The sequence below is a fragment of the Actinacidiphila sp. DG2A-62 genome, assembly GCF_035825295.1.
Classification (GTDB): domain Bacteria; phylum Actinomycetota; class Actinomycetes; order Streptomycetales; family Streptomycetaceae; genus Actinacidiphila.
Genome location: NZ_JAYMGI010000002.1, coordinates 4,641,635 through 4,817,500 on the forward strand (window position 1 = coordinate 4,641,635; position 175,866 = coordinate 4,817,500).

General features: G+C 73.2%; 153 protein-coding genes, 1 tRNA gene and 5 pseudogenes (2 of these 159 only partly in view). 83 read left to right on the forward strand and 76 right to left on the reverse strand.

Annotated elements, in window-relative coordinates; genetic code table 11:
- Nucleotides 1–691, reverse strand: the 5' portion of a protein-coding gene (locus tag VSR01_RS20745; RefSeq protein WP_326450672.1) for a helix-turn-helix domain-containing protein. 53 nt of this gene lie to the left of the window's left edge; only the first 691 of its 744 coding nucleotides appear in the window; it begins with the start codon at nucleotides 689–691; the stop codon falls past the left edge of the window.
- A 203-nt stretch (nucleotides 692–894) separates the two neighbouring features.
- On the opposite strand from VSR01_RS20745, the gene VSR01_RS20750 reads away from it, so the two are divergent.
- On the forward strand, nucleotides 895–1,794 hold the full coding sequence (locus VSR01_RS20750) for a radical SAM protein (protein WP_326450673.1): 900 nt from the start codon (nucleotides 895–897) through the stop codon (nucleotides 1,792–1,794).
- A gap of 29 nt (nucleotides 1,795–1,823) precedes the next feature.
- The gene (locus tag VSR01_RS20755; protein ID WP_326450674.1) at nucleotides 1,824–2,171 is read left to right on the forward strand and encodes a hypothetical protein; all 348 of its coding nucleotides are present in this window, start codon (nucleotides 1,824–1,826) and stop codon (nucleotides 2,169–2,171) included.
- 106 nt (nucleotides 2,172–2,277) lie between these two features.
- Here the strand turns inward: VSR01_RS20755 and VSR01_RS20760 are convergent, their stop codons facing one another.
- Both VSR01_RS20760 and VSR01_RS20765 read right to left on the reverse strand, forming a co-directional pair.
- A complete protein-coding gene (locus VSR01_RS20760) occupies nucleotides 2,278–2,415 on the reverse strand; it encodes a hypothetical protein (protein ID WP_326450675.1) in 138 nt (45 codons plus the stop codon).
- Entirely contained in the window at nucleotides 2,412–2,732 is a 321-nt protein-coding gene (locus VSR01_RS20765; protein WP_326450676.1) for a hypothetical protein, read from the reverse strand. Before VSR01_RS20765 ends, VSR01_RS20760 begins: the two co-directional genes overlap by 4 nt.
- A 277-nt stretch (nucleotides 2,733–3,009) precedes the next feature.
- Between VSR01_RS20765 and VSR01_RS20770 the strand changes: the two genes are divergently transcribed.
- The gene (locus VSR01_RS20770; RefSeq protein WP_326450677.1) at nucleotides 3,010–4,026 is read left to right on the forward strand and encodes a helix-turn-helix domain-containing protein; all 1,017 of its coding nucleotides are present in this window, start codon (nucleotides 3,010–3,012) and stop codon (nucleotides 4,024–4,026) included.
- 28 nt (nucleotides 4,027–4,054) lie between these two features.
- Here VSR01_RS20770 and VSR01_RS20775 read toward each other — a convergent pair whose 3' ends face one another.
- Entirely contained in the window at nucleotides 4,055–5,971 is a 1,917-nt protein-coding gene (locus VSR01_RS20775; RefSeq protein WP_326450678.1) for a glycoside hydrolase family 2 protein, read from the reverse strand.
- Nucleotides 5,972–6,358: 387 nt separating this feature from the next.
- On the opposite strand from VSR01_RS20775, the gene VSR01_RS20780 reads away from it, so the two are divergent.
- The 6 genes from VSR01_RS20780 to VSR01_RS20805 all read left to right on the forward strand — a co-directional run bounded on the left by VSR01_RS20780 (nucleotide 6,359) and on the right by VSR01_RS20805 (nucleotide 13,751).
- On the forward strand, nucleotides 6,359–7,468 hold the full coding sequence (locus VSR01_RS20780) for a LacI family DNA-binding transcriptional regulator (protein ID WP_326450679.1): 1,110 nt from the start codon (nucleotides 6,359–6,361) through the stop codon (nucleotides 7,466–7,468).
- Between the two features lie 228 nt (nucleotides 7,469–7,696).
- A complete protein-coding gene (locus VSR01_RS20785; protein WP_326450680.1) occupies nucleotides 7,697–9,037 on the forward strand; it encodes an extracellular solute-binding protein in 1,341 nt (446 codons plus the stop codon).
- Between the two features lie 14 nt (nucleotides 9,038–9,051).
- Complete coding sequence (locus tag VSR01_RS20790) at nucleotides 9,052–9,999, forward strand: carbohydrate ABC transporter permease (RefSeq protein WP_326450681.1); 948 nt, start codon at nucleotides 9,052–9,054, stop codon at nucleotides 9,997–9,999.
- 12 nt (nucleotides 10,000–10,011) lie between these two features.
- Nucleotides 10,012–10,902 carry a carbohydrate ABC transporter permease gene (locus VSR01_RS20795; protein ID WP_326450682.1) on the forward strand — a complete coding sequence of 297 codons (891 nt, stop codon included), beginning with the start codon at nucleotides 10,012–10,014 and terminating at the stop codon, nucleotides 10,900–10,902.
- 189 nt (nucleotides 10,903–11,091) lie between these two features.
- Nucleotides 11,092–12,756 carry a hypothetical protein gene (locus VSR01_RS20800; RefSeq protein ID WP_326450683.1) on the forward strand — a complete coding sequence of 555 codons (1,665 nt, stop codon included), beginning with the start codon at nucleotides 11,092–11,094 and terminating at the stop codon, nucleotides 12,754–12,756.
- A gap of 137 nt (nucleotides 12,757–12,893) precedes the next feature.
- A complete protein-coding gene (locus VSR01_RS20805; protein ID WP_326450684.1) occupies nucleotides 12,894–13,751 on the forward strand; it encodes a methionyl-tRNA formyltransferase in 858 nt (285 codons plus the stop codon).
- A 13-nt stretch (nucleotides 13,752–13,764) separates the two neighbouring features.
- Here the strand turns inward: VSR01_RS20805 and VSR01_RS20810 are convergent, their stop codons facing one another.
- The 5 genes from VSR01_RS20810 to VSR01_RS20830 form a co-directional block, all read right to left on the reverse strand.
- Complete coding sequence (locus VSR01_RS20810) at nucleotides 13,765–16,176, reverse strand: ATP-binding protein (protein WP_326450685.1); 2,412 nt, start codon at nucleotides 16,174–16,176, stop codon at nucleotides 13,765–13,767.
- The gene (locus tag VSR01_RS20815) at nucleotides 16,170–16,790 is read right to left on the reverse strand and encodes a DUF6879 family protein (protein WP_326450686.1); all 621 of its coding nucleotides are present in this window, start codon (nucleotides 16,788–16,790) and stop codon (nucleotides 16,170–16,172) included. Before VSR01_RS20815 ends, VSR01_RS20810 begins: the two co-directional genes overlap by 7 nt.
- Nucleotides 16,783–17,052, reverse strand: a complete 270-nt coding sequence (locus tag VSR01_RS20820; protein ID WP_326450687.1) for a hypothetical protein — start codon at nucleotides 17,050–17,052, stop codon at nucleotides 16,783–16,785. The genes VSR01_RS20815 and VSR01_RS20820 overlap by 8 nt, the downstream gene beginning before the upstream one ends.
- A 158-nt stretch (nucleotides 17,053–17,210) precedes the next feature.
- Nucleotides 17,211–17,423: a DUF397 domain-containing protein gene (locus VSR01_RS20825; RefSeq protein WP_326450688.1), complete on the reverse strand. Its 213-nt coding sequence runs from the start codon at nucleotides 17,421–17,423 to the stop codon at nucleotides 17,211–17,213.
- Nucleotides 17,410–18,264 carry a helix-turn-helix domain-containing protein gene (locus tag VSR01_RS20830; protein ID WP_326450689.1) on the reverse strand — a complete coding sequence of 285 codons (855 nt, stop codon included), beginning with the start codon at nucleotides 18,262–18,264 and terminating at the stop codon, nucleotides 17,410–17,412. Before VSR01_RS20830 ends, VSR01_RS20825 begins: the two co-directional genes overlap by 14 nt.
- Nucleotides 18,265–18,440: 176 nt before the next feature.
- On the opposite strand from VSR01_RS20830, the gene VSR01_RS20835 reads away from it, so the two are divergent.
- Entirely contained in the window at nucleotides 18,441–18,863 is a 423-nt protein-coding gene (locus VSR01_RS20835; RefSeq protein WP_326450690.1) for an ATP-binding protein, read from the forward strand.
- A gap of 155 nt (nucleotides 18,864–19,018) precedes the next feature.
- Complete coding sequence (locus VSR01_RS20840) at nucleotides 19,019–19,390, forward strand: hypothetical protein (protein ID WP_326450691.1); 372 nt, start codon at nucleotides 19,019–19,021, stop codon at nucleotides 19,388–19,390.
- Nucleotides 19,391–19,492: 102 nt separating this feature from the next.
- Here VSR01_RS20840 and VSR01_RS20845 read toward each other — a convergent pair whose 3' ends face one another.
- On the reverse strand, nucleotides 19,493–20,086 hold the full coding sequence (locus VSR01_RS20845) for a TetR/AcrR family transcriptional regulator (protein ID WP_326450692.1): 594 nt from the start codon (nucleotides 20,084–20,086) through the stop codon (nucleotides 19,493–19,495).
- 107 nt (nucleotides 20,087–20,193) lie between these two features.
- Between VSR01_RS20845 and VSR01_RS20850 the strand changes: the two are divergent.
- From VSR01_RS20850 to tgmC, 7 genes and pseudogenes are all read left to right on the forward strand, one after another.
- A pseudogene (locus VSR01_RS20850) lies at nucleotides 20,194–21,137 on the forward strand (SDR family oxidoreductase).
- Nucleotides 21,138–21,324: 187 nt separating this feature from the next.
- Nucleotides 21,325–21,561: a hypothetical protein gene (locus tag VSR01_RS20855; RefSeq protein WP_326450693.1), complete on the forward strand. Its 237-nt coding sequence runs from the start codon at nucleotides 21,325–21,327 to the stop codon at nucleotides 21,559–21,561.
- Nucleotides 21,562–21,604: 43 nt separating this feature from the next.
- On the forward strand, nucleotides 21,605–22,051 hold the full coding sequence (locus VSR01_RS20860) for a DUF6879 family protein (RefSeq protein ID WP_326453742.1): 447 nt from the start codon (nucleotides 21,605–21,607) through the stop codon (nucleotides 22,049–22,051).
- Nucleotides 22,052–22,068: 17 nt separating this feature from the next.
- Nucleotides 22,069–22,917, forward strand: a complete 849-nt coding sequence (locus VSR01_RS20865) for a helix-turn-helix domain-containing protein (protein ID WP_326450694.1) — start codon at nucleotides 22,069–22,071, stop codon at nucleotides 22,915–22,917.
- A gap of 94 nt (nucleotides 22,918–23,011) precedes the next feature.
- A complete protein-coding gene (locus VSR01_RS20870; RefSeq protein WP_326450695.1) occupies nucleotides 23,012–23,308 on the forward strand; it encodes a putative ATP-grasp-modified RiPP in 297 nt (98 codons plus the stop codon).
- A gap of 10 nt (nucleotides 23,309–23,318) precedes the next feature.
- Nucleotides 23,319–24,296: an ATP-grasp ribosomal peptide maturase gene (tgmB, locus tag VSR01_RS20875; protein WP_326450696.1), complete on the forward strand. Its 978-nt coding sequence runs from the start codon at nucleotides 23,319–23,321 to the stop codon at nucleotides 24,294–24,296.
- A complete protein-coding gene (tgmC, locus tag VSR01_RS20880; RefSeq protein WP_326450697.1) occupies nucleotides 24,289–25,410 on the forward strand; it encodes an ATP-grasp peptide maturase system methyltransferase in 1,122 nt (373 codons plus the stop codon). Before tgmB ends, tgmC begins: the two co-directional genes overlap by 8 nt.
- Before the next feature lie 257 nt (nucleotides 25,411–25,667).
- On the opposite strand, the gene VSR01_RS20885 is transcribed toward tgmC, so the two are convergent.
- The gene (locus tag VSR01_RS20885) at nucleotides 25,668–26,057 is read right to left on the reverse strand and encodes a hypothetical protein (RefSeq protein WP_326450698.1); all 390 of its coding nucleotides are present in this window, start codon (nucleotides 26,055–26,057) and stop codon (nucleotides 25,668–25,670) included.
- A 7-nt stretch (nucleotides 26,058–26,064) separates the two neighbouring features.
- Between VSR01_RS20885 and VSR01_RS20890 the strand changes: the two genes are divergently transcribed.
- Nucleotides 26,065–26,826 carry a trypsin-like serine peptidase gene (locus tag VSR01_RS20890; RefSeq protein WP_326450699.1) on the forward strand — a complete coding sequence of 254 codons (762 nt, stop codon included), beginning with the start codon at nucleotides 26,065–26,067 and terminating at the stop codon, nucleotides 26,824–26,826.
- A gap of 502 nt (nucleotides 26,827–27,328) precedes the next feature.
- Here VSR01_RS20890 and VSR01_RS20895 read toward each other — a convergent pair.
- The 4 genes and pseudogenes from VSR01_RS20895 to VSR01_RS20910 form a co-directional block, all read right to left on the reverse strand.
- Nucleotides 27,329–27,745: pseudogene (locus tag VSR01_RS20895) on the reverse strand (sigma factor-like helix-turn-helix DNA-binding protein); the annotation flags it as partial.
- Between the two features lie 345 nt (nucleotides 27,746–28,090).
- Nucleotides 28,091–28,531 carry a carbohydrate-binding protein gene (locus tag VSR01_RS20900; protein WP_326450700.1) on the reverse strand — a complete coding sequence of 147 codons (441 nt, stop codon included), beginning with the start codon at nucleotides 28,529–28,531 and terminating at the stop codon, nucleotides 28,091–28,093.
- 139 nt (nucleotides 28,532–28,670) lie between these two features.
- Nucleotides 28,671–29,006, reverse strand: a pseudogene (locus VSR01_RS20905) (cysteine/serine endopeptidase inhibitor); the annotation flags it as partial.
- A gap of 263 nt (nucleotides 29,007–29,269) precedes the next feature.
- Nucleotides 29,270–29,653: a winged helix-turn-helix transcriptional regulator gene (locus VSR01_RS20910; RefSeq protein ID WP_326450701.1), complete on the reverse strand. Its 384-nt coding sequence runs from the start codon at nucleotides 29,651–29,653 to the stop codon at nucleotides 29,270–29,272.
- Between the two features lie 78 nt (nucleotides 29,654–29,731).
- Here VSR01_RS20910 and VSR01_RS20915 point away from each other — a divergent pair, with 78 nt between their 5' ends.
- The 3 genes from VSR01_RS20915 (at nucleotide 29,732) to VSR01_RS20925 (ending at nucleotide 33,485) form a co-directional block, all read left to right on the forward strand.
- Nucleotides 29,732–30,661: an NADP-dependent oxidoreductase gene (locus tag VSR01_RS20915; RefSeq protein ID WP_326450702.1), complete on the forward strand. Its 930-nt coding sequence runs from the start codon at nucleotides 29,732–29,734 to the stop codon at nucleotides 30,659–30,661.
- Nucleotides 30,662–30,772: 111 nt separating this feature from the next.
- Nucleotides 30,773–31,915: a hypothetical protein gene (locus tag VSR01_RS20920; RefSeq protein ID WP_326450703.1), complete on the forward strand. Its 1,143-nt coding sequence runs from the start codon at nucleotides 30,773–30,775 to the stop codon at nucleotides 31,913–31,915.
- Between the two features lie 367 nt (nucleotides 31,916–32,282).
- Nucleotides 32,283–33,485 (forward strand): L,D-transpeptidase, encoded by a 1,203-nt coding sequence (locus VSR01_RS20925; protein WP_442785692.1) that lies wholly within the window; start codon nucleotides 32,283–32,285, stop codon nucleotides 33,483–33,485.
- Nucleotides 33,486–33,738: 253 nt separating this feature from the next.
- On the opposite strand, the gene VSR01_RS20930 is transcribed toward VSR01_RS20925, so the two are convergent.
- The 5 genes from VSR01_RS20930 to VSR01_RS20950 all read right to left on the reverse strand — a co-directional run bounded on the left by VSR01_RS20930 (nucleotide 33,739) and on the right by VSR01_RS20950 (nucleotide 38,218).
- Complete coding sequence (locus VSR01_RS20930) at nucleotides 33,739–34,488, reverse strand: anti-sigma factor (RefSeq protein ID WP_326450705.1); 750 nt, start codon at nucleotides 34,486–34,488, stop codon at nucleotides 33,739–33,741.
- Nucleotides 34,485–35,072, reverse strand: coding sequence for an ECF RNA polymerase sigma factor SigK (gene sigK, locus VSR01_RS20935; protein WP_326450706.1), 588 nt, complete (start codon nucleotides 35,070–35,072; stop codon nucleotides 34,485–34,487). The genes VSR01_RS20930 and sigK overlap by 4 nt, the downstream gene beginning before the upstream one ends.
- Nucleotides 35,073–35,204: 132 nt before the next feature.
- Entirely contained in the window at nucleotides 35,205–37,151 is a 1,947-nt protein-coding gene (locus VSR01_RS20940; RefSeq protein WP_326450707.1) for a DUF6286 domain-containing Asp23/Gls24 family envelope stress response protein, read from the reverse strand.
- On the reverse strand, nucleotides 37,148–37,333 hold the full coding sequence (locus tag VSR01_RS20945) for a hypothetical protein (RefSeq protein WP_326450708.1): 186 nt from the start codon (nucleotides 37,331–37,333) through the stop codon (nucleotides 37,148–37,150). The genes VSR01_RS20940 and VSR01_RS20945 overlap by 4 nt, the downstream gene beginning before the upstream one ends.
- A gap of 366 nt (nucleotides 37,334–37,699) precedes the next feature.
- Complete coding sequence (locus tag VSR01_RS20950; protein WP_326450709.1) at nucleotides 37,700–38,218, reverse strand: Asp23/Gls24 family envelope stress response protein; 519 nt, start codon at nucleotides 38,216–38,218, stop codon at nucleotides 37,700–37,702.
- 216 nt (nucleotides 38,219–38,434) lie between these two features.
- Between VSR01_RS20950 and VSR01_RS20955 the strand changes: the two genes are divergently transcribed.
- From VSR01_RS20955 to VSR01_RS20965, 3 genes are read left to right on the forward strand one after another with little or no spacing between them, the layout of a single operon-like run.
- Complete coding sequence (locus VSR01_RS20955; protein ID WP_326453743.1) at nucleotides 38,435–38,959, forward strand: RNA polymerase sigma factor; 525 nt, start codon at nucleotides 38,435–38,437, stop codon at nucleotides 38,957–38,959.
- Complete coding sequence (locus tag VSR01_RS20960) at nucleotides 38,950–39,837, forward strand: Asp23/Gls24 family envelope stress response protein (protein ID WP_326450710.1); 888 nt, start codon at nucleotides 38,950–38,952, stop codon at nucleotides 39,835–39,837. The genes VSR01_RS20955 and VSR01_RS20960 overlap by 10 nt, the downstream gene beginning before the upstream one ends.
- Nucleotides 39,830–40,180: an Asp23/Gls24 family envelope stress response protein gene (locus VSR01_RS20965; RefSeq protein WP_326450711.1), complete on the forward strand. Its 351-nt coding sequence runs from the start codon at nucleotides 39,830–39,832 to the stop codon at nucleotides 40,178–40,180. Before VSR01_RS20960 ends, VSR01_RS20965 begins: the two co-directional genes overlap by 8 nt.
- Nucleotides 40,181–40,249: 69 nt before the next feature.
- Here VSR01_RS20965 and VSR01_RS20970 read toward each other — a convergent pair whose 3' ends face one another.
- The 3 genes from VSR01_RS20970 to VSR01_RS20980 form a co-directional block, all read right to left on the reverse strand.
- The gene (locus VSR01_RS20970; RefSeq protein WP_326450712.1) at nucleotides 40,250–41,920 is read right to left on the reverse strand and encodes an esterase-like activity of phytase family protein; all 1,671 of its coding nucleotides are present in this window, start codon (nucleotides 41,918–41,920) and stop codon (nucleotides 40,250–40,252) included.
- Nucleotides 41,921–42,000: 80 nt separating this feature from the next.
- The gene (locus tag VSR01_RS20975; protein ID WP_326450713.1) at nucleotides 42,001–42,879 is read right to left on the reverse strand and encodes an alpha/beta fold hydrolase; all 879 of its coding nucleotides are present in this window, start codon (nucleotides 42,877–42,879) and stop codon (nucleotides 42,001–42,003) included.
- A 315-nt stretch (nucleotides 42,880–43,194) separates the two neighbouring features.
- Nucleotides 43,195–44,997 (reverse strand): carbohydrate-binding protein, encoded by a 1,803-nt coding sequence (locus tag VSR01_RS20980; RefSeq protein ID WP_326450714.1) that lies wholly within the window; start codon nucleotides 44,995–44,997, stop codon nucleotides 43,195–43,197.
- Nucleotides 44,998–45,128: 131 nt separating this feature from the next.
- On the opposite strand from VSR01_RS20980, the gene VSR01_RS20985 reads away from it, so the two are divergent.
- Complete coding sequence (locus tag VSR01_RS20985) at nucleotides 45,129–45,389, forward strand: hypothetical protein (protein WP_326450715.1); 261 nt, start codon at nucleotides 45,129–45,131, stop codon at nucleotides 45,387–45,389.
- A 992-nt stretch (nucleotides 45,390–46,381) separates the two neighbouring features.
- Here VSR01_RS20985 and VSR01_RS20990 read toward each other — a convergent pair.
- From VSR01_RS20990 to VSR01_RS21005, 4 genes are all read right to left on the reverse strand, one after another.
- Nucleotides 46,382–46,753, reverse strand: a complete 372-nt coding sequence (locus VSR01_RS20990; RefSeq protein WP_326450716.1) for a hypothetical protein — start codon at nucleotides 46,751–46,753, stop codon at nucleotides 46,382–46,384.
- A 293-nt stretch (nucleotides 46,754–47,046) separates the two neighbouring features.
- On the reverse strand, nucleotides 47,047–47,439 hold the full coding sequence (locus tag VSR01_RS20995) for a BlaI/MecI/CopY family transcriptional regulator (RefSeq protein WP_326450717.1): 393 nt from the start codon (nucleotides 47,437–47,439) through the stop codon (nucleotides 47,047–47,049).
- 252 nt (nucleotides 47,440–47,691) lie between these two features.
- Nucleotides 47,692–48,441: a D-Ala-D-Ala carboxypeptidase family metallohydrolase gene (locus tag VSR01_RS21000; protein ID WP_326450718.1), complete on the reverse strand. Its 750-nt coding sequence runs from the start codon at nucleotides 48,439–48,441 to the stop codon at nucleotides 47,692–47,694.
- Nucleotides 48,442–48,602: 161 nt separating this feature from the next.
- Complete coding sequence (locus VSR01_RS21005) at nucleotides 48,603–49,625, reverse strand: aldo/keto reductase (protein WP_326450719.1); 1,023 nt, start codon at nucleotides 49,623–49,625, stop codon at nucleotides 48,603–48,605.
- A 195-nt stretch (nucleotides 49,626–49,820) separates the two neighbouring features.
- On the opposite strand from VSR01_RS21005, the gene VSR01_RS21010 reads away from it, so the two are divergent.
- Both VSR01_RS21010 and VSR01_RS21015 read left to right on the forward strand, forming a co-directional pair.
- On the forward strand, nucleotides 49,821–50,459 hold the full coding sequence (locus tag VSR01_RS21010) for a TetR/AcrR family transcriptional regulator (RefSeq protein ID WP_442785508.1): 639 nt from the start codon (nucleotides 49,821–49,823) through the stop codon (nucleotides 50,457–50,459).
- 231 nt (nucleotides 50,460–50,690) lie between these two features.
- Entirely contained in the window at nucleotides 50,691–51,761 is a 1,071-nt protein-coding gene (locus VSR01_RS21015; protein ID WP_326450720.1) for a glycoside hydrolase family 43 protein, read from the forward strand.
- A gap of 47 nt (nucleotides 51,762–51,808) precedes the next feature.
- On the opposite strand, the gene VSR01_RS21020 is transcribed toward VSR01_RS21015, so the two are convergent.
- Nucleotides 51,809–54,109 carry a tetratricopeptide repeat protein gene (locus tag VSR01_RS21020; protein ID WP_326450721.1) on the reverse strand — a complete coding sequence of 767 codons (2,301 nt, stop codon included), beginning with the start codon at nucleotides 54,107–54,109 and terminating at the stop codon, nucleotides 51,809–51,811.
- A gap of 595 nt (nucleotides 54,110–54,704) precedes the next feature.
- Here VSR01_RS21020 and VSR01_RS21025 point away from each other — a divergent pair.
- Together VSR01_RS21025 and VSR01_RS21030 are read left to right on the forward strand one after the other, a co-directional pair.
- Nucleotides 54,705–54,923 carry a DUF397 domain-containing protein gene (locus VSR01_RS21025; RefSeq protein WP_326450722.1) on the forward strand — a complete coding sequence of 73 codons (219 nt, stop codon included), beginning with the start codon at nucleotides 54,705–54,707 and terminating at the stop codon, nucleotides 54,921–54,923.
- A complete protein-coding gene (locus tag VSR01_RS21030) occupies nucleotides 54,908–56,281 on the forward strand; it encodes an MFS transporter (protein WP_326450723.1) in 1,374 nt (457 codons plus the stop codon). Before VSR01_RS21025 ends, VSR01_RS21030 begins: the two co-directional genes overlap by 16 nt.
- A gap of 378 nt (nucleotides 56,282–56,659) precedes the next feature.
- Here VSR01_RS21030 and VSR01_RS21035 read toward each other — a convergent pair whose 3' ends face one another.
- Nucleotides 56,660–57,586: a DNA-methyltransferase gene (locus VSR01_RS21035; RefSeq protein WP_326450724.1), complete on the reverse strand. Its 927-nt coding sequence runs from the start codon at nucleotides 57,584–57,586 to the stop codon at nucleotides 56,660–56,662.
- 707 nt (nucleotides 57,587–58,293) lie between these two features.
- Between VSR01_RS21035 and VSR01_RS21040 the strand changes: the two genes are divergently transcribed.
- From VSR01_RS21040 to VSR01_RS21050, 3 genes are all read left to right on the forward strand, one after another.
- Nucleotides 58,294–59,700: an MFS transporter gene (locus VSR01_RS21040; protein WP_442785509.1), complete on the forward strand. Its 1,407-nt coding sequence runs from the start codon at nucleotides 58,294–58,296 to the stop codon at nucleotides 59,698–59,700.
- A 286-nt stretch (nucleotides 59,701–59,986) separates the two neighbouring features.
- Complete coding sequence (locus VSR01_RS21045) at nucleotides 59,987–60,349, forward strand: MarR family winged helix-turn-helix transcriptional regulator (protein WP_442785510.1); 363 nt, start codon at nucleotides 59,987–59,989, stop codon at nucleotides 60,347–60,349.
- A 548-nt stretch (nucleotides 60,350–60,897) separates the two neighbouring features.
- Nucleotides 60,898–63,282 carry a DUF7617 domain-containing protein gene (locus VSR01_RS21050; RefSeq protein WP_326450726.1) on the forward strand — a complete coding sequence of 795 codons (2,385 nt, stop codon included), beginning with the start codon at nucleotides 60,898–60,900 and terminating at the stop codon, nucleotides 63,280–63,282.
- A gap of 123 nt (nucleotides 63,283–63,405) precedes the next feature.
- Here the strand turns inward: VSR01_RS21050 and VSR01_RS21055 are convergent, their stop codons facing one another.
- Nucleotides 63,406–65,088, reverse strand: a complete 1,683-nt coding sequence (locus VSR01_RS21055) for a ricin-type beta-trefoil lectin domain protein (RefSeq protein ID WP_326450727.1) — start codon at nucleotides 65,086–65,088, stop codon at nucleotides 63,406–63,408.
- An 817-nt stretch (nucleotides 65,089–65,905) separates the two neighbouring features.
- On the opposite strand from VSR01_RS21055, the gene VSR01_RS21060 reads away from it, so the two are divergent.
- The 3 genes from VSR01_RS21060 to VSR01_RS21070 all read left to right on the forward strand — a co-directional run bounded on the left by VSR01_RS21060 (nucleotide 65,906) and on the right by VSR01_RS21070 (nucleotide 70,042).
- Nucleotides 65,906–67,303, forward strand: coding sequence for an NtaA/DmoA family FMN-dependent monooxygenase (locus VSR01_RS21060; protein WP_326450728.1), 1,398 nt, complete (start codon nucleotides 65,906–65,908; stop codon nucleotides 67,301–67,303).
- Between the two features lie 165 nt (nucleotides 67,304–67,468).
- The gene (locus VSR01_RS21065) at nucleotides 67,469–68,140 is read left to right on the forward strand and encodes an alpha/beta fold hydrolase (protein WP_326450729.1); all 672 of its coding nucleotides are present in this window, start codon (nucleotides 67,469–67,471) and stop codon (nucleotides 68,138–68,140) included.
- A gap of 246 nt (nucleotides 68,141–68,386) precedes the next feature.
- Nucleotides 68,387–70,042, forward strand: a complete 1,656-nt coding sequence (locus VSR01_RS21070) for an alpha/beta hydrolase fold domain-containing protein (RefSeq protein WP_326450730.1) — start codon at nucleotides 68,387–68,389, stop codon at nucleotides 70,040–70,042.
- A gap of 141 nt (nucleotides 70,043–70,183) precedes the next feature.
- Here VSR01_RS21070 and VSR01_RS21075 read toward each other — a convergent pair whose 3' ends face one another.
- The 7 genes from VSR01_RS21075 to VSR01_RS21105 all read right to left on the reverse strand — a co-directional run bounded on the left by VSR01_RS21075 (nucleotide 70,184) and on the right by VSR01_RS21105 (nucleotide 74,926).
- Entirely contained in the window at nucleotides 70,184–70,642 is a 459-nt protein-coding gene (locus VSR01_RS21075; RefSeq protein ID WP_326450731.1) for a type II toxin-antitoxin system VapC family toxin, read from the reverse strand.
- On the reverse strand, nucleotides 70,632–70,901 hold the full coding sequence (locus tag VSR01_RS21080) for a type II toxin-antitoxin system Phd/YefM family antitoxin (protein WP_326450732.1): 270 nt from the start codon (nucleotides 70,899–70,901) through the stop codon (nucleotides 70,632–70,634). The genes VSR01_RS21075 and VSR01_RS21080 overlap by 11 nt, the downstream gene beginning before the upstream one ends.
- Before the next feature lie 499 nt (nucleotides 70,902–71,400).
- Nucleotides 71,401–71,793 (reverse strand): type II toxin-antitoxin system VapC family toxin, encoded by a 393-nt coding sequence (locus VSR01_RS21085; protein ID WP_326450733.1) that lies wholly within the window; start codon nucleotides 71,791–71,793, stop codon nucleotides 71,401–71,403.
- Nucleotides 71,793–72,026, reverse strand: a complete 234-nt coding sequence (locus tag VSR01_RS21090; RefSeq protein ID WP_326450734.1) for a hypothetical protein — start codon at nucleotides 72,024–72,026, stop codon at nucleotides 71,793–71,795. Before VSR01_RS21090 ends, VSR01_RS21085 begins: the two co-directional genes overlap by 1 nt.
- Before the next feature lie 889 nt (nucleotides 72,027–72,915).
- Nucleotides 72,916–73,320, reverse strand: coding sequence for a type II toxin-antitoxin system VapC family toxin (locus VSR01_RS21095; RefSeq protein WP_326450735.1), 405 nt, complete (start codon nucleotides 73,318–73,320; stop codon nucleotides 72,916–72,918).
- Complete coding sequence (locus VSR01_RS21100; RefSeq protein WP_326450736.1) at nucleotides 73,313–73,591, reverse strand: type II toxin-antitoxin system Phd/YefM family antitoxin; 279 nt, start codon at nucleotides 73,589–73,591, stop codon at nucleotides 73,313–73,315. The genes VSR01_RS21095 and VSR01_RS21100 overlap by 8 nt, the downstream gene beginning before the upstream one ends.
- Nucleotides 73,592–74,659: 1,068 nt before the next feature.
- Entirely contained in the window at nucleotides 74,660–74,926 is a 267-nt protein-coding gene (locus VSR01_RS21105; protein ID WP_326450737.1) for a hypothetical protein, read from the reverse strand.
- Between the two features lie 336 nt (nucleotides 74,927–75,262).
- Here VSR01_RS21105 and VSR01_RS21110 point away from each other — a divergent pair, with 336 nt between their 5' ends.
- A complete protein-coding gene (locus VSR01_RS21110) occupies nucleotides 75,263–76,609 on the forward strand; it encodes an RHS repeat domain-containing protein (RefSeq protein WP_326450738.1) in 1,347 nt (448 codons plus the stop codon).
- 1,717 nt (nucleotides 76,610–78,326) lie between these two features.
- On the opposite strand, the gene VSR01_RS21115 is transcribed toward VSR01_RS21110, so the two are convergent.
- From VSR01_RS21115 to VSR01_RS21135, 5 genes and pseudogenes are all read right to left on the reverse strand, one after another.
- Nucleotides 78,327–78,743: a DUF6907 domain-containing protein gene (locus tag VSR01_RS21115; protein ID WP_442785693.1), complete on the reverse strand. Its 417-nt coding sequence runs from the start codon at nucleotides 78,741–78,743 to the stop codon at nucleotides 78,327–78,329.
- Between the two features lie 187 nt (nucleotides 78,744–78,930).
- Nucleotides 78,931–79,158 carry an ATP-binding protein gene (locus VSR01_RS21120; RefSeq protein WP_326450740.1) on the reverse strand — a complete coding sequence of 76 codons (228 nt, stop codon included), beginning with the start codon at nucleotides 79,156–79,158 and terminating at the stop codon, nucleotides 78,931–78,933.
- Between the two features lie 244 nt (nucleotides 79,159–79,402).
- A pseudogene (locus VSR01_RS21125) lies at nucleotides 79,403–80,170 on the reverse strand (transposase).
- A 71-nt stretch (nucleotides 80,171–80,241) separates the two neighbouring features.
- On the reverse strand, nucleotides 80,242–80,595 hold the full coding sequence (locus VSR01_RS21130) for a hypothetical protein (protein ID WP_326450741.1): 354 nt from the start codon (nucleotides 80,593–80,595) through the stop codon (nucleotides 80,242–80,244).
- 133 nt (nucleotides 80,596–80,728) lie between these two features.
- Nucleotides 80,729–82,267 carry a hypothetical protein gene (locus tag VSR01_RS21135; RefSeq protein ID WP_326450742.1) on the reverse strand — a complete coding sequence of 513 codons (1,539 nt, stop codon included), beginning with the start codon at nucleotides 82,265–82,267 and terminating at the stop codon, nucleotides 80,729–80,731.
- Nucleotides 82,268–82,439: 172 nt separating this feature from the next.
- Here VSR01_RS21135 and VSR01_RS21140 point away from each other — a divergent pair, with 172 nt between their 5' ends.
- The 4 genes from VSR01_RS21140 to VSR01_RS21155 all read left to right on the forward strand — a co-directional run bounded on the left by VSR01_RS21140 (nucleotide 82,440) and on the right by VSR01_RS21155 (nucleotide 85,115).
- Entirely contained in the window at nucleotides 82,440–83,705 is a 1,266-nt protein-coding gene (locus tag VSR01_RS21140; protein WP_326450743.1) for a helix-turn-helix transcriptional regulator, read from the forward strand.
- Complete coding sequence (locus VSR01_RS21145) at nucleotides 83,702–84,247, forward strand: flavoprotein (protein WP_326450744.1); 546 nt, start codon at nucleotides 83,702–83,704, stop codon at nucleotides 84,245–84,247. Before VSR01_RS21140 ends, VSR01_RS21145 begins: the two co-directional genes overlap by 4 nt.
- A gap of 225 nt (nucleotides 84,248–84,472) precedes the next feature.
- Nucleotides 84,473–84,877, forward strand: coding sequence for an ATP-binding protein (locus VSR01_RS21150; RefSeq protein ID WP_326450745.1), 405 nt, complete (start codon nucleotides 84,473–84,475; stop codon nucleotides 84,875–84,877).
- 55 nt (nucleotides 84,878–84,932) lie between these two features.
- Nucleotides 84,933–85,115, forward strand: a complete 183-nt coding sequence (locus VSR01_RS21155; protein WP_326450746.1) for a helix-turn-helix domain-containing protein — start codon at nucleotides 84,933–84,935, stop codon at nucleotides 85,113–85,115.
- Nucleotides 85,116–85,150: 35 nt separating this feature from the next.
- Here VSR01_RS21155 and VSR01_RS21160 read toward each other — a convergent pair whose 3' ends face one another.
- The 5 genes from VSR01_RS21160 to VSR01_RS21180 form a co-directional block, all read right to left on the reverse strand.
- Nucleotides 85,151–86,848: a relaxase/mobilization nuclease domain-containing protein gene (locus tag VSR01_RS21160; protein WP_326450747.1), complete on the reverse strand. Its 1,698-nt coding sequence runs from the start codon at nucleotides 86,846–86,848 to the stop codon at nucleotides 85,151–85,153.
- Nucleotides 86,845–87,318: a MobC family plasmid mobilization relaxosome protein gene (locus tag VSR01_RS21165; RefSeq protein WP_326450748.1), complete on the reverse strand. Its 474-nt coding sequence runs from the start codon at nucleotides 87,316–87,318 to the stop codon at nucleotides 86,845–86,847. The genes VSR01_RS21160 and VSR01_RS21165 overlap by 4 nt, the downstream gene beginning before the upstream one ends.
- 391 nt (nucleotides 87,319–87,709) lie before the next feature.
- Nucleotides 87,710–88,519, reverse strand: a complete 810-nt coding sequence (locus VSR01_RS21170) for a DUF2637 domain-containing protein (RefSeq protein WP_442785511.1) — start codon at nucleotides 88,517–88,519, stop codon at nucleotides 87,710–87,712.
- A gap of 111 nt (nucleotides 88,520–88,630) precedes the next feature.
- The gene (locus tag VSR01_RS21175; RefSeq protein WP_326450750.1) at nucleotides 88,631–89,323 is read right to left on the reverse strand and encodes an ATP-binding protein; all 693 of its coding nucleotides are present in this window, start codon (nucleotides 89,321–89,323) and stop codon (nucleotides 88,631–88,633) included.
- On the reverse strand, nucleotides 89,320–90,246 hold the full coding sequence (locus VSR01_RS21180) for a hypothetical protein (protein ID WP_326450751.1): 927 nt from the start codon (nucleotides 90,244–90,246) through the stop codon (nucleotides 89,320–89,322). Before VSR01_RS21180 ends, VSR01_RS21175 begins: the two co-directional genes overlap by 4 nt.
- A gap of 691 nt (nucleotides 90,247–90,937) precedes the next feature.
- Here VSR01_RS21180 and VSR01_RS21185 point away from each other — a divergent pair.
- The gene (locus VSR01_RS21185) at nucleotides 90,938–91,156 is read left to right on the forward strand and encodes an excisionase family DNA-binding protein (protein ID WP_326450752.1); all 219 of its coding nucleotides are present in this window, start codon (nucleotides 90,938–90,940) and stop codon (nucleotides 91,154–91,156) included.
- Nucleotides 91,156–92,361 (forward strand): tyrosine-type recombinase/integrase, encoded by a 1,206-nt coding sequence (locus VSR01_RS21190; RefSeq protein WP_326450753.1) that lies wholly within the window; start codon nucleotides 91,156–91,158, stop codon nucleotides 92,359–92,361. Before VSR01_RS21185 ends, VSR01_RS21190 begins: the two co-directional genes overlap by 1 nt.
- 385 nt (nucleotides 92,362–92,746) lie before the next feature.
- Here the strand turns inward: VSR01_RS21190 and VSR01_RS21195 are convergent.
- Nucleotides 92,747–92,820: transfer RNA gene (locus VSR01_RS21195), tRNA-Gly, on the reverse strand.
- Between the two features lie 552 nt (nucleotides 92,821–93,372).
- On the opposite strand from VSR01_RS21195, the gene dcd reads away from it, so the two are divergent.
- The gene (dcd, locus tag VSR01_RS21200) at nucleotides 93,373–93,948 is read left to right on the forward strand and encodes a dCTP deaminase (RefSeq protein ID WP_326450754.1); all 576 of its coding nucleotides are present in this window, start codon (nucleotides 93,373–93,375) and stop codon (nucleotides 93,946–93,948) included.
- Nucleotides 93,949–94,031: 83 nt separating this feature from the next.
- On the opposite strand, the gene VSR01_RS21205 is transcribed toward dcd, so the two are convergent.
- Together VSR01_RS21205 and VSR01_RS21210 are read right to left on the reverse strand one after the other, a co-directional pair.
- On the reverse strand, nucleotides 94,032–94,484 hold the full coding sequence (locus tag VSR01_RS21205; protein ID WP_326450755.1) for a DUF2000 domain-containing protein: 453 nt from the start codon (nucleotides 94,482–94,484) through the stop codon (nucleotides 94,032–94,034).
- A 149-nt stretch (nucleotides 94,485–94,633) separates the two neighbouring features.
- Nucleotides 94,634–95,638, reverse strand: a complete 1,005-nt coding sequence (locus VSR01_RS21210; RefSeq protein WP_442785512.1) for a Yip1 family protein — start codon at nucleotides 95,636–95,638, stop codon at nucleotides 94,634–94,636.
- A 310-nt stretch (nucleotides 95,639–95,948) separates the two neighbouring features.
- On the opposite strand from VSR01_RS21210, the gene VSR01_RS21215 reads away from it, so the two are divergent.
- Nucleotides 95,949–96,737 (forward strand): thioredoxin domain-containing protein, encoded by a 789-nt coding sequence (locus tag VSR01_RS21215; protein WP_326450757.1) that lies wholly within the window; start codon nucleotides 95,949–95,951, stop codon nucleotides 96,735–96,737.
- Between the two features lie 30 nt (nucleotides 96,738–96,767).
- Here VSR01_RS21215 and VSR01_RS21220 read toward each other — a convergent pair whose 3' ends face one another.
- Nucleotides 96,768–99,110 carry a (Fe-S)-binding protein gene (locus VSR01_RS21220; RefSeq protein WP_326450758.1) on the reverse strand — a complete coding sequence of 781 codons (2,343 nt, stop codon included), beginning with the start codon at nucleotides 99,108–99,110 and terminating at the stop codon, nucleotides 96,768–96,770.
- A 547-nt stretch (nucleotides 99,111–99,657) separates the two neighbouring features.
- Between VSR01_RS21220 and VSR01_RS21225 the strand changes: the two genes are divergently transcribed.
- The 6 genes from VSR01_RS21225 to VSR01_RS21250 all read left to right on the forward strand — a co-directional run bounded on the left by VSR01_RS21225 (nucleotide 99,658) and on the right by VSR01_RS21250 (nucleotide 105,714).
- Nucleotides 99,658–100,527 (forward strand): LCP family glycopolymer transferase, encoded by an 870-nt coding sequence (locus VSR01_RS21225; protein ID WP_326450759.1) that lies wholly within the window; start codon nucleotides 99,658–99,660, stop codon nucleotides 100,525–100,527.
- Nucleotides 100,528–100,623: 96 nt separating this feature from the next.
- Nucleotides 100,624–102,504, forward strand: a complete 1,881-nt coding sequence (gene dnaK, locus VSR01_RS21230) for a molecular chaperone DnaK (RefSeq protein WP_326450760.1) — start codon at nucleotides 100,624–100,626, stop codon at nucleotides 102,502–102,504.
- Complete coding sequence (grpE, locus tag VSR01_RS21235) at nucleotides 102,501–103,247, forward strand: nucleotide exchange factor GrpE (protein ID WP_326450761.1); 747 nt, start codon at nucleotides 102,501–102,503, stop codon at nucleotides 103,245–103,247. Before dnaK ends, grpE begins: the two co-directional genes overlap by 4 nt.
- A gap of 114 nt (nucleotides 103,248–103,361) precedes the next feature.
- On the forward strand, nucleotides 103,362–104,555 hold the full coding sequence (gene dnaJ / locus VSR01_RS21240) for a molecular chaperone DnaJ (protein WP_326450762.1): 1,194 nt from the start codon (nucleotides 103,362–103,364) through the stop codon (nucleotides 104,553–104,555).
- A 28-nt stretch (nucleotides 104,556–104,583) separates the two neighbouring features.
- A complete protein-coding gene (locus VSR01_RS21245) occupies nucleotides 104,584–105,060 on the forward strand; it encodes a heat shock protein transcriptional repressor HspR (protein WP_326453746.1) in 477 nt (158 codons plus the stop codon).
- Nucleotides 105,061–105,144: 84 nt separating this feature from the next.
- On the forward strand, nucleotides 105,145–105,714 hold the full coding sequence (locus tag VSR01_RS21250; RefSeq protein WP_326450763.1) for an FBP domain-containing protein: 570 nt from the start codon (nucleotides 105,145–105,147) through the stop codon (nucleotides 105,712–105,714).
- Nucleotides 105,715–105,828: 114 nt separating this feature from the next.
- Here VSR01_RS21250 and VSR01_RS21255 read toward each other — a convergent pair whose 3' ends face one another.
- Both VSR01_RS21255 and VSR01_RS21260 read right to left on the reverse strand, forming a co-directional pair.
- A complete protein-coding gene (locus VSR01_RS21255) occupies nucleotides 105,829–106,236 on the reverse strand; it encodes a pyridoxamine 5'-phosphate oxidase family protein (protein ID WP_326450764.1) in 408 nt (135 codons plus the stop codon).
- 100 nt (nucleotides 106,237–106,336) lie between these two features.
- A complete protein-coding gene (locus VSR01_RS21260) occupies nucleotides 106,337–107,557 on the reverse strand; it encodes a cytochrome P450 family protein (RefSeq protein WP_326450765.1) in 1,221 nt (406 codons plus the stop codon).
- Nucleotides 107,558–107,724: 167 nt separating this feature from the next.
- Between VSR01_RS21260 and clpB the strand changes: the two are divergent.
- From clpB to VSR01_RS21280, 4 genes and pseudogenes are all read left to right on the forward strand, one after another.
- Nucleotides 107,725–110,330, forward strand: a pseudogene (clpB, locus tag VSR01_RS21265) (ATP-dependent chaperone ClpB).
- A 153-nt stretch (nucleotides 110,331–110,483) separates the two neighbouring features.
- Nucleotides 110,484–111,779, forward strand: a complete 1,296-nt coding sequence (locus VSR01_RS21270; RefSeq protein ID WP_326450766.1) for an AAA family ATPase — start codon at nucleotides 110,484–110,486, stop codon at nucleotides 111,777–111,779.
- Between the two features lie 46 nt (nucleotides 111,780–111,825).
- The gene (locus tag VSR01_RS21275; protein WP_326450767.1) at nucleotides 111,826–112,347 is read left to right on the forward strand and encodes an RloB family protein; all 522 of its coding nucleotides are present in this window, start codon (nucleotides 111,826–111,828) and stop codon (nucleotides 112,345–112,347) included.
- A gap of 94 nt (nucleotides 112,348–112,441) precedes the next feature.
- Nucleotides 112,442–112,990, forward strand: a complete 549-nt coding sequence (locus VSR01_RS21280) for a YbjN domain-containing protein (RefSeq protein ID WP_326450768.1) — start codon at nucleotides 112,442–112,444, stop codon at nucleotides 112,988–112,990.
- A gap of 38 nt (nucleotides 112,991–113,028) precedes the next feature.
- Here the strand turns inward: VSR01_RS21280 and VSR01_RS21285 are convergent, their stop codons facing one another.
- Both VSR01_RS21285 and VSR01_RS21290 read right to left on the reverse strand, forming a co-directional pair.
- A complete protein-coding gene (locus VSR01_RS21285; RefSeq protein WP_326450769.1) occupies nucleotides 113,029–114,366 on the reverse strand; it encodes a hypothetical protein in 1,338 nt (445 codons plus the stop codon).
- 193 nt (nucleotides 114,367–114,559) lie between these two features.
- Nucleotides 114,560–115,096, reverse strand: a complete 537-nt coding sequence (locus VSR01_RS21290) for a helix-turn-helix transcriptional regulator (protein WP_326450770.1) — start codon at nucleotides 115,094–115,096, stop codon at nucleotides 114,560–114,562.
- Between the two features lie 174 nt (nucleotides 115,097–115,270).
- Between VSR01_RS21290 and VSR01_RS21295 the strand changes: the two genes are divergently transcribed.
- Complete coding sequence (locus VSR01_RS21295; protein WP_326450771.1) at nucleotides 115,271–115,546, forward strand: helix-turn-helix domain-containing protein; 276 nt, start codon at nucleotides 115,271–115,273, stop codon at nucleotides 115,544–115,546.
- 19 nt (nucleotides 115,547–115,565) lie between these two features.
- Here the strand turns inward: VSR01_RS21295 and VSR01_RS21300 are convergent, their stop codons facing one another.
- Nucleotides 115,566–116,156, reverse strand: coding sequence for a GNAT family N-acetyltransferase (locus VSR01_RS21300; protein WP_326450772.1), 591 nt, complete (start codon nucleotides 116,154–116,156; stop codon nucleotides 115,566–115,568).
- A 162-nt stretch (nucleotides 116,157–116,318) separates the two neighbouring features.
- Between VSR01_RS21300 and VSR01_RS21305 the strand changes: the two genes are divergently transcribed.
- The 6 genes from VSR01_RS21305 to VSR01_RS21330 all read left to right on the forward strand — a co-directional run bounded on the left by VSR01_RS21305 (nucleotide 116,319) and on the right by VSR01_RS21330 (nucleotide 124,195).
- Nucleotides 116,319–118,730, forward strand: a complete 2,412-nt coding sequence (locus VSR01_RS21305) for a SulP family inorganic anion transporter (RefSeq protein WP_326450773.1) — start codon at nucleotides 116,319–116,321, stop codon at nucleotides 118,728–118,730.
- Between the two features lie 89 nt (nucleotides 118,731–118,819).
- Complete coding sequence (acs, locus tag VSR01_RS21310) at nucleotides 118,820–120,778, forward strand: acetate--CoA ligase (RefSeq protein ID WP_326450774.1); 1,959 nt, start codon at nucleotides 118,820–118,822, stop codon at nucleotides 120,776–120,778.
- A 160-nt stretch (nucleotides 120,779–120,938) separates the two neighbouring features.
- A complete protein-coding gene (gene nhaA, locus VSR01_RS21315; RefSeq protein ID WP_326450775.1) occupies nucleotides 120,939–122,276 on the forward strand; it encodes a Na+/H+ antiporter NhaA in 1,338 nt (445 codons plus the stop codon).
- Between the two features lie 74 nt (nucleotides 122,277–122,350).
- Nucleotides 122,351–122,884: a phage holin family protein gene (locus VSR01_RS21320; RefSeq protein WP_326450776.1), complete on the forward strand. Its 534-nt coding sequence runs from the start codon at nucleotides 122,351–122,353 to the stop codon at nucleotides 122,882–122,884.
- Nucleotides 122,885–122,929: 45 nt separating this feature from the next.
- On the forward strand, nucleotides 122,930–123,889 hold the full coding sequence (locus tag VSR01_RS21325; protein ID WP_326450777.1) for an alpha/beta fold hydrolase: 960 nt from the start codon (nucleotides 122,930–122,932) through the stop codon (nucleotides 123,887–123,889).
- Between the two features lie 129 nt (nucleotides 123,890–124,018).
- Nucleotides 124,019–124,195, forward strand: coding sequence for a hypothetical protein (locus tag VSR01_RS21330; protein WP_326450778.1), 177 nt, complete (start codon nucleotides 124,019–124,021; stop codon nucleotides 124,193–124,195).
- Nucleotides 124,196–124,243: 48 nt separating this feature from the next.
- Here the strand turns inward: VSR01_RS21330 and VSR01_RS21335 are convergent, their stop codons facing one another.
- The 3 genes from VSR01_RS21335 to nth form a co-directional block, all read right to left on the reverse strand.
- Nucleotides 124,244–125,443 (reverse strand): MarP family serine protease, encoded by a 1,200-nt coding sequence (locus VSR01_RS21335; protein ID WP_326450779.1) that lies wholly within the window; start codon nucleotides 125,441–125,443, stop codon nucleotides 124,244–124,246.
- A gap of 169 nt (nucleotides 125,444–125,612) precedes the next feature.
- On the reverse strand, nucleotides 125,613–126,284 hold the full coding sequence (locus VSR01_RS21340; RefSeq protein WP_326450780.1) for an NUDIX hydrolase: 672 nt from the start codon (nucleotides 126,282–126,284) through the stop codon (nucleotides 125,613–125,615).
- A complete protein-coding gene (gene nth / locus VSR01_RS21345) occupies nucleotides 126,281–127,090 on the reverse strand; it encodes an endonuclease III (RefSeq protein WP_326453747.1) in 810 nt (269 codons plus the stop codon). Before nth ends, VSR01_RS21340 begins: the two co-directional genes overlap by 4 nt.
- Before the next feature lie 267 nt (nucleotides 127,091–127,357).
- On the opposite strand from nth, the gene VSR01_RS21350 reads away from it, so the two are divergent.
- Nucleotides 127,358–128,032 (forward strand): Crp/Fnr family transcriptional regulator, encoded by a 675-nt coding sequence (locus tag VSR01_RS21350; RefSeq protein WP_037911812.1) that lies wholly within the window; start codon nucleotides 127,358–127,360, stop codon nucleotides 128,030–128,032.
- 272 nt (nucleotides 128,033–128,304) lie between these two features.
- Here VSR01_RS21350 and VSR01_RS21355 read toward each other — a convergent pair whose 3' ends face one another.
- From VSR01_RS21355 to VSR01_RS21400, 10 genes are all read right to left on the reverse strand, one after another.
- Entirely contained in the window at nucleotides 128,305–129,330 is a 1,026-nt protein-coding gene (locus VSR01_RS21355; protein WP_326453748.1) for an alpha/beta hydrolase family protein, read from the reverse strand.
- A gap of 171 nt (nucleotides 129,331–129,501) precedes the next feature.
- Nucleotides 129,502–130,863 (reverse strand): kynureninase, encoded by a 1,362-nt coding sequence (gene kynU / locus VSR01_RS21360; protein ID WP_326450781.1) that lies wholly within the window; start codon nucleotides 130,861–130,863, stop codon nucleotides 129,502–129,504.
- Nucleotides 130,856–131,692 carry a tryptophan 2,3-dioxygenase family protein gene (locus tag VSR01_RS21365; RefSeq protein WP_326450782.1) on the reverse strand — a complete coding sequence of 279 codons (837 nt, stop codon included), beginning with the start codon at nucleotides 131,690–131,692 and terminating at the stop codon, nucleotides 130,856–130,858. The genes kynU and VSR01_RS21365 overlap by 8 nt, the downstream gene beginning before the upstream one ends.
- 149 nt (nucleotides 131,693–131,841) lie before the next feature.
- The gene (locus tag VSR01_RS21370; protein ID WP_442785694.1) at nucleotides 131,842–132,702 is read right to left on the reverse strand and encodes a DUF3152 domain-containing protein; all 861 of its coding nucleotides are present in this window, start codon (nucleotides 132,700–132,702) and stop codon (nucleotides 131,842–131,844) included.
- A 262-nt stretch (nucleotides 132,703–132,964) separates the two neighbouring features.
- The gene (locus tag VSR01_RS21375) at nucleotides 132,965–133,378 is read right to left on the reverse strand and encodes a DUF3151 domain-containing protein (protein ID WP_326450784.1); all 414 of its coding nucleotides are present in this window, start codon (nucleotides 133,376–133,378) and stop codon (nucleotides 132,965–132,967) included.
- A 185-nt stretch (nucleotides 133,379–133,563) separates the two neighbouring features.
- The gene (gene fbaA, locus VSR01_RS21380) at nucleotides 133,564–134,586 is read right to left on the reverse strand and encodes a class II fructose-bisphosphate aldolase (protein WP_326450785.1); all 1,023 of its coding nucleotides are present in this window, start codon (nucleotides 134,584–134,586) and stop codon (nucleotides 133,564–133,566) included.
- 99 nt (nucleotides 134,587–134,685) lie between these two features.
- Nucleotides 134,686–135,228: an orotate phosphoribosyltransferase gene (gene pyrE, locus VSR01_RS21385; RefSeq protein ID WP_326450786.1), complete on the reverse strand. Its 543-nt coding sequence runs from the start codon at nucleotides 135,226–135,228 to the stop codon at nucleotides 134,686–134,688.
- 212 nt (nucleotides 135,229–135,440) lie between these two features.
- Nucleotides 135,441–136,238, reverse strand: coding sequence for an aldose epimerase family protein (locus tag VSR01_RS21390; protein ID WP_326450787.1), 798 nt, complete (start codon nucleotides 136,236–136,238; stop codon nucleotides 135,441–135,443).
- A 109-nt stretch (nucleotides 136,239–136,347) separates the two neighbouring features.
- On the reverse strand, nucleotides 136,348–137,301 hold the full coding sequence (locus VSR01_RS21395; RefSeq protein WP_326450788.1) for a CoxG family protein: 954 nt from the start codon (nucleotides 137,299–137,301) through the stop codon (nucleotides 136,348–136,350).
- 176 nt (nucleotides 137,302–137,477) lie between these two features.
- Complete coding sequence (locus VSR01_RS21400; RefSeq protein WP_326450789.1) at nucleotides 137,478–138,458, reverse strand: ATP-binding protein; 981 nt, start codon at nucleotides 138,456–138,458, stop codon at nucleotides 137,478–137,480.
- 106 nt (nucleotides 138,459–138,564) lie between these two features.
- On the opposite strand from VSR01_RS21400, the gene VSR01_RS21405 reads away from it, so the two are divergent.
- The gene (locus VSR01_RS21405) at nucleotides 138,565–139,437 is read left to right on the forward strand and encodes an oxidoreductase (protein ID WP_326450790.1); all 873 of its coding nucleotides are present in this window, start codon (nucleotides 138,565–138,567) and stop codon (nucleotides 139,435–139,437) included.
- A gap of 428 nt (nucleotides 139,438–139,865) precedes the next feature.
- On the opposite strand, the gene VSR01_RS21410 is transcribed toward VSR01_RS21405, so the two are convergent.
- The gene (locus VSR01_RS21410; protein WP_326450791.1) at nucleotides 139,866–140,711 is read right to left on the reverse strand and encodes an HAD family hydrolase; all 846 of its coding nucleotides are present in this window, start codon (nucleotides 140,709–140,711) and stop codon (nucleotides 139,866–139,868) included.
- Between the two features lie 444 nt (nucleotides 140,712–141,155).
- Here VSR01_RS21410 and ssd point away from each other — a divergent pair, with 444 nt between their 5' ends.
- The 7 genes from ssd to VSR01_RS21445 all read left to right on the forward strand — a co-directional run bounded on the left by ssd (nucleotide 141,156) and on the right by VSR01_RS21445 (nucleotide 146,786).
- Entirely contained in the window at nucleotides 141,156–142,403 is a 1,248-nt protein-coding gene (gene ssd, locus VSR01_RS21415; RefSeq protein WP_326450792.1) for a septum site-determining protein Ssd, read from the forward strand.
- A gap of 4 nt (nucleotides 142,404–142,407) precedes the next feature.
- The gene (locus tag VSR01_RS21420; RefSeq protein WP_326450793.1) at nucleotides 142,408–143,574 is read left to right on the forward strand and encodes a TadA family conjugal transfer-associated ATPase; all 1,167 of its coding nucleotides are present in this window, start codon (nucleotides 142,408–142,410) and stop codon (nucleotides 143,572–143,574) included.
- On the forward strand, nucleotides 143,571–144,485 hold the full coding sequence (locus VSR01_RS21425) for a type II secretion system F family protein (protein ID WP_326450794.1): 915 nt from the start codon (nucleotides 143,571–143,573) through the stop codon (nucleotides 144,483–144,485). Before VSR01_RS21420 ends, VSR01_RS21425 begins: the two co-directional genes overlap by 4 nt.
- Nucleotides 144,486–145,194: 709 nt before the next feature.
- The gene (locus VSR01_RS21430; RefSeq protein ID WP_326450795.1) at nucleotides 145,195–145,473 is read left to right on the forward strand and encodes a hypothetical protein; all 279 of its coding nucleotides are present in this window, start codon (nucleotides 145,195–145,197) and stop codon (nucleotides 145,471–145,473) included.
- A 110-nt stretch (nucleotides 145,474–145,583) separates the two neighbouring features.
- On the forward strand, nucleotides 145,584–145,844 hold the full coding sequence (locus VSR01_RS21435; protein ID WP_326450796.1) for a DUF4244 domain-containing protein: 261 nt from the start codon (nucleotides 145,584–145,586) through the stop codon (nucleotides 145,842–145,844).
- Nucleotides 145,845–145,938: 94 nt separating this feature from the next.
- A complete protein-coding gene (locus tag VSR01_RS21440; protein WP_326450797.1) occupies nucleotides 145,939–146,370 on the forward strand; it encodes a TadE family type IV pilus minor pilin in 432 nt (143 codons plus the stop codon).
- Complete coding sequence (locus VSR01_RS21445) at nucleotides 146,367–146,786, forward strand: Rv3654c family TadE-like protein (RefSeq protein ID WP_326450798.1); 420 nt, start codon at nucleotides 146,367–146,369, stop codon at nucleotides 146,784–146,786. Before VSR01_RS21440 ends, VSR01_RS21445 begins: the two co-directional genes overlap by 4 nt.
- A gap of 106 nt (nucleotides 146,787–146,892) precedes the next feature.
- Here VSR01_RS21445 and VSR01_RS21450 read toward each other — a convergent pair whose 3' ends face one another.
- Complete coding sequence (locus tag VSR01_RS21450; protein ID WP_326450799.1) at nucleotides 146,893–149,457, reverse strand: DEAD/DEAH box helicase; 2,565 nt, start codon at nucleotides 149,455–149,457, stop codon at nucleotides 146,893–146,895.
- Between the two features lie 166 nt (nucleotides 149,458–149,623).
- On the opposite strand from VSR01_RS21450, the gene bldG reads away from it, so the two are divergent.
- The 5 genes from bldG to VSR01_RS21475 all read left to right on the forward strand — a co-directional run bounded on the left by bldG (nucleotide 149,624) and on the right by VSR01_RS21475 (nucleotide 155,583).
- Nucleotides 149,624–149,965: an anti-sigma factor antagonist BldG gene (bldG, locus tag VSR01_RS21455; protein WP_031520166.1), complete on the forward strand. Its 342-nt coding sequence runs from the start codon at nucleotides 149,624–149,626 to the stop codon at nucleotides 149,963–149,965.
- An 82-nt stretch (nucleotides 149,966–150,047) separates the two neighbouring features.
- Nucleotides 150,048–150,461: an ATP-binding protein gene (locus VSR01_RS21460; RefSeq protein ID WP_326450800.1), complete on the forward strand. Its 414-nt coding sequence runs from the start codon at nucleotides 150,048–150,050 to the stop codon at nucleotides 150,459–150,461.
- Nucleotides 150,462–150,720: 259 nt separating this feature from the next.
- A complete protein-coding gene (locus VSR01_RS21465; RefSeq protein WP_326450801.1) occupies nucleotides 150,721–153,114 on the forward strand; it encodes a sodium-translocating pyrophosphatase in 2,394 nt (797 codons plus the stop codon).
- A 191-nt stretch (nucleotides 153,115–153,305) separates the two neighbouring features.
- Entirely contained in the window at nucleotides 153,306–153,899 is a 594-nt protein-coding gene (locus tag VSR01_RS21470) for a small secreted protein (RefSeq protein WP_326450802.1), read from the forward strand.
- Between the two features lie 76 nt (nucleotides 153,900–153,975).
- On the forward strand, nucleotides 153,976–155,583 hold the full coding sequence (locus VSR01_RS21475) for a DUF7059 domain-containing protein (RefSeq protein ID WP_326450803.1): 1,608 nt from the start codon (nucleotides 153,976–153,978) through the stop codon (nucleotides 155,581–155,583).
- Between the two features lie 77 nt (nucleotides 155,584–155,660).
- On the opposite strand, the gene VSR01_RS21480 is transcribed toward VSR01_RS21475, so the two are convergent.
- Both VSR01_RS21480 and VSR01_RS21485 read right to left on the reverse strand, forming a co-directional pair.
- Complete coding sequence (locus VSR01_RS21480; protein ID WP_326453749.1) at nucleotides 155,661–156,011, reverse strand: DUF2752 domain-containing protein; 351 nt, start codon at nucleotides 156,009–156,011, stop codon at nucleotides 155,661–155,663.
- Nucleotides 156,012–156,159: 148 nt separating this feature from the next.
- Entirely contained in the window at nucleotides 156,160–156,561 is a 402-nt protein-coding gene (locus tag VSR01_RS21485) for a TM2 domain-containing protein (protein WP_326450804.1), read from the reverse strand.
- Between the two features lie 455 nt (nucleotides 156,562–157,016).
- Between VSR01_RS21485 and topA the strand changes: the two genes are divergently transcribed.
- The 5 genes from topA (at nucleotide 157,017) to VSR01_RS21510 (ending at nucleotide 167,655) form a co-directional block, all read left to right on the forward strand.
- A complete protein-coding gene (gene topA / locus VSR01_RS21490; protein ID WP_326450805.1) occupies nucleotides 157,017–159,893 on the forward strand; it encodes a type I DNA topoisomerase in 2,877 nt (958 codons plus the stop codon).
- Nucleotides 159,894–160,029: 136 nt separating this feature from the next.
- Complete coding sequence (tmk, locus tag VSR01_RS21495; protein WP_326450806.1) at nucleotides 160,030–163,377, forward strand: dTMP kinase; 3,348 nt, start codon at nucleotides 160,030–160,032, stop codon at nucleotides 163,375–163,377.
- Nucleotides 163,378–163,575: 198 nt separating this feature from the next.
- Nucleotides 163,576–164,478, forward strand: a complete 903-nt coding sequence (locus VSR01_RS21500; protein ID WP_326450807.1) for an AfsR/SARP family transcriptional regulator — start codon at nucleotides 163,576–163,578, stop codon at nucleotides 164,476–164,478.
- Nucleotides 164,479–164,582: 104 nt separating this feature from the next.
- On the forward strand, nucleotides 164,583–166,904 hold the full coding sequence (locus tag VSR01_RS21505; RefSeq protein WP_326453750.1) for an ATP-binding protein: 2,322 nt from the start codon (nucleotides 164,583–164,585) through the stop codon (nucleotides 166,902–166,904).
- A gap of 115 nt (nucleotides 166,905–167,019) precedes the next feature.
- Nucleotides 167,020–167,655 carry a DsbA family oxidoreductase gene (locus VSR01_RS21510; protein ID WP_326450808.1) on the forward strand — a complete coding sequence of 212 codons (636 nt, stop codon included), beginning with the start codon at nucleotides 167,020–167,022 and terminating at the stop codon, nucleotides 167,653–167,655.
- 52 nt (nucleotides 167,656–167,707) lie between these two features.
- Here the strand turns inward: VSR01_RS21510 and VSR01_RS21515 are convergent, their stop codons facing one another.
- Together VSR01_RS21515 and VSR01_RS21520 are read right to left on the reverse strand one after the other, a co-directional pair.
- A complete protein-coding gene (locus VSR01_RS21515) occupies nucleotides 167,708–169,540 on the reverse strand; it encodes a sigma-70 family RNA polymerase sigma factor (RefSeq protein WP_326450809.1) in 1,833 nt (610 codons plus the stop codon).
- A gap of 409 nt (nucleotides 169,541–169,949) precedes the next feature.
- Nucleotides 169,950–170,852 carry a TetR/AcrR family transcriptional regulator gene (locus VSR01_RS21520; RefSeq protein ID WP_326450810.1) on the reverse strand — a complete coding sequence of 301 codons (903 nt, stop codon included), beginning with the start codon at nucleotides 170,850–170,852 and terminating at the stop codon, nucleotides 169,950–169,952.
- Between the two features lie 349 nt (nucleotides 170,853–171,201).
- Between VSR01_RS21520 and VSR01_RS21525 the strand changes: the two genes are divergently transcribed.
- Entirely contained in the window at nucleotides 171,202–172,638 is a 1,437-nt protein-coding gene (locus VSR01_RS21525) for an NAD(P)/FAD-dependent oxidoreductase (RefSeq protein WP_326450811.1), read from the forward strand.
- A 137-nt stretch (nucleotides 172,639–172,775) separates the two neighbouring features.
- Nucleotides 172,776–174,761: an ATP-binding SpoIIE family protein phosphatase gene (locus VSR01_RS21530; RefSeq protein ID WP_326450812.1), complete on the forward strand. Its 1,986-nt coding sequence runs from the start codon at nucleotides 172,776–172,778 to the stop codon at nucleotides 174,759–174,761.
- Nucleotides 174,762–175,180: 419 nt separating this feature from the next.
- Here the strand turns inward: VSR01_RS21530 and VSR01_RS21535 are convergent, their stop codons facing one another.
- A protein-coding gene (locus VSR01_RS21535; RefSeq protein ID WP_326450813.1) for an MFS transporter crosses the window boundary here: on the reverse strand, nucleotides 175,181–175,866 show its 3' portion. 607 nt of this gene lie beyond the right edge of the window; the window shows 686 of its 1,293 coding nt (coding positions 608–1,293); its start codon lies beyond the right edge, outside the window; the stop codon is at nucleotides 175,181–175,183.

A 175,866-nucleotide genomic window follows, 5' to 3' on the forward strand; every position in this document is an offset into this window, starting at 1 on the left:
CATACCCGCTGAAGACTCCGCTCCCCTCCGCCTGTCGAAGATGCCAGACCGGTGCGGCGTAGGCGTTCACTCCCCATACGTGGGCGTTGACCAGCATCTGGTCGTCGGCGCGGTAGATGCTGTTGTACAAGGTGGTTCCGTGGGTTCGAATCTCGACCCCTGGAACGCCGAGGAGCGGACGGTAGTGCATCAACGCCAGTCGGCAGCGGGACTCGATGCCGTGGCCGAATGTCTCCTCCTGACCCCGCTGTTGCACGTGGGGACTGTCGGCGTCGCCGAGCGCGATCCTGATGGTGCATCCTTCCGCGGCCCGCTCGGCTAAGAGATCGTTGAGCCGCGGATACGCTTCGTGGAGGAAGACGGCGGCGTACACGAGAATCCCGATGGTCTCGCGCGCCTGTGCGAACAGGTCGATGAAAGCTGAAACCGGCAGGTCAGCGCGCTTCTCGTGCAGCGCGATCAACTCCGGGCTCACGGCTCGTGCCGCACGCGGCTGCCGAAGTTTCGGCCAAAGTGTGAACACGTCTTCCCCTATCGCCTCAGCGGCGCGGACGGCGGTGCGCAGGCGGGGGGTCCTGCCGAGGTTGACCCATCTCTCCACTGACTTCGGATCGACTTCCACCATTGCTGCCAGGCCGGCATGGGTCCAGCCCCCCGCCGACATGGCGGCCCTCAACCTCTCGTTCTGCACTCGGCCTCCCCCCCGAAGTCGCGGACGTTCGCGGGGACGTTCTGCCTGCCCTGGGACGTCTCCAAGTGTTCCGTGCCGGCGGTTCTCGTGTCCTCGTGTTCCCGACGATCCTCGCACGGTGAAGTCCCGCGAACACGCGAGCGGCGCGGGGCGCGACTGCCTGGAAATCGCCGAGTGGGTAGCTCAGCCGTGGGGGTGCCGGGATGATTTCTGAGCGACGCGGGCCGAGGTTCGCGTGGCTCGAAGTGACGGGATTGTGCAACGAGTTCTGCGATCACTGCTACGCGGACTCGTCGCCGAGGGGGACGCACGGCACCATGACCGTCGCCGCCTGGACGAACGTGATCGACCAGCTCTCGGAGATGGGCACGCTGGACGTTCAGTTCATCGGCGGTGAGCCGACGCTGTATCCGGACCTCCCGGAGTTGATCCGGCACGCGCGAGGCGCAGGGCTGTCCGTGGAGGTGTTCTCGAACATGTCGCACGTCCGGGACGAGTTGTGGGAGACGTTCACGGAATGCGGCGTTCGTCTTGCCACGTCGTACTATTCCGACGACGCCGCCGACCACGACGCGGTGACGAAGTTGCGCGGCTCCCACAAGCGCACGCGGCAGAACGTGCAGAAGGCGCTCAGCCTCGGCATTCCACTGCGCGCAGGCGTGGTTGCCGTGCGGGAAGGGCAGCGCGTCCAAGAGGCGGCGAGCGACCTCTCAGGGCTCGGGATCGGCACCGTCGGCGGGGACCGCACACGAGCATTCGGCCGGGCGGGCAGGGGCGCCGCCCCGGCTATCGGTGATCTGTGCGGACACTGCGCCCACGAGAAGTGCGCCATCGGTCCGACCGGAGACGTGTGGCCGTGCGTGCTGGGCCGCTTCCTCACCGTGGGCAACGTGCTGGAGTCGCGGCTGTCCGAGATATGGGGTGGGCAGCGCATGGCGGCCGTTGTCGCCGACATCGCCGCCGTCCACGGGCAAGGTGCGCAGACGTGCACCCCGCCGCAATTCCTCCCGATGTGCGGTCCGTGCGGTCCGTGCGTCCCGTCCGTGGGGCACTGCGACCCGAAAGAGGCAGGCGGCGTGGCTACGATCGAACCGCCCGCGTGACACGCTGAGATATCACCAGGAGAACGCCGATGGACGATCACGGGGACGATTTCGGCCGGTGGGACGCGGACCGCGGCGCCGGTGCCGTGCAGCGCACCGAGGAGGAGTGGGCCAGGGTCGCGGGATACATCAGGCACGCGGCGAACAAGGTCGGGCCGACGCTGCCGCTCTGCCTTCCCGGGGAACCGCAGGAGTGCGGCCGGAGCGCCCAGCAGCATGTCCTGGCGTGGTCGGCCCACCTCAAAGCCGTGGCCCATCACCTGATCGAACAGGCCGCACCCAGCGAGGCGCGGGCGGCACACGTCGCCGGTCCCCTCTACCAGCGGCGGCTGGCCGAGCTTCGCGCGCAGGACGTTCTCCTGCCCGCCCGGCGCTGACCAGCGCGCCTCCGGTCCTACGAGTCCCGCCTACCGTGACCGCGAGCCGCTGCGGGACACCTCCCTCGTCGTCGCCCGCGACGACGAGGGCTCGCCGCGGCGTTCCTCACCCCCACCAGGCGCTGCAGTAGGACACCCCGGAGTACAGGTGGATGGGCACGCCCGCCCGGTGCAGGCAGATCCGCGCGGACACCTTCTTGGCGTGGCTGTAGTTCCTGTTGAACGTCGTGTTGCTGATCGTCACCCGGGACCAGCCGCCGAGCGTGCCGTCGACCCTGAACACCCCTTCATCACGCCCTGGTAGTAGCCGTGGCCGACCGCCGTGTAGGTGTGGGTGATGTCGGTGTACCCGTTGTGTCCCCCGGACACCTGCGTCCAGAGCCTGGTCTTGTGGGTGACGGACGAGGCGGCCTGCGAGGCGGCCTGCGAGGCCGCCTGCGAGGCCGCCGGCGAGTCCCGGTGAGCGGTGGAGGCTCCCGCGTCGGTGGCCCCACCCACCATGAGGCCGCCGCTGAGTGCGAGTGCCGACGCGGCGAGCGCGAAGGCCCTGTGAGCGTTCATGTGCCGTTCCTTCCCCGTGGGTTCCGCGTGAGGGTGTTGTCGCGGCGCATGCCCTGCGCCGCGGAACAGAGTCTTCGCCTGAAGCACGTGCGATGCCTTGGCTGGGCGCGCCGACGTCTTGGCAGCGCGTGCCGGACCGGCCGCCGGCGAGGGTCCCCGCGCCGTGCGGACCGGTGTTTTGTCCGAATACGCCCTTCTCGTGGTGTCCTGGGTCGAAGAGAGCGGAGGTGATCGGACGGACCGGTGAGGAGACGGAACCGGTGAGGAGACGGAACCGGTGAGGAAGGCGACGGGCCGCATGCTGGAGACCCTGTTCGACAGTCAGGTCCTGCCGGGACCGGACCGGGTGGAAGCCTGGCGCGAGATCACGGCATGTGCCCTGGTCCCCAACGAGTTCAGTATCGACAGCGCAGCGCGGTTCCGCGCCTCACTGCGCGCCGCCCAGCTCGGTCCGGCCCAGGTGACGGCCCTGACCTACGCGTCCATGAGGTCGCGTCGGACACCGCGGCTGATCCGGCAGTCCGACCCGGAGATGTACGCCGTGGGCCTCATCGTGAGCGGTGAACAGGCCATCGCCCAGGCCCGCAGACACACCCCGCTGAAGCCGAGCGACCTCGTGGTGTACTCCACCTCCCACCCGTACGAGGCCTTCGTGGACGCCTCGCACAGCACGGCCGGCTCGGTGGTCGTCCAGCTCCCGCGAACCGAGATCCCGCTGCCGCCGAACCGGGTGGAGCGGCTGCTGGCCTCCCGGCTGTCGGGGCGGGAGGTCACCGGGCGGCTGCTGGCCGGGTTCCTCACCCAGCTGGCCACTGACCAGCAGGGCTCCTGCCGGCCCGCCGAGCGCCACCGGCTGGGCGGTGTCCTGACCGACCTGATCACCGCGTACCTGGCCTGTCACCTCGACACCGCGGACCCGACCCCCGGGGAGGCCCGCCGGCACGTGCTGTACCTGGAGGTGCTCGACTTCATCGGCCGGCGCCTGGGCGCCGCCGACCTCTCGCCCGGTGTTGTCGCCGCCGCTCACCACATCTCGCTGCGCACCCTGCACCGGCTCTTCCACGACCACGGCCAGGGGGACACCGCCGCCTCCTACATCCGCCGCCGGCGGCTGGCGCGTGCCCGGCGCGACCTGGCCGATCCCTCCCTGGCCGCGCGTCCGGTCCACGCGATCGCCGCCCGCTGGGGGTTCAAGCAGGCGCCCGACTTCACCCGCGCCTTCCGCGCCGCCTACGGCACCACGCCCACGGACTACCGGCAGGAACGCCTGCACGGCCAGGGCCGGCGGCCGTGACATCCCGCGAGGGAGCCCGTCCAAGCCGTCACGCCGTCCGCGGGGGCTCCTTCTCGCCCGTGACGATGTGGTGGATCGTGGCCAGGGGGAGCTTGGGAGTGCCGTCGGAGGTGAGGAGGCCGTTGGTCTCCTGGGCCGTGTCCTTGAACTGGGTGTAGCAGAAGCCCGCGACGAGCGGGCTGGTGCGCAGGGCGGTGAAGAGGTCGGCGAGCAGGGCCGCGTACTGGGTGTCGGAGCTGGTGCGGGTGTACGAGAACTCGCCGTCGTCCGCGCGCAGCGACAGACCGCCGAACTCGGTGATCATCAGGGGCGCGTCGCCCGCGGCGTAACGGCGGGTCTGCGTTCCGGTCAGCGACAGCCGGCGCCCCGCGGGGCCGGGGCCCGCCAACTGCGCGTCGAAACCGGCCGCTTCGCCGTAACGCTCGGTGAGCACCTGCGGGTCCGAGGTGTAGTCGTGGACGCCGAGGATGTCGCTGTCGGTGTGCTCCCAGCCCTCGTTGGAGACCACGGGACGGCTCGGGTCCACCGCGCGGGTCAGGTTGGCCAGCGCGATCGAGTAGTGCCGCTGCGCCGGGTCGGTGAGGATGTCGGAGGCGCCCCAGCTCTCGTTGATCGGCACCCAGGTGACGATCGACGGGTGGCTGCGGTCCCGCCGTACCAGCTCCAGCCACTCGCGGGTCAGCAACTCCACGGCGTGCGCGCTGAATTCGTACGCCGCCCCGGTCTCGCCCCACACCAGCAGGCCGAGCCGGTCGGCCCAGTACAGGAAGCGCGGGTCCTCCGCCTTCTGGTGCACGCGCACCGCGTTGAAGCCCATCGCCTTGATCAGCTCGACCTCGCGGCGCAGTTCGCCGGTGTCCCGCGCGGCCAGCAGGGTGTCCGGCCGGTAGCCCTGGTTGAGCACCGAACGCACGTAGTACGGACGCCCGTTGAGCAGGAACGCGCCGCTGCCGACGCCCGCGCTGCGGATGCCGACGTAGCTGTCGACGGCGTCGACGACCGCGCCCGCCGACCCGGTGGCCCCCGCCCCCGGCCCCGCGTCGACGACCGCGCCCGCCGCACCCGCCTCCCGCACGGTCACCCGCGCGTCCAGCAGCGTCGGCCGCTCCGGGCGCCACAGCAGGTCCTCGCGGTCGATGCCGTTGCCGAGCGCCGGCACCACCACCTCCAGGCGGACCCGCGGCGAGGTCACCACCGCCGAGGTCTCGGCGAGCACCCGCCCGGCCAGGCTGAGCACGACCTCCACCGACACCGGCCGCTGCGGGCCGCGCGCGAGGGTCACCTCGGCCAGCACGCCGCGCGCCGGGTCCGGCGTCCAGGCCAGCTCGGCGATGTGCAGCTCCGGCACCGTCTCGGCCCACACGCTCTGCCAGATGCCGGTGGTCCGCTCGTACCAGACCGCGTGCGGCCGCTCCTGCCAGTCCTGCTTGCCGCGCGGCTGCGCGAGGTCGGCCGGGTCGTCCTCGGCGCGCACGACCAGGACGTGCTCCGGCGCGCCGGGGCGCAGCGCGTCCGTCACGTCCGCGGTGAACGGGCTCTGGCCGCCGACGTGTTCGGCCACCAGGCGGCCGTCCAGCCAGACCCGGGCGCGGTGGTCGACCGCGCCGAAGTGGACCAGCGAACGCTCGCCGGCGCCGGGCGCGAGCACCGCGTGCGGGACGCGCAGCCGGTACCAGACCACCCGGTGCGGCGCCGTCTCCCCGATCCCGGAGGCGGGCGCCTCCGGCGGGAACGGCACGGTGATCCGCCGGTCGAACGGGTCCCCGGCAACGGTTCCGGCCGAAGCCGCCTCGCCCCCGGCTTCCGCCCCGCCCGCGAACCACCCCTCGCGCTCACCCGCGTCCGCGTCGTCGTATCCGAAGTCCCAGACGCCGTCGAGGCTGTGCCACCGCTCCCGGTGCAGCATCGGCCGCGGGTACGACCCGTCCTGCTGGCTCGCGCCCATGTGTCCCTCCTCCTGCCGCACCGGCAGCCGCCGGCCCGTCCGTTTCGCCTATGAGGTCGCCTGTGAAGTCCCACGAGCCCGCGCCAGGACGGCCTGTACACGACCGGCACCCGCGCCCGTCCGCAGCCCGTCCGCGCACCGGCCCGCAGCCCGTCCGCAGCCCGCGCCCGTCCGCAGCCCGCGCCCGGCCCACCGGGCCCGCGCCCGCGTCAGGGCACGCCGAACCGCCCGCCGAACCGCCGCCGGGCCGTGCCGCCCCCGGCCCGGACACCGCGCCGTACTAGGATGAGCCGCTGCTCGTGATGATCGGCCCGTTCATGATGAGTGATTGTTTGCAACGATGCAAGGACGGGTTCCGCGAGCGCGCGACGGGAGGAGGGGGACGCCATGGCCAGGGTGCGGATGCGCGACGTCGCCGAGCACGCCGGCGTCTCGGTGCGGACCGTGTCCAACGTGGTCAGCGGCTACACCCATGTGAGCCCGGCCACCCGGGCGCGGGTGCAGCGCTCGCTGGACGAGCTGGGCTACCGGATGGACTACCTGGCCCGCGGCCTGCGCTCCGGCCGCACCGGCTTCGTCGCGCTGGCCGTGCCCTTCCTCGCCGAGCCGTACTTCGCCGAGCTCGCCCAGGCCGTGGTCAAGGCCGCCGCGCGGCGCGGCATCACGGTGCTGGTGGAGTCCACCGGCGGCGACAGCGAGGTGGAGCGGCGCATCCTGTCCGGCGGCCTGACCAACGTCGCCGACGGCGTGCTGCTCAGCGCGCTGACCCTGCCCTCCGACGCGGCCGTGTCCGTGCCCGACTTCCCGCTGGTGCTGCTCGGCGAGCACAGCGTGGGCGACGGCTTCCCGCGGGTCGGCATCGACAACGTGGCCGCCGCGCGCACCGCGGTCGAGCACCTGCTGGAGCAGGGCTGCCGCCGCATCGTCGCGCTCGGCCGCAACGGCAGCGAGAACGGCCGGCAGCGCACCGAGGGCTACCGCCAGGCGCTGGCCGCGGCGGGGGTGCGCAAGGTCAACTGGCTGGTCGTCCCGGTCGACGACTGGACCAGGAAGCAGGGCTACGAGGCGGTGCGGCAACTGCTCGACGGCAGCGGGCCGCTGCCCGACGGGATCTTCGCGTTCAACGACGCGCTGGCCATCGGCGCGCTGCGGGCGCTGGACGCCTCGGGCGTGCGGGTGCCGCAGGAGGTCGCGGTGGCCTCGGTGGACGACGTCCAGGAAGCGGCGTACGCGCACCCGCCGCTTACCTCGATCGCACCGGACCTCGACGTGATCGCCGAACGCGCGCTGACGCTGCTGGACCAGCAGGCCGGCGCCGCGGACCGGCTCCCGGACGCGCCCGCCGACGCCCCGGACGCGCCCCACGCCCCGGCCGGCCCCGAACCCGCCCCCGAGCCGACCCCCTTCCGGCTCGTCGTACGCGAGTCCTCCCGCCGCCTGGACCTCGCCGACCAGCCGCAGCGCGCCAGCCAGCCGCAGCGCGCCGGCCAGCCGTAACGCGCCCGCAAGCGCCGCGCCCCCTGCGCCCGGCCGCCGCCCTGCCGTCGCGCGCCCGCCCGCCACCCGGCCCCGCGCGGCCCCGCGCCGCTCCGCGAGCGCCCCTGGAGGCGCCGCGCACCCCACCCGTTTCCCCCCGGGTTCCGCCCCGGCTATTGCATCGTTGCAAATCGTATGCGAGGGTTCCGGCCATCCGGTTCACAACGATGTAACGGGGTGAATGCCTCCATGAGCGGAGCGATGGCGCGCCGGCGGTTCCTCGGCCTCGGCGCCGGCGCGGTGCTGGGCGCCGGGCTGGCGGCGTGCTCCTCCCCGCTGGCCAGCGGCCTGGCCGGCGCGCAGCCGGACACCGCCGACGTGATCTTCTGGAACCTCTTCACCGGCGGCGACGGCGCCAACATGGTGCTGATGGAGCAGGACTTCCGAAAGTCCCACCCCGGCGTCAGCGTCGAGGCGACCATCCTGAGCTGGGGAAACCCGTACTACACCAAGCTCGCGCTGGCCACCGCGAGCGGTACGCCGCCGGACGTCGGCATCTCGCACCTGTCGCGGCTGCCGCTGCTGGCCGCGGCCGGCCTGCTGACCCCGGTCTCCGAGACCGGCCTGGCCGACCTCGGCGTGACGCCCGACCGCTTCACCCCCGCCGCCTGGCAGAAGGCGACCGTCGGCGGCACCACGTACGCGGTGCCGCTGGACACCCACCCCTTCGTGCTCTTCTACAACGTGGACCTGGCCCGCAAGGCCGGCCTGCTCAACGCCGCGGGCGACGGCCTGAAGCCGATGCGGAACGCCGCGGACTTCACCGACGCGGTCCGGGCGATGAAGGACGCCAGCGGCCGGTACGGCGCGGTCATGTCGATCACCGCCGACCCGGCCACCGCGTGGCGCTACTTCAGCATGGTGTACTCGGGGCTGGCCGGCCCGGTGGTCACCGACTCGGGCACGAAAATCTCGGTCGACGACGCGGCGATGCAGGAGGCGTTCGCGTTCCTGCAGAGCCTGACCAAGGGCGGCCTGATGCCCAGCGTGCTCAACGGCTCCGGCGCCAACGCCCTGTTCAGCACCGGCAAGGCGGGCTTCCTCTTCGACGGCGAGTGGCAGATCCCGTCCTACCGGCTGGTCAAGGACTTCCACTTCAACGTGGTGCCGTTCCCCGCGCTGCTCGGCCCCAAGCCGGTGGCGTACGCGGACTCGCACGCGCTGGTGATCCCGCACAACCCGAACCGCTCGGCGGGCCGCACCCGGCACGCCGCGCAGTTCGTCAAGAGCCTGCTGGACGACAGCGCGGTGTGGGCGCACGGCGGCCACGTGCCTGCCTGGCTGCCCACCCAGCGCAGCACGGCGTTCCTCGACCAGTCGCCGCAACGCAACTACGTCCAGGCCGCGTTCACCGCGCAGTACGACCCGCCGGCCTGGTACACCGGCGCCGGCTCGGACTTCCAGAACACCGTGGGCGCCACGATCATCGAGGCGCTGTCCGGGCGGACGAGCCCGAAGAAGGCGACCGCGGCGATGCGCGCGGACCTCAAGCGGTACACCACGGCCCGACCGCCGGTCACGATGAAGTAGGAGGCTGACCCGCCATGACGACCGTCGCCGCGACGCGGCCGGCCCCCGAACCCCTCGCCCCGGCCGCCGCGTCCGCGCCCCCGCCGGGCTCCGAGCGCCGGGCCGGGCTGCTGCTGAGCGCCCCTTTCCTGATCGTCTACCTGCTCTTCCTGGTCGGCCCGCTGGCGGTCGGCATCGTGCTGAGCTTCTTCAACACCACCACCGTCAAGAGCGGCCTGGGCGGCTGGGTGGGGGTGTCGAACTACTCCAAGGTGCTCCAGGACAGCCTGTTCTGGGACGCGATGTGGCACTCGGTGCTGTTCACGCTGTTCACCACGCCGCCGCTGGTGGTCCTGGCGCTGGCCGCCGCGGTGCTGGCGCACCGCATGCCGCGCGGCCGGGTGTTCTACCGGGTGGCGTTCTTCGCGCCCTACGTGGTGCCGTCGTCGGTCGTCGCGCTGATCTTCCTGTGGATGTACACGCCCCAAGTCGGCCTGATCACCAAGCTGTTCAGCGGCCTTGGGCTGCCGGTGCCGGACTTCCTGGGCAGCACCTCGGGCGGCTGGACCGCGGTGGTGCTGATGACCCTGTGGTGGACCTTCGGCTTCAACTTCGTGCTCTACACGGCCGCGTTGCAGGACGTGCCGCCGGACGTCTACGAGGCGGCGGCGATCGACGGCGCCGGCCCGTGGCAGCAGATCCGGCTGATCACCGTGCCGCTGCTGGCGCCGACCACCAGCCTGGTGCTGATCCTGCAGATCCTCGCCTCGCTGAAGGTCTTCGACCAGATCTACCTGCTGCTGGGCGGCGGCCCCAACCAGTCCACCCGGCCGGTCATCGAGTACATCTACGACACCGGCTTCACCTCCTACCGCGGCGGGTACGGCGCCGCCGCGACCATGGTCTATTTCGTCATCATCGTCGCGGTCTCGGCAGCCTGGTACGGGCTGCGCCGGTGGCGCGCGACCAGCACCGCGGCCTGAGCGGAGACCACCGTGACCTCGACGACCCTCTCCACCGACCTGAGCGCCGCCCCTCGCAACCGCGGCGGCGCGGCGACCCCGGTGAACGGTGCGAAGCTGTTCAACCGGCTGTGCGCGGTGTGCCTGACGCTGTTCGCGCTGATCTGGCTGGTGCCGTTCTTCTGGGCGCTCGCCACCTCGCTGCGCTCCGACGGCTCGATCACCCAGCACCCGGTGTCGCCGTTCGCCGGCGGCTGGTCGTTCCACGCGTACTCCTACGCCTGGGACAACTACCCGATCGGCTGGTGGTACCTGAACAGCCTGCTGATCTCGGTGCTCGCGGTGGTCTTCACCGTCGGCTTCTGCTCGATGGCCGCGTTCGCGCTGGCGTTCCTGCGCTTCCGCGGCCGCGCCGTGGTGATGGCGCTGGTCACCGCCGGGCTGATGCTGCCCACCGAGGCGCTGGTGCTGCCGCAGTTCATCGAGTACCGCTCGATGCACCTGCTCGGCACGTACTGGGCGCTGGTGCTGCCGTCGGTGGCCGCGCCGGTCTCCGTCTTCGTCTTCCACGCGTTCTTCCGCGGCATCCCCACGCCGCTGATCGAGGCCGCGCGGATCGACGGCGCGAGCTGGTGGCGGGTCTACGCGTCGGTGTGCATGCCGATCAGCCGCCCGGCCGCGGCGACGGTCGCGATCCTGACGTTCATCAACTCCTGGAACGCCTTCCTGTGGCCGCTGCTGGTGCTGAACCAGACCAAGTCCCAGACGATCCCGGTCGGTCTGTCCTCGCTGGTCAGCAACAGCAACATCCAGTACGCGGAGGTGATGGCCTCCTCGGTGCTGGGCTTCCTGCCGCTGATCGCCGTCTTCCTTGTCTTCCAGCGGCAGGTCACGCAGGGCATCGCGACGACCGGCATCAAGTAGCGGGCCGGGGAGGGCCGCGCGCGGCGGCCGTTCGCGGGAGGCACGCTGCGGAGGCCGCCGCTCCGGATTTTGTCGCCGACTGTCCATCTGCCGTACCCCTGCCGGGAGTTCGGACGGGCTACCGTCTGCCCTCCAGCGCTGCCGCGCACCTCGCGGGCGCTGTCACATGACCTGTGGGGGGTCCACACCATGCGCATATCGCGCACCCGGCGGCGTGCCCTGATCGGCACGACCGCCGTCTCCTTGTCCGCAGCGCTCGGCGTCGCCCTGGCGCCGGCCGCGTCCGCGGACTCGACACCGGGCTCGGTGTACAACGTCGTCACCCAGGACGACGGCACCGTGACCGTGTACATCACCGGCGAAGTCGCCACCGGCTCGCTCCGGTTGAGCGTCCGCGCGTCCACCGCGGCGGACGCGCCCGTGCTGGCGGTCGTCGACGGCTTCACCGCCGGGCACACGAACGACGCCGTGCGGCTGCCGGCCGGCACCGCGTACGGCGACTACCCGGTCGACGTCGACTGGCAGCTCGGCGACGGCACGCAGGAGCACGCGGGCGACGCCGGCACGCTCGACTACCGCAAGCACGCCTCGATCCCGAACGTGACCGCCGACCGCACGGTCACCGACTTCACGCACCGCAGCGTCACCCTCGGCGGCCACGTCGACGTGCTCGACCCGGCCACCGGCGTCACCGCGCCCGCGCCGGCCGCCACCCCGGTCAAGCTGACCTGGTGGGACGACGTCGCCCCGGGCTCGCGGGTGCAGCACACGCAGACCGTCGCCACCGACGACGCCGGCACGTTCACCCTGCCGGTGACGCCGGGCGGCACGCTGGAGAGCGGCACCGCGCAGGTGGTCGCGGGCGACGACATCGCGCCGGCGATCAGCCCGGCCGCGGTGCCCACCGTCCAGGCGCAGTCCGAGACGTACCAGATCACCGCGTCCTCGACGCCGGCCAGCGTGCACAAGGGCCAGAGCATCACGGTCAAGGGCAAGGTGACCCGCTACGACGCCGCGACCGGCGGCTACGTCCCGTTCGCGGGCGCGCCCGTGGTCACCACCTCGGTCGAGCCGGACTACTACGGCTACACCGTCCCGCACCGCCTGGCCGGCACGACCACCGCGGCGGACGGCAGCTTCTCCTACAGCATCACCGCGAACATGACGACGACGCTGCACACGTACGTCGCGCCGTCGCCGTACCTGCCGAACATCCAGGAGGTCCAGAGCACGGTGACCGTGCCGGTCGCCACGAGCGTGACGCTGCCGGCGTTCTCGCTCGACCAGTACGGCACGGTGAAGACCACCGGCCGGCTGACCGGCGCGCAGTGCGGCAACCAGTCGCTGTGGCTGCAGTACTCGCCCAACGGCCGGTCGAACTGGCTCAACCTGTCGCACATCACCACCGGTTACGGCAACGGCAGCTACTGCTCGTTCGTCATGCAGGCGTACGGCTACATCGACGGCTACTACCGGGTGGTCCACTTCGAGAGCCCGCAGCTGCTCGCCTACACCGAGCCCGCGCACCGGCTGCGCCGCACCGACACGCAGATGTCGATCGCGGCCAGCACCACCCGCCCGGCGAGCGCCACGTCGAAGGTCACCTTCAGCGGCGTCGTGATCGCCCGCGTGTCCTCCGGCTGGGTGCACTACAACCACGCGCACGTGGTGCTGGTGTACCGCCCCAAGGGCGACTCCCAGTGGTACTGGGTGCAGAAGGGCTACACCAACTCCGCGGGCCGCTACACCTTCACCACCCCGGCCTACGGCGACGGCACCTGGGCCGCGTACCTCGACGCGGACTCGACGCACTTCGCGAGCGAGACGAAGGACGTCTACGTGGACGTCCGCTGAGCCCACGCCGGCGCTGAGCCTTCACCGGGCCGACGCGCCCCCCGTCCCGGCACCGCCCCGCACCCCCGGAACCCCGGCAGGGCCCACCCGCCGGGGTTCCGCACGTTCACGCGGCGCATCGCATTAGGCTCCCGCCCATGGCGGGTGACATGCGTATCGGCTTGATCTCCTTCGGCCCGGCTGAGTTCGCGGCTTTGCACGAGACCTGCGTCATGGCGGGTCACGATCCGGTCGTTTACGCCTTCTCCCGTTCGATGCGCCCTCGCACGCCTACGGATGAGGGCGCTGCGACCGTCGCGGCGCGGATCGCCGCCGCGGTACCGCCCGGTGTCGACCTGCTGCTGCCGGGCAGTTCCGCCGGACTTGGCACCGCGTTACGCGGCTACGATCTCGATCTCGTCGTCTGCTACGGATTCTCATGGCGGCTGCCCCGGTCGGTGCTGGAGATCCCGCGCTACGGAGTGCTCAACATCCACAGCTCGATGCTGCCCAAATACCGCGGCCCCGCTCCGGTCCTCCAGGCAATCCGCAATGGCGATACCCACCTCGGCCTGACCGTTCACCGGATGGACGAGGATTTCGACACCGGACCGGTGCTTGCCCAGCAGGACGGCATTCCGCTGCCGGACGACGTGACTCAGCAGAGCCTGTGGTCGGATCTGTCCCCGGTGCTGCGTGATCAGCTCACCATCGCCCTCGACCGGGTGCGGGACCCGACCGCGGGCGAACCGCAGACCGCCGAGGGCGCCAGCTACGCGGGCTTTTTGGAACCGGAGTTCTTCACGGTCGACACCGCGGCGACCGCACGCCAAGTCCATGATCAGGTCCGGACTTTTCGTTTCATGGGTACCGGCCTGGGCCCGGTGGTCACCGTGGGGGGCCACCGTCTGAGGGTTCTGCGCACGAGCCTGTCCCCGGCCGACGGGATCCGCCTGGACTGCGCGGACGGAGCTGTATGGATCACTTCCTCGGAGCCTGCCCCACTGGACGCCTAGGGCGTCTTCCGTCCTACGCGTCGTCACGCAGAGCGCGAGTCAACTGCTCGGCGAGTTGGACCGCCCGGGGATCCCCGAACCCGGCGAGCATAATCAACGCGTCCTGCCTGACGACACGCGCTGAGGCGAGGTCGCCGAGGACGGTCAGCGCATCGGCCAGGTGTGCCTGAGCGTTGGCGAGCTGCCAGCGGGCGTCCAGCCGACGATAGGTGTCGGCGGCGCGACGATGCATGTCCGCGGCTTCCCGGAAGCAGCCCGACAATTGATGCACCTCACCTGCTCCGTCCAGTGCCAAAGCTTCCCGAGAGGCGTCACCCAGCTTTCGCTGCAAGGCAGCCGACGTGTGGAACAGACGGAGCGCCTCATCTAAGTTCCCTCTGGCCTGCTCGACTCGTGCGGACTCCACCGACCAATAAGCGCGCCACATCTGATTGTTCTCGTCGTCCGCGATCGACAGTGCGGCTCGGATCGAGCGTGAGGCTGCTTCGATGTGGCCCGTCGTGCGCTGGGCCCAGCTGAGCAGCAACAGGGCATTGCCCTCAGCGGAGCGATCACCGAGCTCGCGGAGTTCGGCCAGGGCCGGCTCGATGATGGCCCAGGCATCGTCGCCACGATCCAGCTCGCACAGTGTCTCCGCGAGGTTGCTGCGGATCAGTGCCGTCCACCGGCGATCGCCGAGGTCGCTGAAAATCTCCGCGCCCTCGGCGAAGTGTGCCCTGGCCTCGTCCAATCGACGACGCCGAAGCGCCAAAAGCCCGAGTGCGTTGATGGAGACCGCTGTTCCCCGTCTGTCGCCGATGCGCCGCCGCAAGACGAGACAAGCACGGTGGTGCTGCTCGGCTTCGTCGAGTCGCAGCGCCTGGAACGCGGCCTTGCCCAGGCTTTCGAGCGCCTCCGCCTCGCCGTGCCTCTCGCCTGTGCGTGCCGCGGACTCGACGCCTATCCGGGCCGTGGCCTCCCAGTCGGCGAACGCGTTCTGGTGCATGTACACGGCGCGCATCACCACGGCGAGTCGCCACGCAATTTCCGGAAATCCTGCTTCCGAGGCGGTGCGGGTCGCGGCGACGAGGTTGGCGCTCTCCGCGCGGTACCAGTCGAACGCCGACTGGTAATCGCCGAAGCGGAGGACGTGGGCGGGCGCGGGTACGCGGTCGTCCAGAGAGTAACTGTCGAATGGTGCCATGACGCACTGCGCTGCATACGCGGTGTGGAGGTACCAGGCGAGGCAACACCCCAGGACCTGTGTCCGCTGTTCCTGGGTCTCAGTCTGTCTGACCTGTTCCGCCGCATAGGCCTGCAACAGGTCGTGGAATTCGTACCGGCCGGCTGGGCGCCGCTCCAGCAAGTGAGCTCTCACGAGAGTGTCCAACAGGACGCGAGTCTGGGAGGTGTCATCGCCGCCGAGGCTCGCAGCGGCGGCGAGGCCGAACTCATTGCCTGGGTGCAGGCCGAGGTGCCGGAAAAGCCGGGCCGCAGGATCGGAGAGCGCTTGGTACGACCACTCGAACACGCTGCGCATCGCGTCGGATCCCTCCTCCGGCTCCGCTGTCAGGACGCTCCACCGGGTCGATTCGTCGCGCAGGTCGTCGATCAGCTCACCGAGCGGCATGGACGGTGAGCCGGCCGCACGTTCGGCGGCGATCCGCAAGGCCAACGGAAGCCCCGCACACAACCGGGCCAGCACTGCCAGTTCTCTGCGTCGGTCGCCGTTACGGTAGTCGGCGGTGGCGGCACGCAGCAGCTCCACGGCGTCCGACGTCCCGAACGTGGCGACGTCCAGACGCATCGCACCTTCCCGGCGCACCAAACCTGACAGATCGTCCCGGCTGGTTACTACGACCAGGCACCCGGAGGTGGCGGGCAGCAGAGGCCGTACCTGCGAGCTGCCCGCAGCATTGTCGAGCACGAGCAACACGCGACGCTCAGCCAGCACTGACCGAAACATCGTCTCCCGACGTTCGGCCTGACGCGGGACGTGCGTGGCCGGTATGCCGAGGTCTTCGAGGAAGCGGGCCAGTATGTCGTGAGGAGCGGCCGGCGAACCGGCGGCGTGGCCGTGCAGGTTGGCATAGAGCTCGCCGCCGGGGAAGTATGAACGGACGCTGTGCGCCCAGTGCAGTGCGAGCGACGTCTTGCCCACTCCAGCGGTTCCGGTGATGGCCGCCACGCGCACGACGTGCGGCTCGTCTTCGAGATTCGCCACGAGGCTGCTGAGGCGAGCCTGCTCTGCGGATCTGTTGACAAAATGGCGCACGGAACTGCGAAGCTGATGCGGCACGATGAGCGGTGCTGTCGTCGGCAGCGGCGCTTCGCGGTGAAAGTGCACGCCGCCACTGACTTCGCCAGCCTGCACGACTGTGTGCGCCGCGGCTGATCCATCGAACCGATTGGCGTGCGCTGGGACGTCGTCGTCTTCTCTCACCATTGCGCTTGGCGCGGAGGGGGAGGCAGCGAGGCGACATGGCTGTGGAACCACTTCGTGAGAGGTTCGCCGGCGTTGTAGATGTCCACAATGAACTGTCGGCATCTCAGCACGAGTTGGGGGTCCACGAACTTGAGCGCCCCCGTCAGGATGCCTTGATCGTCGTAGAGCGCCTGATACATCACCCGGTTGCCGAGCGTGCAGATCTCCGGGAGCGGACAGTCGTCCTCGTACGGGGCGACTGCGTCTGCGTGGGCGACATGCACGGGGCCGCCGCACTGGTCGCGCACGAGCAGGGCGTGCATCTCCCATTGCATGTATGCGCTGAGTGGCTCCTGGACGACACGGGCCCTTCGGGCTGCGAATCCATGCTCCTCGACCTTGCGGTGGTACTCCGCCATGTCCGCACGGCCAGCCTCCAGGAGGCGCAGAGCCTCATCCCAGTCACCCCGCCAGAACGCTTCCCAACTGTCGTAGCCGGGTTCCTTGAACGTCTGCTGCCTCTCAAGCTTCCAGAACCCGAGATCGCCACAACGCCAGAAGTGTTTCTCGAAGTCGGTGTAGTAATCCGTGAGTGCCAGGGGCTCACCGACGGCGCAGTCCAGAAGGCTACGCATCCGGGATGTCTGCCTTGGCAGCGAGGATGGTCGCTCGGGGGATGACGACCAGCCGCTCTCCTGGATCGACCCGTACGTCATCCGGCAGCCTACCTTCGTAGGAAGCAGTCAGATCGGCGCCGATCACTGCGACATCTCCGTTGTCCAACTCCCACATGTCCGGGCAGCCGGTGTTCCCCGAAGTCTGGCCCAACTCGGCAGATGACTTCCCCAGCCGCCGCGAGAACGACGCTCCGGGGTCCGCTTCCCACTTCCCCTTCATGTCCCCTCCAGCGCGGCATCTGATGGGGCCTCAGCCCTGCGACGAGAATATCACTGAGAGTGTCTGCTCGACCTCGATTCTTGTGTTCGGCCCACGGCGCAACGCCCGGCCCCGCCACCTTGGGGCGTTGGTGGCGGGGCCGGTGGGGCGTGCTGTGGTCAGACGGCCGGGTAGCGGCCCGCCTTCACGTCGGTGATGAATGCGGTCCAGGCGCTGGCGTCGAAGACGAGGGCCGGGCCTTCGGGGTCCTTGCTGTCGCGGACGGGCTGCACGCCGGTGTAGCCGTCAGCGACCTCGACGCAGCTGCCGCCGTCCGCATTGCTGTACGACGACTTCCGCCAGTGGGCGGTGGTCAGATCAAGGCTGTTCATGCGCGAATTCCTCCGCCGCCGAGTCCAGCAGAGCCAGGGACGCCTCCGGCGACAGCGCGACGGCCCTGGCGAGATCGTACGCCTTCCAATACAGGGCCACCGGTTCCGTCTCGTCCAGGATCTGCCCTGAGTACGCGCTCTCTGTGTACGCGAGATCGGGGGCGTCGTCAAAGGACATAAGGCTGACCATGCCAGCCATCATCGCGTGTGCGCCGTCCTGGTACCGCAACACCTGCGCGATGATCCGACCCGCGCGAGCCCGTTCGGCGATGGAGCGCAGCTGGGCTGCCATCACCGCCCTGCCTCCAACCGGGATGCGCAGCACGTTCTCGTGGAGAACGACCCAAAACTCGGGCCGTGTTGAGTTGTCCAGCCGGGCGGCCCGCATGAGCCGATTTTCGACGAGCGCATCCACCTTGGACTGCGGGGCGCGCGGGTCGGCAGCCTTGACGAAGGCGCGGATGTAATCCTCGGTCTGGAGCAGGCCGGGGACGACGGTCGCGGCGTACTCGTGGATCGCGGACGCCCGTGACTCGTGGTCGGCCGCTTCGGCGAAGTACGACGAATGGCCGTTCGTGTGCAACGGCTTGGACTTGTGCGCTATCCGGCACAGCCCCTCCAGGTGCTGGCCGGAGTTCAGCGCCGCGTCGAAGCGGATGGACAGCTCCAGGCGGGGGCGGCGGATGGCCGTCTCGATCTGGCCGATGTACGCGCCGCTCACGAACACCATCGCGCCCAGTCGCTCCTGCGCCAGCCCGGCCGCTTCGCGCAGACGTCGTAACTCCGAGCCGTAGTAGGCATCCGGGCTCTGGAACGGATCGAGGAGCTTCGGTTCGGCCATCGCGTACTACCTGCCATCTCTGCTCTGTGCTTGTAGAGCCACTGACGCTTCCGAGGCTAGTAGCCAATCGGCCAGAGTGTGAGGGGTCGGGCACAGACGGTTGCGTGGCGAGCGTCACACGGAGTGAAAGCGAAGGCGAAAATGGCCTACGACAAGGCACGTTGGCGGTGGGCGGGATGACGGTCGGTATCGGCGAGGGCGTCGCGGTCGCCGACCCGGTGACGCGTTCGTGGCCGCAGGCCGCCGCGTCCGTGGGGCAGGCGCGCCGCGTACTTCGCGTCACGCTGGCGCTGTGGGGCCGGGGTGACCTCGCGGACGAACTGGAGGTCGTCGTCTCGGAGTTGGTGACCAACGCGGTCCGGCACGCGCGCGGCCTGGACGGCGTGATCGGGACGACGTACCGGCTGCTGCCGGGTGTTCGGGGCGTACGCGTCGAGGTGCGGGACGGCGATCCGCTGCGCCGGCCGCGGGTGCGGCCCATGACCGCCGAGGACTTCGGCGGTCGCGGGCTGCACCTCGTGGACGAACTCACCTGCCACCACTGGGGCGTCGAGGCCGCGACGGGCGGCAAGACGGTCTGGGCGGAGCTGACCCGGTGAGGCTGCTGCGGGTCCTCGGCCGGCACGCCGACGTGCTGTACCTCGGCGTACTCACCTCGGGATGCACGGCCTTGGGGGTGCTGCTGGACCAGCTGGCGCGCTGTTGAAACCGGCCCATTCCGTAAAAATTCAGCACAGAAAGGCGATCAATCACCATGAACGCGTTACAGCACGAGCAGGGCCGTGAGCGGGACGCCGCGGAGGCGTGCGAGGAGTCGGCGTTCCTGACGCCGGCGCTGCGGGCGGAGTTGCTGGCCAGTTATCCGGACGTGCGGGCGGAGCTGGTCGCGGACGATCTGATGTGCCACTTGGCGGCGCACGAGGATGGCGACCACTTCGCGATCGTGTACGACCACCTGCCCGGGCCGGACGCGGGCGCGTTGTGGACGCGGTGGTCGGACGACGTGCCGCGGGTGATCCTGCTGCGGCCGGACTGTCCGGCGCGCTCCCCCGAGGACCGCATCCCCTGCGGGCACTTCGCGGAGCACCCCGGGCCGCACTCCTGGCAGACGTCCGGGCGCGGCTGACCGCGGTTCTCTCCCTCCGTACGGCCTCCGCCGCCACTCGCGCGGGGGCTCGCCGGGGCTCGGCGGGGGCTCGCCGGGGCTCAGCGGGGCCTCGGCGGGGGCTCAGTCCGGGCGGCAGCTGCGGATGATGGCCGCGATCACGTCGTCGAGCCCGCGGTCGTCGGTGTCGGGCAGCGGGACGCCGCCGACCGCCATGCCGACGTAGCCGTGCAGCGGCGCGTACACCGTCAGCGCGACGCTTTCCAGCGGTCCTTCGCGGACCTCGCCGCGGCGCTGCCCGGTGCTGACCAGCTCCAGGCCCTGCTCGGCCCACCGGCCGGCCGCCGCGGCGAGCGCCTCGGACGCCTCCGGGCTGTGCTTGGCCGAGAACATCAGGTCGAGCAGCGCGGCGTTCGCCACGCAGAAGCCGACGTGGGCCCGGGCCATCGCGGTCAGGCGCTCGCCGAACGACGGGCCGGCGCCGTCGGTGGCCGCCGCGATGGTCGCGACGAGCCGCTCGTAACCGTCCAGGGCCAGCGCGTCGAGCAGCGCCTGCTTGGTCTTGAAGTGGCGGCTGGGCGCGGCCGGGCTCACTCCGAGGTCGCGGGCCAGCTCCCGCAGCGACAGCGCGCCCGATCCCCGCTCGCGCAGCGTCTGCTCGGCCCGTTCGAGCAGGGCGGCGCGCAGGTCTCCGTGGTGGTAGGGGCGCTTCGTCATGTCCTCACCCTAGCTCCGGGCTCCGGGCGACTTTCGTGTATGCGTTGCATACATTGTAATCACCGCATACATTGGGGGGACGTGAAAGACGACACCAGGAGGAGCGCATGCCGCGCACACCCACCGACATCGCCGTGCCCGACCTGACCGGACGGCGCGCGCTCGTCACCGGCGCGAGCGACGGCCTCGGCCTGGGGATCGCCGCCAGGCTCGCCGCGGCCGGGGCCGAGGTCCTCCTGCCGGTGCGCAACCCGCGCAAGGGCCGGGCGGCGGCCGACCGCATCGTCCAGCAGACGCCCGGGGCCGACGTGACCCTCCTCGACCTCGACCTGTCGTCGCTGGCCTCGGTCGCGGCGCTCGGCGAGACCCTGCGCGAGGACGGCCGCCCGATCCACCTCCTGATCAACAACGCCGGGGTGATGACGCCGCCCGAGCGGCAGACCACCGCGGACGGGTTCGAGCTGCAGTTCGGCACCAACCACCTCGGGCACTTCGCGCTGGTCGCCCACCTGCTGCCGCTGCTGCGGCCGGCCGGGCCCGCGTGACCTCGCAGATCAGCGTCGCCGCGAACAGCAACGCGATCAACTGGGAGGACCTGAACTGGGAGCGCTCGTACCACGGCATGAAGGCGTACAGCCAGTCGAAGATCGCCTTCGGGCTGTTCGGCCTCGAACTCGACCGGCGCAGCCAGGAGTTCGGCTGGGGCATCACGAGCAACCTGTCGCACCCCGGCGTCGCGCCGACCAGCCTGCTCGACGCGCGGCCCGAGATCGGCCGCACCGCGCAGACCCGCGGCCGCAGGCTCATCACCGCGCTGTCCCGCCGGGGCATCGTCCTCGGCACCGTCGAGAGCGCGGGGCTCCCCGCGCTCCACGCCGCGACGTCCCCCGAGGCCCGCCCCGGCCGCTTCTACGGCCCCCGCGGCCTGGGCCACCTCGGCGGCCCGCCGGCCGAGCAGAAGCTCTACCCCCGCTTGCGCGGCGCGCAGGAGGCGCGCCGCGTGTGGGAGGTCTCGGAGGAGCTGACGAAGGCGGGGTTCCCCCGGGAGTGAGGGGGGTTGAGGGGGCGCGGGGGTCGTGCGGGGCGTTGCGCGGGGCGCGCTGCGTTGAGTTGTGCGGGGGCGCGCTGCGCGGGGGTGCGAGCCCGCATTCGTGCAAGTTCGCGCAAGGCGGGTTGAGGAACGGTTACATCGGAGCAAGCTCGCAAAGGCAGTGTTCGCAGGCGCACCTGGAGGGAACATGGCGCTGCACCGGCTGGGCAAAGACCCGGAGAGCCCTGAAGGGAAGTCGCCCACCGTCTACTACGACGACGCTACGGACAACTATCTCCTGCAAGGATGGAAGGTGCTGGACACCGACCGCCTGGGGCAGATGGACATCCCCGAGCATGAGACCGTCATCGAGTTCCCCAGGCGCATGATGCAGTTCTTCCCGGAGGTCAACGGCAGTGGCGGGACAGCCGGCACCGACGCTTGAGGACCGGCTGCGCGCGTGCCGGCGCAGTGCCGTGCACCTGGAGATGCGGGACGGGTACATGCGGTCCGATCCGCGGTTCGCCGCCTGGCAGGCGGGCGTCCGGGACGGTCTCGCGCTGGACGGTTCCTGGTCGTCCGCCGTGTCGTATGCGGCGTCCCGTGGCATCGTCGTGCGCCGCGCCCGTATCGTTTCCGAGCCCGTGAGCGACTACGTCAGATTCGAGCACCACCTGACCGGCGCGAACATCGCCACGGGCGAGCAGGTCCGCTGGCTACCGCGCCGGCGCGCCTCGGACCTCCCGCTGCCAGGCAACGACTTCTGGCTGTTCGACGAGGAGGTCGCGGTCTTCCACCACTTCGACGGGGACGGCGAGTTGGCCCCGGACGACGAGGAGGTACGTACGGACGCGGCGGCGGTGACGCTGTGCGCGACCGCGTTCGCCGCGGTGTGGGACCGCGCGATCCCCCACGCCGAGTACGTGATCGGCTGAGGCGAGGCGCGGCGTCAGTGGCCTCACCGTCCTCCAGCGTCCAGGAAGCACGCCGCGCGCTCGGCCGGCGCCTGCGCGAGATCCGCAGGGAGTCGGGCCTCACGGGCAGGGAACTGGCCAGGCGCGCGGGGTGGCACGAGTCGAAGACGTCACGCCTGGAACACGGGAGGACGCCCCCGTCCGACGCCGACATCCGGGTGTGGACAGAAATCTGCGGCGCGACCGGGCAGGCGCCGGACCTCCTCGCCACGGCACGCGGCATCGAGGGGCAGTACGTCGAGTGGCGCCGGATGGAACGAGCCGGCCTCATGCATGTGCAGGAATCGGTCCGCCCGCTGTTCGACCGCACACGGCGCTTCCGCACCTACCAGTCATGGGTGGTCCCCGGGCTGCTCCAGACGGACGACTACACGCGCGCCGTGCTGAGCACGGTCGGTACTCTGCGCGACGTTCCTGACGACATCGACGCCGCCGTGGCGGTGAGGATGGATCGCCAGCGGATCCTCAGAACGGGCGACCACCGCTTCGCGATGCTCATCGAGGAATGGGTGCTGCGGACCGTCATCGGGGACGCGGAGATCATGGCGCGGCAACTGCGCCATCTGATCGCAGCCGCCGCGCTTCCGTCGGTGAGCCTGGGCATCGTCCCGCTCGGGCGGCCGCGCGGTGTCGGATGGCCGGTCGAGTCCTTCACCATGTACGACGACACGCAGGTGAACGTCGAGCTCGTGTCCGCGCACCTGACCGTCTCCCAGCCCCAGGAGATCAGGGAGTACGCCCGGGCGTTCGCGGAACTCGCCGCCATCGCGGTCCACGGAACGCACGCCACCTCCCTCGTCACCGCTGCGATCGACGCCCTGGAATGAGTCCGCGCAAGGCTGTGCAAGGTCGTTGAGCCCTTCGTCCGCTGCTTCCTACGGTCGACGCGCACCCTCCACCCGAACCGCCAAGGAGGAGAACGTGGACACGAGCACAGCAGTTGCGTCGACGACCACCCGGACATCCGATCCGACGACCGCGCAACACGCCTGGGGATTCCGCCGACTGGTGCTGTTGCGCAACGGCTCCCCGTCGCCGTGGCGGTACGCGGGCATCGACCCGGCCACGCAGACCGGTCGGTGGGTCGGCTACGACGGGGCGATGACGCCCGCCGAACTCGGCAAGCACGGAACCAGCGTGAACACCTACCCGCCCACCCAGGTCGGCAAGGACGGCAAGGTGGACGCCGACTCCGGCCACGACGCGACGCAGGACTAGGGGACGTTCGATGGACGGACGTGCCGTGCTGGTCTGCACGGAGTACGAGGACCCGACGGCGGACCTGGTCATCGCCGAGCTGAGCCGGCGCCGGGTGCCGGTGGTCCGCCTGGACCCGGGGCGGGACTTCCCGGCGTCCGTGACGCTCGCCGTGCACATCGGCGGAACCTTCCGTGCGGAGGCCGGGACCGGGTGGGGCGGACGGTTGACGGTCGGCGAGCGGTCCGCCGAGATCTCCGCGGTCCGCGCGCTGTACCACCGTCGGCCCAGCCCGTACCCCACGGGTGCGAGCGAGCAGGCCGCCCGGTTTGCCGCGCAGGAGAACCGGCGCGGGCTGGGTGGCGTCCTGGGAGCGCTGCCCGGGTGCCTGTACCTGAGCCATCCGCAGTCCGTGGCGCGGGCGGAGTACAAGCCCGCGCAGCTGGACGCCGCAGCCAGAGGCGGATTCGCGGTCCCGGCCACCCTCGTGACGAACGATCCTGGGGAGGCCAAGGCGTTCTGTGCCCAACAACCGTGTGTCTACAAGCCGTTGCACGCCGGCACCTACGCGATCGAGGGAGAACCCGCGGGAATCTGGGCCGCGACCGTCGAGGCAGGGGAGATCGACGGCTCGGTGAGCCGCAGCGCCCATCTTTTCCAGGCCCGGGTGCCGAAGATCGCCGACGTGCGCGCGGTCGTCGTCGGTGAGCGGGCGTTCTGCGCGCGTATCACGGCGCCGCCCGGGGTGGTGGACTGGCGGTCCGTGTACGGGAGTCTCACCTACGAGCCGTTCACCTGCCCGGACACCATGCGCGAGATCCTGGTGCGCTTTCTCGCCGAATTCGGGCTGCTCTTTGGTGCCTTCGACTTCGCCGTCACCGCGGACGGCACATGGTGGTTCCTGGAGTGCAATCCCAATGGACAGTGGGCGTGGCTTGAGGAAGCGGCCGGACTGCCGATCACGAACGCGATCGCCGACCTGCTGGAGAGGGGAGCCGACGGTGAGTGACGCGCCGTCGTCCGACTCTCTGCGAGCCGATCTCGCGCGCAGACTGACCGCGTGCGATGCCCTGCGCAGCCCGCGGTGGAAGGCGGCCGTGCTGTCCGTCCGCCGCGAAGCGTTCCTCGCGCGCGGGTGGTTCGAGTACGAGGAGGGCGGTTGGTACCGTCCGTTCTCCGGAGACACAGCGGCCGTGCTGGCGCGGATTCACGAGGACGACACGCTCGTGACGCAACTGGGCGGGGGAGTCTTCGCCGACCAGGTGGAGGGCCGCGTCGCAGCCGCCCCCTCGTCCTCGTCCACGCTGCCGAGCCTGGTCGTGCGCATGCTCGAAGAGCTGCGGGTGAGTGAGGGCATGCGCGTCCTGGAGATCGGAACGGGCACGGGCTATTCGACGGCGCTGCTCTGCCATGTCGTCGGCGAGGACGGCGTGACGACGGTCGAGGTCGACGCAGAGGTGTCCGCACGCGCCGGGATCGCGCTGGCGCGTGCGGGGCACCGGCCTGTGCGAGTTGTCGGCGACGGGCTGATCGGCCACGAGGAGGGGGGTCCGTACGATCGTGTGATCGCCACTTGTGCTGTGCACACCGTCCCGTCTCAGTGGCTCGCGCAGACCCGGCCGGGGGGCGAGATCCTCACGACGGTCGGCGGATGGCTGCACGCCTCCGAACTCGTACGGCTCACGGTCGCCGACGACGGCACCGCCGCCGGTCCCCTGCTGGGCGGGCAGGTCTCGTTCATGCCGGCTCGCCGCCATCTTGCGCCTCCTCCGGGCGTCTTGCCCGATCTCGGTGAGGGTCGAGCGGCCCCCGCGATGCTGGGCGCGGAAGTGCTCGACAACTGGACGGCACGGTTGGTCGCGCAATTCGCCGCGCCGCGCGCCCAGTGGCTCAGGTTGGTGCGTGACGGCCGGACCGAGCACGTGGTCTTCGACGTTCACGCGGGCGCGTGGGCCGTGGTGTTCCGCGAAGGCGCCCGGTGGATGGTCCGGCAGGGCGGCGGGGTGCGTCTGTGGGACGACATCACCGAACGTGTCATGCGATGGCAAGCCGACGGCTGTCCGTCGGCCGACCGCATGCGCCTGCACGTCGGCCGGTTCGGACAGAGGCTCACCTGGCGGTGAGGGCGGGGTGGGGAGTTGAGGACAGGGGCGGCCAACCGTTCGATGGCGGTTGCCGTGCCTCGACTGGGGCCAGTGGGGACGGTGGTGCCATGGACACGTCATGGTGGGCGGGTTAGCCTGGCGGGACTCCGGCTCGACGACGCGCTTGGGGGGCGGATGCCTCGGACAACGTTGTCGGGTGGGCCGGGGGCGCGCACCTCGCAGGAACGTCCCTTTCCCCCACGCGGACTTGGAGCTGCCGCCATGAAGCACGTACATCACACGGAGAACGTGAATCGCGTACGCCGCCGTACGAAGCGCACCGCCGCGTCGGTCGGCGCGCTGGTGCTCGCGGCCGCGGCGTGGACCGCGGGCACGGCGGGCGCGGCGAGCGCCGCGTCGGCCGCGCCGGCCGCGCCGGCGTCCGCCGCGGCCGGCGCCCGGCACGCGAGCGTCAGCGCGGCGCGGCAGAGCGCCGCGCAGAAGTTCTGGACGCCGGAGCGGCTGCGGGCCGCGAAGGACGTGACCAACGCGCCGGCGTCGGTGGGCGCTTCGGCGTCGGCCTCGGCGTCGGAGTCGGCCTCGGGGTCGGCGAAGGCGTCCGGGTCCGGGGCCGGGTCCGCATCCGGGTCCGCGTCCGGGGCCGGGTCCGCGGCGTCTGCGGTCAAGCGCGCGGTGAGCGTGCCGCCGGCGGCCGGGCTGGCCTCGGCGAAGGCCGCGGGCGCGGCGCCCGGGGCCGTCACCCCGATGTCCTCGCCGACCGCCTGGACCGGCGGCGGCCTGATCAGCACGACCGCGGGCAAGGTGTTCTTCCAGAACTCCTCGGGCGGCACGTTCGCGTGCTCGGCCACCGTCGCCAACGCCGACAACAAGTCGGTGGTCCTCACCGCCGGCCACTGCGTCGTCAACGCCGGCACCGGCGAGGTCTACCAGAACTGGGTGTTCATCCCCGGCTACGGCAACGGCAACCGCCCGTACGGCACCTTCTCCGCGCGCGTCCTGTACTGGTGGTCCGACTACGTCGCCACCGCCGGCAACGCCAACTACGACTTCGCGTTCGCGGTCGTCAACACCGTGAACAACCGGACGCTCGTGGACACCGTGGGCGCGGAGGGCATCGCGTTCAACTCGGCGACCGGGCAGCACGTCCACTCCTTCGGCTACGGCGGCTCCGACGCCGAGGGCAACGGCGAGCGGCTGAACCACTGCGAGGGCGACGAGTTCGCGGACGCGGGGCGGGCGGGGTCCACGATGTGGGGCATCGACTGCGTGCAGTCCGGGGGTTCGAGCGGAGGCGGCTTCCTGTCGAACTTCGACGCGGGGGCCGGGACGGGGTACCTGGTCGGCAACATCAGCGTCAGCGCGGGGTCCAACGAGTACCACCCCTACCTCGGCGACGAGGCCCTCACCACCTACCAGGCCGCCGGCGCGGCCTGACCCCCGGCCGCGGCGCGGGTCCCATCGGGTTTCCGCGCCGCGGCTCTCCCGGGGCGCCCGTCTGCCCCGTTCTCGCCGTGCCCGGCTGCGGCATTGTGGGTGGTTGCTCGCGCAGTTCCCGCGCCCCTGAAGGACCGGCATCGCGTCTGCCCCGAACAGTCCGTGCCCGGCCGCCGGTCCGCTGTGGCTGGTGGGGGTACCTCCCGGACGGAGTCTGGGGGAGCAGTTCCCCGCGCCTCTGATTGCTCAACCGCCCGCGCCCCGATCCCATGACACTCGCGCACCGCCCGTCCCGTTCCGCGCATCGGCGCAGCTCAACGTCCCCGCCGGTCCCCGGCCGCCGAGGTCCCGGCTGCCGGGGCCCCGCCCCGCCCCGGGCCACGGTGATCCCCCCTCCGGAGCACCGGGACCCGGGCCGCCCGCGGCAACACGCGACGCGTCGGGCACGCGACGCGTCAGGCAGGCGACGCCCCGAAGACGCGACGCGTCACCACGCTTGCCCGCCGTCCTCCATGTGCCCGCGCGCCCGCACCGCGAGCTCCCGGCACGCCTCCGGCGAACGCTCCACCGCCGCCGCGATCTCGTCGAAGCCGAAGCCGAACACGTCGCACAGCACGAACACCGCGCGCTCCAGCGGGCTCAGCCGCTCCAGCAGCGCGAACGCGGCCGCGTCGTGGGACCGCTCCCACCGCGGCCGTGCCGAGCGCAGCACCTCCACGGCGGCCCGCGTGACCACCGCGGACAGCAACGCCTTGGGCGCCTCGGGCCGGGCCGGCGCGGTCTCGTAGCGCAGCCACGTCTCCCGGACGGCGTCCCCGGCGCCGGCCACGCTGCCGGTGATCCGGTACGCGATCGCGAACAGCAGCGGCCGCAGCTCCTCGAACTCCCGGGCGCGGGCCGTCCGTTCCTCCCGGCGCACCGGCCCGAGGACGCCGCACCCGCCCGTGCCGCCGGGACCGCCCGCAGCCCCCGCGGCCCCCGCACCCTCCGTGACGAACCCCCGCATGACTCCCTCTCCACGGTCCGCGGCAGGGCCCGGCGCCTGCCTACGCCACCTGGGACGAACGAGCGCGCCGCGGTGTGACATCGGCGAGCGGACGCGCCCGCGTCTCACGGCACCCGCCGCGCCCGCGCGAACACGACCGCGCGCCCGGATCGGCGGGATCCGGGCGCGCGGTCGCCAGGGGTCGGCCGGGCATCAGCGCGGCGGCCGAGCCGGCCGGGAGGAGCTGCGCCGGCCCAGCCGGCGGGGCCGACTGGCCCCTCAGCAGGGCCCGTTGTCGGCCCAGACCGCCCACGACGCGGGGTCGTTCGGCACGGCGCCGGTGGAGTAGTACGTCGCCGTGTACTTGTGGCCGTTGTACGAGACGGTGTTCCCCGGCACGTACGAGGTGGAGGGGCTCCACGCGGCCGGGCAGCCGGTGCCGCCGCCCCCGCCGGTGCTCCCCCCGGTGCCGCCCCCGGTGCCGCCGCCCGCCGTCGCGGTCGTCGCCGAGACCGCCGCGGACGCCGGGCCCGTGGTGCCGGAGGAGTCCGCCGCGGCGACGGTGTAGCTGTAGGACGTGCCCGCGCTCAGGCCGGAGTCGGTGTACGAGGTGCCGGACGCGGAGCCGACCCGGGCGCCGCCGCGGTAGACCACGTACGAGGACGCGCCGGACACGCCGTTCCACGACAGCGACACCGAACTCGCGGTGGTGGCGGTCACGTGCACGGCCAGGCGCGGTCAGCACCGGGGGCGGCGGGTCGGTGGTGCCGCCGGACGACACGAACTGCCAGGTGATGCCGTTGACCACGCCCGTGCCGGTGGGCGCGAACTCGGTGAACGCCGGCTGGCTCAGGTCGATGTGGGTGGCGTCGCAGGTCGGGCACTTGTCGGCGACCGGCACGGTGATCGTGTGGCCGTTGTAGGTGACCTGCACGGAGATCCCGCTGCACAGCGGGTCGGCGTTGGGGTTCGCGGTGGTCCACCACGTGTACGACACGGCCACCAGGTACTGCGTGGACGCGTCGATCGGGGTGCCGCAGGCGCCGTAGCCGACATCGTTGTAGTACGTCATCTCGCCCGTCATGGGCTGGCCGATCGGAATGGCGGCCGCGGCCGGCCCGCCCGCCAGCAGGGCCAGCGCCGAGGCGCCGGCCAGTCCGCCGGCCCATCGCCCGATGCGTCGCGGTAAGCGCACGGTACGTCTCCCTTACGTCCTCTGCGTCCCCTACCTGGGCTGTCAACTGGGCTGTGCGCGTGCTCCACCGCGGCTCCGGCCGTCCTCCGCCCGTGCTCCTCGGGGGCTCCGGCCGTGCTCCGTCCGTGCCGCACGCGTACGAGTGCCGTACCGCCGCCCCGCGGGTGCCGCCCGCCGGCGCATTGGTACGTACCTGACAGTACGCGAACAACCGCTGCCTCGGGTACGGCGCGGTCACGGTTTCGGCCGCACGCCCGGCGCGGTCAGAACCGCGGCCGCACGCCCGGCGCGGAACGGGAGTCGAGCGCGTCGAGCACCGCGTCGCCGTTCTGCCTCGCCCACTCGGTCAGCGTGTGGATCGGGCCGATCAGCGAGGCGCCGAGCGCGGTCAGCTCGTACTCGACGCGGGGCGGCGCCTCGGCGTAGGCACGGCGCAGGACGAGCCCGTGCGCCTCCAGCCGGCGCAGCGTCTGGGTGAGCACCTTGCGGGAGATGCCGCCGATCAGCTCGACCAGGTCGCCGTGCCGCACCGGGCCCTCGCTGAGGCCGGCGAGCACCACCGCCGTCCACTTGTCGGCGATGAGCTCGATGGTCATCCGCCCCGGGCAGTCGGCGAGGAAGCCCTCGCCGGGACCGAAACCGCTCATGGCGCCAAGGGTACCCAGGGGTTCCTTTCGGGCTCCTAGCGTGGATCTCCTCCCCCCACTTCCGAAGCCAGGAGAGTCATGCGAGTCATCACCCAGCGCGCCTTCGGCGGTCCCGAGGTGCTCACCGTCGTGGACGCGCCCGAGCCCCGGCCGCTGCCGACCGAGGTCCTCGTCCGGGTCAGCGCGATCGGCCTGAACCCGCTGGAGGCGCGGCTGCGTGCCGGCGAGGTCCCGCTGATCGGCCGGCCGCCGTTCGTCCTCGGCTGGGACGTCAGCGGCGTGGTCCAGGACGCGCCCCAGACCTGGCGGTTCAGGCCCGGCGACGAGGTGTTCGGGATGCCGCTGTTCCCGCGGGCGGCCGGCGGGTACGCCGAGGTCGTGACCGCGCCCGCGCTGCACCTGGTGCGCAAGCCCGCGGCGCTGTCGCACGTCGAGGCGGCCGCGCTGCCGGTGGTCGGGCTCACCGCGTGGCAGGGCCTGGTCGACCTCGGCGGTGTGACCGAGGGCGACCGGGTGCTGGTCCACGGCGCCGGCGGCGGGGTCGGGCACGTCGCGGTGCAGATCGCGAAGGCGCTCGGCGCGTACGTGATCGCGACCGCCGCGGGGAGCAAGCGGGAGTTCGTGGCGGGGCTGGGCGCCGACGAGGTGATCGACTACGCGGCGGTCGACTTCACCCGGGCGGTCCGCGACGTCGACGTCGTGCTGGACACGATCGGCGGCGACACCGTGGCGCGCTCGCTCGCCGTGCTCCGGCCCGGCGGCCACCTGGTGACGGCGGTGGCCGAGGACGATCCGGAGCTGGCCGCCCGCTGCGAGGCGGCCGGGCTGCGCCTCAGCGGCGTCACGGTCGACCCCGACCCGGTCGGACTGCGCGCTCTCGTCGGCCTGGTCGAGCAGGGCAGGCTGCGGGTCCACGTGCAGCAGACGTTCCCCTTCGAGCGCGTCGCCGACGCCCACCGGCTGCTGGACGCGGGCCACTTGCGCGGCAAGCTCGTCCTCACGGTCTGATCCGGCCCCGGTCTCCCGCCCGGCGCGGAGGGGTTGGCAATCGGGGCGCGATGGCTTGTCATGGACACGGTCTAGTTAACAGCACCTCTTCGCTCCCCCCGAGAGGATCGCATGAGCCTGCGTCCGAGCCTGACACGTCTGAAGTCCACCGCGGCCGTCCTCACCGCCGCCGCGGGCCTCGTCCTGGCCGGCGGCCTGAGCACAGCCGCCCAGGCCGCCCCCGACCCTGCCTCCGCATCGGCGTCCACGCCCGCATCGGCGTCCACGCCCGCATCCGCGCCCGCGCCCGCATCCGCCGGGCGCGCGGCGACCGGTGCGTCCGCCGCCGCCCCCGACGCGATCGGCGTGTGCAGCTCCGCCACCGTCTCCGGCGCCGCCGTCCGCGGCGCGCTGCCGCAGACCGAGGTCCACCGCCTGCTCGCGCCGCTCACCGCCCAGCACCGCGCGCAGTACGGGATCGCCGCCAAGGGCCCGCTCGGCGCCCCGGCCGCCGCCGGCGCCACGTCGGGGGCGGCCGGCACCGGGGCCGGCGCGTCCACCGCGGCCGGCGCGTCCATGGCGGCCGGCGCGTCCACCGCGGCCGTCCGGCCGCTCGTCGACATCCACCCCGCCCAGGGCACCGCCTTCAAGTCGCAGTCGGGCGCGGACGGTTCGTGCGCGACGCAGTCGGTCTCCACGCAGCTCACCGTGCGGGAGAGCGCCACCACGATCTACACGCCGACGATGTACCCGCCCGGCGGCTCCTGCGTCGAACTGGTCACCGTCTACACGCCGTCCAGCCGCATGGTCGCCGCCTGGGACTGGTGCCGCAGTGTGAACTTCGCCGCATCGGTGACCATCAACAGCGCGTTCCTGACCACGTACACCGGCGGCACCGGCGCGTACACCGGCCGCGTGATCCGTACCAGCGCCGCGTCCAACACCTGGTCCGCGCAGCTGTACAACCACAGCACCAGCCGCTGGGACACCCTGTTCACCCAGTCCGGCACCAACCAGTCGGGCCGCACCGACGGCTGGGACATCGAGGAGCTGTACTCGACCGTCGGCTCCTCCGGACGCGCCTACTCCTGCGACGAGATGGCCGGGCTGACCTTCGAGTCCAGCAACATATCCGTGCGCAACAACGGCACCTGGTCGGTCGCCTCGACGGCCAACTCCGACACCCACTACGACTCGCCGAACAGCGCGTTCTACTGCCCGACCCGCAGCTTCCAGATGGTCAGCGCGTACGACCACTGGAAGGACGTCGGCTGAGCCCCTTCCGGTGGAGCTGTCACTCGGCTTCACGGCCCGCGGTCCGCGCGCACGGCGTCCCCCGTGCGCGTGGCCGCGGGCCGATCCGGCGACGGCCGGCCGCCGGACCGCTTACCCTCCGAGGGGCGGACCGTGCAGACACGGAGGGATCGCCGAGGGGGCGCCGGGAGGGCTTTCGTATCAGCCCGGCAACAGCCGCAACCGTTCGCGGCCCGGGCGCCTCCTACGACATGACATCCGAGATGGGGAGACTCGATTGACCAGGGGACGTACGGCGTCTTTCGCCGCCAACGACGCCGCAGGGGACGCCGCGACGAACGACACCGCGACCGGCGGCGCCCGGCGCGGCGACCGCCGTGCCAAGGGCCTGCTGGCGCTCGCGCTCGGCGCGGTGCTGCTCGGCGCCACCGCGTGCGGCGGCAACGCGGGCGCATCGGACAAGGGCCAGGGAGCGGGTCAGGGGCAGGACGGCAAGAACGGCGCGTCGGCCTCGGCCTCGCCGACCTCGCAGGCCGCGCTGACCGTCTCGCCGCGCAACGGCGCGACCGGCGTCGACACCACCGGCGCGCTGAAGGTCGCGGTGGCGCAGGGCAAGCTGACCAAGGTCGCGGTGACCGGCCCCGGCGGCGAGCCGGTCGACGGCGCGATATCCGCCGACGGCGCGTCCTGGACGCCGGCCGGTGTGCTGCACACCGACACGCACTACTCGGTCACGGCCACCGCGACCGACTCCGCGGGCCGCAGCACCTCGCAGCAGACCTCGTTCACCACGATCAAGCCGTCCTCGGTGAACTACGGCAACTTCAACATCGAGCCCGGCGCGACGTACGGCGTCGGCATGGAGGTGTCGATCCGCTTCAGCAAGCCGGTCGCCAACCAGGCCGAGGTGCACAAGGGGATCACGGTCACCGCCAGCGACGGCGTGGACGTCGAGGGCCACTGGTTCGGCAACCAGCGCATCGACTTCCGCCCGGAGAACTACTGGGCGCCGGGCACCAAGGTCACCCTGCACCTGCGGCTCAACGGCGTGAAGACCGCGCCCGGCACCTACGGCCAGCAGTCCAAGGACGTGTCCTTCACCATCGGCCGCTCGCAGACCTCGGTGGCCGACAACAACGCCAAGACGCTGAAGATCTACCGCAACGGCGCGCTGTACAAGCAGTTCCCGGCCAGCCTGGGCGACCCCGAACACACCACCTACAACGGCAAGATGGTGATCGAGGAGAAGGACCCGGTGGTGGACATGGACTCCCACACCGTGGGCCTGGGCAACGCCTACCGGATCAAGGACGTGCCGCACGGCATGCGGCTGTCGGACTCCGGCACCTTCGCGCACGGCAACTACTGGCGCCCGGAGTCGGTCTTCGGCCACGAGAACACCAGCCACGGCTGCGTCGGCCTGCACGACGTCAAGGGCGGCGGCGACCCGAACACGCCCGCGGCCTGGTTCTACTCCCACTCGCTGATCGGCGACGTCGTCCAGGTCGTCAACTCGCCCGACAAGGTGGTCGATCCGAGCAACGGCATCAACGGCTGGAACATGTCGTGGTCCGCGTGGAAGAACAACTGACCTCTCGCTGACCGCTGTTCCGCTGGCCCGCTGGTCCGGCTGGCCCACTGGTCCGGCTGGCCCACTGGTCCGGCTGGTCCACCGACCGCCGTCGCGCTGCCATGCCGACCGCGATCACGCCGCACGGCCGGGGCACTCCGCCCCGGCCGTGCGGCGTCTCGGCGGTCGACCGCGCGGCGGTCGGCCGCTTCGCCGCCGTCGCCGCCTCCACCGCCGTCCGCGCGCGCGTCCCGCCGAGGCTCGCGGGCGGGGGTCAGACCGGGAGGAGGAGCAGGGGGGAGCCGGTGGGGGCGGGGGAGCCGCCGGGGGGCTCCGCGGTGATGCCCACGCCGTCGGCGCCGGCCGGGGTGCCGTGCAGCAGGAGGGAGCCGGTGGCGCGGCCGGGGGCGATCAGGCCGGCCGGGACCATCGTGCCGCCGTGGCTGAACCAGAGCTCGTAGACGCGCGCGTGCGGCAGCACGGGCAGGTCGTGGAAGAGCACCGCGGCCCGGCCGATCTCGCGCGAGGCCACGACGGTGGCTCTGCCGCCGCTCTTGAGGGGCCCGGTGCGGAACGTCGCGTCGGGCGCCGCGGTCAGCGCGCTCAGCTCCGCCGCCTGCGCCTCGGCGCGGGCGGTGCGGTCACGCTGGACGTCGGCCTCGTGCCGCGCGTCGACCGCGACGCCGGCCGCCGCCGCGGCGGCCACCAGGCAGGCCGCGGCGGCCAGGTACGGCATCCGCTGCCGCCGGCCGCGGCGCGCGGCGGCCCGCAGCGGCGCCACCGGCACGTCCGGCGGGAGCTGGCGGACCTCGGGCAGCGCGGCCATCACACGGGTGCGCAGGTCCGCGGGCGGCACCTCGGCGACTGCCATGGCCAGCCGCGCCGCGGTCTCGCTCAGCTCCCGCACCTCCTGCGCGCACGCCTCGCAGCGCGCCATGTGCCGGCGGAACTCCGCGGCCTCCGGGTCGGTCAGCGCGCCCACGGCGTAGGCGCCGGTCAGCGTGTGCAGGTCGACGCTCGTCACGAGCCCACCCCCAGGCAGTCGCGGAGCCGGATCAGGCCGTCCCGCAGCCGAGTCTTGACGGTGCCCAGCGCGACGCCGAGCACCTCGGCGGTCTGCTGGTACGTGTAGCCGCGGTAGTACGCCAGCGTCACCGACTCGTGCTGCAGCTCGGTCAGCTGCCGCAGGCAGCGGCGCACCTGCTCGCGTTCCAGCCGGCGCTCCACCTGCTCGCTGACCTCGTTGAAAGCCGGGCTGTGGTCGCGCACCCCGACCTGGAACTCCCGGTCGGCCGACGCCTGGGCCGAGCGCACCCGGTCCACCGCGCGACGGTGCGCCAGCGTCATGATCCAGGCCATCGCGCTGCGCTGCCGGGCGTCGAACCGGGCGGCGCACCGCCACACCTCGATCAGGACCTCCTGCGCGACCTCCTCGGACTGCGCCGGGTCCCGGACCACCCGCCGGGCCAGCCCCAGCACGGAGCCGGCCACGGCGGTGTAGAGCGTCTCGAACGCCTCCCGGTCGCCCCGGGCGATCCGCCCGAGCAGGGCTTCGAGCGGTCCTGCGGACGGGTCCGGCGGCCGGTCCGGTTCTGCTGCGGCGCGCATGGACACCTCCTGGCTGGCACGGCGCTCGCCTGTACTTCGGCGCCGTGCCGCCGACGGATTGGTGATTGGTCGCGCTGGGCGATCCCGCGCAGATGCCTTACGCCGCGGGGATGCCGTACGCCGCGGGGGTGCTCACCGGGCGCGGCGGGGCTTGTGCGGGCGGGCGGCGAACCGTACCCGGACCTGCGTGTCGTGCGGCGCGGCCGCGTCGTGCGCCTCGGCGAAGGGACCCTCGGTCAGCTGCCGCAGCACCGTCGCGGGGGCCGCGCCCGGCTCCAGCGTCACGTGCACGCCCGCGCGCAGGCGGCCCCGGCCGGCGGGCAGCGCGACCCGGGCCCGCGCGACGCCCGGAACCGCGCCGGTCCGGCGCGCCAGCACCTGCGCCAGCACCCGCGGGCGCAGCGTGACCGATCCGGTCATCGGCATCGACGCGCGTCCGCCGCCGCGCAGTTGGGCGAGCCCCCAGGCCAGCGCGAGCAGCAGCACGCACGCGGTCGAGGCGATGACCGCCGGCGTCCACCAGTCGTGCGCGCGCAGGTCCGCCAGCCGCTCCCGGTCCACCAGCGGGGCCCCGGAACCGGGCTGCGGCCACCAGGCCGGCACCGAGTCCCGGGTCGACCGCCCGGCGAGCGCGATGACGCTCCCGCCCGCCGCCATCGCCAGCCCGACCAGCGCGAGCACCACGCGGTTGACCGTCCTACGCACCGGGTTCACGTGCGGGTCCCTCCGGGTTCGAGCCGCCGTCGCCGGCGGCGGTGTCGGCGGCCGCGCCGGCAGCGGGATCGGCCGCGGGAGCGGCGCCGGCCGGCGCGTCGACTGTATCGGTCCCCCCGGCCACCGCGCCTCCCCCGCCGCGCGCATCGCCCGTTCGGGGTGCGGCGGTCGTGCTGGGCGCGGCAGGCGCGGCGCGCGTCGCGCCGGTCGTGTCGGTCGCGGTGGCGGCCTCCGGCCGGGTGGGGGTGTGCCGGCCGTTCGGGGGTCGGACGGCCGCCATTGGGGGGACCGGCGCAGGTGGACGCGGAGGCGGGGGGTGCGGGCCAGGCCCAGCGCGGTCGCCGCGGTCCGGGCCGCGGCGACCGCCTGGGCGCGGGCGGTCGCGAGGTCGCCGAAGCCGAGGGTCGCGCGGACCCGTACCCTGCGGCGGCCGACGCGCACCCGCGCGCCCGTCACGCCCGCGACCTCCAGCACCGTGTCGGCGACCAGCCGGGCCGCCGCCGAGCGTTCGAGCACCGCGTGCCGCAGGAACGGCGCGGACGGCGTGTCCGGCGTGTCCGGCGCGGCCATGGTCAACAGCGTGCGCCGGCCCGGCGTGAGGGCGAGCAGCAGCAGCCACAGGCCGACGACGGCGACGCCGGCCCCGCCGGCCACCACCGCGGTGTCGCCCGGCCCGTGGGCGGTCACCCAGTCCAGCGCGTGCAGGCGCCACCGGGCCGGCCGGCGCCCGGCGGCGTGCACGGACACCACGTCCCACAGCAGGACGCCGGCCCCGGCGGCCACGACGAGCGCCGCGACGCCGGCCGGCCCGCGCCGCTGCGCCCATGTCCGCCCGGTGCGCGTCCGCCCGGTGCGCGTGCTGCGGGTCGAGGTCGCGGCGGTTCCGGCGGTGGTTCCGGCGGCAGTTCCTGCGTCGACTCCGCCTTCGACTCCGGCGTCGACTCCTGCCGTTCCGGAGGCCGTTCCGGCCTCCGCCGCCCCCGCGGCCCCCGCCGCGTCCTCCGCGAGCGGCCCCGCGGCCCCGCGTCCACCGGCTCCCCGCGCGTCCACGTCCGTGGACAGGTCGCGGATCTGCACCGCCGCCCGCGTGACCGTCAGACCGGTGAGGTACGCGACCCGGTCGGTGACCGTGTCGCGGACGGCCGCGCCGGTGTCGGCGAGCGCCGCCGGGTAGGGGAGGCGGACGCCCAGCGCGAGGTCCGCGCGCCCCCCGCGCACGGTCGCCGCGCCGCGGGTCACCTCGGCGCGGCCGTGCGGGAGCGCCGCCTCGGTCGCGGCGCGCTCGGCGATCCGCCGCACCACGCGCTCGGCGACGACGGTCGCGCCGCGTTCCGCCGCGGGCGGCCGGGCCGGCGCTGCGGTCACCGCGGCCTCCGGTCGCCCGGCGCGAAGAACTCCCGCCAGTCCACGCCCGAGTCGATCAGCCGGCCCACCACCGCGCCGACCGCGCCCAGCGCCGCCACCAGCAGGAACGCCCCGAAACCGCCGAACCACCCGGCGAACGCCAGGGCCATGCCCACCAGCATGCCCAGCACCGCTCTGCTCATCGCACACCCCATCCAGGTCGAGGTCGTTCAGGTCATCGCGTCATCGCGTCATCGCGTGCACGCGGGTCGTCGCCCGTGTCGAGCGTCGCCCGCGCGTTGCTGCCGCGCGTCATCGCGGGCACGCGGGTGGCCGGCATCGCGTACGTCACGCACGTCACGCGTGTCGCGTGCGCCGTACGGGTCGTGCACGCCGCACGGGCGCGGGCCGGGCCCGGCGTCCGCCGCCGACGCACGGTGCGGGTGGGCCTTCCCGCGCCTGCCCCCGCACCGCGTCCCGCGCCCGCCCGCACCGCGTCCCGCGCCCGCCCGCACGGCGTCCCGCGTCCCGCGCCGCCCGGCGCGGCCGGCCCCGCGCGGCCGGCCCCGCTACTCCACGCGCGACTCACCCGCGCGGTCGTCCTCCTCGTCCGGCAGGTGCACGTCGTTGACGGCGATGTTGACCTCCACGACCTCCAGGCCGGTGATCCGCTCCACCGCGGCGATCACGTTCTCCCGCACGTCGCGCGCGACGTCGGTGATCGGCACGCCGTAGTCCACGACGATGTCCAGGTCCACGGCCGTCTGCCGCTCGCCCACCTCGACCTTGACGCCGCGGCCCACGTTCGGCCGGCCGCCGGGCACGCGGTCGCGGACCGCGCCGATCGTGCGGGCCAGGCCGCCGCCCATGTCGTAGACGCCGGGGATCTCCCGCGCCGCCATGCCGGCGATCTTCACCACGACCACGTCGGCGATCGACGTGCGGCCACGGGTGCCGGCCGGCTTGTCCGCGCCGGAGGAGCCGCCGGCGACGGTCGTCGCACCCGGAACCGAACGCCCGGCGCCGGCCGTCCCGGCCGCCGGACCCACGTTCTTCCCGGCCTCGCGCTCCACCTGCTCCGTCGTCATCGCAATCCTCCGAGTCATCCGTCTCTCACCGTGCTTGTGACCGTTGGACACGGCGGCACGCCTGCGCGTGACGCACTCGCACGACTTTTTTCGTGCGTCACGCCGAGCGGGCAGAGTGTGTCCAACGAAGAGGACGGATGAGGGGAGCGCCGAGTGCCGGGGGTCAGCACAGGGGCGCCGCCGCCCGGCGCGGGACGCGCGGGCCGGGCGGTGGATTTGCTCGCGGTGCGTGCCGCCGAGGGCGACGAGGACGCGTTCGAGGCGCTGGTGCGGCGGCACGCTCCCGACCTGCTGCGGCTGGCCGCCGGGCTGCTCGGCGACCGGGCGGAGGCGGAGGACGCGGTGCAGGACGCCTTCATCAGCGCGTGGCGGCGGCTGCCGGAGTTCCGCGGCGCGTCGGGCTTCGGCACGTGGATGCACCGGATCGTCACCAACCGCTGTCTGAACATCCTGCGGGCCCGGCGGCCGGTCGCCGACCTGTCCGCCGCGCCGGAGCCGGCCGCGCCCGAGCACTCCGCGTCCCCGGTCCGGGCGGCCGAGTCGCACGCCGCGGCCGACGCGCTCGCCCGCTCGCTCGCGTCGCTCAGCGCGGAGCAGCGGGTGTGCTGGATTCTCAGGGAGAGGGACGGCCTGTCGTACGAGGCGATCGCGGAGTCCGTGGGGATCACCCCGCAGGCCGCCCGCGCCCGGGTGTTCCGCGCACGACGCTGCCTGACGGAGGCGATGACCGCATGGCGATGAACTCCGGGAACTCCGGGAACTCAGGGAACTTTGGCAACCCCGGCAACCCCGGCAACCCCGGCGCGGACCGGCCTGGGTACGGGCCGGGCCCCGACGACGGCTACCAGAACGGCTCGGCGGGCGGCCTCGGGGGCGGCCTTGACGACGGCGACGAGCGGCTGGGCTGCGGGCGGCTGCTCTCCGAGGTGTGGGACGCGGACGGCTCGGGAGCCGCCGACCCGCACCTGGAGCGGTGCCCGTACTGCTCCGAGGCGCTCGGGCGGCTCACCGTGCTCGGCGAGGCGGTGCGCCGGGCCGGCCGGCCCGAGGCCGGGGACGGGGACTGGGACGGGGACTGGGACGGGGACTGGGACTCGGCGGCGCTGACCGCGCGGGTGATGGACGTGGTCCGGCTCGAACTGCGGCCCGGACGGCCGCTGCCGCTCGGCGGGCCCGAGGAGGACCTGTGGGTGATGGAGGCGATGGCGGCCAAGGCGCTGCGCAGGGCCGCGGAGACCGTGCCCGGGGTGCACGCGGGCTCGTGCCGTGTCGATCCGGCCGGCCAGGACCGTGCGCGGGAGACGGCCCGGGGGGCCGCTTCGGGAGCGGGGCGCGGCCCGGTGCGCGTACGGCTGGAGGTCGTCGCGCCGCTCGCGGCCGAACTGCCGGCGCTCGCGGACGAGGTCAGGCGGCGGGTGCGGGCCGCGGCCTACATCGCGCTGGGCGTGCCGGTGGCGGCGGTCGACGTCACGATCACGGATCTGGTCGACCCGGCGGAACTGGACGAGCTCGCCAGTCTCCTGGAGGAGCCGGCGGCCGGGGACCGTCCCGGTGGCGGTGGGGGCGGCGCTCCGGACCGGGGGCCCGCGGCCGGAGAGGGAGGGAGCGGTCATGAGTGACGAGCAGCCGGGCGGGCGGCACGCGCTGGAGCACGCGGTGGCGAAGGCCGCGGCGCAGGTGCCGGGGGTCGCGTTCCTGCGGCCCGGGATCGCGGACTACCTGCGCGGCGCGGCGCGTCCGCGGGTGCTCGGGCGCCACGGCGGGCCGCCGGCCGGGGTGCGGGTGGCCCGGCGCGAGCGCACCGGGCCGTGGGAGGTGCACGTGCAGGTCGTGGTCCGCGGGGGCCACCGCGCGGTGGACGTGGCCCGCGCGGTCCGCGCGGCGGCCTCCGAGGTCGTCGCTGCCGCTGCGGACGCCCCTCCCGCCCTCCACATCAAGGTGACGGTGGCCGGCTCCGTGTGACCCCCGCCCGGTCGGCTCGGCGCTGGGCGTTGCCCCCCTGATGTGCCGAGGCCCGGTGTTGTGGCCGGGTCAGTGGACGTGGATCGTGACCGTCACCGACTTGAGGACCGCGGGGAGCCTCGTCGTGTCGACCTTCAGGATCTCGCCGTTGTCGGGGCGGCCCGTGGCCGGGAGGGTCTTCTGGTGGACCGTCCAGGCGCCGTCGGGGTCGACGGCGATGGAGTCGATGCCGAAGTCGTCGTCGTTGGACAGGTACAGCGTCTTCCCCGCGTCCGCGGTGGCGACGCCCTCCACCTTGTCGTGGCCGAAGAACGCGCCGGTCGGGTCGAGTTGGCTGACCAGCGAGCCGATGTCGAGGTACGACTGCTTCTGCGCGACGTTGACGCCCGCCGCGGTGAGCGCGGCCAGCGCCGCGTTCGTGCCGTCCTTGCCGACCAGCGCCTCGGGAGACTTGCCGCCGACGGTCAGGCCGCTGACGTCGGTCGCGCCGTTGACGTCCACCTGGTAGAGCGTCTTGTGGGCGAACGGCGCGAAGTTCCCGTCGCGCTCGTCGACCAGGAACTTCGTCGCGGACAGCGCGGTGATCTCGCTGTTGGCGTCCCCGGTGTCGTCCGGGTCGTCCAGCAGGTACAGGTACTGATTGGTCGTGAAGGTGCGCAGGTCGACGGTGACGATGCGGGCCGGCGCGACGTTGCTCGCCTTCGGGCCGAGGTCGGGCTGCTGGAGCGCGGACTGCATCACGCCGACCAGCGTGGTGCCGTCCGGGGTGACCGTCAGGCCCTCCATCCCCTTGTTCTTCAGCCGGTTCGCGAACTCGGCCGGCAGGTAGCCGACGATCGTGTGGTAGGCGTTGTCCGGGCTGTCGCGGTACGGGGTGAGCCGGCCCAGCTCGTAGCCGTTCGCGTCGAAGTGGGTGAGGTACGGGCCGTACTCGTCGGAGACCCAGAAGGTGCCGTCGGGCAGCGCGACCAGGCCCTCGGAGTCGTAGCCGTACGGGTCGTTCGCCACCGGCACCGGCGTGCCGCCCGCCGCGTTGGTGGCGTCGACGTCGTCGATGACCTCCTTGGTGTCGTGCGGCGGGCGGCCGCTGTACGGGGTGCCGCCCAGCCGCTTCGGGCCCTTCAGGGTGACCTTGCGCATCAGCTCGGCCTTGCCCTTGACCAGCTTGAACTCGCCGATTTGCGGCGTGAATCCGAGCAGCATCTCGGACTTGTCGCCGTCGGGGGCGTCGGCGTTGGGGCCGCGGTCGGTGAGGCCGTAGAACCAGCCGGAGCGGCCGGGGACCGGGGCCAGCGAGGAGCCGTAGCCCTCGCCGGAGATCGCGGTGGTGGTGCCGCCGGGGCCGCGGACCGTCGCCAGCGGCGGCAGCGGGGAGCCGTTCGCCTGCGTGTCCTCGAACAGCTGCACCGCGTCGGTGGCGGTGTAGGTGAAGGTGTCGGTGCCGGTGAAGCCCGGGTTCGGCGTGTACGTGAAGGTGCCGTCCGGGTCGATCGTCGCGGTGCCGTGCGCGGGGGCGGTGTGGCGGACCACCGCGGTGGCGCCGGAGTCGTTGCGCAGCACGTCGCCGGTGACCGTGCCGTGGCCGGAGAAGGAGTCGGCGCTCGCCCGGAAGTCGTGCGAGGGGGCCGAGAGCCAGCCGTGGGCCTGCGCCGCGGCGGTGCCCGCGCCGGCCACCGCGACCGTGACCGCGATCGCCACGGCGGCGCGGACCCGGGTGCGGGAGAGGGGTCGTGGAGTCATGTCCTGAACGTGACCCCCCGCGGTGAACTCCCGGTCGTACTCGGGTGAACGGAGGGTTCACGCCGGCCACGAGGTGGAGGTCAGGACGTCCCGGCGGCCTCTTCCGCCACCCGGTTCACGTCCCGCACGACCAGCGCGGGCTGGCCCAGGTAGATGTAGTGGTCGCTGCTCGCGGCGACCTCCAGCGTGCTGTGCGCGGACAGTTCGAGCCACGTGCGCTCGCCGTCCGCCCACGCCCGCTCCAGGGCGGGGCCGTAGGTGGGGATGGCCGCGAGGTACTGCTTGCCGTGCCGCACCACCCGCACGGGGATGTCCCCGGCCGACCGGACCGGCGCGTCGGCGATGGCCAGGCGCTCCGGGTAGTCGCCCTTCGCCACCGCGAGGAACTGGTCGCGGGCCTGCGCGCCGGGGGAGTTCGCGGGCGCGGAGGCGGGCACGATCCGCTTCAGGTCGGCGGTCATCGTGGCCGGGGTGGCGTCGAGCAGCACCAGGCCCTTGACCCGGTCCCGGTGGTCGGGGGCGTAGCGGGCGGCGATCAGGCCGCCGAGCGAGTGGCCGACCAGCACCACCGGCCGGTCGCCGGCCACCCGGTCGATCACGGAGGTGAGCACCTTGCCTGTGCTCTGCATGGTCTGCGGCCCGGCGGGCTTGTCGCTCGCGCCCTCGCCGAGCCGGTCGTAGGAGCAGACCTTGCCCTTTTCCGCGAGGGACTTCTGTATTCCGCCGAACTTGCCGAGCCCGTCGCCCGCCCCGGACATCAGCACGACGACCGGGCGGTTCTTCACCGTCTTTCCCGAACAGGACACGTTCACCTTGCGGTCGCCGACGGTGATCTTCCCCGTTCCGGAGAACGAGGCGTCGTACTTCGCGGACGGGTCGCAGCCGGTGAGCGCGACGCCGGCCAGGGCGCAGAGCGCGGCGGCGGTGGTGACGGCGGCGGTCCTGGAATTGCGGAACATGGAATTCTCCATCGATGGGAAGAAAACGGGGACGTGATCGCCGTCCGCTGCTCCGGAATGCCAACCGCGGTTATCCGGTGCGCCGTTCCGACGATGGTCATGACCCTATTTCCGCCGCCGCCACCGCCCCACCGGGCGAACTCCCCTCTTCCCCCGGGGGTTTGCCCCACCCCGATCCGGGAGCGCCCCCCGCAGCCCCGCGCCCGTCCCGCGCCCGCGCCGGCCCCCGCCCCGCGCCCGCGCCCGCCCCGCGCCCGCCGCGTGCGCGGGCCGGGCACGGGGCCCCGCCGGGTGCCTCCGCGGACCTCGCCGGGATCAGGGGGCGATGGTGACGACCGCCTGGTGGCCGGCGGACTGCGCGCTCACGGTGAACGAGAACAGCTTGGTCGAGGCGTCGTAGCCGACCGCGCCGACCGAGCCGGCGGACGCGGACACCGTGGGACGGCGCGGCGCGTAGCCGTGCAGCGTCACCGGGCCCTCGCCGGGGGCGAAGGCGATCGTGGCGTGCACCTGGCCGGAGTCGTTGAGGTGCGCGATGCGCTTGTCGCCGTGCGCGACCCACTTGCCGGCGTCGCCGAGGAAGGCGATGCCCGAGGGGCCGACCGGCGCGACGACCCAGTACGTGCCGCTGGTGACCTGGGCGCTCACCGTGCCGCCCGCCGGGACCAGCGTGCCGGTGCCGGCGAAGTAGTCGTAGGCGTACGCCGGTCCGCTCTCGCCGATCTCGGCCAGGCCGAAGGACGCGTGCTGCGCGAAGCCGGTCGGCACCGAGCCCTTGGTGACGCCGAGCCAGTCGATGTTCCCGCCGCTGGCGCCGGTCGCGGTCAGCCGCACGGTGTTGGCGCCCGCGGCCAGGGTGACCGTCGTCCCGACCACGCTCCACGTCGTCCACCAGCCGGTGGAGGGGAAGGACAGGTTCTGCGCGCCGCCGCCGTTGACCGACAGCGCGAGCGGGCGGTCGGTGAACGAGGCGTTGGCGTACCGGAACTGCAGCGTGTAGGTGCCGGCCGACGGCGCCTGCACGGTCCACTCCACGTAGTCGCCGTCGGCGTGCTGGTAGTCCGCGAAGCCGCTGCCGGTGTAGCCGCCGTTGTCCCGGCCGACCACCGCGCCGGACAGCTTCGCGTCCTCCGCCTGGTAGACCGTCTGCGGCGGGGCGAACTGCCGCGCGTAGGCGAAGACGTAACGGTACGTCAGGCCGACGTGGGCGACATGCGTGCTCGCCACCATGGCCGGCATCGTCCCGGCGCCCTCGCCCACGTACGTCGCGTCGGTCGGAACGATCGGCACGTCCGGCTTGACGATCACCCCGTCGGGCCGCACCGCCTTGGACACGTTGGCCGCGTCGATCTTCCCCAGCGCGTCGCCGACGCCGACCGGGCCGGCCGACAGGTTCGCCAGCAGCAGGTTGTTCGTCTCGCCGCTCATGAACACGTCGACCCACGGCCACAGCCCGAGCGCGCCGGCGAACTGCGAGTCGTACAGGAACATGTCCCACTTGGGCCGGTCGAAGCGGTCGTCGCTGACCCGGATCGTGGTCAGGTTCGGGTAGCGCACGGATTGCAGGTAGTCGCGCGGCAGCGCCATGCAGTACTGCATGTCCAGGCCGTTGAGGGAGGCGGAGGCCGCCATGTTGTCGAAGAAGGCGGTGGCGTCGTTCAGGTTCTCCGCGGGCTTGGCGTTGTTGCACAGCCAGTCCTGCTCGTAGACGACGACGCCGCCGTCCTTGAGGTAGGCCATGATGTCCTGCCAGTACGCCGGGTCGGTGATCACGTCGTTCGAGAACGTGTACCGGCCGTGGTACGGGCTGGACTTGTCCATCCACCGGGCGTGCGTGACCAGCGGTTTGCCCAACTGCTGCTGGAACGCCTTGAGTCCGTCGGGGAAGAGCGTACGGTCGGCCTCGTAGACCGAGGTGCCGTCGGGCAGGTCGTTCCAGTCGTCGTCGGGGCCCTTGGGGTACCACCAGCTGTCCAGCTGCATGTAGCCCATCGGGACCTGCCGCGCCGCCCACTCGTCGCGCACCGCCAGCAGCGTGCCCGTGTAGCCCTGGTCGGCCTCGAACCTGTAGTAGTAGTCCGCGCCGTTGTCGGTCCAGTAGCCGAAGGTGTTGAGCACCGTGCCGGTGTCGTTGGCGGGGGCCGACGTGCCAGGCCAGGGTGCGGAGGGCGGCGCCCCACGCGCGGTAGGCGGCGCCGACGCCGTCTTTGGTGGTCAGGATGGTCTTGCGGGTGTAGCCGGCCGGCAGGGTGGCGATCGAGCTGATCACGCCGGCCGCGATCGCGCCGCCGGACGCCTGGGAGGTCTGCGCCTCCTGGAAGTGGTCGGCGGCCGAGAGCACGAAGGTGTTGCCGGAGCCGTCGAAGAACACCCAGGGGCTGTCCGAGGCGCCGGCGAAGGTGTTGAACTGGAACCGCCCGAAGCAGTCGCTGTGGCTCAACTGGTGGGCCAGGTCCGGATATCCGGTGAAGGTCGGGAACGGCGAGGAGTTGGCGGCGGCCGTGACGTAGGTGTCGGTGAAGACGACCGCGGACGCGCTGTCGTACACGCGGATGCCGCCGCGCCGGGCGCCGGACCGGAAGGTGAACGTGGTCTCGGTGTAGGAGCCCAGCGCGTCCCAGCCGGACTGCGTGGTGATCCCGGTGGCCGCGCCGACCGAGCCGCTGAACGTCCAGCCGAGCGCGCTCGCGGTCACCTGCCAGGCGCCCGAGGACTGCACGGCGGCGCGCAGCGTCATCGGCCTGGCGCGGTCCGGGCCCGCCGGCCTCGCGCTCGCCCGGGCCACCTGGCCGGCCAGCGGCAGGGCCAGTGCGGCGGAGCCGACACCGGCCGCCCTGATGAAGTCGCGACGGCTGAATCCGGTCATGAGGGTGCTCCTCGTCTGTTGGCGTCCAGGTGCGTCCAGGTGCGTCCTGCGGGCGTCCGGTGGGCGTGTCGTGGCGCTCGGTGCGTCTCGGTGCGTCTCGGTGCGTCTCGGTGCTTCCGGGCAGGCGGAAGCGGACGGCGGTGCGGAGGTGCGGGAGTACGGGGACGCGATCTCCGGCCGGTGCCGCGGACGCGCGGGGCGCGCGGGCACGGGAGGGCGACCGGGTCCCGGCCGGGCCCGTCCGCTGCGGGAGACGCCTTGCGCCCGGCGAGGGGGGAGACGGTGGACAGTGTGCTGTCGTGTTTCTTTTGAGGTCAAGAGTGCAGACAAAGAAACACGACAGCACACGTTCGCTCGTGGACAAACCGCAGGTGGAGGCCGTGCGCCGACATCGTCGCGGATGTGCGGGCGGCGCTAGATCTTCACGTATCTGAACTTGCGCCGGGGTGCGGGGAGAGGGCGAGCGGCCCTCCCGCCCGAACCTCCCTGCCGCGGGGTTGACCCTCGCCCGGCTGCCGGACTAGCGTCACAGCTCGCTGCGGTTCACCCTTCCGATCTACGTTCATGTACGTGATTGCCCGTCCGGCGGTGCCGACCCGGCCGGTCCGCCGGCTCCTTGGTCGGCTCCTTGGTCGTCTACTTGGTCATCTCGTAGACCACGATGGCCAGCCCGACGACCACGGTGAGGCCGACCAGGAGGACGACGAGGGAGCTGACACAGCACGCGGACAGTTCGCCGGCCCGGATCAGGGCCGCGCGCAGGCTGCCCTCGGGGGGCGGCGGCGGGGGCTCGGTGCGGCCCCGGCCGGCCTGGCGCGCGGACCGCGGCCCCGGGGCGCCGCCCGGCGCGGAACCGCGCCCCGACCCGGACCCGCCCGCCGCCGCGGAGCGCGGCGCGGACCTCGGTCCGGTTCTCGGCGCCTGACCGGGCACGGGCGTGGGCACGGTGGCGCCGACGCCGCCGTGCCGGCGCGGCGCGGGCGGGCCCTGGAAGTCGGGCTCGGTCATCGCGTTCTCCTGGCATCCGCGGACAGGGCCATCGGGCGGCGCTCCTCCGACTCGCAGGGGACTGGACGGACGTTAAATTACTACGGGGTGTAGGACCAACAAGACGGGCCCGCGCCGGGTACGGTTCCACACCCGGCTGTGCGACCCCTCACAAGGGCCGCGGACGCCTGCGGACTCCGGCGGACACCCGCGGACGCCTGCGGACTCCGGCGGACACCCGCCGCGAATCCGCCGATCCCGCCGATCCCGCCGATCCCGCGGACACCCGCCCGGCCATGCGCCGCCGCCGCGCCCTACGGGCATCCGTGCTCGCCCAGCAGCCGCTGCAGCATCCGCTCGTCCTCGGCCGACAGCTCGGAGACGAAGTGGGAGAGCACCGCGGCCCGGTCGCCGCCGTTGTCCAGCAGCGACCGCATCCGCTGCGCGGTGTGCGCGGCCTCGTCCCGCACCGGCGCGTACGCGTAGCCGCGCCCGGACCTGCGGCGGACCAGCATCCCCTTGCCGTGCAGCCGGGACAGGATGGTCAGCACCGTGGTGTACGCCAGGTCGCCGGCGATGCGCTCGTTGACCTGCGCGGCCGTGAGCGGTCCGTCCGCCGCCCACAGCGCGGACAGGACATCGGCCTCCAGCCGCCCCGGGGCGCGCCTGCGCCCGCCGGCCCTCTCGCGGTCCCCATCGCCGCCCACGCCGCACCTTCTCCCGTGCCCGCACTCCCCGGGCGTTCCCCTCGCGCCGGGAACGCTCCAATCTACTACGCCGGGTAGAGACAGCCCCGCCCCGCGGTCCCGGCTGGGGCCGGACGCGAGGCGGGGCGGGACGGACGACGGGACCGCGCTGCGGGCGGGGCGGGACGGACGACGGGACCGCGCTGCGGGCGGGGCGGGGCGGACGACGGGGCCGCGCTGCGGGCGCGGGCCGGCGGCGGGGTGGGTCAGGAGTCAGATGGTGCCGTCCTGCCACCACCACGCGCGGCCGAGGTCGGCCCGGCTGTCGACGTGCTGGTGGTCCTCGGTGTACGTCTCCAGGCCGGAGAAGCCGCAGGTCTCCGCCTTCTGGTAGACGGTCTTGTTGGAGACCCCCGGCACGTCGAGATCGGCGGCGGTGCCGTACAGGTGCATGCTGTCGCTGGCGCCGCCGACCGCCGCGTTGTGCGCGATGCTGCGGAAGCCGGAGTTGACGGTGATCGGCGTGTTGCCGAGCTTCTTGCGCAGCGCCTCCAGTTTGTACATCGCCCGGCGGACGTTCTCCTTGGCGGTGGCGGCGCTGACCTTGCCGCCGTCGAAGGTGCCGCTGACCCGGTCGGTGAACTCGCTGAAGTCGAAGTGCACCGTCGAACCGTCCGACTGCTGCAGCGCGTTGAGCTGCGACTGGGTCGCGGGACCCACGACGGCGTCGGCCGACAGGCCGTACGCGGACTGGAACAGGCGGACCGCGGTCGCGGTGCCCGGCCCGAAGTCGCCGTCGATGGCCACCCGGGTCTGGCCGGGGCTCGCGGTGGCCCAGCCGGCCACCCGGATCTGCAGTTCGGTGACGTCGGCGCCGGTCATGCCCTGCTGGAGGGTGCGCGACCAGGTGTACGCGTACGCCGAACCGGACAGCAGCACCGGGCCGAGCGCGACGCCGGCGCCTACGGCCAGCGTGCCGCGCAACAGGCTGCGGCGGTCCGGGCGGAAAGAGGACGGAGCCATCGTGGTCCCTTCATGACGGGTCATGGTGGGGGTGCATGGGTCATGTTCATGTCCACCGCGGGCGCGGCGGCCCCCAGCATGCCGCCGCCGCACGGGACCCTCAAGAGGGCAGCGGCGACCGGGAGTCGGCGACCGCCCGGGCGCCCGGTTCGCCCGGCCGCTCAGGCCGCCGCGCGGTCCCGCCGCGGCCGGCGCCGCAGGTCCGGCTCCAGCAGGGCCGGCGGGAGGTACTCCTGGTCGAGCCGGCCGACATCGGTGCCCGGCGGCACGATCTCGTCGATCCGGTCCAGCACGTCGTCGTCGAGCGCCACGTCGAGGCCGGCCAGCAGCCCGTCCAGGTGCTCCATGGTCCGCGCGCCCAGGATCGCGCTGGTCACGCCCGGGTGGGCGATGGTGAACGCCATCGCCAGGTGGATCAGCGGCAGCCCCGCCTCCTCCGCGACCGGGACCAGCCGCTCGACCGTGTCGACGCGCTGCTCGTCGCTGAGGTGCCTGACCAGCGAGGCGCGGCGCAGCCCGTTCTCCTGGTTCCTGCGCACGCGCCCGGTGAGCAGCCCCTGGCCGAGCGGGCCCCACACCAGCGCGCCCATGCCGTAGTGCTGGAGCGCGGGCAGCACCTCGCGCTCGATGCCGCGGTTGAGCAGCGAGTACGCCGGCTGCTCGGTGCGGAAGCGGTGCAGGCCGCGCCGTTCGGCGACCCACTGCGCCTCGACGATCTGCGACGCCGGGGTGTTGGAGGAGCCGATCGCGCGGACCTTGCCGCTGCGGACCAGGTCGGTGAGCACCGACAGCGTCTCCTCGATGTCGGTCGACGGGTCCACGCGGTGGATCTGGTAGACGTCGATGTGGTCGGTGCCCAGCCGGCGCAGCGAGTTCTCGACCGCGGTGGTGATCCAACGGCGCGACGCGCCTTGGTGGTTGGGCTCGTCGCCGACCGGACGGCTGACCTTGGTGGCCAGCACCACGTCGTCGCGCCGGCCCTTGAGCGCCCTGCCGACGATCTCCTCGGAGTCGCCGTACGCGTCGGCGGTGTCCACCAGGTTGATCCCGGCGTCCAGCGCCTTGTGGATGACGCGGACCGAGTCCTCGGGCTCGGCGCCGCTGATCGACGAGGCGAACATCAGCGCGCCGAGTCCGTAGGGGCTGACCTTGATGCCCGTCCCGCCGAGTGTGCGGTAGCGCATGGGACCTCCAGGGTGTGCGGGGTTCGGGGGGTTTGCCGCTTACGCCGTCGCGTCCGGGCGCGGAAGGCGTGCCCGGGGCGCCGGGGCGTGCCGGGGCGGCCGGAGGGCCGTACCCTGGCGGTAAGCGGAAAGCGTTTCCGGTACCCACGATACGGAAAAGCTTTCCGGTTATGCAACCGGAGTCCGAGGAGTCCCGTGTCCGCACCCGTCCCGCCGCCGGCCGGCGACCGACCGCCGGCGTCCGCCGAGGCGTCCCCGCAGCCCGGTGCCGCGCCTGCGCGCCGGCCGCGCGCCGACGCCCGGCGCAACTTCGACGCCCTGCTCAAGGCCGCGCGGTGGGTCTTCGACACCTCCGGCGTCGACGCGCCCGCCAAGGAGATCGCCGACCTCGCGGGCGTCGGCGTCGGCACCCTCTACCGGCACTTCCCGCAGCGCTCCGACCTGGTCAAGGCCGTGGTGCGCAGCGGCATCGACGCCTGCGCGGAGGCCGGCCCGCGGCTGGGCGCGCAGTTCCCGCCGCAGGAGGCGCTGGCGCGGTGGCTGCGCCAGTTCACCGACTTCCTCGGCGCCAAGCGCGGGCTCGCCTCGGCGCTGCACTCCGGCGACCCGGCGTACGAGGCGCTGCCCGGCTACTTCCACGAGAGGCTCGACCCCGTGCTGGCCGCGCTGCTCGCCGCAGGCGTCGCCGAGGGCACGGTCCGGGCCGACGTCAGCGCGCAGGACCTGCTGCGCGCCGTCGCGCACCTGAGCAACCCGGTGCCGGGGCAGGACCGCGACTTCCCGCAGCGGATGGTCGCGGTGCTGATCGACGGCCTGGGGGTGCGGGCGGGGTGACCGCCGCCGCGTCACCGGGCCGCGTGACCGGGCGTGACCGGGCCGCGTGACCGGGCGTGACCGGGCCGCGGGTCCGTACCGCGCGGCCCGCGGCCGTGGCCTCCGCGTCGGCCGCCGGGTGCCCGCACCATGATTGACATGTCCACCACCGGTGGGGATGCTGAGGAACCGTGCCCCACCCCCCGCCGCGCCGGCCCGGCGCCCCGCGGGGGCCGACCACGGGACGGGACGATGACGAGCTTGCGAAGTCTGTACGGCGCCCTGGCCTTCACCCTGTGCGGCGCACTGGCCGCCGGGCTGTCGCTGCTGTCCGGCGCGACCGCCGCCCACGCGTCCCAGACGGCGGTGCACAACGCCGACCCCAGCGTCATCCGGGTCGGCAGCACCTACATCTCCGCGGAGTCCTCCGGCGGCGGCATCGCCGTACGGGAGGCGTCCTCGCCCGACGCGCTCGGCTCGGCGACCGCCCGCAAGGTGTGGTCCGACACCGCGGGCCGCGGCGAGGTGTGGGCGCCGGAGATCGTGCTCGACAGCGGCCGGTACTACATCTACTTCAGCTCCGGCACCGGCGCCGCCCACCGGATGTACGTGATCAGCTCGGCCACCGCGAACAGCGGCTACGGCGCCGAGACCAAGCTCGCCCTGCCCGACGACAAGTGGGCGATCGACGGGAACATGTTCACGTTCAACGGGCAGCGGTGGTTCGTCTGGTCCGGCTGGGCCGGCGACACCAACGTCGAGCAGAACCTCTACATCGCCCGGATGAGCAGCCCGACCACGCCGACCGGCGGCCGGTACATCATCTCCCAGCCCCGCGAGAGCTGGGAGCGGGTCGTCGGGAACCCGTACATCAACGAAGCCCCCGCCGCGATCAAGGACCCCAACGGCCAGCTGCACATCGTCTACTCCGCCAACGGCAGCTGGAGCGACCAGTACTGCATGGCCGACCTGCGGCTGCGCGCGGGCGGCGACCCCACCTACGTCTGGGACTGGTACAAGTCCAACGGCTGCCTCTTCGGCTCCCACGCCGCCACGATGATGAAGGGCTGGGACCCCACCCTCTACGTCGACGGCCCCGGCAGCCACAGCTTCGTGCTGCTGAACGGCGACATCAACACCAGCCCGCCAGGCCCCCGCTTCCCGCTGATGTTCACCGCGGTGCCCAAGGGCACGCCGTACTCCTGGTCCGCGCGCTACTGGTTCAGCGGCAGCTTCTGCTGGTGGGGCAGCACGACCTACACCCGGGCCAACGTGCCCGGCGCGACCAGCGACACCGGGTGGGGCCTGAAGTTCTTCGAGTGACCGCCCGGGGGCGGTCGGTGCGCTCCGCGCGGAGCCGGGCCCGCCGGCTACGGGGTGGTGAGGCGCTCCTGGAGGGCGGTGGCGCGCTGTATGTCGAGGTCGTGCGGGCCGTAGATGGCCTCGGCCTGGGGGAGGTTGTCGCGCAGGAGGCCCAACGCCCGGTCCGCGTGGCCGGCTTCGGCGAGGCGCTCGGCGTACAGGACCCGGGCCTTGACGGTGAGCGGGTGCAGCTCGCCGAGGATGCGCTCGCGCCCGTCCACCGCCTCGCGCATCAGGGCGAGCGCCGGTTCGTGCGCCCCGGACAGCGAACGCGCCCAGCTCAGCACGAGTTTGGCGGACAGCACCAGCGGGTGCCCGTCGCCGTAGAGGCGCACCCGCGCGTGCAGGGCGCGCTCCGCGGCGGCGACCTTCGCCTCGGCGGGCGCGTCGGTGCGCAGCAGCCCGTAGGCGTAGTTGCTGTACGCGATGGCGGTCACCACGTGGTCGGCGCCCAGGCTGCGCTCGGCGTCGACGATGGTCGCCGGGCCGTCGCGCAGGAACGTTTCGGTGCGGCCGGAGTGCGCGAGGAACTCCAGGGCGTACGCGCGGCTGCGCAGCGTCTCCACATGGTCGTTGCCCAGGGTGCGGCGCTGGCCGTCGATGGCCCGTCTGATCCAGGTCAGGGACTCCTCGGCGCGGCCCAGCAGATAGAGCGTCATGCTCAGCGCCGCCGCCGTCTCCAGGGTCTCGCGGTGCCGCGCGCCCAGGACCTCGGCGCGGCGCCCGTGCACGCGGCGCAGCACCTCCTCGGCGCCGTGGTAGTCGCCGAGGCGGCGCAGGTAGTCGCCCTGGTGGTGGCGGGCGGTCATGGTGTCGTGGTGGTCGGGGCCGTGCAGGCGCTGCGAGACGTCGCCGGTGAGCGTGGCGAGTTCCACCGCGGCGCGGTAGTCGCCCGCCTCGCAGATCAGCTGGGCGGTGCGGATGCCGAGCGCGGCGGCCTGCGGGCTGGTCCCGCGGTCCGCGTGGTGCAGGACCGCGGCGGTGTGCGGCACCAGCAGCCGCAGCCGCCCGGCGTGGGCGGGCGAGGAGTCGCCGGGCAGCGCCTCGTCGAGCAGCCGGACGGCCGTGCGCAGATACCCGGGGCGCTCCTCGGGGTCGATCCCGGCGTGGACGCTCTCCAGCACCAGGCCGTGCGCCTGGAGGCACGGCGTCACGGTGGCGTCCGGCCCGGGCGCGACGTAACTGTGCGCGGACACCAGGGAGTTGTCGATCAGCGCGCGCAGGGCCGCCTCGGTCGCGGACGACGCGCCGGCGGCCGTGAGACCGGACAGCACGTCGCGGGGCAGCGGCGCCGGGCTCCAGCAGGACAGCAGCCGCATCAGCGTCGCGGCCTCCGGCAGCCCGCGGGCGGCGAGGTCGTCCAGGGTGATCTGCCAGGTCCAGGAGAGGCGTTGGCGCAGCTCGCTCTCGGTGGAGGGGCCGCCGGCGTCGTCCACGAAGGGGAGTTCCGCGCCCTGGTCGGCGAGCGCCGTGCCGTCGCGCTCGAAACGGGCCCGGTAGTCGTTGAGCGACCAGGTCTCCAGCGCCTGGCGCTCCAGGTAGCTGCCGGCGAGCCGCAGCGCCAGCGGCAGCCGGCCGAGCCGGTTGGCCAGGTCGAGCGCGTCCTTGGCGGTGCCGCGGCCGGGCGCGAAGTCGGTGATGACGCGGGCCGCGTCCTCCGGCGGGAGCACGTCGAGGCGGTGCAGGGTCGCGTTCTGCCACTGCGGGGCGCGGGCGCGGCGGGTGGTGATCAAGATCGCGCCGGTGGGGCCGGGGAGGATCGCGCCGCCGGAGCCGTTCGCACCGTTCTGGGCGCCGGGGCCGTTCGCACCGTTCTGGGCGCCCGGGCCGTCCGCGCCGCCGGAACCGCTCGCGCCCTCCGCGCCGCCGGAACCGCTCGGGCCGTCCGGGGCGTCCGCGTCTCCCGTGCCCTCGGCGCCGCCCGCGCGCTCCGCGCCGCTCGGAGCGCTCACGCCGCCCAGGGCCCCCAACCGCAGCCATCCGTCCAGCAGTTCGGGGCTGTCCGCCTTGTCGATGACCAGGAACCAGCCGCGGGTGCGCGCGAGATACCGCCACACCAGGTCGGACGCGGCCAGCCGGCCGTCGTGCGCGGCGAGCAACTCCGCCGGCTCGGCGCCGAGTTCCGCGGCCACGGCGAGCATGCCGCGGCGCAGGCCGGCCCGATCGGCGGCGACCACCCACAGGGCGGTCAGGCCCGCGGCCTGCGCCGCCAGGAACACCTCGGCGGCCAGCGCGGTCTTCCCGCTGCCGCCCATGCCGTGCAGCACGTGCGGCGCGGCGCCGGGCCGGCGCGCGGCGGCGGTCAGCACGGCCCGGAGCTCGTCCCGGCCGCGAAAGACCCGCGGCGGACTCTCCACCCTCGGCGTGCGGACCGACTCCTGCCACAAACCCGTGTCGCGGGAGGCGGAGTCGACGATCGGATCGCCGAACGCGTGCGAATGGTCCCGGTAGACCGACCGCGTCCCGGCGGGCCGCGGCCGCTCCCCTCGGGATTCCGTTTCCGCGGCCGCCCAGCGAGTGGGAAACCGATCCGGAACGCGGACCCCGAGCGCGTCGGCGGCTCCCGCGGCACCCGAATCGCCGGTCGTGTCCGCGACTTCGCCGTCCGCCGTGCGGCGCAACCGGCGGGCGAGCCGTGAAACACCCGCGCGGGCCCGGTGCCATGCGGCTGTGACGGTCAGCGTGACCAGGGTCGTGCCCGCCGTGACCGCCACGGTGGTGAGTGCCGCATCCATCCTGCCTCACAGTCACCAGGACGATTCACCAATACCACCAGCATAGACGGAGTGTGGGCCTCCTGTGAGGGGTTCGTGGCCGGTTATCGACCGGCGCTCTTGTCGTGCCCACGGCCACAAGGCCCCATGGAATCATCCTGACGGCCACTCCCCAAACCCGGAGGATTCCGTGTCCGATTCACCATTCGAGGGTGCGTTCTGGTTCAAGGCAGTTGGAAGCGGTGAAGGCGGCTGCGTCGAGGTGGCCATCACCCCGACGGTCATCGGCGTTCGCGACACCAAGGACAAGGGAAACGGTCCCATTCTCAGCTTCGACCGGCAGGAGTGGACGTCATTCGTCCGCGACCTGCACGACGGCGGGTTCGCTCCGGAATGGCTTTCCCTCTGAGGACCGGCTCCCGCGCGGTGGACCTGGCCACCGCGCGGGGCTCGGCCCCCGTCACCCCACTGCTCGCCTCGGCCGGCGTGTCCGTCACCGGGGACGGCGCGTTCCAGGTGGCCGCCCCCCTGCTCGCCGTCTCGCTCACCCGCGACCCGCTCGCCGTCTCCACGGTCACGGCCGCCTTCTACCTGCCCTGGCTGATCGCCGGACTGCCCGCGGGCGCGCTCGCCGACCGCTGGCCGCGGCGCCGCGTGATGCTCGCCGCCGACCTCGTACGGGCCTGCCTGATCGGCCTGTTGGCGGTCCTGGTCGCCACCGGCCACGCCGGGCTGCTGCTGCTGGTCGCGGTCGTCCTGCTGACCGGGATCGCCGGCTGCTTCTTCGACGCCTCCTCCCAGGCGGTCATCCCGACCCTGGTCGGGCGCGACAAGGACATGCTCGCCAAGGTCAACGGACGCTACTGGTCCATCGACACCGTCGGCCGCTCGCTGCTGGGCCCGTCCGGCGGCTCGCTGGCCTTCGCGGCGGGGCGCTTCCTGCCCTTCGCCGGCGACGCGCTCTCCTTCGGCGCGTCCGCGCTGTTCATCAGCCGGCTGCCGAGCATGCCGGCCGCGGGCACGCCGCAACCGCTGCTCGCCGCGATCCGCGAGGGCCTCGCCCACCTGCGCAGAAGTCCCCAACTACGCCAGCTCGCCGCGACGATGGCCGCGTACAACTTCGCCTACAACCTCGCGATGGCGACCTTCGTCCTCTACGCCACCGGTCCGCTGCACGTCGCCGACTCCGAGTACGGCGTCCTGCTGGCGCTCGGCGCGCTCGGCGGCATCGCCGCGGGCTGGTACGCGGCGCGCATCACCCGCGACCTGAGCCACCGTCAGACCATGGTGCTGGCCACCGCGCTCCAGGGCGCCGCCTGGCTCGGCGTCGTGACCGTCCGGGCGCCGATCGCCATCGCGGGCTTCCTCGGCCTGATCGGCGCCGCCTCCACCCTCATCAGCGTCGCCGCGAGTTCGGCCCGCGCGGCCCTCACCCCCGACCACCTGCTCGGACGCGTCGTCTCCGCGTTCCGCCTGTTCGGGATCGGCGCGGCCGGGCTCGGCGCCCTGACCGGCGGACTCACCGCCCGGCAGAGCGATCTGCGCACCCCGCTGTGGGCGGCGGTCGCCGTCCTCTTCGTCACCGTCGCGGCGTGGCGCCCCTGGCGCCTCACGAGCCCCGCCGCGACACCGGCCACGGTCCCGGCCGCGAAGCCGGTCGCCGCTCTGACCCCGACCCCGACCACGACCACGACCCTGACCCCGACGCTCACCCCGACTGCCGGCGCCACCGTGACCGCGACCGCGTCGACGACCTACTCGACCTGACCGCCGCCGGCCCCGCCCCGCACACACCGGCGCGGGTTTCCGCAACACCTCCGATTCAGCCAATTTCTCTTCCCTTTTCCCCGGCCGGGTTTTCCCGTGGCGCGGCGCAGCCATGCCCGATAGGGTCCGGTTCCGAATCGGGCAAACCCCGGCCGGGCTTCTTCCCTTCACCTCCGGGACACGTCGGGACGCTTCCCGACTTCCCCTGTCCTTCGGCATATTCGAATGCGATGTGCCACCGGCAAACGAAATTGCCCCGGCGGCTCCGTGAATGCCCACCCGGACCGTTCCGCCGGGCGGCGGGGGCCGACCGCTTCAGCACCGACGAGTCCTATGGCGTCCTGCGCATTTCCGAGGGGGAGAGACGGCCGGGCGCTGTCATGCGCGGGCGGTGGGCTGCTTCCGGCGTCCCTTGGCCGCGTCGCCGAGCCCGGGCAGCTCCACCTGGTTCCCCACCCCGGTCAGCCGGTTGACGATGGGCTCGACGTCGCCGAGTTCGGCCCCCGACCAGCGGCGGTGCATCCGCTCGGCCACCGCGTAGGTGGTGCCGCTGCCGCCGAAGGGGTCGAACACCAGGTCGCCCGGCTCGCTGGCGATGTCCAGGACGCGCTCCAGGAGCTTCTCGCTCAGCTCGTTCGCCTGCCGGTTCTTGGTCCCCTGGTGCCGCACGGGCGGGATGTCGTTCCACACGTCCGTCAGGTTGATCCCGTCCGGGTGCAGCTTGTCGCGGTGGCCGCCGTAGTCCTTGATGTCCTTGCCGCAGTGCCGGCACACCTGGACGGGCACGCGCGGCCGGGTGAAGGTCCGCGGCCGGCCGTTGGTGAAGTACAGCAGGCTGTAGTGGCTGGGGTAGAGCTTCCCCTGGATCGGCAGGCTGAGCTTGATGTCGATGGTGATCCAGTGCCGGAAGTCCATCCCGAGGTCCTGGAGGTAGGCGCCGTTGCGCATGTTCCACTTCGGGATGTTGTAGAGGAAGAACGCCCCGCCGGGGCCGAGCAGCCGCGCCCCCTCCTTGATCCAGGCCCGCGACCAGCTCGTGTACTCCGCCTCCGCCATGGCGTCGGTGAAGTGCTGGCCGTACAGCTTGCCGAGGTTGAACGGGGGGTCGGCGAACACGAGGTCGACCGACCCCGAGGGCATCCCCCGCATGACGTCCAGGCAGTCCGCCCGGTACAGCGTGCCCAGGTCGGTCCGGAAGACGGGCTGGGGCGCGTCGGCCGGCGGTTGTGCCTCGGCAGGCGGCCGGACGTCGGCGGGCTGCCGCACGTCGTGGTCCGAACGGGCGGGACCGGTCTGGTGGTTCACTTCGACTCCTTGCGTCCGCCCGCGCCGTGCGGCGCCTCGCGGGGCGGTGGAACGTTCGTGCCGGCGGCATGGCCAGGGGCGGATCAGCGGGCATCGCGGGACCGGGGTGGCGGCTCGGAGCGGGTGGGACGGTTCGAGGTCGTCGCGGTGCGGCGCACGCCGCAGGGGCCGGGCCGGGTAGCCGGGCCGGGCTGCGGGGTCAGTCTTGCGCACCGGCCGTGAACGGACAGCTCGTACCAACAGCTCGTACTACGGGTGGGCGGGTCGTGGCGTCGGCGAGCGCGTCGGCGGCCGCGTGCCGGCGTCTCCAGCGGTCCCGGCGTCTCCGGCGGGTCCCGGCGCCTTCCAGAGCTTCGGTGGCCTCGGGGCCCCGGCGGCGTCCGAGGCCGGCTCCCGGACCGCGGCCCTTCTCCGTGCGGTCACCGAATATTTCTGTCACCGATGTAACCTCGGAGGTGTCCCGGGCGGCACGCCCACCGCGTGCGCGCCCATGACCGCTGTGCCGAGGAGGGTTCGTGAGCGGGCGTACGGCGCACACCAGGCGTCCCACGCACACCGGGTCCACCCGCGCCGGGGCCCCGCGCGCCGGGTCCGCGCGGACGGCTGCCCCGCGCGCCGGTTCCGCGTCCGCCGGTTCCGCGTCCGCCGGGTCCACGCGCACCGCTGCCGCGCGCACCGGGCCCGGGCGGGCGGCCGGGTGGCCCGCCGTGCTGGTGCGCGAGCGGCGTCGTCCTGACGTGATACGCGACCGGCCGGACGCCTGGCGGCTCGCGGTGGCCACGGTCTGCTTCGGCGCGTTCATGGGCCAGCTCGACGCGAGCATCGTCACGCTGACCTACCACAGCCTGCGCCAGGAGTTCGGCGCGCCGCTGGCCGGCGTGGAGTGGGTGTCGCTGGCGTATCTGGTGACACTGGTGGCGCTGCTCGTGCCGGTCGGGCGGCTCGCGGACGCCCGCGGGCGCAAGCTGTTCTACCTCTACGGGTTCGTCGTGTTCACCCTCGCGTCCGCGGCGTGCGGCCTGGCCCCCTCGCTCGGCGCCCTGATCGCCTTCCGCGTGGTGCAGGCCGCCGGGGCCGCGATGCTCCAGGCCAACAGCGTCGCCCTGGTGACCACCAGCGCGCCGCGGGAGAAGATGCGCGCCGCGCTCGGCGTGCAGGCGGCGGCGCAGGCCGTCGGGCTGGCCCTGGGGCCGACGGTCGGCGCGGCGCTGGTCTCCACCATCGGCTGGCGCTGGGTGTTCGGCATCAACGTGCCGATAGGCGTCGTGGCCCTGGTCGCCGGGCACTTCCTGCTGCCGCGGACCCGCGGCCGCACCCCCGTACCGGCCTTCGACTGGTGGGGGCTGGCCTGGCTGTCGGCGGCGACGACCGCCCTGCTGCTGGGCGTCTCGGCCGCGTCGGGCCTGCCGCTGCCGGTGTGGGCGGTGGTCGCGCTGTTCGCCGGGGCGGCGGGGGCGGGCGCGCTGTTCGCCGTACGGCAGCGGCGGGCGCCGGCGCCGCTGCTGGACCTGGCGCTGCTGCGGGTGCCGGCGGTGGCGCCCGGCCTGGTCGGGGCGCTCTGCGGGTACCTCGTGCTGTTCGGGCCGCTGGTGCTGGTCCCGACCGTGCTGAGCCAGGCCGGCGCCTCGGAGTTGCTGACGGGCCTGGTGGTCAGCGCGCTGCCGGCCGGGTTCGCGCTGGTCGCGGCCGGGGCCGACCGGGTGCTCGGGGCGGCGGTGACGGACCGGTCCCGCTGCCTGCTCGGCGCGGGCGCGGTGGCCGCGGCGCTCGCCGGCATGCTCGTCCTGCCGGTGACGCCCGGCGGGCTCGCCCCGCTGCTCGGGTTGCTCGGCGCCGGCCTCGGGCTGTTCACCCCGGCCAACAACGCGCTGGTCATGCGGGCGATCCCGGTCTCCGCCTCCGGTACGGGCGGCGGCCTGGTCAACATGACCCGCGGCCTCGGCACGGCGCTCGGCGTCGCCCTGGTCACCCTGGCGCTGCACCTCGCCCCCACCGCGTCCCCGGCCGCCGCCGCGCACCACGCCGCCCTGCTCCTGCTCGCGGCGGCATGCGTCTGCCTCGCGTCCTCCCGGCTCAGCCCCCGCACCGACGAAGCGAGCGGACACCCCCGCTGAGCCCACGCGCCGCCGGCGCCCCCCCGCGGGCGCCGGCGTCCGGGCGGGGGTGCGCGGGCGGCTACTCTCGTCGCATGCCCCCGCAGCCGCAGCAGCCCGAGGTCTCGCCGGCGCGGGCGGGCGCCGGGCCGGCGCCCGCCGCGCGGACCGCCGCCGCGGAGGGGGCCGGCCAGGGGCCGGCGGGGGCCGGGCGCCCGACGCGCGGCGGCTCACCGACGCCGTCACGCGGCTGCGCCGCGCCCTGCGCGCGTCCATCCGCAGCGACTACCCGTGGGAGAAGCTGCCGATGGCCCAGGTGGAGCTGCTGCAAGTGCTCGGCGAGCACTCGCCGGCCCGCATCGGCGACCTGGCGCTGCGCCAGCGCCTGGCCGCGAGCACCGTCAGCGGCCTCATCGGCCAGATGATCGCCTCGGGCCTGGTGGCCCGCGAGGTCGACCCCGCCGACCGCCGCGCCTCCGTGGTCACCCTGACCGACGCCGGCCGCGAGCAGCTCACCGCGTGGACCCAGGCGCACGAACGCCGCCTCGACGCGGCCCTCGCCTCGCTCGACGACGGCGAGCGCGCGGCCGTGGCCGCGGCCCTGCCCGCTCTCTTCCACCTGGCCGAGTACCTCGGCGAGCCCCCGGACACGGCCGCCGATCCGGCGTGAATTCACGGAATTCACGCCGCCAAACATCACTCGGAAGCATATAGTGGTCCACGCCGCGCGCCGGTCGTGCGCCCTGCTCACACTTTCCGCCCCCGGTTTCCGCGCGAACCTTTCCGGTCAGAAGAAGTCCAGGTCAGGCACGTCATCGTGCGAATATCGCGAGCGAATCGCCGATCATCGAAGAAATGCGGTCGGCGACCGTTTCTTCGACCCGTTCGTATGACGATCAGCACCGTTTCTCCTTACCGTTTTCGACGGTGCGGGCGCTCCACGCGCCCGCCGCCCGAGACGAAGCGGGAGACCTGCATGCTCCGACGTCCACGACCGCGTCCACGCTCCCTGACCTCACGCGGCTCCCTGACCTCACGCGCCAGAACCCTGCCCACCGGAACGCCGCCCGCCGGACCCCCGCGGCCGCTCGTCGCACGAGCGGCCGTCGCCGTGTTCGCGGCGCTGCTCCTGGCCGCCGCCGGTTCCGCGCAGCCGGCGGCGGCCCACGACGGCTCCGGGGGCACCAACCCGCCGCCGGCGGCAGCGGGTCCGCGCTGGTGAAGACCGCGCAGAACGTCACCAGCCCCGGCCGGCTCCCGGTGCGGCACGGCGACACCGTCAACTGGACGGTCGGCTACCACGACGCGGCGACCGGCGGCGATCCCGCCGCCGTGACCGTCACCGACCCGATCACCGGCGCGGGCACCGCCCAGACGTACGTGCCCGGTTCGCTGCACGTGCCGCCCGGCTGGACGCCCTCGTGGTCCACCGACGGCAGCACCTTCACCGGCGCCGACCAGGGCGCCGCGACCACCGCCGTCCGCGGCACCGGCCCGGCGACGACCGGCGCCGGCACCAGCGTCAGCGGCGACCTTCTGCCGCCCGTGCAGGCCGCCCCCCGCAGCACCGGCGGCGACGGCTTCACCCCGATCCTGCACCGGACCGCCTCCGGCGACGTCGAGGCGTGGAACATCTACCACCACACCGGTCCCGCGAACCGGCTCGTGGTCTGCAACGACCTCTCCTCCGGCCAGCCGTGCGCCGGCGGCCCCTGGCCGCGCCCGCTCAACACCGCGGCCGGGCCCCTCGGTTCGGGCGACACCGGGGACATCTTCACGCCGCTGTCCCCGAGTTACGTCCTCGACCCGGGGCGCCCGGGCGTCGTCTACTATCCGGCGACCACCGCCACCGCCGTCGGCGTGGGCTGCCTGGACATGACCGCGCGCGCCAACTGCGGCTTCGTCCCCCTGGAGATGAGCGGCGGCGCCCCCTCCAGCGCCAACGGCCTGGCCGGCCTGGTCGCCGTCGACGGGAAGGCGTACGCGACGGCGAGCACCGGCCAGGTGCTGTGCATGGACCTCGCCGCCCGGACCCCGTGCGCCGGGCAGCCGTTCGCCGCGATCGTGCCGCCCAACCACGACCTGCCGGGCGCCGCGTACGCCCTCTACCAGGGCGGCATGACCGTCGCGGACGGGCGCGTCTACGCCTCCTCGTCGCCCACCACCGGCGGCTCGACCGCCCCCGGCAGCACGGCGCTCGGCTGCTTCGACCCGGCCACCGGCACGGTGTGCGCCGGCTGGACCACCCCGCACCCGGCCGGCCCGAACGCCGCCGCGTACACCTACAGCGCGTACACCTCCTACGACACCGCGGGCCACCCGAACGGCGTGTGCACCACCAACGCCACCTCCGGCGCGCCGTCCACCAGTTGCTACACCCTGGACGGCGGCCCGCTGGCCGCGCCCGCCACCGGACTCGACGCGCTGCCCGCCGGCGTCCTGGTCTTCGCCCCCGAAGTGGTCGACTCCGGCGGGGACCTGCGCAGTTACTTCGGCGTGTGGGGCGGGCCGCTGCCCGGCGACACCGTCTGCTACAGCTGGACGCACGCCCAGCCCTGCGCCGGTTTCCCCGCGGTGGCCGGCCATCCCGCCGTCAACAGCGGCGTCACCCGCGACTACGGCTACGCCTACGACGCCACGACCCGCTGCCTGATCGGCCTCGGCGACGCGGGCGTGCTCTTCTCCATGGACCCGGCGACCGGCGGTTCGCCGTGCCTGCACACCGGCGCCGCGGTCACCCTCACGCCGGCCGACTTCTACTGCGACGGCGGCGCCGGGCACGTCGCCGCGTACACCGAGGCCCGGCTGACCGGCCTGGACCTCGCGCACACCGACCCGGCCGGCACCACCGTCACGGTGACCGACCCCGACGGCACGGTGGTCGCCACCCCGCCGCTCGCCCCGGACGGCACCGTCGACCTGTCCGGCGTCTCCGCCGCCGACCACCCGTCGATCACCGTGACCGTGCGCCTCAGCCTGACCGACACCAGCGACTTCACCGGCACCGGCCACCCCTCGCTGACCGCGTCGTTCCGGGGCGACGACCCGCAGATCTGCCTGCGCACCGTCGTCACCGCCGACTGCGCGACCACCCACGTCGACGACACCGCGACCGGCACGGACAGCACGGGCGCGCTCACCTCCAACCCGGTGTCCCTGGGCGTCGAGCCCGGCGCGCAGTGCCTGCCGGACATCACCGTGAACAAGGAGATCTGCACCGTCTCCTCGCCGCACGCCTGCGGCCCCGGCGGCGCCGGACCCTGGGCCAAGTCCAGCCCGGTGGGGCTGCTGCAGCTCCTGGGCACCGCGTACTGGCGGATCACCGTCACCAACAACGGGCCGGTGGACGCCGCGGGCGTCACCGTCAACGACGCGGTGACACCGGCGTGTTCGCACGCGGCCGGCACCTTCGCACTGGCGGCCGGCGCGACCCGGCAGGTCTACTGCGACAGCTTCCTGCTGGCGCTGCCGGTGAAGAACACCGCGAGCGCCACCTACTACCCGGCGGGCGCCCCGCACGGCACCCCGCCCCTCACGTCCCCGCCGTCCTCGGCGGTGGCCTGCTCCCTGCTCTGCATCCTGGGCAGCCCTGACAGGTCCTGACGCGAAGGAACCCGCCTCCCGGTCGTGCTCCGGGAGGCGGGTCCCCGCTCGGGCGGCGGCCGAGGCCCCCGCGGCGGCGCTACCTCACGCTCGCCCCGCGCTCACCCGACGCCTGCTCCGCGCTCACGCCAGCGCGAACTTCTGCGCGCCGGTGCCGTTGCAGTCCCAGATCTGCAGCCGGGTGCCGTTCGCGGTGGCGCCGGACGGGGAGTCGATGCAGCGCCCGGTGGTCGGGTTGGACATCGAACCGTCGCCGTTCACCACCCAGTTCTGGTAGCCGCCGCCGTTGCAGGTGGCCAACTGGAGCTTCGTGCCGTTCGCGTTGACGCCGCCCGCGATGTCCAGGCACCTGCCCAGCGTGCGCAGCGTCTGGCCGTTCCAGGTCCACTTCTGGTCCAGCGAGGTGGCCTGCTGGCAGTCCCACAGCTGGACCGCGGTGCCGTCGCCGCCGGTGTCGTCGCCCGCGACGTCGACGCACTTGCCGCCGGGGCCGTAGATCGGCGTGCCGATGGCGAACTGCTGCGCGCCGGTGCCGTTGCAGTCCCAGATCTGCAGCCGGGTGCCGTTCGCGGTCGCGCCGGACGGGGAGTCGATGCAGCGCCCGCTGGTGGGGTTGCGCAGCGAACCGTCGGTCTGCCGCACCCAGTTCTGGTAGCCGCCGCTGTTGCAGGTGGCCAACTGCAGCTTGGTGCCGGCCGCGCTGTTGCCGCCGGCGATGTCCAGGCACTTGCCGAGGGTCTGCAGGGTCTGGCCGTTCCACGTCCAGTGCTGGTCCTTGGCGCCGGACTGGCAGTCCCACAGCTGGACCGCGGTGCCGTCGCCGCCGGTGTCGTCGCCCGAGACGTCCACGCACTTGCCGCCGGGACCGGTGATCGTCTGACCGGTCACCGAGCCGCCGCCGCCCCCGGAGCCCGGGCCCTTGTTGTAGACGGCCACCGAGTCGATGACGAGCTTGCCGCCGGAGACCGTGGCCGAGTTGGGGCCGCCGCCGAAGGCGTCGGGGAAGCCGCCGCCCATCGCCAGGTCGTAGATGATGAAGAACGGGTGGTCGATCGCGTCGGTCCAGGTCTGCGCGTCCACCTGGTTGGCGTAGACGGTGAAGAAGTTGTTGCCGTCGAGGTAGAACCGGACCTGCTCGGGGGAGACCGAGCGGTCGATCTCCACCGCGTAGTCGTGGAAGCCGGTCTGGCAGCCGGAACACGCGCGCTCGCCGGAGCTGATGCCCGTCGACTCCTTGCAGGGGCCGTCCGGGTTGACGCCGCAGTGGATGGTGCTGAAGTCGGAGCTGCGGCCGTTGATGTCCTCCATGACGTCGATCTCGCCGGACTTCGGCCAGGTCACGCCGTCGCGCAGGGTCGAGCCGAGCATCCAGAACGCCGGCCAGTAGCCGGCGCCGTTGGCGGTGGTGACGTTGGGCTGCTGGAGGACGGACTCCATGCGCACGACGCCGCCGGCCGGGGCGCCGAAGGTCGCCGCCTGGGTCTCCACCCGCCCGGACGTCCAGCCGCTGCGCGGGTCGGAACCGGAGTGCAGGGCCTGGAGGACGAGATGGCCCTGCCCGTCGTAGTACACGTTCGACGTGCTGTTGGTCATCGTCTCGATCTCACCGGTGCCGAAGGAGCTGCCGGGACCGGTGTCGTACTTCCACAGGCTCTGGTCGATGCCGGTGCCGGACGCACCGTTGAAGTCGTCGCTCCAGGTGAGCGTGAAACCCGACGGCGGCGCGGGTGCGGCCGCCGCCTTCGACGTGTTCACCGTCAGCGTCGCGACGACGGTGGCCGCGACCGTGACCGCGAGGGCGGGCACCAGGACGAGCGCTCTCGTCCACCCGCGGCGCCGCGGTCTTGCAAAGCTCAGACGCATTGTCCGACCTCCAGGAAAAGGGCATGGTTACGCGTGTCCGCGATGACACCCCCGACCGCGGAATGTCATGTACGCAGCTTGTCTACCGGCCGGACGTTCGACAAGACCTGCGGTACGTACCAATGCCGGAACCTGCGAGGACGGGCCGTGCGGGGCGCCGTCCGGGCCGGCGCGCGCGGCCCTCGCGCCGGGGGCGGTCTTGACAGCGCCCGCCACCCGGCACGTACGTTCGGAGCGCACCGACACCGTCCACCCGCACCACGCCGCCCGGGCGCGCACCCGCCGCGGCACAGCAGCGTCCGGCCCCCGGCGGCCGGACCGATCGGAGCCGTCGTGAAGGGAACGCGCGCCGTGCCGGCCACGCCCGCGGTTCCGCCCGCGGCGCTGAGGACCGGCTGGACGAGGCGTCTGCACGTCGACCTGTGCAGGACGCACACCACGCTCTGTCGTTGACCTCCCGCCGTCCCCGACGGCTCCTGTTCGCCTCTCCCCGCGCGTCGGCGCGCCCGGGGGTGCGCCGCGCATTCGTACGTGCCCGCGCCTTTCGTGCGTGCCCGCGGGACCGTGCGTGCCCGCGCCCTTCGTACGTGCCCGCGGGACCGTGGGTGCCCGCGCCCTTCGTACGTGCCCGCAGACCGTACGCACCCGCGCGTGCGTGCCCTCGCGCGACGTGCCCCCGGCGAGCCGGCAGCGAGGAACCCCCCGACGTACCGCCCGACGTGATGCCGCCGGCACCCCGCCGGCCGGAAGGGACGACCACGTGAGCGCGAAGCCCCCCAGGACGCTGAAGACCATGACCGGAGCCGGCGGCGTCTCGGAGACGTACGACCTGGCCCTCGATCCGCGACGTTCCACCCTGGACACCGCCGTGCGGGTCGCGGCGCTCGCCGAGGCGGCCAGGATCGACGCGCTGTTCACCGCGGACCTGTTGAGCTTCGGCGCGCAGGGGGCGATCGGCTCGCAGGAGCCGCTGGTGTTCGTGTCGGCGCTCAGCGCGGTGACCTCGCGGATCGGCCTGATCGCGACCGTGTCGAGCACCTTCCACCACCCGTACAACCTGGCCCGGCAGTTCGGCACGCTCGACCACGTCAGCAACGGCCGCGCCGGGTGGAACCTGGTGACGTCCTCGCTCGGCGAGGAGAACTTCGGCCCCGGCGCGCTGCCCAGCCCCGAGGAGCGGTACGAGCGGGCCGCGGAGACGCTGGAGGTCGTCAACGCGCTGTGGGACAGCTGGCGGCCGGGCGCGCTGACCCGCGGACCCGACGGCGCCGCGGTGCTCGACCCCGCGCGGGTCCGGCCCGTCGACCACCGCGGCCGCCACTTCTCGGTGGCCGGCCCGCTCAACATCCCGCCGCTGCCGCAGGGCCGCCCGGTGCAGCTTCAGGCCGGGCAGTCGGAGGCGGGCCGGGCGCTGGGCGCGCGGTACGCCGAGGTGGTCTTCACCTCGCTGCCCACGCTGGAGGTCGCGGCGGACTTCACCCGCGCGATCCGCGCGCAGGCCCGGGAGTTCGGCCGGCCCGGCGGGCTGCCGCTGATCCTCAGCTCGCTGCACGCGACGTACGGCGCGACGGAGGAGGAGGCCCGGCGGCTGGTGCGCGAGCGGCGCGAGGCGATCGACTTCGAGCGCGGCCGGGCGCAGGTGGCCGACATGCTCGGCGGCGGCGTCGACCTCTCCGAACTGCCCCTGGACGCGAAGCTGCCGGAGAGCCTGCTGCCGGACGTCCGGTCGGTGAACCGCAGGCGCGGCCGGGTGGACATCTTCACCGCCTACGCGCGGCAGGGCTACACGCTGCGGGAACTCATCGTCGCCGCGCAGGACACCGGCCACTGGGCCGCCGCGGGGACCCCCGAGCAACTGGCCGACGCGGTGGAGGAGCGCTTCCGGGCCGGCGTGCTGGACGTCGTCATGCTCAGCGGCCTCGCCGACCCGCGCCAGCACGACTTCGCGGTCAACGGCCTCCTGCACGAGCTGCGCAGGCGGAAGATCGTCGCGGAGGACTACGCGGGCCCCACCCTCCGCGACAACCTCGGTCTGCCGCATCCGCGCGAAGCCGGCGCCGGGCGGGCACCGGAGTCCCCCGCCGACCGCTCGCCGACCGCCGACCGCTCGCCGACCGCCGGCCGCTCGCCGACCGCCGGCCGACTGCCGGTCCGCTGACGGAAGCGGGCCGGCGGGGCAGCCCTGGCGGGGCAGCCCTGGCGGGGCGCGCGAACCGCGGTGGTGTGCGCGGACCGCGGTGGTGTGCGCGGACCGCGGTGGGGTGCGCGAACCGCGCGTGCTCCGCGGAGGAATCACCGCCGGCGAGACGTCGTTCGTGCCTGCATGACGACTTTCGTTCTGGTGCCCGGCGGCTGGCGTGGCGGGTGGTACTTCTCCGACCTGGCCGACCGGCTGCGCGCCGCCGGACACCGGGCGCTGACCGTCACCCCCACGGGACTCGGCGACCGGGCCCACCTGAACGGCGCCGACGTCAACCTCGACACCCACATCGACGACGTGCTCGCCCTGCTCACCTGCGAGCAGGTCGGCGACGCGGTCCTGGTCGGACACAGTTACGGCGGCATGGTGATCACCGGAGCCGCCGACCGCGCCGCCGCCGGGGTGGTGCGCCGCCTGGTCTACGCCGACGCCTACGTGCCCGAGGACGGCCAGTCCTGCTGGGACCTGACCAGCGACGCGTACCGCCGCGCGTTCCTGGAGGGAGCGGCGGCGAACGGGTACGCGGTCCAGCCGCCGCCCGGACGCGACCCGCGGGTGACCGCCCACCCGCTGGCCTCCTTCCTCCAGCGGATCCGCCTGGACGGCACCGGCCTGCGCGACGTCACCACCCGGGACTACGTCTATCTGTCCGGCTGGGCGGGCACCCCCTTCACCGCCGTCCGCGACCGCCTGTCCACCGACCCGGCCTGGCGGGTCCACACCCTGGACAGCGGCCACGACGTCTGCGGGGACGCCCCGCAGGAGTTCCTTGAGATCCTCCTGCGAGGCGAATAGCCCCGGGACGGCGGGTCGGGTGCCTACCCTGTGCGCCGCCGACCGCGCGGGGCATGAACGCCGATCCGCGCGCGGCGACAGGCCGATCCGCGCGCGGCGACAGGCCGGGCCGAGCCGGAGAAGGCGAAGTCGCGGACGCCGAAGTCGCGGACGGCGAAGCCGCGGACGTCGAAGCCGCGGACGACTTTGGGCACGGCGGACGCCCGGCACGGGAGCCCGTGAAGAACCAGGACGAAAGGTCCCACGATGCGCAGCACAGTTCACCCCGCCACCAGGCGGGACGTACAAGCGGTCGCCGAAGTCCTCGCCGCCCTGCGGGGCACAGCGGACACCGGAGCCGCGGTGCTCAGCCGGCTCAGCCCGTCGGCGGTCGACTTCGCCACCGAGCGCTGGCAGATCGGGGACCTGGTCCATGAGTGGGTGTGCGCCCCGGGAACCAGCGGCGCCGCAGTGGTGCTCTACCTGCACGGCCGAAGGTTCCAGCATGAGGAGCCCGCCGAGGTCTACGCCGGGCCGCTGTCCGCGGCGAGCGGCCTCCCGGTGCTGCTCACGCACTACCGCCTCGCCCCGCGGCACCCGTATCCGGCCGCGCTGGACGACGTCCTCGTCGCCTACCGCGCACTGCTGGCCCAAGGATTTCCGGCGGACCGGATCGCGCTGGTCGGCCACTCGGCGGGCGGCACCCTCGCGCTGTCCGCCCTACAGCGGCTACGCGAGTCCGGCGACCCCATGCCGGCCTGCGCGGTCGCGCTGTGCCCGATCACCGACTTCACCCTGAGCGGCGCGTCACTGACCGCCAACGCCGAGACGGACCTCGTCGGCATGGACGAAGTGCTCCAGGTCCGGGACGCGTACCTCGCCGACGCCGATCCCGCGGGAGCCCCGCAGTCGCCGCTGGCCGGCGCCGCCGAGGGCCTGCCGCCCCTGCTGATCGGCTGCGGCGACGCCGAACTGCTGCGTGACGACGCGATCCGTTTCGCGGGCAAGGCGGACTCGGCCGGAGTCGACGTCACCCTGGAGGTGTACCAGGGCATGCCGCACGGCTTTCCGGTGCTGGGTCTCGATTCCAGCGCCGACCTGACCGACCGTGTGGGCGCCTTCATCACGCAGCGGCTCAGCGGCCTGTCGCCCGACACGCCGGAAGGGCCGCTGACCATTCGCCGACTCGGCTGGGCGTCCTACGAGATCACCACCGAATACGGCACCCGGCTGCTGGTCGATCCCTACCCTTCCGGCAGCGAGGGATTCCACAGCGGACTGCCGGAAAGTCACATCCGACCCGCCGAGCTGGCCGACGTGGACGTCATCGCGGTCACCCACGCCGGCTACGACCACCGCGGCCAGGCCGTGGAGATCGCGCAGGCCGGAGAGGCGATCCTGGTCAGCGGAACCGCGACGTATCAAGCGGCGATGCGAGCCGGCATCCCGGCCGAGCGGCTCGCGGCCACCGTCTCCGGCGTCGAGTTCCGCTACCGGGACGTGACCATCAAGGCTCTGCCCGCGCAGCATGAATCGACCATGCGCGTCGGCGGACAGTTCGTAGCCGACCAGCCCCAAAGCTTCCTGGTCACCACCCGGGCCGGGAGCCGGATCCTGTGCGGGGGCGACTTTTCACTGTCCGAGCAGGTACGCACCTGGGGCGAGATCTACCGGCCGGACATCGCGGTCCTGGGCATCGGCGGCATGCGACTCGGCCCGGTACGCGTGACCGAGCTGCCCCCCGCCGAAGCCGCGATCGCCGCACGCTGGCTCGGCGTGTCCACGGTGATCCCGGTCCACTACCCGCCGGGTGACCCGGCGCCGGCCCAACTCGCCGCCGATCTGGGCGACACAGTCCGCGTGGTGCCGCTCGCATTCGGAGACACCTGGACCGCGCCGACCCGAAGTCACGAACACGCGTAGCCCGCGCCGCCGCGTGGGGGCACCATCACGCCGTCTCCGAAGGGTGCGTGCGGTGAGGACGCCACCGGGGACGGCCGATCCGTGCTGTTGACGGCCGTGGTTGACCGTGCCGTACCGCCGTGTGTGGTGCGGCGGTTACGGCTATCGGTCGTGGAAAACGGTGGGGCGGGTGACGGGGACGACGGTGAGCAGGTCGTCGAGGCCCTTGTAGTCGTCGGGGTTGGTGGTGAAGAGGGGGAGTTCATCTGCGATGGCGATGGCGGCGATCATGAGGTCGGCGACCCGGCGGCGGGGTTTGCGGCCGGCGCCGATGACGGCGGCGCAGACCCGGCCGTAGATGCGGGCGGCGTCGGCGTCGAAGGGGATGGGATCGAACTCGTTCTCGGCGCGCTGCAGGATGTCGAGGCGGCGGCCGCGTTCGGCGTGCTCGTCGTAGTTGCTCTGCTCTTCGTTTCTGCGCACTTCGTGGGGCGCTGCGGACAACTCGGCCAGGGTGACGGCGCTGATCGCGACCTCTGTCGGCAAATCCGCGGGGTCGATCCTTTTGCGCAGGATGACGATGTTGGTGTCGAGCAGGCCCTGCGTGTACTCAGCGGGCATAGGGGTCGTCCGCCTCGTGCTCGGCCGTGGCGGCCTGGTCCGCCCGGAAGGCCTCCAGCGAGACGTCCGACGCGGTGCGGGACATGGCGGCGAATTCGGAGCGCGGAACGAACCGCCTACGCCGGCGCAGCGGGATCAGCTCCCCGATCTGGTGCCCGTCCCGGGTGACGGTGAAGGACTGCCCGCCCTGGACGGCGTCCATGATCTCTTTGGACCGGCTCCGCAGATCGCGCTGCGTGATCTCGGGCTGACCTGACATTCTTGCGCGGTGGCACCTTGTGCCACGGTGTGCTCCAAGGCGTGGCGCGGCGTGGCGCACCCGAGTGCGGGCGCAGTTGTGCGTGCGTTCTTCCGTGAGGCGGCCGGGGTTGTGCCCGGCAGTACCTTGTTCGCTGAGAGTTCAGGCCCCGTGGTGGGCAATAGGCCGTATTTGTCGCTTTCTCGGAAGTTGGTTCAGCGTGCCCCGGCCCCGTGGAAGACCCACAGGCCAGTCAGACTGCTCCCCGCACCCGCGGGTATGAGCCCCACGGCCTGCACGTCGTCTTGTCGATCCTCACCCGCTCCCCGCCCCCCCGCGCTCTCGGGGATGGACGCTCGTGTACGGGGCGGGTGAACGGAGCGTGAGGGGGCCGACGCCCTGTTCCCTGGGCCCGTGGGGGCGGACTTGGTGGTCGGCGTCAGGTGACCTCGTTGGGGCGGTTCCGAAAAGCCTGCGAAGGTGCGTCTCAGGTGTGCACAGAGATGTCGGACGAGTGGGCTTATGCGGGCATGTCGACGGTGAGGCCGGCGGTGTGCGCGGCGTCGGCGAGTCGTTTGTCGTAGGTGATGAAGGAGGTGAGTCGTGGGCGGATGCGCAGGGCTGTGGCGAGGTGGATGGCGTCGAGGCTGCGGACCGTTGCGGGCCTGATGGTCTGGGCGAGGATGCGGGTGCTGGCGTCGAGTTCGACCATGTCGATGAGGTCCAGGACGGGGTGGAGTCGTGTGACGGCTTCCGGGGCGTGGCGTGCCAGGGCTCGGAAGGATTCGATTTCGACGAGGGCGGAGCTGGTCCAGCCGGTGTCCGCGCGTTCGTCCAGCCAGTCGCGCAGAGCTTGGGACTCGGACTCGGCGTGGACGAGTTTGACCACGGCGGCTGAGTCGAGGTAGATCATCAGCGCTCTTCCCCGCGGTCGCGGGAGATTTCTGCGGCGACGTCGGTCCCGTCGGGCTCGCCCAGTGGCATTCGCAGGACGGCGCGTCGCATCGCGGCGGCGCGCTCTCTCCGCATGGCGGTTTCGAGGACGGCCTGGCGGATGGCGGCCGATCGCGAGCTGCCGTCGGTGGTGAGGATGGCCAGGGCGTGTTCGGTCTCGGAGTCGCTGCGGATGGTGATCGTGTCAGCCATACCGCAAGCGTAAGACGATGTGTCTTACAAGGCAAGCGTGGGGCGCTGTCCCTCCATCCGGTCAGACTCGTAGGGGTGCCGGTTCGGCGGGTTGGGCGTTGGATGGCTGTCCGTGGGTGCGCGTGGTGGCGCGGGCGATACTTCTGCGTGTGAGTGCCGGTCCTGCTGGGTCCCCTTCTGAGTGCCATCTCCTTCGGTTGACGGTACGGCCTATTTGTCGCTTTCTCGGAAGTTGGTTCAGCGCGGCTTGGCCCCGTGGAAAACTCGCAGGTCAGTCAGACTGCTCCCCGCGCCCGCGGGGATGGACCCGGGGCGCAGATCTGGTCGACGTCCTTGGCGGCCTGCTCCCCGCGCCCGCGGGGATGGACCCCGAACGTGCGGGGCTCCGCGCGCATCTGCGCCTGGTCCCCGCGGCCGCGGGGATGGTCCCGCCCGTGGCCCGCGCATGTGCGACGGCGTCCGCTGCTGGCTGCGGACCGCGGGGGTGGGCCCGTCGTTATCGGCGACCTGGGGGCGCCGGATGGTTGATGGGGGGGCTGGGGGAAAAGCTGTGCGTGTTCTTTTCCGGGATGTGGGTGATCTCGCTTGACGTGCCTCGAAGAGAATGCGTCTCGCTGTTGTAATTGGCTGCGGTGCCGGCCGGTCAGCTTTGGCCATCGGGTGCGTTCGCGTGCCGGAATTCGTCTGCTGATGGCGCGGATGCGGCACGCCGCCTTTGGATGTCGTCAGGCAACGGAAAAGCCCGACTCGTGGAGACGGGGCTTTTGTTTGGAGCGGATGACGGGAATCGAACCCGCGCTCTGAGCTTGGGACTCAAGGGGGCCGTCCTGACCCTCATGTACCGCTGTGAGTGGTGCGGATGTGGTGCACCCCGCGCAGGGCAGGTCCGTCAGACGGCGACGACGGTCAGGGAACTGCCCAGCCCCTTGAAGTCGTCGGCGTTGCGGGTGAAAAGAGGAAGGTCCTGGACGGAGGCGATGGCGGCGATCATGAGATCCATCCTCCGGGGACGTGGATCGCGCCCTGAGGCGATGGCAAGCGCTACGAGCGTGCCGTACCGGGCGGCTGCGTCCCCGTTGAACGGGAGGGGGTCGAAATCGGCGACTGCTGCGCCCAGTTTTTCCATGCGGGCAGCTCGGACGGCAGCGTCCTTGGCCATGGCGACCCCCTGCTGCAATTCGGCCATCGTGATGGCGGTGAGTTCGGGTACCGCTGGTAGGTCCTCCGGGTCGAGCACGTCCAAATCGATGTATGTGCAGGTGTCGAGCACCCCGGCCGGGTGGCGGTCAGCCATGGCTGCGCTGCCAGGGATCGTCCTCGCCAGCGCGGTCTTCGGTCCCGAAGAACTCGTCCGCTTCCTGCCGCATGCGGGCGGCGTCGACGCGCGGCAGTCTGCGGTGCCGCTCCACCAGTTCTTCGGCGCTCAGGCGACGTCTGCGGTGAAGGGGGCGCAGCTCTGCGACCTCGGTGCCGTTGCGGGTGATGTGGTAGGTCTCGCCGGCTTCGACGGCGTCCATGACGGCTGCGGATCTGTTGCGGAACTCGCGCTGGGTGATGGTCTTCATGGCCCGAGCGTAGCGCGCCGTGTCTCATGGTGCTACGAGTCGTTTGGGGCGGTGTCGGTGCGCAAACGGGCGCTGTGACCGCCGGGTGGCTGCCGTGGTCGAAATCCGGAGCCGGGTCCACGACCAGGAGGAGGACGACTGTCCGACTCCGCGAACATGCCAAGACCCGGAGCGAACGCCGACATTACCGGGGCGCTCGCGCCCCAAAGTCATGCACCGGTACCCCACGGGCAGCCACAGTCAGACACCCAGCCCGCCGACCGACGTCCTGCCAGCTTGAGCAGCAGGTCAGTTTTGCGTGCGTTCTTCCGTGAGGCAGTCGGGGCTGTGCTGGCAGTACCTTGTTCGCTGAGAGTTCAGGCGCGGCGGTGGGCAATAGGCGGTATTTGTCGCTTTCTCGGAAGTTGGTTCAGTGCGCCCTGGCCCTGTGGAAGACCTGCAGGTCAGTCAGACTGCTCCCCGCGCCTGCGGTGAGGGTCCGCTGTGGGGTGGGGTGCTTGTCTGGGGCAGGTCATGGTCACCCAATGGTGGCCGAGCCTGGTGGGTGCGGAAAGGTCATGGGTGCCGGGCGGGAAGGCCCTGCGTGTTCTTTTTGATACGCCTTGACGGTAAATACGTCTCGCTGTTCCGGCCGGTCGGTCGCGGTCATCGGGTGCATTCGCGCCCCGGATATTCGTGGGCCAAGGGCGCGAATATGGTGCCTGGTCCTCGAACTGGTCCGCACAACGACAAAGCCCCAAGTCCATGACCTGGGGCTTTTCTTTGGAGCGGATGACGGGAATCGAACCCGCGCTCTGGGCTTGGGAATCACGGGGGCTTTGCTCGTGCGGTGGCCGGCTGACCTGCTGCTCAAGCCGGCGGGCCGGGTGACTGGCTGTGGCTGCCTGTGGGGTACCGGTGCGTCAGGTGCGCGGGGTGGCGCGGGTGGCGCACCCGCGTACGGGCGCAGCTTTGCGTGCGGGCCGTTCCGCGAGGCGGCCGGGGCTGTGACAGGTCGCCCCCGTCGGCTGTTTCCCGGGGCGCGGGCTGTGCCGGGCCCCGGGAGCCGTTTGCTGGGACGGGCGTCGTTCAGCTGATGCTCTGGATCTGGTTCCAGCCGTTCGCTGCGATGCGGCCGGGTAGGCCGGCCGTTCCGTCGAACTCGGTCGTACTGGAGGCGGCGCTGCCGACCTGGTCGACGAGGGCGCCGGTCGTCGTCGTGGCGATCAGGTCGGGTACGCCGTCGCCGGTGATGTCGCCGACGCTGGCGATCAGCGGGTAGGAGGACTTCGGGTAGTTGCTGTCGATCTGGGTCCTGGTCAGCGTGACCTTGCCGGTGCTGTCGAGGGCGGGCATGAACTGGAAGAGGTCACCGGTGGAGTCCTCTCGTCCCCACAGCGGTGCGAGGCCCTTGGTCGCCGTGGTCTCGCCCGGGGCGATCGCCGTCTAGCCGCTCCAGCCGCCCGTGCCGATCTTCTGCGGGCTGCCGAACTGCCCGGTCAGCGGCGTGCCCGGGAAGAGCCAGAGGTAGTTGCCCTCCTTGGTGACCAGATCGGGTATGCCGTCGCCGGGAGCGACGGACTGGGTGACCGCGGACCAGTCGCTGCCGTACCCCGTGCAGTCGGCGTGGGCCGTGACGCAGGCCGGTCGCGAGTAGGCCGAGCTGTTGTCGAACGAGTAGTACTGGCCGGCGTGGTCGGCGATGCCGCCGCCCGTGTTGTCGCGGTAGAACCGCAGGCTTGCCGGTGCTCAGGCCCACAGGTCGTCCGTCTTGGCGCCGCTGCTCGACTGTTCGAGCGAGGAGCGGCCAGGTTCACCTATGACGACAACGGCCGGCTGGTCAAGACGACGCAGTCGGGCGCGGACGGGTCGAAGTCGAGCATCACGGAGTACTTCTACGACGCGGCCGGGAATCTCATCGCCCGGGACGACGACGGCACGAGCACGCTCTTCCTGGGTGCGGACCAGCTCACGCTGGATCTGGCCGGCAAGGCGACGTCCGACACCCGTTACTACGCGGTGGCGGGCGCGCCGACCGCGGTCCGCACGGCGAAGGCGGGCAGCAGCGCGACGCGGTTGTCCTTCGAGGCGGCCGACCCGCACGGTACGGCGCTGACGGACATCACCGCGGACAACACCTCGGTCACCCGCCGCGCGTACACCCCCTTCGGCCAGGACCGCACGGCCGGCGGCAACCCGTCGACATGGCCCGGTGACCAGGGCTTCGTCGGCGGCACCCCCGACCCCACGACGGGCCTGACCAACCTCGGCGCCCGCGAGTACGACCCGGCCCTGGGCCGCTTCCTGAGCGTGGACCCCGTCCTCGACACCGCCAACGTCCAGTCGCTGAACGGCTACGCCTACGCCGACAACACGCCGGTCGACGCTGCCGACCCATCGGGTCTGATGCTGGACGGCGGTGGCGACTGCGGACGTCTGGACGACTGCAATGTCGGGGGTCACCCTGCCAGTGACTGCCCGCCGTTCTGCAGCTCGGACGGTCTGGCGCATGGCCCCAGCACGGGCAACGACAACAACAACTCGGCTCCCGGCAGGAGCTCCCACTCCAAGGGTCACCACGGCCACGGGTTCGGGAACTGGGTGACCTCCCATGCCAGCAAGGTCGGCCACACCATCGGTAGCAGCGCCGACACTGTGAGGTCGTACACCGAAGCGGTTGTCACGACCCCGCGGGTCTGGATCGGCTCGGCGGAAACAGCAGGCAGCCTCCTACTCATGTACGCGGGCGAAACGGGCGCGGAGGCCGGTGCCGCAGCGTGCCTGACCGGCATAGGCTGCATCGCCGGCGCACCACTGGCGGCAGTGAAGCTCACGGCTCGGGTGGCTCTAGCGCAGAGAAGAATGGAAAAGCATACTAGAGCTATCTGCACGATAAATTGGGTGGAGGGGAAAATTACAAAGAAGGAGGCCGTGAGTATGATGGCGCTTTCGTTGATCCCGACACGGGGCGTGGAACTTGGTACGAGGCGAAAGCCGGGCGATTCTGGGAAGACCTCCCTTCGCGCCGCGGTGGCGTAGAACGGTGGAAATCCATCGAAGGGCATAAAGCGCAACTCGCGAGGGATCAAGGGGTTGATTTCCGGGTCACATTTTCTGCGTCGTTCGGCAAAGGCCGGAAAGGTAAGGCGCTAGGAGCGAAGCGACGTGATCGTCCGGTCGAGTTGCGGAGACTTCTGGTCAGTACGACCATGGCTGGGCGCGCGCAGCGGGGTCATGGGTTGGGTGAGTTGGTCCTCGCCGAGAGTACGATCGGTGGCTCGCAGGTGGTCCCGGGCCACGGCGCGGGCGAGGTTTTCATGCGCGGCGGTCAGGGGGCGGCAACGCTCCGCGTGGGCATCGCCGGCCAGGCGCTGTGCTGTGCGTGTCGCGATCTGAGCGCCGACCAACGGACTTGCCTGCGGGTTCGCGTCCGCAGCGTGGCGCGGCCGTATACCGCGTGTGACGGCGCACCGTTGTACCTCGCGTTGCAGGTCACTAAAAGTGCGTTCCGCTCTTCACGGCCGTCCCTAGCTGATATTCGGTCCACTGACCGTCTGGTGAGGTGTGCGAGTGGCACGCTACCTCTGAATCGGTCCAGGAAATGGCAAAGCCCCAAGTCCATGACCTGGGGCTTTCTTTATGGAGCGGATGACGGGAATCGAACCCGCGCTCTGAGCTTGGGAATCACGGGGCTCCGGGCTTGCTATGCTGACGCTGACCTGCGAGAACGGTGGCTGTTCGGGACTCTGACGAGGGCTATCAGCGCCCCTGATTGACCGCGGTTCACTGCCCTAGCGGGCACGCTTCGGGCACGGTCGTCATACGAGCCGCCAGCGCCAGCACCATGGTTCAACGTCGCCGGCTGGGTGATCCGCCTGGCCTGTGGCTCGTCGGAGACCGAGACTATCTCCGTCCATCCACACCTGATCTCCCGGCATGAGGAACAGTGGTTGGTCAAGCCGGAAGATCCAGTCAGGATCGAACCGCACCTCGTTGAGCAACAGCATCCGTGGTGCCGTTGCGGGTTCGCCCAAGACCCTCATGGCCTCATCATATACCGCCCGCGTGCCCCGAGGGCTCCGCCTCACAAGGGCGGACGTGGTCGTCGGGACGCAGAGCTATCCGCATCGTGGCGCCAATAGGAAACCGCGGAACTTGCACCTTCATCTGAGACACGTTGACTCTACGCAGAGTAGGACAACCTTTCCTGACGTCGTTCTGGCTTACTCCCTTTGCCCCACCCCTCCTCCCATCCCGTCTGCCGTCGGCCCGCACTCTTGTGGAGCGGGCGTGGCTCAGGGCGTCAAGGTGGAGCGCGCCACTGTACGAACGACCTTGACGCCCTGAGCCATGACTGCTCGGCTTGCCCGGGTCGACGGCAGGCGGGATGGGAGCTCCCGCACCCCACCACGACGAACGTGCGGTCGCCGGCCGGGCCTGGTTCATCTCGGAGCCGGAGTGCCCCCCTGCCGGAGGCATCGTCTTGACCTCGACTGTGCGGTATCACCTCATGCCGGCGGCTTCCCCGGTGCGGGCGCGCGCGGTGCCGGCCGGGCCGAGCGGGGCGGAGACAGGAGCGACGGCGCGGCCGGGCGCCGGACGCGCGCCCGGCGGAGCGGCAGCGACGCCGGGTGCCTTGAACTCGTAGAGAGGGTTGTTACTCGCTGCTGGGTGGGGCTGCGTGTGAGTCGGGGCAAGGGTGGGCCCCGGTCGGTGTGGGGGTTGGGGTGGCCGGGGCCCTGGTTGTGGTGGGTGGTTAGGCGGTGTGGCGGTTGGTCCAGTCCTGGCGGGCGGCGGTCAGGGCGGGGCGGACGGTGTGGTCGAGGTGGTCGGCCTGGGCGCGGAGTTGGGTGGCGAGGGTGGCGAGCTGCTCGGGGTCCAGGTTGAGGAACCAGTAGTCGTCGATGAGCTGGAGGTTGACGACCGGCTGTCGCGAGGCCGGGTCTTCGCTGTAGGGGGCGCAGTCGATGCTTCCGCAGAGGATGACGGCGCCGATGCCGGGGTCGTCGTCGGTGACGGAGACGGTCACGCTCTGGCCGGGGAACGGCTGGTGGTGGTTGATGCCGGCCAGCTCGGTGCCGAGGTGCTGCGGCGGGATGCCGGTGGTGCTCGGGTCGTCCTCGGCCCAGGCCGGGAGGTGGCCGGTGGTGGTGTAGCCGTTGGTCGTGGTGATGCTCCACGTGGACCGGGTGGGTCAGGGCGTGTTGGATGCGGGCGATCGTCCACAGGCTGTGGGCAACCCCGGAAGCGGAAGGATGAGGCCGTAGGAGCAGGCGCCGCGCCAGGCACCGCGCCGGACATCCCGCGGGGCGCCGAGCCCAGCGTCGATCCCGCCCCCGTACCGCCCCGCCCGTCGCGGATCATGAAACGCCCCGCCCGGGCGTGAGGTGCGCGGTCACGGTGCGCCCGTGCCGGTCGCCGCGCGTCTCGACGTGGTGCGCGAGCGCGGCGACCATCGCCAGCCCCCGGCCGTGGATGTCGTCCGCGCCGGGGTGCTCGACGATCGGCGCGGTCTTCGTGCCCCCGGAGTCGGTCACCGAGATCGACACCACCGCGGCGGACACGGCCACGCTGACGTGGAACGTCACGGCAGCCCCGGCTGCCCCGCCGCCGGCCGCCTCCGCCGAACCGGCCGCGCCGTCCCCGCTGCTCGAGGTGTTCGGTACTCCGGCCGAAGAGCCGGTCGGAGTACCGCCTGATCACGTCGAGGTCCATGAGCCCCGTCGCCGAATGCAGACTTTGCGCTACCGGTAGAAATTTCATCTAGGGGCTGTCCCGTAAATGATCTTTGGATCACCTCGGGCGTGCTTGGCCGCCGTGTGTCCCGCTCGTTTATCCGGCGACAGCGAGGTTGTGCAGGCGGGCGACGCCGCGCATGGCGTGGTGGACTCCGTCGCCTTTGAGGCGGCAGTCGCGGAGGATCTTCCAGGTCTTCATGCGGGCGAAGGTGTGCTCGACGCGGGCCCGGACCTGTTTGTGGAACTTGTTGTGTTCTTGCTTCCAGTCGGGCAGTTCCTCGCCCTTACGGCGGCGGTGAGGCATCACGAGGCCAGTGCCCGGGTAGCCACCGTCGGCGATCGTCATGGTGTTGCCGACGGCGGCCTTGGCCCCGGACTCCTCCCAGGCTTTGCAGTCATTGCGGTTGCCGGGAAGCGGTCGGCCGACCACGACGATGAGCCGGGTGTCGGCGTCGATGACAACCTGGTGGTTCGTAAAGTAGCGGTAGTTCTTCGACTGCTCGGCGACGGTATGGTCGCGAGTGGGCACCAGGGTGCCGTCCACGATGAGCACGGCGTCCTTGGCGAACCGCTTGCGGGGCTGGAGCGCGAGCATGGGACCGAGATGGTCGATCACACGGTCCGCCGCGGACTTCGACACCCCGAAAAGCGGCGCGAGCTGGCGCAATGTCAAGTTAGTGCGTCAGTACGCCGCGACCAGCAGCGCCCGGTCCTCCAAGGACAGGCCCCATGGCCGACCCTTGCGGACCACGTCCGCACCGTCGCGCCGCAGCACAGTCACCAGCTTCCCGAAGGCACGCGGACTCAGCCCGGTGAACGGGGCTATCCAGGACGGCTCCGACGCCGTGATCACACCAGCCACGCCGTGATCACACCAGCCACGCCGGGATCATCGCACCAGCCCGGCGTGCCTCCCCAGCACCCCTCCCGGCCTCAGCGGAACTCGTGGACCACCTGGATTTCGCCGACGATGTGGGCATTGAAGTCGTCCAGCTCCTCGGCCGGAACCCAGAGCTCAAGGATCGTCTGCCCGCCAGCCTGCTGGACGGGATACCGGCTCAAGAACTCCGACTCGACCTCGAAACGAGTGACGAAGCCTGCGTCGTCGTGCCTCACGTTCCAGTCCCGGGCGATCCTGATCGCGTAGTCCTCGTTCAGGACCGGGTAGAAGATCGGCTGCTCGGGCAGCCGGGGCGGCCACGCACGCCAGTCCAGCTCCCGAACCAGATCCAGCTTTTTGGGGCCGGTGGGGCGCCACAGGGTCGTCGTTGCTTGCCGGCTGGTCATGGGCATCGCTCTCTGGACATAGGCCGCTGGTATGGCGGGTCGAGAGACCGGACGATACCGGCACCGCGAACTCAGTAGCCACGCAGTTTCCGTCGCCTCGGCAGCTCCGCGACCAACAGTTACGGGACAGCGCCTAGCGGAAGATCTGCTCGATTCCGAAGACGAGTTGGTGGGCTTGGGGCCGTCCGGCGTCGATGAAGACGTCGCAGATTTCCCGCAGGGCGGTGAGGTTCTCCGGTGTGTGCAGGATGCTTCTGTGGTCGGCGAGGATGCGTTCCACAAACTTTACGCAGGTTCCCAGGCCCATCGGGTCCATGGTGTATCCGTCTTGTGTGCCGGCCTTTTTGATGATGTCGCGGATCGTCAGGAGAGCTTTTTGTGGGCGGTGGTCGGTGACGTATTCGTAGATCTCGACCAGGTGGTGGGTGACGGGTGCAGCCGGGACCTGCGCCAGGATCTGGATCACTGGGTCGGCTTCGTCGACGAGCCTGACTTGGTCCGATGTGAGGGGTGTGGCTTCCCGGTCGATGGCTCCGCTGCCGGAGTAGAGCTGGAAGGCGATGGCGTCGAGCAGTTGCAGTTCGGCTTTCAGCTGCTTTTTCTCGCTGTCGGTGAGCTGGTCTGCGCGCCTGATCGCTTCTTGTGCCGAGCGGAGTGTCGGCTCGGCGAGCTCGTGCATGAAATCTAGGGCGCGCTTGCGGATGGCGGGGTCATTGTGGGTGAGAGCCTCTTGAGAGCGGAGTATGTGGAGGGAGCTTGACCAGGTGCTTTGCCCGGGCCAGTTGCCGATCATCTGATCGAGTAGCGTTCTGGCTTCTGGCATGGCGTCATAGACCCAGAGAAGTGCGGCAACGGTCGCGCAGGTGGAGGTCGCGGACTCGGGAGTTTCGCTTGGGTTCACGCGAGCCGCAATGTGGGCGATGAGCCGTGTGCCTCGGTGTCGGTCGCCCATGCGCAAGCCCGCGGCCTCGACTGTCGCGCTCAGGACGGCGTCGTCCGATTCCTGCTGGGCGAGCAGTTCGAGGAGCTTCCAGGCTGTGTCCGGGTCGCTGCGTGCGACGAATGGTGCTGTTTTGGCGGTGGTGTGCCGGATCTGTCCGACAGGGTCCGCAGCGAGCTCGAGGATCGCCTCTCCTACCTGCGTGGTGTAGTGGTCGGGCGCTAGGCATAGCTGCCCGAGTCCACGGGCTGCCTCGGTGCGCGGGCCTTGCGGGATGGACATGGTGTAGCCCGCGTTCTGATCCGTCGGCTCAGGACGCGGGGTGCCTTTCAGTGACAACAGGATGGACCGGGCGTGGCCCAGGGCTGATGGCGGTGCTTGGGTGGTGCGTGTCCAGATCTCGGCTGCCTCGGCCATGAGGTCCTCTGCTTCGCTGCGCAATGCTACGGAGGATGCCTGGCCTAGTGCTGCCTGAAGCGCGGTGACGGCCGGGACGCAGGAAGTGATCTCTCGGAGAAGCGCGATCATGACGTGCACGTCCGTGCTGTCGGGGAGATTGCTCAGACGTACAGGCGAGCGGAGCACGGCCGCGGCAGCCAGCAGCGGCAAGGCGGCGTTCTTCGAGCCGTCGACGGTCGCTGTACCGGTGAGCGGCGGACCAGGGCGGATGGCGATGACTTCAGCGGCCGTGGTCCGCGCGGTGCCCCGGGGATTGAGGCGCTGCGGTTCCATGCGGGACCTCCAGGATGGGTATGGCTCACCACGAAACCGTCGATCGGGCCTGCCACTCCACCTGACCTGCCGGTGCTGCATGGGCTATGCAGATCCCGCATGGGAGGTGGGCGAGGTGTTCCCGAGATCTGCTCAACGGGCAGGATCGGCGACGGCGGAGGGAGCCGCGCGTATGGCCGCAGAGCAGGACGAAGCGAAGAAGACCGGCGAGATCATCCGGCATGCGCGTGTGCTCGCGAGACGTTCCCAGGCCGATGTCGCGACCGCGCTGGGATACCACCAGTCAAAGGTCAGCCGACTCGAACAAGGCAGAGGCACGGAGGATTTACGCGTGCTGCGTGCCGTCGCCATGGAGCTCCGTATCCCTCTGGAGATGCTGGGCGTGGCGACTGCTCCCATCGCTGGCAACGCTGATCGAGAGACCACAGAGGACATGCACCGTCGCACATTCCTTGCCGCAGGTGTCGCCACGCTCGCCGTACCTCCACCGTCAGCGATCCCGTACGGGGAACTCGTCCAGTCGCTCCTGCCCGGTGTTGCGCCGACGGCAAGCGGCAACGACGAGGGTCTACCCGAGCTGGCCGGCAGGATGAGGAGGTCGCGGGCGCTGTTCCTCGCCTGTGACTACGCCCGCCTCGAACTCCAACTGCCGGCTCTCATCGGTGACCTCCGCTGCGCCGCCGCCAGCTCGTCGGAAGCGACCGGCATGCTGGCCGCCGCCTACCAGACCACCGCGAGCCTTCTCCTCAAGCACGGCGATCACGGCCACGCGTGGCTCGCAGTGGGCCGTGCCATGGCAGAGGCCGAGCGGTCAGGCGACCCGGTCGTGCTGGCATCCAGCGTCCGTCTGCACGCCCACCTGCTGGCCAGGGAGCAGCACGCCGGCCAGGCGGTCACTTTGGTCCGGCACACCGTGGAACAGATGTCCGGCTCGTACGACCGGCGGTCTCCCCGGCACCTTGCTGTCCTCGGAATGCTGCTTCTGCGGGGAGTGACGGCTGCCGGCCTTGGCGGTGACCGCGGCTCCGTACAGGACTTCCTCACCGAGGCGCGTGAGGTCGCCAAGGTGATGCCCGGCAGCGAGCCCGACAGGTGGTCCAACTTCAGCTCGATCAACGTCGAACTGCACGCGGTGAACGCGTCCGTTCTCCTGGGCGACGCGGGGTTGGCGCTCCAGGCGGCGCGGCCGCTCATGCGCCGCCACATTCCGGTCCCGGAGCGCCGGGCCGCGCTGTGGACGGACGCTGCCCGCGCGTACAGCCAGCAGGGCCGCCTCGCCGACGGTTACCAGGCGCTGCGCATCGCGGAGAGCTGCGCCGCCCAGGACGTACGCCGCCCCGCCGTACGGGAGCTGGTGGCCGACATGGCTGCGCGCGACCGCCGTCGTACTCTGCCGGAACTGCATCACTTCGCCCGTCGGTTGGGAGTGCCCGCGTGAGCGATTCGCCGAAGAGTCCGTTCCTGTACGTCGTCGTGTGCGCTGCCGGTGTGGCACCGGACGTGGGCACGCTGATCTCGGCAGCACAGGACCGGGGCTGGGGCGTGGGCGTCGTCGCCACACCGCTCGGGCTCGGCTTCATCGACCAGGCGGCGGTCGAGGCGCAGACCGGATACCCGGTGCGGTCGGCGTGGCGTAAGCCCGGTGACGTGCGCCCGCTGCCGCCGGCCGATGCGATCGCGGTGGCGCCGGCGACCTACAACACGATCAACAAGTGGGCAGCCGGTATCTCCGACACGCTTGCGCTCGGCATCCTCTGCGAGGCATACGGGATGGGCATCCCCACTGCCGTGCTGCCGTACGTGAACAGCGCGATGGCCGCCCATCCGGCGTATGCCGAGAGCCTGGCGCGACTGCGCACGATGGGTGTTCTGATCAGCGGTTACGAACCGCATCCGCCGAAGTCGGGCGGAGGCGCGGACCGGTTCCGATGGGTCGAGGCACTGGAATTGCTCGCTCCCAGCGTGGACGTTGGGGACTGACCTCCGGGGCAGGGACCGCTCGCTCCGCGCAGCTTATGCACAGCGTGCATGGGCAGCAGCCCTGTGTGCATGACGCGTGGCCCGCGGTACGGCTTCACCGCTTTGGTCTTCCTGAGACACGTCGATGGATACCAAGTGGGGAGAGACCTGGTGACATATTCGGGAAGCGGTGACGAGGCCCCGGTCCTGATGAGGCGGTGGCCGCGAAGCGCCCGGTGCGCGGGCGTGGCCCGGCAGGAATTGCGGCAGCAACTGGAAGCCTGGGGTCTGAGTCGGCTCGCGGAGACCGCTGAGCTGGTCCTTTCGGAACTCTTCGGTAACGCGGTCCGGCACGCGTTCCCTCCTCGTAGGCGCCAGATCGATACGCGTTACGAGCGGGCGCTCGGTGGTGTGCGCATCGAGGTGCACGACGCCAACGAAAACTGGCCGGAGCTCCGGAAGGCGACCGCGGATGAGGAATGCGGACGCGGGCTTCTTCTCGTGGACGAGCTCACCGGCTCGCGGTGGGGCGTGAGCGAGCGTGATGGCGGGGGAAGCGGGTATGGGCTGTCGTCGCCGACGATGACCCGGCCCCCACCGCTTCTTCGGACGCCCAGCAGCGAGCGTCCCGGTGACCGAGAACAGTGCTGAGCGCACCGCGAGGAGCCGGGTCCGGCCGCGGAGGCTTCACCAGGAGCCGGAAGCGGTGACGTGGGCACGGGAGAAGGCCGGGCTGACGAAGCGGGCGCTGGCCAGTGAGGTCGACATCAGCGAGCAGTTGATGGGGGAGATCGAGTTCGGGTGGCGCAGCGCGACCCCGGCCAATCTGGCGAGGATCGCGGCGGCCTTGAACTGCCCCTTGGTCGTTCTGGAGCGCAAGCGGCAATGAGCGGCAGGTGATCACTGACCTGCGTTCCAAAGCTGTCATCGGTGTCGCCGGTCGCCGGTGTCGGATCGGCGAGCAGCCGGTTGAGACGACGCGGTGTCTGCCGCTGTTCGCCTGGTTGGAAGGACCGTGCTGCGGGCTCGGGCCGCTTGTGCTTGAGGGCTGAGCGGGGGCCGCTGGGTGAGGCGATGCAGGCGCCACGTGAGGACTTGGGCGGGGGAGCGGGCGTCGGTGAGGGCGCGCTCGTTGACAGCTTGGCGGAGGAGTCGCGGGACGTCGTGGCCAGCGGATTCGGCGTCCGCGAGGGTGGTGGCCAGGACAGGCCAGTGCGGGTCGTCGAGGATGTGGTCGGCGTGGGCCGGGAGGGTCTGGCGGATGCGCCCGGCGTGGCGTTCGGCTGCCGACCGCGGCGGGGCGCGGTGGGCGAGGGCGGCGAGCGGTGCGGCGGCGGCGTGGGCGTAGGCGGCCTGGAGGTGGGTGAGGGTGCGGCGCGCGGCTTCGACCTGCTGGTTCTGGTGGCGGGACTGCTGCCAGCGCTGGATCGCGATGACGGCGAGCAGAGCTGCATCGAGGAACATCGCCAGTGTGGCTCCGTCGCCGGTTGAGGGTTGTCGGGCGAGGGCACGGACGGCGTTGCGGAGTGCTCGGGCGTGGTGGTGGTCGGCTTGGACGCGGGAGCGGCTGGCGCGTTCGAAGGCTGTTGCGGCTGCGCGTAGTTGCGGGCGGAGTTCTTCGGGAGCGTGGAGAGGCAGTACGTCGAGGGCTTCGGCGAAGGCGGTGATGTGTGCCTGGGCGGCCGGGTCGTTGTTCTGGGCGAGGTGGTGGGGGATGCGTTCGGTGGCGGTGGTGGCCTGGTGCCAGGGGTTGGGTCGGCGGGGGCCGGGCAGGACGGGCTCGGTAGAGGAGAGGCGGGCGCGGATCTGGGGGTATGACAAGTCGGGGGCGAGGGTGGAGCCTGAGAACCAGATGGGCTGGCCTTCGGCGTTGGTGTCGCCGTCGAGGGCGACTTTGTAGCCGCGGATGTCGCCGGAGGGAAGGTGCAGCACGTCGACCTGGACTCCGCTGCGGGCCAGCAGACGTAGGTATTCCTCGGGGCTGGTGGCGACGGCCACGGCCGTGCGGGCGATCGTGCGGAGTTGTTCGCGGGGTGTGCGGGCGCGGCCGGTGCGGAGGGCTTTCTCGGTTTCGGCGCGGGTGGGGCGTTCGGCGGCGGTGCCGTCGCCGGGGGTGATGCGGCGCAGCCCGTAGTCGAGTTCGATCTGGCGGGCTTCGGCCTGGGCGCGCTTGTAGGAGTAGGAGTCGCGGGGTTTGGTGCCGTCCTGGCGGACCTTGGTGGCGAGGATGTGGATGTGGTCGTCGGCATGGCGGACGGCGATCCACCGGCAGGCACCGTCGTCGCCTTCGGGCGCGATGCCGGTGGCGGCGACCATGCGTCGGGCGATGTCAGCCCACTGGTTGTCGGTCAGGATCGGGTCTTCGGGGGCGGCGCGGACTGAGCAGTGCCAGACGGGTTTGTCGGGGCGTTCTGCCGGATCGGTGGCGTTGACGGGCAGGTCGAGGTAGGCGGCCAGTTGCTTGAAGGTCGCGTCGGGGTTCCGGCCGGGGTCGGGAGCCAGGCCGTCGAGGGAGGCGACGAGGTGCGGGTCGGTGTGGGCTTCGTGGCCGCGGCCAGTGCGGTAGAGGTAGCCGATCGCGCCGGCGGTGTTGGAGCCGGGCTTGTGGATGGATGGGATCATGCGCGCTCAGCCAGCGTCTGGGCGGCGGTTTCGAGGCGGGCGGCGACCCGGCGGACGTCGGCGAGGGCGGCCTCGGCGCCGATGGGGTCGCCGCCGGAGTTGACGGCGCGGGCGATCTGGTTGACGTTGTTGCCGATGCGGGCCAGGTCGGTTCGGGCGGCGACGAGTTCGCGGATGGTGCCGCGCAGGTCGAGCAGGTTCGCTGCGACGTGGTTGATGTCGTGGGCGGCTGCGAGGGATGCCTGGGCCATGAACTTGGCCAGACTCGCGCCGGTGTGGTCGGCGGCGGCCTTCAGGTGCGTGCGTTCGGTGGTGCTGAGGCGGACGCTGACGGCGGCGCGTTGCTTGTTCTGACGCGTACGGGTGCGTCGCTGCGGTCGCGTACGGGTCGGGGCTGCCCTTGGTGCGGGGCCGCCCTCGGGTCCGCACCCCGCACCGGTCGCCCCCGGGCGCCCGGTGTCCTGCGCCACCCCCGGGGCGCAGGACCGCGTGCAGGGCGCTCCCCCGACGGGGGAGTGTCCCAGCGCACAACTTGCTCCGCCCGGGGCTGGGTTGGTTGGTATCTGTTCGGGGCGGGTGGGAGCTTTGTGGTGCGGGTCGTGCACGGGGGGTGTCTCCGTTCGGGGTTGGGTCGGTGTCGGGTGTTGTCGGTGGTAACGGTTCCGGTGCGCGGTGTTGGGCCGGACGGAGATCGTGAGGGACTCGCGGCCATGGCGGGCGGGTGGGAAGGCCCTGGCAGCCGATCCTTGATTCCGTGCGCCCACGGTTGTGTTCCGTGGCCGGTCGCGCCCGGTCGTCCGTGTGACCGGATGGGCGGACCGGCGTTGGCCGGCCCGCCCTTTGACCTGCGGGGAGTTCCGGTCAGCGGCCGGGTTGCTCGCGGCGCAGAGCAGTCATGATCTGGGTGAGCCGGTCCTCGGCGATGGTGTGGCCGGCGGCGTGGACGTGGTCGCGGACCACGGCCCGGGTGGGGTTCTCGTGCGCCACGAAGACGGGACGGGCCAGGGCAAGGAGTTCATCAAGTCCGGCGCTGGGCGGCCGGCCGATCCGGCGGACCGACTCGTCGGGTATCGCGGCGGGGTGCTCTTCGGCGCGCGCGTGCTCGACAGGCGCCTGACCGGACGACGGAACCGCCTCGGCCTCCGCACTTCGGGCGGGTGGTACTTCGGTCTCGGGTGCCGAGTCCGAAGACGGCGGAGTCTCCGTCGGCCGACGTACTGGCACTTGGACGGCGGGCAGGCCGTGGCGGGTGATGAGGATGTGGAGGTGGACGGCTCCTGCGAGGGCGAGTGGGGCGAGGGTGGACAGGATGCCGACGGTGGTGTCGCTGAGGTGCAGGCCCGCAGCGTGGGTCTGCTGGTTGAGGCGGATGGCGTGGAGGGCGTTGGCCCAGATGCTGGCGGCTGTGGCGGTGGTGAAGAGGGTCCAGACGTAGAGGCGGGCACGGAATGGTGCGGTGCGCAGGACGAGCAGGGCGCGGATGCCGTAGGCGATGAACCCGTCGATGACGGCGGGGAAGAGGTACGTCAGAGCTGGGCGGACGTGGATCGCGACGGCCATTTGCTGCAGGGCGTCGTAGGAGAGTGCGCAGCCCGCGCCGCCGAGGACGGTGATGGCGGCGCGGTCCCAGGCGGTGGCCCGGGGCACGGGGACATGGGCGTTCGGGAACATGCGGGGATCTCCGGTGAGGGGTGGCATCCGCGCGCTGGCACGCGTCGGCGGAGGCGGTGGAAGTGGTTGTGACAGGCGGCCGGTGGGCCTCTTTTTCGGGAGCGGGACCCGTTACGAGGCGGTGTGCCGTCTGAGGTCTCGGCCGGTGAGGATGACGCGGTCGGTCATCTCCGCGAGGCGGGAGGCGACGCGGTCGCCGACGGCGTCGCGGAGCTCGGCGACGGGCAGGTTGGTGGTGACCAGCGTCGGCAGGAGCTGGTTGTAGCGGTGGTTGACCAGGCGGTAGGTCAACTCCTCCGTCCACGGGGACTGCTTGGCCGCGCCGAGGTCGTCCAGGAGCAGGAGCGGGCTGCGGGCCAGCGCCCGGAGCTGCCGCTCGGCATCGGTGCCCTGTTGGGGGCGCTGTGCGGCGTAGAGGTCGGCGGCGGTCGTCGCCTCCCACCGCAGCCGGACACCGGCGGCCAGCAGAGCACGGATGGCGCCGTAGGCCTGGTGGGTCTTGCCGGTGCCGGTCGGGCCGGCGATCAGCAGCGACGGGCCGGTGGCGATCCCGCGCGTGACGCCGGGGCCGGGCCTGCCCGCAGCCGTGATCGCCGTGACCCAGCAGGTGACGCGCGGGTGGTCGGCGACGGCGCGGCGGTAGCGGGGCGGGATACGGGCATCGGCAAGTTCCAGCGCGGTCGTCGGCTCCGGCTCGGGGGCCGGGACATGCGCGTGCGGATCGATGCCCCGGGCGGTGAGGATCGCGGCGAGGCGGTTCACCGCGCCGCCGACGGTGGAGGGTTCGCGGGTGGCGGTGGTCACAGGTCACCGCCGTAGGCGGCCTCGACGTCGGCTGGGTTGGCCCACGCGCGGTGCTGCGTACGGGGGTTGGCCTGCGGCGGTGTGGCGTTCATGGCCTCGTTGACGAGGCTCGGCAGCACGCTCGGGCTCAGGCCCTTGACCCGCAGCCGCTCCAGGGCCGGGCGGATGTGGTCTGGCGAAATGCCTTCGCCGAGGAGCTGGTTGACCGTCCGGCCCAGACCTCCGAGGAACTGCCCCGGCGGGTGGTGCGCGCACGCGGCGACGTACTCGTCGAGGAGCTGCTTCGCCGACACGGAGGGGCCGGGCGCGGGGGCGCTCGCGCTCCCCGAAGGGACTGATCCTAGATCCACGATCCTAGGTCCTAGATCCGGACGCCGAGGGCCCGCCGAGGGTTCGGTGAGGCCTCCGTGAGCTCTCGGTGAGACCTCACTGAACATTTCCTGACCTGCGATTTCGTGATTCGGTGAGGGTTCGCTGCTCCGTCGCGAGTCCTCGGTGAGGCCTCCGTGAGGGCTCACCGCATCCTCACGGAGGCCTCCCTGCGTACGTGGTGAGGGCTCATGGACACCGGCGGCGCGGTCGTGGTGGGGGCAGGCGGGTGCGCGTATGCCGCTGGGCCGGTTGATCTTCTGGTGGCGGTGCCAGGTGACCACGTGCAGGTACTGCTTGCCGTCGTCGCCTTCATAGCGGCAGACCAGCTCGGCGGCGGCGAGCTGGGTGAGGTCGTCCTCGACGCCGAGGGGGCCGTGGTCGGGGCGGAGCGACCACAGCAGGCCGGCGATGACGGCGGGCTGGTCGCGGTACCGGCCGTGGTCGTCAGCTTGGGTGAGCAGGCCGAAGAAGGTCCGCTCGGCCGACAGGGACACGGCGGCCAGGGATTCCGAGGCGAAGGCTTCGGGCTTGATGGTGCGTATGCGGGCCATGCCTCAGCACCCCGCCTTCGGGGTCGGGCGGCCGAAGTGGAGTGCGCGGCGCGGGCGCGGGGTCGTAGGGTGGTGCACAGAGCTCCTTGTCAGCGGGCCATGCGGGGTGGCAGCCCCGGCGTGCTGGCGAACCGTTCAGGGATGGGCGGACGGGGTTTCTGCTTCGGCCTCCGGCGTTCTCAGCGCCGGGGGCCTTTCTCGTTCCGGACGATGGGACCGACAGTTAAACCACACCCGGCTCGAAGAGTCCATACTTAGCTCCACTTTTCGAAACAGGTCGGCAGGGAAAGTCTTGCGCCGTATGGAGCGCACCGTAGCCGTAGCTCACGGATCGCCCAAACCAGAGCTCCTGCCCAGGTCAACACGCGGCCAGCGAGTCCGCGTTGTCCGTTCCGGTCTGCTTCAGGCCTCGTCCGGGATTCGGTGCTACCGTCCGGCCTGCGGACTGCTGCCGCAATTACGCGGCCGCGTTGTACACCCGAAAATGCTGTTTCCCAAACGGCATTTTGCGAGGTACAACATGACGTCCCTCCGAAAGCCCTCCACGGCTTACGCCCATCCCTGAACCACCGGCCGGCACCACCGGGGCTGCCACCCCTCGTCGGCCGGAGAAGGAGCCCTGCTTTGCGCCCATCCGCTTCATCCCCACACCGCCTCTCCGCGCCGCGCGCCGCGACGGAGGGGGTCGCCGGTGCCTGAACGCCTTCTGAACGTCGCCGAGGCCGCCGAACGCCTCGGCACCGGCGAGCGCTTCATCCGCCGCCTCATATCCGAGCGCCGGATCGCCTTCGTCAAGGTCGGCCGCCACGTCCGCCTCGCGGAGAGCGTGCTCGACGCCTACGTCATGGTGAACACCGTGCAGCCCGTCACCCGCCGCCGCTTCCGCGCGCACTACGGGAGGGCGGCCTGATGCCTAAAGCAAAGGGCGCCAAGCGCCGCTTCGGGTCGGTCCGGCAGTACCGTTCCGGACGCTGGACCGCCAGCTACCTTGATCCCACCGGCCTGCGCCGGAACTCACCGGAGACCTTCTCCACCAAGACCGACGCCGAGGTCTGGCTCTCCCAGGTGGAAGCCGATCTGACGCGCGGCGACTGGACGGACCCGGACGCCGGAGCGGTCAACTTCGGGGAGTACGCGCTGCGCTGGGTCGAGGAACGGGGTCTCGCCGCGACTACCGACGAGCTGTACCGCAGGCTGCTGCGTCTCCACCTCCTGCCGGCGTTCGGCTCGTACGACCTGGACGAGATCACGCCCGGCCGCGTCCGCGCCTGGCGGGCCGACCGGCTGGAGGCTACAGGGACGACAACTGTCGCCAAGAGCTACCGCCTGCTGAAGGCCGTCCTGGAGACGGCCGCCGACGACGAGCTGATCCGCCGCAACCCCTGCCGGATCAAGGGCGCGGGGAAGGAGGAGGCGGAGGAACGTCCGATCGCCAGCGTCGAACAGGTCGACGCGGTCGCCGAGGCCATGGGTCCGCGCTGGCGGCTGATGGTCTACCTCGCTGCCTACGGCAGCCTCCGCCCGGAGGAGCAGGCGGAGTTGCGCCGCCCCGACGTAACGCTGCCCGACGAGCCGGAGGAGTCGAAGCGGCGGCGCGACGTGCCGCGCGAGCCCGTGCTGCTCCGGATCACCCGCGCGTCACCGGAACTCACCACCGGCCGCCGTGCCACCGGCGACCCGAAATCGCGCGCCGGAAAGCGCGTCGTCGTCCTGCCCGCATTCCTGACCGTCGACGTACGACGGCACCTCGACTGGTTCGCGGCAAAAGAACCAGACGGTCTGCTCTTCGTCGGAGAACGCGGAGCACCGTTCCGCCGGTCCACCTTCGGCCGTAAATGGCGGAAAGCCCGTACGAAAGTCGGCCTGCCCGACAATTTCCGCTTCTACGACCTCCGGCACACCGGCAATACCCTCGTCACCCAGTCCGGCGGCACCCTGAAGGACGCCATGGTCCGCGCCGGCCAGTCCTCGGAGCGCGCGGCCCTCATCTACCAGCACTCCACGCTGGACCGGCAGAAGGAAGTCGCGGCCGGCCTCGACGAACGCGTCCGCGCCGAGCGCCTCGACGCGGCGGCCGACGACCCATCTGGTGCGGAAGTGGTGCGGCTGGCCTGACGGCGGTCTGACCGCCTGTCCGGGGGCCGACGCGACAGCTCGTCGGCCCCCGAACCATGCCTGTTGCCACGCTCCGTGCCGGAACCCATCGGTCATACGCTGCACCCCGCCAGCAGTGATCCAGTCCCTGAACAGCGGCGTTGTATGTCGGTGCCGCCGCGCGGCCGTCAACCGAGCGTGACCGAAAGTGACTTCATCGTGTGACGTAGGTCACTCAAAGTCCGTCTCAGGATTCGAGAATTGCGCTGCGCCAATATTCGATACCCCATTCAGCGCCACTCGCCTGGCCCAATTAACCGCCAGATGTGGTGCACAAGTGGTGCGCGGCCCATTAATTGGTCTGGACAACGATAAAGCCCCAAGTCGTTGACCTGGGGCTTCTTTGTGGAGCGGATGACGGGAATCGAACCCGCGCTCTGAGCTTGGGAAGCTCATGTTCTACCATTAAACTACATCCGCTTGTGGTGACTGCCCGGGGAGGGCGGGTCACGGATACTGTACCGCATGTGGGGTGGGGGAGGGGTGGGGGTAGGTTGAGGGGGGACGGTGTGGTGGTCCTGGGGTCCGGGTGGGGCATCCCCTAATGTGTGGGTTCGTCCGGCCACGCGGAGTTGGGGAAGGGACTTCATGGAGCGCACCGTTGTTCGTTGTGCCGAGGGGCACGTGTTCACCACGGGCTCGTTTCCGATGCAGCACCTGGGGGCCGATCGGCTGGGTCCCGCCCGGTTGTTGAGGTGTCCGAAGTGCGGGCGGCTGCGGCACGCCGTACCGGTCGAGGCGCACGGCGCGGAGAAGTAGGAAGCGGAGAAGTAGGAAGCAGTCCGGCTCGGTTCGGGTCGCCCCCGGCGGGCGCGGGCTCAACCGCCCGCCGCCCCCGGGTCCGGCCCCGCCCGGCCAGGCCGATCCGCCCGGCGCGTCCCGCCGATCCGCCGGGCCGACGCGCCGGCCCGGCGCCGCCCGTCCCCGCCGGCTGCATGACTCCCGCCCGCCCCGCGGGCGCTAGTCTCGGGGGTGCTTCTCTCAGACAAGGACATCCGGACCGAAATCGACAGCGGGCGCGTGCGCGTGGACCCGTTCGAGCCGACGATGGTGCAGCCGTCGAGCATCGACGTGCGCCTGGACCGGTTCTTCCGGGTGTTCGAGAACCACCGCTACCCGCACATCGACCCCGCGGTCGAACAGCCCGACCTGACGCGGCTGGTGGAGCAGGAGGGCGACGACGCGTTCATCCTGCACCCGGGCGAGTTCGTGCTCGCCTCCACGTACGAGGTGATCACGCTCCCCGACGACATCGCCTCCCGGCTGGAGGGCAAGTCCAGCCTCGGCCGGCTCGGCCTGCTCACGCACTCCACCGCGGGGTTCATCGACCCCGGCTTCTCCGGGCACGTCACGCTGGAGCTGTCCAACGTCGCGACGCTGCCGATCAAGCTCTGGCCCGGTATGAAGATCGGCCAGCTGTGCCTGTTCCGGCTCAGCTCGTCGGCCGAGTTCCCGTACGGGTCCCAGAAGTACGGTTCCCGGTATCAGGGCCAGCGCGGGCCGACGCCCTCCCGCTCGTACCTCAACTTCCACCGCACGCAGGTCTGAACGCCCCGGCGCGGCAGTGCGGCTGGCGGGCGTCACGGCCCCGGCGGCCGTCGCGGCTCGGGGGCGGCCTCCCGGACCCGCCGCTACGGGTGCATCCGCGCCCCCTTCATCACCTTGTCCACCGCGTTGCGCGGCCCGTAGACCGCGAGGCCGACCAGGTCCAGCGACGTGCGCGGCACGGCCCGCACCGCCGCGCGGTTCGCCGCGTCGTGGCCGGTCGCGAAGAGGTCCGCGGTGAACAGCGCCCGCGGCAGCGCGCGCGTCAGCGCCCGGTCCAGCGCCTTGGCCAGCAGGTCCTTGGTGCCCTCGAAGACCATCACCGGCTGCCGGAACATCGGCAGGTACGCGGTGCCGTCCGCGTCCTCGTACGGCTCCCCGACGACCTCGGGCAGCGTCGGGCCGAGCCCGCTGACCAGGAACGCGGTCGCGTTCAGCCGCTGCCACTGCTCCAGGTCGTCCCGCAGCAGGACGGCGATCTTCGTCTCGAAGCGGGGCGGGTGGGGCGGGTCGAGGGGTTCGGTGTGCTCGTTGCTCATACGCCCACGCTCGCCGCGGACCGCCCGCCTGGTCTTGTACGTTCCTTGCGCGTACGAGGAGATCCCTCAGCCGGCGGCGCGTCCGGGCACACCCGCCGGCCGTCGCCGCGCGTCCGCGCGCACCCACCGCGCCCCCGCCGCGCCCGCGCTCAGATCAGCGGCAGCTTGAACAGCATCAGCAGCGCGATCAGCTGGATCGAGCACGCCCCGAGCGCCTTCAGCCACGGCAGGTCGTGGGACTTGCCGACCATCGACGTCAGCAGCGCCGCGCAGGCGAGCCAGGTGAGCCAGCCGAGGAGCTGGACGAAGGAGTTGCCGCCGCCGAGGAAGAGCGCGAAGAGCAGCCGCGGCGCGTCGGTGAGGGACGTGACGAGCATGGCCAGGCCGATCGTGGGCGCCCAGGCGCCGTCGCCGCCGAGCTGGCGGGCGAGGGTGTTGGTGACCGCGCCGAGCGTCAGGCCGCACAGCACGACCATGACACCGGTGGTCAGCACCCACGGGATGCTCGCGGTGAGCGTGGTGTTGAGCACGTCGTGGCGCGCGGAGTCGAAGCCGAAGACGGCGAGCAGGCCGTAGACGAAGGTGACGGTGAGGGCCGGGCCCCACACCGTGTGGTCGCGCATCTGCCAGAACGTGCGGCCCGGGCGCAGCACGATTCCGCTCAGCAGGTCCTTCCAGTGCAGCCGCGGTCCGGCCGGCGGCGCCGCGGACCTGCCGGCCCGGTACGTCGCCACGTTGTCGTAGCCGTCGCCGCCGTACCCGCCGCGGTCGCCGTGACTCTCCGGGCCGTAGCCCTGACCGCCCCGCGGGCCGTAGCCCCCCTCGGACAGCGGGGCCGGCTCGCCCATCGTGAACGCGCGCGTGTGGCCCGGGGCGTCGTCGTGCGCCGCGGCGCCCGCCGGTCCCTGGGGGTAGTACTCCGGCTCGCCGCTCGCCGCCGGGTACGCGTCCGGCCGCTCGCGCCCGTACGGCTGTCCGTAGCCGGGCTGTCCGTACGGCTGTCCGTGCCCGGGCTGCCCGTACCCGGGCCGGTTCCGCCCGTACCCGGGCGGATAGCCGCCGCCGTCGCCCTGTCGATGCGTCTGTCCAGCCACCCTTCGAACGTACCCGCTCCCCGTCACCCCCGTGCGGGAGCCCGGGGAGCACGCGGCCATTGGGTCCAACCTGTGACACGTCCGGGAACCGCCCGCGCGGCGGGCCCGGTACGGTCGGGGCCGGGGAGCGACCACCGGAGCCAGGGGGAGGGCACGTGCCGAGGGCAGCGCGCGAACAGGGCCGTACGGGGGGCGGGGTCATGGGAGCCGCGGAGGCCGAGGGGACTGCGGAGGCCGAGGGGACTGCGGAGGCCGAGGGGACCGCGGAGGCCGAGGGGACCGCGGAGGTCCAGGGGCCGGCACCGCCACGAGGGTGACGACGGCAGGGCGGGGACGGCGGAGGACCCCGCGGCGTAGTGCCGCTGCCCTCGTGCTGGGCGTCACCGCGGCCGTCGCGCTCACCGGCTGCGGCGGATCGGGCGGTTCCGGCGGCGGATCGGACGACGCGAAGGCCCGCGCGTCCGCATCCTCCGGCGCGTCCGCCGACTCCGCCTCCGACTCCGACTCCGCGTCCCCCTCCGGTGCTTCCGGCGCCTCGGGCGTGCCGGTCCCGCCCGCGCCGCCCGCCACCGGCACGCCGAAGCCCGCGCCCGGCACGCTGCCGTCCCGGCTGGAGCCCGACGGCACCACGATCACCGTGGGCGACCCCGCCGCGCCGCACACGATCAGCGTCTACGAGGACCCGCGCTGCCCGGTCTGCGCGCGCTTCGAGAAGGCGAACGGCGCCAAGCTGACCGCCCTCGCCACCGCCGGACGGGTGAGGCTGCAGTACACGCTGGCCTCGTTCCTCGACGACAATTTCGGCGGCGGCGGCTCCAAGCGCGCCGTCAACGCCCTGCGCGCCGCCGTCGCCGCGAACCGGTTCGCGCCGCTGCACGCGCTGGTCTACGCACGGCAGCCGGAGGAGTCGCGGGACGGCTTCACCGTGCCGTTCCTGCTCCAGCTGGCCGGGCAGGTGCCGGGGCTGCGCGGTCCGGCCTTCGACGCGGCGGTGCGCGGCCAGACGTACGCGTCCTTCGTCAGCGGCTCGGAGCACGCCTTCGTCGCCTCGGGCGTCCAGGGCACGCCGACCGTCTCGATCGACGGGAAGCGGCTGACCGGCGACGTGCTGACCCCGGCGGGCTTCGAGGCCGCGCTCAAGCAGCACGGCCTCGACTGACCACCGGGGCCCGCCCCGGGCCTCCCCCGGCTACGACCCCGCGTCCGCCGCGACGCCCGCGGCTCCGTCCGCCTCGCCGCCGCCGTCACCGCCGTCAGGGCCGTCAGGGCCGTTCTCCGACCCGCCGCCGACCGCCGCGCCCACCGGCACCGGCGTGCGCACCGAGTCGAGCAGCAGCTGCGCCACGTCCACGACCTGGACCGACTCCTTCGCGGTGCCGTCGTTCTTCTTGCCGTTGACCGAGTCGGTCAGCATCACCAGGCAGAACGGGCAGGCGGTGGAGACGATGTCCGGGTCGAGCGACAGCGCCTCGTCCACCCGCTCGTTGTTGACGCGCTTGCCGATCCGCTCCTCCATCCACATGCGCGCGCCGCCCGCGCCGCAGCAGAAGCCGCGCTCCTTGTGGCGGTGCATCTCCTCGTTGCGCAGCCCCGGGACCTTGGCGATGATCTCGCGCGGCGGCGTGTAGACCTTGTTGTGCCGGCCCAGGTAGCACGGGTCGTGGTAGGTGATCAGGCCCTCGACCGGGGTGACGGGCACCAGCCTGCCCTCGTCCACCAGGTGCTGCAGCAACTGGGTGTGGTGGATGACCTCGTACTCGCCGCCGAGCTGCGGGTACTCGTTGGCCAGGGTGTTGAAGCAGTGCGGGCAGGTCGCGACGATCTTCTTGGACGCGCGCGGCTTGCGGCTCGCGGGGTCGACCTTGCCGTCGTCGTCCAGCTCCTCGCCGAACGCCATGTTGAGCATGGCGACGTTCTCCTGGCCGAGCTGCTGGAAGAGGAACTCGTTGCCCAGGCGGCGGGCGGAGTCGCCGGTGCAGTTCTCCTCGCCGCCCATGATCGCGAAGTTGACGCCCGCGATGTGCAGCAGCTCGGCGAAGGCCTTGGTGGTCTTCTTCGCACGGTCCTCCAGCGAGCCCGCGCAGCCCACCCAGTAGAGGTAGTCCACCTCGGTGAGGTCCTCGACGTCCTCGCCGACGACCGGCACCTCGAAGTCGACCTCCTTGACCCAGGCCAGCCGCTGCTTCTTGGGCAGGCCCCACGGGTTGCCCTTCTTCTCCAGGTTCTTGAGCATCGTGCCCGCCTCGGAAGGGAACGAGGACTCGATCATCACCTGGTAGCGCCGCATGTCCACGATGTGGTCGACGTGCTCGATGTCCACCGGGCACTGCTCGACGCAGGCGCCGCAGGTGGTGCAGGACCACAGCACGTCCGGGTCGATGACGCCGTTCTCCTCCGCGGTGCCGATGAGCGGGCGCTCGGCCTCGGCGAGCGCGGCGGCGGGGACGCCGGCCAGCTGCTCGGGGGTGCCCTGCTCCTCGCCCTCGGCGTTCTTGCCGCCGCCGGCCAGCAGATAGGGGGCCTTGGCGTGCGCGTGGTCGCGCAGCGACATGATCAGCAGCTTGGGGGAGAGCGGCTTGCCGGTGTTCCAGGCCGGGCACTGCGACTGGCAGCGCCCGCACTCGGTGCAGGTGGAGAAGTCGAGGATGCCCTTCCAGGAGAAGTGCTCGACCTGGGAGACGCCGAACTGGTCGTCCTCGCCCGGGTCCTCGAAGTCGATCGGGACGCCGCCGCTGGTCATCGGCTGGAGCGCGCCGAGCGCCACCGCGCCGTCGGCGTTGCGCTTGAACCAGATGTTCGGGAACGCCAGGAAGCGGTGCCAGGCCACGCTCATCGTGGTGTTCAGGCCCAGCACGATCGCCCAGACCATCGTGACGCCCAGCTTGATCATCGCGGTGAGGTACACGATGTTCTGCAGCGTGCCGGTGCTCAGCCCGCGGAAGGCGGCGACCAGCGGGTAGGAGGCGAAGTACCCGGCCTCGTAGTGGTCGACGCCGTGCAGCGCGCCCTCCAGGCCGCGCAGCGTCATGATCGCCAGACCGATGACCAGGACGACGTACTCCACGAAGTACGCCTGCCAGGCCGTCGAGCCGGCGAAGCGGGACTTGCGGCCGGCCCGCGAGGGCAGGTTGAGCAGCCGGATCACGATCAGCGTGAGGATGCCGAGGGTGGTCAGCGTGGCGATGAACTCGGTGTACAGCTCGTACGGCAGCCAGGTGCCGATCCACGGCAGGATCCAGTCGGCCTGGAAGAGCTGCCCGTAGGCGTTGACGATCGTCAGCGCGAGGGTGAGGAAGCCGACCGCGACGAACCAGTGCGCGACGCCGATGACGCCCCACTTGTTCATCCGGGTGTGCAGCGCGAACTCGCGGGCCAGCGTCTTGGTGCGCGACCACGGGTCGTCCGTGCGCGAGCCGGCCGGCACCGGCTGGCCGATCCGGACGGTCCGGTAGATCTGCGCGACGGCGAGGCTGATGAGCGCGATGCCGACCGCGGTGAGGACCAGCGACACGATGATCGCGGCGAGTTGCACGGGGCCTCCTCGGGCCTGCCTGATCCGAAACGTACTAAGCGGTAACTTACTCCGGTCTCGGCTGAGGTTACCCGGGTTTCCCGGGGCCATAAAGCCGCGCCGCTGGTGATCTGTGTCGCGCGCCCGGCCGGGGCCCGGCTGCGCGGCGGCCGGTGCGCGCGGGGTGCGCGGCCGTGGGGGGAGCGTACGCCGCGCGGCGGCGATTGAAGGCGCGCCGATCGTGACAAACATGGACAGGTCGGCGGACGGGTCCACGCGTGGGCGGAGGTGACCGGGAGATGCGCGGGGTGCTGCGCTGGACGGCGATCGCCACCGGGCTGGTCCTGGTGGCGGCGGCGGGCCTGGGGCTCGCGGCCTACCGCAGGTTCAGCGGCAACATCCGCACCGACCGCACCGCCGAACGGGTGCTCGCGCAGTACACGGCGCAGCGCCCGCCCGCGCTGGTGCCGGGCGCGCGCAACATCCTGGTGATGGGCGAGGAGGGTCCGCGGTCGCGTTCCGGCGAGGGTGTGGGGGCGGGGCCGGCGGGGGTACGGGGCCGGCGGGGGTGCGGGGCCGGCGGGGGTACGGGGCCGGCGGGGGTGCGGGGCCCGGCGCGGCGGCGGCTGGGTCCGACGCGAGTGCGGGGGCCGGGTCCGACGCGGACGCCGCGGTCCTGCTGCATCTGTCCGCCGGGCGCGGGCGCGCCGTCGTTCTCGGGGTGCCGGCGGCGCTGCGGGTGCGCGCGCCGGAGCACTGCGGCGCCACCGGGGCGTACGAGCGGTTCGGCGACGCCTTCCGGCGCGGCGGCGCGGCCTGCGCGATCAGGGCGTTCGAGGGGTTCGGCGGGGTGCGGGTCGACCACCACCTGGTGGTGGACCTGCGCGGCTACCGGCGGATCGCGGCGGCGGTGGGAGGGGGCGACGCGAGCGACGGGAGTGCGGCCGGGGGCGGCAGGAGCGACGGGAGCCCTGGGAGTACGGCCGGGGGCGACGGGAGCGACGGGAGTGCGGCCGGGGGCGGCGGGAGCCACGGGCGCGACGGGGACCGCCGCGGTGACCTGTTGCGCGCGCTGGCCCGCGAGGCCCGCGGCGGCGACGGCGGACTCGCCCACCCGGCCCGGCTCTACGGCTTCCTGGACACCGCGACCTCCTCGATCACCGCCGACCCCGGGCTCAGCTCGCTGGCCGCGCTGTACCAACTGGCCGGGGAACTGCGCGCGCTGCCGCCGGACGGGATCGCGTTCCGCACGGTCCCGCTGGGCGCGGGCGGCGCGCCGCGGGTCCCGGACGCCGACCTGCTCCTGGACGCCGTGCGGACCGACCGCCCGCCGCCCGCCGCCGCGGCGGCCCCTGCCGCGCGGGCGCCCGCCCCCGCATCCCCGCGGTCTCCCGCGCCCGGCCGACCCTCTCTTTATGCGCCGCCTACACGCGGCTAAGTTGAGTCGACCCGACTCATGTCATTTGACACCGCCGGAGGCGTCATGCACTCTTGAGCCAGTTGCACTCAAGTCAGGGTCACTGGAGGATTCACCATGGCACGTGCGGTCGGCATCGACCTGGGCACGACTAACTCCGTCGTCAGCGTTCTGGAAGGCGGCGAGCCCACCGTCATCACCAACGCAGAGGGCGCCAGGACCACGCCGTCCGTCGTCGCCTTCGCCAAGAACGGCGAGGTGCTGGTCGGCGAGGTCGCCAAGCGCCAGGCGGTCACCAACGTCGACCGGACCATCCGGTCGGTCAAGCGCCACATGGGCACCGACTGGAAGATCAACCTCGACGGCAAGGACTTCAACCCGCAGCAGATCTCGGCCTTCATCCTGCAGAAGCTGAAGCGGGACGCGGAGTCGTACCTGGGCGAGAAGGTCACCGACGCGGTGATCACCGTCCCCGCGTACTTCAACGACTCCGAGCGGCAGGCCACCAAGGAGGCCGGCGAGATCGCCGGTCTGAACGTGCTGCGGATCGTGAACGAGCCGACCGCCGCGGCCCTGGCGTACGGCCTGGACAAGGACGACCAGACCATCCTGGTCTTCGACCTCGGCGGCGGCACCTTCGACGTGTCGCTGCTGGAGATCGGCGACGGCGTGGTCGAGGTGAAGGCCACCAACGGCGACAACCACCTCGGCGGCGACGACTGGGACCAGCGCGTCGTGGACTACCTGGTCAAGCAGTTCCAGTCCGGCCACGGCGTCGACCTGGCCAAGGACAAGATGGCGCTGCAGCGTCTGCGCGAGGCCGCCGAGAAGGCGAAGATCGAGCTGTCCTCGTCGACCGAGACGTCGATCAACCTGCCCTACATCACCGCCTCCGCCGAGGGCCCGCTGCACCTGGACGAGAAGCTCACCCGGGCGCAGTTCCAGCAGCTCACCGCGGACCTGCTGGAGCGCTGCAAGACCCCGTTCCACAACGTCATCAAGGACGCCGGCATCCAGCTGTCCGAGATCGACCACGTGGTCCTGGTCGGCGGCTCCACCCGCATGCCCGCCGTCGCCGAGCTGGTGCGCGAGCTGACCGGCGGCAAGGAGGCCAACAAGGGCGTCAACCCGGACGAGGTCGTCGCCATCGGCGCGTCCCTGCAGGCCGGCGTCCTCAAGGGCGAGGTCAAGGACGTCCTGCTGCTCGACGTCACCCCGCTGTCCCTGGGCATCGAGACCAAGGGCGGCATCATGACCAAGCTGATCGAGCGCAACACCACGATCCCGACCAAGCGCTCGGAGATCTTCACCACCGCCGAGGACAACCAGCCGTCGGTGCAGATCCAGGTCTACCAGGGCGAGCGCGAGATCGCGGCGTACAACAAGAAGCTCGGGATGTTCGAGCTGACCGGCCTGCCGCCGGCCCCGCGCGGGATGCCCCAGATCGAGGTCACCTTCGACATCGACGCCAACGGCATCATGCACGTCGGCGCGAAGGACCTGGGCACCGGCAAGGAGCAGCGGATGACCGTCACCGGCGGCTCCTCGCTGCCCAAGGACGAGGTCGACCGGATGCGCCAGGAGGCCGAGCAGTACGCCGACGAGGACCACCGCAGGCGCGAGGCGGCCGAGACCCGCAACCAGGGCGAGCAGCTCGTCTACCAGACCGAGAAGTTCATCGCGGACAACAAGGACAAGCTCCCCGAGGACGTCAGGTCCGAGGTCGAGACCGCGATCGCGGACCTCAAGGAGAAGCTGAAGAACGAGTCGACCGACGAGGCCAACACCGCGGCGATCCGCGAGGCCAGCGAGAAGGTCGCGGCGACCAGCCAGAAGCTCGGCCAGGCGCTCTACGCCAACGCGCAGGCCGAGGGCGGCGCCTCCGCGACCGCCGGTGCGCCCGGTGACGGCGCCGGCGCCGACCAGGCCGCCGACGACGACGTGGTGGACGCCGAGATCGTCGACGACGAGAACGGCAAGAGGGATGGTGCCGCGTGACGGAGGAGCCGAAGGGCTTCGAGGAGCCCGACGTCCCCTCCGAGGCCGCCGACAAGCCGGACGACAAGGACGGCGCCAAGGACGCCGGGACCGCCGAGCAGGCGGGCCCGGCGGGCCGGGCGGCCCCGGGCGGGGACGCGACCGCGAAGGAAGTCACCGCCCTGCGGGCCCAGCTGGACCAGGTGCGCACCGCGCTCAACGAGCGCACGGGCGACCTCCAGCGGCTGCAGGCCGAGTACCAGAACTACCGCAGGAGGGTGGAGCGGGACCGCGTCGCGGTCAGGGAGATCGCGATCGCCAATCTGCTGACCGAACTGCTCCCGGTGCTGGACGACATCGGCCGGGCGCGTGAGCACGGCGAACTGGTCGGCGGCTTCAAGTCGGTGGCCGAGTCGCTGGAGACGGTGGCCGCCAAGCTGGGGCTGCAGCAGTTCGGCAAGGAGGGCGAGGCCTTCGACCCGCTGGTGCACGAGGCCCTGATGCACAGTTACTCGCCGGATGTCACGCAGACCACATGCGTGCAGATCCTCCAGCCCGGGTACCGCATCGGGGAGCGCAATCTCCGGCCCGCCCGGGTCGCGGTCGCCGAGCCCCAGCCCGGCAGCCACGGCAAGGACGAGGCCGCCGAGAAGGCCGGCAAGGCCGGCGGGAACGGGCCGGGTGCCAAGGGCGCCGAGGAGGACCAGGACGAGGACGGCAGGCAGCAGCCGGACGAGGAGACCGGTGGCCCGGACGAGGGCTGACCGGGCGCCCGGTGCGGACGCGGCGCGCGCGTCCGCGCCGGGCGGGACCGCGTGGCGCGGGACCGCCCGGGGCGCGCGGGGGTCGGAGCAGGTCGGAGAGGAGGGACGTCGGGGATGAGCATCAGCAGGGACCTGTTGGAGAAGGACCTGTACAAGGTTCTCGGCGTGCCCAAGGACGCCACCGACGCGGAGATCAAGAAGGCGTACCGCAAGCTCGCCCGTGAGTTCCACCCGGACGCCAACAAGGGCGACGCGAAGGCCGAGGAGCGCTTCAAGGAGATCTCCGAGGCCAACGACGTGCTGTCGGACGCCAAGCGCCGCAAGGAGTACGACGAGGGCCGCGCGCTGTTCGGCAACGGCGGCTTCCGCCCCGGGCCGGGCGCCGGCGGCGGCACCGGCGGCTTCAACTTCGACCTCGGCGACCTCTTCGGCGGCGCCGGCGGCGCGCCCGGCGGAGGCGGCGGCCAGGGCGGCGGCTTCGGCGGCGGCCTGGGCGACGTGTTCGGCGGCCTGTTCAACCGCGGCGGCGCCACCCGGGTGCAGCCGCGGCGCGGCCAGGACATCGAGTCCGAGGTGACGCTCAGCTTCACCGAGGCGGTGGACGGCGCCACGGTCCCGCTGCGGATGTCCTCGCAGGCGCCGTGCAAGGCGTGTTCCGGCACCGGCGACAAGAACGGCACGCCCCGGGTGTGCCCGACCTGCGTCGGCACCGGGCAGGTCTCGCGCGGCGGCGGTGGCGGCTTCTCGCTCACCGACCCGTGCGTGGACTGCAAGGGTCGCGGGCTGATCGCGGAGAACCCCTGCGAGGTCTGCCACGGCAGCGGGCGGGCCAAGAGCTCGCGCACCATGCAGGTCCGCATCCCGGCCGGCGTGACCGACGGGCAGCGCATCCGGCTGCGCGGCAAGGGCGCCCCCGGCGAGCGCGGCGGCCCGGCGGGCGATCTCTACGTGGTCGTGCACGTCGGCCGGCACCCGGTCTTCGGCCGCAGGGACGCCAACCTGACGGTCACCGTGCCGGTGACCTTCGTCGAGGCGGCGCTGGGCGGCGAGATCAGGGTGCCCACGCTGGGCGGGCCCCCGGTGACCCTGAAGCTGCCCGCCGGCACGCCCAACGGGCGTACGCTGCGGGCCCGCGGCAAGGGGGCGGTCCGCAAGGACGGCTCGCGCGGCGACCTGCTGGTGACCGTCGAGGTGGCGGTGCCGGACAAGACCGAGGGCAAGGCGCTGGACGCACTGGAGGCGTACCGGGAAGCGACCGCGGACACCGATCCGCGGGAGGAGCTGTTCAAGGCCGCAAAGGGAGCGTGAGCAGATGAGCATCGACGGCGGCGCCGGGATGGGAGGCGGGCCGGTGGGCGGCGGTGCGCGCGGACCGCGTGCGCCCCGCAACCCCTACCAGCTGACCGAGGAGACGCCGGTCTACGTCATCTCGGTGGCGGCCGAGCTGTCCGGGCTGCACCCGCAGACCCTGCGGCAGTACGACCGGCTCGGCCTGGTGTCCCCCGACCGCGCCGCCGGCCGCGGCCGGCGCTACTCCGCCCGCGACATCCAGCAGCTGCGCGAGGTGCAGCGGCTGTCGCAGGACGAGGGCATCAACCTGGCCGGCATCAAGCGGATCATCGAACTGGAGAACCAGGTCGCCGCGCTCCAGGCGCGCGTCGCGGAGCTGTCCGCGGCGGTCGAGGGCGCGGCCGCGGTGATCCAGCAGCGCGAGGCCGCCGTCCACGCCTCCTACCGCCGCGACCTGGTCCCGTACCAGGACGTCCAGCACACCAGCGCGCTGGTGGTCTGGCGCCCCAAGCGCGAGGGCTGAGCGAGGCGCCCGGCGGGGGACCGGCCCCGCCGGGCGGGAAAATTGCGGCGACACCGCGCGGGGGAGCCGCGTAGCGTCGGCAGCATGGAACCACTGTCCGAGGCCGAGATCCGCGCGTCCTTCGTGAACTGCTCGAAGGGGGAGGCGAAGCGGCTGAACCTGCCGCGCGACCTCGCGGAGCGGCCATGGGCCGACCTGGACTTCCTGGGCTGGCGGGACCCGGGCGCGCCGGACCGGGCGTATCTGGTCGTCCCGGCGGACGGCGGCGGCGGGACGGACGGCGGCGACGGGACGGACGGCGGCCCGGCCGACCGCACGGCCGGCGGCGGTCCGGTGGGCGTGACGCTGCGCGTCGCGCCGGGCGCCCGGCGCAGCCTGCTGCGCAGCAGCTTGTGCGGGCTGTGCCTGACCGGGCACAGCGGCGGCGGGGTGGACCTGCTCGCCGCCCCCCTGGCCGGGCCCGCGGGCCGACAGGGCAACACCGTCGGGCTCTACATGTGCGCCGACCTCGCGTGCTCGCTGTACGTGCGCGGGAAGAAGACCTCCGCGCTGGCCAAGCGCATGGAGGAGACGCTGACGCTGGAGGAGCAGATCGCGCGCACGCGGCGCAACGTGGCCGCGTTCCTGGATAAGGTCACGCGCGTCTCGGTGTGAGGTCGGACGGCGCCCGGCGCGGCGCCCCCGGCTCGCTGCGGCTGTCCCGGCTGTCCCGGCTGCCCGGCTTCCCGGCTGCCTCCACGGCCTTCGCGGACCCGGCGGGGCAGTCCCTCAGACCGAGCCCATCGCGCGGGTCAGCGCGATCTCGATGACCACCCGGTCCGGGTTCGGCGCGGGCGTGCGCCCGTAGCGCTCGGCGTAGCGGCGCACCGCCTCGGCGATCCTGGCCGGGTCCTCGCTGACCGTCGCGATCCCCTCCAGCGTGGCCCAGCGCCGCCCCTCGACCTGGCAGACCGCCACCCGCGCGCCCGCCGCCCCCGCCTGCCGCACGTGCGCGGCCTTGGCGCTGCCGGTGTTGGTGGTCACCCGGGCGAGTCCCGCCCCGGGGTCGTACGTCACGCCGACCGGCACCACGTGCGGGGTGCCGTCCGCGCGCGGCGTGGTCAGCGTGCACAGGTGGCGCTCGCGCCAGAAGTCCAGGTAGGCGGGGTCGGGCGAGCGGGGGTCGCGGCGGGCCATGGGCCGAGGGTAGCCGGGCGCGGCGCCGGGCCGGCCCGCCGCGGCGGAAGACCACCCCCACGACGTACGCCCCCCGCGGCCGCGGCGGACGTAGGCCCGCTCAGCCCAGCCGCACGGGCAGCGCCGCGACCCCCGCGCCGACGAATCCGGGCAGCGGCGGCAGCTCCGCGTCCGGCACGGCGAGGGTGAGCCCGGGGTGCGCGGCGTACAGGGTGCGCAGCGCGGTCACCGCCTCCAGGCGGGCCAGCGGCGCGCCCAGGCAGTAGTGCGCGCCGTGCCCGAATGACAGGTGGCGTACGCCGGCGCGGGTGACGTCGAAGCGGTCGGCGTCGGGGCCGTACGCGCGCGGGTCGCGCCCCGCGGCGGCGTATCCGGCGAGCACCGGGGTGCCGCGCGGCACCGTGACACCGTCCACGACGACGTCCTCGACCGGGTAGCGGAAGGGGAAGCTGGCCACCGGGCTGTCCCAGCGCAGCGTCTCCTCCACCACCGCGTCCCAGCCGACCTCGCCGCGCAGCACGGCCGCGAGCTGGTCGCGGTGCCCGCACAGGGCGCGGACGGCGTTGGCGATGAGGTTGAGGGTGGTCTCGTGGCCGGCCACGATCATCAGCAGCAGGGTGCCGGCCAGCTCCTGGTCGCTGAGCCGCTGCGCGCCGCCGTCCAGGCTCTCGTCGCGGGCCGCGATCAGCGCGCTGGTCAGGTCGTCGCCGGGCGCGGCCCTGCGGTCGCGGGCCACCCGCGCCAGGATCGCGTGGAGCTCGGCCTGCGCGGCCATCGCGTCGGGGCCGCCGCTGGAGGTGCTGACCAGCTTGTGGGTCAGCGTGTGCAGCCGGTCGCGGTGGGCGGTGTCCACGCCGAGCAGCTCGCACACCACCTCCATGGGCAGCGGGTACGCGAAGTGCCGGCGCAGGTCCACCACGCCGTCGGCGTCGGCGTGCCCGGGCAGCGCGGCGACCAGGCCGGCGGCCAGCCGCTCGATCCACGGCCGCAGCCCGGCCACCCGGCGCGGGGTGAACGCCGTGGACGCCAGCCCGCGCAGCCGCCGGTGGTCCTCGCCGTCGGCCGTGGTCATGCCGTCGACCAGCGCGAAGGCGTTGAGCTGCCACTGCTCGGGTACCCGCCCCTGCTGGTAGGCGGCGAAGTGCCGGGCGTTCTTGGCCACCCTGGGGTCGGTCAGGAAGTCCCGCAGCTCGCGGTACCGGGAGACGATCACCGCGTCCACCCCGCCGGGCAGGGAGACCGGGCAGGCGGCGGCCGTCTCGCGCAGGGCGGCGGCCTCGCCGTGCACGTCGGCGCCGGAGGCGTCCATGGAGTGCGTCATCCGCGCAGGATAGGCGGGCCGTTCCCGGGGGTGAAAGACCGCCCGCCTGTGCCTTGAGTGAGGTAGACTCAACTTGTCTCATGGTGGATGGGGCAAGCTCGCTCATCCCAGACACACGACCGTGAACCGACCGTGGACCGTCACGACCCAGGAGGGAACCCGCGCCCGTGGACGCCGAGCTGACCAACAAGAGCCGGGAGGCGATCAACGCCGCCAACACCCGGGCCGTCGCCGAGGGCAACCCCGACCTGACGCCCGCGCACCTGCTGCTCGCCCTGTTGAGCGGCACGGACAACGAGAACGTCCTGGACCTGCTCGCCGCCGCGGGCGCCGACCCGGCCGCCGTGCGCGCCGACGCCGAGCGCCTGGTCGCCGCGCTGCCGAAGGTCCAGGGCTCGACCGTGGCGCCCCCGCAGGCGAACCGTGACATGCTCGCCGTGATCGCCGACGCCTCCGAGCGCGCCAAGGAGCTGGGCGACGCGTACCTGTCGACCGAGCACCTGCTGATCGGGATCGCCGTCAAGGGCGGCCCGGCCGGCGAGGCGCTCACCAAGGAGGGCGCGAGCGGACGCAGGCTCCTCGACGCGTTCGAGACCGCGCGGGGAGGGCAGCGGGTGACCAGCCAGGACCCGGAGGACACGTACAAGGCGCTGGAGAAGTACGGCACCGACTTCACCGCCGCCGCCCGCGAGGGCCGGCTCGACCCGGTGATCGGCCGGGACGCGGAGATCCGCCGCGTGGTGCAGGTGCTGTCCCGGCGCACCAAGAACAACCCGGTGCTGATCGGCGAGCCCGGCGTCGGCAAGACCGCGGTGGTCGAGGGCCTGGCCCAGCGCATCGTCAAGGGCGACGTGCCCGAGTCGCTGCGCAACAAGCGGCTGGTCTCGCTCGACCTGGGCGCGATGGTGGCCGGCGCGAAGTTCCGCGGCGAGTTCGAGGAGCGGCTGAAGGCCGTGCTGGCCGAGATCAAGGACAGCGACGGCCGGATCATCACCTTCATCGACGAGCTGCACACCGTGGTCGGCGCGGGCGCCGGCGGCGACTCCGCGATGGACGCGGGCAACATGCTCAAGCCGATGCTGGCCCGCGGCGAGCTGCGGATGGTCGGCGCGACCACCCTGGACGAGTACCGCGAGCGGATCGAGAAGGACCCGGCGCTGGAGCGGCGCTTCCAGCAGGTGCTGGTCGCCGAGCCGTCGGTCGAGGACACCGTGGCGATCCTGCGCGGGCTCAAGGGCCGCTACGAGGCCCACCACAAGGTGCAGATCGCGGACTCGGCACTGGTGGCCGCGGCCACCTTGTCCGACCGCTACATCACCTCCCGCTTCCTCCCCGACAAGGCCATCGACCTGGTGGACGAGTCCGCGTCCCGGCTGCGGATGGAGATCGACTCCTCGCCGGTCGAGATCGACGAACTGCAGCGCTCGGTCGACCGGCTGCGGATGGAGGAGATGGCGCTGAAGAACGAGACCGACCCCGGCTCGGTGCAGCGCCTGGACAAGCTCCGCAAGGACCTCGCCGACCGGGAGGAGGAGCTGCGCGGCCTGACCGCCCGCTGGGAGAAGGAGAAGCAGGGCCTGAACCGGGTCGGCGAGCTCAAGGAGCACCTGGACGACATCGACACCCGGATCGAGCGCGCCCAGCGCGACGGCGACTTCGAGACCGCCTCCAAGCTGCTGTACGGCGAGAAGCCCCGGCTGGAGGCCGAGCTGGAGGAGGCCACCCGGGAGGAGCAGGAGGCCGCGGCGCAGGAGACCATGGTCAAGGAGGAGGTCGGCCCGGACGACATCGCCGACGTCGTCGCGGCCTGGACCGGCATCCCGGCCGGCGGCTGATGGAGGGCGAGACGCAGAAGCTGCTGCGGATGGAGGACGAGCTGGGCCGCCGGCTGATCGGCCAGACCGAGGCGGTGCGCGCGGTCTCCGACGCGGTGCGGCGCTCGCGCTCCGGCATCGCCGACCCGGACCGGCCCACCGGCTCCTTCCTCTTCCTCGGCCCGACCGGCGTCGGCAAGACGGAGCTGGCCAAGGCGCTCGCGGACTTCCTCTTCGACGACGAGCGGGCGATGGTCCGCATCGACATGAGCGAGTACGGCGAGAAGCACTCGGTGGCCCGGCTGGTCGGCGCGCCCCCCGGCTACGTCGGCTACGAGGAGGGCGGCCAGCTGACCGAGGCGGTGCGCCGCAGGCCGTACAGCGTGGTGCTGCTGGACGAGGTGGAGAAGGCCCACCCGGAGGTCTTCGACGTGCTGCTGCAGGTGCTGGACGACGGCCGGCTCACCGACGGCCAGGGCCGCACGGTCGACTTCCGGAACGTCATCCTGATCCTCACCTCCAACCTGGGCAGCCAGTACCTGGTCGACCCGTCGCTGGGCGAGGAGCAGAAGCGGGAGAACGTCCTGAGCACGGTCCGCGCGTCCTTCAAGCCCGAGTTCCTCAACCGGCTGGACGACACCGTGGTCTTCTCCGCGCTGACCAAGCCGGAGCTGCGCCGCATCGCGCGGCTGCAGACCGACCGGCTGGGCGAGCGGCTGAAGGACCGCAGGCTGACCCTGGAGGTCACCGACGCGGCGCTGGACTGGCTGGCCGAGGAGGGCAACGACCCGGCGTACGGGGCGCGCCCGCTGCGCCGCCTGGTCCAGACGGCGATCGGCGACCCGCTGGCCCGCGAGATCCTCTCCGGCGAGGTTCTCGACGGCCAGACCGTCCGCGCCGACCGCACCCCCGACGGCCTGATCGTCGGCCCGGTCACGACGCCGGAGCTCACCAAGTAGCCCGGCCGGGCCGCGCCGGGACGCGCGCAGGGCCAGGCCCGCCGCCCGAACGGGGTGGCGGGCCTGGCCCTTCCCGTACCGAAGCGGTTATGCTCAAGATTTGACAGATGCAGATCACTTGTTCACAAGGGCTGTTTTGCGAATGAGGTCACCATGCTGCTGAGCTTTCGCGTGGCGAACCACGGCTCGCTGCGCGAGCCGCAGGAGCTGAACCTCGTGCCCGTCTACGCCGATGAGCGCCCCGCGCTGACTGTGGCCGCGATCTTCGGGGCCAACGCCTCGGGCAAGTCCACGGTGCTGGACGCGTACCGCTTCTTCACTTTGGCGGTCAAGGAATCCCAGGCGCGATGGCTCCCGGACGCGCCGATTCCCCGGCGGCCCTTCCTGCTGGACCGGGAGAGCCGGACGCAGCCGTCCACGTACGCAGTCGATCTGGTCCTGGACGGGGTGCGGTACGTCTACGGTTTCGCGGTCACGGACACGGCCGTCACCGAGGAGTGGCTGTACGCGTACCCGAAAGGGCGGCGCCGGGTGCTGTTCGAGCGGGAGGGGATGACGCTCGACTACGGCTCAACCCTGACCGGCAACCGCGTCCAGATCGAGCGCACCCTGCGGCCGAACAGCCTCTACCTCTCGGCGGCGGCTCAGGGGGCGCACGGGCAGCTCAGCGCGATCTGGAGACACGTCGCCACGGGATTCGTCATCGATGACGACACACGCCAAGATCTGGGCCGGATCGGCGGAATGGCGGTCGCTATCACCGAGTCGTTCGAAGCCGAAGGACTCCCCGTACGCAAGGCGTTCCTCGCCGCTGCCGACCTCGGTGTGCACGGCGTCCGTCAGGGAGCCGAAAGGACGGTCAAACGCTTCGACAAGCCACCGGGCGATGGGTCATCCGGCCCGAGCGACGCCTTCCTCCAAGCCCTGCTGGCCGCGGCAGACCACACGGTGGAGTTCGTCCACCGCGTCGGCGACGAAGAGTTCGTGCTGCCCGAAGACGCCGAGTCGGCTGGTACGCGGACGTGGCTGCAGCTGACGGCCTTCGCTCTCAGCGCTGTGCTCGCGGGCGTTCCCCTTCTCGTGGACGAGATCGACATCAGCCTGCACCCGCTTCTCACCGCCAGGCTCCTCAAGCTCTTCCAGGACCCCGAGCTGAATCCGAAGGGCGCCCAGCTGATCTTCACCACCCACAGCGCGGCTCTCCTCGGCACCATGCTCGGCGACGAGGTCCTCCGCCGCGACCAGATCTGGTTCACCGAGAAGGACCCGCGTACCGCCGCCTCCACGCTGTATCCGCTCAGCGACTTCAAGCCGCGCAAGGGCGAGAACTTCGAGCGGCGCTACCTGGCCGGCAGCTATGGCGGCGTGCCGGTGCTGCCTGACGTCGACCACGAAAGGATCGTCAAGGCTATGTGGGAGGCACAGGGTGGCGCGGACGTTTCCGCGTGAGGGAGCGGGCCGGCGTCGGGGGCCGTACCGCGAGCCCGCCCGTACGATGCTCGTCGTCTGCGGCGGCCGGGAGACCGAGCGCCAGTACCTCCAGGGCTTGCGCGACCACGTCCGCAACCCCGCGGTCTCCGTGATCGTCAAGCCCAAGGTCGGCTCGCCGGCCCAGCTCGTTGCCTACGCGGGAAAGCTCCGCGCGCAGAACCGGGACGGCTATGACGAGGTCTGGTGCGTCTTCGACGTGGACGAGTTCACCGACATAGCCGATGCCGCGGTCGCCGCCCGGCGCCTCGGGATCGAGGTCGCGGTCTCGAATCCGTGCTTCGAGCTGTGGCTCCTCCTCCACTTCGCCGACCACACCGCGTTCGTCGGTGCGTACAAGAAGTTGCTGCCCCTGCTGGAGAAGCACGTGCCGGGGTACGACAAGTCACGGCTGGACTTCGCGCCGTACCGGGAGACGTACGAGGCGGCGGCCGAGCGCGCTCGGAAGCTTGAGGCGACCGGCCGGGACCACGGGCGGAACCCTTCGACCAGCGTGTGGCGGCTCACCGAGGGCATCGTTCGGCGCTGATCGACGTCCCGCGCCCGGGGCGGGGGCGGTGTGGTTGCCACGATGGGGGCCCGATGGGGGAGGATGGCGGGAGACGTCACGAAGGGACTCCACCGTGAGCATCGACCCGTCCTCGATTCCCAGTTTCGGGGGCCAGCAAGGACCCGAGCCGACCGGCCCCGGCGGCCAGGTCGTCAAGCCCGACCAGGAGCTGGTCAAGCAGCTGCTCGACCAGATGGAGCTGAAGTACCTCGTCGACGAGGAGGGCGACCTGGCGGCGCCCTGGGAGGAGTTCCGGACCTACTTCATGTTCCGCGGTGAGGGCGAGCAGGAGGTCTTCGCCGTCCGCACCTTCTACGAGCGCGAGTACAGCGTCGACGAGAAGCCGCAGCTGCACGAGGTCATCGACGACTGGAACCGCCGCACCCTGTGGCCGAAGGTCTACACCCACACCCACGACGACGGCTCGGTCCGCCTGATCGGCGAGGCGCAGACGCTGATCGGGCTCGGCGTGAGCCTGGAGCACTTCGTGTCCAGCACGGTGAGCTGGGTGCGTGCGTCGATCGAGTTCGACAAGTGGGTCGGCGAGACGCTCGGCCTGGAGCAGGACGCCGAAGGCGGTCCCGACGAGGGCGACGGCCCCGGGGGCTCCGAGCAGGACTGACGCGGGCGCCGCGGCGGCCCCGCGTCGGCGCGCCCGCGTCAGATCGGGATGCCGACCATGGTGAGCACATAGGCGCCGTACCCCAGCGAGACCCCGGCCAGCGCGACCACCGCCACCGCGGCGGCGCGCGGCCGGGCGCGGGCCAGGGCCGCCGCGCACGGCACCAGCAGCGGGAAGGCCGGCAGCAGGAAGCGCGGCTTGGACGAGTAGAAGTTCGCCCCGCCCAGCGCGATCACCACCAGCACCGCGGAGTACACCCACAGCGGCAGCGGCATCCGGTCCAGCGCCGCCAGCACCAGCAGCAGCACCGCGCCCGCGCACAGCGCCGTGGTCAGGTACGCGGTCAGCGAGTCGGTGGTCAGCACCATGTGCTTGACGTAGTGCAGCGCCCAGCGGCCGAAGTCGAAGTCCGAGCCCCAGCGGTGCTGCACCTCGAAGTACCCGTGCAGCAGGCCGCCGGCGCCCTCGCCGGACCCGGGCGGACCGCTCTGCGCGCCCACCCACATCACATAGCCGCACCAGCCCAGCGGCGCGAGGACCGCCGCCAGCCACGCCCGGAGGTCCTGGCGCAGCCCGTCGCGGCGCCGCCGCCACGCGTCGGCGAGCACCGCGGCGCCCACCGCGGCGGCCACCGCGACGCCGTTCGGCCGGCTCAGCCCGGCGAGCACGCTCAGACCCGCGGCGGCGAGCCAGCGCCGGGTCAGCGCCGCGTACAGCGCCCACGCCGCCAGCGCGCACATCATCGGCTCGGTGTACGCCATGGTGAGCACCACGGAGTACGGCGTCAGCCCCCACAGCAGCACCAGCGCGGTCGCGGCGCGCCGGCCGTAGCAGTGGTCGGCCACCGCGAACACGCCCCACGCGGCCAGCGCCGCGCTCACCCACGCGACCAGCAGTGCGCAGGCCACCGAGCCGACCGGCAGCACGGCGTCGGCGGCCCGCACGGTCATCGGGTAGAGCGGGAAGAACGCCAGGTCGCTGTAGCGCAGCCCGGGGTGCTCCCAGCCGGGGATGAAGGTGCCGTAGCCCCACTGGGCGATGCGGTGGTACCACAGGCCGTCCCACTCCAGGCCCAGCACGTTGCGCGGGTGGTCCCCGCGGCGGTGGGCGACCAGCGCGACCACCGCGACGCCGGCCAGTCGCGCGACCACGAACGCGGTCACCGCGGGCATCACCCGCCGCCAGGCCGCGCCCGCGCGACGCCACGGCCCGTACGCCGTGCCGGGCGGGGCCCCCGCGCCGCCCGAGCTGCCCGGCGCGCCGGACCCGCCCGGCGCCGCTGCGGCCCCGGACGGGTCCGTCGGCGGGTCGGACGGGCCGGACGGGCCCGACGCGGACGGGTCCGCGGTCCCCGGCGCGGGCGCGGTCGTGGACACGCGGCGGCTCCCTTGCTCCACCCGAAAACGAACGAGCCGGGAGGAACCATGCGTCTGCGGGTCGAACCGGCTACGAGTCGGACAACCCGACTATCCGCGCCGGCGGCCCCGGTCGGGGGCAGACACGCCGGTCAGGAGCGGGAGCGCGCGGAGACGATCGCGGCGGGACGGTCCGCGCCGCGCCGCGTGGGGATCACTTCCTGCCGCGCCGCTTGCGGTTCGGCGAGGGCTGCTCGGGAACGGTGGGAGGCGCCGTCTCGTGCTTGAAGTAGACGGTGACATGGCGGGCCAGGTCGGAGTACTCGGCCTGGGTCAGGCCGACGCCGGCCTGGCGCAGCACCGCCTGGACCAGTTGCCAGCGCTCCTCGACGCGGTCCTCGACGGCTCCGACGGGGGCGGCTCCGGAGGCCGCGGCCTCAGCCGCCGCCTTCTCGGCCTCGCGCTCGGCCTCCTCGATCGCGCGCAGCTCCTGCGCGGCCTCGGGACGCCCGGCGGCCTCCAGGTCCTCGGGTGTCACGTGGACGACGTGGGCCATCCTGGCCAGCGTCCGGTCGGGGCTGCGGAAGCTGGCCTTGGAGCCGCCGACGGACTGGTAGCCCGAGACGATCTGGCGCCAGCGGGCCTCGCTTATGTCGGCCTGTCGCGCGGCCTCTCGCTGGGAGATGGCCACTTTTTCCAGGGCGGCTTTGATCAGCTCGCCCTCGGGCGGGGTGGGCGGACGGTCATTCATGGAGCGAGCTTCGCACAACTACGCAGTCCGCGTCCACCCCTTCGGAAAACTCGGAGGGTGAATCTTCCGTGACTGCCCGTGTGCTCCCCGGCGGAGCGCCGGAGCGCCGGAGGGCAAACGCGTAGTATGTGCGTACTACTTGTACGAACGGCTACTGCGCGCTACTTTGTGCTCATGAAACCCCGTACTCGGACCCGGCCGAGGCGGCTGCATCAGGAGCCGGAGGCCGTCACGTGGGCGCGGCAGAAGTGTGGCCTGACCAAGCGCGCGCTGGCCGATCTCGTCGGCATCTCCGAGCAGTTGATGGGGGAGATCGAGTCGGGCTGGCGCAGCGCGACGCCCGCGAACCTGGCGAAGATCGCCGCGGCGCTCAACTGTCCCATCGTGGTGCTGGAGCGGAAGCGGTACGGGGCCGCGGCGCAGGACGGCGCCGGCCCGGGGGAGTCCTAGGGCGCTCGCGGGCCAGGTCTTAGAGGTTCGGCCGCGGGTCCGTGGCCAGGCGGGCGTGCAGGTGGGAGTCGTGCCGCTGTCCGGAGTGGTCGATGAAGCACTCCCGCAGCGTGCCCTCGGTGACGAAGCCCGCGCGGGTGGCGACGCGGCAGGAGCCGGGATTGGCCAGCGCGTGGTCCAGGCTGATCCGATGCAGGCCGAGGCCGCCCCCGCCGGCCGGGCGGAAGGCCCAGGTGGCGGCGGCGTCGAGGGCGCGGGCCGCGACCGCCCGGCCGCGCGCGGCCGGGGTCACCCAGTACGCGGCGACGGCCTGGTCCGGCACGCGGTGCACGTCGCGCAGCCCGACGTAGCCGAGGAGCGCGCCCCCGTCAGCCTCGGTGACCGCGAAGGCGGCGGTGCCGTTGGCCCACGCGTTCAGCCGGGCGGCCAGCCAGATCCGGCCGCGGTCGGCCGGGGCGGCGTCGTTGACCACGCGCCCCGCCGCCCAGCGCAGGATGCCGGGGTCCTGCATCGCCTCGCCGACGGCCGGCTCGTCGCTCGCGGCGAGCGGGCGCAGCAGCAGGTCGCCCACGGTGAGGGTGCGGGGAGTGAGCAGGGACGCCGAGGTCATGGCCAAAGCTTATGGGGCGCGTTCGGTGACGCCCGGCTGGTGGGGGTGTCACTCGAAAGTAGGCAAAATCCTGCTGATCCGGACTCTGGGGTTCACTCTGCGTGCTCGATTCATTACTCTTCATTGACCGACTCTTGGACATGCTTGGAGATGGGGAGGGCCATGAGGGGACATCTCGCGCGCATCCGGCCGCGGACGCTGCCGCGCACCGGCCTCGCGGACCTGTCGGCTTCGGCCACCGTCTTCCTGATCGCCGTCCCGCTCTCGCTCGGGCTCGCCCTGGCGACCGGCGCGCCGCCGCAGGCCGGACTGGTCGCGGCGGTCGTCGGCGGGGTGGTCGCCGGCGGACTCGGCGGCGCGCCGCTCCAGGTCAGCGGGGCCGCCACCAGCCTGGTCGTGGTCACCGCCGGACTGGTGGACAGGTACGGCTGGCGGGCCACCTGCGCGATCACCGCGCTGGCCGGACTGGCCCAACTGCTGCTCGGCGCGCTGCGCGTGGCCCGCGCCGCCCTCGCGATCAGCCCCGCGATCGTGCACGGGATGCTCGCCGGCATCGGCTGCGTCATCGCCGTCGGGCAGCTGCACGTGGTGCTCGGCGGCAGCCCGCAGACCTCGGCGCCGGACAACCTCGCGGCGCTGCCCGGCCAGCTCCTGCACAGCCATCCGGCGACACCCTTCGTCGGCGCGCTCACCCTCGCGGTGCTGCTGGCCTGGCCGCGGCTGCGCGGCCGGGCCGCGAAGCTGCGCGCGGTTCCCGCGCCGCTCGCCGCGGTCGCCCTGGCCACCGCGGCGAGCGCGTGGCTCGCGCTGCCGCGCGTCGACCTGCCGGAACTGCGCGCGCCCACCCTCCCGGCGCTGCCCGAAGGGCCGGTGCTCGGGGTGGCCGCGGCCGTGCTGACCGTCACGCTGGTGGCCGGCATGGAGTCCCTGCTGTCCGCCGTCGCCGTCGACGCGCTGCAGGTCAAGCGCCCGGGACCGCACGCGCCGCCGACCGCGCTGGACCGCGAGCTGCTCGGCCAGGGCGCCGCCAACGTCGTCTCCGGGCTGCTCGGCGGCCTGCCGGTGGCCGGCGGCGCGATGCGCGGCTCCGCCAATGTCGCGGCGGGCGCCCGCACCCGCGCCGCCACCGTGCTGCACGGCGTGTGGGTGCTGCTGTGCGCGGGCTGCGCGGCCGCCCTGCTGCGCGCGATCCCGCTCGCCGCGCTGGCCGCGCTGGTGATGTTCGTCGGCATGCGGATGGTGAGCTTCGCGCACATCCGGCACGTCCACCGGCACCGCGAGTTCCCGGTCTACGCCGTGACGCTCGGCGGCGTGGTGCTGCTCGGCGTGCTCCAGGGCGTGTGCGCGGGCGTCGCGATCGCCGCGTGCCTGTCGCTGCGGCGCCTGACCCGTACGCGGGTGGCCGTCGCCGAGGAGGTGGGCCGCCACCGGGTACGCGTCAGCGGCCAGTTGACGTTCCTGGCGGTGCCCCGGCTGTCACGGGCGCTGGACCAGGTCCCCCCGCGCGCCGACGCCGTGGTGGAGCTGGACGGCTCGTTCATGGACCACGCCGCCTACGAGGCGCTGCGCGCCTGGTCGTCCCGGCACCGCGCGGGCGGCGGCCGGGTGCTGCTCGGCGACCGCGCGGGACGGCCCGTCAGCGAGCCGCTGGGCGCGCCCGCGCTCCCGGCCGCGGACGTCGTCGCCGCCGCGCCCGCGCCCGCCGCTGGTACCGCGCCCGCCGCCGCCGCCGCTGCCGCTGCCGCTTCCGCGCCTGCCGCTGACGCCACCCCCGCGCCCACCGCCGCCTCCCTCGTCGTCGCCGACACCGACGCCACCGCCGCCCCCGTCGACGTCGAACTCCTCAACGGCGTCAGCGCGTTCCAGCAGCACACCGCGCCGCTGGTCCGCGAGGAGCTCGCGCGACTCGCACGCGAGGGCCAGCGGCCCCGTCGGCTCTTCCTGACCTGCGCCGACTCCCGGCTGGTCACCAGCATGATCACGTCGAGCGGCCCCGGCGACCTGTTCACCGTCCGGAACATCGGCAACATGGTGCCGCCACCGGGCGCCGACGCCTCCTGCGACTCGGTGGCCGCCGCCGTCGAGTACGCGGTCGACGTCCTCGGGGTCTCCGGCATCACGGTCTGCGGCCACTCCGGCTGCGGCGCGATGCAGGCGCTGCTCGCCGAGCGCGACACGCCCGCCGCCGGGCAGCCCACCCCGCTCGCGCGCTGGCTGCGCCACGGCCGCCCCAGCCTGGCCCGGCTCACCGCCGCCGCTGCCCCCCGCACCCCCGGCGCGTCCGACGGCGCCTCCCGGAGCACCCCGCTCGTCTCCCTCGCCGACCGCCCGGTCGCCGACGAGCTGGAGCACCTCGCGCTCGTCAACGTCATCACCCAGTTGGACCATCTGACGGCCCATCCGAGCGTGGCGCGCGGGCTGCGCGAGGGCCGGCTCGCGCTCCACGGCATGTACTTCCACGTCGCCGAGGCGCAGGCGTACACGCTCGACCGGGCCACCGGCGAGTTCCGCGCCGTCGGCCCCGATCCCGCCGCGCCCGCCCCCGTACCCCGGCGTCCCACCACAAAGGTCTAAACCATTTTTTGGGGTGAGCCCTTGTCACGGCAGCGCGGGACTGGTGAGGTAGTGCCGGGACATCTGGGACACCCTGACAAGGAGCTGGCGTGAGCACCAACGAGAGCCTGGCGAACCTGCTGAAGGAGGAGCGGCGCTTCGCTCCCCCGGCCGAGATTGCGTCCGCGGCCAATGTCACCGCGGCCGCGTACGAACAGGCCGCGGCCGACCGGCTGGGCTTCTGGGCCGAGCAGGCCCGCCGCCTGACCTGGGCCACCGAGCCCACCCAGACACTCGACTGGTCGAACCCGCCGTTCGCCAAGTGGTTCGCCGACGGCGAGCTGAACGTGGCGTACAACTGCGTCGACCGCCATGTCGAGGCCGGCCACGGCGACCGCGTCGCCCTGCACTTCGAGGGCGAGCCGGGCGACAGCCGCGCGATCACCTACGCCGAGCTGAAGGACGAGGTCAGCCGCGCCGCCAACGCACTGACCGAGCTGGGCATCGCGGCCGGCGACCGGGTCGCCATCTACCTGCCGATGATCCCCGAGGCGGTCGTCGCGATGCTCGCCTGCGCCCGGATCGGCGCGCCCCACTCGGTGGTCTTCGGCGGCTTCTCCGCCGACGCCGTCGCCTCCCGCATCGACGACGCCGACGCCAAGCTCGTCATCACCGCCGACGGCGGCTACCGCCGCGGCAAGCCCTCCGCGCTCAAGCCCGCCATCGACGACGCGGTCGCGCGCACCCCGCAGGTCGAGCACGTGCTGGTGGTGCGCCGCACCGGCCAGGACGTCGCGTGGACCGATGGCCGCGACCTGTGGTGGCACGAGGTCACCAGCCGGCAGTCCGCCGAGCACACCCCGCAGCCGTTCAACGCCGAGCACCCGCTCTACATCCTCTACACCTCCGGGACGACGGGTAAGCCCAAGGGCATCCTGCACACCTCCGGCGGCTACCTCACCCAGGCGAGTTACACCCACCACGCGGTCTTCGACCTCAAGCCGGAGACCGACGTCTACTGGTGCACCGCCGACATCGGCTGGGTCACCGGCCACTCGTACATCGTCTACGGCCCGCTCTCCAACGGCGCCACCCAGGTCATCTACGAGGGCACCCCGGACACCCCGCACCAGGGCCGGTTCTGGGAGATCGTGCAGAAGTACGGTGTGACGATCCTCTACACCGCGCCCACCGCGATCCGCACCTTCATGAAGTGGGGCGACGACATCCCCGCCAAGTTCGACCTGAGCAGCCTGCGGGTGCTGGGCAGCGTCGGCGAGCCGATCAACCCCGAGGCGTGGATCTGGTACCGCGAGCACATCGGCTCCGGCAAGACCCCGATCGTGGACACCTGGTGGCAGACCGAGACCGGCGCGATGATGATCAGCCCGCTGCCGGGCGTCACCGCGACCAAGCCCGGCTCCGCGCAGACCCCGCTGCCCGGCATCGCCGCCACCGTCGTGGACGACGAGGCCAACGAGGTGCCGAACGGCTCCGGCGGCTACCTGGTGCTGACCGAGCCGTGGCCGTCGATGCTCCGCACCATCTGGGGCGACGACCAGCGCTACCTGGACACCTACTGGTCCCGCTTCCCCGGCCGCTACTTCGCCGGCGACGGCGCGAAGAAGGACGACGACGGCGACATCTGGCTGCTCGGCCGGGTCGACGACGTCATGCTGGTCTCCGGCCACAACATCTCCACCACCGAGGTCGAGTCCGCGCTGGTCTCGCACCCGAAGGTGGCCGAGTCCGCGGTCGTCGGCGCCACCGACGAGACCACCGGGCAGGCGATCGTCGCCTTCGTCATCCTGCGCGGCACCGCCGAGGACAGCGCGGACCTGGCCGCCGCGCTGCGCGACCACGTCGGCAAGACGCTCGGCCCGATCGCCAAGCCCAAGCGCATCCTGGTGGTCTCCGAGCTGCCCAAGACCCGCTCGGGCAAGATCATGCGCCTGCTGCTGCGGGACGTCGCGGAGAACCGGGAGCTGGGCGACGTCACCACGCTCACCGACTCCTCGGTGATGGACCTCATCCAGAGCAAGCTGCCCTCGGCGCCCAGCGAGGACTGAGCCGGCCGCCGCCGGGGGCGGACCCCGGCAGGGCCAAGCCGGGTCCGCGTCCGGCCGCCCGCCGCCCGCTCCACCCCGCGCGCCCGTTCCCCGCGGCTGGGCAATATCCCGGCTGCGGGGACGCGCGCGCCGACGTAGGGTCGCCGCAGGAGGACGACCCGTGACCGATCAGCCCCGGCCGCGCCGCCGCACCACGGTCCTGCTGGACCGGCTCCCGCTCCCCGAGCGGGCGTTCCTCGCCGACGCGTTGCGGGCCGAGACGGTCGGCGGCCTCCTGCTGCTGCTCGCCGCGCTGGCCGCGCTGATCTGGACCAACACCGACCAGCACGACTACGAGGCGGTCAGCCACCACCACCTCGGGCCGGCCGCGCTCGGCCTGCACCTGTCGGTGGCGCACTGGGCGGCCGACGGCCTGCTGACCGTCTTCTTCTTCGTCGCCGGGGTCGAGCTCAAGCGCGAACTCGTGGCCGGCGAACTGCGCGATCCCGCCGCCGCCGCGCTTCCCGTGGTCGCCGCCGTGTGCGGGATGGCCGCGCCCGCGGTCGTCTATGCGGTGACGGCCGCGGCGGGCGGCGGCTCGCTCAAGGGCTGGGCGATCCCGACCGCCACCGACATCGCCTTCGCGCTCGCCGTGCTCGCCGTCATCGGCACCGCGCTGCCGGCCGCCCTGCGTGCCTTCCTGCTCACCCTGGCCGTCGTCGACGACCTGTTCGCCATCCTGATCATCGCGTTCTTCTTCACCTCCGCCATCGACATCGCCGCCCTGCTCGGCGCGGTCGGCGGCCTGGTGCTGTTCTGGGCGCTGCTGCGCGCGGGGGTGCACGGCTGGTGGGTCTACGTGCCGCTGGCCGTGGTGATCTGGGCGCTGACCGCCAACAGCGGGGTGCACGCCACCATCTCCGGCGTCGCGATGGGCCTGATGCTGCGCTGCACGCCCCGGCCGGGCGAGGAGCACACGCCGGGCGAGCGCGTCGAACACCTCGTCAGGCCGCTGTCCGCGGGGGTCGCGGTGCCGCTGTTCGCGCTGTTCTCCGCGGGGGTGACGATCTCGGCGGGCTCGCTGCGCGAGGTCTTCCACCGGCCCGAGACCCTCGGCGTCGTGCTCGGCCTGGTGCTGGGCAAGGCGCTCGGCGTCTTCGGCGGGGCGTGGCTGGCCGCCCGCTTCACCCGCGCCCGGCTGGGCGCGGATCTGGTGTGGCCGGACGTGCTGGCGGTCGCGGTGCTGGCCGGCATCGGCTTCACCGTCTCGCTGCTGATCGCCGAACTGGCCTTCGACGACGACCCCGCGCTGGCCGGCGAGGCCAAGGCCGCGGTGCTGCTCGGCTCGGTGATCGCCGCGGTCGCGGCGGGCTGCCTGCTCAAGCTCCGCGACAACGCCTACCGGGCGCTGGCCGCGGCGGACGCGGTCGAGGTGACCGACGCGCACCACCTGGGACGTGACGGGGACCGCAGGCTCGCCCCGCCCGGCGGGGAGGCGGGCCATGCTGACGACGCGTAAGGCATGATCTAGTGACGACCGGAGACCACCGCCGGCAACCGATCCGTACCGACCCACACGACGGAGGACGCGAGATGAGCGCAGCCTCGAACGGTGACGAGCGCAGCCTCGGCCAGTTGTTCGCCTCCGCCACGGCGGAGCTGTCCGCCCTGGTGCACGACGAGATCGCCCTGGCCAAGGCGGAGATCCGGCAGGACGCCAAGCGGGCGGCGGTGGGCAGCGGCGCGTTCGTGACGGCACTGGCGCTGCTGTTCTTCGCCGTGCCGATGCTCAGCTTCGCCAGCGCCTACGGCATCCACGCGCTGGGCATCACCCTCGGCTGGTCGTTCCTGATCGTCTTCGGGGCGTTCATGCTGCTGGCGGGGATCCTCGCGCTGGTCGGCATCGGCCGCTTCAAGAAGGTCAAGAAGCCCGAGCGGACCATCGCCTCGGCCAAGCAGACCGCCGCGGTGCTGCAGAAGGCCAAGCCGCACCCGCGCGAGCTGCCGGCCGAGAGCGGCGGGACCGGCGCCGCGGCGATCACGTCGTCCGGCTCCGGCGCCACCCTGGCCGTCTCCGCCGGCGGCACCCCGCCCGCCGTCGAGGACGCCGCGCCGGGCCGCTCTTGACCTCTCGCGCCCCGGCGGACGGCGAGATGTGACACGCTTCGGGGCATGAACCTCACCGTCGGGTCGCGCGGTCCCTCCGGCAGTTCCGGCCGGGGCCGCCCGTCGGTGCCCCGTGTCGAGGGGCCCTGGACGCACCGCGACGTGGCCGCCAACGGCGCGCGCTTCCACATCGCGGAGCTGGGCGACGGCCCGCTGGTGCTGTTGCTGCACGGCTTCCCGCAGTTCTGGTGGACCTGGCGGCACCAGCTGACGGCGCTCGCCGACGCCGGCTTCCGCGCGGTCGCGATGGACCTGCGCGGGGTCGGCGGCAGCGACCGTACGCCCCGCGGCTACGACCCGCCGAACCTCGCGCTCGACATCACCGGCGTCATCCGCTCGCTCGGCGAGCCCGACGCCGCGCTCGTCGGCCACGACCTGGGCGGCTACCTCGCCTGGACCGCGGCGGCCATGCGGCCCAAGCTGGTCCGCCGGCTCGCCGTCAGCTCCATGCCGCACCCGCGCCGCTGGCGCGCCGCGATGCTCACCGACCTGCGGCAGAGCAAATCCGGCGGCTACATCTGGGGCTTCCAGCGGCCGTGGATCCCCGAGCGGCGGCTGACCGCGGACGACTCCGCGCTGGTCGGCGAGCTGGTGCAGCAGTGGTCGGGCCCGAGCCTGCCCGACGAGGAGTCGGTCGACGTCTACCGCCGGGCCATGCAGATCCCGTCCACCGCGCACTGCGCCGTCGAGCCGTACCGCTGGATGGTGCGCTCGATGGTCCGCCCGGACGGCATCCAGTTCAACCGCCGGATGAAGCGCCCGGTCCGGGTGCCCACCCTGCAGATGCACGGCTCGCTCGACCCGGCGATCGCCACCCGGTACGTGGCCGGCAGCGGGGAGTACGTCGAGGCGCCGTACCGCTGGCGGCTGTTCGACGGGCTCGGCCACTTCCCCCAGGAGGAGGATCCGGCGGCCTTCTCCGCCGAACTGATCAACTGGTTGAAGGACCCGGAACCGGACCGCTGACCCCCTCTGTGCCACGCGTTCACACGCGTACATATGACGGTCGAACCATCGTCAAAATGCCGGACGCATAGGCCAACTGGACCACGAAACGGCGATTACCGACCAAGGGGCGCGGGCACGTTGGTCGGTATGGGTTGGACGCACGACTACCGTGACGTATCGAGCAATCGCCGCCGCATCTCCACCGCCGATCGGACGGCGCCCCTGGCCGTACTGCCGCCCGGGCAGGGCCGCCTCGGCATCCCGAGCATCCTCGGTCGCCGCGCCCGCTGGGTCAGTGCCCGGCTGCGGCACGTACGCGACTGATCAGCGGCCGGCCCGCCGCCGGACCAGGCGCGCCGTGCGGCGCGCCGCTCACAGCGCGCAGCCCTGGGTGTCCACCCGCTGCGTCGCGGCGCGCCCCTGCGCCGCGTCCTCGCGCACCTCGTCGGCGGTCAGCGCGTAGCCGGTGTGGGAGTCGTCCAGCGACTTGGCGAAGACCACGCCGGCCACCTGGCCGCCCGGAGTGAGCAGCGGACCGCCGGAGTTGCCCTGCCGGACGGTGGAGTAGATCGAGTACACGTCGCGGTGCACCGTGCCGCGGTGGTAGATGTCCGGGCCGCCGGCCTCGATCCGGCTGCGGATGCGGGCCGCCCGCACGTCGAACGGGCCGTTCTCCGGGAAGCCGGCCACGATCGCGTCGTCGCGCGAGTGCTCGGGGCCGGTGCTGAAGTCGAGCTTCGGCGCGTTCAGATTCGGCACGGCCAGCACCGCGATGTCGCGCTGCCAGTCGTAGAGCACCACCCGCGCGTCGTACTGCCGGCCCCGGCCGCCGATCTGCACCCGCGGGTCGGTCACGCCGCCGACCACGTGCGCGTTGGTCATCACCCGGTCCCGCGCGAAGACGAAGCCCGAGCCCTCCAGGATCTTCCCGCAGCCGGGCGCGGTGCCGACGATCTTCACGATGCTGTCGCGGGACTCGGCCACCACCTTGCTGTTCGCCAGCGCCGGGTCCGGCGGCGGCACCGAGGTGATCGGCTCGGAGCCGAAGGTGCCGAAGACCTGCGGCAGGCCGTTCTGCGCGAGGGCGTTGCTGAAGTCGTCGAACCAGGTGTCGGCCTGGGCCGGCAGCACGTCGGAGACCCCGAGCAGCACCTTGGACGAGCGCACCTCGCGGCCTATCGTCGGCAGCGTCGTGGTCGCCAGCGCGGTGCCGATCAGCCACGCCACCAGCAGCATCGCCGCCACGTTGACCAGCGCCCCGCCGCCGGCGTCCAGGACGCGGGCGGGCGACCAGGTGATCCGGGTGCGCAGCTTGTTCCCCAGGTGCGTGGTGAACGCCTGTCCCACCGACGCGGTCACGATGACCATCGCCACCGCGCAGATCACCGCGACGGAGCCCGGCGTGGCGTCGTCCGTGGCCTTGTCCCAGATCAGGGGCAGCAGGTAGATGGCGGCCAGGCCGCCGCCGAGGAAGCCCGTCACCGACATGATGCCCACGACGAAGCCCTGCCGGTAGCCGACCACGGCGAACCAGACAGCGGCGAGGATGAGCAGGAAGTCCAGCGCGTTCACGGGCACAACGGTCTCATGCCCGCCTGAGCACGCGGGACGGTACGGCCAGGAGACCCCCGGATCGGGGCCGCGGCCGGGCCCGACGGACAGGAGCCGTACGGGGGCGGTGCGGTCGTACGGCGCGGCGCGGACGGCGCGGTCCGCGCGGGCGGCCGGAGCCGCGGCCGGGTCAGCCGAGCGGGACCGTGCGGTCGCGGTCCCAGGGCCGCTCCCAGCCCGCGTAGTGCAGGATCTTGTCGATCAGGCCCGCGGTGAAGCCCCACACCAGCGCGCCCTCGACCAGGAACGCCGGGCCGCGGAAGCCGCTGGGGTGGACCAGCATCGCCCGGTTCGCCGGGTCGGCCAGATCGGCCACCGGCACCCGGAAGACCCGCGCGGTCTCCGCCGGGTCCACCACCCGCACCGGGCTCGGCTCGCGCCACCAGCCCAGCACGGGGGTGACGGCGAAGTCGCTGACCGGGATGTAGAGCCGCGGCAGCACCCCGAAGACCTGCACGCCGGCCGGGTCGAGGCCGGTCTCCTCCTCGGCCTCGCGCAGCGCCGCCCGCACCGGGCCCTCGCCCTCCGGGTCGCCGTCCTGCGGATCGAGGCTGCCGCCGGGGAACGACGGCTGGCCGGCGTGCGAGCGCAGCGCCGCCGAGCGCTCCAGCAGCAGCAGGTCAGGGCCGCGCTCGCCCTCGCCGAACAGGATCAGCACCGCCGAGGGGCGACCGCCGCCGGCCGGCGGCAGGAAGCGGCTCAGCTGCTCGGGGCGGACGGCCGCGACGACCGAGGCCACCGGGTCGAGCCAGGACGGGACGCCGGCCGCGGAGACCCGCGCGCCGCCCCTGGCCTGGGTCATGACGCGGCCAGCGGGGGCGCGGGCTGCCCGGGGTAGTCCGGCGGGGGCTTCAGCCGCTGGCCGGGGAAGCCGCCCTTCTCGTACTTCAGCAGCTTCTTCGCCTTCTCCGGGTCCGTCTCGCCCTCGCCGAAGGACGGGCACAGATGGGCGATCGGGCAGGCGCCGCACGCGGGCTTGCGGGCGTGGCACATCCGGCGGCCGTGGAAGATCACCCGGTGCGACAGCATCGTCCAGTCCGACTTCGGGAACAGCCGGGCGACGTCCTGCTCGACCTTCTCCGGGTCCTCCGAGGTCGTCCAGCCGAAGCGCCGGGACAGCCGGCCGAAGTGCGTGTCGACGGTGAGGCCGGGCACCCCGTACGCGTTGCCGAGCACGACGTTGGCGGTCTTGCGGCCCACTCCGGGCAGCTTCACCAGATCGGCCAGCTTCTTCGGCACCTCGCCGCCGAAGTCGTCGCGCAGCGCCGTGGACAGGCCCAGCACCGAGCGGGCCTTGGCGCGGAAGAAGCCGGTCGGCCGGAGGATCTGCTCCAGGTCCGCCGGGTCGGCCGCGGCCATGTCCTCGGGGGTGGGGTACTTCGCGAACAGCGCCGGCGTCGTCTGGTTCACCCGCAGGTCGGTGGTCTGGGCGGACAGCACGGTGGCGATGAGCAGCTGGAAGGGATTCTCGAAGTCCAGCTCCGGATGGGCGTACGGATACACCTCGGCCAGTTCGCGGTTGATCCGCCGGGCGCGGCGCACCAGCGCCACGGGCGGGGCCTGCACGGCGGTCCGTTCGCTCTCAGCGGAATTCCGGCCGGCCGTCACCCGTCCGGTGGGCGCGGCCGCCCGCTTCTTCTGCACCCTCGGCGTATCTGACACCCGGCCAGCCTAAGCCTCGCCACCGACATACGCGGTCGATACTCTGTGCCGCGACAGGAATCGGGCGCACCCGCACCCGATCGCACCCTTCTCGCACCCCCGGGGCGCGTCCGCGCCGGTGGATAAGACATCCTTGTGATTGATCGCACTGTTTGAGACGTCGTGCATCATGGGAGATCCCGGCGATGTCGACTGTCGACAAGGAGAGAGCTCGTGGACGACGTTCTGCGCCGTGCCCCGCTTTTCGCGGCGCTCGACGACGAGCAGGCGGCTGAACTGCGCGCCTCCATGACGGAGGTCACGCTCGCGCGTGGCGACTCGCTGTTCCACGAGGGCGACCCCGGGGACCGGCTGTACGTCGTCACCGAGGGCAAGGTCAAGCTGCACCGGACCTCGCCCGACGGGCGGGAGAACATGCTGGCCGTGGTGGGCCCCGGCGAGCTGATCGGAGAGCTGTCGCTCTTCGACCCCGGGCCGCGCACCGCCACCGGCACCGCGCTGACCGAGGTCAAGCTGCTGGGCCTGGGCCACGGCGACCTGCAGCCCTGGCTGAACGTCCGCCCCGAGGTGTCCACCGCGCTGCTGCGCGCGGTCGCCCGGCGGCTGCGCAGGACCAACGACGTCATGTCCGACCTGGTCTTCTCCGACGTGCCCGGGCGCGTCGCCAAGGCGCTGCTCGACCTGTCCCGGCGGTTCGGCGTGCAGTCCGAGGAGGGCATCCACGTCGTCCACGACCTCACGCAGGAGGAGCTGGCGCAGCTCGTCGGCGCGTCCCGCGAGACCGTCAACAAGGCGCTGGCCGACTTCGCCGGCCGCGGCTGGCTGCGGCTGGAGGCGCGCGCGGTGATCCTGCTGGACGTGGAGCGGCTGGCGAAGCGGTCGCGGTAGGGGTCGCAAGTAGGGGTCGCGGGAGCGGTTGGCGCCGGGGCGGTCGGGCCGCGGTGGTTGGGCCGCGGCGGTCGGCGTCGCGCTCGTGGTCGGTGCCACGGTCGGGGCGGGGCCTCGCAGGCGGTGCCACGGTCGGGGCGGGGCCTCGCGGTCGGCGCGGAGGGTCTCTCTCGCTCGCGGTCGGCGCGGACGGGTCGGAGCGTCAGGGGCGGGGCCGGGCCGCCCGGCGGGCGCGACTCGCCGGGCGTGGCGCGCCGGGCGGCGGGCGTGGTTCACCAGGCGAGCTGGGCGATCTCGTCGGCGACCGCCGCGACCGCTTGGGCGGCCGGGTCGATCAGCGGGAAGTGGCCGGTCTCCGGCAGCCAGGCCACCGTGGGCTCCTCGCCCGCGGCGGCGGCTGCCCGCGTGAACGCCTCGCTGACCTGCGGCGGAACCACGTTGTCAGTGCTGCCGTGCACGATGGTCGTGGCGATTCCGGTGGGGAGCAGCACCGAGGGATCGGCGTGCGGGAGGCGGTCCGCCCGGTGCTCGGGGGCGCCGAGCAGATCGCTCACCGCGTCGGAGCAGACGTGCAGCCGTATCGCGGTGCCGAAGTCGGCGATCGGCGCCAGCGCCACGACGCCGCGCAACGGGGGCGGTGCGTCGAGGCGCCAGGGCGAGCCGGTCGGCAGGACGTGCCGCGCGGCGGCCCACAGCGCGAGGTGGCCGCCCGCGCTGTGGCCGGTGAGCACCGTCCGGCGCGGGTCGACGGCCTCCTCGCCCAGCGCCGTGACGGCCAGCGCGGCCACGGCGTCCATGGCGGCGGCCACGTCGTCGAAGGTCTCCGGCCACCGCCCGGCCGGAGCGGGCGCGGTGTCTCCGGCTTGGCCTGCGGGGCTGTCAGGGCTGTCGGAGCCGGCGGCGGGGCTGCCGGGCGCCGGGCCTCGGCGGTATTCGACGGAGGCGACCGCGTAGCCCGCCGCGGCCAGGTAAGCGGCCAGGGGTGAGACATGGGCGCGGTCATAGGCCGCGCGCCAAGCGCCGCCGTGCAGCAGGACCACCAGCGGCGCGGGCCGGGCGCCGCCGGCGGGGGTGCCGGACCGGTAGAAGTCGATCACCTGGTCCGGGTGGTCCCCGTAGGACGCCGTCGCGTCCGGCGCCACCGGCGCGTGTCCGAGGGCCGAGGCCTCCTCCGCCGCCGCCCGGGCCGCGAGCCGCGCCCGCGCACCGGCGTCCCGGACCGCGCCCGGCCGGTCCGCGGCCTGCGCCGGGGCCGCGTCCGCGGTCCCGGCGGCGCCGTCGGCCTCGGCGGCGGCCATTCCCGCGGCCCGCGCGGCGGCGCTCGACGCACCCCCCGACGTGTCCGCCGTGGTCGACGTGTCCGCCGTGGCCGACGTGGTCGGCGCGGTCGGCGTTGTCGGCGCGGCCGTCGCGGTCGCCGTCGTCGGCGACGCGGGAGGAGGCGGGGCGGACTCGGCGGGCGGCATGGCTCAGGAGGTCCCTTCGGGTTCGGCGCCGAGCACCGCGGCCAGCACCTGGGCGGCACGCAGCGCGTCGGCGTAACGGGTGTACAGCGGGGTGAAGCCGAAGCGCAGGACGTCGGGCCTGCGGTAGTCGCCCACCACGCCGCGGGCGGTCAGCTCGCGCATCACCGCGCCCGCGTCCGCGCAGCGCAGCGACACCTGGCTGCCGCGCTCCGCGTGCGCGCGCGGCGTGATCGGCTCGACCCGGCCCGCGGGCGCCAGCGCGGCCACGCACTCCAGGAAGAAGTCGGTCAGCGCCAGGCTCTTGGCCCGCACGTCGGCGACCGCGACGCCGTCCCAGACGTCGAGCGCCGCGTCCAGCGCCAGCAGCGACAGGATCTCGGGGGTGCCGACCCGGCCGCGCGGCGCGCCGGCCGCGGGCTCGTAGTGCTCCGCCATGGCGAACGGGTCGGTGTGCGAGTTCCACCCCGGCAGCGGCGAGTCGAAGCGCGGCTGCAGCGCGCTGCGTACGTAGAGGTAGGCGGGCGCGCCCGGCCCGCCGTTGAGGTACTTGTAGGTGCAGCCGACCGCCATGTCCACGCCGTCCGCGTCGAGCGCCACCGGCAGCGCGCCCGCGCTGTGGCACAGGTCCCACACCGCGAGCGCTCCCGCGGCGTGCAGCGCACCGGTGGTCGCGGCCATGTCGTACAGCCGCCCGGTGCGGTAGTCGACGTGGTTGACCAGCGCGACGGCGGTCCGGGGGCCCGCCTCGGCGGCGATCCGGTCCGCGGGCAGCGCCCGCAGCGTCCGGCCGGTCAGCCGGGCGGCGGACTCGGCGATGTAGCCGTCGGTCGGGAAGGTCCCCGCGTCGACCAGGATCTCGTCGCGCTCCTGCGGCGCCATTCGCACTGCGGCGACCAGGGCCTTGAAGACGTTGACGCTGGTCGAGTCGCCGACCACCACCTGCCCGGGCGCCGCGCCGACCAGCGGCGCGATCCGGTCGCCGATCCGCTCCGGCGCGGTCCACCAGCCGCTCTCCTCCCAGGAGCGGATGCGCAGCTCGCCCCACTCCCGGGTGACGACGTCGGCCAGCCGCGGCAGCACGCCGGTGCTCAGCGCGCCGAGCGAGTTGCCGTCGAGGTAGACGGCGTCGTCCAGCGCGAAGCGCGCGCGGACGGCGGCGAGCGGATCGGCGGCGTCGAGGCGGGCGGCGCGGTCGGTGAGGGAGGCAGCTCGCTCGGTGAAGGAGGCGGCGGGGTCGGCGAGGGAGGCAGCCCGGTCGGTGAGGGAGGCGGCGGGGTCCGCGGGCGCGGAGGCGTGCCGCGCCGGCGCGGGGGCCACGGCGGGGTGCGGGGCCGCGGTCTCGGGGCTGGTGAGCGGCTCAGACATGGCTGCGCGCCGTCCACAGCTCGGGGAAGACGGTCTTGGCGGCGCGCTTCTCCAGCCACGCCACGCCGGCCGAGCCGCCGGTGCCCGGCTTGGAGCCCATCGCGCGGCGGGTCGCCACCAGGTGGTCGTTGCGCCAGCGCCACACCAGCTCGGCGACGTCGGTGAGCAGCTCGCCCAGGCGTACCAGCTCCGCGTCCTGGTCGCGGTCGGCGTAGACGCTCTGCCAGACGGCCTCGACCCCGGGGTGCGGCTCGTAGCGGGCGGCAGGATCGCGGTCGAGGACCTCGGCGGGCACCGGGAGGCCGCGGCGGGCCAGCAGCCGCAGCACCTCGTCGTACAGGCTCGGCTCGGTCAGCGCCTTCTCCAGCTCGGCGTGGGCGCTGGGGGTGCCGCGGTGCGGCACGAGCATGGACGCGGACTTGTCGCCGAGCAGGAACTCCAGCCTGCGGTACATCGCGGACTGGAAGCCGGAGCCCTCGCCGAGCGCGGACCGGTAGGCGTTGAACTGCGCGGGGGTCAGGTGCGCGATCGGCTTCCAGGACGCGTTGAGCGACTCCAGCTCGGGCAGGCTGCGGCGCAGCGCGGCCATCGCGGTGGGCAGGTCGTCCTCGCGCAGCGCGTTCGCCGCGGTGGTCCATTCGTGGACCAGCAGCGTGAACCACAGCTCCATCACCTGCGTGGTGACCAGGAAGGCCATCTCGCCGGGGTCGTCGGACAGCGGATGCTGCAAATGGGTGAGGACGGACGCCTGAACGTAGTCCTCGTACGGTGTCGAGCCCTCGAACGCGAGGTGAGGGGTCGCCGCCTCGTCGGTCGGTGTGTCGGACATGGGGTACCTCCAGTGCGTCGCCCGGGATCACCGGGCCGTGCCGCGATCATCGGCGGTACGGCCCGATCCGGCAAGGCCCGGGGTCCGGGCTCGGCCGGTCGCCCCTCGGCGCGCGCCCGCGGCACCGGCCGCGACCGGCCGGACCCCTGTCACTCCACCGGCGGTCCCTGGATGTAGCGGCCGTGGCTGTCGTACGGCCACTGGTTCGCGGTGCAGCCGTGCAGCCCGTATATCTGCTGCATCATCACCGGCGCGGGCTTGCCGGGGCCGGGGCAGCCCTCGTGGCCGTGGCCGATGCGGTGACCGACCTCGTGGTTGATGATCAGCGCGCGGTACTCCTGGACCGGTCCGTGGAACTCCGGCGAGCCGAGCAGCCAGCGCTTGAGGTTGACCACGACGGTCGGGCCGACGTCGCAGTTGACCTCGCCGTGGGTGTCCAGCCCCGCGGCGCCGCACAGGTCGTCGACGGTGTCCGGGGTGGCGATCTTGATCACGAAGTCGGCCGGGCCGGAGGAGACGAGCTGGAAGGCGTCGTGGCCGTCGGCGGTCCAGCCGCGGGGATCGGCCAGGATCTGCTGGATCTCCTGCGCGGCGGCGCCGGGGGAGAGCGCGATGCCGCCCTCGACCTGGACCTTGTAGCGGCGGAGGGTGCCGTGCCCCGCCGCCTTGCCGTCGGAGTGCGCGGTGCGGAAGTCGCCGGTGCCGGACTGCGGCACGACCGGCGCCTTCGACGCGCGGGGGCTGGGGGAGGAGGTCGCCTCGGGGGTGCTGCCGACCGTCGCCGCGGGTCGGCCGCGGCCGTCGTCCGGCGCCCCGGCCGACGACGAGTCACTGCGGTGCGCGTGCCAGGCCGCGAACGCGGCCGCGCCTCCCAGCGCGATCACCACCAGCAGGACCATCGGCACGACGGCGGCGCTCCGCCGCTTGGTCCCGCCGCCGGTCTGCGGACGACGGCTCGGGCTCTGCACTGCCACGACTCCCCCTGGGCGGCACGGCCGGGACCGCCTCAGCCCCTGGCGCCCCGTCTGCCGCGATCGATGATCGAACGCTTCCCCCGTACGGTACTTACTCAGTATGTACGTGAGCTTGCCAGGGGCTGTCTGTGACAAGACTGCGACAAACGGGGCTGGTGGGGGGCCTGCGGCGGGGGAGGCCGGGGGGCTGGGGAAGCGGGGTGGGCTGGGGCGTCCGCCGCCGGGCGTCCGCCGCCGGGCGGGCGGGGACGGGCGGGCGCCGCGGGGCGGTGCGGTGCGGGCGGCGCCCGGCCGGGGCTCAGCCCAGAGTGTCGGCGGCGGTGGGCGAGCTGTCCCGCAGGAAGACGGTGCAGCGCTCGTACTCGTCGTTCTCGCCGATCGCCTGCGCGGCGCGGCCGAGCGCGTGCAGGGCGCGCAGGAAGCCGCGGTTCGGCTCGTGCTCGAACGGGACCGGGCCCTGGCCGCGCCAGCCCGCGCGGCGCAGCGCGTCCAGGCCGCGGTGGTAGCCGGTGCGGGCGTAGGCGTACGACTCCACGACGCGCCCCGCCTCGAAGGCCTCGTCGGACAGCTGCGCCCAGGCCAGCGAGGACGCCGGGTACTTCGCGGCGACCTCGGAGGGGGCCGCGCCCGAGGCCAGCAGTTCGCGCGGCTCGGGGTCGTCGGGCAGATGCGTCGGGGCCGGACCCCCGAGCAGGTTCTCGTGAGTGGACATGACTCCAGTCTGCCCGAGCCGTTCCGCGAGGAGGCCCCCGGCAGGTGCCGGGGGGCCTCAACGGGGCGCGGTGCGGCGCGCGGCGCCGGGCGGCGGGCCCCCGCGGCGGTGCGGGGCCGGGCGCCGGTACGCGCCGGGCGGTGGGGCCGGCGGGGCCCGCGGCGGTGCGGCGCGCGGCGCCGGTGCTACTTGCGCTTGTTGCCGGCCGACCGCAGGTTCTGCGCGGCGACGACCACGCGCTCGGCCATCCCCGCCTCGGCGGCCTTGCCCCACACCCGCGGGTCGTAGGTCTTCTTGTTGCCGACCTCGCCGTCGACCTTGAGCACGCCGTCGTAGTTCTGGAACATGTGCGCCGCGACGGGCCGGGTGAAGGCGTACTGCAGGTCGGTGTCGATGTTCATCTTGACCACGCCGTTCTCCAGCGCCTCGTTGATCTCCGCCTCGGTGGAGCCGGAGCCGCCGTGGAAGACGAAGTCGAACGCGTTGGGCTTGCCGTACTTCTGCGCGACCGCGTCCTGCAGCTCCTTGAGGATGCTCGGACGCAGCACCACGTTCCCCGGCTTGTACACGCCGTGGACGTTGCCGAAGGAGGCGGCCAGCAGGTAGCGGCCGTTCTCACCGAGGCCGACCGCCTCGACGGTGCGGAAGGCGTCGTCGACGGTGGTGTAGAGGGAGTCGTTGATCTCGTGCGAGATGCCGTCCTCCTCGCCGCCGGTGGGGGTGATCTCCATCTCCAGGATGATCTTCGCCTTGACCGCCTCGGCCAGCAGCTCCTTGGCGATGGCGAGGTTGTCGTCGAGGTTCTCGGCGGACCCGTCCCACATGTGCGACTGGAACAGCGGGTCGCGGCCGGCCGCCACGCGCTCCTGCGAGATCTTCAGCAGCGGCCGGACGTAGCCGTCCAGCTTGTCCTTCGGACAGTGGTCGGTGTGCAGCGCGACGGTGACCGGGTACTTCTCGGCCACGATGTGCGCGAACTCGGCGAGCGCGACCGCGCCGGTCACCATCTCCTTCTTGTACTGCCCGCCCAGGAACTCCGCGCCGCCGGTGGAGATCTGGATGATGCCGTCGCTCTCCGCCTCGGCGAGACCGCGCAGCGCGGCGTGCAGCGTCTGCGACGAGGTGACGTTGATCGCCGGGTAGGCGAACTTGCCCGCCTTCGCGCGGTCGAGCATCTCGTTGTAGATCTCGGGGGTTGCGATGGGCATCGTGTCCGCTCCTCAATGACTGTGCGGGTGGTCCAGCTGGCGTGTCGACGTCATCGTCGCGCTCATCTTCCCAGACGCGAACGGATTCACCACTGCGGGTCAGTCCAGGCCGAGGTCCGCGAGGGAGTACGCGGACAGGTACGGCAGCCCGGCTTCGGCGATCTTCGGACCGGCGCCGCGGTCCACGATCACCGCGACCGCCACGACCTCGCCGCCCGCCTCGCGGACCGCCTCGACCGCGGTGAGCGGCGAATCGCCGGTGGTCGAGGTGTCCTCGACGACCAGCACCCGGCGGCCCTTGACGTCCGTGCCCTCGATCCGGCGCTGCAGTCCGTGCGTCTTGGTGGCCTTGCGGACCACGAAGGCGTCCAGCCGGCTGCCGCGCGCCGCCGCCGCGTGCAGCATCGACGTGGCCACCGGGTCCGCGCCGAGCGTCAGCCCGCCGACCGCGTCGAAGTCCAGCCCGGCGGTCAGGTCGAGCATGACCTGCCCGGCCAGCGGCGCGGCCTCGCCGTCCAGCGTGATACGCCGCAGGTCGACGTAGAAGTCGGCCTCCAGGCCGGAGGAGAGGGTCACCTTGCCGTGCACGACGGCCTTGTCCTTGATGTGCCGCAGCAGGGCGGTCCGTACGTCGTCGCTCATGTCGATGAGCCTATCCGCAGCGGCCGACGCGCCGATTCGGTTATCCACAGGTCAGGCAGCCGCGGCTCCGGTTGTCCACAGGGTGGGGACGGCGGGAGCGCGGCCGGGGCAGGCCGGGGCCGGCGGTCGGTCGGCGCCGGCGGTCGACCGCCGGCCGGTTGTCGGCCGGTTGTCGGTCGGTTGTCCTCGGCCGGCCGGCGATCAGCCGATGGTCATCCGATGGTCTGCCAGCTCCACGTGGTGGTGATCTCCAGCGGGTCGATGGGCGTGACCAGGCGGGGCAGGGTGTTGAGACCGTTCGGCGGACCGGACTGCGGCTCGACGCACACGGCCTCGGGCTGCTCGGTGTACACGACCACCCACTCGGTCGGGCTGCTGACCCGCACCCGCATCTCGCCGGGCCAGGTCAGCGTGACGTCCACGCCCTCCGGCATGCCGAAGCAGTCGTCCCACGGGCCCGGCCGGGGGGTGATGCGGTTGCCGTCGGGCAGGTGGTTGTCGCCGCGCTCCTCCTGCCACTCCGCGCTGAACGCCAGCTCGACGTCCTGGCCGCCGCGGCCGAGGTTGCGCAGCCACCACGGGTGCCAGCCGGCCTGCGCGGGGAAGGAGTCGCCCGCCGTCTCCACGCCGAGCGTCAGCGTCACGGAGTGGGGGGCGAGTTCCACCGTGTGGGTGACCCGGCCGGGATACGGCCAGGGGTCCGCCAGCTCGTAGTGGAACGACGCGGTGGTCTGCGTCGCGGGCGCGGCCTCGGTCCACACGCTGTGCCGGCCGGTGCCGTGGATCGCGTGCGGGGGCGCGTCGACGGGCAGCTGGTGGGTGACGCCGCCGTTGCGGAACACGCCGTTCTCCGTGCGTCCGCACCACGGCACCATCACGAAGGCGCCGAATTTCGGGCCCTGGCGCAGCAGTTCGACCCCGCCCACCTTCAGCGAGGCGATCCGGCAGCCGGCCTCCGGCTGCAAGGTCAGTTCGGCGTCGCCCGCCGTCAGCTTCGTCTCGTTCTCCACACGCCGAGCCTATCGGGGGCGCGTCGGCGGACGGCGGCGGCTCAACGGCGGCGCGGCCGGTCGGCCCAGCGCCCACCCGACCCGCCGTCGGTCCCGGTCCCGCGCGGCCTCAGCGGCGGCGGCGCAGTACCCGCCCGACGACGACCGCGGAGGCGAGCAGGGCCGCTGCCGCGGGGGCAGCCCAGCGCAGGGTGGCCGCGGCGCCGGCGCCGTCCGGCGCGGGCACGGGGGCGTACCGGCCGCGCGGCGGCGCGTGGTCCACCTCCTCGGCGCTGCGGCCGATCATCGTACGGCGCGCGTGCGCGGCCTCGGCGGGCGTGACCAGGTCGTCGAGCGCGGCGGCGCTCTCCGGGACCTCCACCTCGACCTCGACCAGCTCGAAGTCCTCCTCGCCCTCCGCGGGCGGCGCGGGCTCGCCGAGGTCGTCCACGACGTCGGGCTCGTTCACAACGTCGGGTTCGTCCACGGCGTCGTCCGCGGTGTCGTCCGCCGGTCGGTCGGCGGATGCGCCGGCGGGACCGTCCGCCGGTCGCTCTGCGGGACCGACCGCCGGCTCGTCGGCGGGCGTCTTCGTGTCGGCCCTCCCGGCCGGGCCCCCCGCGTCCGTCCCCTCCTCCGGCGCGTTCTCCGCGAGCGCCGCGGCGAAACGGTCCAGCAGCCGGCGCAGCGCCGCCTCCACCACCGCGTCGTCGTAACCGGTGAGGCGGCCGGTGACCGATCCGGCGGCGCGGAAGAGCAGCGTGGAGCCGGGCTCGGGCTGGTCGGCGGGTTCGACCGACACGGTGACGGTGGCCGTCGCCCGGCCGTCCCCGCGCACCTCCGCGCCGCGCGCCACCAGCGTGAAAGGGGAGGCGTCGCCGGAGACCGAGAGGTCGGCGCGGTAGGTGATCGTGGAGCCGGCGACGCGCAGCCGCAGCCGCCCGCTCTGCCCGGCGGCCGCGTCCGCGCCGGCGTCTGCGGCGTCGGGCTGCCAGCCCGGCAGGCTCGCGGCGACCACGGTCGGCGAACGCAGCGCGAGCGCCAGGCGTGCGGGCGGGGCTGGGACGAACGTCTCGTGCTCCATGCGGCGGAGCCTACCCACGCCGGGCCCTCGTGTGACGGTGCGGAGCCCGCACATTTTCACCGGCGGCCTTTCCCCCGGGGTGCCCGCCGCCTGCGCCGGTTTTCACCGGCCCGCCCACCGCCCGCCCACCGCCCGGCCCCTCGCGTTCAGGCCCGGTCGGCTCCGCGCGGCTCCTCTCAGGCCGGGAGCAGCGCCTCGCTCAGGACGAAGGAGGGGTCGACCTGCGCGGCCAGGTCGGCTCCGGTGCGCTCGTTGCCCCAGCTCCGCGCGTTCTTCTCGTGGAAGTGCACCATCTGCCGGGTGTAGCGGTCCCAGTCCCGGTCCTCGTACGCGCGGTCGGCGCGCTCGTGCAGGGTGCGCAGCGCCTGCCGGTTCTGCTCCTCCAGCAGTTCGAACGGCTGCGGGCGGCCCTTCTCCATGGCCCGCACCCAGTCCGAGTGGCCCACCGTGACCAGCAGGTCGTCCCCGACCTCCTCGCGGAGGAAGGCGAGGTCGTCCGCGCCCTGCACCTTGTTGCCGATCACGGCCAGGCCCACCCCGAAGTCGCGCGCGTACTCCTTGTACTGGCGGTAGACCGCGACGCCCTTGCGGGTCGGCTCGGCGACCAGGAAGGTCAGGTCGAAGCGGGTGAACATGCCGGAGGCGAACGAGTCGCTGCCCGCCGTCATGTCGACCACCAGATACTCGTCGCGTCCGTCCACGAGGTGGTTCAGGCACAGTTCCACCGCGCCGACCTTGGAGTGGTAGCAGGCCACGCCGAGGTCGGACTCGTTGAACGGGCCGGTCACCATCAGCCGCACCGACCGCCCGTCGTCCAGCGGAACCTCCGTGGCGCACGAGGCGTAGACCGGGTTGTCCTCGGTGAGCCGCAGCAGCCGCGAGCCGTGGCCGGGCGGCGTCGTCTTGATCATCGTCTCGGCGGAGGCGATACGGGGGTTGGCGCCGCGCAGATACTCCTTGATCTCGGGCAGGTGCGCGCCGAGCGCGGGCAGCGCGGCGGCGTCGTCCTCGTCCAGGCCGAGGGCCGGGCCCAGGTGCTGGTTGATGTCCGCGTCGACGGCGAGGACGGGCACGCGTGCGGCGGCGAGGTGGCGGACGAAGAGCGAGGACAGCGTCGTCTTGCCGCTGCCGCCCTTCCCGACGAAAGCGATCTTCATGTTCGGTCAGCGTAGCGGCGGCAGGCCCGCGCGGCGGTGCGCGGAGTGGGGAAGGCCACTCGTTCGGGGTCGATTCGGGCCTGCGGGGGTGCGTAATGTCTTGGGCATGGCTGAAAACGCTCACTCCGCGTCCGCTCACGCGCAGACCGATCCGCTCGCCGTGCTCGGCGCGCTGCACGGTGTGCCGGAGGCGGTGGACTCCGTACGCAAGGCCGTTGACGGGGTCTACGGACACCGGGTGATGCGTCGCCGCTCCAACGAGGTCACCTCCGAGGCGGCGCTGCGCGGCGCGCGCGCCTCGGCCGCGCTGGCCGACGCGGACTGGCCGCTGGAGGAGGTGCGGCGGCGCAGCGACTTCTCGGCCGACGCGCAGGCCCGCACGGTCGGCGCGACGCTCCGGCTGACCGCGGAGGCCGGTCAACTCCTCGGCGTCTGGCGGCAGTCGCCGGTCCAGGCGCTGGCCCGGCTGCACCTGGTCGCGGCCGGCGGCGCCCAGGCCGGGCCTGGGGGATCTGCGGACACGGTGGGGCGGCCCCGGCTGGCCGGCGAGCCGGTCGAGGAACCCCTGGTCGGCGTCGAGGAGTTCCCGCTGCCCGAGCCGGGGGAGGTCAATGCCCGGCTGGAGGGACTGGCCGACCTGCTGCTGGCCGGCACGGCCGCGCCCGCCCTGGTGATAGGCGCCGCGGTGCACGGCGAGCTTCTCTGCCTGCGGCCCTTCGGCACCTTCAACGGCCCGGTCGCGCGTGCCGCCGAACGCATCGTGCTGGTCGCGAGCGGCCTCGACCCCAAGTCGATCTGCCCGGCCGAGGTCGGGTACGCGGAGCTGGGTCGCGCCGAGTACCTCAAGGCCCTGGAGGGCTACGCCTCCGGCACGCCCGAGGGCATGTCCGAGTGGATCGTCCACTGCGGCCGGGCCCTGGAACTCGGTGTCCGCGAGAGCGTCGCCGTCTGTGAGGCCCTTCAGCGCGGCGCGGCCTGAGAACGCGGCGGCCCGCTCGCGAGGACGTGGGCGGCGGAGGGTACCGGCGGCGGGCGCGGCGGCGGGGCCTGGACGAAGTTGCGGCGGCACCCGGAGATGCCGCCGCTGGGCATGTCCGCCGAGTTACCAGTGCGTGCGCGCGATTCTGCCGATCAGGCCGGGATCTTCGCCCGTGACCTGGTGCGGCTGGCCCGGTTGGCGGGTCGGCTACGCGTGGGTGCCCGACTTCCATGCTCGGTCCGTGGGGCCTACTGCTGTGAACTGCGGTCTTCCTCCCGGAAGTCCGTGGTCTCGCGGGCCGCTATGTCCTTTCTACCGCTGTCTGCGGGGATGCGGAACCCCTGGCTACACTTTTTACTTTTCATATCAATCAGGACATTCTGGTGGGCCGCCCGGCTCGGCGCGGTGCCGGGCCTCTCGCGTGGTGGTCAGGAGGCCGCGAACAGGCGGCGCCGCCGGGACGCCAGCCAGACCAGGCCCGCGGTGGCCGCCGCCGCGCCGACGGCGGCCATGACGAGGGCGGGCCCCGAAGGCATCGACAGCGAGGGGATGCGCTGGTTCAGCCGGACCGGTCGGCTGAACGTGAGCACCGGCCACTGCCTGGTGACCGCCTCCTTGCGCAGCGCCCGGTCGGGATTGACGGCGTACGGATGGCCGACCGCCTCCAGCATGGGGATGTCGGTCGCCGAGTCGCTGTACGCGAACGACCGCTCCAAGTCGTAGCCCTGGGACTCGGCGAGCTCGGCGATGGCTTCGGCTTTCGCCGGACCGTAGACGTAGTGCTCGATCTCCCCGTTGTACGCGCCGTCCTCCACGACCATCCGGGTGGCGACGACATGGTCGGCTCCGAGCATCTCCCCGATCGGCTCCACGACCTCCGAGCCGGACGCGCTCACGATCACCACGTCACGGCCGGCGGCGTGGTGCTCCTCGATGAGCGAGGCGGCCTCGTCGTAGATGATCGGGTCGATCAGGTCGTGGAGCGTCTCGGCGACGATCTCCCGCACCTGCTGCACATTCCATCCTTTGCACAGATCGGAGAGGTATTTGCGCATCCCCTCCATCTGGTCGTGATCCGCGCCCCCGACCAAGTACACGAACTGGGCATATGCGGTGCGCAATACCGCGCGCCTGTTGATGAGGCCGCCCTGGTAGAAGGAGCGTCCGAAGGCGAGCGTGCTGGACTTGGCGATCACGGTCTTGTCGAGATCGAAGAAGGCCGCGGTACGCGGTGGCAGGTGGTTTTCCACGAGATGAGCATAGGCAACCACCATTCGGCGTAAGCTCAGGCGCGTGGGTTTGCCTGAGAAGGCCTTCGGGTACACCATGGAAGTCACGGATCGTTCGCGACCGTGCTAACCCGGTCTGGCTCCTCCCCCCCGAGTCGGCCGTGGGGACGACCCCCGCTCTCCCCCGGCGGGGGTCGTCGCATGTCCGGACCCGTTTCGTCGCCCTCGCGTCGCTGTCGGCCGGCGGATGTCCATGGCCTTCTCTCCTTCTTTTCTTCGCGCGTGTGTTCGTTCTGATGTGCATGACGCGTGACGCTGTGTAATCGTTCCGGGTTCGAAGGGAACTCACCCCTCCGGGTGGCGGAGTTATCCACAATCGGCCGGTTGTCCACAGATTCCGACCAAGATCATCTCAATTCCGCTGACTGTCCCAAGCTGATCGCAGGCAAGCACGCCGTGCTCGCACGACTAGCAACGGGGGACAGTGAAATGAACCGCCGCACCAGCCACCGCACACACCCGCGCGGCAACGCGGACACCGACTCGCAGCCGCTGTCCGCGGCGGAACGACGGGGTCCGCTGATTGTCACAGAAGACGAAAGTCTGCTCGACGATCTGTTGAGACTCTGCGCCGCGGCCGGCACCGAACCGGAAGTCGTCGCCGCCCCGCCGCCGCCCGCGAGTTGGGAGGCCGCGCCCCTCGTCCTGGTCGGGACGGAGGCCGCCGAGCGGGCCCAGGGCGCCCCTCGCCGCAAGGACGTCCTGCTCGTCGGGCGCGATCAGGACGACGCCGAGGTCTGGCGGCGAGCGGTCGGCATCGGCGCCGACCACGTGTTGATCCTGCCCGACGCCGAGCCGTGGCTCGTGGACCGGCTGGCGGACGTCGCCGAGGGCGTGGGCGAGCCCGCGCTGACCGTCGGCGTGCTCGGCGGTCGCGGTGGCGCGGGCGCCTCCACCCTGGCCTGCGCGCTGGCGGTCACCGCCGCCCTCACCGGCCGTCGCGCCATGCTCATCGACGGCGATCCGCTCGGCGGCGGCCTCGACATCCTGCTCGGCGCCGAGCGCACCGGCGGCCTGCGCTGGCCCGACCTCGCCGACTCGCGCGGCCGGGTCAACAGCGGAGCCCTCGAGGAGTCGCTGCCCCGGCTGGACGCGCTCAGCGTGCTGAGCTGGGACCGCGGCGACCGGGTGCGCATCCCTCCGCAGGCCATGCGCGCGGTGCTGGGCGCAGCCCGGCGGCGCGGCGGCGTCGTGGTCGTGGACCTGCCGCGCCGCGTGGACGACACGGTCGCCGAGGCGCTCGCCCAGATCGACGTGGGACTGCTCGTCGTCCCGGCCGAGCTGCGCGCCGTCGCGGCGGCCGGCCGGGTCGCCGCGGGTGCCGCCATGCTCCTGCGCGACCTGCGCGTGGTGGCCCGCGCCCCCTTCTCCTCCGGCCTGGACGCGCGGGACATCGCCCGGCTGATCGGTCTGCCGCTGGCCGGCGCCCTCCCGCCCGAACCCTCGTTGGCCGACCCGCCGCCGGGCAGCGGGCCACCGGGTTCGTCCGCGCGCGGACCCCTCGCACGGTTCTGCGCGCAGTTCCTCGACCGCGTCCTGCCCGGGGCCGTCCCCGAAGCCAGGCCCGGGCCGGCCATGGACCCGCGGGGCCGGCAGGGTTCGCCGCGCTCCCCGAGGTTCCCTCCCCGCCGCGCCTTCCCGGCCACCCGGAGTCCGCGGACAGCGCCGGGAGTGTGACGCCATGAGCGCCGCGACGACCGGCGGGCTCCTCGGCGCGGTCCGCCTGCACCTGGCCGAGCACGGCGGCGACCCCACGCCCGCACGGGTCGCCGAGGCGCTGCGCGCGCACGGTCGGCTGCTGGGAGACGCCGAAGTGCTGGGCGTGGTCCAGGCGTTGCGTTCCGAACTGGTGGGGGCGGGGCCGCTGGAGCCGCTCCTCGCGGACCCCGAGGTCACCGACATCCTGGTCAACGCGCCGGATGAGGTGTGGGTCGACCGGGGCCGCGGTCTGGAGCGCGCCGAGGTCCGCTTCGCCGACGCCGCCGCGGTGCGACGCCTGGCCCAGCGCCTTGCGACCACCGCGGGCCGCCGACTGGACGACGCCCGGCCCTGGGTGGACGCGCGGCTGCCGGACGGCACACGGCTGCACGCGGTGCTGCCGCCGGTGGTCGTCGGCTCCCCGTGCCTGTCGCTTCGGGTGGTCCGCGCCAGGGCGTTCACCCTGGCGGAGCTCGTCGCCGCGGGGACGCTGGACGCCGAGACCGCGGCGCTGCTTCGGGCGGTGCTCGACGCCCGGCTGTCCTTCATGATCAGCGGCGGCACGGGTTCGGGGAAGACGACGCTGCTCAGCTGCCTGCTCGGCCTGGTCGACCCCGCCGCCCGGATCGTCCTCGCCGAGGACTCCGCGGAGCTGCGCCCCGACCACCCCCATGTGGTCCGGCTGGAAACCCGGCCCGCCAACCAGGAGGGGGCGGGCCGGGTCACGCTCCGGGACCTGGTCCGCCAAGCGCTGCGGATGCGCCCCGACCGGCTGGTGGTCGGGGAGGTGCGCGGCCCCGAGGTGGTCGATCTGCTGAGCGCGCTCAACACCGGCCACGAGGGCGGTTGCGGCACCGTTCACGCCAACGCCGCGGTGGATGTGCCGGCCCGCCTGGAGGCGCTGGGCAGCACGGCGGGGCTCGACAGGGCCGCGTTGCACAGCCAGCTGGCGGCGGCCCTGTCGGTCGTGCTGCACCTGGTCCGCGATGCCCGGGGCCGTCGACGGCTCGCCGAGATCCACGTCCTGAGACGGGGGCCCGACGCACTGGTCGGCACCGTCCCCGCACTGGTCAGGGATGCGCGCGGCCGCGCCGAACGCGGCCCCGGCTGGTCCCGGTTGGCGGAACTGTGCGCGGCGGGTGCGTCATGAACGCGTTCTCGCCGCTCGCCGCGGCGGCGCTCTGCGCCTGCCTCGCGCTCCTGGTGCTCTGCGCCGCCCGCCCGGACCAGCAACTCTGGAACCGCGCCGTCCGCCTCTTGGGCGGCCAGGACGCCTCGACCGGGCCGCGCGAGCCGCGGACACCTGCCGCGGTGCTGCGCCGCCTGCGGGATGTGGCCCGGGGCGTCGGCGCCGGTCGGCGGCCGGCGCTGTGCACCGTGCCGGCGGGAGTGCTGGTGGGGCTTCTCACCTGGTCGCCCGTGCCGGTGCTCGCCGGAGCGGCGGCTGCTCCGCTGATCGGCCGGGCGCTGCGCCGCCGGGCGGATCGGGCCGCGGACGCGCGGGCGGCCGCGGCCGTGGAGGCCCTGTGCGGCACGCTCGCGGCAGACCTGCGGGCCGGCCTGCCGCCGCACGCCGCGCTGGCCGAGGCGGTCGACGCCGCGGGGTGGCGGCGGTCGGCGGAACTCACGGAGGCGGCCCACCTGTTGTCGTCGGCCGCCCGGTTCGGCGGCGACGTTCCACAGGCGCTGCGCGCCGCGGCCGGGCAACGGAGCGGGCTGCGGGGGCTCGCCGCGGTCGCCGCGTGCTGGCAGGTGGCGGTCGACGGCGGCGCGGGCCTGGCCGCTGCGCTGGACCGGGTGGCCGCCGCGCTGCGGGCCGAGTCGGACCAACGCGAGGACCTGCGGGCCCAGTTGGCCGGGCCCCGGTCCACCGCGGTGCTTCTCGCTCTCCTCCCGCTCTTCGGCCTGGTGCTGGGCAGCGCGCTGGGCGCCGATCCGTCGCGGGTCCTCCTGCACACCCCTACCGGCCTCGCGTGCCTGACCGGCGGCGTCGTCCTCGAAGCAGCCGGTCTCGGCTGGACCGCCCGCATCATCCGCCGAGCCCAAGGAGCTCCGTCATGACCGCGCACGGGCCCCACCCGACCGAGGCCGGCTTCCTCCCGGGACCGGAAGATCGCAGCGGGATCGAACCCGGCGCCGCGCCCTCCTCGCGCGCGCTCAGCGTCGGCGGCCCCGGGCTTCGGGTCGGAGCGGGCGTGCCGGGCGGGTTGGGCACCGCTGTCCACAGGGTGGGGACAGAGCTGGGGGTGGCCGCGGCGGTGGTGGCCGGACTCGCGGCGCTGGCACTGGCGGCGGCGGACGTCAGGCGACGCCGCAGGAGCGCCGCACGGGTGCGGACGGTCGTCGGCGCGCTACCGGGCGCGCCGCCGGGCCGCCGAGGCAGGGCGGAGCCGCCTGAGTGGCTCCGGACGTCGGCGTGGCGATGGGGAGCGGTGGCGGGCGCGGCTGTGGTGCCCGTGGTGCTCCTGGGAGGGGTGCTGGGCGTCCTGGCCGGGGTCGCGGCGGGACTGGGAGCCAGGAAGTGGCTCGCGGCGCGTCAGCGGGCCGCAGGCGGTTCCGGAGCAGCCCCCGGCGACGGCGGTCGGCCGGAGGACGGGGACGGGGCGTCGCCTCAACTGCCGTTGTGCGCCGACCTCATGGCCGCGTGCCTCGCCGCCGGCGCCGCGCCGGGGGAGGCGGCGGAAGCGGTCGGGCGCTGTCTGGAGGGGCCGCTGGGCGCGGCGCTGATACGCGTCGCGGCCGAGGTGCGGCTCGGGGCGGACCCCGCGGAGTGCTGGGACCGCTTCGGCCGCCTGCCGGCGCCCACGCGATGGGCCGCTGCCTCGGCAGGGCGTCGGCGACCGGCAGCGCGCCGGTCGCGGAGATGTCGAGGCTCGCCGCCGACTACCGCGCGGGCCACGGGCGTTCGGCGCTCGCCCGGGCCCGCAAGGCCGCGGTGCTGGCGACGGCGCCGCTGGGGGTGTGCTTCCTGCCGGCGTTCCTGCTGGTCGGCGTCGCCCCGGTGGTGCTGGGGCTGGCCGGGGCGTTCCTCGGCGGCGGACCGCCCTGACTGCCGCACCACCCACGTCCGGCGCGACGACGGGCCGCGCCGGCCCACCCCGAACGACGAACCGAATGCCAAACCGAATGCCAAACCGAACATCACAGGAGGAGATTGCGATGAACACGAAGAAGACGGCCCTGAGCACGACCGCGTACGGCACGGGCAGCGCGGCCGGCGGGTGGCTCAGGCGCGGGCTCGCCCGCCGGATGCGCCGCTGCCGGAGCGTCGCGGACGCCGGGATGAGCACGGCGGAGTACGCGGTGGGGACGATCGCGGCGTGCGGGTTCGCCGCGGTGCTCTACAAGATCGTGACCAGCGGCCCGGTGCGGACCGCGCTCACCGGAGTGATCGAGAAGGCCCTCCATGTGCCCTTCTGAGCGCGATAGCGAGCACCGGGGCCGACACGGGCCGCCCGTCCCACGGGGTCCTGCGCGGGGGCGGGACGGCGGCTACGTCACGGCGGAGGCGGCCGTGGTGATCCCGGTCCTGGTCACCGTGGCAGCGCTGCTGATCTGGGCGATGGCGGCTGCCGCCGCCCAGGTCAGGTGCGTGGACGCCGCGCGGGCCGCCGCCCGGGAGGCGGCCCGTTCCGAGACGCCGGCGCGGGTCCGGGAGGCGGCACGGCAGGCCGCGCCGTCCGGCGCGCGGGTGAGCGTGCGGACCGTCGACGGCATGGTGCGGGTCCGCGTCACCGTTCCGATGCCGCGGTTCCCGGTGCCGCTCACCGCCGAGGCCGCCGCCCTGGACGAGTCGACGCTGGACGACGCGCCGGCTGAGGGTCCCGCGCCCGGCGTCGCGCCGCTCGACGGGCCTGGGGCCGCGACGGTCCGGCCGGTCAGCGGCAGCGGCGGACCGCCCGGTGTCCGGGCGGTCGGAGCGGGCGAAGGAGGTGACGGCCCTTGAGGAGGGACCGCGGGTCGGCCACGGTCTGGTCGCTGGGGCTGATGGGGGTGCTGCTGGCGCTGTTCGCGGCGGTGCTGCTCATGGACCGGGCCGTGATCGCCCGCCACCGCGCGGGGGCCGCGGCCGACCTCGCGGCCCTGGCCGCCGCCGACCACGCCCTGGACGGCGCCCCCGCCGCGTGCGGCCTCGCGGCCCGCGTCGCCTCGGCGCAGGGCGCGACCGTGGTCGGCTGCACCGTCAGCGGCGAGATCGCCGACATCACCGCCCGCGTCGGCCCCGCCCAGGCCCACTCCCGCGCCGGCCCACCCAACGCCCTCGTCCCGCCCGATCCGCCCGACCCGTCAGGCCCACCCGACCCGTCAGGCCCACCCGGTCACCCCGGCCCACCCGGCCCACGGCGACCCCTCACCGGTTGACCCGGTCTGCCCCGCCCCCGGTCAGGCCCGCCCCCGGTCAGGCCGGCCGACGGGCCGCCCCGGTCAGCCTCCGTGGCGGGGTGCCGGAACCGCTCGGACGTGAGCGTCAGGTCCGGGACCCGGCGCTGCCGCGAGGCGCGCCTCGCTGTCGGCCTACGGTCGGCGTGGGAGTGGCCTCGGGGTCCGGGACGTCCCGCGTCAGGGGCCGCGCGTCCTCGCCCGAGCCAGCCGCCCCCGCCGTCCCGGCAGCCCCGGCCGCCCCCGCCGTCCCGCCCGCCCCGGTCGGCTCCGTCGGCTCCGTCGGCTGCGCCAGAAGCGTGTCCAGGAGGCGGACCGCCGCGGACTTGTCGAGGGGGTCGTTGCCGTTGCCGCATTTGGGGGACTGGACGCAGGAGGGGCAGCCGACGTCGCATTCGCAGGCGGCGATGGCCTCGCGGGTGGCGGTGAGCCAGGTGCGGGCGGTGTGGAAGGCGCGTTCGGCGAAGCCCGCACCCCCGGGGTGGCCGTCGTAGACGAAGACGGTGGGCAGCCCGGTGTCGGCGTGCAGGGGGATGGAGACGCCGCCGATGTCCCAGCGGTCGCAGGTGGCGAAGAGCGGAAGGAGGCCGATGGAGGCGTGCTCGGCGGCGTGCAGGGCGCCGGGCAGCTCCTCCGGGTGGATGCCGGCCGCGTCGAGCTGGGCCTCGGACAGCGTCCACCACACCGCGCGGGTGCGCAGCGTGCGCGGCGGCAGGTCGAGCTTGGTCTCGCCCATCACCTCGCCGGTGATCAGCCGGCGGCGCAGGTAGGACACCACCTGGTGGGTGACCTCGACCGAGCCGAAGTGGATGCGGGCCTCGCCCCAGGGCTCCTCCACCTCGTCGGCCAGGATCCGCACGTCGGTGGTGTCGCGGGCCATCGTGGAGAAGGGCGGGTCGGCGCGTTCGACGAGGGCGACGGCGTCGTCCAGGTCCAGCCGCCGCACCACGTAGCTGCGCCCCTGGTGGAGGTGGACGGCGCCGTCGTGGACGGCGGTGTGCGCCGCGCCGGCGTTTACCGTGCCGAGCAGCCGCCCGGTGTCCGCCTCCACCACCTGCACGGGGGAGCCGCCCCCGCCGCGGATGTCGGTGAGGTCGGCGGCCCGCTCGCGCCGCGTCCAGTACCAGCCGCCGGCCCGCCGCCGCAGTAGCCCGCGCCCCTCCAGCTGCGGCAGCAGGGACGCCGCCTCGGGCCCGAAGAGCTCCAGGTCGTCCTCGGTGAGCGGCAGCTCCGCGGCGGCGGCGCACAGGTGCGGCGCGAGGACGTAGGGGTTGTCCGGGTCCAGCACGGTGGACTCGACGGGCCGCTCGAAGATCGCCTCGGGGTGGTGCACGAGGTAGGTGTCCAGCGGGTCGTCCCGGCCGACCATGACGGCCAGCGCGCCCTGCCCGGTGCGGCCCGCCCGGCCCGCCTGCTGCCACAGCGACGCCCGGGTGCCCGGGTAGCCGGCCAGCAGCACCGCGTCGAGTCCGGAGACGTCCACGCCCAGCTCCAGCGCCGAGGTGGAGGCCAGGCCGAGCAGCCGGCCGGAGTGCAGGTCACGTTCGAGGGCCCGGCGCTCCTCCGCCAGGTAGCCGCCGCGGTAGGCGGCCACCCGGCCGGGCAGCGAGGGGTCGATCTCGGCCAGCCGTTCCTGGGCGATCATCGCGACGAGTTCCGCGCCGCGCCGGGACCGTACGAAGGCCACCGTGCGGACGCCCTGGAGGACCAGGTCGGTGAGCAGCTCGGCGGCCTCCGCGGTGGCGGTGCGGCGCACCGGGGCGCCGCGCTCGCCGGACAGCTCGGTCAGCGGCGGCTCCCACAGGGCGAAGGCGAGTTCGCCGCGCGGGGAGGCGTCCTCGGTGACCTCGGCGACGCTCACCCCGGTGAGCCGCCCGGCCGCGGTCGCCGGGTCGGCCGCGGTGGCCGAGGCGAGCAGGAAGACCGGCTCGGCGCCGTAGCGGGCGCACACCCGCCGCAGCCGGCGCAGCACCTGCGCGACGTGCGAGCCGAAGACGCCGCGGTAGGTGTGGCACTCGTCGATCACCACGTAGCGCAGGCTGCGCAGGAAGGAGGACCAGCGGGCGTGGCCCGGCAGGATGCCGCGGTGCAGCATGTCCGGGTTGGTGAGCACATAGGTGGCGTACTGCCGCACCCACTCGCGCTCCTCGAACGGCGTGTCGCCGTCGTAGACCGCCGCGCGCACCGCCGTGCCCAGCGGCGCGGCCAGCGCCGCGACCGAGCGCCGCTGGTCGGCGGCCAGCGCCTTGGTGGGGGCCAGGTAGAGCGCGGTCGCGCCGCGCCCGCCCGCCGCGGCCCCCGCGCCCGGCCGACCGCCCGCGCCGTCCAGCAGCGCCGAGAGGACCGGCGCGAGATACGCCAGCGACTTGCCCGAGGCCGTCCCGGTGGCCACCACCACCGACTCGCCGCGCAGCGCGTGCCCCGCGGCGCGCGCCTGGTTGTCCCACGGCCGGTCGATCCCGGCCGCCCGGATCGCCTCGACGACCTCGGGCCTGATGCCGTCCGGCCAGGATGCATGCCGTCCGACGCGGGCGGGCAGGTGCTCCGTATGGGTGATGCGCACAGCTCGGTCCGCCCCCGCGGCGAGCCGCTCCAGAGCGGTCCGGGGGGAGGTGCGGCCGTGCGCCGACTGCGGAGAATGATCCTGGGCCATCGGCACTCAGTGTGTCACTGGCGTGGCGGACAATCGGAGTAAGGCGTCGTCCCGCCCATCGTGAAGTGATTGAATGCCATCGCGGCCGCCCGTCCGTCCCCTACCGTTACCGTTCGGTGGGTGGCCCCAGGGGGGCGCCGCGTCGATGCAAGGTGCTGGAGGATCAGTGGACCTGTCCCTGTCGACCCGAACCGTCGGCGATCGCACGATCGTCGAGGTCGGCGGCGAGATTGATGTGTACACCGCGCCCAAGCTGCGCGAGCAGCTCGTGGAGCTGGTGAACGACGGGAGTTACCACCTCGTCGTGGACATGGAGGGAGTCGACTTCCTCGACTCGACCGGGCTGGGCGTGCTCGTCGGCGGGCTGAAGCGGGTGCGCGCCCACGAGGGTTCGCTGCGCCTGGTCTGCAACCAGGAGCGCATCCTGAAGATCTTCCGGATCACCGGCCTGACCAAGGTGTTCCCGATCCACACCTCGGTCGACGAGGCCGTCGCGGCGACTGACTGACCCCCGCCCGGAAGGGGCACCGGACGGCTCGCCGTCCGGGCCCCTGTGATGCCCGCCACAAAGACGAGGGGGAGGCCACGCCATGCCCACCGTAGAACTGCTCTTCAGCGCCCAGCCCGAGCACGTGCGCACCGCACGGCTCGTGGCGGCCGCGGTGGCGCGCCGGGCGGGGGTGGACGAGGCGGCCCTGGACGAGGTGCGACTGGCCGTGGGCGAGGCGTGCAGCCGCGCCGTCGGCCTGCACCGCAACTCCGCGCTGGAGGAGCCGGTGCGGGTCCGGCTCACCGAGGAGGACAAGAAGTTCTCCATCGAGGTGGCCGACGAGGTGCCCGGCACCGGCGCGGGCGCCGCTCCGGACGGCGCGGCCGACGAGGCCGCCGACGACGAGGGCGAGATGGGCCTGGCGGTGATCAGCGGCCTGGTCGACGACTTCGAGGTCATCGACGGCGACAAGGGCGGCATCATCCGCATGAGCTGGCCCACCGCAGGCGTCTGACCCCGCCGGCCCACCGGGCCCGCCACCGGGCCGACCCCGGCACGTCGCCGCGCGCCCGCGCACCCGCACGCCCGCGCCGAATTCGATCACGCCGCGCGGAATCGCGCCGCGTCATTTACCGTGGGAATTCCCTACGGGCACTCTTTTGTGATCTTTCGCTGCTCCTTACAATCCGTGCATCTTTGCTCAGCTCGCTGAGCGCGCGGCTTGATCAGCCGTAGGAGCCGCACGCCCATGCGCCAAACGTCAAGGAGGACGAATGGCGGGGCAACTCACCCCTTCCACGCTTGCCGCGGCGCCGGTGTTGACCGGCGGGAACCAAGCTCTGGTATGGATCATCGCGGCGGTCGCCGTGGCCGCACTGGCGCTCGCCGCCGTTCTGGTACGTCAAGTGCTCGCGTCGGACGAAGGCTCCGACACCATGAAGAAGATCGCCGCTGCCGTGCAGGAAGGCGCCAACGCCTATCTCGCACGGCAGTTCCGCACCCTGGGGATCTTCGCCGTCGCAGCGTTCTTCCTGCTCATGCTGCTGCCGGCGGACAGCACCTCGCAGCGTATCGGCCGGTCGATCTTCTTTCTCGTCGGCGCCGTCTTCTCCGCGGTGACGGGCTATATCGGAATGTGGCTCGCGGTCCGCAGCAATGTGCGGGTCGCCGCCGCCGCCCGTGCCGCGACCCCGGAATCCGGCCAACCGCCGAAAGACCTCACCGAGGTCTCCCACCGCGCCATGAAGATCGCATTCAGGACCGGCGGAGTGGTGGGGATGTTCACCGTCGGACTCGGACTTCTCGGCGCCTCCGCCGTCGTATTGATCTACAAGGCGGACGCGCCCAAGGTCCTCGAAGGATTCGGATTCGGCGCGGCGCTGCTGGCGATGTTCATGAGGGTCGGCGGCGGGATCTTCACCAAGGCCGCCGACGTCGGCGCGGACCTGGTCGGCAAGGTCGAACAGGGCATCCCCGAGGACGACCCGCGCAACGCCGCGACCATCGCGGACAACGTCGGCGACAACGTCGGCGACTGCGCCGGCATGGCCGCCGACCTCTTCGAGTCCTACGCCGTCACCCTGGTGGCCGCGCTCATCCTCGGCAAAGTGGCGTTCGGCGACTCCGGGCTGGCCTTCCCGCTGCTCATCCCGGCGATCGGCGTGCTCACCGCCATGGTCGGGATCTTCGCGGTGTCCCCGCGCCGCAACGACCGCAGCGGCATGACCGCGATCACCCGCGGGTTCTTCATCTCCGCGGTGATCTCGCTGGCCGGCGTCGCCGTCGCGGTCTACTCCTACCTGCCCTCCTCCTATGCCGACCTCAAGGGCGTCGGCCCCGACATCGCCTCCCACTCCGGCGACCCGCGCACCCTGGCCCTGGTCTCCGTCGTCATCGGCATCGTGCTGGCGGCGCTGATCCAGCAGCTCACCGGCTACTTCACCGAGACCTCGCGGCGGCCGGTGAGCGACGTCGGCAAGACCTCGCTGACCGGCCCGGCCACCGTCATCCTGTCCGGCATCTCGCTCGGCCTGGAGTCGGCGGTCTACTCCGCGGTGCTCATCGCGCTGGCCGTCTACGGCGCGTTCCTGCTCGGCGGCACCTCGGTGTGGCTGGCGCTGTTCGCGGTCGCGCTGGCCGGCACCGGACTGCTCACCACCGTCGGCGTCATCGTCGCCATGGACACCTTCGGCCCGGTCTCGGACAACGCCCAGGGCATCGCCGAGATGTCCGGCGACGTCCACGGCGAGGGCGCCCAGGTGCTCACCGACCTCGACGCGGTCGGCAACACCACCAAGGCCATCACCAAGGGCATCGCCATCGCGACCGCCGTGCTCGCGGCGACCGCGCTCTTCGGCTCGTTCAAGGAGGCCCTGGACACCGCGGTGGCCAAGGCGCACCCGGCCGCCTCCGACGCGCGCTGGCTGTCGCTGGACATCTCCCAGCCCAACAACCTCGTCGGGCTGCTGCTGGGCGCCGCGGTCGTCTTCCTCTTCTCGGGCCTGGCGATCAACGCGGTCTCCCGGTCGGCCGGCTCGGTGGTCTACGAGGTGCGCCGCCAGTTCCGGGAACGACCCGGGATCATGGACGGCACCGAACTGCCCGCATACGGCCGGGTGGTCGACATCTGCACCAAGGACGCGCTGCGGGAGCTGGCCACGCCGGGGCTGCTCGCGGTGCTCGCGCCGGTCGCGGTCGGCTTCTCCCTCGGCATCGGCTCGCTCGCCTCGTACCTGGCCGGGTCGATCGGGGCCGGCACGCTGATGGCGGTGTTCCTGGCCAACTCCGGCGGCGCCTGGGACAACGCCAAGAAGCTCGTCGAGGACGGCCACCACGGCGGCAAGGGCAGCGAGGCGCACGCCGCGACGGTCATCGGCGACACCGTCGGCGACCCGTTCAAGGACACCGCGGGCCCGGCCATCAACCCGCTGCTGAAGGTGATGAACCTGGTCGCGCTGCTGATCGCGCCGGCGATCGTGAAGTTCAGCTACGGCGTCGACGCCAACCTCGCCGTGCGGGTGGTCGTGGCGGTGCTCGCGCTGGTGATCATCGTCGGCGCGGTGTACGTGTCCAAACGCCGCGGCATCGCGATGGACGACCAGGAGGGCCGCGGCGGCGGGGGCGGCGACCCGGCCACCACCGAGAGCGGCTCGACCGTGGCGGCGTGACGGAGCAGCCCGACACGCCGTCTGACCGAGCGTCATCGGGGCGGGACTCCCGTGTGCGGGAGCCCCCCCGTCGGCTGCGGTGAACGGCTGAATATCAGACGAATCCGTTCACGCCGGGGCGGGTATGCGCAGGCGGCGGCCCCGACCCGTGTAAGTTCCGGGGCCGAGAGGCCACGGAAGGAACCCATCCGGTGAACCTGAACACGACCACCAGGCACGTCGCGGCGGCGCTGACCGGGGCGGCCCTGCTCCTGGCGGTGTCCGCGTGCGGCGACGACTCCGGCAAGAAGCTGAACAACTGGGCCAAGGGGGTCTGCGACCAGGCCCAGACCCAGGTCAAGAAGATCGACGACGCCAACACCGCCATCAGCAAGGTGAACAGCGCCGGCGCGCCCAAGGACGTCAAGGCCGCCGACTCGGCCGCGTTCCAGAGCATCTCCGACGCCTACAAGTCGCTCGCGCAGATCTTCAGCTCGGCCGGGCCCGCCCCCAAGGGCGACGAGGGCAAGACCTTCCAGCAGAACGCCGTCTCGGTCTTCACCAACCTCTCCTCCCAGTACGCGGCGCTGAAGAAGCAGGTCGACGGGCTGGACACGAGCAACCAGGCGAAGTTCGCCGACGGGCTGCGGGGTGTCTCGGACTCCCTCAACCAGACCACCTCCAACGGCGAGAAGTCGCTCACCACGCTGCGCCAGGGCGACGCGGGCAAGGCGCTCGCCAAGCAGCCCGGCTGCCAGCGCGTCTCCGGCACCGCCTCGCCGACCGCCTCGGCCACGTCGTCCTGACGCGCGGGGCCCGGGCCCCGCGCCCGGGCCGCCCGCCGGCCGAGCCCGGCCGCCGGGGTTCCGCGACAATGACCGTGTGAGTACGCCCCGCCTCCCCGCCCCCGACAGCGCCGCCTCGCTGCGCGCCGACCTGCGCGCCGCCGACTTCACCGCCGACGGCTGCCTCGACCTGCTCGGCGCGGTCGCCTACACGGCGCTGTCCCGCGCCGAGACCGTCCCCGCGCTGCGCGCGACCCGCGGCGACGGCCCGCTGGAGACCCTGGTCCGGCTCTTCCTGCTCCAGCGGCCGGTCCGCCGCGACCTCGCCCGTGCCGCGCTGCCCGGCCTGGAACGCTACGAGGCCGACGGCTGGCTCGTCCCGGCGACCGACGCGGCCCCGAACGCGGCCCCGCACACGGCCCCGAGCACGGATGCGGGCGCGGGCGCGGTCCAGGACACCGGCGTCGACGCCGTACGCGCCACCGTGGACGTACGCCCCTACGCCGGCGACGGCGGCGATGACTGGTGGATCGTCTCCGACCTGGGTTGCGCGGTCGGCGGCGCCGCGGGCATCGGCGGCGCCCAGGCGCTCGCGGGCGGGCCCGCGGTCGACCGGGCCGACCTCGTGCTCGGCGTCGGCGGCGCGTCCACCACGCTCGCCGGGCTGACCGTCCGCGCGCCGGTCGGCTCCGCCCTGGACCTCGGCACCGGCTCGGGCATCCAGGCGCTGCACGCCTCCCGGCACGCCACCCGCGTCACGGCCACCGACCTCAACCCGCGGGCGCTGCACTTCGCCCGCCTCACCCTCGCCCTGTCCGGCGCCCGCGACGCCGACCTGCGCCTGGGCAGCCTCTTCGAGCCGGTCGGCGACGAGCGCTACGACCTGATCGTCTCGAACCCGCCGTTCGTGATCTCCCCGGGCGGCCGGTTCACCTACCGCGACGGCGGCATGGCGGGCGACGACCTGTGCCGCGACCTGGTCCGCGGGTCCGCCGCCCACCTCAACGACGGCGGCCACTGCCAGCTCCTGGCCAACTGGCAGCACGTCGAGGGCGAGGACTGGCGCGACCGGCTCGCCTCCTGGGTGCCGCCCGGCTGCGACGCGTGGATCGTCCAGCGCGAGGTGCAGGACGTCGCGCAGTACGCCGAGCTGTGGCTGCGCGACGGCGGCGACCACCACGACGACCCGGCCCGCTACGCACGGCGCTACGGCGCCTGGCTGGAGGAGTTCGAGCGGCGCAAGGTGCACGGCGTCGGCTTCGGCTGGATCACGCTGCGCAAGTCGGGCGCGGACGTGCCCTCCGTGGTCGCCGAGGAATGGCCGCACCCGGTGGAGCAGCCGCTCGGCCCGCACATCGCGCAGTGGTTCGACCGCCAGGACTACCTGCGCACCCACGACGACGCGGCGCTGCTGGCCGCGCGCTACGCGCTCGCCCCCGAGGTGGTGCAGGAGCAGGTCGGGCTGCCGGGCGCGGAGGACCCCGAGCACGTGGTGCTGCGCTCGGCGCGCGGGATGCGCCGGGCCACGAAGGTCGACACGGTCGGCGCGGGCTTCGCCGGGGTCTGCGACGGCACGCTGCCGGCCGGCCGCATCGTCGACGCCATCGCCCAGCTCCTCGGCGAGGACCCGGTGCTGCTGCGGGACCGCACGCCCGAGTCCATCCGGCTGCTCGTCGCGCAGGGCTTCCTCGACCCGGTCGACTGAGGCTCCCGCGCCGGGTTCCGCGCCGACTTCCGCGCAGGTTGCGGCGCCGGTTTCCGCGCAGGTAGCGGCGCGGGCTGTCAGTGCAGGTTGCGGACGACGGCCCACACGACCGCGACGCCCAGCACCGCGGTCTGCGCCCGCGGCCCGAGCACCGGTCGCCAGCGGCGGCCGCGCAGCCCCTCGACCAGCCAGCGCCCGCACATCCACAGCAGTGCCGGCGAGGCGAGGAGCAGCAGCACGTTCTCGTGGAACGCCCGCACCACGTCGCCGTGCAGCAGGTCGTACGCCATGCGGGTGCCGCCGCAGGCCGGGCAGAGCAGCCCGGTCAGCCAGTTGAACGGGCAGCGGGGCAGCCAGTGACCGCTTTGGTGCGGGTCGGTGCCGTAGAGGTAGAACGACGCGGCGACGGCCGCGGCCAGCGCGGCCAGCGGCGGGGCCGCGGGGTGGTGCGGCCCGCGCCGGGGCGGTCGCGGGTACGGGTGCTGGGGGTGCGGGGGGTGCTGGGGGCGCGGGTGACCGGCCGGGGCCGGGGCGTCGCCGCCCCGGGCCCGGCGCCCGTCCCGCTCGCGCAGCACGTCAGCCACGCAGGACCCGGCCCTGCGCGTCGGTCTGGTTGTTGCCGGCCAGCAGCATGATGCCGTCGATCAGCGCCCAGATGCCGCAGCCGCCGCAGGTGAAGAGCTGGCCGAGGGCCATGCCCGTGTGGCCGGTGTAGAAGCGGCCGATGCCCAGGCCCCCGAGCAGCAGCTGCAGGACGCCCGCGGTGACCTTGGACTTCTCCGAGTACGGGCGGCCGTAGGGGTCGTAGCCGTACGGGGCGTTCGGGTCGCCGGTGTAGGAGCCGGGCGGCGGGGCGGCGTAGCCTCCGGGCTGCGGCGGGTAACCGTAGCCGGGAGGCTGCTGGCCCTGCGGGTAGCCGTAGCCGGGCTGCGGTGGCTGGCCGTACGGATTCTGGCCATACGGATTCTGATCGGACAAGGCCGTCCCCCTGCGCTGAGTGCGTGTCGGTCTGTGCTGGCGGACATCCTTGCAGGGCGGCGCGACTCTCGTCCCGCCTGGGGCGGTTTGCGCCGGGAGCCGGGAGCCGGGAGCCGGGAGCCGGGAGCCGGGAGCCGGGAGCCGGGAGCCGGGCGCAGGGCGCAGGGCACTCGGCGCCGCGCCGTGCCCGGCCGGGTGTCGTGCCGCTGCGCGGCACTTCGGAGTTGCCCCGAGCGTTCACCCTGGGGGCGGGGCAGGCGGGGCCGGTCGGTAGTGATTCCGACGCGGGATTGCCCGATGCGACGTAGCCTGCTTGAGGACCCCCGCAGTGTGGATAGAACGTACATCGGGTTACCGTTCGAGTGGCGTTGCGGGCTTTTCCCGTTTGACACGGGCCCAGGAGGTACGGTCACACTCCGCAGCGACACCCCTTCTAATCGGAGAGAAGAGCGAAGTTGTCCCCGACCCGCGAGACCGCACAGCGCGGCCAGCGACTCGTCATCGTCGAGTCGCCCGCCAAGGCGAAGACGATCAAGGGCTACCTCGGCCCGGGATACGTCGTCGAGGCCAGCGTCGGGCACATCCGCGACCTCCCCAACGGGGCCGCCGAAGTGCCGGCGGAGTACAAGGGCCAGCCGTGGGCGCGGCTCGGCGTGAATGTGGACAGCGACTTCCAGCCCATCTATGTCGTCAACGCCGACAAGAAGGCGCAGGTCAAGAAACTCAAAGACCTGTTGAAGGAGTCCGACGAACTCTTCCTCGCCACCGATGAGGACCGCGAGGGCGAGGCCATCGCCTGGCATCTCCAGGAGATCCTCAAGCCCAAGGTCCCCGTGCACCGGATGGTCTTCCACGAGATCACCAAGGACGCCATCCAGGAGGCGGTGCGCAATCCGCGCGAGCTGAACCAGCGGCTCGTCGACGCCCAGGAGACCCGCCGCATCCTCGACCGGCTGTACGGCTACGAGGTCTCGCCGGTGCTGTGGAAGAAGGTCATGCCGCGGCTGTCGGCCGGCCGCGTCCAGTCGGTGGCGACCCGGCTGGTGGTCGAGCGGGAGCGTGAGCGGATCGCCTTCCGCAGCGCGGAGTACTGGGACCTGGTCGGCACCTTCGACACCGGACGCGGCGGCGACAGCAGCGACCCCTCGCGGCTGACCGCGCGGCTGGTCGCCGTGGACGGCCGCCGGGTGGCCCAGGGGCGCGACTTCGACGCGTCGACCGGCGCCCTGAAGTCCGGCAGCCACGAGGGCGGCGAAGCCCCGAACAAGGGCGGGGGTGGCCGACGGGAGGGCGTGCTGCACCTGGACGAGGCCAACGCCCGGGCGCTCGCCACGGCCCTGGCGGACACGGCCTTCTCGGTGCGCGGCGTGGAGTCCAAGCCGTACCGCCGCTCGCCGTACGCGCCGTTCCGCACCACCACGCTCCAGCAGGAGGCGTCGCGCAAGCTCGGCTTCGGCGCCAAGGCCACCATGCAGGTCGCCCAGAAGCTGTACGAGAACGGCTTCATCACCTACATGCGCACCGACTCCACCACGCTGTCGGACACCGCGGTCAACGCCGCTCGCGCCCAGGTCACCCAGCTGTACGGCGCCGACTACCTGCCGGACCGGCCGCGCACGTACGCCGGCAAGGTGAAGAACGCGCAGGAGGCGCACGAGGCGATCCGCCCCTCCGGCGACCGCTTCCGCACCCCCGCCGAGACCGGCCTGACCGGCGACCAGTTCCGGCTCTACGAGCTGATCTGGATGCGCACCGTCGCCTCGCAGATGAAGGACGCGGTCGGCCAGTCGGTCACCGTCCGGGTCGGCGGCACGTCCGCGGACGGCCGCGACGCCGAGTTCACCGCGTCCGGCAAGATCATCACCTTCCACGGCTTCCTGAAGGCGTACGTCGAGGGCGCCGACGACCCCAACGCGGAGCTGGACGACCGCGAGCGCCGGCTGCCGCAGGTCGCCGAGGGCGACCCGCTGAGCGCCGAGGAGATCACCGCCGACGGCCACTCCACCAAGCCGCCCGCCCGCTACACCGAGGCGAGCCTGGTCAAGGAGCTGGAGGAGAAGGAGATCGGCCGCCCGTCGACGTACGCGACGATCCTCGGCACGATCCTCGACCGCGGCTACGTCTTCAAGAAGGGCACCGCGCTCGTCCCGTCCTTCCTGTCCTTCGCCGTCGTCAACCTGCTGGAGAAGCACTTCGGCCGGCTCGTCGACTACGACTTCACCGCCGCGATGGAGGACGACCTCGACCGCATCGCCCGCGGCGAGGCCCAGGCCGTGCCGTGGCTGCGCCGCTTCTACTTCGGCGCCGGGGACGGCGACGAGGCCGGCGCCGCCACCTCGGCCGCCGCGGCCGGCAACGGCGACGGCGACCACCTCGGCGGCCTCAAGGAGCTGGTCGAGGACCTCGGCGCGATCGACGCCCGGGAGATCTCCTCCTTCCCGGTCGGCGACGGCATCGTGCTGCGCGTCGGCCGCTACGGCCCCTACGTCGAGACCGGCGAGCGCGGCGAGGAGGACCACCGCCGCGCCGACGTGCCCGACGACCTGCCGCCGGACGAGATGACGGTGGAGTACGCCAAGGAGCTGTTCGCCAAGCCCAGCGGCGAGTTCGAGCTCGGCACCGACCCCGCCACCGGCCGCCGGATCGTCGCCAAGGCCGGCCGCTACGGCCCCTACGTCACCGAGGTGCTCCCCGAGGACACCCCGAAGACCGGCAAGAACGCGGTCAAGCCGCGCACCGCCTCGCTCTTCAAGTCGATGTCCCTGGACACCGTCACGCTGGAGGACGCCCTCAAGCTGATGTCCCTGCCGCGCGTGGTCGGCACGGACCCGGAGGGCGTCGAGATCACCGCCCAGAACGGCCGCTACGGGCCCTACCTGAAGAAGGGCACCGACTCGCGCTCGCTGGAGAGCGAGGAGCAGCTCTTCACTATCACCCTCGACGAGGCGCTGGCCATCTACGCCCAGCCCAAGCAGCGCGGTCGCGCCGCGGCCAAGCCCCCGCTGAAGGAGCTGGGCACCGACCCGGTCAGCGAGCGCCCGGTCGTGGTCAAGGACGGCCGCTTCGGGCCCTACGTCACCGACGGCGAGACGAACGCGACGCTGCGCCGCGAGGACGACGTGGAGACGATCACGCCCGAGCGCGGGTACGAACTCCTCGCCGAGAAGCGGGCGAAGGGACCGGCCAAGCGTCCGGCCAAGAAGTCGGCGAAGTCGGCTTCGCCCGCGAAGAAGACGGCCGCGGCGAAGAAGGCGGCTCCGGCCAAGAAGGCCGCCCCGGCCAAGAAGGCGGCCTCCGCGAAGAAGGCGGCTCCGGCCAAGAAGTCCGCGTGACGCTGGGCGCTGATCCGATCGGGGGCGGGGGCGAAGCCTGGGGGAGCAGTTCCCCGCGCCCCTGATCGCAGCGCTCGGCGAGGGGCCGGGGGACGGGGGCGAGGCCCCCCGGGGGGCGCAGCGCTAGGCTGTCAGGATGACGCGATCCGAGCCCCAGCAGCCCGCACACGTCACCGGTGCGACCTCCACCGCGGCCCCCGGCGGAGCCGAGAGCGGAGCCGACCGCTTCGCCGCCGACCTCGCTGCCGACTCGCGCGAGCGCGCCATCGGCGCGCTGCTGAAGATCCCGGCGCTGCGCCGGCTGTGGAGCGCCCAGCTGACCGGCGCGGTCGCCGACCGGCTGGGCATGCTGGTGCTGCTCTACCTCACCGTGCAGGCGGTCGCGGCCGACGGCGCCTTCGGCGGCGACTACCGCGGCGTCGCCTTCGGGGTCGCCGCGCTGCTCGCCGCGCGCCTGGTCGCCGCCGTGCTGTGCGGCGCGGTGCTGCTCGGCCCGCTCGCCTCGCTGACCGCGGCCGACGGCCCGCTGGACCGGCGCTGGACGATGATCGGCGCCGACGCCGTACGCCTCGGGTTGTTCATCGTCGCACCGCTGTGGATCACCTGGGTCCCGGACTCCGCGCACATCTGGCTGATCGTCACCGCGTTCGCGGCCGGCGTCGCGGAACGCCTGTGGGCCGTGGCCCGCGACGGCGCCGCGCCCGCGCTGCTGCCGCCGCCCGGCGACACCTCGGTGCGGCCCGCGCCCGACCACTTGGCCACGCTGCACCGGCTCGACCTGCGCACCGGCTTCGTCGCGCTGCCGCTGGCCGCCGCCACGCTCGTCGCGGTCACCCTGGTCAACACGCTGATCGCGGTGGGCGTCGACTGGTTCCACGTGCACCAGGCGGCACTGGCCTCGTACGTCGCGGCCGGCCTGTTCTCGTCGTCCGTCGCGGTCCTCTATCTGCTCGAACTCCCGTCCGGCACGCCCGCCAGGCCGCGTTCGCCGCTGGAGGGCCTGCGGCTGCCCAAGGGTCCGGCCGGCGCCGAGCGCGGACGCACCGGCGCGCTGCCGCTGCTGGTCGCGGCCACCGCGGCGGTCGCCGGCGCGGTCGGGGCCGCCGCCGCGGTCGCGGTGCTGCACGCCGTCGCGATCGGCTTCGGCCCGACCGGCTTCGGACTGCTCGTGCTCGCCCTGACCGGCGGCGTGGTCGTCGGCATCCGGGTGGCCCCGCGGGTGCTGCCGGGGCTGTCCCGGCGCCGCCTGCTGGCGCTCGCGATCGCGCTGACCGGCGTCGCGCTGCTGCTCACCGGCATCGTGCCGGACCAGACCACGATCCTGCTGCTCGCCCTGCTGTCGGGCCTGGCCGCCGGCGTCGCGGCGAACACCGGGCACCTGCTGGTCGAGCAGGAGGCCGAGGAGCCGCGCCGGGCCCGTACCGCCGAGCACCTGCGCGCGGTGGTGCGGGCCGTGCTGGGCGTCGCCGCCGTCGCCGCGCCGCTGCTGGCCGGGGCGATCGGCCCGCGCCGCATCCACAACGGCCACTTCACCTTCGAGCACAGCGGCGCCGCGTACACGATGATGCTGGTCGGCGCGCTGCTGCTGCCCGTCGCCGCGCTGGTGCTCGGCAAGACCGACGACCGCACCGGCGTACCCCTGCGGCGCGACCTGCGCGAGGCGCTGCGCGGCGGCGACCCGGCCGCGGCGCCCGCCGCCACCGGCTTCTTCATCGCGATAGAGGGCGGTGACGGCGCCGGCAAGTCCACCCAGGTCGAGGCGCTCGCGGAGTGGATCCGCGGCAAGGGCCACGAGGTCGTCGTCACCCGCGAGCCCGGCGCGACCGCGATCGGCAAGCGGCTGCGCTCGATCCTGCTCGACGTGTCGTCCGGCGGCGTCTCGCACCGCGCCGAGGCGCTGCTGTACGCGGCCGACCGGGCCGAGCACGTCGACTCCGTGGTGCGGCCCGCGCTGGCCCGCGGCGCGGTCGTCATCTCCGACCGCTACATCGACTCCTCGGTCGCCTACCAGGGCGCCGGGCGCGACCTCGCGCCGACCGAGATCGCCCGCATCTCCCGCTGGGCCACCGACGGGCTGGTGCCGCACCTGACCGTGCTGCTCGACGTCTCGCCCGAGGCCGCGCGCGAACGCTTCACCGAGGCGCCCGACCGGCTGGAGTCCGAGCCGGCCGAGTTCCACCGCCGGGTCAGGGCCGGGTTCCTGACGCTGGCCGCCGCCGACCCGGCGCGCTATCTGGTGGTCGACGCCGCGCAGACGCCCGAGGCGGTCACCACCGTCGTACGCCACCGGCTCGACGAACTGCTGCCGCTGTCCGCCCAGGAGATCGAGGCCCGCGCCGAGGCCGAGCGCAAGGCGGCCGAGGAGGCCGCGCGGCGCGCCGCCGAGGAGGCCGCGCGCAAGGCCGAGGAGGAGCGCCAGGAGCGCGAGCGGCAGGCCCAGCTGGAGAAGCTGCGCCGCGAGGAGGAGGAGCGCAGGCGCGCCGCGGAGGAGGCCGCGCGCCGCGAGATCGCCGAGCGCAAGGCCGCGCAGGAGGCGGAGGCCGCGCGGCTGGCCGAGGAGGAGCGGGCCCGCCGCGAGGCGGAGGAACGCGCCCGGCGCGAGGCCGAGGAGGCCGCGCACGCGGCCGAGCAGGAGCGGTTGCGCCGCCTCGCCGAGGAGCAGGCGCGGCTGCGCGCCGAGGCCGAGGAGAAGCGGCTGGAGAAGCAGCGCAAGGCGGAGGAGGCGCTGCTGCGGGCGGAGGCGGCGCGCGCGGCGGCGGCAGCGGAGGCCGCGCAAGCCGCTGCCGCAGCGGAGGCCGCGGCGGCGTCCGACGCCGAGGAGACGGCGGTGCTGCCGGCTGCGGCCCCGCAGGAGGACGGCGCGGACGGGTCCGCGTCGCCCGACAGCACGACGGTGATCACGCCGGTTCCCGAGCCGCCCGACTCCTCTGACTCCCCTGGTGCCTCCGACCCCTCGGAGACGACGACGGTGCTGCCGCCGGTGGCTCCGCCGGAGGAGGGTGCGGGCGGGGGTGCGGACCGCGGTGCGGGCGGAGGTTCGGATTCGTCCGAGACGACGACGGTGCTGCCGCCGGTGGCTCCGCCGGAGGAGGGTGCGGGCGGGGGTGCGGACCGCGGTGCGGGCGGGGGTTCGGATTCGTCCGAGACGACGACGGTGCTGCCGCCGGTCGCGCCGCCGGAGGAGCCGCGGGGGACGTCCGACGCGGACAAGACGGCGGTGCTGCCGTCGGTGCCGCCGGTTCCCGGTACGGCCAGGGAGTCCGATCCGGCGGACCGGGTGCCGCCGTGGCTGTTCCGGCCCGAGACGCCGGAGAACGAGCGGACGCGGGAGCTGCCGTCCATGCAGCAGCAGCCGGCGCGGCGGCCTCGGCCGGAGTGGGCGGAGGAGACGCCGCTCGACGATCTTCCGACGCTCGCGGACGAGCTGCTGGGTCGGCGTGACCCGGAGCCGGGAGAGCCGGGCGAGCCCCGGGACAAGCCCTGACCGGGCGGGTGTCCGGGCGCGCGTAGCCTCCGCGGTGGTTCCCCAGCGCTCCCGCCGCCCGCCGGCGGCCCGCGTGGCGCTGCCTCGCCGTCGGCGGCTGGCGGCCGGTGGCGGGGCCGGTCTGTCGGCAGCCGCCGCCTGGGGCCGGGCGGGATGATGGGGGCACCGGGCGACGAGGGGCGGGGAAGAATGGGGGGCGTGCGGTATTCGGTGTTGGGGGTTGCGCAGGTGTGGGACGGGGGCGGTGCTCCCGTTCCGCTGGCGGGCGGGCGCCTGCGGTCGCTGGTGACCGTGCTCGCGCTGCACGCGGGCCGCGCCGTGCCGCAGGACACGCTGATCGCCGAGGTGTGGGCCGACGCGCCGCCCGCCGACGCCGCGGGCGCCCTGCAAGCACTGGTCGCGCGGCTGCGCAAAGCCGTGGGCCGCGACGCCGTCGCCTCCGAACCGGGCGGCGGCTATCGCCTGGTCGCCGAGCGCGACGCCGTCGACCTGCACCTCTTCGAGACGCTGCTGCACGACGGCGAGGCCGCCCTGGACCGCGGCGACCCCGCCGCCGCCCGCACCACGCTCAGCCGCGCCCTCGCGCTGTGGCGCGGCCCCGCGCTCGCCGACCTGCCCGACCGCGCCGCCGCCGCGGCCCGCCCCGAAGCCCTGCGGCTGGCCGCGATGCGGGCGCGCGCCGAGGCCGACCTCGCGCTCGGCCGCGCGGCCGACGCGCTGCCGCTGCTGCGCGAGGCGGTCGCCGACCACCCGCTCGACGAGGCGTTCCGCGCCCAGCTGATCAGGGCGCTGCGCGCGGCCGGCCGCACCGCCGACGCGCTGATGGCCTACGAGGACGCCAGGACCGTGCTGGCCGAGACGCTCGGCGCCGACCCCGGGCCCGAACTGCGCGCGCTGCACGCCGCGCTGCTCCGCCAGGACCCGCGTCCGGACCCGGACCCGGACATGGCTTCGCCCGGCGTTCCGGCCCCGGCCCCGGGCGGCGGGGCGGGGGCGCGCGCCGGCGCGGGCCGCGGGGTGGACGCGGACCGGGGCCCGTACCAGGGGACCGCGGACCCGCAGGCTGCCGCGCCGGTGCGGGGAACATCCGGGCGCGGCTGACCAGTTTCGTCGGGCGGGAGAGCGACCTGGAGGACCTGCGGGCCGATCTGGCCGCGCACCGCCTGGTCACGCTGACCGGGTCCGGCGGGTCGGGCAAGACGCGGCTGGCACAGGAGGCCGCCGAGCGCACCCGCCCCGAGGACTACCCCGACGGCGTCTGGCTGGCCGAACTGGCCCCGCTGGACGACCCCACCGCCATCCCGCACGCCGTGCTGAACGCGCTGGGCCGCCGCGACACCGTCGTGCTGTCCTCGCCCGGCTACACCGCCGACGATCCGCTGGACCGGCTGTTCGAGCACTGCGCGCAGCGCCGCCTGCTGCTGGTGCTCGACAACTGCGAGCACGTGGTGGACGAGGCGGCCCTGGTCACCGCCGCGCTGCTGGCCGAGTGCCCCGGCGTGACCGTGCTCGCCACCAGCCGCGAGCCGCTCGGCGTGCCCGGCGAGGTGGTGCGCCCGGTCGAGCCGCTGCCGCCGCTGCCCGCGTACCGGCTGTTCGCCGAGCGTGCCGCGGCCGTGCCCGGCGGCGGCGCCCGGCTCGCCGAGCGCGACGAGGAGGCCGTCCACGAGATCTGCCGCCGGCTGGACGGCCTGCCGCTGGCCATCGAGCTGGCCGCGGCCCGGCTGCGCGCGCTGTCCCCGCGGCAGATCGCCGACCGGCTGGACGACCGGTTCCGGCTGCTGACCGGCGGCAGCCGCACCCTGCTGCCGCGCCAGCAGACGCTGCGCGCGGTGGTCGACTGGTCCTGGGAGCTGCTGGACGAGCCCGAGCGCGCCGCGCTGTGCACGCTGAGCGTGTTCTCCGGCGGCTGCACCCTGCCCGCCGCCGAGGCGGTGTGCGGGCCCGACGCGCTGGACGCCGTCGCCCAGCTGGTGGACAAGTCGCTCGTGCTGGTCGAGCACGGCCACCCCGGCGGTACCCGCTACCGCCTGCTGGAGACCATCCACGAGTACGCCGCGGAACGGCTCGCCGAGCACCCCGAGCAGGCCGCCGCGGCCGGCGCCCGGCACACCGCCTACCACCGGGAGCTGGCCAGGACCGTCGACGCCGGGCTGCGCGGCGCCGACCAGCTGCGGCTGCTGGACGTCATGGAGACCGAGATGGACAACATGAGGGCCGCGATCAACCGCGCCCTCGCCTCCCGCGCCGAGGCCGACGCCGCCGCGCTGGTGCTGTCCATGGGCTGGTTCTGCTGGCTGCGCAACTACCGCGACGAGGGCGGCAGCTGGCTCAGCAGGGTGATCGCGCTGGGCGGCCCGCCGGCCGAGGACCCGGCCGACCCGATGTACTGGCCGCGGCTGGACCTGCGGCTGCTGGACTTCCTGGTCAAGAGCGACGGCGCCGCCGAACGCGACTGGTTCTCCGAGGAGGCGATGCGCACCGCGGAACTGCTCAGCCGCGCCTACCGCGCGGGCGGTCCCGCCGCCGCCCGCTTCCCGGGCCTGCTGTGGCCGTTCACCCTCTACCTGATCGGCGAGGACGCGCGCGGCTGCAGCGACATGGTCGTCGCCAACTGCCGAGCGTACGGCGGCGACTGGGAGGTGGCCGCGGCGCTGATGTTCCGCGCCCACACCGCCGTGGACGCGCCCGGCCAGCTCACCTCCGTCGACGCCGACCTCGCCGAACTGCGCGAGCTGTGCGCCCACCTCGGCGACCGCTGGATACGCGCCCAGCTGCACAGCGCCAGCGGCGAGGCCGAGACGCTGCGCTGCCAGTACGAACAGGCCCGCGCCGACTTCGAGGCGGCCGTCGCGCTCACCCGCGAGCTGGGCGCGTACGGCGAGGGCGCCTTCCTCGTCGGCCGCCTGGCCGAACTCGCCCACCGCTCCGGCGACGACGAGACCGCCGCCAAGCTGTGCGCGCAGGCCGAGGAGGAGGCCGAGCGGTACGCGGTGATGGACGCCGTGACGTACCTGCGCTATCTCAGGAGCCTGCTGCTGCTGCGCGGCGGCGACACCGAGGGGGCCCGCGCGCTGCACGCCTCGGCCGAGGGGCACCTCGCCGAGGGCACCCCGCCCCCGGTGTTCCCGGTGCTGATGCGCTCCCTGGGCGCCCGCATCACCGCGGCCGAGGGCGACCCGCTGGGCGCGCTGACGGGCTTCGCCGAGGCCGCGCGGGCCGCGCAGGAGGCCCACTGCACCGATCCGGTGCTCGCCGCGCAGCTGGACGCCGCGGCCGAGCTGCTGCTGCCGCTGGGCGCCCCGGCCGACGCCGTACGGCTCGCGGCCGCCGCGGACGCGGTGCGGGGCGCGCTGCCGCGCACGGTCCCCGAGGAGGCGGCGCACCAGGAGCTGCGGCGCGCCGCGGACGCCGCCTTGTCCCCGCGTGAGCTGGCCGCGGCGCGGGCCGCGGCGGCGGGCACCGACCGGGTCGGCGCGGTCCGCCTGCTCACGCGCGCGGTCGCGCGGCTCCAGGTCGCGCGATGACCCGCGCGGGCGGCACGCGCTGAGCTGCGGGAATACGGCCGCCGGCGCGGGGGTTGGGCAGGGGACAGCGGACGGAAGACCGACCGAGGACCGAGGACGAGGACGAGGACGCAGCGTGAAGGTCGAGATCTACAGCGATATCGCGTGCCCCTGGTGCTACCTGGGCAAGGCCCGGTTCGAGAAGGCCCTCGCCGACTTCCCCGGGGCGGACTCCGTGGAGATCGTCTACCGGCCCTTCCAGCTCGACCCGTCCGCGCCCGAGGAGCCGCTGCCGCACCGCGAGGTGCTCGCGGCGAAGTTCGGGGCGCAGGCCGCGGCGATGGACGAGCGGATCGCCTCGCTCGGCGCGGCCGAGGGCGTCGTCTTCGACTTCGACACCGTGCTGGAGAACAACTCGCTGCTCGCGCACCGGCTGCTGGGCTACGCGCTGCGCGAGTACGGCCCGCAGGCCCAGGGGCGGCTCAAGGGGCTGCTGATGGCCGGGCACTTCGGGGAGGGACTCGACATCGGCGACCGGGAGCGGCTCGCGGACGTCGCGGCACGCGCGGGGCTCGACCGCGACGGCGTCGTCTCCTTCCTCGCGGGGGAGGAACTCCGCGAGGAAGTGCTCGCCGAGATCGCGGAGGCCCGGGAGATCGGGGTCACGGCGGTGCCGACGTTCGTCTTCGAGGGGCAGTGGGCGATCCAGGGGGGCCAGGCCCCGGAGACGTTCCTCCAGGCCCTCACACAGATCGCCGGCGCCGAGCGCTGACCGGACGTCCGGGGCCGCCTCGGGCACGGCGCGCCCGGGGCCGACCGGCGGGTCAGGTGCAGGTGATGGTGGAGTCGGCCCAGTCCGCCAGGTTGGCGAAACCGAGGCCGCGGCCCACCGGCTCGACCACGAGCGTCAGCGTCGCGTAGCCGGCGATGCCCACGTGCACCGGCACCGCCGGGTCGCCGGCCCCGACCGGCCCGGAGCCGTACAGCCGCACCCCGTCCCCGTACACCGAGAACTCCAGCTGGGTGCGGGCGAACCGCGCGACCCGTACGAGGTCGTCGACGCCGGCCCGCGCGTCGTACGTCACGCACGCCCGGTTGAGGTCGATCGTCACGGTCGACGGCGCGTGCACGGTGATGCCGTGGTCGTACACCGTCCCGCCGACGGACGGCGACGACCGGTCCCACCACCAGCCGCCCGGCGCCTGCCGGATCGTCGGCTCGGTCGCACCGTCGCCCGGCCGGCCCACCGGCAGCGAGTCGACCTGGTAGGCGGTCGGCGCGGGCGGCGGTGTGGTCGGCGGCGTCGTCGGGGGAGTGGTGGGCGGCGGAGTCGGGCTGGGCGTCGGCTTCGGCGCGGGCGGCGTCGTGACCACCGGCGTCGGCGACGGCTTGGGGCTCGGCCTGGGCGCGGGCGCCGGGGCGTGGGTGGGCGCAGGCGACGGCGGCGGCACGACCGGCGCCACCACCGGCGGCGACGGCGTGGGTTTCGGCGCGGGCGTCGGCGGGATCGTCGCGACGGGCGCGGCGACCGTCTCCTTGGCCTTGGCCTTGGGCGGAGGCGGCTGCTTGCCGTCGCCCCCGGTCAGCGCGAAAGCGAGCGCGGCCGCCGCGGCGACCGCCACCACGCCCGCCGCGATGCCGGCCTTGACCGGCGCGCCCAGCCCCTCGCTCGCCGCGGCGCCCCCGCCCGCGGCCGCGCTGCTCCCGGAACCCGTCGCCGCCGCGGCGGCGCCCCCCGCGGCGCCCGCGGCGGCGGTGCCGCCCGCGACGACGGCCGCGGCCTTGGCCGCACCGGCGGCTGCGAACCAGCCGATGTACGCGACCGGCAGCAGCCCCTTGAGCGCCGAGTTGAGGTCGGCCAGCTCCATCGAGGCCGCGCTGCACCGCGCGCACTCCTTCAGATGCCGGTTCAACTCCCGGTCGGCGCGCAGCCGCAGGCCGCCCCGCGCATGGGCGCCGAGCCGGTCGGCGTACCGCGCGCACTCGCCCTCGGTGGTGAGGCTGGAACTGACGTGCGCCTGCAGGTACGCCTGGCGCAGCCCCTCGCGGGCGCGGTGCGCGAGCACGGCCGTGGCGTTCGGCGTCAGGCCGAGCAGCGGCGCGACGGCGCTCGGCGACTCGTCCTCGACGGCGGTGTGCCACAGCACGGTCTGCCACCGCTCGGGCAGCGTGCGGAACGCCTGGATCGCCAGCGAACGCTCCGCCTCGTGCATCGCGCGCACGTCCGCGCCCAGGTCCGCGGTCTCCTCGGTCGCCGAGGAGCCGGCCGCGCTGACCGCGAACACCGCGAAGTCCTCGACGAGCTGCTCGCGCTTGGCGGTGCTGCCCCAGGTCGCGGCGACCCGCCGCACGGTGGTGAGCAGGTACGCGCGCACCGCGAACTGCGGACCGCTGCCGCCGCGGATCGCCTGCAGCGTGCGGGCGAAGACCTCGCCGGTCAGGTCCTCGGCGGTGTACGTGTCCCGGCAGCACGTCCGGGCGTAGCGGCGTACCGATTCTGCGTGCCTGCGGTACAGCTCCTCGTACGCGCTGTCCTGTCCGGCCCGCACCAGGTCCACGAGCTCGGCGTCCGAGAGGGCGCCGGGGTCCGCGGTGGCGGCTGCGCCTGCGCTTGTCCCGTCCGGGGCGGGCGCGTCCGAAGCGTCCGCTCGCGGCATGCGGTCCCGCTGTTCCGGCACCCTGTGCGGCAGCTCATCGTCGGCCCCCGGCCCTCTCCCGGCCGTTCCGGAGTCCCCGTTCGCCTCGTCCACGGGGCAAGCGTGGCACACGTCCCGCCCGTACGATCCCCCCTTCCCCCGAACCACCCGTCCGTGAACCCCCGTTCACACAACCTCCACGACGCCGCTGCCGCTGAGCTTCCACCCGGCCTACGCGTCTGCCCCGTCCTCGCCGTCCCCGGCCGCCGGTCCGCTGGGGCTGGCGGGGGCACCTCCCGGACGGAGTCTGGGGGAGAGTCACCCCCCGGGGCGACCCCGACCGCACACCGCGACGCCGCGCACCCGGCCAGGGCAACGCCGGACGTCAGCGCACAGCAGCGCGGTCAGGCCCAGCGCCCAGCGCCCAGCGTCACGCTCCCGGGCGAGAGCGGAGGCCGTCGAGGAGGATGTCGAGCAGCCGCGAGGACGCCGCCGCCTGCTGCGCCGCATCCGGCAAGGCCGGCGCCGCCGTCGCGATGACGAGCAGCACATCCGCCACCGACACGTCCCGCCTCAACTCACCCGCCTCCCGCGCCCGCTCCACCAACCGCCCGACGACATCCAGCAACTCCGGCACGCCATCCCCGGCGTCGCCCCGGGCCTCGCCGCCGGCCGCGGCCTCGCGCCCCGACCGCTCCCGCTCCGCCGTCGCCGCCTCCCCCGGCAACGGCAGCCGCACCCGCTGCTGCGGCACCCGCGCCGCGTCGGGCCCCCCGGGCGAGTACGCCCGCCCGTACTCGCCGACCTCGCCGCGCGTCTCGCCGCGAACCTCGCCGCGCACCTCCTCGCGGACCTCCCCGCGAACCTCCTGCGCGGACTCCGCCTCCTCCGCGCCCTCCTCGACGCGCAGAACCTGCGGCGGCAGCAGCCGCCCCGCCCCCGACGCCGCCGACGTCCGCAGGAACCGCGCCAGCGCCGACCACGCCTCGTCCTCCTGCCCGAGCGCGCTGCGCGCCTGCTCGGTCAGCCGCGCGGTCTCCTCCTCGGCGATCCGCCTGACCAGCACGTCCTTGCTGGGGAAGCGGCGGTAGACCGTACCGACGCCGACCCGCGCGCGACGCGCCACGTCCTCCATCGGCGCGCCGTACCCCAGCTCGCCGAAGACCTCGCGGGCCGCGCGCAGCACGTGTTCGAGGTTGCGCTGTGCGTCCACCCGCAGCGGCGCCGGCCGGTGCGAGCCCGTCGTGTGCCCCGTCCCGCCGCCCGGCGCGGCGGCCCCGCCGGGGCCACCGGATGCGGACGTCGCGACGCGCTGAACATCCTGAATGTGCATTTGTCCATCCCCCGCAAATCTCGTCAGTCTCCCCCGGAGACTCCCCACCCATTACGAAGATCGCTGCGTACGAGACGCAGTAGTACGAGATACGAACATAGTTGAGGCCGCGTCGATAAAGAAGGGGGCGGGTACGGTTCGGGCAAGGCGTGACACCTACGGGCTCACGCGGGCACTCCGTACGCCCCCGCTCGTCCGCCCGCGCGCGCCCCGCGCGCACCCCGCCCTGACGGCCCGTCGCGCCGCGCCGCGCAAACCGCCGCCCCTCGGACGTGGACCGCGGCGAAATTCCTGAAACATCATGTCCGCCCTGTGGACAAACGACCGTGGTCCATTGCCTCATGGAGCAATGACGACGGAGTCGACACCTTTGGCCAAGGGAAGCACGCCGCGCATTCTCGTGGTCGGCGGTGGCTATGTCGGTATGTATGCGGCCCTGCGCCTGCAGCGCAAGCTGAAACCGCCGCGCGAACGCGATCAGGAGCGCACCGCGGAGGTCCGGGCCGCCGCACCCGCGCCCGCCGAGATCGTCGTCGTCGAACCGCAGCCGTACATGACGTACCAGCCGTTCCTGCCCGAGGCCGCGGCCGGCTCGATCTCGCCGCGGCACGTCGTCGTGCCGCTGCGCCGTCTGCTCGACCGCTGCCGCATCGTCGTCGGCGAGGCGCGCGCGATCGACCACGCGCGGCGGGTGGCCACCGTCGCCACGCTCGCCACCGCCCAGGACGGCGGCGCCGAGCTGGAGATCCCGTACGACCAGCTCGTGCTCGCGCCCGGGTCGATCTCGCGCACCCTGCCGGTGCCGGGGCTGGCCGAGCACGGCATCGGCTTCACGACCGTCGAGGAGGCCATCGGCCTGCGCAACCACGTGCTGGAGCAGCTCGACATCGCCTCCGCCACGCGCGACGCCGAGGTCCGCGAGGCCGCGCTGACCTTCGTCTTCGTCGGCGGCGGATACGCCGGCACCGAGGCGCTCGCCGAGCTGGAGAACATGGCCCGCTACGCCGTGCGCTACTACCACAACATCCAGCCCGACGACCTGAAATGGGTCCTGGTCGAGGCCACCGGGCGCATCCTGCCCGAGGTCGGCGAGGAGCTGGGCCGCTACGCGGTGCGGGAACTGCGCGGCCGCAACGTCGACGTCCGCCTGGAGACCCGCCTGGTCTCGTGCGAGGGGCGCGTCGCCGTCCTCTCCGACGGCGCGCACCTGCCCACCCGCACGCTCGTGTGGACGGCCGGCGTCAAGCCCGCGCCGGTGCTCGCCGCCTCCGGGCTGCCGCTGGACGCCCGCGGCCGGCTGCGCGCGGACGCGACGCTGCGGGTGGTCGGCGACGGCGGCCCGGTGGCGGGCGTCTGGTCGGGCGGCGACGCCGCGGCCGTCCCCGATCTCGCCGCCGACGACCCGGGCGCGCTGTGCGCGCCCAACGCCCAGCACGCGGTGCGCCAGGCGCGCGTCCTGGCCGACAACCTCGTGGCCGAACTGCGCGGCGGCGGGCAGCTCACCGAGTACCGCCACAAGCACGCCGGCTCGGTGGCCTCGCTCGGCCTGCACGAGGGCGTCGCGCACCTCTACGGCCGCAAGGTCACCGGCTATCCGGCCTGGCTGATCCACCGCGCGTACCACCTCAGCCGGGTGCCGACCGTCAACCGCAAGGCCAAGGTGCTGGCCGAATGGGTGCTCGCCGGCCTGTTCACACGCGAGATCGTCTCGCTCGGGTCGCTGGAGCACCCGCGTGCCGAGTTCGAACTCGCCGCGGGCGGCGGGCCGGACGACGACCGCCGCTGAGCGCACCGCGGGCGACGACCGCGGCCCGCCACGCGCGGGGCGCGATTCCCGCTGCGGCCGGGCTTCGGCCACACTGGACGCGTGACCCCGCGTGCAACCGCACTGGCAAAGAGTGCCACATACGAGGAATCGGACGTTTGAACCTGACGCGCTGGAGCGGCCGGCTCCCCGGAACACAGCGGCGTGGCGCCGTCCCCGCGGCCCGCGGCAAGGCGAGCGACCCCGCGGGCGGCTCCCCGGGCGGGCCCGGCGAGCCGGGCGGCGCCCGGACCGGCGGCGCGGCCGGCGGCTCAGGCAGCGGCTCAGGCGGAGGGCCTGCCGGCGGCGCGGACGGGGGTCAGGACGGGGGCACGGGCGCGAGGTCCGGGCCCGGTGCGAGCGGTCCCGCGGGCGCCGGCGGTCCCGCGAGCGCGGGCGGTACGGGACGGCGCGACGCCGTCGCCACAGCGGGCGGGCGCGGCGGTGAGGCCGCCGGCGCGGACGCCGGCGCATTCCCCGGCGCATTCCCCGACGCGACGGGACTCGCCGCGGTCACGGAGGCCGTCGCGGGCGCGGGTACTCCCGGCACGGCCGGTGCCGCGGGCGCCCTCGGCGCGGGCTCCGGGCCGGACACCGGCGCCGCCGCCCTCCTCGCCACCCTCCCCGCGCTCATCGCGGTCACCCACGGCCCCGCCCACCGCGTCGCCTTCGTCAACGACGCCTACACCGACGTCTTCGGCCCGCGCGCCGCCGGCGCCCCCGCCCGCGAGGCACTGCCCGAACTCGACGAACTCGGCCTGCTCCCGCTGATGGACCAGGTCCACCGCAGCGGTCGCCCACGCACCGTCAAGGCGCGCAAAGTCACCCGTGCGGACGGCGCGGCCGTCACTCGTCAGGGTTACTTCACCTTCACCTGCACCCCGGTCCGCGCCGGCGAACAGGACCCCGAGCGCCGCGGCGTCCTTGTCTTCGCCGCCGACGTCACCGACCAGGTCCAGTCGGCCGAGCGCCTGCGCGAGAGCGAGCGCCGCCTCCGCGACACCGCCGTGACCCTCCAGCGCAGCCTGCTCCCGCAGCAGCTGGAGCAGCCCGACGACCTGCGCGTCGCCGCCACCTACCAGCCCGGCGGCACCGACGCCGCGGTCGGCGGCGACTGGTACGACGTGATCACCCTCGGCGCCGGCCGCACCGCCGTCGTCATCGGCGACGTCATGGGCCGCGGGGTGCGCGCCGCCGCCGTCATGGGCCAGCTGCGCACCGCCGTACGGGCCTACGCGCGGCTCGACCTGCCGCCGCACGAGGTCGTCCAGCTCCTGGACGGCCTCACCTCCGAGATCGACGCCACCCAGATCGCCACCTGCGTCTACGCCGTCCACGACCCCAGCGAGGGACGGCTCTCCTATGCCAGCGCCGGTCACCTGCCGATCCTGATCCGCGACCCGGACGGCGAGGTGCGGCGTATCGACGAGCCGACCGGGCCGCCGCTGGGCACCGGCGGCTGGATGCACACCTCCGGCGCCGTCCCGCTGGGGCCCGGCTGCACGGCCGTCCTCTACACCGACGGCCTCATCGAGCGGCGCGACCGCGACATCGACGAGGGCGTCGACACGCTGACGCAGGCGCTGGCGGGCGCGAGCGGCGCGCCGGCCGTCATCTGCGACCGCCTGCTGCGGTCGCTCGGCGTCACGTCCGAGCACGACGACGACGTGGCCGTCCTGGTGCTGCAACACCCCGATCACTCCGGCAGCAACGAGGCAGAGCTGTTCAGGAACGCGTCGCTCGACCTCCTCGGCGGGGTCGAGGCGGCGCCGCGGGCGCGGGCGTTCGCGTCGGGGGTGCTGGCGTCGTGGCGGTTCCCGGTGGAGCTGCGGGACCTGGGAGTGCTGGCGGCGAGCGAGCTGGTGGCGAACTCGTTGAAGCACGGGCACCCGCCCATGCGGTTGCGGCTCCGCCGCACGGATCGGCGGCTCATCATCGAGGTGACGGACGGGGATGAGCATCTGCCGCGGCAGCGGCGGGCGGAGCCGGCGGACGAGGCGGGGCGGGGGATCTCGATCATCGCGACGATCGCGTCCAACTGGGGGTCGCGGCGGACGCCGGGCGGGGGCAAGGCGGTCTGGTGCGAGTTCGCCCTCCCGAGCTAATCCGCCGCTGCGTTGCGGTGACGCCGGGCGCTGCGCTTGGCCGGGCGCGCTGGGTTGCGTTGTGGGTCGGGGTCGTCCCGGGGGTATCTCCTCGGACTTCGAAAGTGACTCGTTTCGTTGCCTGCTTTCTGCCGGTGTTGTTTTCGAAGTCCTGCGGGGACACCCCCGGACCGCCCCCTCGGGCCGTGCATGCGCTGCGGGCCGAGTAGTCAGGGGCGCGGGGAACTGCGCGAGCAACCACGACGGACCGGTGGACGGGGACGGACTGTTCAGGGCAGGCGGGCGGCCGGTTTTTCAGGGGCGCGGGGAACTGCTCTCCGACTCCGTCCGGGAGGTGCCCCCACCAGCCACAGTGGACCCGCAGTCGGGAATGGCGAGGACGGGGCAGCCGGGGGGATCGGCTGGGAGCACCCGCAGGGTCACGCGGAGACGGGGGCGTTTGTGGAAGCGGAGTGGGCGACGACGCGGGAGCGTCGGGGGAGATCGTGTGCCGGGGAGAGCCGGCGGCCCAGCGCGAGCGCGACGCCGGTGATGCCGAGAGCGCAGAGCACCAGCATGGCGATGTACGCGGTGTAGGCGCCGGCGCCGACGAGGAGGCCGCCCACCGCCGGCCCGAGCGCGAGCGCAAGCTGCTTGACCAGCGCGAACGCGGAGTTGTACTGCCCCACCATCCGCGCGGGAGCGAGATCCGCGACGAGCGGCGACACGGTCGGCGCGAGCATCGCCTCGCCCAGCCCGAACAGCGCGTACGTGGAGATGATCGCCGCGACCGCGACGACGTGGTGCCCGTGGACGAGCCCGGAGACCCACGCGACGAGCCAGGCCACCGACCAGACCACGCCGACACCCGCGATGACCCGGCTGCGCCTGCGGTACTCGACCAGGCGGAGCACGACGAACTGCGCGAGCACGATGACCGCCGTGTTCGCGGCCAGCGCGACACCCAGCGTGGCCGGGGAGATGCGCGTGACCTCCACCGCGAAGGCGGACAGGCCCGATTCGAACTGCCCGTAGCACGCGAAGAACATCACGAAGCCGAGCACGCACAGCATCACCATCGCCCGGTCCGCGAGCAGGACGCGCCAACCGCCGCCCGGAGCCCCGT

What these genes read in the sequence shown, in the direction of transcription:
- VSR01_RS21170 (WP_442785511.1), bottom strand. Translation starts at nt 88,519, where the DNA reads ATGTTCCCGAACGCCCATGTCCCCGTGCCCCGGGCCACCGCCTGGGAC.
- VSR01_RS20945 (WP_326450708.1), bottom strand. Translation starts at nt 37,333, where the DNA reads ATGAGCAGAGCGGTGCTGGGCATGCTGGTGGGCATGGCCCTGGCGTTC.
- VSR01_RS20975 (WP_326450713.1), bottom strand. Translation starts at nt 42,879, where the DNA reads ATGTTCCGCAATTCCAGGACCGCCGCCGTCACCACCGCCGCCGCGCTC.
- VSR01_RS20840 (WP_326450691.1), top strand. Translation starts at nt 19,019, where the DNA reads ATGAACGCGTTACAGCACGAGCAGGGCCGTGAGCGGGACGCCGCGGAG.
- VSR01_RS20810 (WP_326450685.1), bottom strand. Translation starts at nt 16,176, where the DNA reads ATGGTGAGAGAAGACGACGACGTCCCAGCGCACGCCAATCGGTTCGAT.
- VSR01_RS21030 (WP_326450723.1), top strand. Translation starts at nt 54,908, where the DNA reads ATGGCTTTCCCTCTGAGGACCGGCTCCCGCGCGGTGGACCTGGCCACC.
- VSR01_RS21075 (WP_326450731.1), bottom strand. Translation starts at nt 70,642, where the DNA reads ATGCCCGCTGAGTACACGCAGGGCCTGCTCGACACCAACATCGTCATC.
- VSR01_RS20830 (WP_326450689.1), bottom strand. Translation starts at nt 18,264, where the DNA reads ATGGCCGAACCGAAGCTCCTCGATCCGTTCCAGAGCCCGGATGCCTAC.
- VSR01_RS20990 (WP_326450716.1), bottom strand. Translation starts at nt 46,753, where the DNA reads ATGACCGAGCCCGACTTCCAGGGCCCGCCCGCGCCGCGCCGGCACGGC.
- VSR01_RS21135 (WP_326450742.1), bottom strand. Translation starts at nt 82,267, where the DNA reads ATGGAACCGCAGCGCCTCAATCCCCGGGGCACCGCGCGGACCACGGCC.
- VSR01_RS21105 (WP_326450737.1), bottom strand. Translation starts at nt 74,926, where the DNA reads ATGCCCGCCCTCGACAGCACCGGCAAGGTCACGCTGACCAGGACCCAG.
- VSR01_RS21410 (WP_326450791.1), bottom strand. Translation starts at nt 140,711, where the DNA reads ATGGTGGTTGCCTATGCTCATCTCGTGGAAAACCACCTGCCACCGCGT.
- VSR01_RS20820 (WP_326450687.1), bottom strand. Translation starts at nt 17,052, where the DNA reads ATGAAGGGGAAGTGGGAAGCGGACCCCGGAGCGTCGTTCTCGCGGCGG.
- VSR01_RS21515 (WP_326450809.1), bottom strand. Translation starts at nt 169,540, where the DNA reads ATGCCGCGAGCGGACGCTTCGGACGCGCCCGCCCCGGACGGGACAAGC.
- VSR01_RS21245 (WP_326453746.1), top strand. Translation starts at nt 104,584, where the DNA reads ATGGGAGGCGGGCCGGTGGGCGGCGGTGCGCGCGGACCGCGTGCGCCC.
- dnaK (WP_326450760.1), top strand. Translation starts at nt 100,624, where the DNA reads ATGGCACGTGCGGTCGGCATCGACCTGGGCACGACTAACTCCGTCGTC.
- VSR01_RS20785 (WP_326450680.1), top strand. Translation starts at nt 7,697, where the DNA reads ATGAGCGGAGCGATGGCGCGCCGGCGGTTCCTCGGCCTCGGCGCCGGC.
- ssd (WP_326450792.1), top strand. Translation starts at nt 141,156, where the DNA reads ATGAACCGCCGCACCAGCCACCGCACACACCCGCGCGGCAACGCGGAC.
- VSR01_RS21190 (WP_326450753.1), top strand. Translation starts at nt 91,156, where the DNA reads ATGCCTAAAGCAAAGGGCGCCAAGCGCCGCTTCGGGTCGGTCCGGCAG.
- tgmB (WP_326450696.1), top strand. Translation starts at nt 23,319, where the DNA reads ATGGACGGACGTGCCGTGCTGGTCTGCACGGAGTACGAGGACCCGACG.
- VSR01_RS21160 (WP_326450747.1), bottom strand. Translation starts at nt 86,848, where the DNA reads ATGATCCCATCCATCCACAAGCCCGGCTCCAACACCGCCGGCGCGATC.
- VSR01_RS20860 (WP_326453742.1), top strand. Translation starts at nt 21,605, where the DNA reads ATGCGGGACGGGTACATGCGGTCCGATCCGCGGTTCGCCGCCTGGCAG.
- VSR01_RS21435 (WP_326450796.1), top strand. Translation starts at nt 145,584, where the DNA reads ATGAACACGAAGAAGACGGCCCTGAGCACGACCGCGTACGGCACGGGC.
- VSR01_RS20765 (WP_326450676.1), bottom strand. Translation starts at nt 2,732, where the DNA reads ATGAACGCTCACAGGGCCTTCGCGCTCGCCGCGTCGGCACTCGCACTC.
- VSR01_RS21260 (WP_326450765.1), bottom strand. Translation starts at nt 107,557, where the DNA reads ATGACGCACTCCATGGACGCCTCCGGCGCCGACGTGCACGGCGAGGCC.
- VSR01_RS21045 (WP_442785510.1), top strand. Translation starts at nt 59,987, where the DNA reads ATGGCCCAGGTGGAGCTGCTGCAAGTGCTCGGCGAGCACTCGCCGGCC.
- VSR01_RS21340 (WP_326450780.1), bottom strand. Translation starts at nt 126,284, where the DNA reads ATGACCCAGGCCAGGGGCGGCGCGCGGGTCTCCGCGGCCGGCGTCCCG.
- VSR01_RS21525 (WP_326450811.1), top strand. Translation starts at nt 171,202, where the DNA reads ATGACGACGGAGTCGACACCTTTGGCCAAGGGAAGCACGCCGCGCATT.
- VSR01_RS21320 (WP_326450776.1), top strand. Translation starts at nt 122,351, where the DNA reads ATGAGCGCAGCCTCGAACGGTGACGAGCGCAGCCTCGGCCAGTTGTTC.
- VSR01_RS21270 (WP_326450766.1), top strand. Translation starts at nt 110,484, where the DNA reads ATGCTGCTGAGCTTTCGCGTGGCGAACCACGGCTCGCTGCGCGAGCCG.
- VSR01_RS20970 (WP_326450712.1), bottom strand. Translation starts at nt 41,920, where the DNA reads ATGACTCCACGACCCCTCTCCCGCACCCGGGTCCGCGCCGCCGTGGCG.
- VSR01_RS21300 (WP_326450772.1), bottom strand. Translation starts at nt 116,156, where the DNA reads ATGACCTCGGCGTCCCTGCTCACTCCCCGCACCCTCACCGTGGGCGAC.
- VSR01_RS20805 (WP_326450684.1), top strand. Translation starts at nt 12,894, where the DNA reads ATGGCGGGTGACATGCGTATCGGCTTGATCTCCTTCGGCCCGGCTGAG.
- VSR01_RS21450 (WP_326450799.1), bottom strand. Translation starts at nt 149,457, where the DNA reads ATGGCCCAGGATCATTCTCCGCAGTCGGCGCACGGCCGCACCTCCCCC.
- VSR01_RS20790 (WP_326450681.1), top strand. Translation starts at nt 9,052, where the DNA reads ATGACGACCGTCGCCGCGACGCGGCCGGCCCCCGAACCCCTCGCCCCG.
- VSR01_RS21275 (WP_326450767.1), top strand. Translation starts at nt 111,826, where the DNA reads ATGCTCGTCGTCTGCGGCGGCCGGGAGACCGAGCGCCAGTACCTCCAG.
- VSR01_RS20910 (WP_326450701.1), bottom strand. Translation starts at nt 29,653, where the DNA reads ATGAGCGGTTTCGGTCCCGGCGAGGGCTTCCTCGCCGACTGCCCGGGG.
- VSR01_RS21090 (WP_326450734.1), bottom strand. Translation starts at nt 72,026, where the DNA reads ATGGCTGACACGATCACCATCCGCAGCGACTCCGAGACCGAACACGCC.
- VSR01_RS21000 (WP_326450718.1), bottom strand. Translation starts at nt 48,441, where the DNA reads ATGGCTCCGTCCTCTTTCCGCCCGGACCGCCGCAGCCTGTTGCGCGGC.
- VSR01_RS21255 (WP_326450764.1), bottom strand. Translation starts at nt 106,236, where the DNA reads ATGGCCCGCCGCGACCCCCGCTCGCCCGACCCCGCCTACCTGGACTTC.
- VSR01_RS20750 (WP_326450673.1), top strand. Translation starts at nt 895, where the DNA reads ATGATTTCTGAGCGACGCGGGCCGAGGTTCGCGTGGCTCGAAGTGACG.
- VSR01_RS21085 (WP_326450733.1), bottom strand. Translation starts at nt 71,793, where the DNA reads ATGATCTACCTCGACTCAGCCGCCGTGGTCAAACTCGTCCACGCCGAG.
- VSR01_RS21365 (WP_326450782.1), bottom strand. Translation starts at nt 131,692, where the DNA reads ATGTCCGACACACCGACCGACGAGGCGGCGACCCCTCACCTCGCGTTC.
- VSR01_RS21465 (WP_326450801.1), top strand. Translation starts at nt 150,721, where the DNA reads ATGGCGGGGCAACTCACCCCTTCCACGCTTGCCGCGGCGCCGGTGTTG.
- dnaJ (WP_326450762.1), top strand. Translation starts at nt 103,362, where the DNA reads ATGAGCATCAGCAGGGACCTGTTGGAGAAGGACCTGTACAAGGTTCTC.
- VSR01_RS20800 (WP_326450683.1), top strand. Translation starts at nt 11,092, where the DNA reads ATGCGCATATCGCGCACCCGGCGGCGTGCCCTGATCGGCACGACCGCC.
- VSR01_RS21295 (WP_326450771.1), top strand. Translation starts at nt 115,271, where the DNA reads ATGAAACCCCGTACTCGGACCCGGCCGAGGCGGCTGCATCAGGAGCCG.
- VSR01_RS21375 (WP_326450784.1), bottom strand. Translation starts at nt 133,378, where the DNA reads ATGTCCACTCACGAGAACCTGCTCGGGGGTCCGGCCCCGACGCATCTG.
- VSR01_RS21015 (WP_326450720.1), top strand. Translation starts at nt 50,691, where the DNA reads ATGACGAGCTTGCGAAGTCTGTACGGCGCCCTGGCCTTCACCCTGTGC.
- VSR01_RS21180 (WP_326450751.1), bottom strand. Translation starts at nt 90,246, where the DNA reads ATGGCCCGCATACGCACCATCAAGCCCGAAGCCTTCGCCTCGGAATCC.
- VSR01_RS20920 (WP_326450703.1), top strand. Translation starts at nt 30,773, where the DNA reads ATGAGCCTGCGTCCGAGCCTGACACGTCTGAAGTCCACCGCGGCCGTC.
- VSR01_RS20915 (WP_326450702.1), top strand. Translation starts at nt 29,732, where the DNA reads ATGCGAGTCATCACCCAGCGCGCCTTCGGCGGTCCCGAGGTGCTCACC.
- VSR01_RS21065 (WP_326450729.1), top strand. Translation starts at nt 67,469, where the DNA reads ATGACGACTTTCGTTCTGGTGCCCGGCGGCTGGCGTGGCGGGTGGTAC.
- VSR01_RS20845 (WP_326450692.1), bottom strand. Translation starts at nt 20,086, where the DNA reads ATGACGAAGCGCCCCTACCACCACGGAGACCTGCGCGCCGCCCTGCTC.
- VSR01_RS21205 (WP_326450755.1), bottom strand. Translation starts at nt 94,484, where the DNA reads ATGAGCAACGAGCACACCGAACCCCTCGACCCGCCCCACCCGCCCCGC.
- VSR01_RS21520 (WP_326450810.1), bottom strand. Translation starts at nt 170,852, where the DNA reads ATGCACATTCAGGATGTTCAGCGCGTCGCGACGTCCGCATCCGGTGGC.
- VSR01_RS21355 (WP_326453748.1), bottom strand. Translation starts at nt 129,330, where the DNA reads ATGGCCGCCGCCGAGGCCGACGGCGCCGCCGGGACCGCGGACGCGGCC.
- tmk (WP_326450806.1), top strand. Translation starts at nt 160,030, where the DNA reads ATGACGCGATCCGAGCCCCAGCAGCCCGCACACGTCACCGGTGCGACC.
- VSR01_RS21425 (WP_326450794.1), top strand. Translation starts at nt 143,571, where the DNA reads ATGAACGCGTTCTCGCCGCTCGCCGCGGCGGCGCTCTGCGCCTGCCTC.
- VSR01_RS21080 (WP_326450732.1), bottom strand. Translation starts at nt 70,901, where the DNA reads ATGTCAGGTCAGCCCGAGATCACGCAGCGCGATCTGCGGAGCCGGTCC.
- VSR01_RS21325 (WP_326450777.1), top strand. Translation starts at nt 122,930, where the DNA reads ATGAACCTCACCGTCGGGTCGCGCGGTCCCTCCGGCAGTTCCGGCCGG.
- sigK (WP_326450706.1), bottom strand. Translation starts at nt 35,072, where the DNA reads ATGCGCGCCGCAGCAGAACCGGACCGGCCGCCGGACCCGTCCGCAGGA.
- VSR01_RS21420 (WP_326450793.1), top strand. Translation starts at nt 142,408, where the DNA reads ATGAGCGCCGCGACGACCGGCGGGCTCCTCGGCGCGGTCCGCCTGCAC.
- VSR01_RS21100 (WP_326450736.1), bottom strand. Translation starts at nt 73,591, where the DNA reads ATGAAGACCATCACCCAGCGCGAGTTCCGCAACAGATCCGCAGCCGTC.
- VSR01_RS21005 (WP_326450719.1), bottom strand. Translation starts at nt 49,625, where the DNA reads ATGCGCTACCGCACACTCGGCGGGACGGGCATCAAGGTCAGCCCCTAC.
- VSR01_RS21460 (WP_326450800.1), top strand. Translation starts at nt 150,048, where the DNA reads ATGCCCACCGTAGAACTGCTCTTCAGCGCCCAGCCCGAGCACGTGCGC.
- kynU (WP_326450781.1), bottom strand. Translation starts at nt 130,863, where the DNA reads ATGTCTGAGCCGCTCACCAGCCCCGAGACCGCGGCCCCGCACCCCGCC.
- VSR01_RS21095 (WP_326450735.1), bottom strand. Translation starts at nt 73,320, where the DNA reads ATGGCTGACCGCCACCCGGCCGGGGTGCTCGACACCTGCACATACATC.
- VSR01_RS20855 (WP_326450693.1), top strand. Translation starts at nt 21,325, where the DNA reads ATGGCGCTGCACCGGCTGGGCAAAGACCCGGAGAGCCCTGAAGGGAAG.
- VSR01_RS21395 (WP_326450788.1), bottom strand. Translation starts at nt 137,301, where the DNA reads ATGGAGCACGAGACGTTCGTCCCAGCCCCGCCCGCACGCCTGGCGCTC.
- VSR01_RS20835 (WP_326450690.1), top strand. Translation starts at nt 18,441, where the DNA reads ATGACGGTCGGTATCGGCGAGGGCGTCGCGGTCGCCGACCCGGTGACG.
- VSR01_RS20965 (WP_326450711.1), top strand. Translation starts at nt 39,830, where the DNA reads ATGAGTGACGAGCAGCCGGGCGGGCGGCACGCGCTGGAGCACGCGGTG.
- VSR01_RS21130 (WP_326450741.1), bottom strand. Translation starts at nt 80,595, where the DNA reads ATGACCAGCCGGCAAGCAACGACGACCCTGTGGCGCCCCACCGGCCCC.
- VSR01_RS20755 (WP_326450674.1), top strand. Translation starts at nt 1,824, where the DNA reads ATGGACGATCACGGGGACGATTTCGGCCGGTGGGACGCGGACCGCGGC.
- VSR01_RS21290 (WP_326450770.1), bottom strand. Translation starts at nt 115,096, where the DNA reads ATGAATGACCGTCCGCCCACCCCGCCCGAGGGCGAGCTGATCAAAGCC.
- VSR01_RS20780 (WP_326450679.1), top strand. Translation starts at nt 6,359, where the DNA reads ATGGCCAGGGTGCGGATGCGCGACGTCGCCGAGCACGCCGGCGTCTCG.
- VSR01_RS21305 (WP_326450773.1), top strand. Translation starts at nt 116,319, where the DNA reads ATGAGGGGACATCTCGCGCGCATCCGGCCGCGGACGCTGCCGCGCACC.
- VSR01_RS20775 (WP_326450678.1), bottom strand. Translation starts at nt 5,971, where the DNA reads ATGGGCGCGAGCCAGCAGGACGGGTCGTACCCGCGGCCGATGCTGCAC.
- VSR01_RS21140 (WP_326450743.1), top strand. Translation starts at nt 82,440, where the DNA reads ATGGCCGCAGAGCAGGACGAAGCGAAGAAGACCGGCGAGATCATCCGG.
- VSR01_RS21330 (WP_326450778.1), top strand. Translation starts at nt 124,019, where the DNA reads ATGGGTTGGACGCACGACTACCGTGACGTATCGAGCAATCGCCGCCGC.
- VSR01_RS21405 (WP_326450790.1), top strand. Translation starts at nt 138,565, where the DNA reads ATGGCTGAAAACGCTCACTCCGCGTCCGCTCACGCGCAGACCGATCCG.
- VSR01_RS20815 (WP_326450686.1), bottom strand. Translation starts at nt 16,790, where the DNA reads ATGCGTAGCCTTCTGGACTGCGCCGTCGGTGAGCCCCTGGCACTCACG.
- fbaA (WP_326450785.1), bottom strand. Translation starts at nt 134,586, where the DNA reads ATGCCCATCGCAACCCCCGAGATCTACAACGAGATGCTCGACCGCGCG.
- VSR01_RS20950 (WP_326450709.1), bottom strand. Translation starts at nt 38,218, where the DNA reads ATGACGACGGAGCAGGTGGAGCGCGAGGCCGGGAAGAACGTGGGTCCG.
- VSR01_RS21250 (WP_326450763.1), top strand. Translation starts at nt 105,145, where the DNA reads ATGGAACCACTGTCCGAGGCCGAGATCCGCGCGTCCTTCGTGAACTGC.
- pyrE (WP_326450786.1), bottom strand. Translation starts at nt 135,228, where the DNA reads ATGAGCGACGACGTACGGACCGCCCTGCTGCGGCACATCAAGGACAAG.
- VSR01_RS20960 (WP_326450710.1), top strand. Translation starts at nt 38,950, where the DNA reads ATGGCGATGAACTCCGGGAACTCCGGGAACTCAGGGAACTTTGGCAAC.
- VSR01_RS21210 (WP_442785512.1), bottom strand. Translation starts at nt 95,638, where the DNA reads ATGGCCGCGTGCTCCCCGGGCTCCCGCACGGGGGTGACGGGGAGCGGG.
- VSR01_RS20825 (WP_326450688.1), bottom strand. Translation starts at nt 17,423, where the DNA reads ATGAACAGCCTTGATCTGACCACCGCCCACTGGCGGAAGTCGTCGTAC.
- VSR01_RS21400 (WP_326450789.1), bottom strand. Translation starts at nt 138,458, where the DNA reads ATGAAGATCGCTTTCGTCGGGAAGGGCGGCAGCGGCAAGACGACGCTG.
- VSR01_RS21070 (WP_326450730.1), top strand. Translation starts at nt 68,387, where the DNA reads ATGCGCAGCACAGTTCACCCCGCCACCAGGCGGGACGTACAAGCGGTC.